We start from the raw sequence: 172,268 nt of genomic DNA, 5'->3' as shown, positions 1-172,268 counted from the left end.
GGAGACCGACCGAGACCGGTATCCTCGCGGTTCGATTCCGCGACTCGGCGTTAGGCGGCCACAGCGGCGGGGTTGCCTCCCGTACCCATCCCGAACACGGAAGATAAGCCCGCCAGCGTTCCGGGGAATACTGGAGTGCGCGAGCCTCTGGGAAATCCGGTTCGCCGCCACCATTCATATCTTACACAGCCCACCCGGGAGAGACATCTCTCCCGAGTGGGCTTTCTGTATGTATAGACGAGCGCACGCGGACAGCCGCAGCGCCGTCCGATGCGTTGGATATGAAATATTAATACCCCAACGCGACCGAGTTATTACATGGGCGTAGTCAGCATCTCGATGCCGGACGAACTGGAAGAGCGAATCGACACGTTCGCCGACGAACACGGATACACGGGTCGCAGCGAAGTAGTTCGTGAAGCAGTCCGGAACCTGATGGGCGAGTTCGAGGACAAGCGACTGGAGGACCGCGAACTGATGGCGGTCGTCACTGTGTTGTTTGACTACGAGACGACCACGGTTGAGGAGAAGATGATGCACCTCCGCCACGACCACGAGTCGATCGTCGCGTCGAACTTCCACAGTCACGTCGGCGACCGGTACTGTATGGAACTGTTCGTCTTGGAGGGACAACTCGACGACATCTCCGCGTTCGTCGGCAAGGTCCGGGCGACGAAGGACACGCTGTCGGTTGATTACTCGGTACTGCCGGTCGACGACATAAACATGTTCACCTGAATGGTGTCGACGCCGGAAAGCGCTGCCGCGGCCCGGGAGACAACGAACTGTTTGGGACCTTCAGTAGGCGTTTAAGTCGGGGCCGCGTAGCCGGCGGCGATGAAAGACTCCATTCTCGATACAATCGGGTCCCCGCTGGTCTCGGTCCGCGCGCCGGAGGGGGCAACCGTCGCGGCGAAGGTCGAGTCGTTCAATCCCGGCGGCTCCGCCAAGGACCGGCCGGCCAAGTACATGATAGACGACGCCGAGCAAAACGGGGCACTCGAACCGGGTGATACGCTCGTCGAACCGACAAGTGGGAACACCGGCATTGGGATGGCGATGGTCGGGTCGACGAAGGGGTACGACGTGGTGCTGGTGATGCCGGCCTCGAAGTCGCCCGAGCGCCGCCAGATAATGAAGGCCTACGGCGCGGACATCGAACTGGTCGAGGGCGACATCTCCGACGCGAAAGAGCGCGCCGACGAACTGTGTGACCGCGACGACCACGTCCAGCTCCGGCAGTTCGAGAACCCGGCGAACCCGCGGGCACACTACGAGACGACGGGCGAGGAGATACTCGAACAGGTCGGCGACCGGACCGTCGACGCCCTGGTCGCGGGCGTCGGGACCGGCGGGACCCTCACCGGAACCGGCCGCCGGCTGCGCGAGGCGTTCCCCGAGATGGACATCGTCGCGGTCGAGCCGGCGGACAACGCCGTCCTCTCGGGAATGGAACCGGGAACCGGCGAGGATAGTTTCCAGGGGATGGGGCCGGGCTTCGTCAGTGACAACCTCGACACCGACTTGCTGGACGACGTGGTGACGGTCGAACTTGCGGACGCGGAAGACGAGTGTCGACGCCTCGCCCGCGAGGAGGGTATCCTCGTCGGTCAGTCCTCGGGCGCGTCGAACCTCGCCGCGCGGGAGGTGGCCGGGCAACTCGTCGCCGACGGCGTCGACGACCCGCTCGTCGTCACGGTCTACTGGGACAGCGGCGAGCGGTACATGTCGACCGGGATGTTCGACGACTAGTCGAGCGGGCGCGCGTCCCGCCTGTAGGCCTCGTACTTCTCGCGGGCCCACTCGTTCATCGCCGCGGTGTCGTTGTTGATGGTCCCCTTGATACCTGTCTCCGTGTAGACGACGATACCGCTGACGGCCCCGTCGGCCCTGTCGGCGGTCCAGACCGCGTACGGCATCGGTTCCCCGGTCACGTACAGCGAGACGTTCGACAGGTCTTCGAGCGTCTCACGCCTGTCGGGGAGCGCGCTCTCCAGCGACTCGGCGACGGCCTCCGTCACCACCAGTTCGACGTCGACGGTCGTGTCGCTCCACAGGGACTCGATGACGTCGACGTAGCGCGGGAGGACGGCCGGGCCGGTCCCCTGAAACGACGTCGTTCCGTCCAGGACGTCGACGGTCTCCTCGGTCGGGACGGTCGGTGCGGCCGGCGACGCGGTCTCTACGTCCGCGCCGTGGAGGACAGCCGGGTCGATGTCGACGTCGGCGGGCAGCGCGGAGAGAACGGGATGGGCACGCTGGAGGGCGTCGAGCCGGTCGCAGAACCCCTCGTAGGCTGCCGTCGCCTGTCGGCCCGCATAGGTGACGACGTACTCGCTGCCGGTCCGTTCGACGAGGTCGGCCTCGCGGAGCGCGCCGACCGCCCGGTCGACGGTGGACCGCGACCGGTCGAGCGAGGCTACGAGTTCGGGTTTTGTTTTCGGCGCTGATAACGCGACGAGGAACTCGTATCGCTTCGTGACGACGTCGACCACCGGTGAGGGCTGTCCCATGTCCGTCTCGTCGTTCGTCGCTATCCGGTATCGTTCTTGCTCTTCGCCCCAGTATTTCTGAAAACAGGCATTGATTCTCAGGGGTCGGGAACTTTCCCGGCCATTCGGTATATACGGTTCGGACGGGTGGTGAAACCGTGGGCGAACAGCCCGTCGGCAGCGCCCACCCGGAGTGCCCGTGCCTCTGACACCCGGGCGCTTTTCTCAGGCACCGAACTCGGACTCGGTCACCCGCACGACGAGCGTGTCGTCCACGTCCTGCAGGTCGTACTCGGGAATCGTGTCGCCGGTCCGCGTCAGAAGCATCGGCTCGACAAGTTCCGGCGGTCGCTCGGCCGCTGCCTGGGTGTCAGCCGTCTCGTCCGCGTCCGATGGCTCGCTCTCGACGACGCCGTACACGTTGAGAAAGCGCCCGGTGTCCTCGGGGGCAATGTCGTCGTCCCGAATCGCGGCGGCGAGGTCTCGGGAGAGCCACTCCGTCTCGCTGATGGAGGGGTCGCGGACGAAGGCGGCGTCGGCGAAACGGACGAGATACCAGTTCAGGTCGTTCAGGAGCGCCACCGCCGCCCCCAGGCTCACGGTGTCGACGGCGACGGTGTTCGCGAACGGTTCCTGCAGGTCGTAGGTGGCAAGCGCGTTCCGTGCGGTCTCGCGCGAGAGGAGTTCGTACCGGAGGTTCACGTCCTCGCTCCCGACGAGACAGACCTGCGTCATGGCTCAACTCTGGCCCGCCCCGGAAATTTAGCTTTCGATGGGGACGACGGCGCGGTCCCGGGCGCGGGCCTCGGCTCGGTCGAGCAGGTCGTCGGGTTCGGCCGCTCGGACCGCTTCGAGCGAGGCGTTGGTCTCGGGGTGTGACGGCGCGACACGGTTGCAGCCGGTGTCGATTGTCGAGTCCTCGAAGGTACCGATGGCCCGCGCGCGGTCGGTTATCTCGGATTTGTCGACGGTGAGGTTCGGCCGGTGGACCGGGAGCGTCGTCGCGGCGTCCGTGACCGCGATGTTCGCGCTGGTCTGGCTGGACTTCTGGCCGATGGCCTCCCCGGTGACGATGCCGACGGCGTCGCGCTCGCGGGCGATAGCCTCGGCGACCGCGAGCATGAACCGGCGGAGCGCGAGCATCCGGAGCGACCCGAGGTCTTCCGAGAGGTCGGCGACGACGTCCCCGGCGTCGACCACGGAAAGCGAGAGGTCGTGTCCGGGCGCGTACGCGGCGAGCGTCTCGACGGTCGAACGGGCCCGGGCCCGGTGGTCGGGGCCGCCGTAGTCACCGAGGTCGACGTAGACGGGAATCACCGGCGCGCCGCGTTTCATGAGCTTCCAGGCGGCGACGGGCGAGTCGATGCCGCCGCTGACGAGCGCGACGACGGGTCGCTGGGTCCCCAGCGGGAGCCCGCCCGGGCCGGCGCGCTTCTCACAGAAGACGTACGCCTTGTCGGCGCGACACTCGACAAACAGTTCGAAATCGGGCTCGTCGAGGTCGACAACGGGCTCGCCGCCCATGTCGGTTATTGTTTCCCCGACAGCGGTCCCGCCGGTGGACTCGATGTCCGAACTCGAAAAGGGATGTGCCGATGGTGGCCCCGCCCGGCGGGCCTCGACGGCAAATGTGCCACCGTCGTACTGCTCTCGCGTGGTTTCGGCCAATGTGTCTGCGATTTCGGATAGCGTCGGGTCGGTCGTCGCGACTGCCGATGCGGAGGTGACGCCGAACGTGTCGGCCGCAGCCGCAGTCACGCCCTCGGGGTGGTCGGTGTGGATGAACAGTCGGTTCCGCCGCTGGTCGATATCTCCCGGCAGGTCGCGGGCGTCGAGCATCGCACGGAGGTTGTCCGCCAGCTGGTGTTCCATCTTCCGGCGGACCTGGTCGCTTTTGACGCCGAGCTCGCCGTGGCGGACGAGTACGCTGTCGGCGTCTGGGGGATGCATGTCTGCGAGTTGACTACCAGCGAGTAAAGGGATATCGCTTGGCCGTCTCAGAACGTCGAGAGGTTCCCCTCGATGACTTGTCGCGTAATGTCGGTCACGTCGGCCAGTTCGTCGTCAATCGTGGCCTGAATCTCCGATTCGACGTCGCCGACCGCGATACCGTCTTCGGTGACAACTGTGGCATCGGCGACGTGGGGTTCGTCAATCGGTGACCCGATCTGTGAGAGAAGGCGCATCTGGACCTGTCGGATGCCGTCAACCTCATTCGCGACGGACTGTGCTATTTCTGTCGAGAGAAGATTATATATTTTTCCGATGTGGTTAACTGGGTTCTTGCCGGATGTCGCCTCCATGCTCATTGGGCGGTTCGGCGTGATGAGCCCGTTCGCGCGGTTTCCGCGCCCGACGGAGCCGTCATCGCCCTGCTCGGCGCTGGTCCCAGTGGTCGTGAGATAGATTGACTCGGCGTCGTAGTCGTCGGCCGTGTTGACGTGGACCGTTACGTCACGGTCGGTGTACTCCTCTGCGAGGTCGGTAACGAATGCTTGAACGTCCGAAACAGCGGTTTTGTACGCTTCGAGGTCCGGGACGTGTTCGTCGACCATTGCGACGGCCACGGTCACATCGATGTGGTCGCCCTCGCGCTTGCCCATCACCTTGACGTCCTGGCCGACGACCGGGTTTGCCTCGGCGTATTCGCCGGTCAGTTTCTGCTCGGTGTTTCGGACGATCTGTTCTGTTTCCGTTAGCGGAGCGTGGCCGACGCCATAGCTCGTGTCGTTTGCCATCGGAACTGTCGCCTCCTCGCCGAACACTGTCTGGAGATCGCCCGATCCTTCGCCGAACTGAACGTCGACGATGACATCGGACCCGAGGTCGAGATGTGGGAACTGCTCGTCGAGGTAGTCGCGTGCGGCCCGAAGAGCGATGCTTTCGGCCGGGATGCGTTCGCCGTCGAACTTCTTCGTCGCTCGACCGACGACCAGAATGTAGATCGGCTCAAGCACCTCGCCGCCGCCATACGCCGGGGCGGCGGTGCCAGCGACGAGCTGTGTCTCGTCTGTGTTGTAATGCAAGACTGTGCCAAAGCGGTCGATGTACGTCTGTGCCAGCGCACGCGACACCGTCTCCGCGATGCCGTCACAGATTGAGTCCGGGTGGCCGATACCCTTGCGCTCTACGACTTCGATGTCTTGATCTTCGACGGCGAGCCCGCTCGCAGGTTGGACGTGGATGTTCCGCTCAGTCATTGCCTCGACTTCGTCTGGCCGGGTTCTATAACTTACGGGAACAGATAACGGCTGAATGATTACTCGTTCGCATCGCTAAGTAGCATACCGAGATAGGAGGTCCGTTGCTGCTCGTCGGGATTCAGACCGAGGTCCCGAAGCACCCCGTAGGCCCCCTCTCGAACGGGTTCGATGTCGCCGTCAGTCTCTCGTTCGACTTCAACGAACTCGCCGACACCGTCGACCGCGTCAAGCGTGACGTCGTATTCCCGGACTTCGTACACCCGGCGGTTCTTCCGGACGGTCGCCGCCGGCTCGAAACCGAGGTGCTGGACGATTGCGTCGATATCGTCGCCGTTCTCGACGCCTGTTTCGAACTCCTCTCGGCTCTTCGACTCCGCTTCGAGGAGTGGGCCCTTATAAGTAACTTTCGCGTCCGTTTCGCCTTTTCTGGTTTCACGGCGGACCCGGAACGCCTCGTCTGTCTCGGCGAAATTCCGGTGGGGCGCATCGTAGTACGTGTCCGTCTGTATCACCGTATCGACCTGCTCGGCCCCGAGTTCGTCGAGTCGCTCCGCGACAGTCTCGATGTCCGCTGGCACTTTCACCTCGACTTCGTACATACTGTGGGGCTGGGCCGGGCCGCTGAAAAACGCTCCCGTCGACCGCGCCATTTACTGTGTCCGCTCTCTCGGGTAGTAGTATGGCCGGTCGCTACGAGCCGATCGACTCCCCGGACGAGACGACCCTCTTTCCGTACCACGACCTGACGCCGCCGACAGTTGCAACGGTCGCGCGCGCCCGGCAACGCATCCGGCAGCATCTCCCGGAAACGCCGCTGGTCCGTAGCGAAGCCCTCTCCGAAGCCCTCGACGCGGATGTTCTGCTCAAGCGGGAGGATACGCTCCCGACTGGAGCGTTCAAAGTCCGTGGGGGTGTAAATCTCGTCGCCTCCCTAGACGAGGAGTTCCAAGACGCTGGACTGCTCGCCGCGAGTACGGGGAACCACGGCCAGTCTATCGCCTGGGCCGGCCGCGAGTTCGACGTACCGGTCACCATCGGTGTCCCGGAAGAGGCCAACGCCGGAAAAGTCGATGCGCTGGAGCAACTCGGCGCAGAAGTCATTCAGCATGGCGAGGACTACGACGAGGCCCGCGAACACATCGAGACCCTGGCGACCCAGCGTGCGGCGCGCTACGTCCACTCGGGCAACGAACCGAAGTTGCTCGCTGGCGTCGGCACTGCCGGGCTGGAGGTCCTCGACGAGCGCCCCGATGTCGACCGCGTGTTCTGCCCCGTCGGCGGCGGCACCGCCGCAGCCGGGTACTGCATCACGCTCGGGGCGATGACCGACGCCGCCGTCGTCGGTGTCCAGGCGGCGGGTGCGCCCGCGGTGTACCGCGCTTGGAACGAGGAGACGCTGGAGCCCCTCGACAGCGTCGACACCATCGCCGAGGGCGTCGCGACCCGGGTGCCGTTCGCGCTCCCGACGCAAATACTGCAGGCGGGACTCGCTGACTTCCGGCTCGTCTCCGAAGACGAAATTGCGGACGCCGTAGCACGCCTGTTCGAGACGGACCGAATTGTCATGGAAGGGGCCTGTGCGACGGCTGTCGCTGCGGCGCTTCAGGCTGGAGACGAACTACGGGGTGAAACGGTCGTTCTCCCCATCTCGGGGCGGAACATCGGCCGAGAGAAGTTCGACCGACTGCTGGCTGAAAGCGAGTAGTAGCTGGTCACTTCCGAAGTTGCTCGACCGCTGTTGACCGGGAAACGTTGTCCTTAAGAGTGCCACGACTGACGAACAGGGTATGAGCAACGAGTCTGAGACTGAAGTCGATGAAGAAACCGCAGACGAAGAAGAACAGGCGGAGGGACTCCAGAAGGGCGATGTTGTCAAGCTCGCCTACACCGCCCGCACCGTCGACGGCGGCCAGCTTGTCGACACGACTGACGAAGCGGTCGCCGAGGAAGACGGCATCGATACCGAACAGCAGGAGTTCGGCCCGCGAACCATCGTGCTGGGCGAGAACCACATCTTCCCGGACGTCGAGCAGGACATCTACGGCAAAGAGGTCGGCGACGAGGGCAACGTGACCGTTGCAGCAGCCGACGCCTTCGGCGAGTACGACGAGGAAGAAGTCCGGACGGTCTCAAAGGACAAGATCCCCGAGGATGACCGCTATCCCGGTGCACACGTCGACATCGAGGGCGAGCACGGTCACGTCGAGACCATCATCGGCGGGCGCGCGCGAGTGGACTTCAACCATCCGCTGGCCGGTGAAGATGTCGAGTACGACTACGAGATTCTCGAAGAGGTCACAGACCGCGAGGAGAAGGCACAGGGCATCATTCAGATGATGCTCGACATGGAACTTGACGTGTGGTTCCAGACCGACACCGTCGAGGAAGAACAGCTCGTCGAGAGTGAAGACGACGAAGGCGAGGACGAAGAGTCCGAGCCTGAGTACGAAACTGTCGAAGTCGAGAAAGAAACGCTCTACATCGAGGCGACGCCGCAGCTGACGATGAACCAGCAGTGGATGATGGGCAAACAGCAGATCGCCCAGCAGCTCACCCAGCTGCTCGACATCGATCGCATCATCGTCCAGGAGGAGATCGGCGGTGGCGGCATGGGCATGCCCGGTATGATGGGCGGCATGGGCGGTGCCGGCGGCGCAGACATCGAAGACGCGCTGGAAGACGCCGACGTAGACGCCGAGGAGATCGTCGAAGAGATCGAAGGCGCTGAAGAGTAACTGCGCCGCGAACACGCCGATCGGGTCTGCAGAGCTGTGCGCCAGCGAGCGGCTTTATGACTCCGAGCGACTGCTATTCTCCGAGGACACACGGGCGAACCGTTATACGCACGACACGTCATCACTACGCATGCGAGTGTCGTTGGTGTACCCGTCACTGCTCGCGTTCCCGCCGGGAATCGCCTTCGGCGTCGGAACGGTCGTGTTGACTGGAAGCATCGGCACCGGACTGGCAGCGGGTGCCGGTGTTGGTCTCGGACTGTTCCTGTTGATACTTGTCGGTACTGAGTTCGGGTCGACAGACAGAGAGCCACGGCCCGGCGGCGAATAGAATCAGGCGATGTCGCGGCTGGTGTCGATGCTGACCTCTTCGACGAGGTTGAGCTTGATGATGTCTGTGGGGGCGCGCCCGCCACGGAACTTCGGAATCGCGAGGCGGTTTTCCACCTCGTCACCGTTCGTTGTGGTGTTGAGCTGGAACACCACGTCCGCGAAGTGCTCGGTCGTATCCCGGAGCGGTGGCACGTCACGTCCATCGAGGCAGTGAACGATAGCGAGGCTGCCGGTGTTGACGATGTGGTTCTGTAGGTCGTTCATGAACGCCCGAAAACGCGAGTGTGGCTCCTGTGCTTCCAGTACGTCCAGTGGGTCAACGATGAGGTTCGAGGTTTCCGGCAGCGCCGAGACGAGCTTGCCGGCGTTATCGAGGGGTGCTTCGCCGGAGATGTGCCGCACCGTCGGATCTCCAGTGTTGGCCGGCGTCTGCTCGATGCTCGCGATGACAGATTCGGCGGTCCGGTCGAGTGACAGCCACAGCGTCCCGCGCGTGGCGGTGAGTTCGTAGAGGAACAGCTCCGCTTGGCTAGCCGGCTGGGCAGAGAGCACGACGATACTCCCCGCAGGGATGCCACCATCGAGCTTTCTGTCGAGGACATCAATCCCCGTTCGCAACCGGTTGGCCATACCACTGAGAAATTATTTTCCCACGAGATTAAGTATTCCGCTTGGTGAGAACGTCCGCTATCTCGACGTATCGTGCCCTCGCTCGGTCCGATTCCAGCGGCTTCGACACCGACGGGACGTGAATCGTTTCCGGGCAGCACAGCAGGGTCGACGGGTCTACGGACCCGTCGCTGCCGACGAGGACCGTAAGCGCAGGCGGTGCATCGAGCGCGCGGGCCATCGCCGCAGTCTTGGCGGTGTCGGTGAGACTCTGACGTGTTGGTGTACTTACGAGCACTGTTCTGTCAGCCCCCCGTAGCGGACGAGCGGCGTCCGGACCAGCACCGGCCGGGCAGTCGAGTACTACGGGCCGATCAGGTCGGGACAACCTGTTGATGGCATTGTCGATAGCGGTCCCGGCTGCGGTCTGACAGGGGAGTACGTCGACGCTTTCGACGGCCGTCGCGCGCTGTGCAACTGCGGTCGGCTCAGCCGAGGCCGTGACATCTGTGATTCCGGGCGATGGATTGACCCCAGCACGTCGGTGGAGGTTTGGCATATCACGGTCGGTGTCCACGACCAGCGCCGGTCTAGTCGGCGTCCCCAGTGCTTGCCCAACGCCGAGGGCAATGGTCGTTTTGCCACAGCCACCTTTGCCGCCAGCGATTGCGAGCATACTGTGGTTGGACTGTCTATCGGGTTTGAATCCTTGTGTCGGCCGTCACGAACAGGACTACCGTGGGCTGAAAGGACTGACTTACGACGGTTGGTTGTTGCCTACTTTTATACGGTCGTTGTTGCCACACCCGCTGTCCACGGTAGGTCTGTGCCTTCGATGGCGGCGATCCCAACAGGCGAACTGTTCGAGCCGTCCTCAGTGCGGGTTGATAACGTGTATGTAACAATAATGAGTACACTCCAACTATGGATATGGGCAGTGGACCAAACACGGCCCTTCAGTTATACAGTATCCGTACCCTATCCGAACCGCTCCCTGAAATCCTCCGCCGTGTCGGGGCTGCAGGCTACGACGGAGTCGAATTCGCACACCGGTTCCACGAGGAATCGCCCAGAGATATCGCAACGGCACTTGATGACGTCGGTCTTGAACCGGTTGCTGTCCACGCGGACCTTCCCGAGGTTGAGGCTGCGCTGGATGGTGAGTCAGACCTGCTGGTCCGGTGTCGAACAGTGGGGTGTGAGACACTCGTTATCCCACATCTCTCGGCGTCCGAGCTTCGGACCCGGAGCGACATCCGGTCGCTCTCCCACCGGCTCCGCGACGCCGCAGCCGGTCTCGAAGCGTGTGATATGCAGCTGGGGTATCATACGGGACGGCGGACGTTCCGCCCCTTGCTTCCGGACGCGGCGGGACGGCTCACCGACGAAACGCCGATACCCACCGCTGTCGGGGAGTACACACACCGGTTGCTGACCGCCCTCCGGGCACACGACCCGACAACGATACCGAGCGAGACGCCTATGTGGAACCTCGTTGCCCGGACCAAGCCGTCGGCGCTCATGTTCGAGCCGGAGGTCGCGGAGATCCGTGAAGCCGGCTACGACCCGTGTGCCCTCTTCTCGCTGTGTAGTGACCGAATCAGGATGGTCCATATCCGGGACGTGGCCCCGGCCGGGCCGTTCCAGGGCTACGAGGATGTCCCGCATGGCGAGGGGACCGTGGACATGCATGCGGTTCTGGACGCCGCGAGCGACGCTGGTGTCGACTGGGTGATTTACGAAAACGAACTCGACAGCGACCCGACGGGGAAGATCGATCACGGGGCGGCCACGCTGGAGCGCCTCCTCGACGGAAGTGGCTCTTCGCGGAGCGCCACACGGATTCCTGCTACGAGTTCTTGATCGCCGTTGGTCGGTGTTAGCCCGGCCATAACAATAGCGATACACCCGAACGGCTGGGACATGAACCTCCATCACGAGCGCATCGAAGCCTCGCCGCCGGCGAGTACGATGAGCTTCTGTCTCACGACCGACCTCACGGGGAACGGTCGGCCGGACATCATCGTCGGGGCGCTCGGCGACGAGCACGAGGTCGAGTTCCCACTCGTGGATAAGTCAGTCGACTTGCTGTCCGTATTCGGCATGGGGCCGCTGGCCCGCTGGCTCCAGACGAACGTGTTCTGGTACGAGAATCCCGGCTGGGAGCGCCACGACGTTGCCAGCGCACCTGAACTCTCCGTCGGCGGTTCGCTCGGTGATATCACGGGCAACGGCCGCCCGGATATGGTGGCCGGTCAGAACATCTACCGGCACAAACTGTGGTGGTTCGAGATACCGGACGACCCCCGAGAGCAGTGGACGCGTCGGCTCATCACCGACGACTTCGAGAAGTATCACGACACCGCCGTGGCGGACGTGGACGGCGACGGAGAAAACGAGGTCGTCGGACTGTCTCAGGAGTCTAAGACGGTATTCTACTACGATATTCCAGAGGACCTGACACGAGAACCGTGGCCGGTGGCGAACCGCCACGTCGTCGCCGAGGACCTTGATGTCGAGGGTGTCGCTGTCGAGGATGTCGACGGGGACGGCGAGGTCGAAATCGTTGCCGGCCCGAACGTCTTCCATCGGACGGCCGACGGCTGGGACAGAGAGCAGATCGCCGATGGCTGGCAGTGTACCCGCGTCGCTATCGCGGACATCGACGGCGACGGCGACTTGGAGATAATCCTCGTCGAGGGCGACGAACCGTATCTCGACGACCGCCCGGCCAGGCTGGGCGTGTTCGACCCGCCCGAGTGGGATCTGACCCTACTGCACGACGACCTCTCGAACCCACACAGCCTCGACGTGGCGGACTTCGACGGCGACGGTAACCCCGACATCTTCGTCGCCGAAATGGGTCTTGAGGACGGACACGAACCGCGACAGTTCGTGTTCCACAACGACGGGGCGGGGACCTTCGAGCGCAAACAACTGAACACCGGCATTCCCACCCACGAGGCGAAAGTCGTCGACCTCGACGGTGACGGCATTCCCGACATCGTCGGCAAGGCGTACACAGAGCCACGCGTCGATGTCTGGCAGAGCAATCCCTGACTCGGACTGTATTCCCGCCGCTGGCAGTTCTGCCCTCGATTCCGCCGCTCTCGAAGTAGACCCTGATGATGTAAGCGACCGTTCAATTCCCGTGTCGGGGGATTCAAGACCGTCCGGAGCGCGGTACCGAGTGAAATGCGGCACGACCACATCATCAGCGCGAAACAACTCTCGCGGGGCGACATCGAGACGGTGCTCGACCACGCGGCCGACATCGCGGCTGACCCGGGGGCGTTTGCGGACCGGCACAGCGACACCTTGCTCGGCATGCTCTTTTTCGAGCCGAGCACCCGGACGAAGATGAGCTTCACCACGGCGATGAAGCGCCTCGGCGGCGACATCGTCGACATGGGCTCGGTCGAGTCCTCGAGCGTCAAGAAAGGCGAGTCGCTGGCCGACACCGTCCGCGTCGTTGAGGGCTACACTGACGCGCTCGTGCTCCGGCATCCCATGGAGGGGTCCGCGAAGATGGCAAGCGAGTTCGTCGACGTGCCACTCGTCAACGCCGGCGATGGGGCCGGCCAGCACCCGACACAGACGCTGCTCGATCTCTACACCATCCGTGAGAACGCGGGCTTCGACGACCTGACTATCGGTATCATGGGCGACCTGAAGTACGGACGAACGGTCCACTCGCTGGCCCACGCACTCACGACCGTCGACGCCCGACAGCACTTCATCAGTCCCGAATCGCTCCAGCTCCCCCGCTCGGTCCGCTACGACCTCCACGAGGCCGGCGCGGAGGTCCGCGAGCACACCGACCTCGACGAGATTCTCCCTGACCTGGACGTGCTCTACGTGACACGCATTCAGGCCGAGCGGTTCCCCGACGAGAGCGAGTATCGCGAAGTCGCCGGCCAGTACCAGATCGACGCCGACACGCTTGCGGCGGCCAAAGACGACCTGACCGTGATGCACCCGCTCCCGCGTGTCGACGAAATCGCTCACGATGTCGACGAGACCACCCATGCACAGTACTTCCAGCAGGCCCACAACGGCGTCCCGGTACGGATGGCGCTGCTCGACCTGATGCTCGGAGGCGACAAATGAGCGACAACGACCAGCAACTCCGCGTCTCGAAGATTCGCAACGGCACCGTCATCGACCACATCGCGGGCGGCCAGGCGCTGAACGTTCTGGCGATTCTCGGCATCGACGGGACCAGCGGCGACTCCGTCTCCGTCGCGATGAACATGCCTTCCGACCGTCTGGGGCACAAAGATGTCGTCAAAGTCGAGGGCCGCGAACTCTCCCAGGACGAGGTCGACGTGCTCTCGCTCATCGCCCCCGCGGCGACGATCAATATCATCCGTGACTACGATGTCGTCGAGAAGCGCCGCGTCGAGCGGCCGTCGGTCGTCGAGGGCGTCCTCGAATGCCCGAACCACAACTGCATCACGACCGAGGACGAGCCCGTCGACTCCCGCTTTGCCGTCGGCGACGACGGCGTCCGCTGTGAGTACTGCGATACGATAATCCGCGACGACTTGCCGGCACACATTCTCGCGGAGTGAGCGCTCCGACCGGACTGCGCTGATTACGTGACGGTCTCGACACCAGTAAACTCGAACCGCGCGCCGCCGGCGTCGCTTTCGCCGAGAGAAACGGTCCAACCGTGAGCGCGAACGATCTGTCGGATGCTGACCATCCCAAATCCGGTCCCGTCCTCTTTCGTTGAGAAGCCAGGCTTGAACACCTCGTCGGTAGTTCCGTCAGGGACCCCTTCGCCGGTGTCCTCGTAGTAGAATCCGTCCGACAGCGTCCCGATACGTATCCCGGCGTCCGGCCCGCCGTGTTCGAGCGTGTTCCTGACGAGATTCTCGGCCAGTCGGGCCAGCGCTTGCTCGTCTGCGACGATCTTGCGTGAATCGACGATATCTACCGACCGCGACACGGTGTCGAACTGGTCTAGCGACCGGAAGACGGCCGCGAAATCGACCGACTCCGGGTTGGTAACCAGTTCCTGTTGGCGCATGACGTTCGAGAGGTCGTCAATCAACTCGTCCAGCCGCGCCGCGGATTGCTTTGCCTCCGATAATCGGTCCATCTCACCGGTCTGTAACGCCAGTTCGATGTTGCCGCGTATGACCGACAGCGGGTTCTTGAGATCGTGTGAGACGACCTCAGCAAACTCATTCAGCCACTCGATCTGATCTTCCATCTCGTTGCGATGTGCGATGAGTTCGGTCACATCGCGCTGGAATCCGACGAAATGCGTCACAGTTCCGCTGCCGTCTTCGATTGGAGAGATTTCGAGGAAGTTCCAGAACGGGTCGCCGTCGGCGGTGTAGTTCAGCACTGTCGTCGATGTCGTCTCCCCCTCGGCGATGGCGTCCCGAATCGAGGCGACCGTCTCGGGGTCGGTTCCCTCGCCCTGCAGGAACCGACAGTTCCGACCCAGGATCGCGTCCCGGTCGTAGCCGGTGAGGTCCTCGAACCCGTCGTTTACGTAGATGAGCGGGTTGTCGTCTCGGTGCGGGTCCGTAATCGTCACGCCGACGGAGGTCGCGTTCAGGGCCCTGGTCTCGAGCGCCTCCTCGCTCGACGGTCCAGTGTCCTCGGCGACGCGCTGGACGAGACAGACGTGGCCGCCGTCGCTCGTCGGCGTCAGGACGAGCCGCTCGTGGACGGGATCGCCGGCCTTTGTCAGCCCGGTTGCGACGCCGCTCCATGACCCGCGCTCGTAGAGTTCTGGGAGGACCTCGTCCGTGAATCGGTCGACCTCTTTGGTAGGGTACAACATCTCCCAGTGCTCGCCGATTATCTCGGAGCGGCCTCGGTCGTAAATCGCCGCGTACGCGTCGTTGAGGTACTGGTAAACGCCGTTCTCGTCGATGATTCCGATTCCTTCCTGTGCGGATTCGATGGCTCGAAACCCGCGCTGGACTTGTTGTTCCGCCCGGTGTTTCTCGACGAGGTTTTCGATCTTGTTTGCGAGGATGGTGTACTTTTCTGTGCCTCCCTTCTGGAGGTACTCATCGACGCCCTCGGAAATCGCCCGGCTCGCGATTTCCTCGCTCCCCTTTCCGGTGAAGAGGATGAACGGAACCGTGATCCCCGCGTCTCGCAGTTCGGCCAGCACCGCCAGGCCGTCGCGTGACGGCATATCGTAATCACAGACGACGCAGTCGTACGTGCCTTCGATGGCCTCGGTGAGTCCAGCCGTTGGCTCGACCACCGTTGTCGTCTCCGCATCCGGCAGCTCCTGTTCCAGGAAGGTGGCAGAGAGATCGACCTGGTCCGCGTCGTCGTCGATAAGCAGTATCGACAACCGCTTGTCGTGCATCCCGAACGGAGCCGCATTGCCCAGTGGGGATGGTGGCATGACACATACCATGGCTGTGGTATACTTAAACATCACACATAGGCCGATACTTGGCGCCGCTCGCCGTGAGTGACTCCCCGCTCGACCGCCTCGGAGCCTTGACTTCCACCGGTCTCACGTGAGCCAGATACTCGCAAACGAGTCGAAGTACTCCTCACCGGTATCGACCAGCACGTGGTCCGCGCCCAGCGCGGTCACGCGGTTCGACACCGAGTCGATGTGGGCGTCGAGCCGCGACTGATACGTCTCGGCCAGCGAGCCGCTGAAGTACGACCGGCGTGTCTCGTCGCTTTCCGGATCCGCGAACAACACGTCGCCGACGACGCCGGGGTCTCGCTCCTCCGGGGCGACCACGCGGACCAACAGTACGTCGGCGTTGTTGCGGGCAAGCGCGGCGATACCCGATTCGAGTGCCTCTGGCTCGGTCAGGCAGTCGCTGAACACGACGACGAGCGAGCGCGATCGGATGCGCTGGGCGTACCCCTCAAGCGACGAGCGGAAGTCCGCCGTCCCGTCGGGCGTCACCCCGTTCAACTGGTCGATGAGCGAGAGTATCTCGCCGCGGTTCGACTGGCCGGTGTCGATACGCTCGACCCGGTCACGCAACGTACAGAACTGGAAATCGTTGTTCTCCTCCGCGGTGAGGTAGGCGAAACCAAGGCCGAGCTTGGCGGCGCACTCGAACTTGTGACTCGCCGCGTCGCCGAAGTCCATCGACGCGCTCGTGTCAACGAGCAGGTGGACGGTCAGGCTCCGCTCCTCTTCGTACTGCTTGATGAAGTACTCCTCCGTCCGGGCGAACAGTTTCCAGTCGATTCGCCGCGTGTCGTCGCCCGGCGAGTACCGCCGGTAGTCGCTGAACGTGAGCCCCTCGCCGACTCGGGGGGACTCCTGATCGCCCTGTCGAATCGAGGTCGTCTGGCGGTTCAGGGCGGCAGTGAACCGGCCGAGTTCGTCCAGGAAGTCGGGCTCGATAGTCACGGTCGACCCTCCAGGGGGCAGGCCCGCCAAACTGCGGTCACTGACTCGCTCATTCCAACAGCGACGCGATAAGGTCGTCTGCTGTCTGACCCGCTCGCTCAGCCCGGAAGTCCACAATGATCCTGTGGCGGAGGACGGGCGCGGCCAGCGCCTCGATGTCCGCGCCGGTGACGTGCGAGCGGCCCTGCAGGAAGGCCCGCGCTTTCGCTGTCTGGACGAGCGCCATACTCGCTCGCGGGCTGGCACCGAACTCGATATCGTCGGCCTCACGGGTCCGGCGGACGAGCTGGACCGCTCGATCGCGCAGGTCGTCGGCGATTGGCATCTCGCGGACCAGCTGCTGAATCTCCTGAATCTCCGAGCGGGTCAGCGAGCGCTCGACCGGCACCTGCTCCGCGCCGGCGGTGTACATGTCGACGATTGTCCGCTCCTCGTCGTAGTCGGGGTAATCGACCAGCAGTTTCAGCATGAAGCGGTCGGTCTGGGCCTCCGGGAGCGCGTAGGTACCCGACTGGTCGATGGGGTTCTGCGTCGCCAGGATGAAGAAGGGACGGGGCAGTTCGTAGGTCTCGCCCGCAGCGGTCACCTGTTTCTCTTGCATCGCTTCCAGCAGGGCGGCCTGTGTCTTCGGCGTCGCTCGGTTAATCTCGTCGGCCAGCACCACGTTGGCGAACACCGGCCCCTTCTCGAAGACGAACTCACGCCCGCTGTCGGTCTCGCGGATGATTTCGGTCCCCGTGATATCGGACGGCATCAGGTCGGGGGTGTTCTGAATCCGGGAGAACTGAAGGTCGGTCACCTCCGCGACTGTCCGGACCATCGTCGTCTTCCCCAGCCCCGGGTTCGATTCGAGCAGGGCGTTGCCGTCGGCCAGGATACAGATGAGCAGTTGCTCCAGTACCTCCTCCTGGCCGACGATTCGTGTGCTGATCTGTTCACGTGCGTCTGCGATCTTCTGCTGTAGTTCGTCGATGTCTTGCTCTGGGCTCATGGGTCGGTATCCTCGTCGTCCGTGTCCTGCTCTCGAATCCTGAGGTTGTACTCGCGGATGAGGTCCGCGTCCTCGACTTCCTCCTGGCCGGCGAAGCCGGCCTGCTGGCTGTCGACCGTGCCGCTTCCGCTCCCCGGCCCCCCGGCGTCCGGCGACGACGGGAACGACTGGCTCCGGTCTATTTCCTCCTCGCCGCCGGTCGAATCTATCTCGGCGGTGAGGTTCTCGTCGCCGGCCTGGACGTCCTCGCTGTCCCCGAGTATCGCGTCGCCGTCCTCCAGTCCCTCGTACCTGCTCGGCCGGTCGGTCGGCGACTCCGTCTCGGCGGGGTCGCGGTCCAGCAGGCCCACGTCGACGACCGCCACCTGCACCGTCGCCAGGCTCAACAGGACGACGACAACAAGCGTCCCGATGAGTCGCCGGCTGTCGACGAGGGCGACGCTCGAACTCTGTTTCAGCCCGTCGAGGACATCCTCGTAGAGCCTGGCGGCCATCCGCGTCTCGGCCCCGTCCTCGACCGCGTCCCGGGCCGTCCGGAGCGCGTCGGTGACGTTCGCGTTCGCCGCCTCGAACTGCTCGACGAGGGGCTGGCGGACCCGGTAGAGATACTCGCCGACGAGCCAGGCCGCGCCGGCGACGACGCCGACGACCGCGCCCGTGGGGAAGGATAGCCCCGACACCGAGCGACCGACGGCCGTGCCGACCGGGTCCGTCACCGCCGCGGGGACCGACAACTGCGTCGGGAGCTCGACCGGCGAGAGGACAGTCAGGAGGAGGTTCACCAAGAGAAAGATCAGCACTGCGTCGACGACGGCATAGACGAACGCCGCCTTCTTGCCTTCGCGTCTAACCTCGGCGATGGCGGCGGCCATGCGTTCGCGGGCTTGCGCCCGCCCGTCTTCTGCGGGGCCCTCGCCGCCGGTTTCTCCGGTGTCTGTGTCTGGTTCGTCCATTAGTAGCCCTCACAGGTGGCTTTGTCTTGGTTCTCGGGCTGGCTACAGAGCGTCTCGATATCGTCTCGCAGCTCCTGGTTTTGGCTTTCGAGTTCTTCGATATCGCTTTCGAGCGTACTTATCCGTGATTCCAGGCTGTCGATCTCGTCTTGCAGGTCGGACACCTGGTCCTCGAGTTCGGCACGCTCGTCCTCTAGCTCCTCGTTTTCGCTCTCCAGATCGTCGATTGTCGACTCGAGGTCATCGACTTCGCTCTCGAGCGTGTCGCGCTCGTCTCGCAGGTCACCGACTGTCACCTCCAGCTCTTCGACGCGGTCCTGGCTCTCGCGGAGCGACTGCCGAGTCTCCGCCAACTGGCTCTCTGTCGCGTTCAGTTGCTCTTCTGTCTGGTTCAGGTTAGTTGCGACCTGGTCGACGTCCTCCGACCGCGTCTCCAACTGGTCTTCGAGTTCGTCGACGCGGGTCCGGGTAGAGTCCAGTTCACTCCTGGTGTCATCCAGATCTTCCCGGAGGTCGGCGTTTTGCTGGCGCAGTTCCTGGTTTTGCGCACGCAGTTCGCTGGCTGAGTCCTGGTACAGCACCGTCGTTCCGCCGGTGCCGACCATCGACAGGACGACGAACACGACGAGTCCGACGTTGATGCGCCGGCCGATTGCGCTCACGGGAGACCACTCTCCAGGGAGGTGCGACCGCGGTACACTTGAACGCGCCGGGCGACCACCTCGCCGGTGAAAAGCAGGAGCGCGCCGAGCAGAGCGACCCAGTCCCAGTTCTCTCGAACGGTTCGGACTCGAGTGGATTTCTGGCGTGCCTCGCTGGCTATCTGTTCGCCCTGGTTCGGACTGAACGTCTGCCCGCCGGTCGCTTCGACGAGCGCATCGAGGCTCTCACTCGGCCCGAACGAAGCGTACTCGACGGGGTAGTTCGCCGCGTATTCGGTGTCAAGTGCCGTCTGATACCCCGCTTCTCTGGGCGTGAACTCACCACGATATCGCCCGTCACCGACCTGGCGGAAGGAGATGTTTGGCGCGGCAGGGCGGCTGTCTCCCTGATAGGTCAGCGTCGTCGGACTCCCGACCCGGGCATCGCCGACCGCTATGACGCCGGTCTGCGTGCGCATTGGGTCGCCCACCGCGTAGTTGACCGATTTGGTGACCACCAGCGAATCCGGCCGGTCGAGCAGGCCGCCCATCGTGTTGTCCGACTCGTAGGCGGTGATCGAGACCGCGCGGCCCAGCCCGAACCGCCAGGAGGCGATGGCCGGCTTCCCGTCGGCAGTGGCGACCTGATAGTCGGCCCCGGGCTTGACCTGCACGTTGTTCGCCTGGCCGGGATTGGCCGTCAGCTCGACGCCCGAGGTGATGAACGTGTCTTCAGTGACGATGGTGAGGTTCTCCCCCTGGTAGCGCCGCGAGGAACCGCCAAAGAGGAGCCGTAGCCGCTCTGTCTCGTCGGCGGCAAAGTACGAGCCGCCGGACTCGCCGGCGATCTGGCGCATCGTCGCGACGCCGACGCGCTTGCCGACGCCGACCGAGATGACGCGGGTCCCCTCGCGGCCGAGTTGGTTGGCGACGGCCGCCGGCGGGCCGAGCCGGTCCTGGCCGTCGCTGAGGAGGATGATCGTCCCTTCGCGGTCGCCCAGTAGTTCGTCGGCCCCCTGAAGTCCGACGGCGATGTCAGTCGCGCCGCCGCTGTTGAGCCGCCGTATCTTGTCGACAGTCTCCGCGCGGTTCTGACCGAGCGCTTGCATCTCCGAGACGCGGTACGCGTTCTGGTTGAACGCGACGACACCAACCCGGTTCTCGTCGCCGAGCTGGTCGAGTACATCCAGTGCGACGGCTTTCTGTACCGAGAGACCGCTCTCGGCGCTCCCGGACACGTCGACGAGGATGACGATGTTCGACTCGCCGCCGGTCGCGTTCCCGACGCGGACCGGGAGCATCGAGGCCACCGGCGACGTTTCGTAGCCGCCGTTCTCGTAGGCGTTGTCGCCGCCCGCGACGACCAGCCCGCCGCCGTTGATGACGAAGTCCTGCAGCGCGGTCGTGTTCCCCATACTGCTCGACGGTGTGTCTTGGACGACGACGGCGGCGTAGTCATCGAGGTCCGCCGGGACCGACGAGGCCGTCGAAACGTTGTACAGCGAGTCGAGATAGTTCCGCAGTGGGTACTGGCCTTGCGAGACGTACAGCACGTCGGGCTGTTCGACGACGCGGACGCTCTTGTAGAACACGTCGTTTCGTGCGTACTCGTCGTCGCCGGAGAGTGTCGCAGTCACGCGGTGTGAACCAATCTCCTCGAACGTGTGGTCGACGGTGAGCGTGCCATCTGGCCGGAGTTCGCCCTCGGTGACCGTCTCGCCGTCGATAGTCACTTCGACGGGCACTGATTCGAGGACGCTCACGCCCGCCATCGAGACGGTGTACTGCGACTGGACGCCGCGACTCACCGTCGACGGCCCCGCTATCGCCACGGCTCGCTCAGTGCGTGGCGACTGCGGGGTGACGCTGTGGACGGTCGCGTTGAGCCCGGCTGCGTCCTCTGCGGCCCTCGACAGGCTCCGCCCCTCTGTGACGCGGCCGTCGGAGACGACGACGACCGTCCCGTTCTCCCGGAGATTTGCCGCTACGCCGTCGCCGAGCCGCGAACTCGACCCGCTGCCGATCGTCGCTCGCGTCACCGGAACACCCTCGTTTTCGATGTCCCGTACCAGTTCGTCGGTCGTGTTCGGATAGATGCCCATGCTCGCGGACTCGTCCGCCAGCAGTGTCACGCCCGGCTCGCCCGGCGTCTCTCTGGTCTGGACGGTGTACGGCCCCATCGCGCCGAGGACGAGCAGGCAGACGATAAGCACGCGGCTGGCAAGCAGGAGTCGGCGACTCCGGTTCGAAGCCGACCGCGGTCCGGCGTCGCCACGCCGGACGAGGTACGCGAGGAGGCCGACGGCGACCGGCAGGACGACCAGCGGCCAGAGGTGCTCGACGCCGACGGTGAGCCCCTCCGCGACGGTGTACGAGACCGCCATCAGAGGTCACCCCGGCGGCGCAGATAGCCGACCTCGGCCAGTGCGAGCACCAGCCCGCCCAGCGCGAAGTACTCGGTCAGCGGCCGCGGCACCGACCGTCGCTCGATTCGGGTGAGATTTCCAGCCGTCCCGGAGCGCTGGTCGAGCGCCTCGACGGCGGTGTTTGACTCGCTTTCGTCCAGCAGCGACGCGCTGACCTGCCGGGTCTCGCTCCGGTAGAAGCCGGCCCGCTGGAGCGGGACCGTGGGTCCGGAGACGGAACCGGACGGCCCTTCCACGGTGGTGTTGCCGAACCGGACGGTCTCGCCGGTCGCGTGGTTCAGGGCCGGGAGCTGTTCCCTGTCGGCGAGGTAGTACACCGCTCGTTTCCAGAACACGGGGTATTGGTAGTTGAACTTGAAGCTGGATCGGTCCTCGATGTAGCCGTAGTACATGACCCGCCCGCCGTTCCGGTCCTCCGTCGCGATGAGCGGCGTCCCGTCACCCAGTTGGACCTGGGCCGACCCGGAACGTAGCGACCCGGAAATGTACTCGTCCGGGGGCTGGAAGTCGATGCCGCGGGTGAGCTGTGTCTGTGCCGTCTGGCCCACCGTCGCGCTTGTCCGGGTCTCGCCGGGTTCGATGAGGAGGAGATCTCGGTATCGCTGCGGGAGGGTGTCCTGTGCCAGCACCGCAACGCCGCCGCCGTCTTCGACCAGTTCGCGCCCGGTTTCGACGTTCCCGGGGAGCAACGAACTCCTGTCGACGTTGCTGTACAGAATCACGTCGTAGTCGCCCTGAATCGTCGTCGGCGGCTGCCTGACCGTCACGTTCACCCGGTCGACGACCGACAGCGCGGTAATCAGGTACCGGTTCCGGTCGTTTGTCAGCACCAGCACGTCGACGGCCGCGTCAGTCGGCGCGGCGATATAGACGCTGTCGTCGGTCCCGAAACTGTCGCCCGGGCTGAGCCGGGCTTCGCTCCCGCCGGCGGGGACCGGTAGCGTCACTGACCCCACGTCGTCGGGCCCGAGCTGTAGTTCTCGCTGGGCGTTGCCGAGCTGAACAGTCCGGGTGACTGACGAGTCGCCGTAGTTTTTCACCGACAGCGTCACCGCCGAGCCAGAGAATCGGCGGTCGATGAAGCCGACGTTCCCGTCGCCCCCGCCGTCGAACTGCTGGAGGTCCACGGAGAGGCCACGTCCACGGGCTGTCGTGACCGCGGTGGTCCACTCGTCGCCCGCGAAATCGCTCAGAACGACGATTCTGGCGTTCTCGCCGGCTAACGAGGTCGCCTGCGAGATGGCACCGCTGAGCGCTTCCGGTGTGTCTGTCGGGCTGAGTCCGTCAAGCGTTCCCTCCGCCGCTGTCGGCGTACCGCGCTGGAGCACCACCTCGCCACCGTTGGTCGTGGTGACGATAGAGGTCGTCCCCGTCACCTCCTCCCGGGCGGCTGCGACGGCCCGCTGGAAGCGCGTCTGGCCGTCGGCGTCGGTCTGCATGGACGCGCTCGTATCGACGACGATGACGGTCTCCTCCACTGTCGCCCGCTCGGAGACAGTGACGTACGGCGTCGCCAGTCCGACCGCGAGCACCAGCACGATCAGCACCTGTAACAGCAGGAGGAGGCTGCGCGAAATCCGTTCAAGAAACGGCGTTGCTGACTGCTGGCGCTCTCCAGCGACGAGAAACTGGAAGGTCGGTAGCGTGAGTTCCTGCGGGTCCGGTCGAATGAGGTACAGCACCACAATCGGCACCGCAAGAAGGAGGGCAGCTAGTCCCAGGGGGGCAAGCAAAACGTCCGAGAGGACCATTACCTGTGTATCAGGCGGAGGCGGCATTTATCTTGTGACTCTGGTGACACCAATCCCACGTGCCAACCGACGCCGTCTACAGGTCGCGACGAACCACAGTGTACGTCCGCGGCCGTCGTGACCGCTGGCGCGTATTTGTTCATGAACGTTTGGTACGAACCTATCGCTATCTGCCGATTATGGCGATATACGACAAAATGCATTTAAGTGAAGATAGTCGAGTGACAGTCAGAATGGGACACTCCGAAAGCGGGCCTACAGGGGCGACATCGGGCACCGCCACCGAACGGACCCTCAAGGTTCTGTTCGAAATTGAACTGTCCGATGACTGTTCGTGTCCACTTTCGGAGCCGGATGCAGACATCGAGAACGCTCAGAACCAGATCGACGACGGCGTCTGTCACGCGGAGGTGACTGTCACTGACGAGACCGGTACCGCACGGGTCCTCCATTCGACAAATCAGGTCGGTGACGCCTGTCTCTGTCTCGCGTTTAGCGAGGTCGGGTGTGTCCCACGAACGCGACGCGTAGACGGTGACTCGCTTTTCATCGAAACGTACGTCTCAGACCGAAGCGTCATCAGTGAGCTAGTCGGGCAGTTGCAATCGGCCGCCGAACGAGTCCGTCTGCGACGGCTGACATCCCGTCAAGACGACGAGACTGAGTCGGAGCCCGCGACTGTCGACCTCTCCTGTCTCACGACAAAACAACGGGAAGCTGCGATAATTGCGGTCGACGAAGGCTACTACCAGCAGCCCCGACAGACGACCCTCGACGAACTCGCATCGACACTCGGTATCTCGAAATCAGCCCTCTCTCAGCGCCTGAACGCCGTCGAATCGAAACTCGCGACGGCCGCCTTCGATCCGTAGACTCGCCTTTTCGGGCTGGATGCACTGGCGACGGAGTGACTCCTCCCAGTCATCGAACGACTTGCGCGTGAACAGAGCGTTCTCCGAGTGTCTGTTTCGGCTATGTCCTGGGTCTCTGGCATACGCTCGATCGGTCTGACCGCGGACGGGTACACCCGCCGGTACTTAAATCCCTTCATAATACAGCGCCCGTCCTACCGAGGTCCGAAAGAAATCGACAATTAGAGCCATGAATAACCCACAGCAGCCGAGATTGACGCCGATTGATGAGTGGGAAGATGAAGCAACAGCGATGCTTGACGGCGTCGAGTACGACACTGAGTTGGGGCTACGGATGGCTCGTGACGCGATTCGCGTCTCGAACGGGGAACTGAGCGACGCCGAATTCCATGAAAAGTACCACGAGGAGGTACTGGCGGAGTTCGGTGAAGACGAGCGGCCGACCAAACCTGAGGGATTCGACGATGACTGACGACGACGGCGTTTACCGACGTGACGTACTGAAAGCCAGCGGAGCAGCCGCTGCCCTCGGTCTTGGCGGGGGCGAGTTCTTCCAGACGCTGGCCGAAAGCGGAGACGGAACCGGGCCGTCAAACCGCGATTCCGGTATCGAGAGCTACGTCGGGCAAAACGAGGTCATCCAGACCGTCTGCTCGCCGAACTGTCGCGGGAAGTGCCCTATCGACGTCCACGTCCGCGACGGCCAGGTGAAGAAGGTCGAGCCACACCCGCCGGAAGACGAGCAGTACAAGCGGGCCTGTGTGCTCGGCCTCTCACACACCCAGCGTGTGTACGACCCGACGAGACTGAAGTACCCGATGAAGCGCACAGACTGGTCGCCCGACGCGCCAAACCCCGACGGACGCGGTCCGGACGCCGAGTTCGAGCGCGTCTCGTGGGACGAGGCGCTTGATTTAGTCGCCGACAAGATGCAGTCCCTGAAAGACGACCACGGCGCAGAGAGCGTCCTCTTCCACGAGGGGTCGGGGAACTATGGGCAGACGGGTAAGTCGTTCAGCCGCCTGGCCGCTCTGTTTGGCGCAACCCAGTCTGCCTGGGGTATCGACGCCAACGTCGGTCGCGGATTCAACCGGGTCACTGGGACTGGGTTCTTCCTTCCGCCGACGAACGAGGCTGAGGACTGGGAGAACGCGAACACCATCATCGTCTGGGGGTCGGACATCTTCTCCAGTCAGTTCCAGATGGACGCTTCGAAGGTTCTTGACGCCGTCGAGAGTGGGGCGAAACTTGTCGTGGTGGACCCGGTGTACACGACGACAGCGTCGAAAGCCGACCTGTGGCTTCCGGTCAAGCCCGGGAAAGATGTGCATCTTGCGCTTGCGATGATGCACACTGTCTTCGAAGACGGGACGTACGACGAACAGTTCCTTCGCAAGCGGACGACCGGTCCCGCGCTAATCCGAAAAGATACCGGCGACCTACTCAAGTCGAGTGCCGTCTTCGACGACGGCAGCGACGACCAGGTTGTCGCCGTCGAACGGGGCAGCAACACGCCAGTCGAACTCGAACCCGAGACCGACGGCCCGTATGCGCTGTTCGGGGAGTTCACTGTCGACGGCATCGAGTGTGAGACGGCACTGACCAGACTCCGAGACCACGTAGCTGACTACGCGCCGTCGGAAGTCGCCGAGCAGACCGGTGTCGACGCGGAGAACATCCGCACTGCAGTCCGGTGGCTGGCGACTCGTGGCCCCGGTGGCATCGCCCCGAGCTACGCACTCGGGCGGTACAAACACGGGCACATTTTCGGCCAGACCTATGCGATGCTGATGGGGCTGACCGGTGACTACGGCCGGCACGGGAACATCCACGCGCACCACGCCGGCGGTGCGACGCTCAGCGCCGGTGGCTGGAGCGCTCCCGAGGACGCTGACCCCGGCCCGTCGCTGTTCTTCCCCGAGTACCCGGACGCGATACTCGACGGTGATCCGCACAAGGTCAGGGCCGTCTACTCGATCGAGTCGAACATGATGGGCAACCAGTTCCCGGACCGGCAACGGTTCAGAGAGGCCATCAGGAGCCTTGAACTGTACGTGGTCGCGGATATGCACCACACGGATACGGTCCAGCATGCGGACATCATCTTCCCGGCCCCACACTGGTTCGAGCAGGAGGACATCACGTCCAGCTGGGGGTCCCATCCACACATCAGCTATCGACACAAGGTCCAGGAGCCGATGTGGGAGGCCAGAGACGACTACTACGCGATCCGCGGGCTCGCAGAGCGACTCGGATTCGGCGACTACTTCCCGGAGACGAAACGCGAAATGCTCCGGGAACTCGCCAGCCGGGACGATGCAATCGACTTCGAGACGCTGTTCGAACAGGGGACGCAAAAGAAACAGAACGTTCCCATCGTCAAATACACCGACGAGTTCCCCACCGACACGGGGCGAATCAAGATGTACGACGACGACGCCCCGAGCGAGGAGGGCGTCACGTTCGACGTTCCCCGCCCACTCGAAGACCGGACAGCCGACGACTACGAAAAGGCCGACGAGTACCCGCTGATGTTCATGCAGAAGCACAGTCGGTTCCGCATCCACTCGCAGTACGAGATGCTGAACTGGGTGCGTGAGGTCAACCCCGAACCACAGTTGGACATCCACCCGACGGACGCGAAGGCCCGCGGCATCGAGGACGGCGAGTACGTCCGGGTGTACAACGACCGCGGCGAGATGATCGTGAAGGCGAAGTACAACGAGGCGTTCCAACCGGGGCTGGTAAACACTGACCAGGGATGGTGGTCACGCGACTACATCGCGGGCCACCACAACGACCTCACGCACAACGAGGTCAGTGAGGTCGGCCAGACGATGGCGTTCTACGACGTCCGGGTCGAAGTCGAACCCGCCCCCGATGATGTCGACACAGACAAGTACGAAGCCGATAACCCGCGCGGAGCAGGTGCCGACGCACCACGCGCAGGAGGTGACTAACGATGACGAACTACGGCCTAGTAATCGACCAGGAGCGGTGTATCGGCTGTCAGGCATGCGCAGTGTCGTGTAAACAGGAGAACAACGTCCCGATGGGACAGTTCTGGAACCGTGTCCTGACGGAGGGCGGCGACAAGATCGACACCCCGTCCGGTGGCTATCCCGAAGACGGGGGGAGCGGGTCGCTGGATATGGAGTACCAGCCGACGGCGTGCCAGCACTGCGAAAACGCCCCCTGCGTGAAGGTCTGTCCGGTCAACGCGACGTACACCCGGGACGACGGGATCGTCGAGATCGACTACGACAAGTGCATCGGCTGTCGCTACTGTATGGCCGCCTGCCCGTACAACGCGCGGGTGTTCAACTGGGACGAACCCGAGCAGATGCCCGAGGAGGGGACGGGCGACGTTGCCGCGCGGCCACAGGGCGTCGTCGAGAAGTGTACGTTCTGTAGCCACCGCGTCGACGAGGGACTCGACCCGGCCTGTGTCGTCAACTGCCCGGCCGACGCACGCATCTTCGGCGACCTCGACGACGAGGGGAGTACCGTCTCGAAGTACATCAACGAGTACGAGACGGACCAGCTCCTCGAAGACCGCGGAACGGACCCGAAGACGCACTACATCAGCGGCGAGATGAGTCCCGGTCGGCCGCAGACGTCGGATAAGATGGAGAGCGAACTCGACGATGTTTCTCCGTGGTCCGATGGGACCGAGGACGTGCCATCTGAGGCCGGTGGCAGCGACAGTAGCGGCTCGGGTGGCAGCCACCACTCCATCGAGGGTGATGCAGATCCACACGTCCCGGCAGTGGGGTCCGGAGGTGATGACTGATGGCCGCTGACTCGTCACGGATCGCGATTCCGGCCTTCGGGACGAAAGGAAAGCTGTGGCTCGGGCTGCTCGCGACCCTCATGGTCGCTGGACTGGCAGCCTGGGGCTACCAACTTACCACTGGGCTGGTCGCCACGGGGATGCGCAACGTCTTCTCGTGGGGGCTGTACATCATGATGTTCGTCCTGTTCGTCGGGCTGTCTGCCGGGGGGCTCATCATCTCCAGCGCACCGAAGTTCTTCCATTCACACCGCTACGAGGGGTTCGCACGGCTCGGCGTGCTGGTCAGTCTCGCCTGTATCACCGTCGCGGGCCTGCTCATCCTCCCGGACATCGGGCGGCCCGAGCGGCTCTACCAGTTTGTCACCTCGCCGGACTTCCGCTCGCCGATGGTGTGGGACTTCGGCATTGTCATCCTCTATGGCGTGCTAAACCTCTGGTATCTGTGGCTCTTGACTCGCCGCGACCTTGCTGCGCGGGGGTCGCCGCTCGCACTGGGTGTCGATGACACCGACGCCGGACGCGAGCGTGACCGCACGCTCATGTTCTGGACCGCGGCACTCGCCCTCCCGACCGCCGTCGCACTCCACTCAGTGACCGGGTGGATCTTCGCGACGCAGATCGGACGTGGCGACTGGTTCAGCCCCCTCGTCGCACCCGTGTTCATCGCCAAGGCGCTTGTCTCCGGGCTCGGGCTGTTGCTGGTCGTGTCGGTACTCGCAGACCGGCTCACGAACTACGAGGTCGACCGCGAGGAACTCACGAGTCTCGGGAAGATACTCGGCATCTTCCTCGCGCTGCACGTGGTCTACCTGCTTGCGGCCGAGCGACTGCCCCACGCCTGGGCGAACCACTTCGAGTTCTGGGCCATCACCAGCAGCTTCCTCATCGGCGAGTCCGTCTACTTCTGGCTCTGGACCGTCGTCGGCGGGGCAGTCCCGCTCATCATGCTGATGATTCCATCGCTTCGGAAGCGCGTGTCGGTCATCTTCACCGCGAGCCTCCTCGCGGTCTTCGGCACGATGTTCGAAGGGATCCGGCTGGTGTTCACGGGATACGAAGTCGCTAACATCGACCTCCCACCGGGCATCTCGACCGGTGGCGAGTACGCCGGCATCACGACAGACATCTGGGCGACTGCGGGGGCCTACACCCCGACGCTGGTCGAGGTGGTTGTCACCCTCGGTATCGTCGCCTTCGGCGCACTCATCGTCACGCTCGGCCTGAAATACGTCCCGATTCAGCGAGTCGAGAGACCGGAGTCGTACGCGACTGACGGCGGTCGACAGGAGCGACAATGACTGGACAGACTGATGCCCCCGCCAAGCGTGAGCGAGCATCCGAGCGCAGCACAGACAGCGACGGATTCCGCTCGGACGCCGCAGCGACCTACGCCGTCCTCGCCGAATGCTGGCGGGAACCGACCGAACAGTTGGTCGAAGCCGTCGAGACCGGCGAACTGGTCCCGGTAGTCGGCGACGTTGGCTCTGTTGACCTTCGCCGTCTCAGCGCCGAGTACACCCGGCTGTTTATCGGGCCGGAAGGGCCACCGTGTCCACCCTACGAGAGCGTCTATCGCGACGGCGACGACCCGGACGAACTCGGCCCGGTCAAGGGACCAGCTACGATGGCTGTCGTGCGCTGGTACCGGGAGTTCGGCGTCCAGCCTGCGGCCGACCATCCGGACCTCCCCGACCACATTGCGACCGAACTGGAGTTCGCCGCTTATCTGGCAGAAGCGGGTCTCGACGAACGGCTTTCCCAGTTCCGTGCGGAGCATCTTGATGCGTGGGCTGACGAGTTCCTCGGCCACGTCGAGGCAGAGACACGCGAAGCGTTCTACGCGTCACTGGCAGCCACGACCCGGGAGATGCTCGGGCAATAGCGGACCTGCGGGGCACTGACCGGGTTCGTCGCGGCGGCTGACTGTTTCCTCATCCATTTTCGCGGTCAATACCCGCTCAGAGTCGTGTGCGCCGTCATCGCCATCGCGACGAGTACGAGAGACAGCTCCCGCAGGCGGTCGCACAGTCGGTCACAGCGACGAAGCCCAGCGGATGCAGGAGAGCGGGGCCTGACAGACGAGAATCCGGAGCGGCGGCGCGGTCCTACTGTGCGTCGCGTCGTTCCCACGCCTGCACCGTCGGGAGCGACCATCCGCGACCGATGCCCAGCCCCCGGGCCAACAGCACCGCGAGCGCGCACCCGGCCGATGCTACGCTGAGCGGCACGCCCATCTGTGCCAGCGCCCAGAAGGCGAGACCACCGATAACGGCACAGGACGCGTAGAAGTCCTCGCGGAGGATGAACGGCGTCCGGCCCAGCAGCAGGTCCGATATCGCGCCGCCGCCGGCCGCGTTGACCGTCGCCAGCGCGACGACGGCAAACACCGGGAGGCCGGCCTGATGACCCAGCAGCGCTCCGGTGGTGGTGAACGCCGCCAGCCCGATGGCGTCGGCCGTCAGGACGACCGGATGCTGGTGGCCGTCGTCGAGGAAATGCACGAGCAAAACGGCGGCGGCGACGCCGAGGAGCGACAGGGCCACTTCGCCGGGCGACTGCAGGGAGTTCGGAACGCGGTTCAACAGCAGGTCCCGCGTCGTCCCGCCACCCAGCGCCGTCATCACGCCGACGACCGTGACGCCGAACACGTCGTAGCGCTCCTCGACAGCCTTCGCCGCGCCGACGAACGCGAACCCGACCAGCCCGATAGCGTTCATCACCGCAAACGCGTCGGTCACGCTACCCCTCCGACCCGCCGGGGCACGGTGCGTGCGCGACCCCGGGGGAGTCGACCCGCTGTCACGAGTATCGCGGTCATTATGCTACTACTACGGGTGCGGACAATTATGCCTTTAGTCCTGCCCGCGAGGTATGTCCCCGGCTATCACTGTCGACTGCCAGCGACCGTCCTACGGCTTGACAGTCTCCAGCACCCAGTCGGACGGTGTCGCTCGGCGGACCTCGAACGGGTCGAAGGCTTCTCGCGGGGCCTCCGCGAGCCGGCCCAGGAACTGCCCGACCGGCGTCGGGTCGCGGTCGCTGACGAGGACGAACGACTCGCCGCTGTCCAGCGCGGTGAACTGCTCTCGAACCAGATCCTTGCGTTCCTGTGGCGGCAGGCCCCGGATATCGGCGGTTGGTTCGACGCCCACCTCGCCGGCGGTGTCGAGGGCCGATTCCACGGCATCCCCCAAATCGCTGACCGCGCTGGGCACGTCGCCGGGCACTGGCGTTTCCTGCAGGTCCTGCGAGAACGGGAGTTCGGCCAGCACCTCGGCATCGAGGTCTTCAAGCGCACTACCGGTGAACAGGTCGTTGGGCTCGCCACAGCAATCACAGACGTATTCGGCCATGTTGACGACGGTTCCCAGGACCGGCACGTCGTTGTCGCGGAACAGCTCGACCGTTCGGCTGGTGTCGCTGACGCTGGCGTGAAACGGCGTCGTCACGACGACGACTCCGTCGACGGGGACCTCCTGTAGCGTCGTCAGCACCACGTCACCGGTTCCGGGGGGCAGGTCAAGCACCAGTATCTCGTCGTTGCGCCATGCGGTGTTCTCGAACAGATCGTCGAGGGCGTCGTGGGCCATCGCGCCGCGCCAGGCCAGCGGCGCGCCGCTTTCCATCAGGCCGACGCTCATCACGTCCATGTCGCCCGCTCGGACCGGGAGCGGGTCGCCCTCCTCGCTGGAGTGGACCGGGCCGCTCACGTCAAGCAACTCGGGGACGTTCGGGCCGTGGATGTCGGCGTCGAACAGCGCCACGTCGCTGTCGGCGGCCAGCGCGCAGGCCAGATGCGTGGCGACCGTCGACTTGCCGACGCCGCCCTTCGCGCTGGCGACGGCGATAACGTGGTCGAACGACTCGACACCGGCCTGCCCCTCGCTCGATGGCGTCGTCCGTTCGACGTGGACGCTGTCGACGCCGTCCACGTCGTCGACCGCGTGGAGCATCGCCTGGACGACCTGCGTGCTCGTCTGGCCGTCCAGCGCGGTCAGGTCGGCCTCGATCGTCACGTCGCCGTTGGCCGCGTCGATGTTCTCGACGAAGCCCGCGTCGAACACGGAGAGGTCGGCGTTCGGGTCGCGCACGTCTCGCAGTGCGGCTTCGATACGGTCGGTCAGTGTGGTGGGCGTTCCGTCAGTCATCGTCAGAGGTCGGGCATCCGATTGAGTCTGTCTTCGCCGGGCAGGAGTCGGGCGTCGTTCTCCAGCGCGCCGCCGAACTGTCGGCGGAACCGTCCGGGGTCCGCTTCGAGGGACCGCTCGGCGGTCTGGCGGACCACGGTTGCCGGGTCGTCGGTGAGTTCGCGGAGTCGCTCGCGAGCGCGGTCCTCGTCGACGCCGCCGAGCATGTGCGCGGCCCACTCGCGGACCCGCTCGCTGTCGTCCCGGCTCTGCTCTAACAGCAGGTCGGCCATCCCCTCGCCGCGGAGTTTGAACAGCGAGATGGCCGCGTTGCGCCGGACCGCGTGGTGGTCGTCGTGTATAGCGGCCGCGATATCCTCTTCGTGGGCCTCGCGGTCGACGTTGTCGAGCGTGACGACGGCTTCGGCCCGGACCCACGGGTCGGGGTCGGAAAGCAGTTCCACCGCCACCGCTGCGGCCCGCTCACCGCCGTGGGCGGTCAGCGCCTCGACGGCGAACTGGCGCACGTCGCTGTCGTCGTCGGTCGTCGCGGCGCGGGCCAGTGCCGCCACGATTTCGTCGGTGGACGCGCGGTCTTTGAGTTCGAGCGCGGCGCGGCGGCGCTCGGTCTTTTCCCCGTGTTCGATGTCGGACAGCAGCGACGCCGCCGCGTCGTCCTCGACAGGTTCGGTGTCGCTCGCGGCCAGTTCCTCCGGTGTCGCCTCGCCAATCGTCACGTCTTCGCGGCTCACCTCGATGTCCTCCAGCGCCTCGATGTCGGTGTGCAGGCCCGGGCTGCGCTCGGGGTCCAGTTGCGGGTCGGGGTCCTCTTCGAGGTGCTTCTCGAACTCGTCGTCGTCGTGGCACCCGGTCATGGCTGTCCCTCCCCGCGCGTGAGCGCGGCGACCCCGAGCGCGAACGGGAGCGCCCGCGGGAGCGAGGCCGGGACGCCGGCGAACGCGACCAGCGCGACGCCGGCAAGCAGCGTCCAGCGGCGGGTCCGGCTGGCGGCGCTGGCCGTCGTCACCGCGCCGGCCGTGGCCAGTGCTACCACCGGGAGGCTCGTTCCGACAACGCCGCTGCCGGTGAGCGTGACCGCGCCGGTGACGAACGGGACGGCGCGGCCGACCGCGAGGACGACGGCGAAGGCGGCGACGCCGCCGAGTATCGCGCCCCAGTCCGCCGTCGACAGCGATCGCCAGTCCGTCGCGGCGAACGCCGGCGTCGCCGCGACCCCGAGCAGCGCCGCGGTCGAGGCCGCCGGTCGGAGCCCCGTCCAGCCGCCGACGCCGCTCGCCAGCCCGACGCTCAGCGCCGCGACGAGCAGGGCGGACGCGGCCGCCGAGACGGGGTCCAGCCGTCGGCCCGAGACCGCCGCGACCGTCGCCGTCCCGAGGACGACGGCGGCGGCCGCCGGGAGCGCCACAGCGCTACTGACGACCGACAGCAGGCCGAACACGCCGACGAACAGCAGGCCGACGCCGGCGGCCGGGTCGGCGTCGGTGACGGCGACGGTGACCGCCGCGGCGGCGACGACGGCCGTGGACGCGACCGTCAACGGGCCGGGCGCGACCGGGACCCCGTATCCCGGCGCGTTGACGAACAGAACCGCGAGGTAGCGGGCGGCCACCGCGACGGCCGCCGTGCCGACCGCGAGGTCCGCGAGCGAGCGGTCCCCGCCGAGCAGTAGCGGCCGGACTCGCTGCTGGAAGGTGGCTGTCATCGCTTCCCCTCCAGTCGGTCCGCGAGGTCGTTTCGGTCGGCCCGGACGAACGCCTCCAGCAGTTCGCCGAAGCCGCCGTAGATGTCGGTCCCCGGCTCGTCGGCCAGCCGGTCGGCGACGCCGGCCGCGGCGTGGCCGAGGTGGCGGTCGTGGAAGTCAAGCCTGGCACTTGCGGCGTCGTCTCCGATGGCGGCTTCCCGGCGGGCCAGGTAGCCCGCGAACTCCAGTTCGTAGGTCACGGCGTCGTGGTTGTCCCGGGTCTCCTGGTCGATTTCGAGGCCGTAGTGGCTGTAGGCCCGCGAGAGGTCGAGATTCACGTCGTTCCAGGAGTGGTCCGGCCGGTATTTGGACTCGTACAGCGGGACTGGCGGCCCCTCGGCCTCCAGCGAGCCGTCGGTGCGGTCGGTGTACTCGCTGTAGCCGAGTTCGAAGATGTCGTTGTAGCGGGCCGCGAGCGTCTCGTAGTCATCACCGGTGGTGAGCGACGGGACGGTCACGTCGAGGCCTGTCCGGTCGAGACACGCTTGCAAATCCGCTTCCAGCGTCCCGTCGGCCGCCGCGCTGTGGAACGACTCCTCGGGGTACTCGAACGCCTTGGCGAGCGTCGCGTACACCGCGCCGCGGGCAGCGGCAGTCTCATCGAGGTCATCTATCGAGTCGGCTGGCGTGCTCGCCATCACTCGACCCCCCGTGTCCGATAGATGCCGAAGCCGGTGACGCCGACGACAGCGACGATGGCGATACCGGCGACGGTCCACAGCAGTGTCTCGTAGGGCGGGCCCTGCGGGCCGCCGCTGAACGGGTAGTAGTGCCACTCGCTGACCGCTTTCTGGCCGGACCGCTCGCCGTTGGAGCCGTTCCAGACGGCGAAGGCCACGTCGAGGTCGCCGTCGGTCTGCAGGTCGGTCCGGTTCTCGGTCGGGGCGTCAAGCTGGCGCGAGTAGACCACCGTCCAGGTGGCGTTGCCGCCGGTGCCGCTGTGACTCGCGTTGGCCGAGACGGTCGGGTTCTCGAAGGCGGTTGTCGAACCGACTCCGCCGGCCAGCAGTTCCTGCGTCCCGGTCGACCCGCTCCAGTACCAGACGTTGACGCGGTTGTCCGGGCCGCCCATCGCTATCGGCGGCCGAGAACTCGTGTTGACCGGGAACTGGACCGCGACCGCGTCGGCGAACGCCCGTGTGGCGCTGGCGTTTGTATCCCGTGTCGCGTCGTGCCACTGCAGACGGACGTACAGGCGCTCGTCAGTCCGGGCCGCCTGCACGTCGACCGTCTCGACGGACGTGTCGTCGGCGTTCGGGACGCTACTCGGGGCGCTCGAAAGCGGCACGTCAGAGGCCGGCACCCCCGTCCACCCGTCGGCGTCCGGCTGTGCGAGGTCGGCCGTCGATACCTCCGAAACCGGTATCTCGTGTGCTGGCCGGGCGCTGGCCATCGGCGCGGCCACCGTCGAAACGACGATGAGCCCCGCCAGCACCGCCGTGAGTGTGAGCGTGTGTCGGTGGTCAGTCATCGTCAAAGACCTCCAATCGGTACTGTTTGGCCGGGTTCTTGTCCTGGAGCAGTTCCATCAGTTCGCTGTCTTCGCCCTGTCGGGCCCGCTGGCGCTCGCGCTCGATGGTGTCGAGGGCTTGGTCGACGCCGTCGCCGAACAGGTCCCGGAGGTACTGTCGTGGGATGCGGTCGATGTCGACTGTCTCCCCGTCTTCCGTGTGCTGGCCGGGCGCGAAGGGCGGGATGTAGTAGACGTTGGGCTGGGTCCGGAACTCCGGATGGAGCGGCAGGGCAACCTCGTACTCGTTGACAAGCTTGTGAATCGGACCCTCCTCGTCGTCGAGGAAGCCGACCAGCCGGAGCTGGGGCGGGCACTCCTCGGCACAGGCCGGCGCGAACGTCTCTCCATCGGGACCTTCGCCCTCGATGCGCGGGTAACAGAAGATGCACTTCTCCGATTTCTTCGAGACGGTGTTGTAGTACACCTTCTTGTACGGACAGCCCTCGACGCAGTAGCGGTAGCCCCGACAGCGGTCCTGGTCGACGAGAACGATGCCGTCTTCCTGGCGCTTGTACAGCGCCGAGCGCGGGCAGGCCTCGACACAGGAGGGGTGGGTACAGTGGTTGCAGATGCGCGGGAGATAGAAGTAGTAGCTGTTGGGGTACTCGCCGGCCCCCTGGTCCTCGTCCCAGTTGGGGCCCCATTCCGCGCCTTCGCGGGGCCGGAGCGGCTCGTCGCTGCCCTCGTACATGATTTCGCTGTGGTTGAACTCCCAGGCGCGGCCGTAGTCTTCCTCGGCGGGAATCTCGCCCGGCGAGCGGTCGGAGTGATCGCTGGACTCCCAGCCGCCGCCGGAGTCCTCCCAGCCCCGCGGGTAGCCCTCGCCGGGCTTGGTCTCGACGTTGTTCCAGTACATGTACTCCGACCCGCCGTCCTCCGTCCAGAGGCTCTTGCAGGCGATAGTACACGTCTGGCAGCCGATGCACTTGTTCAGGTCCATCACCATGGCGACCTGGTGGTCGACGCCGTCGGCGACGTTGACCAGCGTGTCGTCATCGCCCTGGTCGTCCTGTTGGTCGGTGCTCATTCGCTGTCACCTCCGGTCGGTCGGACGTCGACGCGCACGTCGCTGTTGACCCCCGTCGGCCCCCAGTAGTTCGGGAAGAAGTGCAGGTGCTCGCCGGTGTCTTCGGGGTACTGCACTAGCTGGGTCGGCTTCATGTACATCGGGACGAGCGTGTTGAAGTTGTCCCGGTCGGGGTACTGGAACTTCTCCCAGGAGAAGAAGTGCCGGACGGTCCCCGGCTCGCTGGACGGGTAGATTTTGGCCTGCACCTCGACGGCCCCGAGGTCGTTGTACACCTCGACGGTGTCGCCGTCCTCGATGCCGCGCTCCTCGGCGTCCTCGGGGTTGATGTACACCACCGGCTCCCCTCGCTGGAGACGGAGCATCTTGGGGTCGTCGCGCCACGTCGAGTGGATTGACCACCGGCCGTGGGGCGTGTTGTACGACAGCGGGTAGTCCCCGCCGGTGTTCTCCGGCCCCTCCTTGTGGGTCGGCAGTTCCTCGCCGAGTTCGAGGTACCAGTCGTGGTCGATGTAGTACTGCTGGCGGCCGGTGAAGGTGGGCCAGGGGTTCTTGTCGTGGACGTAGTCCTGCCACGGGACGTACGCCTCCCCCTCCTTGATGTCGGAACTCCAGTGGTCGCCAGCTTCGAGGAACCGCTGTGGTTGCTCGTCGATGTCGTCGAACGTGATCTGCTCGTCGGTGTCCTCGGGGTTGGTCTCCTCGGAGTGTTCGAGGATGAACTCCGCGGCGGCCCTGTCTTCCTCCAGCGCCCCCTCCTCGCCGGTCTCCCAGTCGCGGACGTAGTCGTCGTGGATGGTCGTCAGGTCGATGGTCCGGTCGAACTTCCGGTCCTCGACCGGCTCGACGCCCCGTTCACGGGCCCGCTCCTGTATCTTCTCGGCGAGCAGGCGGAAGATTTCCCAGTCGGTCTTGGCCTCGCCCAGCGGCTCGACGGCCGGCGTGAACGGGTGCACGTAGGTGTGCATGTCCGTCTCCGAGAGGTCGTGTTTCTCGTAGTGGCTGGCCGCCGGCAGGACGATGTCCGAGTACATCGCCGTCGAGTCCATCCGGAAGTTGATGTCGACGACGAGGTCGAGTTTGGGCCAGAGCTGTTCCTCGACGGCGACGTTGCCCTTGGCCTGATTGAAGTAGTTGCCCCGCCAGATGAACATCGTCGACGGGTCCGGCCGGCTCCCGTCCTCGCGTTCCTCGGGGTAGACCGGCATCCATCCCTCGTCGATGGACTCGCGTATCTTCTCGGCGGTGTCGGGGTCGGTGTTGTCGAGGATGCCGGCGTGGAAGTACGTCCACAGCGTCGTCGGGACCCCGCGGACGCTGCCGGTCGGGAACGAGAGCACCTTCCAGCCGTGGAACGACCAGATCTTCTCTTGGCCGACGTAGTGGTCCAGGCCGGTGCCGGGGTCGCCCAGATTGCCCGTCAGCGTCACGAGCAACTGGATGGCGCGGTTGCCCAGATCGTTGTGGTACCAGTCGTTGACGCCCTTGCCGTGGATGATTTTGGCCGCGTCGGCCTCGGCGAACTCGCGGGCGACTCGCTGGTAGGTGTTTTCGCCGACGCCGGTCTCCTCGTGGACGAACTCCGGCGTATACTGTCTGAGTTCGTCAGTGAGGTTCTCCCAGACCGACCTGACCGCGACGCTGCCCGCGTCGGTCTCGATGGTCCGCTCGACCGACAACTGCGGGTCGAAGTCGAGTTCGATGCTCGCCGAGTAGTCCTTCTGGCCGTCCCGTTCGCCCAGCGAGCCGGGCGCGCGCCGGAGGGTGCCGTCGGCGTCGACCATGACGAACACCTTCTCGGGGTCGTCGGCGTCCTCGGCGAGGCCGACTTCGCTGGCCCGGAGGAACTTGCCGGTGTCCTCCCGGACGAGCAGCGGCATGTCGGTCTGCTCTTTGAGATGCTCCTCGTCGTACAGCCCCTCGTCGACGATGGTCTGGGCCATCCCAAGCGCGAGCGCGGTGTCGCTGCCGCCGTGGGGCGAGAGCCACTCGTCGGTGTGAATGGCCGTCTGGGAGTAGTCGGTGAAGATACCGACCCGCTTTGCGCCCTCGTAGCCGGCGTCGAGGAAATACTTCGCGTCGGGGATGCGCGTGACGTTGATGTTCGACCCCCAGGCGATGATGTAGTCGGCGTTGTGCCAGTCGGCGGACTCGGCGTTGTCGGTCTGGGTGCCCCACGTAATCGGCTGGCCCGGCGGCAGGTCCGAGTACCAGTCGTAGAAGCTGTGGGAGACGCCGCCGAGCAGGTTCACGAGCCGGGAGCCGGAGGCGAAGCTCACCGGGGACATCGCCGGAATCGGCGTGAACCCGGAAATCGCGTCGTACCGACCCGCCTGTACCTCGTCGATGACGTGGTCGGCGATTTCGGTCAGCGCCTCGTCCCAGCTAATCCGCTCCCACTGGCCCTCGCCGCGCTCGCCGGTGCGCCGGAGCGGATGGAGCACGCGCTGGTCGGCGTTGACGTAGTCGGTGTAGCAAGCCCCCTTCTGGCAGCCACGCGGGTTTGGGTCCGGGAGGCTCTCGTCGAAGGTCGGGTAGTCGCCGGCCTGCTCCTCGCGCCAGACCTGGCCGTCCTTGACGTAGACGTTCCAGGAACAGGAGCCAGTGCAGTTGACGCTGTGGGTCGAGCGGGCGACGGAGTCCCAGTCCCACTCGTCGCGGTAGAGGTCCTCCCAGTCCCGGTACGGGTAATTGCCGATGGGGTCGTCGACCGCTTGCAGGCCGTCCATGCCGTCGTCGGCGAAGGACAGCCCCGTCGCGCCCAGCAGCGACGCGGCTCCGAGGCCGCGCACGAAGTCGCGGCGACTGATTCCAGCACTGTCCGCCTCGTCGTCGGTCGGGTCGTGTCTACTCATTGGTGATGAACACAGTCGCAGTCGCGCAGGCGGTGCCGGCCACGGCTAGTGCGATGCCGGTCGATGTGCTGCCGCCGACTTCGAGGCCGGCGGCGACCAGCGCGAGGCCGACCAGTTTACTCGTCGTATCCAGCAGGCGATACTGTCGCTCGCTCAGTTCGACGCTCGTCGTCATCCCTCTCCCTCCCGTTCGGTGGCGTCCGCGTCGCTGTCGACAGCGCCGCCGTCGGCGGCCACGTCCCCCTCCCGGGACGGCGACGGCTCTCCGTCGCGCAACAGGAGGTACGTAATCCCGCCGAAGACGGGCGGGACGACCAGCAGCGCGGCCGTCAGGATGGGGTTGACCACGCCGGTCGTCGTCCCAAGCACCTGGCCCGCGAGGATGTTGTTCATCCCCGCGATGGAGGCGATCATGATGAACGCGACGGCGGCCACGCCGACGCCGGTCTGCCAGGCCCGGTCCAGCGGGTCCGCGGTGAAGTGGGTCGGCTCTGTCCGGTCGATGAACGGCCAGATTGCGACCGCGGCAAACACCAGTCCCGGGAGGACGATGCCGCCGACGAACTCCCCGTTGATGTGGGCGGGGCCGACGTTGAAGCTGATCTGTGGCAGGAGCTTCAGGAAGCCGTACACCCACATCAGGAACCAGTCCGGCATGATGAGTTCCGGCGTGGACGCGGGGTCGTTCGGACCGTACTCGGCGACGTTGTGGACCGGCAGCAGGCCCGCGAGCGCCGACAGCGTCGCCGCCGTGGTGAAGAACACGACGGCCGACACCGCGGCCTGGTTCGGGAAGGCGGGCAGGCCGATGATGACGCTGTCGTCGTCCTCGTCGACGGGCTGGCGGCCGGCGGTCACGTCGCTCTCCCGCGGGGCCTCGGTGTGTTTCTGCCGGATGAGGATGGCCATGTGGACGGCCAGCCCCACGGCGATAGCCGCCGGTATCACGAGGACGTGCAGGAAGTACAGCCGCGGGATAGTGGCGCTGGAGGGGAACTCCCCTCCGAACACCACCTGGCCGAGGAAATCACCTAACAGGGGGATGGAGATGGTGAGGTTGTAGCCGATGCTGGTCGCGGTGGCGGCGAACTCGTCGAACGGCAGGGCGTAGCCGGTGTAGGCCGCGCCCATCGACAGGGCCGCCAGCCCGGTGCCGACGACCCAGTTCGGCTCCCGCGGATTACGGTACGCCCCGGTGAAGAACACCCGTAACATGTGCAACCCTATCGAGGCGACGAAGAGGTGAGCCGCCCAGTGGTGGAGCCGGCGGATGAACATCCCGAAGGGCACGTCGTAGGTGATGTGCAACACCGAGACGAACGCCTCGGGCATCTCCTCGCCCTGGAACTTCTGGACGCTGCCGTCGTACTCCACGTCGGACGTGGAGGGTTCGAAGAAGAACCCGAGGAAGACCCCCGACAGGATCAGGAGGAGGAAACAGAACAGCGCCACCTCCCCCAGCAGGAACGAGTCCTCGGCCGGGAACGCCTTCCCGAGGAACGTCTGGCCGTTCTCCAGGTCGAGGCGGGTGTCGAACCAGTCGTAGACGGCTTTGGCGCGGGACATTATCCACCTCCGGGGCCGACTGGCCCCTCGAAGTCACCCGTGGCGACGAGGAATCCGTCGCTGGTCACCGTAATCGGAAGCTGCGGGAGCGCGCGCCCCGGCGGGCCGCCGCTGACCGCTGCCCCTTCAAGTACGTTGAACTTCCCGAAGTGACAGGGACAGACGACGAGGTCGTCCTCCCGGTCCGACACCATACAGCCGGCGTGGGTACACACCTTCGAGAAGGCGGCGTAGCCGCTGACGGTGAACCCCTCCGCGACGCCGCTACCGTAGTCGGACTCGGCGTAGCGCACCAGCAGCGTCGGTGCGTCCTCGATGCCGGGCCGGGGCTCCGGGAACACGGTCATATGTTCGCCCTCGGAGAGCCGGCTTTCCGTGATGCGCTCGCCCTCGCTGTCGACGAGGTGGATGCCGTCGGAGTACACCGGCCCCTTGTACCCTCGCTCGAACACCTGCGTGGTGCTGGCAAGGGGTGCGGTGAGGCTGGCGACGGCAGTCAGACCGCCGACGGTCGCGAGGAACTTCGCGAAGTCACGCCGGCGGAGTTCTGCGCGGGCGTCCCCGTACAGCGTTGGAGACGTACCGGCGGCCCCGTCACACGAGCAGTCGTTGCCCTGTTCCTCGTCGTCTTCATCGGGTTTCGGATAGTCTATCATTCGTGCCCCCTGATTTCGGCGACTTCGACGTGCGGCATGAACCAGGCGTAGTACGCGACCGTCGAGAGCGCGAGCGAGAGAAACATCCCGGTCGCGTACAGCCCGAAGTACTGGGTCCGGGCGAGCGTGAGGTACTCGCCGGTGAACAACGCCGCGAAGACGATAGACAGGACCGTCAGTCCGCTCATGGCGACGAGTCCTTCGATGGCGTCCGAGGCGTCGTGGTACTCGACGACCCAGCGGTTCTCCGTGTCGAGCCACGGCAGCGAGACGGTTCCGCCGTCGGTGACCGGTTCGGTGTCGTCGGGTGGCCGGACCGCTCTGTTCATGAACTGGTGGGCGGCCGTCAGCACGCCCACGAGGCCGAACAGGGCGACCCAGACGACGACGCCGACCTGGCTCGGCGACAGCTTGTTCGGCGTCTCGACCGGGCCTTCGAGCGGCCGGATGTCGCTGACGCTCTCGTCGATAGCGATTTCCTCCGACGGTGGCTCGCCGTGCAATGCGACGTACCACATCGGCAGCAGCACCGCCGTTATCAACAGACCGATGAGTATCGTGTTGCGTCTCATAATCTTGTGTCATCTCGGTTCGCCAGCGATTCGAACGGCTATCTGTGTCGCTGTATTCGGGGTTTGTTCCAGCATCCCGATGAACTGCCAGCCCGACATCTTAGGCCCATTATATGGCGGTTTTTTATACGAACATGTTCGCACAGACTCTTTTATGCTAGCCGGGGGATTCCCCACACATGTCGGGCCGAATGCTTGCCGAGGTCGAAGTGTTCGGCCCTCGGTCGTGTCAGGTGCAACCGCACGCTGACGAGGAGTGGTCGGTGTCGTCAGTCTCCCGGAGCGCAACGAGTGGCGGTGCTGGCCGGGTTGTCGAAGAGTTCACGCTCAAAGGCAGTGAGGGAACGCCGTCAGTGCTACAGAGTGCAGACCCAAGCGCCGACCACGTGTTCGCCTACGACCAGCGACACGTGTTTCAGCTGTCTCGGGCAGCCGGACAGGGCTGCGTGTGTGAACGTATCGAAGCAGCCGGCTGCGTCGTTCAGGAGTTCTCGGCAGACACCGACTCCATCGTCGTCACGTTCCTCGTTGACGACATCCCGACCCTGCGAGACATCGTCGACGACCTCGAATCCGAGGGTGAGACGGTCAAACTCCGACGGCTACTGGAGGACACGTCCACAGAGACGGACCAGCCGGTCGTCCTCGACCGAGCAAAACTGACCAGCCGCCAGCGTGAGGTGCTGACCAGGGCCCACGAGATGGGGTACTTCGAGCACCCGCGCGAGGCGACCGCCGGCGACGTGGCCGACGCGCTGGACATCTCTACCTCGACGTTCACCGAACACCTCGCTGCCGCCCAGCGGAAGCTCCTCGACGACCTGCTTGACGCCCGCTGAGTGGCACGCCCTCGAAACATGTCAACGATGCATACGTATTTCACAGCAGTTATTTCAGCCCGAACGCGAGGTGCCACCGCTGCCAATGATACAGGAACTTGGTCCCCTCGCTCGAACACTGTCGGTCCCGTACTACGAAGACGCCCTCCCAGCCCACGACCAGTTTCACGCCAAGCGAGTCAGAGACATCGCACTTCGACTCGCGGACGACTGCGACGGCTCGGTCGACCGGGATATCCTCGCCGCGTCGGCGTGGCTCCACGATATCGGTCGGCCCCGGGAGCGGGCCGGTGACATCGATGACCACGACGAATGGGCCACAGCAGAAGCCGCGCAACTACTCGCGGCCGAAGGTGTGGAACCTGATCGAATCGGCCGTCTGAAACACTGTATCCGAACACACAGTATCCGGGCGAGTTCCCCGGAACCGGAAACGCTGGAGGCGAAACTCCTCTTCGACGCGGACAAGCTGGACGCTGCCGGCGCGCGGCCTCATTCGACTGGCCTGTATCGTCGGCGAGCGGTCCGGGCGGATGGGTGAGAAATACGCGGTCATCGATGACACGTCAGCTACCGATGTCGAGTCCACCGATTCTCCGGATATCGCACTTCTCCGGGACTGGGCGCAGGAACGCGTCGATATGCTGTACACCTACCCCGGCCGGCGTCTTGGTCAGCAGCGTCGGGAATTCATGGACGAGTTCTTCACGCAATTCGCCGGTGAAATCGGGGTTACAGGGGAGCGATAGCCGGTGTCCGGCCGGAGCCGATAGGCACCGAAACCCGACTTCGAGCGCGTCGGTCTCGACCGGGTGTGCTGTCCCCGGCGTCACAGAACCCTTTACCCTCGCCCCGGCGACACTGCAGCCATGACCGAGTTCGACGCCGAGAAGTTCGACGAGAAGTACGCCTACTACTTCGAGGAGCTCGAAGCGGCGTACTCGAACGCGTATCAGGAACTGCATGGGCAGTACGACTCCGAAGTCCTTCGCGGGATAGACCGGCAGATTCTCAGCGAGAGCGAGCCGGTGTACGAGGGGGACGGGACGTTCAGTATCCGGCTGCCCGACGACACTGCGGCGCGTGCGCAGTCTCTGCCGGGCGACGAAGCGACGTTCGACACAGTGCTGTCGGCGTTCACTGACGCCATCGAGCGCGAGCTCCGTCGGCTGTTCGAGTTCGAGTAATCCCCGATCGCTGCCCGACGGCTCGCTCGATAGCGGGCGTGCACAGCCTGTTCGCCTCCCCTCCGGTAGCGGTCGGCCCGGCGGATCGAAAACACCAGAATCAATGCAGTTCCGGTCCTAGCCGAACCAATTATACTAATGGCGACCGATTCAGATCTTCACTGTCTCTTTACCGCACCCGTCGAGGAGCACAACGACTCGTACGTGATCGAGATTCCGAAACAAGAGGTCGAACTGGGAACGCTGGCCTCCGAGACGCTGTACCGGATCGCGCTGTTCGAGCCGGCGGCCGAGGCACCCACACCCCAGTCACCGTCTCAATCCAGTCCCGAGCCTCGGTCCAATTCCCACTCGGAGCCCGGGCCTCGGTCCAATTCACAATCCAAGTCTGAGACCCAGTCCGATTCCCGGTCCGACAAACCGGGCGAGGAACCTGAGTTCGAACCGTCGTCCCCGCCCGTTGCTGAGGGTGAAACGCGTGTCGTCGAAATCGACAACATCGGCGACAAGGGCGACGGCGTCGCACGTATCGACGGCGGGTACGTCGTTATCGTCTCCGACGCCGATGTGGGGGAGCGCCTCCGTGTCAAAATGAATCAGGTCCGCGAGAACGTGGCCTTCGCTGAGATCGTCGAGCGGCTCCCATACTACGAATAAGCACCGCTCCTATCGACTGGCACTTGTCGTGGACGCTGCTAGAGTTAGTGCGACCGCCGGCCACGCAGCCGAGGGTATATTTTGCCGCCGACTGTCATCCCTTGTATGGGACACGACCACGACGAGGACGCCAGCGACAGCGAGGTGGGACACGACCACAGGGAACACACCCACGACGACCATCACGCCCACGACGCTGAAGGGGTTGAAATAGGCGTCCTCACCGTCTCGACCTCGCGAACGCTGGACGACGACCCAGCAGGTGACAGCATCGCTGCGGCCTGCGAAGCCGCGGGCCACGAGATCGCCGAGCGTCGGCTCGTCGCAGACGAGATGGACGCTATCGAAGACGCCGTTGCCAGCCTGCTGGATGACGGGGTCGACGTGGTTCTGACGACCGGCGGGACTGGTCTCACGCCCGACGACGTGACTGTCGACGCCATCGAACCGCTGTTTGACCGGCCGATTCCCGGCTTCGGCGAACTGTTCCGCTGGCTCTCCTACGAGGAAGTCGGGCCGATGGCGATGGCCTCGCGGGCGACCGCCGGCATCGTCGACGACCGGCTGGTGTTCTGTCTCCCCGGCAGCGAGAACGCCGCTCGGACGGGCGCGGAGCGACTCGTCGCGCCCGCTGTGGGCCACCTGCTGGGGCTCGTCCGCCGGTAGCACGGACCCGCACGGTTTTGGGCCGGCATCGGCTACAGGGAGGTATGCCCGAGGAGTTCACGCACGTCGACGAGGAGGGGGACGCACAGATGGTTGATGTGGGCGACAAGGCCGAGAGCCAGCGCCGCGCAGTCGCGCGCGGACAGATTCGGCTCACCGAGTCCACGCTGGCGGCCATCGACGCCGACGAGGTGGAGAAAGGCGACGTGCTGACGACGGCCCGCATCGGCGCGATTCAGGCGGTGAAACACACGTGGGAGACGGTGCCGATGTGCCACCAGATCCCCATCACGAACGTCGAAGTCGAGTTCACCGTCGGCGACGAGGCCGTCGAACTCACGGTTGCCGTCGAGACAGTCGGCAAAACCGGCTGCGAGATGGAAGCGCTGGAGGGCGTGACGACCGGCCTCAACGTCGTCTGGGATATGGTGAAGGCAAACGAGAAAGACGCCGACGGCGAGTACCCGACCACGGCCATCGAAGACATCCGCGTCGTCGAGAAAACCGTCGAGCGGTAAGCCCTGCGAGGCGGACCGCCCCGGTTACTCACTCCGGGACGCCGGCTGTACGTACACCGTCGCCGGGCTCTGGATGACGACGGCCCGGACGACGACGCCGGTGACCGAGTCGTACGGCTCGGTCATCGCGTCCACGATCTCGTTATTGTCTGTGCTATCGACCATCGTCTCCGTCAGTCGCTCACCTGTTGGGTTTCAGTACCTTGGGCCGTGGTCACCGGCGCGGTCGTGATGGCTCCGACGGGGAGCTGGTACGCGAGTGTCGTCTCCCGGACGGTGCCCTGGTCGCGGCTCCAGACGATGAGCCCCGCGGCGTTGAGCTTCGGGAGGTGGACGTGGTGCAACTGGACGCGCGCCCGATGGACCGCGTCGTCGTTGCCGTCGACTGCGAGGTGGGCAGCCACGTCGTCTATCGTCACCTGGTCGTCCTCGTCGACCAGGAAGCTCAGGATGGCCCGCCGTTCGTCGTTCGCCAGGCAATCGAAGACCGAACTCCAGTTCAGCGTCTCTCTCTTGGACATCTGTTCTGAGAAACGTCACAGAACGGTAAGGCACTATTACCTGTTATATCAGCCATTTATATATCGACACCTGTTATCGCTCCCACTTCGGCGAGTCGAACATCACTGAGTGGAGTACCTTGTTGGTCGCGCGGCGGATGCTCTCCGAGACCGACTGCTCCGAGATACCGAGTTCCGCCCCGAGTTCGCCCAGCGTCGTGCCACGCGGCACCTCGAAGTAGCCCGATTCGACGGCCAGGACCAGCGCCCGCCGCTGTGAGTCGGTCAGGTCGAACATATACCCGCCGTCGTACTCCTCCGCGAGCGTGTACACGCGGTCCAGCTGGAACACGATGTCGTGGTCCGTACAGAAGTTGTGGAAGTCCGTGAGCCCGCTGTGGTCGTCGAACCGGATACGGAAGAACCACTCGACGTTGCCTCTGGCCTCCAGAATCGTGGCGTTCGTCTCCGCCATGCCGTAGATGAGACTCTCCACGTCCTCGGCCCATTCGACGCGGTAGAGGGCGCTTTCCCCGATGCGGTCGAGCGAGCGCAGTGCTTGGACGTACGTACTCGACTCGACAGCGACTTCGAACTCGTCGAACGCCCCGCCGTGGACCCAGATGTACGGCATCACCCGCCCCGAGGCGGGCACCACCCGCTCCATCTCCACGTGCGTGTTGTCGCCCCTCGCCAGCACCTTCCCGAGAATGAACTCGTCCGAGTCGATTGTGAACTCGGCCACGACAGTCATAGCGTCGCTACTCTCCGGTAGGTAATCAATATAGAGTACGACCACCCGCGGCATGCCCCCGTCGGACTGGTAGGAGCCGGGTACCGCGTCGGCTACTGCCGAGCGGTAGACACGGCCCCGCGGTCAGGAACAAGGCCTATCTACGTTCCTGTGTTAGAGGCGCGCATGCACGTGCTGGGAATCGTCGGCCACTCCGAGTCGGGGAAGACCACGCTGGTAGAGCGGCTGACACAGCGGCTCTCCGAGACCGGACGTGTCGCGACGGTGAAACACTGTACGCACCCGCCGGATGTCGACACGGACGGGAAGGACACGGCTCGTCACCGCGACGCCGGGGCGGCCGAAACGGTCGCACTCACTGACGACGGCGAGTGGTACGCGACGGGGCGGTCGCAGACCCTCGATGAGGCGTTGGACGCCCTTGCGCCCGACTACGACTACGCACTCGTCGAGGGGTACTCGGACGCGGCGGTACCGAAGGTGGTCCTCGGCGACCGCGAGGCCGCCGACCCCGTCCTCCACCGCGCGCCCCACGGCGCGGACGCTGACCTCGACGACATCGTCACGGCGCTGGAGGAACGGGACCCATACATCACGCTGGAAACACTCGTCGCGGACGTAAAGCGGGACCCCGACGAGGTCTACTCCGGCGCGATTGCGACGTTCACCGGGCGCGTCCGCGCACAGGAGGGACCGGAGGACCCGCCGACGGAACTGCTGGAGTTCGAACGCTACGACGAGGTCGCCGCCGAGAAGATGGCCGCGCTCCGGCGGGACCTCGAGGCGCGGGACGGCGTCTACGCGGTCCGCCTCCACCACAAGACCGGCGTGGTCGAGGCCGGCGAGGACATCGTCTTCGTCGTCATCCTGGCCGGCCACCGCGGCGAGGCGTTCCGTGCAGTCGAGGACGGCATCAACCGCCTCAAGGAGGAAGTGCCGCTGTTCAAGAAGGAAGTCACCGTCGACGAGGAGTTCTGGGCCCACGAGCGGTAAGTCGGCGTTCTTTTCGCGTTGCCGGCCCGCTACCGCCACGGCGTCGCCCGGAGCGCGTGGACCACCAGCAGCGTTCCGAGCGCGACGCCCAGCAGGACGACCGCCACCGGCAGCGCCGCGTCCAACCCGTCCGAAATAAACGAGGCCCATATCTGGACGGGGAGCGTCCGCGGGTAGTACGCCAGCATCATCGTCGCGCCGAACTCGCCCATCGCGCGGGCAAACGTCAGGACGAGGCCGGCGAGTAGCCCGGGCTTTGCGAGTGGGACCGTCACCGAGCGCATCGTCCCAACCCAGTCGCGCCCGAGTGACCGTGAGGCTTCTTCGAGCCGGTCATCAATGCCATCGAAGGCGGCTTTGGCAGTGACGACGAAAAACGGCGACGCGACGAACGTTTGGGCGGCGATGACGCCAAGTAGCGACCGCGTCACCGTCAGGTCGGTGAGACCGCCGAGTCCGTTCGGGCCGACGACTGTCAACAGCAACATCCCGCTGACGACTGGCGGGAGGACGAGCGGGAGGACGACGGCACCCATCGCGACGGTCGCCAGCACACTCGTGGTCCGCGAGAGCCAGTAGGCCAGTGGCAGGCCGAACACGACAGCGATGACTGTACTGCCGAGTGCGGCAACGAGAGACGTGACTGCGGCGTTGATGACGTACGTCTCTGTCAGACTCGTCAGCAGCGCCGTCGGGGAGTACGTGAGAACGAGCACGAGCACTGGAACGACGAAATACAGGAGCAGCACCGCTCCCAGAACGGGAACGAGCTCGCGCACGCCGACCGTATGGCCGGCTCTGGTCTCACCGCGTGACAGTGCTCGGGACATCTCCCACCAGTCGAGGATACGCCTGACGGACGGTAAATCCGTGTGGTGCGAGCCAGTCTCCGGACAGGACTGCCTCGAAGGCTGTACGCGCCGGTTCTGCAGCAGCACGGCGGACAGCCCCGTACTCGATAGGGCTGCCAGTGAGTATCGTGCCGTTCGGCAGTTCGTAGGTGGCGGCCTGATACTGTTCGGCCTGCGCGGGGTCACCGAGGTGTATCTCCGGCGGGAACTCTCGGAACGGGTAGTCGCGTTCGACCGCCATGCTCCGGTAGACGAAGGCGGCGTCGACGGCCCCCGTCTCGAACTGCGCGAGCAGTTGTGTCTCGGGGTACGTCTGGTCCGGCGAAAGGATAGCATTGGACAGGTCGGGCTCGTCGTAATAGTCCGCCGCGAGGGCCAGCACGAACAGCGTTCGATAGCCAAGCGGGTCGAGCGACGGGTCGGTGCGGCCGAGCGAGACGCTGTCGCGTCTAAGCGGGGCGTACCACGGCTCTGCGTCCGCGATGCGCGTCCCGTCGGTCGTTTCTGGGTTGTACGCAAGTACCATCTCGTTGCCGGCGATCACTGCGTGCCAGGCAGTGTCCATGACTCGGCTGAACAGGGTCGGGTCCGCTAGGGCGACAATAGCGGGGTCTCGTTTCCCGTCGGCAACGAGACGAGCAGCCTGTACTGATCCGCGGGCTTCGACGGCCAGCTCGATGTCTGTCTGGCCCTGGAGCGTCTCACTGGCCGCGTTCTGCAGACTCCCCGCGACCAGCACGTCCACTCGCCCTCGACCGAACGCCCCGCAGCCTGCAGTTGCGGCGATACCACTTCCCAGTGCCGCAAGCACTGCACGCCGGGTACGTCGGGCCATTATTCGGTCATTTCTTGTTCGGGTACATCTGTGTTGGGGTTGTTCCCAGTATTGACAGGGCGCCTTTCACATTTTTGACCACGGTGTTTTATAACTAAGTAGTATAACTTAGTAATCATGACGCAGATGGAAGCAGCGCAGAACGGGACCGTCACGGAGGAGATGGAGCGAGTCGCCGAACGCGAGAACGTCGACCCGGCGTTCGTCCGACAGCAAGTCGCTGACGGACAGGCGGTGATTCCCGCGAACGTCGGCCACGACGCGCTGGACCCGATGATTATCGGCCGGGAGTTTGCGACGAAAGTCAACGCAAACATCGGCAACAGCGAGGAGACAAGCGACATCGAGGGCGAACTGGAGAAGCTACACACGGCTGTCCACTACGGCGCGGACACGGTGATGGACCTCTCGACCGGGAGCAACCTTGACGAGATACGGTCGGCCAACGTCGAGCACTCGCCGGTCCCCATTGGAACAGTACCCATCTACGAGGCGGTCAAGCGCGCCAGCGACCCGGGTGAGATTACCCACGAACTGCTGCTCGATGTCATCGAGAAGCAGGCGAAACAAGGTGTCGACTACATGACCATCCACGCTGGCGTCCGGATGGAACACCTGCCGCTGACCGACGGCCGCAAAACGGGGATTGTCTCTCGCGGCGGGTCCATCCTGGCGAAGTGGATCGAGGAGAACGGCATGGAGAACCCGCTGTACACGAAATTCGAGGAGATTTGCGAGATATTCCGCGAGTACGACGTGACCTTCAGCCTCGGCGACGGGCTCCGGCCGGGCTGTCTCGCTGACGCCGGCGACGACGCACAGTTCGCCGAACTGGACACGCTCGGCGACCTCACGCGGACCGCCTGGGAACACGATGTGCAGGTGATGGTCGAGGGACCGGGCCACGTCCCGATGGACCAGATCACAGAGCAGGTCGAACGCCAGCAGAACGTCTGTGACGGCGCGCCGTTCTACGTCCTCGGCCCGCTCGTGACCGACGTTGCGCCGGGCTACGACCATATCACGAGCGCCATCGGCGCGACGGAGGCGGCCCGCGCCGGCGCGGCGATGCTCTGTTACGTAACTCCCAAAGAGCACCTCGGGCTCCCGCAGAAAGCCGATGTGCGGGACGGACTCGCGGCTTATCGCATCGCCGCTCACGCCGCCGACGTGGCAAACGGCCGCGAGGGCGCACAGGACTGGGACGACGCGCTCTCGGAGGCCCGCTACGCCTTTGACTGGCGCGAACAGTTCGAGTTAGCGCTGGATCCCGACCGCGCCCGCGAGTACCACGACCAGACGCTCCCCGGTGACAACTACAAGGAGGCGCGTTTCTGCTCGATGTGTGGCGCGGAGTTCTGTTCGATGCGCATCGACCAGGACGCGCGGTCCGGCGGCGAGATGGAGTCGCTAGACGCCGACGACCGGACGACTCTCGAAGACACGTCAGCGGCAGCGGTAAACCGACCGCCCGTCGGTACCCACGACGAGGCGGATATTCCCGGCTCTGACGCCGACACCGGCTCTGATACCGGCGAGCATGCCGACGATTAGCACGGCGATAGTTCTTTATAATCGGTGTTCGTTTGTTGAAATGATGCAAAAGAAAGTCATCGCCCTCGTCGCGGTCGCGGCGCTTGCCCTCGTGTACGTTGTCAAGCGGTAAGGCTGCCTAACTCGGCTGTATCGCCCTCTAAACCTACTGTCGGCCGCCCTGCCCACTGGTCCCCAACGGCGTCGTATGAGGGGGCCCGACGGTCGGCAGTATTCTCTCAGTTGTTTCGTCGGCAGTGCCGTCGCTTTCCGAACCCTTACCCGGTGAACCGCCGTACCAGCGTGTATGTACGGCGTCGTCACCCGTAACGAGGAGGAGACGGAGTGGTCCGAGTTCGACCGGGCGTTCTACGAGGTCAAGGACGTGACCGGCCGCGCTGTCGAACCGATTGCGGGCGCGGTCAACATGGTGTCCTGTTTTGGCGACAACGCGGTCGAGAGCGAGGAGGACCTGCTCGCGTTCGACGACGAAGGAACGCCGGCGACACGGAATCAGCCCTACTTCGACTGGACGTACGTCTGTCCGACCCACGACCGCTACCGCGAGGGACTGCTCGACATCATCGAGGAGGCGGCAACTGTCAACGAGGATGTCCGCCTCGACGATGTGGGCTTCCCCCGGGACGAGTACTGCCACTGCGACCGGTGCGAGCGGCGCTTCGCCGAGAGCGACTTTGATGACTGGTCGGCCTGGCGCACGAACGTCATCACGGAGTTCGTTGCCGAGGCCCGCAAGCGCGTACCCGGTGAGATGTACCTCACGCTGTATCCGGACCCCTATCCCGGCCATCTCGAAGCCCGCTCCGGCGTTGCTGTCGACGACATCGCTGAGTACGTCGACGAGTACGTCGTCCCCATCTACGACATGGCGTACTCGACGACTTACTGGCTGGAGATTCTCGCGAAAGGCTGGCAGGACCGCCTCTCGACCCCGTTTAGCATCGAGCTATACGCCGTCGACGTGGACGTTGACGACCTCTCGAAGGCTGTCGAGGTGGCTGACGAGTACGCCGAGAGCGTGCTGTTCGGGTACGACGCCAGCAATGCCCGCGCGACCATCCGGCGGATGAACGCCGACGCCCGCGAGGGACAGTCTTTCGGGCCGGAGTAGCGGGTTCAATCTCGACGGATTACGCCCCGTCGCCGAACCGCTGTCCGCGCCACTGCAGAATCTCCTCGCGGTCGCGCGTGTCGGCCGGCAGTTCGTCGAACCACCGGGCCTCACTGATTTCGTGGTCCGGGTCGTCGACGGCGATGCTGGTTGTCTCCGCTCTCGCCTCGTACACCGGTAGGACGCCCCAGGCCATGTTGCCGTCACAGTAGAACTCGACTCGTCCGAGCATCGCCAGTCCCTCAATTGTCGCTTCAATGCCGCTCTCCTCGTTTAATTCCCGCAGTGCAGCCTCCTGAAACGATTCGCTGGCGTCGAGTTCACCGCCGGGCAGAACCCACATGTCGACACCCTCGTGGCGGACAAGCAGTAGTTCGCCAGTGGGTCGGTAGGTGAGCGCGTGCGCGCCGTAGGGCGCACCGTGGTCCCGGGCGACGGTGGCCACGTCTCGAAACCGGTTCCGCGGGACGTTCCGATGGCGCGTGAACTCGACGAAATCCGTGTAGCGCTTCCGGAGGTCGTGATACGTCTGCTCGGCCGTTTGACAGGCTCCGTCGGAGAGGTACCACAGGTCGTCGACGCTCGTCATCTGTGTCCTATCTGTGTCTGACACCTCGACGAAACAACCGTCTCGATGGGGGAAGGCGGTGGGCTGACCATGTCGATTGATAGTTTAGAGAGTCCCATAACAGTTGTTGTGACAGATGGGCTGTCGTGGCTTCTCCCGGGCGATTCCGCCGCTGTATCCAATGCGCTGTTATCAATAAATAGACATATTATCGCGGATACATGTTGGGCTGACTCAGCCGAAGCGAAACACGGGAAGCGGTCCGAACAATGATAGCCACGCTCCCGTGTAGCAGGAACTCTTTGGCTGTTGTGACGACCTGACGGGTCGTTCTACCCACTCGATCTGTACGCCTTTGCGTTCCGTCAATCACGGAACGCACGCCAATGTGGAACTCCTGTCCACTTAATTCTATTTATCTAAGCAAATATTTAGACCAGTCTAATCTCTCCCATTTCGTAACGGAAGCGATAGAACCCAATCGAGGCGGTCGTCTCTTGTGGCCACACCGCCTACCCTACGTCCGACCGAGTTTTGTCGCCGTCCCGATTGGTTCAAACAGGACGTATCACGGTACACTTCCGACCACGTCCGCGGCTGAGTCGAGCAAACCCGAATCAGTCCCTTTTTGACGAGCCACCGAGTACCGCACGGTATGGCATTCGAAGAGGACGACAGCGTTATTCTCCACGACGAGCACAGCGACTACGACGGCGAGGAAGGCACTATCACGCAGGTCGTCGAGACGATGTTCGGCGACGCCAACTACACGGTTTCCTTCGAGGACGGGCAGGAGCAGGGCGTCCCCGAAGACAACCTCGAAGCCGCTGAGGACGAGTAGGGCCTCGATGTCGTCGGTTCCGTTCCACTACGTCGACCTTCGGACCTTTTGCTACGCGACGGAGGACGACAAACGTGTCGAGCAAGCGCTCCGAACGTTCCTGCCTGAGGACTACCCTATCGAGCGCGCACAGAGCGATGGACACTACGGCGACCGTATCATCGTCCTCTCGGCTCGCGTCGAGAACGCCGACGATATCCGGCATGTGCTCACGCAGGTCGCGTCAGCGCCGGACGTCGACGCGGTGCGTGCGGAACTGGACGACCGGGTCGACGACAACTGTTCGTTTTTCCTCACCTTCGATAAACAGGCCGCGTTCGGTGGCGACGTCGAGCGTGGCGACGGCATCACGCTCCGGGCGAAAGTCGAGGCTTACCCCGCAAAGCGGGAGAAAGCCGTCGCTAACGCCCGCGAACTCTTAGAGGAGTTGTGATGTACGAGGCCGTCTACGCCCACCCTGACGGTGACAGTACCGTCGCCCGGCACGCGCTGACGGCCGCCGATTCGGGCTACGACGGTATCGTCGTCAGGAACCACGGCGACAAGCCAGCCGAGTACGAGGCTGACGCTATCAGTGACGCGTGCGGCGTCGATGTCGCGGCCGGGGTCGAAGTCCGGGCGGACGACCCCTCACGAGCGAGTGGGTTCGTCGGGAACTACCGAAGCGACCGGACGGTCGTCGTCGTCCACGGCGGCAACCGCCGCATCAATCGGTTCGCTGTCGAGCAACCGACCGTCGACGTGCTTGCCCACCCGATGCGAGAGGACGGCGACTTCAACCACGTTTTGGCGAACGCGGCGGCCGACAACGGCGTCCGCGTCGAGTTCGACTTCGGCCCGGTGCTCCGGGCCTCCGGCGGCACTCGCGTCCGGGCTATCAAGGAACTCCGGAAGCTCAGGGAACTGGTCGAGGACGCCGGCGCACCTTTCGTCGTCTCGGCGTCGCCGAGCAACCATCTCCAGATTCGCGCACCGCGGGACCTCATCGCGGTCGGGGAGACCATCGGCTTCGACGCCGACACCGTCCGCGAGGGATTGACGGAGTGGGGCCGAGTCGCGGAGCGCAACCGCGGGCGCCAGAGCGACGCCGTCATCGAGCCGGGCGTTCGGATGGCAGACGACGCAAACGATGCCGACGGTGGCGAGCAGTAGCTCTGCTACCGCCACCCTGACTGGTCAGCACACCGCACCGCTCATTGTGCTTCGTTCCAACGCTTGTGTATGAAACACCTCCCGAAACACCTCCGGCCCCGGTGGCGGTATCTCGCCGTTGCCATCGAGACCTGGCCGGATGCCGCCTTGGACCGCCGGGCGTTCCAGCGCGAGGTGTGGTACGCCGCCCAGAACCTGCTGGGCGACACCGGCAGCGCCGAGACGGATATGACCGTTCTCCAGTTCCACGACTACGACGGCACGGCCGAGGCCATCGTCCGGACCAGACGCGGCCAGACGGACCCGGCACGGGCCGCACTGACCTGCCTGAACACCGTCGACGACCACGAGGTTCGGGTCCGCATCCGGGGGATTAGCGGCACCGTCCGCGCCTGTGAAGAAAAGTATATACGCGGGCCGCCGGAAGCCACTGAACAGAGACACGTCGTGTTCGAGAACGCAGACCGGAGCGCTACCGTTCGGCCGCCACGCTACGACGTCGAAACGGCCTCCGATGGCGCGTTCGTCGGCGCGACAGCACTCGATTTCCGATAACTATGCAGGGACAAAACCAACAGCAGGCCTACGACCGCGGGATTACTATCTTCTCCCCGGACGGACGCCTCTACCAGGTCGAGTACGCCCGCGAAGCGGTCAAACGCGGCACAGCAAGCATCGGCGTCAGAACGAGCGACGGCGTCGTTCTCGCCGTGGACAAGCGCATCCGGTCGCCGCTGATGGAGCGCTCCTCGGTCGAGAAAATCCACAAGGCCGACGACCATATCGGCATCGCCTCGGCCGGCCACGTCGCCGACGCCCGACAGCTCATCGACTTCGCCCGCCGACAGGCGCAGGTGAACCAGCTGCGCTACGGCGAGCCGGTCGGCGTCGAAACCCTCACCAAGGAAATCACCGACTACATCCAGCAGTACACGCAGGTCGGCGGCGCGCGCCCGTTCGGTGTCGCGCTCATCATCGGCGGCATCGTCAACGGCGAGCCCCGCCTGTTCGAGACCGACCCCTCCGGCACGCCCTACGAGTGGAAGGCCCTCGCCGTCGGGGCCGACCGCGGCGACATCCGGGACTACCTCGAAGAGCACTACGACGAAGGGATGGACCTCGATGAGGGCGTCGACCTCGCACTGGCCGCGCTCGCGTCGGTCAATGACGACGAACTCACGCCGGAAGGCATCGGCGTCGCCACGGTTGACGTCGAAACGGAGACGTTCGGCCAGCTGACCGACGAGGAGAAGGAGACCCATCTCGCGGAGGCCGACTTGCTCGACACTGGCGACGACGAGGACGACGAAGACACCGAAGAAGAGTAACGCTTCCGACAGCCTTCGGGGCGGCTCGGCTCTTTTCTGTCCGACCACGCAGTAAGGCCTTTAAGTGGTCCACTGCTACCGATGGGTATGATATCGCTTGACGAGGCGGTGACGGCGCGCCTCGAATCCCACGGCCAGCGGTTCGAGGTACTGGTGGAACCGGACGCTGCGCTAGCGATAAAACGCGATGACTTCGACGGTGACCTCGAAGACGTTATCGCCGCGGAGGACGTGTTCGAGGACGCCTCTCGGGGTGACCGACCGCCCGAGAACATGCTCGAAGAGGTGTTCGACACCACGGACCCGATGGCCATCATCCCCGAGGTCATCAAGCGAGGGGAGATTCAGATCACGGCCGACCAGCGCCGCGAGATGCAGGAGCAAAAGCACAAACAGCTCATCCAGCGCATCACGCGCAACGCGGTCAACCCCCAGATGGACGACGCGCCACACCCGCCGGAACGCATCGAGTCGGCCCTCGAAGAGACCGACTTCAGGGTCGACCCGATGGAGCCCGTCGAGGCACAGGTTGACGACGCCCTCGATGCACTCCGGCCGGTCATTCCGATCCGGTTCGACGAGGTCACCGTCGCGGTGCAGGTCCCCGCAGACTACGCCGGGAGCGCACAGGCACAGATCCGGCAGTTCGGCGACCTCGAACGCGAGGAGTGGCAGTCAGACGGCTCGTGGGTCGGCGTGCTGACGTTCCCGGCCGGTCTCCAGAACGACTTCTACGACGTGGTAAACGAACACACAAGCGGCGAGGCGGAGACCCGAATCATCAAAGACGAAGACGACATCAGTACGCGCTAACGCCGCGGCGTCGCGTTACCCTTTCTTGAAGCCGACGAGAAAGCCGGCCGTGAAACCAGCGCTGACCGGCAGGGCCGAGAGCAGCGACGTGACCCAAGACGGCGGTTGTGTCGCTGCCGCGTTCCCGGCAGTCCCAGTCGCGTTCTGTGCGGCTCCGCCTATCGCGTTCCAGTTCACTTCGAGGATTCCGCGTGTCTCGAGGAACTTGAACAGCGCCAGTTCGATGCCGACGATGACGGCAATGAGCTTTGCGACCTTCTTGGCAGCGAACCCGATGATTCCGCCGATAAGGCCGCCGCCACCGAATTCGAGGCCCATCTGCTGGAGGCCCAACCCATCTAGTTGGAGTACGAACTCACCCATACCGCGTACCTGACCGTCTGCTTTTAAATCCTTTGTGCTCGCCTCTGTCTCTGCTTATATCCGAGTGTGTCAGAAAGAAATAGTTTTTCCGCTGCCTGGGTTACCCGAAGAATTCAGGGAATTATTTTCGACACGGTACTATTTCTTTACTCATATCCAAAGATTTGTATCCGAGGGACGAATCCTTCTTACTGTTAAGATGGCAGAAACACCGAATTCCGATATGAGCGGTGCCGCAGGCGGACGTTCGAAGCGACCGAAATCTAACCAGGATTGGTGGCCAAACAAGCTCAATCTGGAGATCCTCGACCAGAACGCTCGGGACGTCGGCCCGATGGAAGACGACTTTGATTACGCCGAGGAGTTCCAGAAGCTCGACCTCGAAGCGGTGAAGTCGGATCTCGAAGAGCTGATGACCTCCTCACAGGACTGGTGGCCGGCTGACTACGGTCACTACGGCCCGCTGTTCATCCGGATGGCCTGGCACAGCGCGGGGACGTACCGGACTGCCGACGGTCGCGGCGGCGCGGCTGGCGGTCGACAGCGCTTTGCACCTATCAACAGCTGGCCGGACAACGCGAACCTCGACAAGGCACGGCGGCTGCTCCTCCCAATCAAGCAAAAATACGGCAAAAAGATCTCGTGGGCTGACCTGATGATTCTCGCAGGGAACGTCGCCATCGAGTCGATGGGATTCAAGACATTCGGCTACGCTGGCGGCCGCGAAGACGCCTTCGAGGAGGACAAGGCTGTCAACTGGGGGCCAGAAGACGAGATGGAAACCCAGGAGCGCTTCGACGAGCCCGGTGAAATCGAGGAAGGGCTCGGCGCATCCGTGATGGGCCTCATCTACGTGAATCCGGAAGGGCCAAACGGTAACCCGGACCCGGAAGCGTCGGCGAAGAACATCCGCCAGACGTTCGACCGGATGGCGATGAACGACAAGGAGACAGCCGCACTCATCGCCGGTGGACACACGTTCGGCAAAGTCCACGGTGCTGACGATCCCGAAGAGAATCTCGGTCCCGAACCCGAAGCAGCCCCCATCGAGCAACAGGGTCTTGGCTGGCAAAACGAGAACGGGAACAGCAAGGGCGGCGAGATGATCACGAGCGGTATCGAAGGGCCGTGGACCCAGTCGCCGACCGAGTGGGATATGGGATACATCAACAACCTGCTCGACTACGAGTGGGAGCCGGAGAAGGGCCCCGGCGGCGCGTGGCAGTGGGCTCCGAAGAGCGAGGAGCTGAAAAACAGCGTCCCGGACGCCCACGACCCGGACGAGAAGCAGACGCCGATGATGCTCACGACGGACATCGCCCTGAAGCGAGATCCGGATTACCGGGAGATCATGGAAACCTTCCAGGAGAACCCGATGGAGTTCGGGATGAACTTCGCGAAGGCCTGGTACAAGCTTACCCACCGCGACATGGGCCCGCCCGAGCGGTTCCTCGGACCGGAGGTTCCGGACGAGGAGATGATCTGGCAGGACCCGCTCCCGGACGCCGACTACGACCTCATCGGTGACGAAGAGGTCGCCGAGCTCAAAGCAGAAATCCTCGACTCGGACCTCTCTATCTCCCAGCTCGTCAAGACCGCGTGGGCATCGGCGTCGACCTACCGCGACAGCGACAAGCGCGGCGGGGCCAACGGCGCGCGAATCCGCCTCGAACCCCAGAAGAACTGGGAAGTCAACGAGCCCGAACAGTTGGAGACGGTCCTCACCACGCTCGAAGGCATCCAAGAGGAATTCAACGGCGCTCGGGACGACGACACGCGTGTCTCGCTGGCCGACCTCATCGTCCTCGGTGGCAACGCGGCCGTCGAGCAGGCGGCAGCCGACGCCGGCTACAACGTCGAGGTTCCGTTCGAACCCGGGCGAGTGGATGCCGGGCCGGAACACACCGATGCCGCCTCCTTCGACGCTCTCAAACCGACGGTCGACGGGGCTCGAAACTACATCCAGGACGACATCACGCGACCGGCCGAAGAAGTGATGGTCGACAACGCGGACCTGCTGAACCTCACGGCGTCGGAACTGACGGCTCTGATCGGCGGGATGCGCTCCATCGGTGCGAACCACGGGGACACCGACCTCGGCGTCCTCACCAACGAGCCGGGGACGCTGACCAACGACTTCTTCGTGAACCTGCTCGACATGGGCACGGAGTGGGAGCCGGCAGCGGACTCCGAACATGTCTACAAGGGTCTCGACCGCGACACTGGCGAGGTCAAGTGGGAAGCTACACGCATTGACCTCATCTTCGGCTCGAATGACCGACTGCGAGCCATCTCGGAAGTTTACGGCTCTGCCGACGCGGAGGAGAAGCTCGTCCATGACTTCGTGGACACGTGGAGCAAGGTCATGAAGCTCGACCGCTTCGACCTCGAATAGGCCAGCGCAACGCCACTGCCGTGGTGGCTATCGCGAGCCGGGGGCTCCCATCTCAGCTACCGGTCGCTATTCACCCACGGAATCTGCCGTGTTACTGCCGAACTGCCGGCTCACTGGATGTTGCCGTGAACCGCCCGGGGGGTTAAATAATCGGACACCGTATCTTCACGACGAGTGACGGCGACACACACCACCGAACGAGCGGTCATCGCGAAACGCGTCGACAGTGGTACCGCTGATACGACGGAAATCCGGGACCTTGCCCGGGCGGCCGGGTACGATGTCGTCGGCGAGGTCACACAGACCAGAACGGAGGACCCGGCGTACCACCTCGGCGAGGGGAAAGTAACGCGGCTGAGCAACGTAGTCGCCCGCGAAGGGGCTGCCGTCGTCATCTTCGACAACCAGCTTGGGCCGTACCAGACATACAATATCGGGAACGAACTCCCCGAGCGGGTGCGTGTCATCGACCGCTTCCGGCTTATTCTCGAAATCTTCGGCCAGCGGGCCCAGACGCGGAAAGCACAGCTGCAGGTCGAACTCGCGGAGCTTCGGTACGAACTTCCGCGTGCCGAGGCCAAGGCCAGCCTCGCCAAACGCGACGAGCGTCCGGGATTTATGGGTCTCGGCGAGTACGACGAGTCCCGCGAAGAGGACATCAAAAAGCAGATCGCCAACATCCGGGATGAACTGGAATCCATCGAGGAGACCGAGCGACATCGCCGGGAACAGCGTCGGGAGTCCGGCTTCGACCTCGTCGCGCTGGCCGGCTACACCAATGCCGGGAAGTCGACGCTCCTGCGCCGCCTTGCCGACGACCTCGATGTCGACGAAAACGACGACCTCCACCCCGACCTCGACACGACGGCCGAGAGCGAAGACCGGCTGTTCACAACGCTCGGGACGACCACTCGCCGCGCCGAGGTCGGGAAGCGCGAGGTGCTGGTCACCGACACGGTGGGGTTCATTCAGGACCTCCCGCACTGGCTCGTCGAGTCGTTCAAGTCGACGCTGGGGTCGGTGTACCACGCTGACCTCGTCTTGCTTGTCGTCGACGTCTCGGAGTCTGTCGAGGAAATCCGGGAGAAACTGGTGACGAGCCACGATACGCTGTACGAGCGCAACGAGGCTCCCATCGTCACGGTCCTCAACAAGACCGACACGGTCGACGACGAAGAGGTCCGCCGCAAGAAGGACGCCCTTTCCTCGCTGGCCCCGAACCCCGTCGCCGTCAGCGCCAAACAGGGGCTCAACATCGATGACCTGGCCGAGCGCATCGACCACGAACTGCCGGACTACGAGCGCGAGCGGCTCGTCCTCCCGATGACCGACGACACGATGAGCCTCGTCTCGTGGATTCACGACCACGCCAGCGTCGAGACAGTCGATTACGGCGACCAGGTGGTCATCGAGTTCGAGGCGCGGCCGGCGATCATCGAGCAATCGCGGGCAAAAGCGGGGGAACTGGTCGGTGCGTCGGCCTGACTGCGGACGCTACGCTTCTGCTTCTTGCTGCCACAGCACGCTCGGTATCTCCTCCAAGAGGTCCGTCGCGACCAGCCCGTAGCCACGCTCCCTGACGACGCGGTCCCCGACGCTGCCGACAGTGTAGGCAGCGATAGCGGCCGCATCAAGTGGGTCCTGACCGCAGGCGAGCGCGCCCGTCACACCCGCAAGCACGTCGCCGGTTCCGCCGACCGTCATCCCCGGATTGCCCGTCCGGCCGACGCGGGTCCGCTCGCCGTTGGAGACGATGTCGTACGGGCCTTTGACCAGCAGCGTGTGTCCGATCTCCGCTGCGAAAGACTCCACGAGGTCCGCCCGTTCCCGCCAGTCCTCGGCTGTTTCACCCCCCATCCCGACAAGTTCGCCCTGGTGGGGCGTGCAGATGAGTTCTGCGTCCGTCTCGACGTCCGGGACCACTGACAGCGCGTCGGCGTCGACGACGGCCGTTCCCTCGAACCCGGACAGCAGGTCCGCGACAGCATCCAGCGTCGCGTCGGTGTCTCCGAGCCCTGGCCCGAGAATCAGCGTGTCGTGGTCCGCCGCCAGCTCGGCAAGGCGGTCGACGTGCGGCGGCGCGAGGTGGTCCCCGTCGAACGGCCGCACGATGAGGTTCTCGCTGTAGGACTGGATTTCGCGCGCGACGACAGCGGGGCAGGCGACCCGGACGAGGTCGGCCCCGCCTCTGAGCGCGGCCTGTGCGCTGAGTGCCGGTGCACCGGTGTACGGGCCGCCGCCGACGACCAGCACCTCGCCGTTGTCGCCCTTGTGGCTCGCGGGGTCCCGTTCGAGGCGAGAGAGGTCGCCCCGCTCGACGAACAGCTCCGCCGCCTCTGGGATGCCGATGTCGGCGACGGTGACCGGCACGTCGAGGGCGGGGAGGCCCGGCTTGGTGTCGTGGAACGTGACGACGTGGTCGGGGTCGACGGCGTTGTCGGCCAGTCGTCCCGTTTCAGCGTCGAGGCCGGACGGCACATCCACCGAAAGAACGGTCGCGTCGCTCTCGTTCATTGCCTCGGCGGCCGTCGCCGCTGGCTCCCGGAGATCACCGGCGATACCTGTGCCAAGCATCGCGTCGATGACGATGTCGGGAGTGCCGAGGTTCAGTGCCGAGGAATCCCTGACCGTCTCTGTCGGATACTCGGCGTGCTGGAGGGCATCCCAGTTCTCCCTGGCAATCGTCGTCGAGATAGCACCCGGTCGGCCCAACAGGAGGACTCGGAGGTCGTAGTCGTCGAGAAAGCGGGCGGCGACGAGCGCGTCTCCACCGTTGTTTCCCCGTCCAGCGACGATGACGACCTGTTCGCCGGGGTCAGCGATGGTACGGATCGCCTGCGCGACGGCGTGACCGGACGACTCCATCAGCTGCTTGCGCGGGACGCCGAGCGCGGCGGCATTCTCATCAACGACACCCATTTCGGAGCCGGTGAGCATACCCGCGGGTTCGCCCGCCAGCGAAGTAACTCTACGGGACTTACCACTTGACCTCGAAGCCCTCGATGCCCTCGGGGTCCCCGTACTCGACTTCGACGTCGGTGACGTTCGCGCGTTCGCTCCCTTCGTGACAGAACTCGACCATCGCTTCCACGTCAGCTTCGGGGCCTTCGAACACCGCTTCGACGCGCCCATCGTCGAGGTTTCGGACCCACCCGTCGACGTCCCGGTCCTGTGCGCGTTCCCGCGTGGTCGCTCTGTAATAGACACCCTGAACACGACCGGAGACGAATACGTGTGCTCGCGTTCGAGCCATGGCCGAGAGTTTGCTGGCGGACTCCGTTATACTGTCGCCTTCCGCTACGCGTCTCACTCCTCGTTACTGCCCGTTCGGAGATAATGGAACAGGTACGTCTGCGTGTAGCCGGCGTACTCCCCACCCAGTGCGGCCCGGATGGCCCGCGACGTGTCAGCGTAGTTCCCCCGCTCACACTCCGGGTAATACTCCTCGATGGTCGTCCGAATCCAGGTGTCCAGTGGGACCGCTTCGAGGTAATCAAGCGAGAACAGCAACACGCAGTCCGCGACTTTGTCACCGACGCCGACAAAGCGGGTGAGCGACTCTCTGGCGTCCTCGTAGCTTAGTCCAACGGCTTCTTCCGGATGGGCTTCGCCAGTGGCGACCATCTCTGCGGTGCGCTGGACGTACGGCGCGCGATAGCCCAGTCCGAGGTCCCGGAGCCGCTCCTCTGTTGTCTCTGCCAGCGCGGACGGCGTCGGATAGGCGTTGTACGTCCGCCCGCCGACCTCAATTGTCTCGCCGAACGCGTCGCGGAGCGCCTGCTGCATACTGTGAATCCTCGCCACGCGCATCTGGGCCGAGCAGATGAACGAGATGAGGGCGCCAAACGGGGGGTCCTGAACGAGTCGCATCCCCCAGAACGTCTCATAGGCCGACTGGACCACGTCGTCGTCCGGTGCCGTCGCCCGAATCGCGTCGAGGTCGTCGTCAAGTCGAAGGAGTCGCCTGAGCGCCGTCTCAGCGTCGACTGTCGATTCCCATTCGAGCACCCCGTCTCGCTGCCGGACGCGGATGACCGCTGGTGACCCGTCTCGCTGGATTGTCGTCCAGTACCACGCGCCGCCGCCGGTTGCCCCGTCGCGCTGGTACATTTCGCCATCCTCTCGGTTCCAGAGGTAAGACTGTCCGCTCTCGACAGTTGCCTGCAAATCGATACCGCCGGCAAGCGACCCGACATCGATGACGCCCTGCTCCATTGTCCGAGTATACGGCCCCGGAGGTAATGGCGTTACGAGTTCTGTCCGCGCTGTGTTGGCACACACTCGCAACTCGGAAACCGCGGGTTGCTCGCATATCCCTGCGTTTCGTCGTCGTGATGTTTTGGAGTAGCCGTCTGTGTACCGCTTGATCGTCCGTTCCGTCTTGCTGACTCCTGATATCCGTGGCGTGTGGTACTCTCTGGGTCAGGGCTAACCTTCATTATATTGGGAAACAAACATACTACCATGAATTGCCGAGTTGTTGTCGAGGCCGCAGTCCCAGTGTACGACGTGGCATCTGCGGATGAGGCAGTTCGCATCGCCATCTCGAAGACGGGCGAGATGTTGAATCCTGACCTCAACTACGTCGAAATCAACATGGGAGACCGGCACTGTCCGCACTGCGGTGAGACACTGGAACCTGCCTTTCTCGCAGCCGACGAGAGTCTCGTCGCACTCGAACTGGAGATGACTGTGTTCAACGTCGAACGGGACGAACACGCCGCCCGGATCGCCCGCAAGGAGATCGGGCAGCGGCTGGAGAACATCCCGCTCGACGTGCTGGAAATCGAGGAGATTCCAGAGGAGTCCGACGAGACGACTGAAGACGAGTCCTCGTCCGCGGAACCGGCAGCCGAATCCGGCGACCTGCCATCGGACCAGTCCGGAGACGAATCGGACGACGTGTTACCCGAGTTCGAGGAATTAATCGACGAGTAAGTCTGGCTTCCGAGCAGCGGAGTGCGCGACACTCTCGGCGTATTGTAACTCAAGCATATCTCTGATAGCGGTTATACAGTCACTAGCCGCAGTGCTCGTCGGGTAAATCGCGTAGAAGCTACGGAGAACCGTTAGTCCGCGGCGGCAGAAACAGGCTCTTTGGTTTCGTCAGCCATCTCGGAGGCAATACCGTCAGCAATCGCAAAGACAGCGGCCTTGTGGTCTGTTTTCGACTTGTGAATCGATGTCGGCTTGACGCCAAGTTCCTCGTATTCGTCGTGGTCTACTTCTGTCCCGGATTCGGCTTCGTAGTGGTTCTGTACCTGTGCAAGCAGGCCGTGAAGGTGGATGAGCTCCTGCTTTTTCATAGTCAACCCAAGGTAACAACTCGAAGGTTATAGTACTACTCTGATGAAGGTTAACACACGGCTGTGCTAGTACTACGTAATAGTTTATGCATAATTCTTGCCACGGAGTATATTCTAGGTATTTTGCGCTAAATTTTATCATTTCTAAAATATCATGGAGGATTGGTAGCAAAATACACACTACTGTTGACGGACCGAGCCAGCCAGCTCAAACGTGTTGCAGGTGCCGACGACCGGCACCCAGAATTATGGACCGGCTACGCCTATTTTCAACATGGATAAAGCGACCCTTCCCTCGGACACCAAGATTGGTCGGGTGGCCCTGACTGTTGCTGAGTTATCACCGACTGTCGAGTTCTACCGTGCTGTTGTCGGCCTCAACGTTATAGACGCAGACGCCGACCGCGCGATACTCGGTGCGGGCGGACAGGCGCTCTTGATTCTAAATCACCGTCCAGACGCACCAGTGAGAGAGGATTCAGCGACCGGGCTGTATCACGTCGCGTTTCGCGTCCCATCGCGAGCGGCGCTGGGTGACGCACTCCAGCGTATCAACTCGGAGTGGACACTCGACGGCGCATCGGATCACGGTGTCAGCGAGGCGCTGTATCTGTCGGACCCGGCCGGGAACGGCGTCGAAATCTATCGGGACTTTCCGCGGGCGTCGTGGGAGGAGACACCGTCGGGTCACGTCGAAATGGTAACCGACCCCCTCGATACGCAGTCAGTCGCGGCCGCTGCGACCGGCGAACAGTCGATGCCCGCCGACTCCGATATCGGACACGTGCATCTGGAAGTCTCGTCAGTGGAGACGGCCCGGGCGTTCTACGCTGATGCACTCGGACTCCGCGTCAGGGCCACATACGACGGCGCGGTGTTCTTGGCGGCCGGTGACTACCATCATCATATCGGGGCCAACGTCTGGAAACGGCGATCCAAGCCCCACGCCGGGCAGGGGCTGGCATGGTTCGAAATTCGGCTCCCCGACGAAGCGACCCTTGATGCGACACAGAAGCGCCTGCGTCAGTCCGACTACGCTGTCTCCGAAACCGGTACTGGCCTCACAGTACGCGACGGCGACGACATCGAACTCCGCCTGCGAACCTGAATACGTGACAGTTAGGCCGACTGACCGATGTGCCAAGTCAAGTGTCTCCGGGCGCTATCTGGAGTATGCACTCGACACTGTGGCCGACTTGGAACGCCGGGCGACCGAGAACAGAAACTGACTGGACGGGCGTGACAGGACGCGGCCGACGGCCGGGAAGAGAGCGATGACCGGCCCTCATCAGGGGCAGCAGCTCGTGACCGCGGGCACCGCGCCGTCGCAGGCGAGTGCAGCGGCAGTGCTGGTCCACGGTCGGGGTGCGACGGCTCGAAGCATCGTCCAGATGGGGGCGGAGTTCCAGCAGGACGGACTGGCTCTCCTCGCGCCACAGGCCGCGCGAAACACCTGGTATCCCAATTCGTTTCTTTCGCCGGTTGAGCAGAACGAACCCGGTCGGACCTCGGGACTGCAGGCTATCGAGGACGCCGTCACGGAGGCCGAGGAAGCCGGGATTCCGACCGAGCACGTGCTCGTGCTGGGCTTCTCTCAAGGAGCCTGTCTCGCAAGCGAGTTCGTTGCTCGTAACCCACAACGCTACGGCGGCCTTGTGGCCCTCAGTGGCGGTCTCATCGGCGAGTCTATCGACGAGCGTGAGTACGAGGGCGACCTTGAGGAGACGCCGGTGTTTCTGGGCTGTAGCAATGTTGACCCGCACATCCCCGAAGAGCGCGTTCACGTCACGGCCTCGGTCTTCGAGCAACTCAACGGCGACGTGGAGGAACGCATCTACGAGGGAATGGGTCACGGCGTGAACGAGGACGAACTGACATACGTTTCGTCGCTGGTCGATACCCTCGTCAGTTAGGCGGCCCGACCGCTGGACCGTTCACCGAAATCTCTTGCATAAGTGGCTGAGCAGGGAGTTACCGGTCCCTCACCGCGAGACTTAGTGGTTGGGAAATGCATATATGATATGGAAATTTCCCGCCGACGGTTTCTCGCTACGGTTGGAGCCGGTGTGACGCTCGGCGGCGCAGGCTGCGCGGGAGATGACGGTGCTACTACTGGAGCCGGCTCGGCACCGGGGTCTAGTACTGGAACCAGCGCGGCGTCGACGGCAACCGATCAGAACGACAGACCAGAACCACCGACAGCGGACAGCCGCCTGCATCTAGACTTCGAAATCGGGACACTCGAAGAGAACATCGTCAGCGGCGGTGTTCGTAAAGACGGTATTCCAGCCATCGACGACCCGACGTTCGCCGACACGCCCCCGGACGGACTGGCTGCGGACGACCCGGTATTCGGTCTGGTCCGGGATGGGGAGGTGAAAGCCTATCCGCAGTATATTCTTGTCCACCACGAGATCGTGAACGACACCATTGCCGGCGACGCCGTCGCTGTGACGTACTGCCCGCTGACGGGCACCGCACAGGGGTTCGAACGTGGCCCGGTGGAGTTCGGTGTCTCCGGGCGACTGGTAAACTCAAATCTGACGATGTACGACCGGGGCACGGATAGCTGGTGGCCACAGATGCTGGCAACAGCGATTACAGGCCCGCTAACTGGCGAGTCACTGCAGGAGTTCCGGGTCACTTGGACGACGTGGGATCGCTGGTCTAGAACCTACCCGGAGACGCGAATCCTCACCGAAGACACCGGTTTCCAGCGGCGCTACGGCGTTGACCCGTACGGCCAGTACAACGAGAAGCGCGGCTACTATTCGAGTACGCGGACGCTGTTCGAGCCGCTACACGACGACAGCCGCGCACATCCGAAGGCTGTCGTCATCGGAACCCGGACCGAAACAGGGGCGCTCGCATTCGACAAGGAAACACTGCTGCGCGAGCGGGTGCTGACCGGTCGTATCGACGACACGCCGTACGTCGCTGTCGCGGATACTGCCCTCGAAACCGGGTACGTGTACGCGAACCCGGAATCGCTGTCAGTTACCGCATCGGACGACGGCTACACGATTGCCGGGGCGGCGTATGCTGCCGATTCACTCCCGCTGGACCGCACGCTGTCCTTCGACGCGATGTGGTTCGCCTGGGCCGGTTTCTATCCGGAGAGTGCGTATGTCAACTGACAATCCGACCGACCGGGCTACTGTGGCTGCCAGCATCCAACGCTTGTTTCGGAACACCGTGGTTGCGGTCAGCGGAGCGCTTAGCCGCCGTGACGGACAAGTGGGCCTGGCTGTGTCTGGACTGACGTACTTCCTGCTGTACCTCGCTGGTCTCAGACACCTCGGTCTCGGCCCCGCCGGCTACGAGGTGTCTGTCGTCAGTAACCCGCTTACCCGTGCGTTCCGACAGGTCGGCCCGTTCCAGTGGGAACCGATTGCACTAGTGGTCGTCGGCCCGGTCGAACTGCTCGTGGCCCCGCTGAATATGCTTCTCGGGGCAGTCCTGGCATTGCTGGTCGGACTCAACCTCGCTGTCTCCGTCGTCGCGTGGCGCGGCCCAGCGGCCTGCCGTCTCGGCCCGGGTGCAGGGGCTGTGTCGGGACTCCCGGGACTACTCTCTGGGTTCGCCTGCTGTGGGCCCACTATCCTGCTCGCTGTCGGCGTGCAGGCAAGCGCTGGGCTGCTCTCACTGTTCCAGTGGCTCCTCCCGCTCACCATCGTGGCGCTGTTCGGAACCCTTCTCTGGGTGGGGAGTCGAGTTGAGACAGCGTGACGGGCACCGTAGATAGTTCCTACCGCCGCAGAACAGATAGTAGCAACAGGCTACCGAATCGGACGGTGCGTGAAACTTTTTTCCTCGATTTGAGGGAAACATATAATCACTCCGTACGACCCATCTACCAGTATGACCGCTACTGTCGTGAGCGAGGTCAACCGACCCTACGTGCCGACGGGCGGGGCGAAACTGACCGCTGAAATCGAAGTTGAGCCCGGACGGTTGGAGGAACCACCCACGCGACAGATCGCCCTCTGTATCGACGCCAGTGGGTCGATGGCCGGCGACGACATCGAGCAGGCACGCGCCGGCGCTGAATGGGTGTTCGGGCTTCTCGACGAAGACGACTACGTCTCGATCATCGCCTTCGACAATGAGGTCACGACGGTGCTTGCGCCGACGCGGTGGGGAACTATTTCGCGCGAAACGGCAGTGGACGCGGTCGCCGACATTTCCGCTGGCGGGGGCACTGATATGTACAGCGGCCTGCTGGAAGCGAAGGCGTCCCTGCAGGATTTACCGACCGACGACAACACGGCCCGGCGGGTCCTGCTCCTCTCTGACGGGAAGGACAACTCCCACGACCCGGAAGCGTTCGGGACGCTAGCACGCGAAATCGACACTGAGGGCATCAGAATCAAGGCGGCCGGCATCGGGAGCGACTACCGCGAGGAGACGATTCGGACGCTTGGGACCGTTGCTCGCGGCGAGTGGACACATCTGGACGCCGCCGGTGACATCGAGTCGTTCTTTGGCGACGCAGTTGAAGAGGCCGGGACCGTTGTTGCTCCTGACGCCCGTCTCGAACTCGACGTGGCTGACGGTGTCGAAGTGAGCGAGGTGTACCGTTCGCTCCCACAGACGCAGTCCGTGAACCCCGACTGGGAGGACAACACGGCGGTCGTGCCGCTGCCCGACCTGCTTGAGCGGGAAACCCAGCGGGTCGTACTGAAAATACACGCCCCGGCCAATGACCCGCAAAACGCCGTGACTCTGGCGGATGTCACGCTGCACGCCGGCGGTGAGACGACGCGGGAATCAATCACCGTCGACTACACCGACGACGAGTCGAAACTTGCCGAGCACAACGAACAGGTCGACGTGGACCACCGCCAGACTGTAATCAAGACGGAACTCGGCAAGGGCAACGTCGCCGAAGCCCAGACGCAACTGGAGCGGATGACGCGCATCCACGGTGAGGACGCCGAAGCCGTCCAGACAGCCGAGCGGGAGACGCGCATCGTGATGGAAGGCGGGCGCAAAGAGCAGAACAAAGCGACGAAAATCGTCACTGACGAAGGTATCCAGAAGTGACCGTCCGGATCTGTGTTGTCAGCATGGCCGCCACTGGCCGGAGAAACAGGTGATTCATGAACTGGGAACCTGAGAGCGGTGATGTCATTGCCGGCCAGTACGAACTTAAAGAGTTCCTCGGCAAGGGGGGGTTCGCAAAGGCGTTCCGCGCCAGAGACATCGACAGCGGCGAGTCGGTCGCCGTGAAATACCCCAACTACACCGAATCCCAGAACGACCCCGACATCATCGAGGAATACTTCAAAAAGGAGGTCGGCTCGCTGGAACGCATTCGTCGGGCCGGCGGCCACGAGAACGTGATGGACTACTACGACCAAGTCACGGAGCGTAACGTTCCGTTCTTGGTCGTTCAGCTAATCGTCGACGGGATCGAACTTGACGAAGTCATCGACCAGCACGGCCCGATTGACGACAGCGAACAGGTCCGTCAGATCGGCATCGACCTCTGTGATGCGATGGGATTTCTCCACGAGAACGAGATCGTCTACCGGGACCTGAAACCGGAGAACGTGATGCTCACGCCCGACATCACGCCCACACTGATCGATTTCAACACGGCGACGGGCTTCGACGCCTCCGGGGACCCCGCCTCTGGGAACACCGGGACGACAATTCTGGGGCCGTTCAAGCCCCGTGAAGTCGCCGAGGCCAGCCGAACCGACGTTCGGCAAGGTCCCTGGTCGGACGTGTATTCGATCGGAAAGATACTCCTGTTCCTCCTGAAAGGGAGCGTCCCGAAAAAAGACGGGGTGAACCCGCAGGCCTTCGGGGCTGACTGCGACGATTATCTGGCTGAAATCGTCGAACGGGCCACGCAGTCACATTACCGCGACCGATACCGGAACGCGACGGTCCTCAAGGAGGTGCTTGAACGGCGCGATCCGACGCCGCCCGCGACAGCGTCGGTGACGTACATCCAGGCGGACAGGCAGTTCACCGTTGAACCGGGCGACACTATCGGGCGACAGGGCGCGAGCGGTCCCCCGGCATCGATAACAATCGAAGATCCGCAGGGAGAGTACATCTCCTCGGTGCAGGTACAGTTCGATATCGAGGACGGCGAGTGGGCCCTCCACGACCGGAGCCTCAACGGGACGTTCGTCCAGAAAGGGGCTGGCTGGCAGCGAGTCCTCTCCGAACCCGGACGCAACCGCCTGCGTTCCGAAGGCGAGGACCCGACCGACAGACACGGCGACGTGCCCCCCGAATCGGTGACACTCAGTGACGGCGATCTGGTGTCGCTGGTCCATCCGACCTACGGGGTCACGTTCGAGTTCCACCCGGAGGAGTCATGAGATACAGTACGAACTATGACATCGGCGACAGGAAGCGAGGACAGGGCATCAACGAGGACAGCGTCTCTTTGACGGTGTTTGAGGAGGGCCATCGAGACGGCTACCGCGGGCAAGACAGACCACAGTCGAAGGAGCCGGTCACAGCAGGCGGCGACGAGACGGCGGATGTGACAGGCGAGACAGCCGGTACTGAGACGGCGGCCGATACCGCTGACGACACGGACGCAGCCGACACTGCCGACGCAGATACGTCTGACACCGATGGCGATGGGAAGCCGATGAACCGCTCGGCCGGCGTGTTCGTGGTCGCTGACGGCGCTGGCGGACACGATGCCGGCGATATCGCGTCGTACATCACGACGACTATTGTGGCTGAACAGCTTGCCCCCGTGGCGATCCGGACGGCCCGGAGCTATCCCGGAGGCTTCGATGTGGATGTGGCCCGTGACGTCCTTCCGGACCCGCCCGGTGAGCGCGAACTCGAAACTGCCGTGGCGGAGGCGATTACGGCGGCCCACCGCGAGATCATCCGGTACGCAAACGAGACCGGGACCCAATCCTACACGACGGTTGTCGCGGGGATCTACGCCGACGGCAAGCTCCATTACGGCTGGGTCGGTGATAGCCGGGCCTACGTCGTCAACAGTGTCCGTGAAACGATCTCGCCGTTGACCAGAGATCACGCCGTCGTTCAGGAATGGGTCGACAACGACGAAATCGACCCCGTCGAGGCACACGTCCACCCGAACGGGAACGAGATCACACGCGCGCTGGGCGGGTCCGGCTACGAGGACCCCGACGAGGCGACTGTCGGGGTGGACACGCGCACAGTCAGGCTGTACGCGGAAGACACGGTGTTGGCGACCAGCGACGGACTCATCGACGCCCAGACCGACGCACCGGAACTGTACGAGGAGTACGTCGATTCGGACCACGCCGATACGGTGGCCGAGCGTATCCGCGAAGCGGCTGTCACGGACGACGAGATCCGTGACGTTGTCCTCGACGCAGCGTCCCTCGACGCGGCGAGTCAGGAGTTCGTGTCACTGGCAAACAACCGCGGCGGGAAGGACAACATCTCCGTGCTCCTGTTTGCTGATAGTGCGCTCCCGAAAACGCCGGAAAGCGGCGGTATGCCAGTTCGAGATATCGATCCAGACCTCGATATTTCCGAACGTGACACAGTGATCATGACAGACGAGTAGAGAGAAAGTTTCGTGGGACAAGTATTTTATTTCTCGACTCTGTAGGGCCTAACGAAATCCATGCCTGAATCCGACCGCACGGTAAAATGCCCCATATGCGACGAGGATTTTGATCCGACAGTCGCGGGCGGATGGTGCACAAACCCGGACTGTGGTGAGTGGCAACACACTGACGAAAGCGCCGCCGATTTTGCTACCGATGATGGGGTACCGGACGACGCCGACCTGATACCGGAAGGCACGGACGAGACGGACCCAATGGATGGCCGGGCCGTAGAGGCTACCGACGAATCCGACACCCCTGATAGCCACACCGAAGACGAAGCATCGGCGGATGCGGCCTCGGATACTGGGGCAGCCGAGGTCGGTGACGAGACGGCGGAAACGGCAGAGACAGTGACGGAACACGAAACTGACGCCGACATCGAGGCCGAAAACGGAACCAGGCCGAACGGTACGACGGAACCCGACGAGGCCGACGGGACCTCGAAACAGCACAGCAGTGACTCTGATGAGGACGCCGAGACATCCGACGAAACCTCGGAGGCAGATGACGACGTGGCGACGATTAGCTGTCCGGACTGTGACTGCGAACTTGACGCCGATGCGAATTTCTGTGTCGCCTGTGGTGCCGACGTACAGGACATCACACCGGAAGACGACGGTTCACTCGACGCGTGCCCGTCCTGTGACACCGCTGTTGACGACGACGCCAGTTTCTGTGTCAACTGTGGGGAAGATCTCGACGCGCATCGCGGCGACCGTGACACATCGACGGCTGATTCGACAGCTGAGTCGTCGACTGCCGACGAGACGGAGAGTGAGCCAGCAGCCACGGGCAACGCCGTCGACACACTCGCCTCACAGTCCACCGACGACGCGACGGTCCCGGACAAACTCGTCCTCGCGGTCGAAGGTCGAGACATCACCGTCGAAGACGGGGACCGCATCGGCCGGGAAATCCGGGCGGCGCTACTGGACGCCGGGCGACCGGAAGACGAAGCGGTCCGAATCCACCGCGAACACGTCCGGTTTGACCGACAGCCCGACGGGTACTATGTCGTCGATCTCGGGGACAACCCGACGCGGCTGAACGAGACCCAACTGCAGAAGGGCGACCGGGAACCAATCCAACCGGGCGACGAACTCGAACTGTCTGGTGTCGCCACGATGACAATTCGGGCGGCGTGACCACCCATAATTAAGCGGTCGGTCGGGAAACATCAGGCTGATGGAGCGTGGTCGACTGTGGCTGGAAGTCCGTGAGTCCGCCGCATTACTGCGAGTTGAAACCTGGCTGTTTGTTGGCATGGGCGTGGCATGGCTCGTCTACGGTGGCTGGGTACTCGCGACGGGGCTGCTGCTGGCGCAGTTCTCGGGGCTCGAACGACCTGTTCTCGCGACATTTGCTGGTCGAACCGTCTCGCTACGAACTGTACTTGCCACTGGTCTCTGGCTCGGCGGTCCGTCGCTGGCCACCGTCGTCCTCATCAACCGCCGGCTTCGGAACAGGCACGGCAACCTCGTCGACGCGTATCGGCTGGACCACCCGAGTCTGTTGCTCGCTATCCCCGGCAGTGTGCTCCTCGGCTGCCTGCTGGTGAGTCTGAGTCTCGGTCAGCGAGGGCCGCTCACGGTGGTTGCACTGTTCGGAACAGTGCATCTGGTCGTTCGGACCGTCGCTTACGGTCACCGTGTGTACACACTTTCGGTCCCCTCATTCCTGTCGCTGCTGGTGTTTGTAAGCGCAGTCTCGCTTAGTACTGGGTGGCTGGTCCAGATGGTCACCGCACCCGGCGTCCAGTCGGGGCTGTCACCGTGGCTGACTCAGGCCGGCGTTAGTCCCGTGGGTGAGGCGGCACTCCAACTGATGGGCGTCCAGCCAGCACAGGCCACACTCCTCTGCATTGCCGTCCCCGGTGTACTGGCGAGTGCGTACCTCCTCTTCCAGTTGCTCGCCGGGGCCGTCGTCAGAATCCGCGCACCGCTTTCGAACCCGCAGCGCCGTCCTGACCAGCGGTTCCCGGTTATGCCGCCGGTCGGGACGGCGCAAAACGGCGAGGGGAGCCCAGCTGCCGAACAGGCTGCCGACGCCGCACCGGAGTCCCGGGACCAGACTGGAGAGGAAACCGACACGGAAGCCGCTGGCAGTGACGTGGAGTCACCGGGGCACACCGGGACACGAGTGTTTTCACCCGACGAGGTTCCGGCGGCGGAACCGGCAGCTCACGAATCAGCACAGAACAACGCGCAGTCGTCAGACGACGACGCGGACCCTGAGGGCCCGGTCGACCACAGTGGTACAGACATGGACTCGGAGACGGCTGGACCGGGCGATACGAATGAGACAACCGACGAAGCGTGGATGGATGATACGTCTGTCTTCACGCCGGGCGGCCGCGACGCCGGCCAGTCGTACTGTAGCGAATGCGGCGAGTCGCTTCCGTCTGATGCCGACATCTGCCCGTCCTGTGACGACCCTGTCGACGGGTGAGGCGGTCAGCGGTTCGAAACGGGAATATCACCGAGTGCGACGGTGTATTGCGTCGACTGTACTCCGTCCCCGTCCGGATACACAAACACCGTTACAGAGACGCTTTCCGGGCGCTCGCCGGGAGGGAGGAGCCACGACTGCGTTACGTTATCAGTGTTTCCCACTGGTAGCTGTCCAGTGCTCGCGGTATCCGCAACCGTCTCCCCGCCGCGGGTGGTAACGCTGTCGAGACGAACCGCTGCGGGGTCTGCCCCGGTGTTCGTCACGTTGACCGTAAGCGTGAACCGCCACCCCTCGTCAGCGGTGACGACAGACGCCGCATCGATCCGGGCCGAGACATCCGCGGATTCCAGAATCGGGTCACCGACGCCGGCACCAGTCTCCGCCGCTGTCGGCGTTTCGGGGACCGCTTCAGCGCCGGTGTCTCCCAGCAAGTGATGCCCCATCATACTCCCGAAGGTAACGACTTCGATGAGGATGGGCAAACCGATTCCGACGATGATGAGGAGTCGTAGCAGCGTTTTCTGCTCCGGCCCGTCGACGTCTTCGAACATGATGAGAGAGTAGTGAAGTGGTGTTAGACTGGGATTGGCGGGCTACCGGGCGCGAATAGTCCGTCAGCAACCATGCTGGCGAGCGGCGGCCCGTAGGCGATGACGATGAGCAGCAGGGCAATCGCCGTCCAGAGCTTGTAGTTGTCGAGGATGCGCGGGCTGTGATCGGCGCCGGACAGCGGTTCCGGGATATTGCCGTTGACCGACAGCGTCCCGCCACGGCGAGCGAGCAGGGTGTCGGCCATGACGATGAGGAACATCGCCGCGCCGACGAACAGCAGGAAGCCGCCGATAGCGATCTGCAGGCGCATCTCGCCGACCGTTCCGGCGACACCCTCGAACGCGAACTCGTCGTAGGTCGGTTCGGCAGTCCGTCGCGGGATACCGGCGAGGCCCGCACGGTGCATTGCGTTCGACATCACTGCCATGCCCACGAACCAGACGTACGGCTGCACTGAAGCAAGGCTTCGCTGTCGGAGTTTCTTCCCGGTGATCTGTGGGACCAGCCAGTAGCTGATAGCCATCGCCGTCAGTGCGAACGCGGTCCCGACGGTGAGGTGGAAGTGGCCAGGCACCCAGATGGTGTTGTGGATGAGGTAGTTGATGTTCATCCCGGCGTTAATCATGCCGGAGAAGCCACCGGCGGCGAACATCAGCCCGGCGAGCATACAGCCGGCGAAGGCCGGCTTACCCCAGGGCAGATCCCGAAGCCAAGAGATGTAGCCCTTTGCACCCCGCTGGCGAGCCCCATGCTCAACCGAGGCAACCACGGTGAACGCGGTCAACAGCGAGGGCAACAGGAGGAACATCGTGTTCGTCATCGCGATGAACTTGTACCCTGACGGGATACCGGGGTCGGTGTACTGGTGGTGGAAGCCGACCGGGGTCGACAGCAGGAGGAAAGCGACGAAGACCACGCGAGCGAGCGGGTCACTGAACAGTCGCCCGCCGGCCAGTTTCGGCAGGATAGTGTACCAGACGAGGTACGCCGGCATGAGCCAGAAGTACACGACCGGGTGGCCGAAGTACCAGAACAGTGTCCGGGTCAGCAGCGGGTCGATGTTCTGGATAAGTCCGAGCGACCACGGGATGAGGAATACGACGACCTCGACGGCGACGCCGATGGTGGAGACGTACCACATCAGCATCGTCGTCAGGACCATGAACGTCTGCAGGGGAATGCGCTCATCCGGGTTCTCAGAGCGCCACTCCCACAGCGCCTTGAAGTACGCGAGGCCGGCGATCCACGAACCGACGATGATGAGCGCGGCACCGATGTAGAACGCCGGGTGCGCCTTCATCGGGGCGTAGAAGGTAAACAGCACGTCGGCTTCGAGGTCGTGACCCAGAACCGACGGCGCGCCGACGATACCACCGATGATGGACACGGCCGCGAGCACTGTCCCCGTGAGCATTACCCAGAAGGCCGACCAAGCGATGCGGTGTGGTAGCTCGCGTTCGAGGCTGTTAGCGACAGCCCACGTGAACAGCCCCGCGATGAAGAACGTGGTGAACACGAGCGCCAGCAGGACGCCGTGGCCCGTCAGAATCGTGTAGTAGTCCGCCGAACTGACGAACCCGCGGAACACGCCAGTGCGGTGAAGCGACTGGATGATGCCAAATAGCGCGCCGATTCCGAGGGCGGCAAATGCCACAATAAACTCGCTCCGGACGAGTTTCGACGTTTTCGGATAGGAGTCGACGAACACCATTACTGATCCGCCTCCTCCTGGGCCTGTGCATCATCTGCGGACTGACTGATGTTCTCCTGTTGCATATCGTACTCCTCCGGTGGGACGACTTCGACGGAGCCACCCATCGTGTGATGGGCCGCCCCGCAGTATTCGTGGCAGATGAGCCCGTAGGTACCGGGTTCGTTGAACCGGGCCGAGACTTCGGAAACTTGGCCCGGGATGACCATCGTGTTGATGTTGGTTTCGACCACAGAGAAGCCGTGTACCACGTCTGCACTGGTTACTCTGAACGTTACGTTGGCACCTGCGGGCACCTGCACCGGATTGTCTCCGCTTCCCGGAACGAACTGGAACTGCCGGGCGACGACGTACACGACGTACTGCCCGTCCTCTTTGACGACACCGGGGTCGTCGAACTGGGTACCAGTGTTCCCGTTCTGTACCGCCTGTGCGCTGATCTGTCCGCCCGAATCATCGACCATCCCGACGCCAACGCCGACCGAACCGTACGCGATGGTCGCGATGAACCCGACGATGAGCAGTATCGCTGCACCGAGCCAAACTTTTTCGAATCTATGAACCTGCATGGTATCACCCGATTATGGAGACGCGGCCGAGGAACTCGACGAAGTACATGAACACCCACAGCAGGGCAATCAACACGAAGTAGAAGGCGACCAGCGCCGCCGTTCCCTTCGGGTCGTACTCGTCGTGGCCCAGCTCGACGGCCGGTTCAGTTTCGGCAGCCTCTTCAACCGGCTCCGGGCCGGTCGCCCGACGCAGCTCGCCACTGTCTCCCGTCTGTGGCGGCCGCCCGTTCTGGCGGCGTCGCATCGCGACTGCGAACAACAGCGGCGAGAAGAACGCAAGCAGGACCGAGCCTGAGAGGAGCCACTGCGGGCCGGAGAGTTCGATACCGCTACCTTCCTGTCCGCTTCCGCCGCCACTGCCGCCACCGCTGCCATCGAGCGGGCCACCGACAACGACAGCGCCCTTCATCCCGAGTGACGCATGAGGCGTACAGACGTACTTGTACACGCCCATCTCTTCGAAGGTATGGCTGTAGGTGGTCCCCGATTCGCTGACTGGGTCACCGGAGTCCAGCGGGCCATCGCCATCCGAAACAACGTTGTGGCCGCCACCCTCACCAGTCCACTTCCACGTCACTTCTGTCCCAGGCGTCACCCGCACTGCGGGCGGGTCGAAGGCGAACGCGCCGTTGTTCCCCTGTGCCCCGACCGATATCTCGACGCTGTCGTCGCCAGTTCTGTCGACGGTAGTGCCGTCGTAGTTCGAAACGTCATCGAACCAACCGCCGTAGTCTGGGTTCGCTGGCGGTCCTTGCTGTTGTTGGCCGCCGGAGCCGCTGCCCCCGCCCGAACTGCCGGGCCGAACGACGACCGCACCTTTCATCCCGAGCGCCTCGTGTGGGATGCAGACGTACTTGAAGATACCCTCCGATTCGAAGGTGTGGCTGTAGGTCGTGCCGGCTTCGCTGACCGCGCCCCCGGAGTCGAGCGGCCCGTCGCCGTCCGAGACGACGTTGTGGCCGCCGCCCTCGCCGGTCCATTCCCAGACGACCTCCGTGCCAGGACTGACCATCACCGCGGCCGGGTCGAAGGCGAACGCGCCGTTGTTCCCCTGCGCGCCGACAGTGATCGTAACGGTGTCTTGCCCGCGCTTGTCGACGGTCCCGTCGTAGTTCGAAACGTCATCGAACCAGCCGCCGTAGTCCGGTTCCTCCTGTGCTGTCGCCGTGCCGGTTGCGGCCAGTGCCGCTGTCCCGGCTGCGGCACCGACGAACTGTCGACGACTCAGCGCCATCGTCGCACCCCCACCGCGTCGTGCGAATCCGGCAGCTGACTGCCTCTAGCTTCGTGCCGTACCATATCTGGGAGAATAGCAGATTACCTAAAAAAACCCCTGATGGTGTTTTCAGCAGGCAGGAACGACCCATTTCTTTTTATAATCCCTCTAACGTACGGCCAGACATGTCTGCGTCAAGCCCCCGGCTGGTAACGTTGCTGGTGTTGCTCGGGCTCGCGCCGGTCGCATACTACATGCAGGGAACCGGCCGCTCCATCGTCGCGCTCTCGCTGGTTAGCGTCGTCATCATCGCCGGCAGTCTGTTCTGGATGACACAACCAACAGAGTCGAGTACCGTCTGACATGCAGTTCGGGACGGCGGGGCTGAGTTCCGGTGAAACGGCCGGGCTCGCGGCGTTCGTCGGGCTGGGACTCATTGGGAGTGTCCATTGCCTTGGGATGTGCGGGCCGTTAGTCACAACCTACGCCGACAGACTCGACGACGGCGGGCCGGTGTCAGGCCACGAGATACGCCAACACGCGTTGTTCAACGCTGGACGGACGGTGAGCTACGCGCTCGTCGGGACGGTACTTGGCGCTGCTGGCAGTGTACTGTACGACGTGGCCGGCCTGGCACGCTTCGGGACCGCCGTCCGTGGAACCGTCGGGGTTTTTGTCGGCCTCGCTATCATTGCCGTTGGACTGGGGTATCTCTCCCGTGGCCGCGCCGTCGACGTGGCCCGGTCGCTGCCGCTGGTCGGAGACTTGTTCCAGCGACTCTCCGCGTCGCTCGTTGCCAGGGTCGATAGGTGGGTCGACGGCCCCGGGATGGTCGCGCTGGGTGCGATGCACGGCCTGCTCCCCTGCCCGCTGCTGTACCCGGCGTTCCTGTACGCCTTCGCCACCGGCTCCGCGCTCACCGGCGGCCTCTCGCTGGCCGCGCTTGGTCTCGGGACGTTTCCGCTGGTGTTCGCCTACGGGACTGCCTTCGGAACACTGTCGCCGGGCCATCGCGCGACGTTGCACCGGGCGCTCGGTGTCGTTTTCATCGCGCTCGCGCTCGTCCCGCTGTCGAACGGGCTTGCGGCGTTCGGTATCGCCATCCCGAAACCACCCCTGCCGATGCCCTGGACATGACCCACTGTACGCTCTGTGATCTGCCGGTCGACACGCCCGTCACCGACGATGCCGTGGAGGGGACGTTCTGCTGTCGCGGCTGTCTGGAAGTCGCACGGACGCTCGACGACCCGGCGACGGAGACCCGCGACGCCGCCGACACTGGCCCCGACCCGGACGACGCCGACGGTGAAACGGCTTTCCTCTCGGTCGACGGGATGCACTGTGCGACCTGCGAAACGTTCCTCGAAGCGCGGGCCACAGACCACGATGGCATCGTCGCCGCGGCCGCCAGCTATCCGACGGGGACGATGAAACTCACCTATGACGCCGACGCACTCACGGAATCGGACCTCACAGACGCGGTGGCCGGCACCGGCTACGGCGCCAGCCTGCAGGCCACGGAGACCGACGACGAGTACGAACTGGAGGGCCGGCTCATCGTCGGCGGCTTCTTCGGGATGATGACCATGCTCTGGTACATCCTCTTTCTCTACCCGGCGTATCTCGGCGTCGATTCGTCCCTGTTATTGTTCGACCCGTCGGGGCAGGCAGGAGCTTACCTGCTGTGGAACATGGCCGTGATGACCGGCGTCGTGGTCGGCTACACCGGGTGGCCGTTGCTTCGCGGGGCCTACGTCAGCCTCCGGGCCGGCCGGCCGAACATGGACCTGCTGGTGGCGATGGCTGCCGTGACCGCTTTCCTGTACAGCGTCGTCGCCGTCATTTTGGGACATACAGAGGTGTACTTCGACGTGGCGACGGTCATCGTCATGGCAGTCTCGGTCGGCGACTACTACCAGGACCGGGTCCGGCGGCGGGCGCTGGACCGCCTCACCGAGTTCACGACACAGCGGGCCGACAGCGCCCGGCGACGCGCCGACGGGGACCACGAGGAGGTCGCGGTCAGCGACCTCGACCCGGGCGACGAAGTCGTCGTCCGGTCCGGCGAGCGCGTCCCGGTCGACGGCACGGTCGTCGAGGGGACCGCGGCCGTCGACGAGTCCCTCGTCACCGGCGAGTCCCTGGCCGTCCGGAAGACCGCGGGCGACGAGGTCATCGGCGGGTCGCTGGTGACACAGGGCGGCGTCGTCGCCCGCGTCGGGCCCGACGCCGAGAGCACCGTTGACCGGCTCACGAACCTGCTGTGGGAGGTCCAGAGCACCCGCGGCGGCGTCCAGCGGCTGGTCGACCGAATCGCCGCCGTCTTCGTCCCGCTGGTGGTCGTTCTGGCTGTGCTCGCCACCGGCGGGCATCTCGTCACCGGCGCAACGCTGACGGACGCAATGCTGACCGGGCTGGCGGTGCTCGTGGTCTCCTGTCCCTGCGCGCTGGGGCTTGCGACGCCGCTTGCGACCGCGGCCGGCATCCGCCGGGCGCTGGACGGCGGCACCGTCGTCACCGGCGACGCGGTGTTCGAGACGGCGACCGACGCGGACGTGGTTGCCTTCGACAAGACGGGCACGCTGACGACCGGCGAGATGGAACTGCTGGAGCGGGCCGACGACCGGGCGATGGCCCGGGCGGCCGCCGTCGAGCAGTTCGCGGACCATCCCGTAGCCGAGGCGGTGACCGACGCCGTTCCGGTCCCCGACGCGGCCGTCTCCGAGTTCGAGCAACACCCGGGCCAGGGCGTCAGCGCGACGGTCGACGGGGACCGGGTCGTCGTCGGGACCCGGGCGCTGCTCGAGGACCTCGGGTTCGAGGTGCCAAGCGGGCTCCGGAGCCGGTGTGAGCGCGCGACCGAGAACGGGCGGGTCCCGGCGCTGGTCGGCTGGGACGGCACGGCGCGGGACGTGCTCGTCGCGGGGGACAGGCTCCGCGCGAACTGGGAGTCGGTCGTCTCGACGCTCGCCCGGGACCGCGACGTGGTCGTCATCACCGGCGACCGCCCCGAGGCCGCCGCCCCCTTCGACCGCCACGACGGCGTCGACGAGGTGTTTGCCGGCGTCCCGCCGGAGGCGAAAGCCGAGGTCGTCGAGCGGCTGCAGTCCCGCGGGACCGTCGCCATGGTCGGCGACGGGAGCAACGACGCGCCGGCGCTCGCCGCCGCCGACGTGGGTATCGCCATGGCGTCGGGCACGTCGCTGGCCGCCGACGCGGCCGACGCGGTCGTGACGACCGACGACCTGCGGGCCGTCCCCGACGTGTTCGCGGTGACGGCCGCGACCCGCACCCGCGTCCGCCAGAACCTCGCGTGGGCGTTCTGTTACAACGCCGTTGCGCTCCCGCTCGCGCTGCTCGGCGTTCTCAATCCGCTGTTTGCGGCCCTGGCGATGACGGCGAGCAGTCTGCTCGTCGTGGGCAACTCCACGCGGACGCTGGCGGGGACAGCGTCACACGGCGAGGCGAATGCTGACGAACCGGCCGCACCGAAACAGCCAGCAGCGGCCGACTGACATCGTATTGTGGACTGCAGCCGTCTCAGTAACTGCAGCCGGTTGTCATATGGTATCATGTCTGAAACAGATTTAATATATCACCGGTTCTGGTCGTATATACGTCGCTTTCACCGACGTGGTGACCCATGACCTACGCAATTCCCGTTCCCGCGCCAACGTCGTTCGCTCGCTGGCTGTACAGCGGGCGGTCGGCCATCGAACGTAGCCTTGATGCTACGGTCGAGTATGCACCCCTTATCGGGGAACGGGCTGCCGCGGACACCCGCTCGGTGAAGATTCCGTTCGTGGCACCATAGACCGGTTCGCCGCCGTGGGACCGGCGTCCCACTCACGGACGCCGCACTGCGGCGGCGATTCGATCCGGCTCACTGTCGAGTAGTGAGGCTCCGCTTCCCGGTCGGCCCACCGGCTCAGATAGGTTCACACCGTCCGGTGTGGCCTGTCGGCGTGTCGGGACTCGCCCCGGAGCCTGTACTGTGCCGTGTAGCTATCTCGCTGTCCAGCTGTCGGGTTCCCCATCGTCCCGGTGTGGGAATCCTGTACCGGCCGCTCCGGGCCGGACGTACATGCCCGCCACCCGTGCGGTTCCCGACCGACGCGACTCGACTGGTGAGTGCCCTCGTGGCCCGGTTCGACCCCGGCCGTCGGCGTTATGTCGCTGCAGGCGACCCCCCCGACCGAGGTATCGGCCGACGTATCACTGCGCGTTCCGCGTGGCGGGTCCGAGACCCTCGCAGCCGGTGTCGCCGACGTCCTCGCGGCCGTCGACGGCGTCGAAGACGTGGCCGTCGACCGCGTGACCAGCGTGCGGCCCACCTGGACCGATATCCGAGTCGACGCAGATGTGTCGCTGACGATGCAGGTCGACGGCGACCGCACTGAACTCCTGCAAGAAGGGTTCGGCGTGATGGCGGTCAACCGCGTCGACGTGACCGGTGATGCGTAAGTCCCGCCTTCCTCCATCGTCGCTGTCTTCCCGAACATTCCAGACGGATCCGGGCCTCCGCCCGGTGCAGGTTCGATTCCTGCCGGGAAGTCCACACCCATGCATCGAATATACCTCGCCGCCGTCATCGGTAGGCGGCGACGCGACTCGAAGAACAGAACCCGGTCACGCCGCACTCGGCGGCTGTAGCCGCCGGGGCCGGTCACAACCGGTACCCTCGCTTGCGGTCACTGTGAGCCGAGCCTGTAAGATACTGGCGCACGAAGCGGTATGTATGACCGTCCATACGTCCGACGACCGGTGGCTCAATGCGCCAGTCGAGACGGTGTTTGCGTTCATGGACGAGCCGTCGAACCAGGCGGCCGTCACGCCGAGCCTGACCCGCGCCGAGCGCATCGAGCGGTTGCCGAACGCCGGGAACCGTGCCGCCTACGAGTATACCATGTTCGGACTCACGTTTACCGGCGAGGTGCAGGCGTCGACGTACGAACCGCCGGCGCGAATTGTCTACGAGATGCATGGTGACCTGACGGGACGCATCGCCTGGTGGTTCGAACCCGAGGACGGCGGCACGCGCCTCACTTACGCGGCCGATTACGAGGTTCCGGGCCCACTCCCAGAGGCGCTCCTCGCACCGCTTATCCGGTGGTACAACCGCCGGGAGGTGCGGCGGCTGCTGGACAACGTCGCCGAGGCAGTCGAAGGCAAAGCGCAGGCCACTACGGCGTAACCCTACTCGTCGGTCCAGAGGGCGTCTGAGAGCGTCCGCTGGACCGCTTCCTCGCCGACGGCCGTGGCGAGTGTCTCGAACCCGTTTCGCTCGACGGGGTCCTTGGCGTTCGCGACCAGTCGGGAGACGATGAACTCCGGTGTGGATTTTCCGACCGTGCCAAACCGAGGCTGGTAGTCGACCTGCAGTTCGAGGTCCTGATTCAGCCCTTCAGCGAAGATGCCGTCGACGCGGGCCTCTGTGGGCAGCGGTTCCAGGTCGTCCGCGAGGTGCGTGACGAACACGCCCAGCGCGTCGCGGTCGACAGTCAACGTCACGAGTCCGTGGAGGAGGTCGGCGGCGGAGCCGGGTTCGGTGATGGCCTCGAACTCGTCGACGAGCATCAGCGTCCGGTCGCTCTCGGTCAGCGGCGGCACGACAGAGCGCAGCGTCGATTCGAGGACGCCGGCGTTGAACGAGGCGTGCCGGCGGTGGAACACGACGGTGTCGACGACGCTCACCTCGGCGGCGTCGGCGGGCACGGGCAGCCCCATCTGGGCGAGCAACTGGACCTGACACAGCGTCTCCAGCAGGGTCGTCTTCCCGCCGGAGTTCGCGCCAGTGAGAACGGCCACCCGGTCGCCGCTGGGCGGTCGGTTCGCCCGGTCTAGCTCCAGCGTGTGGTCGCCGATGGCGTAGGTGACCGGCTGGACGCTCTCCACGTCGGCGATTGTGAGGTTGCGGGCCCGTTGCACCGCGATAGTCTTGCGGCCCTCGACGAAGGTGGGGCGGGTCAGGTCGAACGCGATGGCGAACCGGGCCAGCGACACCGAGAAGGCGATGTCGTCTACCGCCTCGACCGCGGCGTCGATCTCCGCACGCGCATCGGCGAGGTCGTCTTCCAACCGGTCGGCGACCGCCTGCTCACGTTCTTGCACGTCGCTTCGTAGCGCGGTCCGGAGTTCTCGGAGCGCCACGTCGACGAAATCACGGGCATCGGTTGCTTCCCGCGGCATCGCATCGCGCACCCTGGCGGCGTCGATGCCCGTCTCATCCGTGACGTGGCGAACGAGGGCGTCCTGGAACTCGTCGGGCCGCCGCGCACCTTCCTGCACGGCCTCGACGACCTCCATCGAGGCGGCCGCGAGGTCTTCGATTTGCCCCAGCTGGTCGCGCAGGCGGTCCAGTCCCTCGTCGGCTCCCTCGCCGACGGAGTTACCGTCGCCCGCGAGGCCGGCGAGAGCTGCCCGGCCGGCCGACAGGGACTCACCGTCGATAGCCGCCAGCGGCTCGAACACACCGCTCTCGATGCCGGTGTCACGGAGGGCGAGCGCCACGTCGACCGCGGCCAGTTCTCCTCCGTCCGCGTCGAAGGCATCGAAGGCGTCGAGGACGGCCCGCTGGTCCTCGTCGGCGAGGCCGGCCCACGTGTCCCGCGCTTCGAGCACGTCGTCCAGCCGCTCGTCCATCGCCTCGCGGGTCGGCAGCGGCGTCAGCACCCGGATGCTGTCGGCCGCAGCCGCCGTGACCGCGTATTCCTCGGCGAGGTCAAGCAGTTCCTTGTACACGTCGCGGGTGTCTCTGGTGGCGAGCAGGCCCATCGATTCGGCCCCGGTCGCCCGCCGGAGGATGCGCGTTGCGCGCCCCCGAGAGAGGCCAGCCGTGGTTAGCGCTCGTGTATCCGCCGACTCGATTGCCTCGATGGCCCGCTCGACGCCCAGCTCCTCGGTGAGCAGTTCGGACGTCTTCGGGCCGATGCCCCAGTACTCCTCCAGTCGCATGCACGGGTGGAGAACGGCGGCCCGCTTAGGCGTTTTCAGTCGTCGGACTCGTCGTCGATACTGAATCGCTCGTGCAGCGGCCCCGGCTCTCCGCGGGCTTGCCGGTCAGCCCGTCGGGCGGCGCGACGCGCGATGAGCGCGCCCAGTGCCGCCGGAATCGCCAGACCGAGCGACACGAGCGCAGTCTGCTCGGAGACGACTGATGGGCCATTCGACAGGCAGACCTCATATCCCACTACGACCACGACGACGGCTACACCGGCGACGACGAGGTACAGCCCGCGGGCCAGCACCTCGCTGGGATTGCGAAGCCGAGAGAGATATGCGGCCGGGACGAGCCAGCCGGCCAGCAGGACGCCGACGGCCACGGGAAGCGAGAGATCGCCGACGAGGATGACGACCGCGTACAGCACGAGCGGCGCAATGGCGATTCCGAGCGAGAGGCCAGTGAGCGTGACTGCCCACGTCGGCGCACCGGAGTCCATCGACTCAAGCGTCTCGGTCAGGCGCTCGTCGAGCATCTCGGTCTGTTCGTCGGTGAGCAGCGTCGCGTCACAGTGTGGGCAGGTCATCGCGGTGGGTTCCAGCGACTCATCACACTCTGGACAGGTGGGAGCCGACGCGTCACGCCACTCGGTCATGCTTCCCTTTGTGCCCCGAGTGGTTTGAGTGACCCGGATAGTGTCAAATACACAGAACTTGGTCGTTAGATGCTATGATACTAAGCCACAGCATTGCACGACCAGTGGAGTAGAATGCGCTGTCTTTGCGGTGTGTTTCCGGGCCGTAGTATCAGTTGGATGATAGAAAGAAATAATCCAGTACAGTCCAACCAAAGCATATGGGGAGCGTTGACATTCTACATGTCGATGACGATAAGGGGCTTGCTAGCCTGACTGCCGACCTCCTCGAACGCAAGGACAGTCGGTTCAACGTGGAGACTGCTGCAAGCGCGACAGAGGGGCTACAGCTACTCGACGATTTCTCCCCTGACTGCATCGTTTCCGACTTTGAGATGCCCGGTATCGACGGACTTGAGTTTTTACAAGCCGTCCGGGCGGAACACTCCAAACTCCCGTTCATTCTGTTTACTGGCCGAGGAAGCGAAGAGATCGCAAGCGATGCGATCTCTGCTGGCGCAACTGACTACCTACAGAAACAATCCGGAACTGATCAGTACGAACTACTGGCCAACCGTATTAACAACGCTGTCACCCGGTATCACTCGGAAAAACAGCTACGCGAGACCAAAGAGGAGTACGCCGCTGTTTTCGAGAACGCGCGGAACGGACTCCTGCTTGTTGATGTCGAGCAAGACGGGTTTCGCTTCCGTCGGTGTAACTCACGGGTTCAGGAGTTTACCGGACTTGCAGAGTCAGAACTTATCGGTAAGACCCCACAGGAGGCACTCGGCGACGAGAATGCCAGAGCGGTCGCCGGCGCGTATCGGAAATGCGTCGACATGCGAGAAACAATTTCATATACGGTGACCCTTACTCATCCGGTCGGCGAAGTCGTCCATGAAGTCAATACCACGCCGATTATCAGAGACGGTGAGGTCGAGCAACTCGTCGTCGCGTTTACCGACATCACCGAACGGTACGCCCGTGAGCAGGAGTTACGCGAGGAGCGGGCGGTCATTCAACAAGCGCTCGACACGCTCGATGAGCCACTGTTCGTTACAGATACTCATGGCACCCTCAAGCACTGTAACCGCCGCGCACTCGAGGCTACTGGCCACACCGAACAGACAGCCGTTGGAACGGCGATCACTGACTTGTTTCCTGACGACGAGCGGGAGATGATTACTGACGCGGTTGACAACGCACTCCGTACTGGCCGAACGACTGTCACGGCCAGCCTTCGACTCGACAGCGGTCAGCGACAGCCATACAAGTTCCGCGCCCACTCTCTGACTGATCTGGATAACAACATAGCGGGGCTGGTCATACTCGGTCAGGATGCCCTTGACACCTGATCGATTGGGCAACTGTCGCAGATACCAGTCGGTATCGACGGCTCTATGTGCTGATGGGCCGCCACGCGCAGGCGCCCGTGTCCGTCGATACGCAATTTCTTCGCCCCGTATCGCCCTGAACTTTATACTATATGACGGTTGAATTGCACACTACCAATGAAAGACGTGCTTTCCAGAATCGGCATCGGGTCTGCTACGGTGGACACGGTCTTGCCGGAAGATTCCGTCAGAGCCGGTGAGTCCGTCCGTGGCGAAGTTCACGTTGAGGGCGGCTCGACGGACCAGGATATCGACGCGATCTACTTCGCGCTGGAAACTGAGTACAGATCCGACGAGGGGTACAAGGACGCCATCATCGACCAGTGGCAACTCACCGAGCCGTTCACCATCGAGGCGGGTGAGGAACGTCGCTTCGAGACGACCGTCCATATTCCCCGGGTGACGCCTGTAACGACACGCTCGACGGCCGTCGAAATCGAGACCGGACTCGATATCTCGATGGCGGTCGACCCCGGTGACGAGGATTACATCGAGGTCGAACCGACACACCGCACGCAGGCAGTGTTCGACGCGCTCGATTCGCTCGGCTTCTCGCTCCATGCCTCTGCCTGTGAGGCCACAGCCGGGAGTCTGTTTACCACCTCGACGAACTTCGTTCAGGAGTTCGAGTTCCGGCCACAGCGCGGCGAGTTCGCGGAGCAGGTCGACGAGGTGGAAGTCGTCCCGGTGTTCGACGACAGCCATCTCACGGTGTATCTGGAGGTCGACCGCAGCGCCGGACTGCTCTCGGAGATGACCGACGCCGACGAGCGACACACGAAACTCACGATAGAAGCGCCTGAGCCTGCTGCTATCGAGCCGCGACTCGCGGAAGCGATCCGGGAATTGAGCTAGGCTGCTGGCGTACGCTGGCCCTCAACCCCAGAACGACTGGGTCCGCGCGTACTCTCGCTCCTGACGAAGGATGTCCCGGTAAAACTCGTCTTCGTCCTCACGCAGATGATTGATGATGCGGGCGGCGTTGTGCGGACCGACGCCGCGGGCCGCCAGCGCGACCACCGCTTGCTTCCCGTGACTCTGGACCAGCGAGGCTGAGCGGTAGGCTCGTTCGGTCATCTTCTCCTGCTCCTCGTCCTTGTCATCGGTCCGGACGGCCGAGACGACTTCCTCGGCCCAGGGATTCAGCGCGGCGATGCGGGTCGAGCCACAGTGCGGACACGACGGCTGGTCGCGCACGCGCTTGACCTGCTGTTTTCGGTCCCACTCTTTGCAGTGTAAACACATGAGGATGACACGGTCGCTTTGGATGCGCTCCCTGACGGTGTTGATGACGCTCGCGTCGGCGTTCTCCGGGGAGAGCAACTCCCGCCCGGAGGAGCTACCGCCGGTCCCGATGGGCGTGTGCTCACCCACTGTTTCGAGCGCTACGTCGCCGCTCTGGATGTCTCGGAGAAGGTCGGCCGTCGCCTCGATGGCGAGGTCCTCGTGGCGCACTTCGCGCAGGGCTTCGTCGTACATCGGCGTGTCCTCCAGCGCAGCGAGCAGACGGTCGCGGCCGAAGTCCGTCGACCCGCGACCGCGCCAGCGCTTGAGCGAGCCGAACTTCGTCGCTACCTGTGCAAGCTTGAACTTCAGCGCGTCGGCGTTTTTCAGGCTGAGTTCGATAAGCGCCGGGAGGTGGTCGGGGTCGGTGTCCTCGATGACTTCGATGACGTCGCCGGCGGTGATTCGTCGCGGGACTTCCAGCGTAATCCGGTAGGGGTCGACCTCCATCGCGACTGATTCGCCCGCTCGCTGGCCGAGCAGCGCCGAGAGGATCCGTCCCAGCGTCTCGTTGATTTTGTGCCCATAGCAGGCATTGATGATAACTTCCCGGCCGTGGAACTCCACCAGAATGGTCGTGTCGTCGGGAATCGGCCCCTCGTGTTTCTCGACCTGCGAGAGGCCGTCCGCGACAGTCTCCGGGCCGGCGGCGTAGCGAGTCGCTACGTCTCTGGCGACGGCGTCGGTGTCCGCGCCGTCTTGGAGTTGCCGGCCGGCCACGCGGCGGAGTTCGCCGACCTCCACGGCGACGGCCCTCGGAACCGGAATTTCCTGCCCGACCCACGATGGCACCTCACCGGCGGGGTCCTCGATGGGCGAGACGGTCACGATCTCCTCCTCCTCGTCGATGTTCGTGATGCGCCACATCTCCCCGCGCTGGACGAACACCTCGCCGGGCGTGGCGAAGTTGACGACGAACTTCTCATCGAGGGTCCCGACCTGCTGGCCCGAGGCTACGTCTTCCACGTCGTAGGTGGCCTCGTCAGGGATCATCGAGAGGTTCTGATAGAAGTACTGCCAGGTCCCGCGGCGTTTCTCTAAGGTGTCCCGGTCCTCGTCGAGCCAGATGACGTTGTTCGCTGCGAGTTCTTCGACGACCTGCTTGAACTGGGCCTCGCCGAGATCACGGAACGGGTACGCGCGGGTCAGTATCTCGTAGGCCCGCATCGCCCGGATTTCGCCGGTGTCCATCACTAGCCCGGCGACCTGGTTAGCAACGGTATCGAGGCTGCCATCGTGTATTTCGGCCGGTTCAACGTCGCCAGCTTCGGCCTGTCTCGCAATCGCCAGCGCCTCCAGCGTGTCGTCGGTGTCGGTGGTGACAACCGTGCCCGAGGAGACGAGGTCACGCCGGTGGCCGGCCCGGCCGACCCGCTGGACGAGACGGGACACCTGCCGGGGACTGCCGTACTGGACGACGTGATCGACGTGGCCCACGTCGATGCCCAGTTCCATCGAGGAGGTACACAGCAGGGCGTCGAGGTCGCCGGCCTTGAACCGGTCCTCCACGTCGATACGGGCCTCCTTCGACAGCGAGCCGTGGTGGACGCCGAGATCGGTTCCCAACTCTTTGAACCGCGAGCCCAGCGCCTCGGCTGTCTGTCGGGTGTTGACAAACAGCAAGACGGACTCGTGGTCATCGATGAGGTCCGCGATGTAGCGGACGTGACTGGCCGTTCCAGCGTCGGTGACGAGCGTGCTCGACAGTTCTTCGTCACGGTCGGTAATCTGGGGCCGGACCACCTTGATGTCCAGTCGACTGCCGATGTCCACTTCCACGATGGCACACGTCCGGCCGCCGGTGAGAAACCGGCCGACCTCGTGTGGGTCGCCGACAGTCGCCGAGAGTCCGATGCGCTGGAACTGCCCGGACAGCTCTCGGAGCCGTTCGAGTCCGATGGTCAGCTGCGCGCCGCGCTTGGCCGCGGCGAGCTCGTGAACCTCGTCGATGACGATATGTTCGACATCTGCCAGCGCAGTCCGGAGCTTCGACCCGGTAAGCATCGCCTGGAGCGTCTCGGGCGTAGTTACGAGCACGTCCGGCGGGTCGTCGGCCTGCTTCTGGCGCTGGTAGTCCGTCGTGTCGCCGTGGCGAACATCCACTTCGAGGCCGAGCGTTTCGCCCCACCAATCCAGACGCTGGCGCATGTCGCGGTTAAGAGCCCGAAGCGGCGTGATATACAGCGCGCCGATGCCAAAACGGTCCTCGGACTGTGCTAATGCGTCGAAGACCGGCAACATCGCCGTCTCCGTCTTCCCGGTACCGGTCGGTGCGACCACCAGCGCGTCCCGCCCGTCAGCCAGGGTCGGAATTGCTTTTCGCTGTGGGTCGGTCGGCGTCGTGAAGCCGCGCTCTGAGAGCGCACTGCGGACGGCCGGACCGAGTGCGGTAAAGGCGTCATCGCCGCGAGCGACCCCGTCAGTCATCGCCCCTTTCTAGCGACTACACCGGGTTAAACACGTTGTGTCACATCGTCTCGTCCGCTGTCGGTAACCGAAGGACTGCGGGCGTTGCAGGGGAATGGCGGGTACAACCTTATGTCGTTGCACAGAGACATGTGAAACCATGACTGACGCCTGTGCAACTGCGACCGGTGATGGCCCGTGAACACGCTCGATGAAATTGAACGAGCGGTGAAGGATACGGCGCATTACGTCAGCGGGAACCTGGCGAACTACGCCAACAGAGCTGCCGGCGAGAACCCGAGCGGGGAACAACAGGTCGGGGGCGACGTGTGGGCCGACGACCTGTTTTTCGACGCGCTCGCACACATCGACGGTATCGGCGCGTACGCGAGCGAGGAGCGCAGCGACGTAGTCGACTGCGGCGAGGGCTACAGTATCGCTATCGACCCGCTCGATGGCTCCTCGAACCTCGCCTCGAACAACTCCGTGGGGACGATTATCGGTGTCTACGACGCCGAACTGCCCGCGGCGGGCCGGGAAATGGTCGCGTCGCTGATGGTACTATACGGCCCATACACGACGCTGACAATCGCACGGTCCGACCGCGATGTCGTTCAGGAGCACCTCCTCCGGGACGGGCACAGCGAGCGCTGGGGCCAGTTCGAACTGCCAGCAGAGGCGACGGTAGTCGGGTTAGCGGGCAAGACCGGCGAGCGAAGCGACGCGTTCAACGACATCGCACAGTCCTTCGAGCGGGACCTGAAGCTCCGCTACGGCGGCGCGACCGTCGCCGACCTGGCGCAGGTGCTCGAATACGGCGGGCTGTTCGGGTATCCGGTGACGTCGGGGTATCCAAACGGCAAGCTCCGGGTCCACTTCGAATCAGCGCCGCTCGCGTACCTCGTCGAGGCTGCCGGTGGGGCCTCAAGCGACGGCTCGAAGTCCCTACTCGACGTCGAACCGGACGGTATCCACGACCGGACGCCGACGTTCCTCGGCAACACCGAACTGGTCGACGAACTCGAAGCGGACCTTTCAGAGACGTAACCGAGCCCAGATGTCCCCCACAGCCTCGGGAGATAGGCGACCATCGAACTATTTCTCCGTAGATTCAGAGTATGTATCTCGACGAACCGTTCGATTTCTGTCCATTCTGGACGGAGTGACCGTGGGAAAGTACGCGGGGTCCGGTGCTGCAACAGAGCGGCACCACTCCCTATCGGCGAGCCACGGGAGAGATCCGTCGCTCAGTCAGGGGTAGCAATGCCGAAACGGCTGGTTCGACACACGCACTGTAAGCGAACGACGACTAAGTGTGTCTCACTGTAGACTGGCCATCTCTGATCAGAGCTGTTGATGTTCAAGCCTTCTGGCGCGCCGATGACGAACTACCGTTCCTTTTGGTTGGCCTAAATCCGCAAGGCATATGAACTATTTAGGCAACCCTAAAGATATGGGCTGTACTATCATTCAGGTTGTTTCGCGGCCGAGAAAGGGGTGTCGTCATGGCTACTGAGACTTCAACCGGGTCGGGCCCAGCCAGTCGCCGGGAGAGATGGCTCTGGTGGGTAGACGGGCAGTTAGCTACGGTTTGTCTTGGAAGTGTTCTCATCATCCTGGCGTGTGGACTTGCTCAGGTCACCTTCGGCGCGTACAAAATGACGGTTTCACAGGCCTGGCAAACTGTACTTGACCCAGATATACTGTTCAACTTTGAAGTCATGAAATCACTCTTTTTCGGGGAACCTGTGCATGGTTTGAGCAGCAGTGGGTCAATTATCTGGAACGGTCGGCTGCCGCGCGTGTTCGTTGCTATCCTTGTCGGGATGAACCTCAGCGTTTCGGGAGCGATATTCCAGGCAATCACGAGAAACGAGCTGGCCAGTCCATTCATCCTCGGCGTTTCTTCGGGTGCGGGACTGATGATCCTCGTTGTACTGGTCGTCTTCCCGGGAATGCTCATGTTGCTACCAATATTCGCCGCGGTTGGTGGTGCCGGTGCGTTCTTGCTTGTCTATGCGATTGCATGGAAAAATGGGACTTCACCGGTGCGTCTAATACTGGCGGGGACTATCGTCGGGACAATATTCGGCTCAGTTCAATCTGGACTGTTCTTTTTCGCGGAAGACATCACAATAATTCAGTCTGCGATGCAGTGGACCAAGGGCTCTCTGGTTGGAGCAGGGTGGGCACAGGTCCGGATGGCGTTGCCGTTTACCGGAATCTGTATCCTGCTCTCGCTGGTCAGTTCTCGCCAGCTCAACGTACTCTTGCTCGGAGAGGATACGGCAGGATCTCTTGGAATGAACGTTGAGAGAGTTCGGTTTGCGATGGCAGGTATAGCGGTGCTTTCGGCCGCTGCAAGTATCACTGTAGCGGGGTTAGTCGGGTTTGTCGGACTGATCGTTCCACACGTAGTTCGCAACATTGTCGGAAGTGAGTACAAGAAACTCATTATCGGCTGTGTCTTCGCCGGACCGGCAATGATGGTAGCTGCCGATGTCGGTGCCCGTTTAGCGCTAAGTCCTGTCCAGATTCCGGTTGGAATTGTAACCGGTCTTATCGGGGGACCGTACTTCCTCTATCTGATGCGAAAGAAGGAGAAATTGGGTGAACTCTGACATCATACAGGCGGCACGCTCCGCCGACCGAATGGTCGCACTCAGAGACGGACCGGTTCGTGCCCGAGGAGATCCCGACGGAAGAACTACTTGAAGAAGTGGTTCGGATTGGTGCCACTGTCTCGCCATCCAAACACACTCCAGATATCACTCCTCGCGACCTCCCAGTGAATCTGAATAGAAATAGAATTTGTGGGCTGGTCGGGACAACGGAAGCAATGACATGCGAAGGGGTTCTATCTACTTGGTCTCGATTGTAATCTTTCCAGACAGCTAGAATAGAAGAGACTAAGTCTTTTTAGGCTAACCTAAAATATATGCCGTGCGACGATAACAGCCACGAGAGAACGACTCGACGGGAGTACCTGACGTATAGCGGTGTGATCGCCACTAGCGGTTTGTTTGCAGGCTGTGCTGCAAGTCAGAACGCAGGGGTAGATGACACGCCGACCACAGAGGCGTCAACACCGACCAATACCGTAACAGGAGCCACGACATCCACGGCGGGCGACTCGTACTCGGTGAGGATGGCCCCAGTCGGAACAGTGGAGTTCGATAGTGTCCCTGAAACAGCGGTCCTGATCTCCAACAATGTTGCCGACCATCTTGTTGCTCTTGGTCAGCAGGACCGAATTATCACCCTCGGATATCCCGAGGAGTACTACACTGGATTTTATGACGAGTTGCCGGGTGTCGAATTCGAGACAGGCGACCTTACACAACTTCTGGGCGGGTCGTTCTCCAAGGAGCTGTTATACGAGTTGGATGCCGATGTCCATCACATCGATCCAGTCTTTCGAACGCAAACGAACTCTTTGTCGCAAGCTGCTATTGACGAAGTCGAGCGAAACGTCGCTCCGTTCTTCAACAACTGGTACAGCCGTGCTCACGGATATCAAGGGGACCAACCATATAGATATTATTCACTCTGGGAACTCCTTGACAAGTTCGCACAGGTATATCAGGTACGTCAGAGAAGTCAGGCGCTAACTCGCGTTCGGAATAAAATGGTGGCGGAGATACAGGCGGAACTACCGCCACAGAAAGACCGGCCGCTAGTTGCGCTTGTAACTTACAGTCCAACAAAAGACACCTTCCGACGTCACAAGCTGAACGGTCCGGGATGGGGGAAAGCGCATACTCGACCTCTGGGTGCGAATGGGGCGTTTGAAGATATGGAACTCGCGGACGGTTCGGGAAGTTTCTCCATGGAGGCGATGGTCGAAACTGATCCTGACGTGGTCATCTACAATCACGAGTGGGTTAGTCCCGGTGGCCGTTCTGAGAAGTTCTTAGCGCTCAGCAGCCACCCGATTGGGAAAAACATCACGGCTGCTCAGAACGACCGGGTGTATCTCGGTGGGACGACGACTCAGGGGCCGATTTTCAATCTCTTTCAGATCGAGCTTACGGCAAAACAGATTTATCCGGATATCTTCGGTTCCCCCCCTGAACCCGGTGAGTCCGTTCCGGAGAGCGAACAGATGTTTGACCGGCAGCACGTCGCGGACATCATCAACGGCGACGTCTAAAGGAGACGGCTGCCACTCCTACCCTCCGGCCTGCTGTTTTATCTATCACACATTTACCGGGAATTTGAGCCACACATCGAAAACCACTCCAAGGTTGTGTCCCGCTCAGACCTGCTGGTAGGCCCCTAACCGCGTGCCATCGAGCAGGAACGCCTCGGCATCCGTCATGCCCTCGGGCAGGAACGGGGCGAGGAACTCCTGGCCGTCGACGTTGACCCACGTCCCCCCGGAGCGGTCGTTGAAGGCAGGAAAGACGACGATATCCGGCGCGTCGTCGACCGGCTGGTCGAACTGCTCGGCAAAGGGATCAGTCGCCAGCGAGCCGCGGAGCCAGGCCCGCTCTTTCTGTGCGCCGCCGACGCTGTCTTCCAGTCGGACGACCGGGTGTTCGTGGCCGACACAGAGAACGTCGGCTTCGAGCACGTCCGGTGCGGGCCAGGTGTGGCCGTGGGCGAACCCGACCGAACCAATGCGGGTCCCGTGTCCCGGCGTCACCTCGATATCGGCGGGAAGGTCGGATAGGACCGGCTCCAGACTGCCGTCGTGGTTCCCTTTCACCAGCGTCACGGGCACGTCGAGTGCGTCGAACAGCGCCGCGAGTTCCGCCCGCTCGTCTGCGAACGGGTCGCCGATGGCGTGGCCCAGGTCGCCGATGACGACCAGCCGGTCGGCGCGGGCGCGGTCAAGACACGCCAGCAACCGCTCCCGACGGGCCTCGGCGGCCGACTGGAGTTCGACCCCCTCGTATCTGAGCCCCGCTTCGATGCCGGCGTGATAATCGGCTACCGCCAGTAGTCGCTCTCCGTCGGTGTCGACTGTGGCCGCTGGAACGCCGGGAAGCGGTTCGACGCGCATCGCTCCTGTGTTAGCCGTCGGGCGAAAAAAGCACCGCGGCTCGATCCCAGAGCGCTCCCGGAACCGGCTATGAGCCGTCGTTCGGTTATATTGGCTTGAGCTTGCCGTCCTCGGGCTCGTAGCAGCGACCGCCCATCAGCGCGTCCTGGATGGCGTCTTCGACGGCGTCAGCGTCCGCGCCGTAGCGGCCCGCGACCGTCGAGCGGAGTTCCTCGCGGTCGGCCCCGCTGCCGTCGTCGAGTTCGTCCATGACTTCCATAGCGGCGTCTTCGAGGTCCACGTCCTCTGTGGCGTCCTCGCTTGCGGAGTCGCCGGCAGTGGTCTCGTCGGCCGCCGCGTCGGTCGCAGTCTCGGGGGTTTCGGCGGGAGCGTCGCTGGTGGCGGCGTCGGCGTCCGGTTCGGGGGATTCATCGCCGGCGGGTGCGCCCGGAGATTCGGGGGCCGGTTCGGCGTCGGCGGCGTCTGCGGGTGCCCCTTCTTCGGCCGCATCGGCCAGTTCCTCGGGGTCCGGCGTCTCGATGTCGGCCTCGCCGGGCTCGTCGACCTCGGTCCCGCTCTGGAAGTCCGTGCCGTACTCCTGTTCTATCTCCTCGCGCTCGTCCTCGTCCAGTTCGAACTCGGTGTCGAAGTCGCCGAGGTCCTCGTCCGCCCCGGGTTCCGACGACGATTCAGGCTCGTCCTCCACCGTCGAATCGGCGTCGGTCGCCGGCTCGCTCGGTGCCGGAGATCCGTTCACGGACTCACTCGGTGTGGGCGTCGTGGGCGCGTCCTCACCCGCGGAGTCGCCGGCGGTCGTCTCGTCGGGTCCGGCGTCGGTCGCTGTCTCGGGTGTTTCGGCGGGTGCGTCGCTCGTAGCCGCGTCGGCGTCCGGTTCGGGCGATTCGTCGCCGGCCGGGGCCCCGGCCGACTCTGGGGCCGGCTCGGCGTCGGCGGCGTCTGCGGGCGCACCGCTCTCGGCCGCGTCGGCCTCGTCGGCCGTCGATGATTCGATATCTGACGCTTCGGCCGTCTGTGCGCTCGGCCCGGTCGCTTCCCCGTCGTCAGTCGCTGCCTCCGATGGCGACCCCGATTCGGCCGTCGCGGCGATGTCTTCGTCAGTCGTCTCCGGGGTGGAAGGGTAAGTACCGAGGTCGAGGGAGGCAAGCAGCGGAATCGGGTCGTCAGTCCCGTCGCCCGGTGACAGCGACAGCCCCTCCGCCTCGTCCGTGTCACCGGCGACGACGCGGGCGGCGTCGAGCGCCGTCGTCCGGAGCGCGTCGAGGTAGTCGCCGGTTGTGCCGTAGTGGTCCAGCGCGAGCGTGATGCCGGCCGCGGCGCTCTCGTCGATGCCCTGGTCCAGCAGCGCGAGTCTGAGTTCGTCGCCGGTCAGGCCGGCCTGCTTCGCGCTGGCCAGCTGGCCGATGCGCGAGACGGTCTGCTCGGCAGCCTGCACGACCCAGCGGTCCCGTGTGTCCCCGTCGACCTCGCTGATACTCTCGGGCCGAACCGAGGTGAACACCCGGTCGCTGTCGTCGGGCTGGAAGGTCCGGGCCTTCCCCGTGACGGCGACGAACATCGGCGGGTCGGCGGCTTCGAGGAAGGCCAGTTCGTCGGGCTGGTACTGGCCGGCGTAGACGACGAAGGGGCCGGTCGGGTCCACGACACGGGCGCGCAACACGTCGTCGTTGACCTGTTCGAGCTCGGTGAGGACGCCGACGAGGAACAGGCGGTTGACCCGCGCGCCGGTCGGCGTGACGACGTAGTTCGGCGCGCGCTCCTCGTCGGACTCCGAATACGAGAAGTCGGCGTCATCGAACTCCGCGGCGAACAGTCGATGGGCGACCTCCCGGCGGCCGGGGCCGCTGTCTCCGGATTCGCTCATGTGTCTGCCTCCTGTAGCAGGGTCCGCGCACGCGTCGCCGGGTCGTCGTCGGCCTCGGCGAACGTCGATGCGGTGAGGTTCGCGCCGTACTCGTCGACCGACAGCGACCCGCGGACGACGAACTCGTGGCCGACGATGCGGTCGGCGATGCGGTCGGCGACGACCTCTTTATCCATCGCGTCCCGGGCGTGCTCGCGGGCGTCGTCGAGGTCGCCCCCGTACACCCTGGCGGTCAGTTCGTCGTCCAGCACTGCGGTGACGGTGGCGGTCCCGTCGTCGAGAATCGCCTTCGTCCGCAGGTCGTCCTCGCCCTCAACCGCGCCGTGGGAGCGACACTGCCCGTTCTGGATGACACGGCCACACTCCGGACAACGCTCGATGAGGCCTGAGCCGTCCCGCACCTCGATGACGTTGCCGGCCAGTTCCACGTCGAACAGGCCGCCGCTCTCGACGGCCTCGCGGATGGACAGCCGCGGGGCGTCTTCGGCTACCTCGACCGTGCGGTCCAGCGCGGTCACGGTCGAGAACTCCGAGACGTTCACCGACGGCGCGCCGCGGAACTCGCGGACGAACGTCTCTTCGAGGCGTACGGACGCCCCTTCCTCGATCTCCGCGTGGGGTTCCCAGTCAGTAAAGGGGAGCCGGCCGCTCTCGTCGCCGAGGACGCCGCTGAGAATCGTCGTCTCGCCGTCGCGGCCGTCGATGACCTTCTGCTCGCACTCCAGCACCTGCACCTCCACAGTGATGCCGCGGTCGCCCGGCGCGAGGTCCTGTAGGGCGGCGCGGCCGCCGACCTCGTAGTCGATGTCCAGCGTCTCGTCGACGACCTCGGGGTCGGTGCTGTCGCCGAGGTTCAGCTCGGGCTGGCCGTCCCACTCCCGGACGCCGGCGTTGCCGAGCCGGACGGTCTGGCCGGGCTGGAGGTCGCCCGAGAAGCCGTCCCAGGCGGTGTAGGATATCTTCCCCGTCTCGTCGGCGAGTTCGCCCTCGCGGATGACGTGCTGTTCCCCGTTGTACTGGATGGACCGGCGACCCGACGTGAGCACCACGGCGGTGACTGTCACGTTCGAGTCGTCGGTCGAAACCTCGTTGATGGCCTTGCTCGACGGCGTGTTGTCGCCGCCCGAGCTGCCGTCACCGTACTTCCGTCTGAGGCTCTGCTTGGCCTCGTCCATCGGGACGGAGTAGTTCACGAGGTTCTCCAGGTCGCGTGTGACCTCCTCTTTGTCAACACCGAGGTCGGAGGCGAGCTCCTCGGCATGGTCTTCGAGAGACATCGACTGACGGTTCGACGGGAGCACTCAAAAGCGTTTTCGGCCAGCCTTTGCGGGCATGGCCGTCGACACCTGTTTGAAATCGCCCAAAATTCTTATTTGTGATACTGCAATCTCTCAGTGTATGCTCTCTGACCGAGTTAGTGTGTTTCAGACGGCCGAAGGTCCCGTTACCGAATCTGTCAAGCTAACCGGGCAGGAAAATATCGGAGCTGATACTGGGCGCGGACATCGGGGGGCCTGACTATGGGAAGTCTGTTCGGGTCGAAACCATCCGAGGCCCACGTCATCTGGCGGAGCGGTCGGAACAACGGCGGCACGAAGAAGTTCGATTTCGAGTATCTGGAACTGTGGGCCGCACATTTCGGCGTCGACTTCGAGCAGTGGACCCGCGTCGACCACGATCGCGGTGACGAGCCCCGCGAGCAGTTCGCCTGCGTGTTCCGCTGGGCGAAAAGCGGCGGGCAGGAACTCTCCGTCGGTGACGAGGAGTGGACGATGGGCTCCCAGCGCAAGCCCCGCACGTTCCTCGAAATCGACGAGGAAGGGATGGTCAGGCTACGGGGCTGGAGCACGGAGACGACGCTCGACGTCGAAGAACTCGTACTGAAAAAGACGGTGCTGAAGCTGAAAACCGCCGACGGCACCGTGAAGAAACTCGATGTCCGGAAGCTCTCGAAGCGCCCCGAGACGACCTCCACCCGAGCGTAACCCAAAAGCCGTTTGACGTGTCACCGGCACGAACGAGTATGCACGTCGTCGTCAACGCCGCGATGAGTGTCGACGGGAAGCTCTCTTCCCGCCGCCGCGAACAAATCGCTATCTCCGGACCGGAGGATTTCGACCGGGTCGACCAGCTCCGAGCCGACAGCGACGCCGTGATGGTCGGTGTCGGCACGATTCTCGCCGACGACCCCTCACTGACTATCGATGACCCCGACCGCCGCGCCGCCCGGACTGACCGCGGCGAGCCGGAAAACCCCGCACGCGTCGTCGCTGACTCCCGCATCCGAACGCCACCGGACGCCACGGTACTGGACGACCGCGCCCAGACCTACCTCCTCGTCAGCGAAGCCGCGCCGCCGGACTTCGTTGAGGAGATGGAAGACGCCGGGGCGTACGTCATCGCTGCCGGCCAGGACCGGGTCGACCTCACGACGACGCTCGCGAAGCTGGAAGGCGACGGCATCGACCAGCTCATGGTCGAAGGTGGCGGCGAACTCATCTTCGGCCTGCTAGAGGAGGCGCTGGTCGACGACCTGTTCGTCTACATCGGTCCGAAGGTCATCGGCGGCCGGGACGCGCCGACGCTGGCCGACGGCGACGGCTTCATCGAGGACTTCCCGGAGCCGGAACTGGCCGACGTCGACCGGGTTGACGACGGCGTGGTGTTGCACTGGACGTTTTAGGAACTCGGCCGTCGGAAATCAGTGGTCGTGGCCGGTCAGCTCGGCGAAGGACTGTCCGAACCGCTCCTCGAACAGCTCGCTGGTCTCCGCTTCGAGCGCGACGATCTGCTCGTCCGGCTCGCCCTGAGCGTGGTGGACGGCGCTGTGAATCCGCTGGGTCATGCCGAACATCGCGATGTCGCCGACGACCTGCGGGTCCGTCTCCTCGGGCGATTCCCGGAGGATGTCCACGAGTTCGCTCGGGACTGTGAGTTCGTCGGTCTCCTCGCCGTCGTCGATAGTCAGCGTGACAGTGTCGGTTGCCATGCCACCGACTCAGGGGGCTATCCTAAAGGGTCTGTGGATGTAGCGACGACAGCGAAACAGAACCGCTAGTCGTCGGCTTCTGCCGCAGCCTCGGACTCCGCCTCGGCGGCGGCCTCGGCCCGGGATTCGAGGTACTCGTCGGCGTCGATGGCGGCCTTACAGCCCATCCCGGCGGCGGTGACGGCCTGCTGGTAGTGGTAGTCGACCACGTCGCCGGCACCGAAGATACCGTCCACGTCGGTCGCGGTCTGGTCGCCGCCGGTGCCGCCGTGGGTCTGGATGTAGCCAGTGTCGTCCAGTTCGACGCCGGTGTCTTCGAGATAGTCGGTGTTCGGCGTATGGCCGATAGCGATGAAGACCGCACCCACGTCGAAGTCGAAGCTCTCGGTCCCGTCGTCGTCGAGCTTCTCGCTGGGATGGCCCTCGTCGTTCTGTGCGAGGGTGACGTGGTCGACCCCGTCCTCGGGGGAGCCGTGCATCTCCAGCAGTTCGGTGTTCCGCATGATCTCGATTTCGCCCTCGTCGACCTTCTGCTGAACGCGGTCGATCCAGTAGTCCTCGGCGCGGAACTCCTCGCGGCGGTGCGCGATGTAGACGGTGTCGGCGAACTTCGTAAGGAAGTGGGCCTCCTCCATGGCTGCGTCGCCGCCGCCGACGACGAGCATGTCCTCGCCGCGGAAGAACGCGCCGTCACAGGTCGCACACGTCGAGACGCCATAGCCCATCAGCTCGTCCTCGCCGGGGACGCCCAGCGTGCGGGCGCTGGCCCCGGAAGCGGCGATGAACGCGTCGCAGGTGTAGACATCGCCGTTCGACAGTTCCACGCGGAACGGCCGTTCGCTGTCGTCGATGTCGGCGACGATACCGTGTTCGAGTTCAGCGCCGAAGCGCTGGGCCTGTTCTTTCATGTTATTGATGAGGTCCGGACCGGAGAGGCCCTCCGGGAAGCCGGGGAAGTTCTCGACTTCGCTGGTCAGCGTGAGCTGCCCACCGGGTTCGTCGCCTTCCAGAACGAGTGGGTCATTGTTGCTTCTGGCGGCGTAGATAGCCGCTGTCAGTCCCGCTGCGCCCGTTCCAGCGACGATGAGTCGTCGGTGTTCGACCGATTCTGTCATTAGCCAAGTTAGACTACCAGGCCGTATTTAGCTTGTGTTGTCGTGCGCCGAACTCGAACCGTGACGACACGCTTAGGCCGCTGCCGCCGCTCGCTGGGGGTATGGCCGCCGACCTCGAAGAGAAAACCGACCGGTACGAGGGACTGCTTGCCGAAGCACTTGACGCGGCATCAGTCGCTCCTCCAGATGGAACGCCGATGCACGACGCCGCTCTGGAGTGCGAGGAGATGGCGTCGTCGTATCTTGAAGATGGGCGTCACTTTAGAGACGACGACGACCTCGTGAACGCGCTGGCGTCGTTTTCGTACGGGCACGCGTGGCTGGACGCGGGCGCACGTATCGGGCTCTTTGATGTCCCGACCGAAGGACATCTGTTTACGGTCTGAAACTATGGTCTAATTTGGGTCTCAGTTCGGCAATCGGTTAAGTGTCAACAGTCCTCCGAATCTCCCGGGTCACATCATGAAACAGACTAGGCGCAGTGTCCTGCGGAGTATCGGTGCCGGAACAGCAGTCGCAGTCGGGTGCGTCGGTGCCGCGAGCGCCGCGCCGCCGAGAGACGGCGAGACAATTGCCGACATTGCCTCGAATGACGACCGATTCACGATCTTGGTTGAGGCACTGGGCGAAGCAGGCCTTGTGGCGACACTCGACGGAAACAGACAACTGACCGTGTTTGCGCCCACTAATACGGCGTTCGAAAACTTGCTGCACGTCTTAGGTATTAGCAAGGACGAACTCTTGGAACGAGACGACCTCGCCGAAATCCTCACGTACCACGTGGCACCGGGTCGTCGCGACGCCGAGTCGGTCACTACCTCCGATCAGGTGCCGACACTCAACGGAGCGAAAATAGATGTGGACGGGACCGTCCTCAACGGCGGCCAGGCCACCATCGTCGACACGAACATCGAAGCCTCAAACGGGTACATTCACGCCATCAACGGCGACAACGTCGATGGCACTGGTGTCTTGCTTCCATAGCCCGGCGCACACCACAGTTTGCGTGGGTATGACAGCAAACCAGAACGGCCCTCCTCCGACGATCACCTCCTTTTTGTCCAGCCGGGTCGACCCGGGTCCCGCTGCGTCCGCTGATGCATAGCCGCCCTGGTTTCGGTCGTAGGCAGCTATCATGGAGTTGGCCAGAGGATATACGTGTGCCCGGAGAGTTGAGTCCGCTGATGGAGGGTGTCCTCTGGTATGTTCTTTCAGGGACCCGTGGGGGGCCAAACAGAGCCCGTATCCTCAAGGCCCTCAAGCGACGGCCTCGGAATGCCAACCAACTCGCGGAGGACCTCGACCTCGACTACAAAACTGTCCGGCATCACCTCGACGTGTTGTTGGACAATGGCGTTGTCGACAACACCGGCGGCGACTACGGGTCCGTCTACACGCTGACGGACAGGACTGAACAGTACTGGGACACCATCGAAGAAATCATTGCGGAGATAGAGTGACAATGGCTGAAATCGAGCATGGAGTTTTACCACGAGCCGGCATAGGAGGGGACAGATGGCAGTCTGGGTGACCGCGGCAAGTGTCGCGTCTGCGCTCAACGTCGTGGTGCTGCTTGCGTTGCTATCTGTCTGGGCCCGCAACTACCTGTCGGTGGGCTCGAAACACGCACTCGGACTGACGGTTTTCGGGTTCCTGTTACTCGCCGAGAACTGCCTGTCCGTCTACTACTACGTGCTTGACCCAGAGGTCGCCGTGTTGTTACGAAACGCCGCCCCTGTCGCCGGCCGCGCGATGACGTTTGTCGCGATACTGGAACTGGGTGGGCTGCTGTTTCTGGCGTGGATCTCACTCGATTGAGCGGTCGCAGCGATACTTCCCAAACAGGATGTCACCGTCATTGCTGTACGTATCTGGAATGTATATGCAACTAAAATGTGGTGACTGGTAACATCGTTCTTTACACCTCATCACCCCTCCACGATGTGCGGAACCACACTGTGACTCCCACTGGCCCGATAATTTCGGGGCCCATTCGCTGTCTCCGACTGAATCGGGGTGACTGTAGCAGCAAGGCGGCGGTTGTTCTGCAGTACACCGACAGAGTCACACGATGTTGCGGCCCCCCGATTTGTGCGCTACACACGGGAGTCGGAGACGACCGCCAAAATTATATACCCTTACAGCGAGCCATGGTGAAACCTATCATGCCGTTGTATTGCGGTTCGAGGGAAAAAGCGGCGAAAGGTTTATATACTTTACGAACTAACTATAGGGTAAGACAGTTCCCCAACCAATATTAAAATTTCTGCACCCGGCAGAACAGGACTCCCAATCATGAGTGAATCAACAACGCGGACAAACACACGAGAGCGAGACGAGAAAATAACCGAACCGACGGAACAGGAGGCTGTAGAGACCTGTCCCGAATGTAGTGGCAACGTCGTTACCGACGCCGAGCATGGCGAAACAGTCTGTGAAGACTGTGGACTGGTCATCGAAGAGGACGAGATTGACCGCGGCCCGGAATGGCGTGCATTCAATTCCGCCGAGAAGGACCGCAAGTCCCGCGTCGGCGCGCCGACGACAAACATGATGCACGACAAGGGCCTCTCGACGAACATCGGCTGGCAGAACAAGGACGCCTACGGGCGCTCCCTCTCCAGCGAGCAGCGCCAGAAGATGCAGCGGCTCCGGACCTGGAACGAGCGGTTCCGGACCCGCGACTCCAAGGAGCGTAACCTCAAGCAGGCGCTTGGCGAAATCGACCGCATGGCCTCTGCGCTGGGCCTGCCCCAGAACGTCCGTGAGACGGCCAGCGTCATCTATCGCCGCGCACTCGGTGACGATCTGCTCCCGGGCCGTTCCATCGAGGGCGTCGCCACGTCCGCCCTGTACGCGGCTGCCCGCATGGCTGGAAACCCCCGGTCGCTCGACGAGATGGCCCGCGTCTCCCGCGTCGAAAAGATGGAGCTCACACGGACTTACCGCTATATCGTCCGGGAACTCAGCCTCGAAGTCCAGCCGGCAGACCCGGAACACTACCTCCCGCGGTTCATCTCCGACCTTGACCTCAGCGAGGAGACTCAGCGACAGGCCCGCGACCTCGTCGAAGGCGCTCGTCAGTCCGGGATGCTCTCCGGCAAGTCGCCGGTCGGCATCGCCGCTGCAGCCGTCTACGCCGCCGCGTTGCTGACAAACGAGAAAGTCACGCAGAGTCAGGTCAGCGACGTCGCTGACATCTCCGAAGTGACAATCCGAAACCGGTACAAGGAACTCCTCGAAGCCGAAGATCTCCCGGCCTGACGCCCGGGTGAAGGCAGACCTATGGGGAGACGCCAAGGCTTTTAATCATCGGGTATGTGTGTGAGTAACATACATGGAAGAAGCGTACGTGCGATTGCTCTGTCCCGAGTGTAAGAAAGACTGGGAGTCGACGCCGACAGATTTGCCGCGCCACGACACGACGTTCCACTGCCCGAACTGTCATGCGAGCCATCGGCTCGCTGTTTTTACCCGCACGGAAAACGACTTGCAGACGCTGAAAGGACTGCAGTAACTACTCGCTTGTTGCCGAGCGTGCGCCGCATGCCTCACAGCGGAGCAACAGCGCGCCCTGTTCCCGTTCCAGTTGCGTGTCCGGCAGTCCACACTCCGAGCAGAGCACGAACTCCTCGACGTACTCGTCGATGGACGCCTCGATACGGTCGGCGTCGAACTCGCCGGTCAACCGCGCCCGCCCGCTCTCGTCGATGTGGCCACTCGTCCCGAGGTCGTTCTGCAGGAACTTCATCACGTGGTCGTCCTCGCGTCCGAGTCGGGAACACGTCGACTGGAAGTTCTCGTAGACGGTGACGTTCCCCTCCTGTCGGACATCCGGGTCCGGGACCTCGAACCGTTCACCTGTGCCGTCGATATCCGGCGTTTCCTCCATCGCCCGGTCGAGCATATCGTCGTATTCCATACTCCAACGTCACAGAGCAGCCACCAAAAACTTTTCAGCCAGTGGTCGTCCGCTATCGCCAGGCTGTAAGTGTACAGGTCTCGTCCGCTACCATCGAAATCCAGGTGTCATCGTGGGCAATATCGGCGATGACGAACCGCTGCTGGCCGTCGACATCGTCGACAGCACACATCACATCAGACGCAGTTCCCGACCGACGGGTGGGACGTTCAACCTCGTAAGACACAATTGTTCATCTAGGATGTGCGGTAATGAATGTGTCGTACTCGTTTTGTCTTTTGATACTCTGAAATCCGACCGTATACGCAAGAAAACGACTTACGTCTTGCCATTACCGTTGTGAGTATCAAGGCCGATTCAACAATCGTCGATGCCAACGGCCGGAGACAGCCGCGCTGAATCGCCGTGAGGGGTCCCAGATACGTCAGGGCGCGAGCCGGTTCTTGCGTCCCTTCATCTCCCGTTCGTAGTACTCGAAGGTCTTGGGACACCAGTCGGCCGCCAGGTCGAGCATCTCCTCGGTCATCTCCCGGATTTCCCACTGTGCGTCTGCCGCCGCTCGCATATCCGCGACGTGCATCAGCATCCGGGCGTTCATCGACATCACAATGTTCACCCTGGTGCCAATCGGCAGCACGAACCGGGCGTCCTCCGGCGGCATTCCGAGTTCGAGCAGTTCCTGATACGACTCGACCGCCTGCTCGATGGTGTCTTTGAATACCTCCGTGCGCTTCTCGAACTCCTCGTCGGAGACGCTCGATTTCTGCTGATTCCGGCCGATCCAGTCCGGGTCTGTCGCGGACGGCGGTGTCACGACCAGTTCGCCCTCGCGGACGGCTTCTGGGTCCACGTCGTCGAAGGAGACGTACCGCATCGACTGCACGTCGAAGGAGACGTGGCGGTGGCGGGTGATCTGTGCCATACAGGAGCGGGAGACGCCTTCGACGGCGAAGGTGGCCTGCGCGTGTTCGAAGGGGCCGAAGTGGCCGTGGTCGAGCAGATGCCCGATGAGCGTCTCCTTTTTGTCGTCAAGTGTGTCGCCGTCGACCTCGGCCATCGTCGCTTCGAACGACTGGCTGCCGACGGAGGTGTCGCTGTAGTCGTTGCGTGCTGCCTTGCAGATGAGATCCTCGGGGTCGTCCGTCGCTTCGAGCAGCTTTACGTCCATATCGGGTGGGTGTCCCGGAGCGGCAAAATACTTCCTTCCCGGGCCGGCAGGGCGTTCGGACCTCCCGCGGATGGCTCCGAACTCAGATATCCTGCCAGTCTGTCGGCTCGCCGGCGAGGCCAAGCACGCGGGCCTCTCGGCCGCCGCCCTCCGCGTCGCGCACGTCGATCATCCCGTCGAACGCCTGCTTGATTACCTGCAGGGTCTGGTCGTCGTGGGCGCCCGAGTCGATGGTGAACACGCCGATGTAGCCCGCGGAATCCAGCCGCGAGGACAGCACGTGACAGAACTTGAAGACGGTCTTCTTGTCCGTGTAGGTCAGCATCGTCGACAGCGAGACGAGGGCCAGCCGGCCCTGCTCGTTACCGGCGTTGTGCAGCCCCTCCAGCGCCTTCGTGATGCCGATACCGATGCCGGTAAGGTCCCCGGGCGAAGAGACGTGGTGCGCGTGGGCGTTGCCGATTACCTCCTCGTCCGTGCCACCCTCGCCGCGACAGTCGATGACACCGAGCTGGGAGTCGTCGAGGTCGGGAACGAGCGACCGGAACTCCTCGACGACGCTGCCTGCGCCGTCACCGGTCGTCACGACCACCGCGCCGTCCCCCTCGCGTAGACCGTCGGCGAGAATATCGTATGCGAGCCGGTCCTTCCCGCTCATTGCCGGGCCGGAGATCAGGATGCTGGACCCTGGCCGGACCTCACTGAGCGCATCGAACTCTAGTACTGAGGTGAGATCATACATTGTTTGTCGCTCAGTTGTCTTCATCGTTGCTCAGTCCGCGAAGCGTCGCGATGAAATCGGAGTCGTCTTCGATGCCACCGAGTGTGTCCGAGAGATCGTCTCGCATCTCCGCGACTCTCTGGGTCAGTTCGTCGTACTGGTCGCTCTCCGCCAGCTCTGCGCTCGATTTCGTCGCTTCGAGCGTTGCCTGCTTCTCGACGAGTGCGTAGTACTCCTGCAGCAGGGAGTCGTATTCGGAGCGGTCCAGCAGATTGTCGACCGTTTCGTGGAGCTGTTCGCTCCGGATCGGCTTCGAGAGATATGCGTCAAAGCCCATCTCCAGAATGTCGAAGTCCGGCTCGACGGCGGTGACCATCGCCACCCGACAGCCCAGATTACGCTCTCGAATGCGTTCCAGCACTTCGTCCCCGGAGAGTCCGGGCATCATCCGGTCGAGCAAGACGACGTCGACATCCGCGTCTAGTTGCTCCAGGCCCTCGTCGCCGTTCTGTGCCATGCGGACCTCGTACTCCTGTTGGAGCCACAGTTTGTACGTCTCGGCAACGTCTGGTTCGTCTTCGACGATAAGCACTACAGGTAGGTCCGAATCTGACATGATGTTCTACTATCCCCCGTTTGCATATCCACGTACATAGCCCTGTGGGTGCGGGCGTGCAGCGCGTCTCGACCGGTGACAGAACGACACCCACATCCGGCATGACGGCAAATAGGCGGGTAATGATTCGAAATCTCGCCCGCGGGCAGCAAGCCTTCACGAGCAACGTGTTTCTCGTCACCGGGGACCGAACTGTGCTGGTCGACGTCGGCAACGAGTTCGACGTGGTGTCGGCTGTCAAAGAGCACGTCGACGATATCGACGCTATCGCCGTCACTCACACCCACTACGACCACGTCGAGAACCTCGACAGCGTCGTCGACGCTTTCGACGTGCCGGTGTACGGCTACGACACGGAGCAGGACGGCATCGAGAACGCTATCGCCGACGACGAGACGATACAGCTGGGCGACCACGGCTACCGGGCGCTGCACACGCCCGGCCACAAGAACGACCATCTCTGCTTCTACTCTGCGGACGCCGGCGTCCTGTTCGCCGGCGACCTCGTGTTCGCCAACGGGAGCTTCGGCCGGACCGACCTCGACGAAGGGAATCGTGACCTGCTCGTCGAGAGCATCGACCGAATGCTGTCGGTTGTCGACGAGGACCTACAGGAGATGCACACCGGTCACGGACCGAGCGTTACCGATGCGCCGTATCAGGACATCGAACTGGCGCTGCAAGCCGCAAAGTTCTGAGAGCGCGGCCGAGCGCACAGTTTTCAGTCGAACGCACAGGCCAGCAACGCGTCGTAGGCGTGGTCGTAGGCATCGGCGACAGCCGCCGGGTCACTGCGCTGTTCGCTGTCGAGCGCGGGGAGCCGTACTGCCGCGACCTGCTCGATGAGGTCGACGACGTTGGGCACCCGTTCCTCCAGCTGGCCGTCGCCGGGGCCGCCCGTGGCAATCTGACAGGCCTTGGCGTACCGGTCGCCGTCGTAGATACGCGCTCGGCCCGGTTCGACGACGGCCACGGCGTCGGGTTCGATACCCGACAGCGGCCGGGCCACGTCGCCGTAGGACTCGACGACCGCCCGGTCGGCCGACTCGATGTCAGCGGCGAGTGACTCCAGGGCCTCGACGTGCATCACGCGCATCAGGTCGTTGAAGTCGGCGACCGAGGTGACCCGCGGCGCGTCGGCGAGCGGGAGACGCTCGGCGACGGAGTCGGGCACGTCGACGGTCCCGTTGACGACGTACTCGACGCCGGTTTCGGCACTCGGGCGGCCGACCCGGTCGACGACGAACTGCTGGTTCTCCTTGCCGAGCAGGCCCGTCTCCGCGCCCGGCGAGGGATGCCACAGCCGGTGAATCGGGTTGATTTCCTCGGGGACCACGTCGCCCGGGGACGCGGCCGCGAGGCGCTTGGCGTCCTTGCCGTACAGCCGCCCCTCGCTTGTTGCCCGCTGATAGTCGTCGTGGTCGAACCAGTAGTTGTTGCCCGCTCTGGGCTTGAATCCCTGGGCGCTGGTCCGTTTGAGCAGGCCGACGCTGAACGTGGTCTTGCCCGCGTCGACGCGGTCATTGCCGGCGACGAGGAGCTTCATGACTCGGCAAGACCGTACAGTCCGACGACATCATCGTCCTGCGGGTCGGCGATGACGAGGTCGTCCTGATTGAATATCATCCACGGGATGGCCCAGTCGATGAACACCGACTCGTTGGCCTCGCTGAGTTCGGCGTCCGCCGGGAGCCCCTGCAGGAGGCGGGCGATTTCCGGGATAGTGTACAGTTTGTCGGCGTCGAGAATGTCCGCAGGTTCGTGGAGCTCGAACGACAGTATCTCGTCGAACTCCTGCTTGTCGACAGGCATACCTGCCGGTATGCCGAGCGAGTGGGTAAATCCCTCGAACCGGCGGAACTCATTTACTCGCTGGGCAGGAGTGTTCAGTAATGGCAACGCTGCTTGTTGCGTACGCCTTTCTTTTGCTCGTCGTGGCCGTTGTTCTCGGGACGCTGTCGGCGTACGCGTGGGGGCGGCGCGACTACACCGGCGGGACCGCACTCGCGGTCCTGCTTGCCGGGCTCTCGGTCTGGGACCTCTGTGTCGCGGCCGGTGTCTTGACGCGCGGGACCGACGTGGCTCTTCTCTTCGCATATGGCCTGTACGTCGGCGTAATGCCCGCGATAGCCGGACTGTTCGTGTTCTCTCTGGCATACACCAACCGCGACCGGTATCTCAATCGGTGGACTTACGCGCTCCTGAGCATCGAGCCAGTCGTGTTCTTTACTGCGCTGCTCGCCGGCTCTGACGGGCTGGTATACACTGTATCCGGCCCGACGGACACCGGCATGTACGGCTGGACGATCACAGCCGGGCCTGTTTTCTGGGGACATCTCGTGTACTCCTACGCACTCATCGCCGCGTCGAGTGCGCTCATCATCCACTACGGGCTCGGCTCTGGTGAACTGTACCGAAAGCAGGTGTACGCCGTTCTGCTGGCTATCGGCCTCCCGTGGTTCGGGAGCGTTCTCAGCATCTTCGGCGACACCAGCATCGAACTCACACCGTTGTTGCTGGCAGGAACCGGAATCACGCTCTCGTGGGCGTTCTTCAGGGGGCGACTGCTGGACATCTCGCCGGTCGCCCACCGTGAGGTCGTCGAGTCGCTCAACAGCGCTGTGTTCGTCGTCGACACGAACGACAGGATACTCGAAGCCAACGACGCTGGCCGCCGCCTCCTCGGAGACGAAGCTCTCGTCGGCCAGCCCGTCGCGGCTGCGCTCGAAACGTCGCCTGAGCTTCTCGAAAAGTACCGCAGTCTGAACGACGACGCCGAAGAAACAGCAGCCGTCGTCGAGCAACGCGACCGATTTTTCGACATCCGGCTCACACCGCTGCACGACGCCCGCGACGCGCTGGTCGGGCGTGTCTTTCTCGTCCACGAAATCACCGAACAAAAGCAGCGGGAGCGAGAACTGGAACGCCGGAACCAGCAGCTCGACCAGTTCGCCGCCGTCCTCTCACACGACCTGCGGAACCCGCTGAACGTGGCTTCGGGCCGATTGGCGCTGGCCCGGGAACGCAACGACCCCGAGGAGTTCGACCGTGTGGAGAAAGCCCACGAACGGATGAGTAGCCTCATCGACGAGGTGCTCGCCTTCGCCCGCGACGAGCAGACGACCGACCGGGTCGAGCTACGGCTTTCGGCGCTGGCGAAGGCGGCCTGGGGTCACGTCGACACCGGCGAGGCGACGCTGCAGATCGACGGCGACAGAGAGATTATCGGCGACCGTGACCAGCTCCTGCAACTGTTCGAGAACGTGGTTCGGAACAGTGTGGAGCACGGAGCCGCAGGCGGGCGGTCGGACGACGCCGCGGACAGGGCAGTGACGATACGCGTCGACGCCACCCCCGAAGGGTTCGCAATCGGCGACAACGGGCCCGGCGTCCCACCCGAGAAACGAGCGGAGATATTCACACACGGCGTCAGCAGTTCCGAGTCGGGGACCGGCCTCGGACTGGCAATCGTCCAGCACGTCGTCGAGTCCCACGGGTGGGATGTCGAGATGACGGAAAGCCGGTCAGGCGGCGCGAAACTCGTCGTCTCGGGACTCGGAGCGGAATCAACGCAACGGTCCGAGTCGGTGTCATAGCCAGTCGACAGCCTAAGGCCCGCCCGGTCGTGAACTTCGGTATGGCTGATGAGGACCACATCGAAGCGCTGCTCGCCCGGCTGTCTCGCGCACAGAAACTCGCGCTCGTTCGCGGCGCAACCGACCCAGAGGGCACAGCGACGGGGTACCTCCCGGGCGTCGAAGAGGCCGGGATTCCGCCGTTTCGTCTCGTCGACGGGCCGCTCGGCATCCGTGCAGAGGGCCATCGCGCGACCGCCTTTCCCGCGTCGATTGCGACGGCAGCGACGTTTGACACCGATCTGGCCCGGCGACAGGGCGCGGCGATGGGACGCGAAGCGACGGCACTCGGACAGGACGCGCTGCTCGCGCCCGGTGTGAACGTCATCCGGGTCCCGCAGTGTGGCCGCAATTTCGAATATCTCTCCGAAGACCCCGTCCACGCCGGCGCTGTCGGAGCCGGCCTTATCGACGGCATTCAGTCCGCTGACGTCGTCGCCACGGTGAAACACTTCGTCGCTAACAACCAGGAGACCCACCGAACGACCGTCAGCGCGGAAGTGGACGAGCGGACGCTCCGGGAGCTGTACCTCCCGCCGTTCCGTTCGGCCGTTGACGCCGGCGTCGGCTCGGTGATGACGGCGTACAACCGAGTGAACGGCACGCACATGAGCGACCACGAGCGCCTCGTCGGTGACGTGCTCAAAGGTGCGTGGGGGTTCGACGGCTACGTGGTCTCGGACTGGTACGGGCTGGAGAGCACCGTCGGCGCGGCCAACGCAGGTCTTGACGTGGAGATGCCCGGCGTGGCGGAAGTCCCCGACGACGGAACCGGGAGCTACGAGTGGCCCGACGGCATCCCGGACGCGACACGCGCGGGCCTGTTCGGTGACCCGCTGGCAGCGGCCATCGACAGCGGCGAGGTTCCAGCCGACCGACTGGTGGACATGGCGCGGCGGGTGCTCGGGCAGATGGACCGGTTCGGGCGACTGGACGGCGGCCGGACTGCTGCCGACGACGGTGAAAACGACGATGAGGTGGGTGAAATCGACAGTCAGCGCCACCGTGACATTGCGGCGGACGTGGCGGCCCGCGGGACGGTCCTGCTCGACAACGACGGCGTCCTGCCGCTGGCCGATGGGGCGGACGTGGCTGTTATCGGGCCGAATGTCGATGAGCCGAAACTTGGCGGTGGTGGCTCCTCCGAGACGTCGCCGGTCCACTCGGTCACACCAGTCGAAGGAATCGAATCTCGCGCCGAGGGCGCTGTCACGACCGCGTTTGGCATCCGACAGATCGAGTCCGTCTCGCTGTTCGACCTTCTACCGTTCGTCGGTGACGACGATGCTGATGGTACGGCTGAGGACGACACCCGACGGGAGCCGTCGCTTGACGACGCTGTCGATGCAGCCGCGGCAGCCGATGTCGCCGTCGTGTTCGTCCGTGATGCAACGACGGAGGCCCGGGACCGCGAGTCGCTCGAACTGCCGGGCCGACAGGACGCACTCGTCTCGGCTGTCGCCGCCGCCAACGAGAACACCGTCGTCGTCGTCAGGTCTGGCGGCCCAGTGGAACTCCCGTGGCGGGAGGACGTGGCCGCGGTCATCGAACAGTGGTACCCCGGACAGGCGGACGGCGACGCGGCGGCGGCAGTCCTCTACGGCGACTGCGACCCCAGCGGCCGGCTCCCGGTGACGTTCGCCCCGGAAAGCCAGTACCCGACTGCAGGGCCCGAGCGCCGCTACCCCGGCGTTGACGATCAAGTCCACTACGATGAGGGCGTCTTTATCGGCTACCGACACTTCGACGACGAAGACGCGAACCTGACCTACCCCTTCGGGCACGGCCACTCGTATGCGACATTCGCATACGGCGATGCCGAAATCACAGACGAGCAGACCGTCGCAGTCACAGTCGAGAACGTCGCCGACAGGCAGGGCCGGGAGGTCGTTCAGGCCTACGTCCGACCGCCGTCCGTCGAGGACGCTGACCGCCCCGTGCGTGAACTCGCCGGATTCGAAGCTGTGCAGTTGGACGCCGGTGAACGACAGACGGTGACACTGACGCTGGATGACCTCGCGTTCTCGCGGTACGTCCCCGACTCCGGGTGGACGGTCGACAGCGGAACGTACACCGTTGAAATCGGGCGGTCGTCGCGGGACGTTCGGACGACTGTGGCGGTCGACCGGTAGCGTGTCCGGTCGTTACCTCGGCTGAAACGCGGCGTTTTCCGCAGAAGCCCGTCTGAACCGGGGGTCCGTGGCCGGGGATTTCAAGCCCCCCGAATACATATAGCCGGTCATGAGTCAGACGCTCGAAACCATGGAGCCGAATCCGGTGTGGGTCGAAGACGCCTACTCCGACACTGTCGACGTTCTCACGCGCTACGCCGACGAGTTCGAGTACAAGATCTGGGGCGGCGACTGGTGCAAGGACTGCCGGGCACAGCTCCCCGACTTCGGGGCGGCGTTGAAAGCCGCCGGTGTCCCCGACGCAGTGGTCCACCACTACCCCGTTGAGAAGGAGGAGGACGGCTCGAAAACGGGACCGGAGGTCGAGGCATACGATATCGAACTCATCCCGACAGTCGTCGTCGAACACAATGGCGAGGAGGTTGCCCGATTCGTCGAGGAGGAGCCGGTCCCTATCGCGGTGTACCTCGCCGACAAAATCGAAGCCGAGATGGCCTGATTCTCACGCCGCGTCGTCAGTTCCCGCGCCCCAGTCTAACGCCGTCTTGAGGTCGTGTTTCGGTGGCGAACAGGCGAAGTTCCGGCAGCCGTACACCGTCGGCCGCTCATCGACCTGCTCGCGGCCGGCCCAGATTGGCGGCGAATCGTCCAGTCCCAGCGTTCCGAGCCACTGCTCGAAACGACTCTCGTCGGCCGGTCGGTGGGCCAGTAGACGGCGCGGAATGTACCGGTCGGAAAGTGTCTCCGTCCACTCGTCGGGGTACTCCGACCGGTCGCCGACGAAGGTGAGTTCCAGCGCGCCCTGCTCGTAGGTGTCCGTCGCCAGCGTGAGCGAGGCGTGCTGGAGCGGGTTCGAGGAGACGCGATCGGCGTGGGTCCGGATGACCCACTCGGCCACGTCCTCGAAGCGGTCGTCGTCGCTGAAATGCGACAGCGACAGCAGGAGGTCGACGGCGACGCCGGTGCTGGACGGCGTCGACTGGTCGGTCAGTTCCTGGGGCCGTGCGACCAGCGATTCGCCGCCGGTCGGCGTGAAAAACAGCGTCTCCTGTTTGTCGTCCCAGAACGCCTCTGTGATGGCCTGTCCGAGGTCCATAGCGAACGCGAGGTGCTCGATGTCGCCGGTCGCCTCGAACAGCGTCAGCGCGCCGCGACCGAGGAACGCGTAGTCCTCCAGGTAGCCGTCGATGGCCACGTCGCCGTCCTTGTACCGGCGGTTGAGTCGCCCCGCGTCGGCGTCCCACAGGTGCTCCCGGACGAACGAGAGGGCGTCGGCAGCCACGTCGGCGTAGGCGTCGTCCAGCACGAGAGCGCCCTCGGCGAGCGCCCGAATCATCAGGCCGTTCCAGCCGGCCAGCACCTTCTCGTCGCGGGCCGGTCGCGGTCGGCTCTTTCTGGCCTCGAAGGTCTGGTTCAGGGCCCGCTGGAGGCTCGCCGTGATTTCGTCCTCGCTTCGTTCGTACTCCTCGGCGAGCGCCGGGACGGGCTTTCGAACCGCAAGGACCGTCCCGCCTTCGAAGTTCCCCCGCTCCGTGACGCCGAAGTAGTCACAGAAGATGTCCGCGTCGGTCTCGTCGTCGACGGCCTCGCGGACCTGCTCGGGCGTCCAGACGTAGAACAGCCCCTCTTCCGTCTCGCCCTCGGGGTCATCGACGGGCGCGCTCTCGGCGTCCAGCGTGCTGAAAAAGCCGCCGTCTGGATGCTGGAGTTCGCGCTGGACGAACTCGAAGGTCTCCCGGACGACCGCGGCGTAGCGTTCGGAGCCGATGGCCTGGTAGCCCGCGAGGAAGGCACGGGGAATCTCGGCGTTGTCGTACAGCATCTTCTCGAAGTGCGGGACCGCCCACTGCTGGTCGGTCGCGTAACGGTGGAAGCCGCCGCCGACGTGGTCGTACAGTCCCCGGTCGGCCATCACGTCGAGCGTCTCCTCGACGACGGTCAGGTAGTCTTCCTGTCCACCATCAGCGTGTGCCCGAAGCAGCGCGTGCAGTCGCCCGTTCTGGGGAAACTTCGGCCCGCCGGAACCCCAGCCGCCGTCCTGTCGGTCCGCTCCGCGGTGGGCGATGGTCGCCGCGGTCTGGATAATGTCCTCAGCGGGGTCTTCGGGAGCGGCGGGCGTCGCTTCGAGGTCGCTCTCGATTGCCTCAGTCCACTGCTGGGCACGGTTTTCCATCTCCTCGCGCTGTTCGGGGTCCGACCACGAGTCTGAAAGGCGCTGGAGCAGGTCGCCAAAGCCCGGCTGGCCGCGCTTCTCCTCCGGCGGGAAGTAGGTCCCGACGTAGAACGGCTCGCCCTCCGGCGTGAGCCAGGCCGACAGCGGCCAGCCGCCGCCACCGGTCACCTGCTGACAGATACTCATATACACGGAGTCGAGATCCGGGCGCTCCTCGCGGTCGACCTTTATCGGGACGAAGTGCTCGTTGAGCTGCTCGGCGATTTCCTCGTCCTCGAAGCTCTCCTCCTCCATGACGTGGCACCAGTGACACGCCGCGTAGCCAATGGAGAGGAAGATTGGCACGTCCCGTTCCTTTGCGGCTTCTAGAGCCGTCTCGTCCCAGGGCTGCCAGTTGACGGGGTTGTCCGCGTGCTGGCGGAGATACGGGCTCTCCGCCTCGTCGAGTCGATTGCGAGATACCGGGTCCGTGGCGTCGCTCATACCTGTGGCTGGGAGCGCCGCGGTGAAAAGGAACGCGACGCCGGCAGCGAGGACTTACTCGCCGGCCAGCCGGATTCCACGGGCGATGACGTACATAAGGACGACACCGGCTCCGACGGCGAGGATGAACTCACCGAGCAGGGCCAGTACTGCACCCGGTACGGACCCCTCCGAACCGAAGAACACGATGGCGTAGGGGAGGAGGCTTCCGGCGACGAAGACGCCAATGAGCTTCGCGAGCGGAACGGCCTCCGAGAGTATCTGGGCCGTGTCCAGCCCTCCTGTTGCGGGGTCGATAAATGGGCGGGGCGGGGACATGTACCCGTGTGTCAGACGGTCGGGTAAAGTAGCTCCCGGTCTCCATCCAGCGACCTGTACGCGAGCGCACTCGAAACAGAAACGACCGCCACAGTCAGCGAAAACCGGCGAAAAGACAATACTTACGTGAGAGCCAATCCGGCCTTCGGGTATGTCAGAGACAGTGCTGCTCGTGGGTGGCGGTGGCCGGGAACACGCGATTGCGCGCTCGCTCGCGGACTCGCCTGGGGAGCTGTACGCCTGTGCTAGCAACCGGAACCCGGGTATCGTCGCTCTCGCCGACGGCTTCGAGGCACTCGACACGACCAATCCGAAGGCCGTGACGACCTACGCCCGGGAGGTCGACGCCACGCTGGCGGTTATCGGACCCGAGGCAGCCCTCGCCGCTGGAGTCGCCGACGCGCTGGACGACGCCGGCATCTACACCTTCGGGCCACAGGAGCAGGAGGCTCGTATCGAGACAGACAAGGCGTTCCAGCGCCGGTTCATGCGGGAACACGACATCCCCGGCTGTCCGGACTTCGAGACGTTCGAGGACATGGACGCCGCCTGCGAGTACATCGACGAGTACGACGGTGACCTCGCGGTCAAGCCCGCCGGCCTCACCGGCGGCAAGGGGGTCCGCGTCATCGGCGACCAGTGCACCGCCGAGCAGGCCAAGGAGTACCTCCGGAACGCCGACTACGACCGCGTCGTCCTCGAAGAGCGACTCGTCGGCGAGGAGTTCACCGTCCAGGCGTTCGTCGCCAACGGGCAACTGCGCGTCACGCCCGCCGTCCAGGACCACAAGCGCGCCTACGAGGGCGACGAAGGGCCGAACACCGGCGGGATGGGGAGCTACTCCGACGCCAGCCTCCATCTGCCGTTCATGGACGAGGACGACTACATGGACGCCGTCGATGTGCTCCGTGCGACCGTCGACGCCCTCGACGGCTACAAGGGCGTCCTCTACGGGCAGTTCATGCTCACCGAAACGGGACCACGCGTGGTGGAGTTCAACGCCCGCTTCGGCGACCCCGAGGCGATGAACACCCTACCAGTCCTCAACACGGATTTCCTTGACGTGCTGACCGCCGCCCGCGACGACGACCCGCTCCCGCAACTGTCCTTCCGCCCGCTGGCGACTGTCTGTAAGTACGCCGTTCCGGACGGCTACCCGACCGACCCTGACGCCGGGGCGAAGGTGACTATCGACGACGATGTCATCGCGAGCGTCGTCGAGGAGCACGCCGACCAGTCCGGTGACGCGAGCGACACCGCTCCCGAGGCGCTGTTGTTCTACGCGAGCGTCGACGACCGCGAGGACGGTATCTACACCACCACCTCCCGTTCCTACGCCGTCGTCGGCCTCGCGGAGACCATCGCGGATGCGGAAGCCATCGCCGAGGAATCGCTGGAGCGCGCCGGCACCGAAGGCCTTCGGGTCCGCCACGATATCGGCAAAGACGACCTCGTTCAGCAGCGCATCGACCATATGGACGACATCCGCGGCGGTGCGGACTGAGCGCGTGGTTGCAGCGTCAGCGGTCACGTGGTGGCGGCCCGCCGGACGGTGAGTTGCGGTGGCACTGACAACCGTCGATATCCGGTCCGCGCTGAACGTCCTCGGGGCTATCATGCAGTGGCTAGCCGTTCCGCTGGCGATTCCGGTGGTCGTGGCCCTGCTCTACGCCGAGTCGCCGTGGCCGTATCTGGTCACGATAGCAGTCACTCTCGGCGTCGGCAAAGCGCTGGCCCGGTTCCAGCGCGAACACATTCGCGACCGTGAGGCGTTTCTCACGGTGTCCCTGGCGTGGTTGACTATCGCTGTCGTCGGTGCGATGCCGTTGTACATCGAGGGCACAGGAGTGTTTGCCAGCCCAGTCAACGCCCTGTTCGAGGGGATGAGCGGCATCACGACCACCGGCGCGACGGTCATCAGGGACTTCGACGCTCACTCGCAGGCGCTGCTCATGTGGCGGCAGGTCCTCCAGTGGCTCGGCGGGCTGGGCGTCCTGTTGCTTGCGACGGCCGTGCTGTCGCGGCTCTCGGTCGCGGGCGCACAGCTCATGGAGACCGAAGCGCGGACCGAGAACGTCACGAAGCTCACTCCCGGTATCGAGCAGACGGCGCGCATCCTCGGACTGCTGTACCTGGGACTGACCGCAGGGGCAGCGCTAATTCTCGCTGCGCTCGGTGCCAGCGGTCTCGCGCCCGGGATGACGCTTTTTGACGCAGTCGCACACGCGTTCACCGCCATCGCAACCGCCGGATTCTCTCCGCGAGCCGAGAGCATCGGCGCGTTCTCGCCGGCCGTCCAGTGGGCGGTCACGCTGTTTATGATCGTCGGCGCGACGAACTTCGTCTTGCTGTATGCGCTGCTCCGTGGCGACACCCACAGACTGCGCAATAGCGAGGAGTTCCGCTTTTATCTCGGAATCCTTGCTGTCGGCTCAATGCTTGTTGGTGGCTTGCTGGTACTTGACCAGGGCGTCACTGGCGGTGTCGGGGACACTGTCCGACACGCTGTCTTCCAGGTCGCCGCTATCGTCACAACGACCGGGTTCGCCTCGACGGATTTCAATACTTGGTCTGCCGGGGCCAAGAACGTCCTCTTCGTCATGATGTTCATCGGCGGGATGGCCGGCAGCACCACCTGCTCTATCAAAACGCTCCGCTGGCTCGTCGTCACCAAGTCCTTCTGGCGGGACCTGAACGTCGCGGCCCATCCACGGAGCATCCGCCCAGTACGGCTCAGTAACGAGGCTATCAGTGAAGACACTGTCCGCGACGTGTACGCCTACACGTTAGTGGCAATGGTGTTTTTCGTCATCGGAACTGTTCTCCTCGTCGTCGATGGGGAGCGCTCTGGGGCGCCGATAACCGAGTTCGAGGCCCTCAGTGCCGCCGCGTCGATGTTTTTCAACATCGGCCCCGCGTTCGGACAGGCCGGCCCGTACGGGACCTACGAGGGCTTCGCCCGGTCGAGCAAGGTATTGATGATACTGCTGATGTGGGTCGGCCGAATCGAAATTGTCCCCGTGCTGGTGATGCTGACGCCGACGTTCTGGACGCGGTGACCGCCGGCGAGCCGACGGGTTTGATTATCGCGGCCCCGTACACGACGGACGTGAGTGGTCCACGACACGACCGGCTGCGCCAGCACCCGACGCCCGGCCCGTACAACTCCTTATTCCCGTGGCCGGACGGTAAACACCCGCTCCGGGTGATGGTCAACTACGTCGTCATCCTCGTCTGTCGCATCTCGCCGAGCCTTCGGCTCAAGAACTGGCTGCTGTCCCGGCTGGGCGTCACCGTCGGCGACGGCGTCGCGTGGGGCCTGGAATCGACGCCCGACGTGTTCTGGCCCGAACTCATCACTGTCGAGGACCACGCCATCATCGGCTACGACGCGACGCTGCTGTGTCACGAGTTCCTGCAGGACGAGTACCGAACCGGCGAGGTCGTCGTCGGTGAGCGGGCGATGGTCGGTGCGGGCGCGGTTGTCCTTCCCGGCGTCGAAATCGGTCCGGGCGCACAGGTCGCGGCGAACTCGCTCGTGGCTGACGACGTGCCGCCGGAAACGACCGTCGCCGGTGTTCCGGCCGAGCCGCTGGGCTCGGACGACACAGCGACCGAAGAACCGTAACACAGCGCTTAGCTCCGGATACGGACGATACCCGTATTGAACACCCGCTTGTTCGGGATTATGTACTCCTCACCGTCGCTTTCGATACGCGTGACGAGAATGTCCACCTCCTGAACGATGCCGCTCTGGTCGCCGATGACGATCTCGTCCCCGATGCTGTATGGCTCTGTCAACAGGAGGTAGAGACCGGCCGCACCGGCCTGCAGGATGTCTTTCAGCGCCAGCCCGCAGACGAACACGAGCCCGAACGCGTACGCCCCGAGGAGAATGAGCAGGGCGAGGGTCTCGACGCCCAGTTGACCGAGCGCGATGAGCACTGCCAGATAGAAGATACTGTACTTGACGACTTCTGGCAACACCGTCGCCTCGGGCATCTTGACGCTGCGCAGTCGCTCGGAGACGATGAGCTTGGCTTTATCGCCCGCAATGAGACCGATGATGACGGCGAACAGGGCGATAAACAGATCGGGCAGGAACGACGTGAAACGGGCCCAGTACAGTTCCGGGTCGGTCAGTTGTGCGATGTTGAGGACGGCAGTGACCGTCGTGATGTAGATGAACAGCGCCGCCAGATTCGAGACGATGCCGACCGTCGATGTCCCGAGCCCTCTCGCCGTCCGCTCGAATGGGGTTCCCTCTACTGCCTCTGGGACGCCGAGTTCGCGCATAAACCGCCGGGAGGAGCGCCAGACGAGATAGCCGAGGACGATACCGACAGCCAGTACCACGAGCGAAAGGATGAACGTTCCCTGCGGTGAGAACACCTGCCGGATGATCGTCGCCCAGTCGAAGCCGAGCTGCATCCTCAGTACTCCTCGGGGTCGATTTCGAGGACTAGCTCCCCGCCTTTGAACGCCCGTACGAGCCCGTCGCTCTCAGAGAGAACGATAGCCGTCGCGGTGGTGTCACGGGTGATCGCGCCCGCCGCCATGTGCCGCGCACCGAGTCCTTTGGGGATGTCGACCCCCTCCGCGGAGGGTTCGAGATACCGATACGCGGAGACGATTTTGCCGGCGTCTGAAATGACGAACGCCCCGTCGAGCCGCGAGAACTCCTTGAGCATCACGTTGACGATGGGGTCGCCGACGTGGACGTGGGACTTCTCGAAAGGGTTGTACGACAGCGGCCGGGACTTGTTCATCACCTTACCGGCGTCGCCAACGACGAACAGTGCACCGACCGGCTTGCCTTTCTGCCCCTTCTTTCCGAGTTCGATAGCGACCTCGAAGACGTCGCGGACGACGCTTGCGTCTGCCCGCGAGTTGACGAACATGTCGTACACACCAGAGGGCGAGAAGTCGTTCGTCTGAACCCGGACGAGCGTGTTCTCGGCACCGTCCAGCACTTCGGTCACGCAGAGGACCTCGTCGCCCTCGTCGACGATGCCCTGCTCCAGTGCGCCTTCGATACCGAAGCGGAGGCGGCCTTCGAGGTCGGTGAAATCGATGGGTAGCTCGACGAACGGCTCCGCATCGAGGGTGTTCTCCGGGCCGACAACGACGATTTCTTCATCGACGTCTGCGAACTCCTCGAAGAACGACGCGTTCGGGGAAAACAGGAACACGGCGTCGACGTCTGCGACCAGGTCTCCGAGCAGGTCGCGCAACTCGTTCATTATCAGAACGATGCTGTCTGTCGAAAAAAAGGTTGCGGGCAGTCAGCCGCGCGTCCGACGGCAGGCCCGCCGTCAGATGTCCGTCGAGGGCACTGCCAGTAGACGGTCGAACGCACCGCTTTCTCCGTGGCAGTGGCAGTACGTGCCGACGGTGTTGTACTCTGTGAGACCGTCGTGTTCGCCGTCGATACCGTCGCCTCGAACCATTTCGAAGGCGAACGACGCGTCACTGTCGAGGGTCGCAGCTGAGTAGTGGAACTCGTGGCCGCGGCGGTGTGTCCCGGACCCAGCCACGACAGAGTCTGACTGCGCCGCTAGCTCTACGTGGTCGAGCGCCTGATACCGGTCTTGCATCTCGATGTCCGCGGGGAGGACTCCGGCCATCTCGTGGGTGTCGCCGCCGGTCGTCGTCAGCGACTCCGACAGCGCCATCAGGCCGCCGCACTCGCCGTAGATGGGGACACCGTCGGCGGCACGACTGGCTAGCTCGTCGAGTGTGCCGCTGGCTTCGAGCGATTCACCGTAGAGCTCCGGATAGCCGCCGGGCAGATATATCGCGTCGGCGTCGGGGACTGGGTCGCCGGCGACCGGCGAGAACGGCTCGACGGTCGCCTCGGCACGGAGCCGTTCGAGTACCGAGGGGTAGGTGAAACAGAACGCGCTGTCCCGTGCGACGGCGACCCGACGGTCGGCCAGTGAGCCGTCAGTAGTCGTCCTCGCCGTCTCGACTGCCGGCGGTGTCCGGGCCACGTCGACAAGCCGTTCGACATCGATAGTCTCCGCCGCTGTCGAGAGCGCGTCGCGGTCTAAGCCGGCCTCTGTGCCCATGTGCAGTCCGAGATGCCGGTCGGGAATCTCCAGGTCCGACATCGGCGGAATCCGGCCGAAGTAGGTGAGGTCCTCGGGGAGCGCGTCCCTGATACCGTCGGCATGCCGGCCGCCGTGGGCGCGCTGTGCGAGGATGCCGGCCACGTCGATGTCAGCGCCGATGCGGTCGGCGTACCGTGCGAACCCCAGCGCCGTTGCGGCGACGCTCTCCATCCCGGCTTTTGCATCCACGACCAGAACGACCGGGAGGTCAAGCCCCTCGGCAACGGCTGCCGTCGACGTCTTCGTCCCGTCGTAGAGCCCCATCACGCCCTCTACGATGCAGATATCCCCTGTGCCGCGCCAGTAGGTGCGACACATACCAGCCTCGCCAGCGAGCCAGGGGTCGAGCGTCCGCGAGGGCGTGTCCACGAGCGCCTCGTGGTGGCTCGGGTCGATGAAATCCGGGCCAGCCTTGGCCGGCTGGGGCTGATACCCGGCGTCTTCGAGCGCTGTCAGAGTCGCCAGCGTGGCAACGGTTTTGCCGACGCCGGAGCTTGTGCCGGCGAGGACGACCCCGTCCATCCTCACGTCCCCTCCTCGGCCGTCGCTGAGGGCGCGTCGCCGATCAGGTCGTCGTAGAGGGCCCCAAACCGGTCCCGTACCTCTGCCATCGGGATACCGGCGCGGTCGGCTAGCGCCAGCGCGCCGCCCATTCCGACCCCTTCCTTGGCCTCGCCGGCGACGAACCGCTCCATCGCGACGTGGTCGCTCTGGTCGAATCCGGGGTCCGTTACCGTCAGGTCGAGATCGAGCCGAGCAGCGGAGGCTCGCACGTCGGCACTCTCGTCGTCAGCTACGTAGCTCGTCGTCGCCAGTCCGAGCGGTCCCTCGTAGCCGCCGTGGCGGACCAGCGCAGCGACCGCGATGCACTGGCTGCCGCCGGCGAGTGTCACGGCGGTATCGCTCTCGACGGCTCCCGCGGTCAGACCAGCGAGCGTTGCCAGAACGGGGTCACCCATCCGGCGGACCGCCCGTTTCGGTTCGTTTGCGGCGTCACCCGGTGACAACGAACTGGCTTGGAGTCCCTCGGCGACCAGTTTCTCTTTCTGTTCTGTGGGATTCTCTGGAAGCGACGATGAGACCATCCCGTCCTCACCCAATGCCCGGAGGACGCCGAGGGCCGTCGTTGTCCCGCCGGGAATAGTCTCGCCAAGATACAACTCGTCGGCCGGGAGCGCCTGCCCGAGCTGTCGGGCGGCCGCGAACGCCCCGTGGGCCGTCGACACCGGGTCTTGCTCTGCGATGTCTTTTCCCGGACGTGCGCCGACAGCGACCGTTGGCGCTCCCGTTCGCTCCGCCAGTCCGCCGTCAATAACTGTGGTATCAAACCCCAGGACTTCTCGGACAGCCCGTGTCACCAGTGCCGGCGTCGGACAGCCGCTTGGACTGACTGGTGTCACGTCCGTCCGGACCGGACTGCCGTATGTCACCAACTCTGCATCCGCCGCGGGCGTTACTGACATGAGCTCGGGATCGGCTCCAGCGGCGCTGATACCCGCCCGACTTGCGGTTTCCGTGGTTCCTGCGACGAGTGCAAAGCGCGTTCCGACACCGGGTGAAGTCATTGTGATTGTATTACCACAAATAAACTTTAATACCTTGGTGACGGGGTGGCGCATGATTTATGACGCACGCCCGCGGTTGCCCGAACATGGACGACTTCGACGAACTCCGCTCGTCGTTGACGCCGCGCGAGGATAACGAGGCGATCGCTTCGTACCAGAACACGACGGCTGTAGCCTGTCCGTCCTGTGAAGAGCCGTTCGACGATATGGTCGTCTGCAAGCAGGAGTTCACGTCGCTCAATCTCGATTTCGAGATGGACCTCTGTACGACCATCAACGACGGGAACGTCGTGCTATTCACCCACAAGTAACTGGTCGAAACCGGGACACGTCGCTGTTGTTTCTCTCTTTGTTATCTACGGCGATGGCGTGGTGCCCGGTACTGACGGCCTGACGAAAAATCAGATCTGATAATCTCGGCGGTGATTTTTTATACATCTCCCCGCTTTGTTCCAGATAGGCACCGTACTGGTGCCGCACCACCCCCACCCCCCACCCCCACATTCCTTACCTTTCCACTTCCTGTGAGCCGCTAGCTCCCACGCCAACAGTTCGTAGCTCCCAGCCGCCCCTCCGGTGTGTGCAGTAATTCTGGCCAGCCCAACTATCAGGGCTGAGCTGCCGGTGTGGCACATCGAAGCCGTTCGCATCCGCTCACGATGAATGACGGAAAATGGAAGGGGCGGGAGTCGAACCACGCGGAGCCCTTTGCGGGGTAACCACCAACCGATTCTGGCATGTTGGCTGGTAGCGCTCTACCACTGAGCCACCCTTCCAAGCTACCCAATATACGTTCCTGACAACCAAGTAAGTGATGATTCCGGGTGTTTCCGCGCGCAACGCTCCCGGCAGTCGAGTGATGTTTAGCCGGGCGTTTGCTGGACCATTGTGGTACCGTCTATCGTCGGAGCGGTATCTGTCCCTTGCCTATTCCTATCGGATCCACAACAGCTTATTTCATGCTGGCCGACGACAGTATTGGACGTGAGCTACACGAAAGTCAACTACACCGACGTGGAACCGGTCGCAGATGCGATGCACTTCCTCCGGGACCCGCTGGACTGTGAGCAGGTTGGCGTCACTGTGCTGGACTGTGAGGCTGGCTGGACCGGCAAACCGCACGACCACGCCGACGAAGGTCACGAAGAGGTGTACGTCCTCGTCGAGGGAACAGCGACTGTCGAGGTTGACGGCGACGAGGTGTCCCTCGAAGCCGGCGACGCAATCAGGCTTCCGCCGGAGGCGGAGCGAGCGATCCACAACGGCGATACTGAGAGCACGTTTATCCTCGTCGGCGCGCCCTGAAACTCGCACAAACAGATAACCCAGGCGGTGGGCAGGTCGTCAGTACGACCGGACCTTCGGTTCGTAGGTCTCTTCGTCGCCTTCGAGGATAACGGGCTTGTAGTACAGTTCCGGCTGGCCCTCGTTCCAGGCCAGCATGGTGTGTTTTATCCACTCGTCGTCCTTGCGCTCCTGGTGTTCGGCGCGCCAGTGTGCGCCGCGGAACTCCTCGCGGGCAAGTGCGCCGAGCGTGATGGCCTCGGCCACGTCGAGGATGTTGCGCGTCTCGATGGTGTGGATGAGGTCCGTGTTGTAGGTCCGGGAGGGGTCCTCGACAGCGACGTTCTCGTACTCCTTGCGGGCTTCCCGAAGGTCCCGCAGGGCCTTCTCCAGGCCCTCCTCTGTCCGGAACACGTTGACGTTCTCGGTCATCGTCTCCTGGACATCCGCGCGAACTTCAGCGTGGTTGATGCCGTCGGACTCGATGAGGGTTTCGACGCGCTGGCGTTCCTGCTCGACGGTGCTTTCGAGTACCGCCGTCGGTTCGACAGCGGCCCCGTCTGCGGCAACGTCGCCGCTACTGGCGTCGATTGCGCCGGGTTCGACCGGTGGCTCCACGTCGCCAGGCTCGCTTTTGGCGGAGGGACCAGTCTCGATCTCGGCGGTTTTCATGTCCTTGCCGGCGGCGTGGTGGCCGGCGCGAGCGCCGAACACGAGTAGTTCCGGCAGGGCGTTGCCCCCGAGTCGGTTCGCGCCGTGTAGCGACACGCAGGCGGTCTCACCGGCCGCGTAGAGGCCGTCGATGCACGTCTCGCCGTTCTCGTCGGTCTCGACGCCGCCCATGGCGTAGTGCTGGCCGGGCTTGACCGGCATCGGCTCCTCAAGGCCGTCGACGCCCTCGAAGTCCTCCGCGAGGTGGAGGATGTTCTCAAGACGGTCGAGAATGCGCTCCTCGCCGAGGTGGCGCATGTCGAGGTCGACGTACTCGTCCTCGACGCCGCGGCCCTCGTTGACTTCCGTCAGTTCGGCCCGGGCGACCACGTCGCGGGAGGCCAGTTCCCCCTCGTTGTTGGCGTAGCCGTGCTCGAACATGAACCGCTCCTCGTCGTCGTTGTAGAGGATGCCGCCCTCGCCGCGGACCCCTTCGGAGATGAGCACGCCTGTCGACGGGAGCGTGGTCGGGTGGAACTGGATCATCTCCATGTCCTCCATCGGGACGCCGGCGCGGTAGGCCATCGCACAGCCGTCCCCGGTGTTGGCGACGGCGTTCGTGGTGTGGTCGAAGGCCTGCCCCAGACCGCCGGTCGCCAGGATGACGCCGTTGTTCGCCCGGAAGCCCTGAATCTCCCCGGACTTGATGTCGTAGGCGACACAGCCGTGACAGACGCGGTCCTCGGGGTCGTCGTGGTCAGTGACCGCAAGCTGGGTCACGTACCACTCGTCGTACACTTCGATGCCGCGCTTGACCGCCTGCTCGTACATCGTGTGCAGGAGGTGGTGACCGGTTTCGGCACCCGCGTAGGTCGTCCGCGGGTAGGAGAGACCGCCGAAGGGTCGCTGGGAGACGCGCCCGTCGTCCTCACGCGAGAAGGGCATTCCCCAGTGTTCGAGCTGGATGACCTCTTCCGGGGCGTCCTTGGCGAAGGTGTCGATAGCAGGGGCATCGCCGAGGTAGTCGGACCCCTTCATCGTGTCGTACGCGTGGAGGTCCCAGGAGTCCCCTTCCTGCAGCGCGGCGTTGATTCCCCCCTCCGCGGCACCTGTGTGGCTCCGAACCGGATGGAGCTTGGTCACGAGGGCAACGTCTGCACCCTCTTCGTCCGCTGCAATAGCCGCCCTGAGGCCAGCGCCACCCGCGCCGACCACGATGACATCGTGTTCGTACATTGTGAGAGTGTCTCTTGGCGTGGTTTCGGCTTAGGATTAGCCAAACTTAAGCCTCCCTGTTGCGTTACCGAGCGTGACGCTTCTAGTGAGCTGTATCCCATTTCTGACACCGGCACGTACTGTCAGTAAAAGTGAATTTTTGACCTATTCGATGGAATTATATCACACGCTGTGAATACTTAGGAACCAACTACTGATACTAGAGCAACCGGATAGTCTCAGTACGGCCCCGGCCCGTTTCAACGCTGATGCCAGACCAGTACCTCACGTCAACTGATGATTTCGAAGCGGTGTTAGCAGAAGCACCATCAGTTCTGACAGTTACCGACACCGAACTGGTGATACGGTTCGTGAGTCCGGCTATCGAACGTATATTAGGGTATGATATGGAGTCGCTCGTCGGCACGAACTGGCTGGATCTCGTCCACCCAGAAGATACAGACCGCGTCCGCGCCACACTCGTGGGCGAACGAGAGGACGACGGGACCGAGTACCGGTTCCGAAACGCCGACGGCGACTGGCTCTGGCTCGAAACCATCGTCTCAACGGCCACTGAGACGGACCGCGATTGCCGAGTATTCACCTCCCGCGATGTCAGCGACCGGCCGCGCTTTGAGGCCCAGTTTCACCAGTTCGTCACACACACCTCCGACGTACTCACTGTGTTCGACGAGCAGGGCAGCGTCGAGTACATCAGCCCGTCTGTGGAACGCGTCCTCGGCTACGAGCAAGAGGAAATGCAAGACTCGGACCTCTTCGAGTACGTACACCCGGACGACCTCTCGACCGCGCTCACCGAGTTCGGCCGGATGATAGACGACCCGGGGTACGTCGCTGTCATCGAACACCGATATCGCCACGCCGATGGTGACTGGATCTGGGCGGAATCCCGTGGCCAGCAGGTCGCGAGCGGCCCGCTGGAAGACCACGTTGTCGTTACGACCCGCGATATCTCCGAACGGAAACAGCGCGAACAGGAACTCAAACGACAGAACCAGCGCCTTGAGCGTTTCTCGGACGCTATCAGTCACGACCTCCGGAACCCGCTGGATGTCCTCGACGGCTCGCTCGAACTCGCGCGTGAGACCGGCGAAGAAGCACACTTCGAGCGAGCCGAGCGGAGCATTGACCGAATGTACACGCTCATCGACGACTTGCTCGTACTCGCCAAACAGGGCGTCGACCCGACGGAGATCGAAACAGTCGACCTCGACGCCCTTTCTCAGCGGGCCTGGTCGATGGTCGACACCCAGAACGCGACGCTTGAAACTGTTGCTGACGACAGCATCAAGGCCGACGAAGGCGCGATGCTGGAATTACTTGAGAACCTCTTTCGGAACGCTATCGAACACGGTGGCGACGACGTGACCGTCACCGTCGGAACAGAGCCGTGGGGATTCTACGTCACGGACGACGGCGCGGGCTTTCAGGACGGCACCGCGGACCTGTTCGAACCCGGCTACTCGACGGCCGATGAGGGAACCGGGTTCGGGCTCTGCATCGTCGAACAAATCGTCGACGCACACAACTGGGAGGTCATCGCCACCGACAGCGAAAGCGGCGGTGCGCGCTTCGAGTTTATCTGTTCCGATAGCTGAACTGAGCTCTGCGCTCGTGCCTGTGATCCCCTCCAAAACCCATCTCACACAGTTCAGTGCGTGGATCTAGATCACGACCGCTGTGGCTATTCGGCTCGGGCCACCGTCGCTGTCGGACTCCGAACGCGAACCGGAAAACTAGCCAGTCGAACCGCGTTACCAGAACTTGAGGTTGTTCTTGACCGCTTCCCGCTTCAGTTCCTGGATGTGCTCTGTCAGCGGGATGTCCTTCGGACACACTTCGGTACAGGAGAACTGGGTCTGGCAGCGCCAGACGCCGTGTTCCTGTTCGATGATACGCAGGCGCTCCTGCTTGCGGTTCTCGCCTTCGCGTTCGTCCATCGCGAACCGGTAGGCCTTGTTGATGGCGGCGGGGCCGAGGTACTCGTTGTCGCCGGCGGCGATGTTACACGAGGACATGCACGCGCCACACCAGATACACCGCGTGGACATCTTGACCTTTTCGCGGTTCTCCCGGGTCTGGCGTTGCTCTTCGAGTTCGTCCTCAGGGAGCTCGTCGGCGTCGAAGTACGGCTCGACGGCCTCCATCTGGTCGTAGAAGTGCTCCATGTCGACGACGAGGTCCTTCACGACCTCCTGATGGGGCAGTGGCTCGATACGGATGGGGTCCTCGAGCTCGGATATCTGCGTCTTGCAGCCGAGTCGCTGTCTCCCGTTGACAAACAGCGCATCGGATCCACAGACGGCCTGCCGGCAGGAGTGTCGGAAGGTCAGCGATGAGTCGTAGTGGTCCCGTGCGTAGATGAGGGCATCGAGGATAGTCATCCCCTTGTGGAACGGGACGCGGAAGTCGTCGAACCGTGGTTCCTGCTTCCCCTCGACTTCGGGGTCATAGCGGAACACCTTCAGCGTGATCGTGTCTTCGTCGTCGAGCGTCTCCTCTTCGACTTCTCGCTGGGCCTGCTCCTGTGCCTGTCGTTCGTCTCGCTGTGCGCGCCGACGGTCACCCGGGGATTCGACCTCGGGCTCTGTCTCCTCGTCGGCCTCCGTTTCGGTCTCCTGTTGTTCGATTTGCGTGCTCATAGTTCAGACGAGGGTCGTCATGGCCAGCGACACGCGGGTCCCCTGCACGACGAGCAGGAGGCCGGCGATGCCGAGCATATATTTGACTGCGTTTTTCTGGGAACCGGTGAGTCCCTGGTTGACCAGCGCGTTGTACACGCCGTTGACGCCGTGGAACGTCGCGGTCACGAGGAACAGCCACATCGTCGCGAAGTAGCTGACCTGACTCATTCGGGCCTGCGTGCCCAGGAACGTGATATCTGCGGCGTGGTTCACGAAGTGCAACAGCATGAAGTGGAACGCGAGCACGCCGATCAGGAACACCGCTGTCAGGCGCTGGAACAGCCAGCGACGGCCGCCGCGGTCAAAGGAGGAGTAGTGCTGTGCCATTAGAGTAGTTTCCCCCCGAGGAACGTCGGCACGCTTGCGACGACGATGGCGCCCGTCAGCACGAGCGAGGCGTAGAAGCTCTTGTCCTGCGACTCCAGCCCAACGCCGAGGTCAACCATCAGCAGTCGAATCCCGTTGAGGATGTGGAATACGGCGACGGCTAGGAGCCCGACTTCGAGGAACCGGACGATCAGCAGCGATTCGAGGCCGCTGAGCGTGCTGGTGTAGAGGTCGGTGCCTGCCTGTGCGCTCGCCGGATCGACGCCGACCGAAGTGCTCAGCACCGCGATGTGGGTGAACAGGTAGCCCACGAGAACCCAGCCGGTGAACTTGTGGAAGATCCAGGCCCACATCCCGGCCGTGAACTCCCGCCACCGTCCGAAGTCCTCGACGGTGCCGCGATTGTAAGACTGACTCATACACTGGGGGGTTAGTCCGGGGACAGATAGTAGTTTCTACAACGGACGCGTATCGCCGGAATCCTGCCCGAAGACGTTCGTCAATTGACTACTCCGCAGTTACCAATCGTCGTCGTCCGTCCGACGGTTCCACTCGATTGCGCGCTGTGTCCGGTCATCAAGTCTGACAAGGTGACAGAGGGGGTTCCCGGGATACACCAGTGGATTCTCGAGGATGCCGACCAGCAGGCCGGTAAACGGCGCACGCATCAGCGTGTTCTCCGTCTTGAACGGGTTCGCGATCGTACAGATCACGTCGTCTTCATACACCAGGTCGCCGCGGTCGTAGTGCATGTCCACTAAACCGCCCGAGTCCGCCCGTATCCAGGTTTTCTCGCCACTGTCGTCGATGACTGTCCGCCAGCCCGGCCACCGGACCGTATCGGAGTCACGGAGGCCAAACTCCGCGAGCACCGACCGGACGCTCTCCAGTGCCGAGTCGATAAGCGGTCGCTGGAACCGGTGGGCTTCGCCCATCTCTATCGTGATCGTTGGGACGCCCGAATCGCTCAGTTCCCGCCGGAGCGACCCTGACGGGCCGTCAGAGGAGATGATGACGTTCGACGCGAAGGCGTTCGCGACCCGCGCGACTGACGGGTCGTCCATGTCTGCCCGGACATGGAGCATGTTAGTTCGCCCGCGTGTTGACGTGTGGAAATCGAGGCCCACGTCACAGGGGGCCAGGAAGTTCCGGAAAATCTTGTGTGCCATCCGCTTGGCGCTCGTCGAGTCGGGGTCACCGGGGAACGAGCGGTTCAGGTCTCTGTCGTAGATGGGCAGGTATCGCTCCTGTGCCAGAAACGCAGGGACGTTCAGCACCGGGAGACAGATTAGCGTCCCCGCCAGCCCCTCGTGGTCCCACTCGTGGGCCACTTCCCGGACGACCTCGATGCCGTTGAGTTCGTCGCCGTGTGCCGCTGCGGTGAGAAACACTGTCGGACCGGGCCGTTCCCCGTTGACGATGGTAACCGGCATTCGGACGGCATCCCCCAGATACGTCTCGCTGACCGTATAGCGAATGTTGCGGGTCTCCCCCGGCGACACAATTCCCCCGTCGTAGGTGAACGGCTCGGCCTTGCCCATGCACTCACAACACGAGGCGGCTGATAAAACCCCTCCGGCGAGGCAGGTCCGGACTGGCCGTGCCGCATGCCGCATCCGTACACCTATACTGGGGCCGGCAGAAGGCGACAACATGAGCGACCAAGACCTCACAGTGGGTGTTCTCAGTCTCCACTCAAGCAAAGAATCGAAGGCGATTCTGAACGCGGTCGACGAGATGGGCTACGGAACGGAGTGGCTTCGCGCGGAAAACACTGCGGTCAGCGTTGCTGACGGCGAGATGACACTCAACCCAAGTGTCGACGTCGTTGCGAACCGACTGCTGCTGTCAAGCAGCGAACACCCTGCCGAAGGGATCGGACTGGGGATGACCATCAGCCGGCTCGCGCCGATGTTGAACGAGCCAATGGCGGCGACGACGGCCCTACACAAGTTTGCGAGCGCTGCCGCATTGGCTGACGCCGGCGTCCCGGTCCCGGACGCGTTGCTCGCGCTGTCGAGCGATATGTTAAACGAGGAGCGGGACCGCTTCGGTGACCGCGCGGTGTACAAGACGGCCATCGGCACTCACGGCGGCGGAACGTGGATGGTCGACATCGAAAACCAGGTCAACGCACAGGTCGGGGGCCGCTACGCGTTCTTACAGGAGTACATGGAACACGACGAGAAACGCCACCACGACCTCCGCGTGTACGTCGTCGGCGACCAGATCGTCGGCGCGATGAACCGCTACGCGCCCGAGGGCGAGTGGCGGACCAACGTCGCGCTGGGCGGCGACGTTGAGGACATGACCGGCAAGCTCCCCGAGCGGGTCAGGGAGATAGCCCTCGACTCGGTGGAGGCAATCGGGCTGGACTACGCCGGCGTCGACATCGTCCAGAGCGACGACGGGTACTACGTGCTCGAAGTCAACCCCACCGCCGGGTTCCGCGGACTGTTCAAGGCAAGTGGTGTCAGCCCCGCTCCCTATATCGCCCAGCTCGCCATCGAGCGCGCTGGCGGGAGTGTCGACGACGAAACTGTCGAACGGCTCTCGGACCGACTCGACGACTCCAAGCCCGCGTGTACGCCGAAAAAGCCACAGCCGCAGGCGCAGGAGAACGTCGTCGTGGGCTACATCGAGGAGGTCGTCGTCACCGGGACCCAGGGGACCAAGTCCGTCCTCGCGAAGTCCGACACGGGTGCGACCAGAACTAGTATCGACGCCAAACTCGCCGCGGAAATCGGAACGGGACCGATTCTCGACATCGTGAAAATCAAGTCCGGGAGCCTCAAGTCCGGTCGGTCGCGCCCGGTCGTCGACCTTGTCGTCGGTGTTGGCGGGACCCAGCACACCGTCACCGCAAGCGTCGAAGACCGCGGGCACATGGACTACCCGTTGTTGCTGGGACGGGACATCCTCAAGCACTATCAGGTCGACGTGACCCGCCGTGCCGACGACGAGTCAGACGTGGAGACCGAAGAAGAGGAACAGAGCGAGGAGTAACCGTTCGCACCAGATTCCGAACCGGCTCAGTCCTCGCGCACTTCGGCGACGCTCTCGGCGATATCCTCGCTGGCCCGCCACAGATACAGGCTCGCGTAGCTCCGATACGGCGACCACCGCTCGGCGTACTCGCGCATCTCTGCGCGGCTGTACCCCTCTCCGACGACGGCTTCGAACCCCTTGCGGATGCCGAGGTCGCCGACCGGAAACACGTCTTCGCGGCCGAACGCGAACAGGAGTTGCATATTTGCGGTCCAGTCGCCGACACCCGTAATCGCTGTCAGGGCCTCGCGGATCTCCTCGTCACTGGCGTCCGCGAACGTCTCCAGCGAGTAGCCATGGTCCAGAAACGTGTCGGCGACCTCGTTGACGTAACGAGTCTTCTGCCGCGAGAGACCAGCATCCCGGAGCACCTCGTCATCTGCCTCTCTGATGCCCGCCGGCGTCACGGTGACGGCGTCGAACAGCCGCTCTCGCGTTGCGGCGGCCGACGCCATCGACACTTGCTGGCGGAGAATCGAGACGACGAGCCGCTCGAAGAGGTCCGATGCGGGGTCGAGCGTGAGTTCGCCGTGTGTCTCGACCAGCGGCCCGATGTCGGGGTCCGCACGTAACGCCTCGTGTGGCGAGTCACTCATGCTGCTGTGGTACTAGCTCGACCGAAAAGAACGTGTCTGTCCCTGTTAGCCGTCGGCGATGATAGGGTCTGGATTCGGTGAAGTGACACCGTCCGCACCGACTGGTTCCGCCGGGTTGCCGACGACTGTCGTCTCCGGCGCCACGTCGTCAACGACGACAGCGCCAGCGCCGACGGAGGCGTTTTCTCCGACGGTAATCGGTCCCATTATCGAGGCGTCAGCACCGACGGTCGCGCCGTCTTCGACTGTCGGGTGGCGCTTCTCCCGTCGCATGGACGTGCCGCCGAGCGTCACGCCGTGGTACAGGAGCACGTCGTCGCCGATCTCGGCCGTCTCACCGATGACGATACCCATCCCGTGGTCGATGAATACGCGGTCGCCGACCTCCGCGGCGGGATGAATCTCGACGCCTGTCAGGAACCGCGTGATGTGGGAGACGAGTCTGGCGAGCAGCGTCCAGTCGTTGGTCCAGAGCCAGTGCGCGACCCGGTAGGCCCAGATCGCGTGCAGGCCGGGATAGGTGAGCGCGACCTCTATGGCACTGGTCGCCGCCGGGTCCTTTGCGAGTGCTGTACGGATATCCGCTTTCAGTCGGTCGAACATTAGTGTAGTGTGGGGGGAGCGTATCGTCTGCACACGAGACAGTCGGTCGTGGTCCGAGTCACCGGGGACAACAACGGCGGCGGGGGGAGCAACCACTGATTACGGTCCGGAGCGGGCGAGTAGCACGGCGTGGGACTCGGTCGCCCATAGTTGGCTACTCTACGTTACTCGGCGGCTTAAAAAGCAGCGGTTGGACTGCTGTCGTTCCTCACTCAACGAGCGCACCCTCGGGAGACGGGTGTCTCACGTCGACAACCGGGGACTGCTCAGGTCATGCCCTTTCCGAGCAGTTCCCGGGCGATGATGTTCTTCTGGATCTCGGTCGTTCCCTCGTAGATCTGGGTAATCTTTGCGTCGCGGTAGAACCGCTCGACGTCGAAGTCGTTGACGTAGCCAGCGCCACCGTGGATCTGGACGGCCTCGTCGGCCGTCTCGACGGCGACGCGGGAGGCCTTTTCTTTGGCCATCGACGCCAACTCGGTGAGCCGGTCGGCGTCGTTGTCGACGCTCCAGGCGGATTTATGCGTGAGCTGCCGTGCCGCCTCGATTTCGGTGAACATCTCGGCAAGCTTGTGCTGGATGGCCTGAAACTCCGAGATGGACTGGCCGAACTGCTCACGGTCCTGTGCGTACTCCAGGGCACGCTCGGCGGCCCCGCGGGCGATACCGACACCCTGTGCGGCCACGCCGGTCCGGGTCTCGTCGAAGAACTGCATTATCTGGAGGAAGCCGGCCCCGCGCGTACCGACAAGATTGTCCTCGGGGACGCGCACGTCGTTGAGGATGAGCTCTGCCGTGTCCGACGCGCGAATGCCGAGCTTCCCCGTAATCTTCTCTGCCTCGAACCCGTCGCGGTCGGACTCGACGAGAATCTGTGAGAAGCCGTTGTACCGCCCCTCTGCGTCGGGGTCGGTCTCACAGAGCACGACGAAGTAGTCACCGACCGAGCCATTGGTAATCCACATCTTGTTGCCGTTGATGACCCACTCGTCGCCCTCCTTGCGCGCCTGTGTCGACACCGACGACACATCTGAACCGGTGTCGGGTTCGGAGATGGCCGCGCCCATGATGGCGTCGCCGGTCGCCACCGGCTCCAAGTACTCCTCTTTCTGGGCCTCCGAGCCAAATCCAATGAGTGCGTCCGCGCCGAAGGCGGCCGACTGGATGCTCAGACCGATGCCGGGATCGGCCGCGAACAGCTCCTCGGCGATGATGGCGTTCGTCAGCGTATCGTAGCCTGCGCCGCCGTACTCCATCGGGATGTTCGCACCTGTCAGCCCCATCTCAGCGGCCTTCTCGACGATCTCTCGGGGGAACTTCTCTTCCGTGTCGTACTCGGTCGCGACGGGCTTGATTTCGTTTTCCGCGAACCGGGCAATCTCGTCTTTTATCTGTCGCTGCTCTTTCGTTAGTTGGAAGTCCATATGTGGTGTGTTGACGTGAAATGCATTAATGGTTTGTAATCCGAAATAAACTCGAAAGTGGTTTTCTAATGAGAGAAACGTTGAAGCCTCGGCCGGCAGTGGAACGATATGTCATGGATTTCGAGGATATTGACACTATCGCCGTGCTCGGTGCCGGGAATATGGGCCATGGAATCACCGAAGTGGCCGCACTCGCAGGCTACGACGTGCGGATGCGAGACATCAAAGACGAGTTTGTCGAGGACGGCTACGACAACATCGAATGGTCGCTGAACAAGCTGGCCGAGCGGGACCAGCTCACGCAGGACGAGGCTGACGCGGCGCTGGACCGCGTGACGCCGCTTGTCGATGTAGAGGAAGCAGTCAGCGACGTCGACGTGGTCATCGAGGCCGTGCCGGAGAAGATGGAGATCAAGAAAGACGTGTACACAGAGGTCGAAGAACACGCCCCCGAAGACGCCATCTTCGCCACGAACACGTCCAGCCTCTCCATCACGGAACTGTCGGAAGTCACCGAACGGCCCGAGCAGTTCTGCGGGATGCACTTCTTCAACCCGCCGGTGCGAATGCAACTGGTCGAAGTAATCTCCGGTGCACACTCCGGCGACGACACGCTGGACGCTATCGAGGCGCTTGCGGAGGACTTCGGTAAAACACCGGTCCGCGTCCGCAAGGACTCGCCGGGGTTCATCGTCAACCGCATCCTCGTCCCGCTGATGAACGAGGCCGCGTGGCTCGTCCACAGCGATGAGGCGACCATCGCCGAGGTCGACTCGACGACGAAGTTCGACATGGGCCTGCCGATGGGGTCGTTCGAACTCTCCGATCAGGTGGGGAACGATGTCGGCCTCCACGTCCTCGAATATATGCACGAAGTGCTGGGCGAGCCCTACGCCCCGTGTCCGCTACTCGAACAGAAAGTCGAGAACGAGGAACTCGGGAAGAAGACCGGGAAAGGCTTCTACGACTACGAGAACGGCGGCGTCGACATTCCGACGGATGCCGGCCGCGAAGATGTCGAGCACCGCCTCGTCGCTGTGATGGCAAACGAAGTCGGGAAGCTCGTCGAGAATGACGTGGCCCCCGTCGCGGACATCGACCAGGCCGTCCAGCTCGGCGGTGGCTTCCCGGACGGTCCCGCGAAGATTGCTGACAAGGCCGGCCTGGAGACGCTCGTCGACACGCTTGAGGAAACCCACGAGGAGACCGGCGCGGAGCGCTACGCGGTCTCTGACGGCCTCCGAGAGGCCGCAGAGGACGGTGGCTTCTACGGCAGCGAAGACGAGGGCGACGCCGAGTTCGATAATGTCACCGTCGAATACCCCGGTGACATGGTCGGTCACATCGAACTCGACCGCCCACACCGGATGAACACTGTCAGCCCGGAACTGATGGACGACCTCGCCGACGCCGTCGACCTGCTCGAAGAAGACGACGAGGTGCGTGCTATCCTGCTGACCGGGGCCGGCGACAAGGCGTTCTCCGCGGGGGCCGACGTCCAGGCGATGGCCTCGAACGCGACGCCGCTGGACGCTATCGAACTCTCCCGCAAGGGCCAGCAAACCTTCGGGAAGCTTGAGGAATGCTCGATGCCGGTCGTCGCCGGGATCGACGGCTACGCGCTGGGCGGCGGGATGGAACTGGCGACCTGTGCCGACCTCCGCGTGGCCTCGGAGCGCTCCGAACTGGGCCAGCCCGAACACAACCTCGGCCTCCTGCCGGGGTGGGGCGGCACACAGCGCCTCGCCCGCATCGTCGGCGAAGGCCGCGCCAAGGAGATTATCTTCACGGGCGACCGCTACGACGCCGACGAGATGGCCGAATACGGCTTCATCAACGAGGTCGTCGACAACGACGCCCTCCACGAGCACGCGCTCGAACTGGCGAAGGACATGGCCGCCGGCCCGCCGGTCGCACAGAAACTCACCAAGCGCGCGATGCTCGCCGGCCGCGACGACATCGACGCCGGCCTCGAAGTCGAATCACAGGCTTTCGGTCATCTCATCGGCACCGACGACGTGATGGAGGGCATCAACGCGTTCATGGGCGACGGAGAACCGGACTTCGAAGGGAAGTAAGCTGCTGGGACCGGCAGCGCCGTCGCCGCCCTACCCGGCGTCGGTCACTCCGCTGCTGACCTCGGGTCGTCGAGTGGAATGGCGTCGTTGGACTGTGCCATGCCGGTCGTCATCAGCAGGCGGATGGCTGCCCGAACGCTGAGGTCGGACTCGTAGGTCTGGCTTTCGGGAACCATCACGAGCATCCCCTGGGTCGGGTTAGGGCTTCCGGGAATGAACAGGTTCGATGCGCGTTCATCGGCTGCCTCGGAGACATCTGCGGGGCTTGTCCCTGTTTTCAGCCCAAGCTGGTAGACACCCTCCCGAGGGTATTCCACGTACACGACGGACTCGAAGTCCGACTGCCGATTGACCACGGAGGTGGTCATCTGCCGAATACTGCCGTAGATGGTCCGAACAACAGGGACGAACGTGACCAGTTGGCCCGTCTTCCCGAAGAGCTGTTGGCCGATACTTCGCTGGGCGAGATAGCCCAGAACGGTAACGAGCGCGACGAGAACCGAGAGCGTCAGCAACTGGGCAAGCAAGACGTTGTTCGCCGTCAGCGCCGCCAGCCGCGTCCCGCGGATGAGCGGGTCGAGGAACCCCCCGACCCAGCCCAGGATGATGCGGACGATAGCGATGGTTGCCACAAGCGGACCAACGAGAACGAGCCCGGCCAAGAAGTTGCTCTTGACGAACGAACTGACCGACATATCGTGGGACAGTCGGTCTGACCGATAAAGTGTGACGACAGTTGTCACCCAATCTGGATGTCTCTGGGAATGGTACGCATCCTCAGGTAGCGTCTATTTCGATGGGGTTAAATTGGTCCACCCGGAACGAATGAGTACGCTCGGTTGGTGTAGTCCGGCCAATCATCTTGGCCTTTCGAGCCGAGGACCAGGGTTCAAATCCCTGACCGAGCACATTACTGTCGTAAGCAAATCAGTGAGCGACTGCTGTGCCCGCTACTCGACGCGTCAATATTCTGACCGGCCGGTACGTAGCCGCGAATTCAACCTCCGAGCTTCGCAGTGTCGCCGCTCTGTGTATTAATATCTGACAATTATATGGATAAAAGAACACATATTTATATATGTATATGAAGCCAGTAGTATATGAAACGGCGAACATACGTAAGTACGATCGGAAGCAGCATCGCTGCACTCAGCCTTGCAGGATGTAGTGGGAGCGACGGGGGAGACGGAGACGGAACCAGTGAGTCGACACCAACGCCGGAACCAACGTATGAAGTAGATCAAGAGGCACCGGCACGGCTGAAACTGCTCTCCGTGAGTGGGCCAAAAGAGGTCGCGTTCGGTGACACGGTCAAGGGTGACGTGACTGCCGTCAACGTCGGTGGTGAGCCGATCTCCGGGGATGCAACCATTGAGTTCGTCCACTCAGAATCAGCTGACACTGAGCCACAGACAGTCACCGTCAACGCTGACGGACTGGCGTCCGGCGAAGAAGTCTCGCATAGCTATCGTGTCGACGCCGAGTACGCCGGTGCTTGGGCGTTTGAACCGTCGTCGGACTTCTACGCCGTCGACGATACGGTCACGTCAACCGTGTCGGTCCTCCCGAAGCGGGGGAGTACTGGGGAAACCATCGAACTTGCGAGCGGCGTTCAGGCCACAGTGTCTGATATGTCCTACGAACAGATGATCGCCTACGAACTGCCCTCTGGCGAACGGGCTTTGGGAGATAACACCGTCCATGCCATTCGCGAAACGGTCTCAGATAATATCCTCCTGATTCTGAGCGTGACGTTCGAGAACGGAACTGGCGAGGCGAAGACGGTGTCGAAAGACGACTTTGTCGTTCCTGAGTCGAGCTTCGTGAGCGAGTCGGCCGCAGGCCGTGACGGAACGAACGCAGCCGGGGAGAACATCAATCCAGGGCAGACCTACAGCGGCCATCTGATTTACGCTGTCCCGAAGGCCAAGATTGACGACCTCGCGTTCGGCATAAATCTCGCAGAAGGGAGTGCAGTCGCTGATGTCGAAATCCCGCTTCAGTCACCCGGTGGCTTCCCCGAATTCGAACTGGCGAACATCGATGTTCCGCCGGAGGACGTCACGGGCGATGAAGCGATAGTCGAAATGGAGGTCGAGAACGTGGGCGACAGCGCAGGGATGTTCAAGTCCATCTTCGAGTTCAAGACGCCCGATGAACCAGGAATACTTGCCGGCTATTCCGCAGATACGTGGTACATTGACTCTGATGGCCCCTACACGCAGCGGATTCCCGCTGGGGAAACCAGAACTATCGAACTGGTGACGGAACCGGACGCGGACAGGCGGTGGGACTACCGGACGACGCCATTCGGAGCAGAGTGGACGTTCGAGGCCGTGGAATAGGTGTAGATAGGGCTTTCTCCACGACCGAATCAGCGTGACTTCTCGATAATCCGCCTCCCGAACGAGTCAACAGCGGTAGGTATTTTTCGGGGCCGGGCGACGGGCAGACCATGCAAGCAGTTGTACTCGCGGCGGGGCAGGGGACGCGTATGCGGCCATTGACAGACCACACACCGAAGCCGATGCTCCCGGTCGCGGACCGGCCGCTGGTGGCACACACCGCCGACACCGCGATCCGGGCGGGGGCCGATGAACTCATCTTCGTCGTCGGCTACGAGGCTGAGGCGGTCCGCTCGTACTTCGGCGACGAGTACAGCGGCGTCCCGGTCAGCTTTGCCGTTCAGGAGGAGCAACTGGGGACCGCCGACGCAGTGGCCGCCGCGAAGGCCCACCTCGACGGCCCCTTTGCAGTTCTCAACGGCGACAACCTCTACGACGCCGAGAGCCTGAACGCCCTCTTTGACGCCGCACCGTCGGTCGCCGCGTACCGCGTCGACGATCCGACGAGCTACGGCGTGCTGTCGGCCGATGGTGACACTGTCACCGGCATTGTCGAGAAGCCCGACGACCCACCGACGGACCTGGCGAACGCCGGAGCGTACGTCTTCCCGGCGCAAGCGCGGGACTGGCTGGACGTGCCGCTCAGCGACCGCGGGGAGCGCGAAATCACAGATGTCCTTGCGAGAGTCATTGAGGAGTCGACGGTCACTGCCGTCGAAGTCGACCGCTGGCTGGACGTGGGCCGGCCCTGGGAGCTACTGGAGGCCAACGAGTGGAAACTGGGGCAACTGGACCGGCGACTCGACGGAGAGGTGCGTGGCGATGCTGACCTGCGCGGCGAAGTCGTCGTCGAGACCGGCGCGGTCATCGAACCCGGCGTCGTCATCGAGGGACCGGCGCTGGTCCGCTCGGGCGCACACGTCGGTCCGAACGCATACGTCCGTGGGGCGACCCTTCTGGGGGAGGATACCCACGTCGGCCACGGCGTCGAGCTCAAGAACACCGTTCTGATGGCGGACTCGAACGTTCCCCACGTCTCCTATGTGGGTGACAGCGTCATCGGTCGCGAGGTCAACTTCGGCGCGGGAACGCAGGTGGCGAACCTCCGCCACGACGGCGACCCGGTCCAGATGACGGTGAAGGGCGACCGCGTCTCGACGGGCCGACGGAAGTTCGGTGTCGTCGCGGGCGACGGTGCGAAGACGGCCATCAACACCAGTCTGAACGCCGGTGTCGTCCTTTCGTCGGGCGCGACGACGACCCCCGGAGAGTCCGTTACCCGGGACCGATAGCGGGCATCTTCTATCGAGCGTCTGTCTGCGGTAACTACGTGTCGCTAGCCTTCTGTTACCAGTTCGACATTCGTGTATGTTCGTGATGTTCAGTGTAAGTATGTGAGATTAAGTGGCGTGAAAGACACTCTCAAATAAGATGGTCGACCCGACATCAGATCACCACGAAGATATCGACGAGGACGAGGCACCGGAGTGTGCTACCTGCGGTGACGCTATCGCCAACGAAGTGACTCACCGCGTCATCACATGGATAGAGGACGGCGGCGTCGAAACCGCCCACTTTTGCAACGAGGACTGCCGGCTAGAGTGGCAATAAGGCGTCTGCTCTAGCTGTCTTCTGGGCAGTGACCACCAATCGATGAGTTCGCTCGCGCGATAGGTCTGTGGACTTCCCTCGCCAACAACACCTTACTCAGTTCCTTTCAGCCGCTCTGCGTATCGATGTGGTGGACAGCGTCTGGCGAGAGGAGTCGCCCCGTTGGTAGTTCGACCCAGCCGTTTGCGAGGACGCGAACCGCTCCCTCGTGCAGGACTGTCTCTTGCTCGATATCGGCGTACACGATCGCGCTCTTGTGCTCTTTGACGAACTGCTCCACGGCTTCACCCCAGGCTGGTTCCGTCGAGATGACCATAGGTCAATTATGCTGTGGCCGCGATAAAATCTTGGTGCGACACCTTGCCCCCCACTCGTCGCCTCATCGTCTAAAACCGTTGACGGAATCAACTCCGACAAACCAATTGAGTGTTAACACCCTGCACATATTTGGGATGGCCTAGTGAACACTGCGGTATGACATGACCGCAGGCAATCACTCTGACTGGCGTCAGGCCGAGGAAGCGTATACTGACGAAGTCATCGGCGACGACACGCTGGGCGAAATGTTTGCCGCAAGCGCGGCCCGGAACGCTGACACGACCGCCCAACTGTACAAGGGTGGCGTCTACGACCGGGCACTGACTGACGACGTGATACCGGCGGCTCCCGACGGCGACTACGCCGAACTCAGCTACGAGCGGATGCATCACCTGGTCAAACACTTGGCTGCAGGGTTCCGCGACCTCGGTGTCGGCCCGGACACCCGCGTCGGTATCCTGGCAAACACGCGGATGGAGTGGGCGCTGAGCGACTTTGCCGTTCTCTCTGCGGGCGGGGTGGTGACGACAGTGTATACGGATTCCTCACCGAACCAGGTCCAGTATCTGCTGTCGGACCCGGAGGCGAGCGCTGTCGTCGTGGAGAACGCTGCGATGCTGGACCGCGTTCTTGCTGTCGAGGACGCTCTCTCGCTCTCGTTCATCGTCGTCATGGACGATATCGATGTGGACCGCGAAGACGTGTACACACTCGATACAGTGTACAAGCGCGGCGAGGAGACGTTCAGCGAGTCGGCGTACCAGTCCTGGCTTGACGAGCGCGACCCCGACGACCTTGCGAGCCTCATCTACACCTCCGGAACGACAGGCCAACCGAAAGGGGTCCGGCTCACTCACCGCAACTTCCGGTCGAACGTCAACCAGACGCGCAGGCGAATCGGGCCACGACCGGACAAGTCGTCGGACCTGCCGACCGTTACCGCCGAGACGCGTTCGATAGCGTTCCTCCCGCTGGCACACGTATTCGAGCGCCTCGCGGGTCATTTCTTCATGTACGCCTCCGGCGCGGCTGTGAGCTACGCCGAAAGCCCGGATACGCTGGCCGACGACCTCCAGACCGTCCAACCGATGACCGGATTGAGTGTCCCCAGAGTCTACGAGCGTATTTTCGACAACATGCGAACGCAGGCCAGCGAGTCCCCGCTCAAAAAGCGGATTTTCGACTGGGCGATGGACGTAGCCCGCGACTACGCCCGAACCGACGACCCTGGACCGATACTCACAGCGAAACACTCGCTCGCAGACCGCCTCGTCTACAGCACCGTCAAAGAACGGCTTGGCGGGAACATCGAGTTCATGGTCAGCGGCGGCGGCAGTCTTTCGAAAACGCTCTGTGAGACGTTCCTCGGCATGGGGCTGACGATTCTCGAAGGATACGGGCTTACGGAAACGTCGCCGGTTTTGACGGTGAATCCGCCAGAAGATATCCGTCCCGGAACGCTGGGAGCCCCGCTACCTGCTGTCGACATTCACATCGACACCGGTGTCGTCGACGCCAGCGAATTCGATGACGTCACTGGCGACGTGGGCGAACTGCTCGTCGACGGCCCGAACGTCACGCAGGGGTACTGGAACGCGCCCGATGCGACGACGCGGGCCTTCACGGAGATCGACGGCACCCAGTGGTTCCGAACCGGCGACATCGTCGAGCGGACCGACGACGACTTCCTCATTTACCACGACCGCCTCAAGGAACTGCTCGTCCTCTCGACCGGAAAGAACGTCGCGCCACAGCCCATCGAAGACCAGTTCGCGACGAGCGACCGAGTCGACCAGGTCATGGTCGTCGGCGACGACCAGAAGTTCGTCGGCGCGATAATCGTTCCGAACTTCGAGGAACTCCGCCGGTGGGCCGACAGCGAGGGCGTCGACCTTCCCGCCGATCCCGAAGCACTGGTCGATGACGAACGCGTCCACGCGTGGGTCCAGACCGCCGTCGACGCGGTCAACGAGGAACTCGAACGCGTCGAGCGTATCAAGTCCTTTGCGCTTGTCTCCCGGGAGTGGACCGCGGAGAACGACTTGCTTACGCCGTCCATGAAAAAGAAGCGCCGCAATATCCGCAGCGCGTACCGTGAAAAACTCGCCGAGATATACGGCGAGCAGCAGGTCGAAGCGGCCTGACCGGGATCACCTGCACTCCGATTCAGTCGGTAACGACCACGTCAACCGCTCGTTCGCGCGGCCCGTCACAGTCAACGAACAGCACGGACTGCCACGTCCCCATATCGAGGTCCCCGTCGCGGACGGGAATCGTCTCGCTTGGCCCGACGAACATCGCCCGGACGTGTGAATCCGCGTTGCCGTCCAGTTCGTCGTGGGCCCACCCGCTGTCCGGGACGAGGTCACCGAGTGCGTCGCTGAGGTCTCCCAGCAACCGCGGCTCGGCCTCGTTGACTGTGATGCCCGCCGTGGTGTGGCGGACGAACAGGGTACAGGTTCCCTCTGCGTCTGCGGGGATTACCTCCCGGACTTGCTCGGTAATATCCACTACATCGGTGTGTGCATCGCTTTTGACAGTGAACCGAGTCGGGCTCATATCGAATGCCACTCCCCGGACCTATGTGAAGATAGGACATTTATTATCTATGATTCGGGTGGCTGTAACGAGAAACTGCCTGTCAGTGTCGTAGGGCGGTTCTCCGCCTGCGCCGAGAGTGCCCCACAGCACTCAGGCCAGCCATTCGTCGGGCTTGGTGTTGTAGTCGATGTCGGTCGCCGTGAGGTGTTCGACCTCGGCCCAGTCCACGTCGGTGACGGTGACCTCGTCGCCGTCGTATCGGATGCGCTTGCCGACCTCCTCGGGCTCGGGCTCGCGGTCGCGCCGTTTGGCGACCTCCACGTCATGGTCGTCGAACTCCTTGACGATCGTCAGGAGGTTCACCGGGCGGCCCCAGAGTTCGAAGGTGCGCTTCAGGACCTCCTTGGCCTGCCCGATGTCGAGCATCACGCCGTTGTACCGGTGAGCCAGTAGCAGTTCGTTACGGTTCTGGTAGTTGCCATCCTCGACGACGACTGTGGGCTTGCCGAAGTTGGTGAACTGCAACATCAGCTTCTTCTTGACGTCCTCGTGGTCTGTCGAGGTCACCCGGTAGTCGCCGGAGGCGTGGGTGTACTCGTAGGTGAAGTAGTCGTTGTCGTCGACGAACTCCTGGGTGAGGAACTCGTCGAGGAAAGTCACGTCGTTGTGGCTCTCCCGAATCTCTCGCATTCGTTCCCAGCCGCGGGTGTAGTCCACGTCCTCGAGTGCGTCCGTGACGCTGTCGTAGCGCGAGTCGTCGAACATGTAGCGGGCGGTCCGCTCCAGTTCCTCCTGGCCGACCCGGGAGACGAACCCGCGGTACTGGGGCTTGACCAGCGAGTAGTGTCGCTGGGCCAGCCCCTCGTAGGTCAGCACCTTCCAGGGGTACTGCTCGATGTCGAACTCGCCGTCGCGGGCCGCCGCCAGCCCGTCTGCGTCGACCCGCGGGTCCTCGGGGTCGAGGTCGTCGAGGTGGCCCGGGACATCGGTGAGCCACTCGGGCGGCTCCAGGTGGTCCTGAACCATCTCGTAGTCGACGCTGTCGTCGAAGTTCCGCCAGGTGATGCCCTCGACGCGGAGTAGGCGCTCGATGACCTCGCGGCGGTTCTCCGTGTTCTCGACGTACTCCCAGATCTCCAGGCCGAGGCTGTAGGGGTTCAGCCCCCCCGAGCCCAGCACCTTCGACATGTGGTCGGAGTAGAGGATGAACTCGTCGTCGCCGGCGAACTGCTCGCCGGTCATCATCAGGGATTCCCAGTAGGAGGCCCAGCCCTCGTTCATCACCTTCGTCATCTTCTGGGGGGCGAAGTAGTAGGCCTCGCGGCGGAGCAGCTCCAGCAGTTCTTTCTGCCAGTCCGCCATCTCCGTGGCGCGTTCGGCGTCCTCGTCGTACTGCATGCCGTGTTTCCGGAGGAAGCCGAGCACGTCCTTCTCGGGCTCGGCGGGGAACGTGACGTTCTCGTCGTCGTCGCGCTGGGCGTCCAGCCACTCCTCGTCGAACACCTGCCGTTTGACCTCCTCGGAGAGGTCCAGGTCCTCAAGCTGGTCGGTCACGTCGGCCCCTTCGATATCCTCGAACTCCTCGGGGACCGTCTCGACGGGGCTGTAGGGGACGTGCTGGTCGATGTTGTCCTCCAGACAGAGGACGTGGTCGATGAACCGCTCGACCTCGGCCCGCTCGATGTCGGGGTCCTGCATGTACTCCTGGATGGTGTCGCCGTGGCGGGCTAACATTCCGGCGGCGTCGGGGCCGCGGCGGCGGTCCTCGCCGGAGGCATCGGTCGTCGTCCGCGAGGAGCCGTCGGTGAACATGCGGAACCACTCGTTGTTGGCGAAGAAGTCCGCGTGGGCCTCGACGTGGGTGATGACGGCCTTCTGGTCGGCCAGGGTGTTCGACTCCTGGAGGAAGGCGTGAGCAGGGTCGTCGTTGTTGACGATTTCGAAGGCCTTCCCGCCGAGGAACTGGCCCTGTTTTTGCTGGCGGTCGTACTGCATTCCCCACCGCCAATGGGGGTATCGCTGCTGGAACCCACCGTAGGCGATGAGTTCGTTCATCTCGTCGTAGTCGACAATCCAGTAGTTCACCGGGTACGGCTTCAGGCCGAGCTTTCTGGCGAGATTGCCGGCCTCCTCGACGGGCTCGTCGAGGTCGTCGGCCACGCGCTGTTTCGCGAATCTGTCGTTGTTCATTGGTCCTCCGTGCTGAGTATGTCGTAGATGGCGTCCACCACGTCTTCCGGCGAGGAGACGTACGCGACCGCGACGTTGTCGGCGTCGCGGAAGGAGCGTTCGACCTCCTCGGCGTGGGTGGCGTTGATGGCGTTGCCGCTCGGCTGGGTTTCCACGTACGCGTGGAGGTTCGCCGGAATCTGTTCCATCAGCGGGATGACTTTCTCCTCGGTGTCGTTCGAGGAGTTCTCGCTGTCGCCCGCCGCGAACACGTAGCGGTTCCACTCGCTCCAGGGGTACTCCTCTTCGAGGACCTCCGCGGCGAGTTCGTACGCGCTGGAGATGCGCGTGCCCCCGCCCGAGCGGATGCCGAAGAACTCCTCGCGTTCGACCTCCCAGGCGTCGGCGTCGTGGGCGATGTAGACGAACTCGGCGTTGTCGTACTTACCGGTGAGATACCAATCAAGCGGCGTGAACGTCCGCTCGACGAGTTCGCGTTTCTTCTGGCGCATCGACCCCGACACGTCCCGGATGTTGACGACGACGACGTTTTTCTCCCGCTCTTCGACGATTTCGGGGTAGCGGTAGCGTTCGTCCTCGCGGCGGAATGGAATCTGGTCGACGCCCTCCCGGCGGATGCGCTGGGAGGTCTCGACGCGCTCGACGTTGTCCTCCATCTCCTCGATGGAGTCCCAGACGGCCCGCTCGTCGGCGGGCAGTTCCTCGTAGGCGTCGTCTATCCACGCCTTCGAGACGGGCATGTTCTGCTCGCGGGTCCACTCGTAGACGGTAGCAGGCCCCCAGCCGTCGACTTTCAGCGCCTCGCGGACGTAGTCCTCGTCGAAGTCCATCGCGAGCTTGCGCTTGAGCCCCTTCTTGAACAGTCGCTCGAAGTCCAGCGTCGAGGAGGGACCGGTCCGGGTGATGTCCGTGAAGTCACCTTCCTTCTCCTCGATGACCTTCTTGCCCTTCGGTTCGAGGTCGAGCCCGAGTTGCTCGTCGAGTTCCTCGGCGAACTCCTCGGGGTCCATCTCGTAGTACTCGTGTTCGCCGCCCTCCTCGCCGGGGTCGCCGTCCTCGCCGTCGTCGCCGTCGCCGGGCTTGGGCTGTGGTTGGCCGACCGGATCGCCCTCTTCGGCCCCCTCGCCCTGGCCGACGCCGCCCTGATCGCGCTGGTCGTACTCGAACTCCGGCAGGTCGACAATCTTGATCGGGATGCGGACGGAGTCGCCCCGCGACTGGCCGAGGTCGCCGTACTGGATGAACTCGGCGAGGTCCTGACGGCGCTCCTCGCCCACGTCGCGGTACCGTTCGAGGTCGTCTTTCAGTCCCATCTGTAACTCACCTGGCTCATGACGTGCCTGCTCGTCAGTTCGGCCGACGCCTCGGTGTAGTCGAACATCTCGACCATGTTCGAGAGCGTCTTGGCCTTGAGGCGGGCCGTCTCGGTCCCGGACGGCGGGTTGTCCCACTGCCCGGGCTCGAAGTCCTCGTAGGTCCGCTTGATATCGTCCCAGTCGTAGCTCCCGAGGACTGTGTTGATGACTGGAATCTCCTTGGGGTTGACGTCGCCGACGCGGAACTCCTCGTCGCGGCGCTGCCACGCGTGGCGGTTCAGCGCCGTGATTATCTTGTCGGTTCGGAACTGCTCGACGGCGTGGTCGGGCTCGTTGCCGTCGTAGTTCTTCTCGTCGAACCGGCCCAGATGCTCGATTTCGAACACCTTCATCTTCAGCGGGTCGGGGTCGACAAGTTCGCCTCGCTCGTTCTCTATCTGGTCGTCCGATTCCCAGGCGTAGACGTGCTCGATGTACTCTTCGACGGTCGCCTCGTCGACGCGCTTGTCCCGCATCATCGCGTCGAGGACGTCCTGTTCCTGCTGGCCGAAGATGTAGTTCTTGACAGTCACAACGCGTTCCTCGTACTCCGTGGCCTCACCGGTCGAGAACACGGGGGCGTCTTCGAGCCCCTCGGCGACGGCGTTGAGCACGTCCCGTGGCATCAGCACGTGCTCGACCGGAAGGTCGGAGTGATGTCGGTCCTGTGGCTCGTGGAGCAGGTCGGCGATGATATCACGGACGTAGGTGACCGGGATGCCGTGGTCGCCGTCCTCGGCGGTGGTCTCCAGGTCGTAGTCGTCGATGTCGACGCGCTCGTCGCCCTCCATCAGGTAGCCGCGGTCGAACAGCAGGGCCTTGTCCACGAGGTCCAGCCCGGTGGGGATCTCGGCGCTGTCGAGCCGCGAGACGACGGCGTACAGCGCGGCGGACTCGACGGTGTGTGGAGCCAGCTCCTTCTCGGTGGCCGAGGCCACCTCGTCTCTGACCGAGATGGTCAGTGGCTCCTGAATCCACGTCTCCAGTTCGTCCCAGGACTCGGGGTCCCAGACCGCCGTCTCGTTCGTGAGTTCGCGCCGGAGCAACTGCGCCTCCAGCGAGAGGTTCGTCAGGTACGTGAACTCGTGTTTGTCCAGCCGGCGTTTCAGCGCCTTCAGCGGGTCCTGGCCCTCGCGGTCGGCGTGCTTGTTCAGTTGGGCTTCGAGGTCTGGGTTCGAGATGATGACCAGCTGGGTGTCCACGTCCATTCCGATGCCTTTGTCGAGTTTGACGTGGCTCTCGTCGGGGACGTTCAGCAGCTTCTGGAGCAGGTCGGCGTGCTGGGCGGCGTCCTCGACGACCGTAAGCAGACCGTTGCCCTGAGAGAGGACGCCGTCGTAGCTGAACGCCTGCGGGTTCTTCCGGCCCCGCGAGTCCAGTTCCCGGAGCATGCCGTGCATCCACGAGCCGACGAGCCGTTCCTTCGGCGTGCCCTCGTCCTCGGAGTGGAGGATGCCGATGCCCCGGCCCACGTCCACGACGAAGTTCTTCACCCGGAGGTGGGCAGGCTGTGTCACCGCGGAGAACAGGTCCGTCTCGCCCTGCCGGCGGTACTGCTCTTCGAGGAAGTCGTAGGCCTCCCGCGAGAACGGGTCCAGTTGGCCCTCGACGCGGATGGGGATGTGGTCGTCCAGCCGCTCGTTGACCTCGGCGAGCAGGTCCGCCCGCACGTCGTCGGGGAACACCGTCAGCGGGTGGGCCTGGACGGGGCTTTCGTACCAGTCGTCCTCGTCTTCGATGGCCGCGTTCCCGTAGGTCATGCTGGTGGCGCTGCCGCCGGCCCCGGCGACGTTCCACTCGACGGTGTAGCGCCGGCCCTCGGGCGTCTTCGAGTACTCCCGGAGGCCGTTGATGAGACAGCGCTTCAGTTCGGACTTGCCAGTCGCCGTCGGCCCCTCCAGCCAGATTATCTTCTCGTCTTTCCCGCGACCCGCGGCGATCGAGCGGAGGTCGTCGACGAAGGCATTCAGCACCTCAGTGTTGCCGAGGATGGCGTGCTCGCCGTCGTTGTACGGGTCGTCGAAGAAGCGGTAGCGCTCCTTCTCGTCGCCTTCCTCGATGACCATCCGGGTCCCCGCGTCCTCGATGGCGTCGAGCAGGTACTTTGAGGCATGCGCCGCGACCTGGGGCGTTTCGAGGACGGTGTCGACGTACTCCGCGAGGCTCATCGGGGCCTCGTAGGCGGCGTCGAGCGACTCGTCCGCGCGGTCGATGTACTCCTGGCCTGTCATTACTCTTCCATCTCGCTTTTGGCGACCTCCGCACCGGCGAACTCGAGCACTTCCTTGGCCCCCTCCTCGGAGTAGCCCTGCTCGATGAGGGCGTCGATCCACTGGTTGCGCTCCTCGTCGTCCATCTCCGAACTGGAGACAAGCGCCGAGAAGTTGATGTTGTGCTTCTTGTCCTCCCAGAGCTTTCGTTCCAGCGCCCGGCGCAGGCGGTCGTTGTCCTGCGGATTGAACGTGTCACCTTCGCGGGCGCGCCGGGACACCCAGTTGGACACTTCCTGCCGGAAGTCGTCCTTGCGGTCCTCGGGGAGATTGAGCTTCTCCTCGACCGACCGGAGGAACTGCTCGTCGGGCTCTTGCTCGCGGCCGGTGAGTTCGTCCTCGACGGTCGCGTCGTCGATGTAGGCCATGACGTGGTCCATGTACTTCTCGCCCTGGCGCTGGATCTCGTCCATGTCGTAGGCCAGCGCATGACGCACGTCCTCGATGGCCCGCTCCTTGTACTCCTCGCGGACGAGTTCGAGGAAGCGGTAGTACTTGCTGAACGACTCCTCGTCGATAGAGCCGTGGTTCTCGAGGTTGCCTTCGAGGTGATTGAACGTCGTCAGCGGCGAGAGGAAGTCACGGCTGCGGTGCATCGAGTCCATGATGGCCTCGGCGATCTCGTCGCCGATGAACCGCGGAGAGACGCCGTCCATCCCCTCGCCGATGTCGGCCATCTTCTCGGCCTCTTCACGGAGTTTCTTTACGTCAACGTCGTCGGCCTCGTCGATTTCGCCGTTGTAGGCTTTCGCCTTCTGCACGAGGTCGATGGACTCGTTGTCGGGCTCCTCGATGCGGGTGAGGACGCCGAACAGGCCCGCCATCTCCAGCGTGTGGGGCTCGACCTGAATATCCGGTAGGTCGGCGTTGCGCAGCATCTTCTGGTAGATGTTGGCCTCGGCCTCGTACTGGAGGACGTACGGGAAGTCGATGCGCTTGGTCCGGTCGTTGAACGCCTCCATCTTCTCGTCGCCCTTCTTGTCCCGGTACTCGGGCATGTTCGTCCGGCCGACGATGACCTGGTCGATGTCGATGCGGGGGTTGTTCTTGGGCTTGATTGTCTGTTCTTGACTCGCATGGAGGAAGTCATAGAGGAACTCCCGCTGGAGCTTCAGCAGCTCCTCGCCGGAGAAGATGCCGCGGTTGGCGTTACAGAACGCCCCGGAGTAATCGAAGGCTCGCGGGTCGCTCTCGCCGTAGATGGCTATCTTCGAGTAGTTGACGTCGCCGGTCAGTTCCGTCTCGTCCTGATTTTTCTTGTCTTTCGGTTCGAAAGTCTCGATACCGCGCCGCTGGTTCTCGTCGGCGACGAAGCGGACAACCTCGACGTGGTTTTCGAGGACGGCCTGCAGGTCGTCGTCGTACTCTGCCAGCAGGCGGTCCATGTAGAACTCCGAGGCCGGGTCCAGCGACTGCTCGTTCCGGATGGTGTAGGGCGCATCGAGGTCCTCGTTGATGTCCTCGATGACCTTGTCCCGCTGTGCCTGCGGAAGGAGCACGAGCGGGTCCTGGTTCATCGGCGACCGGACCACGTCGTCGGCCGGGTCCTGGTCGTGAATCACGTCACAGAGGTTCGTCCATCGGAACGTGTACATCCGCCCCTCGTCCCGGCTCGTGTAGTCCTCGAAGTACCGCCGGACCTGCCGGTCGAAGTCGGACTTGCCCGACCCGACCGGCCCCAGCAGTAGCTTGATGCGCTTCTCGGGGCCGAGCCCGCGAGCGCCGGATTTGACCTTGTTGACGAACTCGTGGATCGCCTCGTGGATGACCCGGCCGTAGAAGGTGTTCTCGCCGTCGTTCAGCGGGTCCTCGCTCGCCAGTTCGTACTCGACCACGCCGGCCTCCTCGTCGTAGGACTTGCCGTAGTAGTCGAACATATCCGCCACGCGCTGGTGGGCGTTGCGGGCGATCTTCGGTTCGTCGTACAACTGTTGCAGATACCAGTCGAACGTGTTCGTCTTCCGGAGGTCCGCCGGTATCGTGTCACGGTACTCCTTGCTCAGCGCTTCAAGTGTCTCTTTGTTCTTGCTCATGCTATCTCAGTAATCCGTCGTGGCTGCAGGCGACCGCCGGCCGTTGCGGGCTGGCCTCTGGGCTGTGTGTCCGCTCGTCCTCGGTGCTGCCCGCTACAGATGTGACCGCATACAGCCGCTGAATACCCCTTCACTGCAGGGTGGCGCGTGTACCCTTCCATGGCTGACCTGCCGGGCGGAACACGGGGACTGTTCCGACCTGGTTTGGTAACGGGAATCAGTGTCGAACTGTTTCCGATACTATTTACTGTACGAGTTCTGTTCATATAAGAACTTTGCCCTCTTGTGGGCATACCGCCGATAAATTTCGGTGCGCTGGTCGGCCGAACTCGGGGATGGCGGGCCACACGTATGTTAGCACATCTCATTATTTTTTCGCTGGTTTATATACCGTGTCGGTTGTCAACTGTTCTCTTCGGTGTGTCGGCCAGTGTTTAGCGCTGGATTGATGTGAATCTGTTGCCGGATTGATTGACGAACGAGAACGGGACACGTAGTAGTGCAACGTGACGCTTTGACGTTCCGCCGCGCCACTGATTGTCGGTATCCAGAGCTGGCGAACTCTGGGACGGACCAGCGGATTCTTGGCGGTCCGCGCTAATTCGACGATATGGACCTGTCGGGCCTTCCTGACGACTGGACGGTGTGGAACGAGACCGACGACAAACTCATCCTCGCATATCGTCCGGACGTCTTCGACTCCGAGCAGTTCCCGGCCCCGTGTCTCCCGACCATCTACCTCACGCGCGGGAAGCGGACCCGCCGCCCCGGCGCTGACCGGACCGGGGAGCGCTGGTACGTCACCTTCTATCTGGAACCCGACGTTGAGCGCGACGCCGACTCCTACGAACGCCGCGACGCTGCCGTCGAGGGAGCGGTGGAGCTGGCGACCCAGTTCGCCGACGGCGACCTGGACCACCGCTCGCTGTATCAGGTGCCCCGCGAGGCATATCTGGACAAACTGGACGAACTGACCGGGCGGTCATGATACTTTACCGTCTTCGCAGTGTATAGGCTACCATGACTACTGTCACGCTCGTCGGGACCCGCCTCGCCGAGGCCGGCGAGGAGTTCGTCTACCGCGGCGAAGCCAGCGGCTGTGAGGGGTGTCCCTACCGCGACCAGTGTCTCAATCTGACGACCGGCAACCGCTACCGGATTACCAACGTCAGACAGAGCGGCCAAACGCTAGACTGTGCGATGCATCAAGACGGCGTTCGAGCCGTCGAGGTCGAACCCGCGCCGATTCGGGCCAACGTTCCGTCGAAGGGTGCCTACGCTGGTAGTAAGGCGTCGCTGATGGGGCCCTGTCCGCACACCGAATGTCCCAGCCATCCTTACTGTGAGCCCGCCGGGGCTGATTTTGATGAGGAGTATCGGATTGACGAGATTATCGGCGACCCGCCGCATGACTACTGTATGCTAGATCGGGATTTGACATTGGTGGAGCTGGAAGCGCCCAGTGAATAGGGCAACTACCCCATCCTACGTCGCTCACTCTGTCGGCAACCCTGGGAAGATCCACCGGTAGAACAGATCGAAGCGGCTCTAGTATTCTCTAGACACCCATCGACAAGCGCGACGAACGGGCCGGCGGGCGAAACACCAGGAAAAGCCAGGTGATCAGAGCGCTGCGGGGGAAATATAAATCGAGCCGGCAGAACATCCCAATATACCAATTAGTTCCAACCTTAGATTGAATCACCAGACAGCAACTAAGGTTGGAAATTCACATACATCAAATCTATCAAACTCGAATAACAATTCCGATATTCACGGTATTTCCGGATTAGCGTCAAACAGGGCGCTGTCCCACGAAAAGAGCCACGTCGGCCAGTGAGCCACGGCATTCGTCAGCTGACTTCCCCACGTATCTAGCCAGGCTCGACAGCGATAATGTACCTTGTTTCGGAGCTGGAGCCTTGGGTTAGACCCCCAAGATCGACAAAGGACGGTGTTGGCCCGGTTTGGCATTCTCAATCGCCCTGGCTAACCTTGCAGGTTCCGTGGATCCGGCCGGTCGATGCGGTCAAGCAACTGGTTGACCATGAGAACATCCGAGAAGCCGGGTTCGTCGATAGTGAAGGAACTCGCCGGGGTACTTTCGGAATACGTTTTCTCGACACGAGGCTCGCTCTCCAAGGGGTCATTCAGTGCGGCGAGAATCTCGCGGGCGGCGTCGTGTGACATCGCGAGCTTCATCAAGGTCATTGGTAACCCGCTCGGCCTTGACTCGGCGATTGTGCTGGCCCAGATCTCTTGTCGAAATCAGCGGGGACAGCACGTCGAAGGCCACAGGCGGCCACGTCGACGCGGAGAGTGAACGGTCATTGGAGACACCGGCAGATGTCCATCAGTCACTCGTCGCACCATCGGAAATCGAACGAACGCCGACGGCGATACGAACCGGTGAGCGGTGGGCGCGTACGTTCTGGATCGGCCAGTTCCCGGAGGCACCACGAGATGAACTCTTCGAAAACCTGTATTTGACGGCTGAGACACGAACGACGGATACCCCGATGCACAAAGGGACACACAGACGACGCTGGATTCACTGGAGAACAAGATCGAGGATCTGGAAGCGGAAATGTAGTGTCTCTCGGAGAAACGCTGGGCAGGCGCACGAGGGGTCAGCAAGGACCTGCAGGACTATCAGGAACTGTACAATGTGCTTCGGAACACGTCGATGGAGGCGTTCGACGTGTCGATGTATCTCCCCAGCGAGGGGAAACGAGCGAGGATGTTACGTCCGAATCGGTTGCGAACGCGGCCAGGCGAGCGCCAGCGAATCTGACACCAGTGTCGCCGCGATGGGCACAGTTGGATGCACTCATCTCAGCCAGTCCAGTCGGTGTGGACAAAATGAATCTTGAGCAGGACACGCAGACGCCGATGCTAGGTGGGGCACTGGGAGCGATGTTCCCGTTCGTAGCGGGGCGTTGGCCGAACGCGGCATCGAATACGGGACGTACGCACTCAATGAAAACCCCCTGTTGCTCGACCGCTTCGCCAGGCAAACGGGGTACTGTGCGATGGTGATCGGTAAACACGGAGCAGGGAAGTCCTTCTCGACGAAACTGCAGTTGCTCCGGCGTGCGATGCACGATCAGGACACCGTCTTGGTGATGCTGGATCCGCTCGAAGGGTTTGCGTCACTCAACGATGCACTCGGCGGTGAGCGTGTCACAGTCGGCGGGTCCCGGTCGTTCAATCCACTGGAAATACAGCCCACACCGACGGCTGTGTTAGATACGGTCCCTGATCTGGATCCGTGGGCCGAGCAAATCGCGTGGGTACTCACGTTCTTCGAGACGTTCTTCGAACAGGTGGCAGGGAATCCCCTTGGTGATCGAAAGCAGACGCTTCGCCGGTGTGTGCAAGAGACCTACGAGCAACAGGGCATTACCCGTGACCCAGCAACGCACGACCAACCATCACCGACCGTCCGTGACGTGATTGACGTTCTTGAACAACTGCTAGACGATCCGGCGGCGTTTGGCTACGTCACAGCTGGTGAACAGGAGAACGTCCGGACGGATGCGGAATCACTGTTGATCGACCTGCATCCGTCCTTCAGGGACAGTGGTGGTCTCGCGAATCTCGCAGAACCCACTGAGTTCGATATCACAGCCAATGTCGTGTATCTCAATCTCCACCAGAAGGAGGGGACACGCGGGTGGTCCGAAAAGAGTCTGATGATACAGGTGTTGTTTAACGCGGTGTACGAACGCGCCAAACAGACGGATAAACGGGTCGTGTTTGCTATCGACGAAGCTCACTACCTGATGAATGACGCAACATCGCTAGACTTCCTCGAAACAGCAGTTCGTCACAGTCGGCACTACGACATCTCCTTGCAGTTCATCACACAGACTGGTGGTGAGTTCGAACTCACTCCGGAAGCCCGAACGATCGCAAACCTCTGTTCGATGACGATCATCCACCCCGTTGACGAGGCAGCCGAGCAGTTGGCTGACTGGTTCGGTCTCAGTGATCGGGAGGTGGACTGGGTGCGGTCGGCGAAAGCCGGGAACGGGAATGACGGATACTCCGAAGCACTGCTTGGTGTCGACGAAGAGGGGTGGTTCCCGATTCGGGTGCGAGCGAGTACGAGGTTGAGGTCATTGAAGACTAGCGGTTGAACGTTGTGTTCCGGGCCATATAGTCCGAGAAAAAATATTCTCAACCCCTACAGATTTGTCTTCAATATGGTGCGGTGGTTGACAGATTGGTGATCAAGCACCGAAGTGGTGATAAGTGAAAGGCTGGAAGCAATCTATCTCATCGGTCAACAAAGTGGTTAACCGTCCTCTCAAGCCCGTCTTCGAACGAGTACTGGGGTTCCCAGCCGAGTGATTCAACCTTCGAAGAGTCAAGCGCATACCGCTGATCGTGACCAGCCCGGTCCTCGACAAACTCAATGAGGTCTTCGGATGCGCCAACGGCTTCGAGGATTGCCTGTGTTACTTCGAGATTCGTCTTCTCTTCGTCAGTCCCGATATTGTACACTTCACCCACGTCTCCTTTGCGGAGCACTAAGTCAAGTGCTCGACAGTTATCTTCGACGTAAATCCACTCTCGTACGTTTGACCCATCTCCATAGACGGGGAGTGATTTGCCCTGCGTTGCATTCGTGATGAACTTCGGGATCAGTTTTTCGGGATGTTGATTCGGGCCGTAGTTGTTACACGTACGCGTGATTACAACCGGCAGCCCATGGGTCGTCTCGTAGCTCTGTGCGAGCAGATCAGCACTGGCTTTGGTCGCGGAGTATGGATTCCTGGGATTAAGCGGGTCTTCTTCTGAAAAAGACCCGTCGACGATTTGCCCGTACACCTCATCTGTTGAAATCTGGACAAACCGGTCAATTTCTGAGTCGGTTGCTGCATCGAGCAGTGTCTGGGTTCCCTGTACGTTTGTTGAGACGAAGGGTTCTGCACCTTCTATCGACCGGTCGACGTGTGACTCTGCCGCGAAGTTTACGACAGCGTCAACATCGGATACCAAGTCGCTGACGAGGGCACTATCCCGTATATCTCCTTCCACAAACTCGTGTTGAGGATGCTCAAGAACCCCTTCGAGGTTCTCTTTTGAGCCAGCGTACGTGAGGGCGTCAAGTGTAACGACCTCGTCGTCACTGGTTTCGATAATATGCTCCACAAAGTTGGATCCGATAAAGCCCGCCCCGCCGGTGACGAGTATGCGCATACGACACTAGACATGAGTCGTGCGTATTTAGGTTTCCATACGATGAATAGCCGGTGATGCATCTCCTGGTCCTCGGTGCGAACGGGTTACTCGGATCGAACGCTGTACAAGCCGGTTTGGAGAAGGGATGGACGGTGTCGGGCACATATCATTCAACGGCACCGGACTTCGATATCCCGTTGTTCGAACTCGACATCATAGATTCCAGCACCACCTCGGAGATTATCGAAGCAGTGGATCCTGACTGGGTTGTGAACTGTGCCGCGATGACAGATGTCGACGGCTGTGAGGAGCACCCAGACCGTGCACACGATGTGAATGCTCAAGCGCCCGGTGAGATTGCTGCCTACTGCAATCAAGCTGAGTGCGAATTTCTCCATGTCTCTACGGATTACGTGTTCGATGGCAAGTCCACGGCGTCGTACTCAGAGAATGATTCGGTAAATCCCGTTCAGGTCTATGGACAATCCAAACTTGACGGCGAGAGAGCGGTTCAGGAAGTGATGCCGGAGGCTCTTGTAACTCGACTATCGTTCGTTTACGGTGTTCACCGAGGCACAGATGAGCTAGCGGGATTCCCAAAGTGGGTTCGTGATCAGCTCGTAGCAGACAATGAGGTCCCCCTGTTCACCGATCAGCATATCACTCCATCGCGTGCTGGTCACACGGCTTCGACACTGTTGGAACTGATAGAAGCCGGGGCTAGCGGAACATACAACGTTGCGTGTCGATCGTGTGTTTCACCGTACGAGTTTGGAGCAGCTATCTGTGACCGGATGGGGGCTGCAAAGTCACTGCTCGAAGACGGCTCACAATCTGATATCGAACGGCCGGCGACTCGCCCCGCTCACACATGCCTTGATGTAACGAAAACCGAGGATAAACTCGGTCGACGACAGCCAACTCTCACAGCGGATTTAGAGGCAATTTCTGGTTGGTTCGATTCGGAACCGAAACCAAACGATCGCTAGATCTCGTACTGGTCCTTGTTCTCAAGGAAGTGCTGTTGCTCTTCTTTGGGAATCTCTTCGAACTTGAGGACGTTCTCACACCCTAAACCCGGACATTTCATTACTCGATTCGATTCGACTTCGTTCGCTGAGACGATGGTGCCACACTCCGTGCAGGTATGAGTGATGATGCGCATGGTTAGAGTTTGAGCTGCGAGTTCTCCCCCACAACAAGTCTACGACCCTCTGGGAGCAGTGAATCGGCGCTTCCGATGTTTGTACCTCGTCCAAGCAAGCTATCGACGATCTTCCCTGAGGTTGTGATTGCTGAATCGCCGATGATGACGGAGTTCTCAACATGGACGCCTTCGAGAGTGGAGTTCGGACCGATTGACGTGTACGGACCCACGTAACTCCCGGATTCAATTACCGTATCTTCGGCAATCGACACTGGCCCACGAACCACGGCTCCATCTTTGATCGTCGATGTTTCATCGAGTTCAACACGGCCTTCGACTGTGGCATTGGGTTCCACTGTCCCCTGGGTTTCGAGCGCTCGATCTTCCAAGACAAGTCGATTGGCTTCCAAGATATCCTCTGGTTTTCCAGTGTCTTTCCACCAGCCTTCAACGACATGCGAATCGATTTCGTGTCCGGTATCGAGCAACGACTGGATGGCATCAGTGATTTCAAGCTCGCCTCGCCAGGACGGTTCGAGGTCATCGATCGCATCGAAAACTGCCGGTGAGAAGACGTACATCCCAATGAGTGCCAGGTTCGTTGGCGGCTCATCTGGTTTCTCGATTAGTTCCGTCACATTCCCTGCATCGTCGACATCTGCGATTCCGAACGCCTGTGGATTCTCGACTTCCTGCAAGGCAATGCCTGCGCCATAATTTCCAGCCTCGAAACTTTCGACAAGGTCGGTGATTCCTGACTTGAGGATGTTGTCCCCGAGGTACATCACGAAATCGTCGTCGCCAACGAAATCACGCGCACACCCTGCGGCATGAGCTAGCCCTAGCGGATTCCCTTGGATGATGTACGTAATTTCGACCCCGTATTCGGAACCATCCCCCAGAAGCTCTTGAATCTCGTCACGGCCTTTGTGGCCGAGAATAATGCCGATCTCGGTAATGCCGGCTTCTTTGAAGTCTTCGATTGCGTACTCGAGAACTGGTTTGTTAGCAACCGGAACGAGTTGTTTTGGACCAGTATGGGTAATCGGGCGGAGTCGCGACCCCGTCCCCCCGGATAGTAAGACACCTTTCACAGCACCGATATGATCTTACTGATTAAAGTATTGTTCGCTTGTCCGGATTACTGACTTCGACAGAGCCAAGAATAACGTCATAAATATCTCTAATAGCTACGTATGACAATAGTTAAACAATTCGCAAAGAGGAGTCTTACCACCTTTCAGCGACTCCGAAATCGGATAGCCTACGAATCTAGATGCAGAAAGGTCCCAGCAGTGAATCTGGGCCAGCATCAGCATGTACTCATCATCACCGTCGATTGCTTGCGTAATGACCGAATCTCTCGGACTGGATACCAGAGAAAAACGACGCCCTTTCTTGACTCAATGAACTCCTTTACTCCAGCTATTGCTGCTGCACCGTGGACATTTAGTTCGGTACCGTCAATCCTCACCGGGTTATATCCACACCACCACGGTGCTACATATACTGATGATTCCTCCCGAAACCAAGACCTCACGAACCCACCCAATGGTGTTCGAGATGACGTGTATACTGTGGCAGAGTTGCTGGGTGCGAGTGGTTATGAGACGAAGTTCATAACGTCTATCGGGACCGCTGCGGTTCCGATCCAGGGTCGGTTCAAGTTCATGGAACAATATCACGATGTCGATGCTGAAACAATGTTGTCGGAACTCCAGCAGTGGTGGAACAGCGAAGCAGGGCCGAAATTCGGGTACGTTCAATTAGGGGACCTTCACGAACCGCTCCACGAACCAGAACAGATGTATTTTGATGAAGTTCCGGATATTGAGGAGATTGATAGGTGGCGATTTACTTCTGGGGACACACAGAGTGAGGAATTCGAGGATTACCGTTCCGCCCGTGGACTTCTGTACGACACGCTCGTGCGGTACGTCGATGAACAGATTAAACAGACGCTCAAGGAATTAATCGACATAGAGGAAACCGTCGTGATTGTGACCAGCGATCACGGGGAAGAGTTCTGGGAGTACAAATCATTTGAGGAGGAATATTTTGAAGACTCACGCGGTCTCAGTGGCGTCGGTCACGGTCATGCACTCGTACCGCCCGTTATCGAAGTTCCAATTGCGACGAATATCGAAGGAATTCCGACTTCGGAGTCACGGCGGAGCCTGACAGATATCGTACCGACGATTTTCCGCGAACTAGAAGCGGATTTGTCGATTAATTTTGATGGGCATCCACTACAGGATAGATCGGCAGCAGGTAAACCTGTCCTCTCTGAAGAGATCGCCTATGGACCAAATCAGATCAGCGTCACCGATGACGACGACCATCTCATATATATTCCCATGGATGACCGCTCTGTCCTGATCGACTTCGAGAGTGGAGAAGTCACCACAGATCCGGAACTGGAACAGCAACTATTGGAGTATATTCCGCGAGAACGGGAGACAGGAACCTCCGTTGATATTTCGTCAGATACTCAGGAGCAACTCTCCGATCTGGGATACACAGAATAACCGAGATTCACTCGTGAGGTGGCTCATTCCAGTCCAAAGGAACCCTCTCGGCGTCGTAGGGAATGCGTTCTTCATCGGGATCATCGTAATCGTAGAGCTCAGTCGGATAGTTAATCAATATCGAGGGGTCAGTGCTGATTGCTTTGAACCCGTGCCAGCAGTCTCCCGGAATGCGAACGACTTGCTGATTGTGTTCGCCTATGACGAACGTGTCTAGTTCGCCTTTCGTAGGTGAGTCCTCACGTTCGTCATAGACACCAATCTTGATTCGGCCCTGTGGACAGACGAAGTGATCGATCTGTCCTTCGAGGTGTCGGTGCCAGGCCCTGACGATGCCTGGATACGTCATTGAGTAGTAGGACATAGCCGGATCTATATCATATTCGGCCCAGTCTTCTCGGAACGCTTCGACAAGGTGGCCTCGTTCGTCGGCGTTTACTTGGAGGTCTCTGACTTCGACATCGTGAATAGTCGGCATAGGGGGTCCGTCTCAGAGAGAATTCTTGAAGGTACCGGTCATGTACTCCGCTACCGTGCTCAACACGGAGGACTGATTCTGATGAACTTACGAACGGACTCTTGCTCTTAGGCAATCCGTTTTATGATTGCTGGACCTGCGAGATTCCAGAGTCTCGTCCGAATTGTAGGGGATACGAGTATGGCAAGAATGTAGACAAGGACTCCGAATAGAACGACACCAAACAAGTCGATAATTGTTTGAATCTGCATCACTGAATGTAGGATGTAGACAGCTATTCCCATCACAGATGCGGCACCGGTACTCCAGGCCGCCTCAATAAATGGGAACTGTATATCTATGAATTGGTTGAGGTAATAGGCATGGAGAAGAGTGTTTGCAGCGAATGATACCGTTGTCGCAATGGCTGCACCGACGATCCCAAACTGCCAGATTAATATGACGTTCAATACGAGGTTGATAATTACAGCGACTACCGTCGCATATGCGGCAAGGTCCGGACGATTTATCGCTTGGAGTGAGCGACCAAGAACAACGTGGATAGCCTGAAGAATCTTTTCAGCCATCAATACGATTAACACTAGCCATGCTACGACAAATTCTGGAGTGAATAAAATTCGAAGGATATCCTTCGCAAGGATTGCCGTTCCAACAAACGCCGGAATCACGATGAGGAGAGCCGGGAGAATCGCTGTCGGAATGATATTCTCAATGCGACCGGTGGCTTCCTCAGCATCCCAACGACTTATTTGAGGGAATATCGTCGTCGCGATGGCTTGACTTACCATCATAGCGAACAAAGAAATTCGCCACGCATTTTCGTAGGCACCAATCCCGACACGTGTTCCAGCGATTCCGGCTCCGACAAATACAGACAAAATTGCAACATCCATCCAACTGTAGAAATATCCGCCAACTGACGAAATAATACCATACCGACCGTAGTCAAGTAGAGAACGGGCGTGTTCAATCGTTGGTTTCGATGGCCGAATTGATACTTTCCACCAACCGACAACCATCATCCCGATCGAACCTGCAATGTAACCGTAGACAAGTCCATGAACTGCATATCCTCTCATAAACAAGAAATATCCAACAATTAGCCACCCAAGTGGACGGAAAATCTGTAGAATTGCTGTTTCACCGACCCGGAGTTCCCCTCTAAGTACAGTTATGGAAAAGTTTCCACTTTCTCTGATGAAAAGAGCAACAATTAATGGAAGTACTAGATCTGCACCAAGATATTGAACTAAATATCCTCTAATAAGTAGGAGAAAACACGCGATGACAAGCAACGGAGGAAGTTTAAGTAGAATAGCTGTGGCAAGATAACGATGAACATCATTTCCCTCGCTGATGCGTTTTTCAGTCGCCCCTCGAATACCGAAATCAGCTGGTATAGCCAACATTCCAAGAAGTGCTAAAAATGGATAGTACGTACCAAGTGGAGAGGCGCCGAGCTCTCTTGAGAAGACTACGATGGCCAGAAATCCGGATAAAGATCCTACAACTTTTGCAATGATTATTTGAAAGCTTGATTTAGCGATATTCATTTAACAAGTGTCAGCTACCATCTCATAGAGAGATATAATAACTTGTGAAACTTGTTCTTCAGAAACCTGATCTAGTATTGTAGATGGAGGGGACCGGCATAATTAATTGAATGATGCTTCAGACACATTCAGTAACGACAACCTGGTTTAGGGCTGACGGAATATTTATACCGATGGACAGTCCACCAAGCAAACATCTCAATGGAGAAAGTAGCGGCAGTAATTTTAAATTGGAACAATTACGAAGATACTGCAAATTGCTTGAAATCGCTAAAATCAGTCTCGTATCCAAATTTAGATATTATCGTAGTGGACAATGGATCAACGGATGGGTCAGCAGAATCACTGAAAGATGATTTTCCTGAGGTTGAGCTGATACAAATTGGAGAGAATCGTGGTTTCGGTGGTGGAATGAATGTCGGAATTAAACAGGCTCTTTCTATTGGTTCAGAATACGTCTGGATATTAAATAATGACGTGATTATAGAGGAAAAATCTATTTTAAAAGAATTAGTTAATTCATTTAATAGAGATGACTCAATTGGTGTTGTCACTCCACTTATATACAGTTACCCAGATACAGAGGAGATTTGGTTTTGGAAAGGGTCTATTGATTGGAATACTGGAGAAGGCTATCACCCTACTCCTCCAGATCACGTCCCGAAAAAGAATATACAAAACGATTATGTTCCGCTCTGCTGCGCATTATTTCCCGCAGAAATCTTCTCTGACGTAGGATTTCTCCCTGAAAAATACTTTCTTTATTATGAAGATGTAGACTATTCCGTACAATTAGCTGAAAGTGGCTACGACTTAGTGACTCTCACTGATACTACAATATTTCATAAGCGTGGTGGTAGTTCCGGAAATCGTTTGGGTCCGATATCATCTTACTATCTAGCACGAAACCAGCGAATACTAATACGTGAGTTCAATGAAAAAATGAGCCCGTTCCATCTCCTTTGGTACTTTAAAGTTATCCTGAAAGAGACAACTCTGAGAGTTTATAATTGGAGAATTGACGGTCTATTCAGCCTTTATCGAGGAATAACGGATGGTCTTCGAAATAAGACAGGAAAAGGACCGTATCCTTAAATCCCTCAATTAGAACCGTCTCGAGACAGACTATAATCATGTAATGACTCTCAATCGTCCATCTCTAACCCTTCATAAACATTCTTAAATTCACGAGCAGTACTCTTCCAATCCTGTTTTTTCGCGTAGTCATAATTTGCCTTTCCTATGTTCGTCAGATTAGAATGTTCACGAACCGTTTCAAGCTGTTGTCGTAGCCCGTCTGGATCGGAGTGATCATAGAGAAATGGATTCTCTTCAGGAATTGTTGCTGGAATGCACCCCGTCTTTGGTGCAATAATTGGAACTCCAAAAGAGAGACCTAAATGGACAGACCCTGAATTGAGGATATTTCGATATGGAAGAACGAGGACATCCGCCATATTTAGGTAATACTGTATCTGTTCATCGTCAATATATTTGAGTACTAACTGTATTTCATCGGATTCTTTTGATTGAGATTTGAGTTCTGAAGCAATTTCCTCAGTCCAAGGTTGTCCTACGACATAAAGTTCCGAATCATCAATATTAGCATCGTTGAACGTTGCAATTAGATCAGGAACTCCTTTGTACTCTCGTATCAGGCCAAAATATAAGTAGACAAAAGAATCGGTATCGACCGATAACCAATCACGTGCTTCTGCCTTGGATACGTTGTTCTCGTAGGTGGAGATATAATTTCCATCTCCTATTACCTCCATCTTCTCTCTGTCTGAATATACATATTCTTCACATACTATTTCCGCAGCCTCTTCGCATTTGACAACAATAGAATCAAATAGTACGAATGCCATTTCATTAACAATTCTCTCAAATCTCTCATATTTATTTTCGTGGTGATGTGTGTTGTGAACTGTCCAAACAACATTTATAGATAATAAATTCACAAATATAATATCTAAGATAAATACGCTAGCCCGGCCCAAGGTGATGAGACTGTCGATGATTTTAGAACCAGTGAAGTCATCAGTCATATAGAACCCGAAAAGCCAACCAACATGAATAACATCTGCATTCCGATGAGATAATGCGGAACGAGTTAACGGGAAGGCAAGAGGCCAATCAATTTGAGTAACATCCAGACCTTCTTCCGTTAACGCTTCAAGAAGTAGTTTAACATAAGGATTCTTTGGGTTGTCTCCCAGATATAACACTGAAGTACACATTGAATTATGCTGAGCAATTGGACCTACTAAGGAATTGCCTTTCGGTATTATAGAGTATTCCTACCTCACCGTTATCAAATGTTATTACAAGTGCTTGTGCTTTGACTGAGATATTCTTTAGACAATACAATCTTCTTTAACAAAGGTCGAGTATCCACGGTTACATAAATCGTGACCAACCCTCACGATAAAAGAGCAATCTTGTCGAAGAAGATACACCAGATTGATTTACATTATCGCTCTCCCGTAGGAGATTGTTGATACTGTGGAGCCGTAGCTGTGGAGTCGAAGAGGACAGGGGCACCGCGTCAGTGGTGCCCGACACGAATGATTCCACTCGATGTGTTTGGCTCGGAATCGGTCGCAGCGGACCTGTTGGAGCAGGTTCGCTGGCGTGACGGTGTTACCTGTCCTCGCTGCCGTTTCTGACCGAACGGGTCTGATGGCTTCACTGCTGGTTCGATCGTCCATGCATTCAGTGACTCAGGCACCATCAAGACAAATCTAATCAGTGACGCGGCGAACGCGACGGCCTAATTACCAAGCCGAAGAATTCGATTGCTCAAACATAATGACAAGAACTATTGTACTGTCACCAAACATCTGAGTCACCTGAGATGACGATGGTGAAGACGAACAATAGAGTGAGGATATCACTCATTGTTCTGATCTTTGGCTCTGTGGTTGGTCTTCTTGCTGTCCAGCATTTCACTACTCTCCCGTTCGCAGTGAAGGCGAGTTATACAACACTCGGGCTCATCACAGCTTTGCTCGTCTTTGAATCCATTGAAGGGTCATTGATAACAGTACCCTATCTCGAAAACATACGTGGCGGGCGGTGTATAAAAATCATCCTCACCCTCTCAGCTCTCTCTATCGCTGCCTTGGAATTACTAGAAAGTCCCGCCATCACACTTGGACTTTTCATACCCTTGGGGTACGGATTTCTTCTCCTCCATTTCCTCAACTCAAAGAGAGTGACAGTAGGAATGATTGGAGAGCTCACAGTGCTATTCTCCATAAGTTCCTACTCAAAGTTTGCGACAACTGACTTCTATATTGGTAGCTTGGATCTCATCAAGCATGCAAGATTTACAAGGGAAGTAATTCAAACTGGGACCCCTGCTGGGATTCCCAATCAATATGCTCAATTCCCTGGGTTGCACATTCTGAGTGGTATCATCAGCTCAATCACAACATTATCACCGCACGATTCAATCGTGTTATTGGGTATTGTCTGTTTCAGTGCGCTAATTGGCGCACTCTTCGTTTTCGCAATGCACACCACCAAATCATCGGCTACGGCGTTTTTTTCTGTAGTGCTTCTATCGGGATCCTTTGGCTATCTATATTTCTCAAACTACTTTTTCCCGCAATCTCTCGCTATGACCCTCTTTTTCTTCCTTCTATTCACCAGCTCTAGTGCCTTATCGATCACACGATCCCGCCAGATACTCTGTGGCATTTTACTATCGGCAGCTTTTGTAATCACACACCATTTCTCATTCTTCATCGTACTCCCAGTGGTTCTGATGCTGATTGCGGGAGATCGATGGGAGACATATTCTTCAAGTGAAACCACGCCCGTTGGAACTGTTAAGAAACTGAATATCTTCCTGATTTTCTTCCCATACGGACTGGCGCTCTACTATTGGGGTAACGTTGCTGGCGATTTCTTTAATTCGCTCCTCGCGATCTCGACCAGTGTCTTTTCTACATTTACGTCGTACGGCATCTCGACAGGAGAGAGTTCAGGAAACATATTCCTCTATGGAGAGGCCCCAATAGAACAAACCGTAACCAGCGCGATTGCTTGGTTACACGGTGTTGAGGGAGTCTATCAGATATCACTTGTTGCGCTACTAACTCTCGGTGGACTGTGCCTACTATTTGGCAAAGACAGATCTCCAAAAGCCCTCTCAGCACTTGCCCTTGGCGTGCTGGGGGCGGTATTGATTTTAGAAACTCCATTGTCAGTGAAGTCGCTAAAGCGGCTATCATTCCCTCTGAGCATCTTCGCATTTATTCTGGCAGGTGCCGGATTACGTTGGATGACTACCGAGGTGGAGACACGAAATGCGCTTCCTGTGATCTGTATTATCTGTCTCTTTGTAACAGCTGGACCACTGATGTCCGCTGACGAAGTCCACAATTATCAAGGCACTACCGATCCAACGCAGGCATCTATTTCATCGACTGAATACGAACAACTACGCTCTGTGTCTCTATTCAGCAATCGATATGAGGCAGGCCCAGTTTCGACATTCCTTGTAGAACGGGAGATGCTCAAACTATTTGAGGCAGATACATCCGACGACATAAGATTGAGTGAATCTACAATCAACTATCGAAATTCATTGATGTATAATGACAATTGGACAGAATACCGGCTTCGCCATACAGGGGATAATCCTTATCTCAACGAAGTGAGAATGTCTGAATATTGGATGGGGGGCTTTATTGGTGAGTCTGACAAGTACTATGATTCTGGAAAAGTTGGCTTGGTGAAATAAATGTTCGAACGCTCTCCCGTAGGAGATTGTTGATACTGTGGAGCCGTAGCTGTGGAGTCGAAGAGGACAGGGGCACCGCGTCAGTGGTGCCCGACACGAATGATTCCACTCGATGTGTTTGGCTCGGAATCGGTCGCAGCGGACCTGTTGGAGCAGGTTCGCTGGCGTGACGGTGTTACCTGTCCTCGCTGCCGTTTCTGACCGAACGGTCAGAAACGGCCGCTACAGAGAGTTTCAGCGGTATCTGTGTAAGAATTGCGACCGCACGTTCAACGACAAGACGGGCATGATTTTCGCTCACTCGAAGATTGCGCTCCGACGGTGGCTGTTCTCGATCTACGCGTTCCTCCGGTTTAACACGAGTCTCCGCCAACTACAGTGCGAAATCGAGGTGACACACAAAACGATGCACCGGCGCATCGAGCGATTCGCCAGAGCGCTCGATGCGCCTTCTCTCGACTTGTTGGCCCCGTCGAAATCGACGAAGTATACGTCTCTGCCGGGAAGAAAGGCCGCGAGCGCGACCGGGAGTCGCGCTCGCGTGGCCTATCCAGGCGTGGACGTGGTACGTACAACGGCGATAAGCCACCCATTTTCGTCATCGCTGATCGCGGCACCGGTGACCGGTACGTGATCCCGTCGAAAGCCGCAGACGAATCGACGATTTGACTCCTGCTGGCCGACCGCCAGCAGGAGTCACTCACTGTCTATATCACGGCTTTCGAGCGTACGAACCGCTCGAAGCAGACGACGCATTCGACCGCGAATACGTCGTCCATGGCGATGGCGAATACGCCGATGACGAGGTACACGTCAACACCTACGAGAGCCACGCATCGCTGACGCGACAGTGGCTCTCGCCCCATCGTGGCGTCTCGAAAGACAAGTTGACACAGTCTCTCAGAGCGTTCCAACTACGCCGGGAACTGTTTCGAAAACCTGGACGAGACGCTCTCAAGCACGCCATTCGAGCGACGCTGTGAAATCAACAATGTGCTACGCATGAGCGTATATGGATAGTAGTGGTTTTGAATTAAACCTCTCAGATGTCCAAATTTCACCATCTTACTTTTATTCCATTGAATAGTTTAAATATTCAGTGGTTCGGGCAGAGTGTAACTATCTCGTTTTCTATATTATTGCTGAGATATTAAAGCATTTGGGGGAACCAGTTGAATAGACATAAGAACCTAAAATGAAGGATAATAACGTGATAGATGAGGTAGTAGTATTCCTACCTGCCCTTGAGATCGGGGGGGTTGAAAGGATGACGCTCAATCTGGCAGAAGAATTTCTGAATCGAGGCATTGATGTTACAATCGTTCTTGCTCGAGATGCAGGAGAACTAATGAATGAAGTACCTGAGAGCATATCGCTCAAAATACTGGATGCGCCTGATCCAACGCGGTTCTCACTTTTATCCGCTGTCCCTAGTTTATCCAAGTATTTATTTCACAAGGAACCAGACGTCCTCCTCTCATTTATGAAGCATGCTAATATAACATCGTTGTTAGCTCAGAAGATGTCAATGATAGACACTACTGTTATTATAGGTGAACGAAATCACCTCTCTAAAGCATTAGAAAACGAGCCTTGGCGTCGTGAAATCGCCTTTCAGAATTTAATGAAGATGTTGTATCCATCCGCAGACCACATCATTGCAACATCTGTTGGAGTTGCCGAAGATATCGAAAGTTATCTAAATAAACCCCTTCCGGTCTCTACAGTTTACAATCCGGTTGTTACACCTGAATTAAAAAAGAAATCAAAAGAAGATCCGGATCACGAATGGTTTGATGATCCAGATGTGCCAGTAGTTCTCAGTGCAGCCCGACTACATCCTCAAAAGGATTTTCAAACTTTGATCAAAGCGTTTTCTCTGGTTGATGATCGGTTTGATGCAAGGCTGCTTATCTTAGGGGAAGGTAAGGAAAGGGATGATCTTGAATCGTTAATACAAGATTTAGATCTTGA

At 62.4% G+C, this 172,268-nt stretch carries 167 protein-coding genes, 2 tRNA genes, 1 rRNA gene and 4 pseudogenes (1 of these 174 cut by a window edge); 89 read left to right on the top strand and 85 right to left on the bottom strand.

Annotated features, from left to right (window positions below):
- The first annotated feature begins 50 nt into the window (after positions 1-50).
- The 3 genes from rrf (at position 51) to DVK00_RS16940 (ending at position 1,752) form a co-directional block, all read left to right on the top strand.
- Positions 51-173: ribosomal RNA gene (rrf, locus tag DVK00_RS16950) — 5S ribosomal RNA — on the top strand.
- A 145-nt stretch (positions 174-318) separates the two neighbouring features.
- On the top strand, positions 319-738 hold the full coding sequence (locus tag DVK00_RS16945) for a CopG family ribbon-helix-helix protein (protein ID WP_101350316.1): 420 nt from the start codon (positions 319-321) through the stop codon (positions 736-738).
- A gap of 99 nt (positions 739-837) precedes the next feature.
- On the top strand, positions 838-1,752 hold the full coding sequence (locus DVK00_RS16940) for a PLP-dependent cysteine synthase family protein (RefSeq protein ID WP_121512111.1): 915 nt from the start codon (positions 838-840) through the stop codon (positions 1,750-1,752).
- On the opposite strand, the gene DVK00_RS16935 is transcribed toward DVK00_RS16940, so the two are convergent.
- From DVK00_RS16935 to cyaB, 5 genes are all read right to left on the bottom strand, one after another.
- Positions 1,749-2,513 carry a winged helix-turn-helix domain-containing protein gene (locus DVK00_RS16935; RefSeq protein ID WP_121578075.1) on the bottom strand — a complete coding sequence of 255 codons (765 nt, stop codon included), beginning with the start codon at positions 2,511-2,513 and terminating at the stop codon, positions 1,749-1,751. The genes DVK00_RS16940 and DVK00_RS16935 overlap by 4 nt on opposite strands.
- Before the next feature lie 204 nt (positions 2,514-2,717).
- A complete protein-coding gene (locus DVK00_RS16930) occupies positions 2,718-3,227 on the bottom strand; it encodes a DUF5804 family protein (RefSeq protein WP_121578074.1) in 510 nt (169 codons plus the stop codon).
- 27 nt (positions 3,228-3,254) lie between these two features.
- A complete protein-coding gene (locus DVK00_RS16925; protein ID WP_101350312.1) occupies positions 3,255-4,442 on the bottom strand; it encodes a tRNA sulfurtransferase in 1,188 nt (395 codons plus the stop codon).
- Positions 4,443-4,489: 47 nt separating this feature from the next.
- Positions 4,490-5,692, bottom strand: coding sequence for a methionine adenosyltransferase (locus DVK00_RS16920; protein WP_101350311.1), 1,203 nt, complete (start codon positions 5,690-5,692; stop codon positions 4,490-4,492).
- A 59-nt stretch (positions 5,693-5,751) separates the two neighbouring features.
- The gene (gene cyaB, locus DVK00_RS16915) at positions 5,752-6,294 is read right to left on the bottom strand and encodes a class IV adenylate cyclase (RefSeq protein ID WP_232794459.1); all 543 of its coding nucleotides are present in this window, start codon (positions 6,292-6,294) and stop codon (positions 5,752-5,754) included.
- Positions 6,295-6,374: 80 nt separating this feature from the next.
- On the opposite strand from cyaB, the gene DVK00_RS16910 reads away from it, so the two are divergent.
- The 3 genes from DVK00_RS16910 to DVK00_RS16900 all read left to right on the top strand — a co-directional run bounded on the left by DVK00_RS16910 (position 6,375) and on the right by DVK00_RS16900 (position 8,761).
- Complete coding sequence (locus DVK00_RS16910) at positions 6,375-7,400, top strand: threonine/serine dehydratase (protein ID WP_121537340.1); 1,026 nt, start codon at positions 6,375-6,377, stop codon at positions 7,398-7,400.
- A gap of 82 nt (positions 7,401-7,482) precedes the next feature.
- Entirely contained in the window at positions 7,483-8,430 is a 948-nt protein-coding gene (locus DVK00_RS16905) for a peptidylprolyl isomerase (protein ID WP_101350308.1), read from the top strand.
- A 130-nt stretch (positions 8,431-8,560) separates the two neighbouring features.
- Positions 8,561-8,761: a hypothetical protein gene (locus tag DVK00_RS16900; RefSeq protein WP_053969274.1), complete on the top strand. Its 201-nt coding sequence runs from the start codon at positions 8,561-8,563 to the stop codon at positions 8,759-8,761.
- A 2-nt stretch (positions 8,762-8,763) separates the two neighbouring features.
- On the opposite strand, the gene DVK00_RS16895 is transcribed toward DVK00_RS16900, so the two are convergent.
- Together DVK00_RS16895 and DVK00_RS16890 are read right to left on the bottom strand one after the other, a co-directional pair.
- Positions 8,764-9,393, bottom strand: coding sequence for a hypothetical protein (locus DVK00_RS16895; protein ID WP_004960685.1), 630 nt, complete (start codon positions 9,391-9,393; stop codon positions 8,764-8,766).
- A 28-nt stretch (positions 9,394-9,421) separates the two neighbouring features.
- Positions 9,422-10,048 carry a CDP-4-dehydro-6-deoxy-D-gulose 4-reductase gene (locus DVK00_RS16890; protein ID WP_101350307.1) on the bottom strand — a complete coding sequence of 209 codons (627 nt, stop codon included), beginning with the start codon at positions 10,046-10,048 and terminating at the stop codon, positions 9,422-9,424.
- 248 nt (positions 10,049-10,296) lie between these two features.
- Between DVK00_RS16890 and DVK00_RS16885 the strand changes: the two genes are divergently transcribed.
- From DVK00_RS16885 to pyrI, 4 genes are all read left to right on the top strand, one after another.
- The gene (locus DVK00_RS16885; protein WP_233560826.1) at positions 10,297-11,235 is read left to right on the top strand and encodes a sugar phosphate isomerase/epimerase; all 939 of its coding nucleotides are present in this window, start codon (positions 10,297-10,299) and stop codon (positions 11,233-11,235) included.
- A gap of 60 nt (positions 11,236-11,295) precedes the next feature.
- Complete coding sequence (locus DVK00_RS16880; RefSeq protein ID WP_233560825.1) at positions 11,296-12,432, top strand: VCBS repeat-containing protein; 1,137 nt, start codon at positions 11,296-11,298, stop codon at positions 12,430-12,432.
- Between the two features lie 135 nt (positions 12,433-12,567).
- Positions 12,568-13,482: an aspartate carbamoyltransferase gene (pyrB, locus tag DVK00_RS16875; RefSeq protein WP_101350306.1), complete on the top strand. Its 915-nt coding sequence runs from the start codon at positions 12,568-12,570 to the stop codon at positions 13,480-13,482.
- Positions 13,479-13,946 (top strand): aspartate carbamoyltransferase regulatory subunit, encoded by a 468-nt coding sequence (gene pyrI / locus DVK00_RS16870; protein WP_053969269.1) that lies wholly within the window; start codon positions 13,479-13,481, stop codon positions 13,944-13,946. The genes pyrB and pyrI overlap by 4 nt, the downstream gene beginning before the upstream one ends.
- Positions 13,947-13,969: 23 nt before the next feature.
- On the opposite strand, the gene DVK00_RS16865 is transcribed toward pyrI, so the two are convergent.
- From DVK00_RS16865 to DVK00_RS16835, 7 genes are all read right to left on the bottom strand, one after another.
- Positions 13,970-15,757, bottom strand: a complete 1,788-nt coding sequence (locus DVK00_RS16865) for a PAS domain-containing protein (protein ID WP_121578073.1) — start codon at positions 15,755-15,757, stop codon at positions 13,970-13,972.
- Positions 15,758-15,871: 114 nt separating this feature from the next.
- Positions 15,872-16,738, bottom strand: a complete 867-nt coding sequence (locus DVK00_RS16860; protein WP_121537346.1) for a DUF58 domain-containing protein — start codon at positions 16,736-16,738, stop codon at positions 15,872-15,874.
- A gap of 49 nt (positions 16,739-16,787) precedes the next feature.
- Entirely contained in the window at positions 16,788-17,729 is a 942-nt protein-coding gene (locus DVK00_RS16855; protein WP_101350302.1) for a MoxR family ATPase, read from the bottom strand.
- Positions 17,726-18,682 (bottom strand): hypothetical protein, encoded by a 957-nt coding sequence (locus DVK00_RS16850; protein WP_121578072.1) that lies wholly within the window; start codon positions 18,680-18,682, stop codon positions 17,726-17,728. The genes DVK00_RS16855 and DVK00_RS16850 overlap by 4 nt, the downstream gene beginning before the upstream one ends.
- Positions 18,682-19,344 (bottom strand): chromosome partitioning protein, encoded by a 663-nt coding sequence (locus tag DVK00_RS16845; RefSeq protein ID WP_101350300.1) that lies wholly within the window; start codon positions 19,342-19,344, stop codon positions 18,682-18,684. Before DVK00_RS16845 ends, DVK00_RS16850 begins: the two co-directional genes overlap by 1 nt.
- Positions 19,341-21,707 (bottom strand): VWA domain-containing protein, encoded by a 2,367-nt coding sequence (locus DVK00_RS16840; RefSeq protein ID WP_121578071.1) that lies wholly within the window; start codon positions 21,705-21,707, stop codon positions 19,341-19,343. The genes DVK00_RS16845 and DVK00_RS16840 overlap by 4 nt, the downstream gene beginning before the upstream one ends.
- Entirely contained in the window at positions 21,707-23,500 is a 1,794-nt protein-coding gene (locus tag DVK00_RS16835; protein WP_121578070.1) for a VWA domain-containing protein, read from the bottom strand. The genes DVK00_RS16840 and DVK00_RS16835 overlap by 1 nt, the downstream gene beginning before the upstream one ends.
- Before the next feature lie 233 nt (positions 23,501-23,733).
- Here DVK00_RS16835 and DVK00_RS16830 point away from each other — a divergent pair, with 233 nt between their 5' ends.
- The 6 genes from DVK00_RS16830 (at position 23,734) to DVK00_RS16805 (ending at position 30,050) form a co-directional block, all read left to right on the top strand.
- A complete protein-coding gene (locus DVK00_RS16830) occupies positions 23,734-24,372 on the top strand; it encodes a helix-turn-helix domain-containing protein (protein WP_121578069.1) in 639 nt (212 codons plus the stop codon).
- 229 nt (positions 24,373-24,601) lie between these two features.
- Positions 24,602-24,844, top strand: coding sequence for a 4Fe-4S ferredoxin N-terminal domain-containing protein (locus tag DVK00_RS16825; RefSeq protein ID WP_121512128.1), 243 nt, complete (start codon positions 24,602-24,604; stop codon positions 24,842-24,844).
- A complete protein-coding gene (locus tag DVK00_RS16820; RefSeq protein WP_121578068.1) occupies positions 24,837-27,332 on the top strand; it encodes a molybdopterin-dependent oxidoreductase in 2,496 nt (831 codons plus the stop codon). Before DVK00_RS16825 ends, DVK00_RS16820 begins: the two co-directional genes overlap by 8 nt.
- Before the next feature lie 2 nt (positions 27,333-27,334).
- A complete protein-coding gene (gene dsrO / locus DVK00_RS16815; protein ID WP_101350294.1) occupies positions 27,335-28,165 on the top strand; it encodes a sulfate reduction electron transfer complex DsrMKJOP subunit DsrO in 831 nt (276 codons plus the stop codon).
- Positions 28,165-29,466 (top strand): NrfD/PsrC family molybdoenzyme membrane anchor subunit, encoded by a 1,302-nt coding sequence (gene nrfD / locus DVK00_RS16810; RefSeq protein ID WP_121578067.1) that lies wholly within the window; start codon positions 28,165-28,167, stop codon positions 29,464-29,466. Before dsrO ends, nrfD begins: the two co-directional genes overlap by 1 nt.
- Entirely contained in the window at positions 29,463-30,050 is a 588-nt protein-coding gene (locus tag DVK00_RS16805) for a molecular chaperone (protein WP_101350292.1), read from the top strand. The genes nrfD and DVK00_RS16805 overlap by 4 nt, the downstream gene beginning before the upstream one ends.
- A gap of 223 nt (positions 30,051-30,273) precedes the next feature.
- Here DVK00_RS16805 and DVK00_RS16800 read toward each other — a convergent pair whose 3' ends face one another.
- From DVK00_RS16800 to DVK00_RS16745, 12 genes are all read right to left on the bottom strand, one after another.
- Positions 30,274-30,885 (bottom strand): trimeric intracellular cation channel family protein, encoded by a 612-nt coding sequence (locus DVK00_RS16800; RefSeq protein ID WP_101350291.1) that lies wholly within the window; start codon positions 30,883-30,885, stop codon positions 30,274-30,276.
- A gap of 192 nt (positions 30,886-31,077) precedes the next feature.
- On the bottom strand, positions 31,078-32,316 hold the full coding sequence (locus DVK00_RS16795; protein WP_121537354.1) for a P-loop NTPase: 1,239 nt from the start codon (positions 32,314-32,316) through the stop codon (positions 31,078-31,080).
- 2 nt (positions 32,317-32,318) lie between these two features.
- A complete protein-coding gene (locus DVK00_RS16790) occupies positions 32,319-33,170 on the bottom strand; it encodes a HEAT repeat domain-containing protein (RefSeq protein ID WP_121537356.1) in 852 nt (283 codons plus the stop codon).
- On the bottom strand, positions 33,167-34,018 hold the full coding sequence (locus DVK00_RS16785) for a phosphate ABC transporter permease (RefSeq protein ID WP_121578066.1): 852 nt from the start codon (positions 34,016-34,018) through the stop codon (positions 33,167-33,169). Before DVK00_RS16785 ends, DVK00_RS16790 begins: the two co-directional genes overlap by 4 nt.
- Positions 34,015-34,695: a molecular chaperone TorD family protein gene (locus DVK00_RS16780; RefSeq protein ID WP_101350287.1), complete on the bottom strand. Its 681-nt coding sequence runs from the start codon at positions 34,693-34,695 to the stop codon at positions 34,015-34,017. The genes DVK00_RS16785 and DVK00_RS16780 overlap by 4 nt, the downstream gene beginning before the upstream one ends.
- Positions 34,695-35,528 (bottom strand): ethylbenzene dehydrogenase-related protein, encoded by an 834-nt coding sequence (locus DVK00_RS16775; protein WP_121512136.1) that lies wholly within the window; start codon positions 35,526-35,528, stop codon positions 34,695-34,697. The genes DVK00_RS16780 and DVK00_RS16775 overlap by 1 nt, the downstream gene beginning before the upstream one ends.
- Positions 35,521-36,597, bottom strand: a complete 1,077-nt coding sequence (locus tag DVK00_RS16770; RefSeq protein WP_121578065.1) for a 4Fe-4S dicluster domain-containing protein — start codon at positions 36,595-36,597, stop codon at positions 35,521-35,523. Before DVK00_RS16770 ends, DVK00_RS16775 begins: the two co-directional genes overlap by 8 nt.
- Complete coding sequence (locus DVK00_RS16765) at positions 36,594-39,452, bottom strand: molybdopterin-dependent oxidoreductase (protein ID WP_121578064.1); 2,859 nt, start codon at positions 39,450-39,452, stop codon at positions 36,594-36,596. The genes DVK00_RS16770 and DVK00_RS16765 overlap by 4 nt, the downstream gene beginning before the upstream one ends.
- Complete coding sequence (locus DVK00_RS16760) at positions 39,445-39,627, bottom strand: hypothetical protein (protein WP_101350284.1); 183 nt, start codon at positions 39,625-39,627, stop codon at positions 39,445-39,447. Before DVK00_RS16760 ends, DVK00_RS16765 begins: the two co-directional genes overlap by 8 nt.
- Complete coding sequence (locus tag DVK00_RS16755) at positions 39,624-41,018, bottom strand: cytochrome bc complex cytochrome b subunit (RefSeq protein ID WP_121578063.1); 1,395 nt, start codon at positions 41,016-41,018, stop codon at positions 39,624-39,626. The genes DVK00_RS16760 and DVK00_RS16755 overlap by 4 nt, the downstream gene beginning before the upstream one ends.
- Positions 41,018-41,674 (bottom strand): ubiquinol-cytochrome c reductase iron-sulfur subunit, encoded by a 657-nt coding sequence (locus DVK00_RS16750; protein ID WP_121578062.1) that lies wholly within the window; start codon positions 41,672-41,674, stop codon positions 41,018-41,020. The genes DVK00_RS16755 and DVK00_RS16750 overlap by 1 nt, the downstream gene beginning before the upstream one ends.
- Entirely contained in the window at positions 41,671-42,246 is a 576-nt protein-coding gene (locus tag DVK00_RS16745) for a hypothetical protein (protein ID WP_121578061.1), read from the bottom strand. Before DVK00_RS16745 ends, DVK00_RS16750 begins: the two co-directional genes overlap by 4 nt.
- 179 nt (positions 42,247-42,425) lie before the next feature.
- Here DVK00_RS16745 and DVK00_RS16740 point away from each other — a divergent pair, with 179 nt between their 5' ends.
- The 6 genes and pseudogenes from DVK00_RS16740 (at position 42,426) to moaC (ending at position 46,113) form a co-directional block, all read left to right on the top strand.
- Positions 42,426-43,085: a helix-turn-helix domain-containing protein gene (locus DVK00_RS16740; protein WP_101350280.1), complete on the top strand. Its 660-nt coding sequence runs from the start codon at positions 42,426-42,428 to the stop codon at positions 43,083-43,085.
- A gap of 85 nt (positions 43,086-43,170) precedes the next feature.
- Positions 43,171-43,834: pseudogene (locus tag DVK00_RS16735) on the top strand (HD domain-containing protein).
- Between the two features lie 120 nt (positions 43,835-43,954).
- A complete protein-coding gene (locus tag DVK00_RS16730; RefSeq protein ID WP_101350278.1) occupies positions 43,955-44,272 on the top strand; it encodes a DUF5783 family protein in 318 nt (105 codons plus the stop codon).
- A 138-nt stretch (positions 44,273-44,410) separates the two neighbouring features.
- Complete coding sequence (locus DVK00_RS16725) at positions 44,411-44,929, top strand: TRAM domain-containing protein (RefSeq protein ID WP_121578060.1); 519 nt, start codon at positions 44,411-44,413, stop codon at positions 44,927-44,929.
- Positions 44,930-45,034: 105 nt separating this feature from the next.
- Positions 45,035-45,595 carry a molybdenum cofactor biosynthesis protein B gene (locus tag DVK00_RS16720; RefSeq protein ID WP_121537368.1) on the top strand — a complete coding sequence of 187 codons (561 nt, stop codon included), beginning with the start codon at positions 45,035-45,037 and terminating at the stop codon, positions 45,593-45,595.
- 44 nt (positions 45,596-45,639) lie between these two features.
- Entirely contained in the window at positions 45,640-46,113 is a 474-nt protein-coding gene (gene moaC / locus DVK00_RS16715) for a cyclic pyranopterin monophosphate synthase MoaC (protein ID WP_101350275.1), read from the top strand.
- Positions 46,114-46,137: 24 nt separating this feature from the next.
- Here moaC and DVK00_RS21420 read toward each other — a convergent pair whose 3' ends face one another.
- The 3 genes from DVK00_RS21420 to DVK00_RS16705 all read right to left on the bottom strand — a co-directional run bounded on the left by DVK00_RS21420 (position 46,138) and on the right by DVK00_RS16705 (position 47,367).
- On the bottom strand, positions 46,138-46,278 hold the full coding sequence (locus DVK00_RS21420) for a hypothetical protein (protein ID WP_158598820.1): 141 nt from the start codon (positions 46,276-46,278) through the stop codon (positions 46,138-46,140).
- An 8-nt stretch (positions 46,279-46,286) separates the two neighbouring features.
- On the bottom strand, positions 46,287-46,634 hold the full coding sequence (locus DVK00_RS16710; protein WP_121578059.1) for a hypothetical protein: 348 nt from the start codon (positions 46,632-46,634) through the stop codon (positions 46,287-46,289).
- Positions 46,635-46,707: 73 nt separating this feature from the next.
- Positions 46,708-47,367, bottom strand: coding sequence for a helix-turn-helix domain-containing protein (locus tag DVK00_RS16705; protein ID WP_101350272.1), 660 nt, complete (start codon positions 47,365-47,367; stop codon positions 46,708-46,710).
- A gap of 165 nt (positions 47,368-47,532) precedes the next feature.
- Between DVK00_RS16705 and DVK00_RS16700 the strand changes: the two genes are divergently transcribed.
- Positions 47,533-48,360, top strand: coding sequence for a molybdopterin synthase (locus DVK00_RS16700; RefSeq protein WP_121578058.1), 828 nt, complete (start codon positions 47,533-47,535; stop codon positions 48,358-48,360).
- 29 nt (positions 48,361-48,389) lie between these two features.
- Here DVK00_RS16700 and DVK00_RS16695 read toward each other — a convergent pair whose 3' ends face one another.
- A complete protein-coding gene (locus DVK00_RS16695) occupies positions 48,390-49,190 on the bottom strand; it encodes an ABC transporter permease (protein WP_101350270.1) in 801 nt (266 codons plus the stop codon).
- Complete coding sequence (locus DVK00_RS16690) at positions 49,165-50,046, bottom strand: extracellular solute-binding protein (RefSeq protein WP_101350269.1); 882 nt, start codon at positions 50,044-50,046, stop codon at positions 49,165-49,167. Before DVK00_RS16690 ends, DVK00_RS16695 begins: the two co-directional genes overlap by 26 nt.
- Before the next feature lie 117 nt (positions 50,047-50,163).
- Between DVK00_RS16690 and thiC the strand changes: the two genes are divergently transcribed.
- Positions 50,164-51,600: a phosphomethylpyrimidine synthase ThiC gene (gene thiC, locus DVK00_RS16685; protein ID WP_101350268.1), complete on the top strand. Its 1,437-nt coding sequence runs from the start codon at positions 50,164-50,166 to the stop codon at positions 51,598-51,600.
- Positions 51,601-51,886: 286 nt separating this feature from the next.
- Positions 51,887-52,711: a hypothetical protein gene (locus DVK00_RS16680; RefSeq protein WP_101350267.1), complete on the top strand. Its 825-nt coding sequence runs from the start codon at positions 51,887-51,889 to the stop codon at positions 52,709-52,711.
- 19 nt (positions 52,712-52,730) lie between these two features.
- Here DVK00_RS16680 and DVK00_RS16675 read toward each other — a convergent pair whose 3' ends face one another.
- A complete protein-coding gene (locus DVK00_RS16675) occupies positions 52,731-53,300 on the bottom strand; it encodes an NUDIX hydrolase (protein ID WP_101350266.1) in 570 nt (189 codons plus the stop codon).
- A gap of 634 nt (positions 53,301-53,934) precedes the next feature.
- On the opposite strand from DVK00_RS16675, the gene DVK00_RS16670 reads away from it, so the two are divergent.
- From DVK00_RS16670 to DVK00_RS16645, 6 genes are all read left to right on the top strand, one after another.
- Positions 53,935-54,120, top strand: coding sequence for a hypothetical protein (locus DVK00_RS16670; protein WP_004515500.1), 186 nt, complete (start codon positions 53,935-53,937; stop codon positions 54,118-54,120).
- Positions 54,121-54,127: 7 nt separating this feature from the next.
- Complete coding sequence (locus tag DVK00_RS16665; protein ID WP_121578057.1) at positions 54,128-54,553, top strand: RNA-binding protein; 426 nt, start codon at positions 54,128-54,130, stop codon at positions 54,551-54,553.
- Positions 54,553-55,272 (top strand): RNase P subunit p30 family protein, encoded by a 720-nt coding sequence (locus DVK00_RS16660; protein WP_121578056.1) that lies wholly within the window; start codon positions 54,553-54,555, stop codon positions 55,270-55,272. The genes DVK00_RS16665 and DVK00_RS16660 overlap by 1 nt, the downstream gene beginning before the upstream one ends.
- Before the next feature lie 69 nt (positions 55,273-55,341).
- On the top strand, positions 55,342-55,827 hold the full coding sequence (locus tag DVK00_RS16655) for an Rpp14/Pop5 family protein (protein ID WP_101350263.1): 486 nt from the start codon (positions 55,342-55,344) through the stop codon (positions 55,825-55,827).
- A 2-nt stretch (positions 55,828-55,829) separates the two neighbouring features.
- A complete protein-coding gene (psmA, locus tag DVK00_RS16650; protein ID WP_101350262.1) occupies positions 55,830-56,600 on the top strand; it encodes an archaeal proteasome endopeptidase complex subunit alpha in 771 nt (256 codons plus the stop codon).
- A gap of 87 nt (positions 56,601-56,687) precedes the next feature.
- The gene (locus tag DVK00_RS16645; RefSeq protein ID WP_101350261.1) at positions 56,688-57,413 is read left to right on the top strand and encodes a ribosome assembly factor SBDS; all 726 of its coding nucleotides are present in this window, start codon (positions 56,688-56,690) and stop codon (positions 57,411-57,413) included.
- A 15-nt stretch (positions 57,414-57,428) separates the two neighbouring features.
- Here the strand turns inward: DVK00_RS16645 and DVK00_RS16640 are convergent, their stop codons facing one another.
- Positions 57,429-57,776 carry an FUN14 domain-containing protein gene (locus tag DVK00_RS16640; RefSeq protein WP_004960824.1) on the bottom strand — a complete coding sequence of 116 codons (348 nt, stop codon included), beginning with the start codon at positions 57,774-57,776 and terminating at the stop codon, positions 57,429-57,431.
- Positions 57,777-57,975: 199 nt separating this feature from the next.
- Between DVK00_RS16640 and katG the strand changes: the two genes are divergently transcribed.
- Entirely contained in the window at positions 57,976-60,171 is a 2,196-nt protein-coding gene (katG, locus tag DVK00_RS16635; RefSeq protein ID WP_101350260.1) for a catalase/peroxidase HPI, read from the top strand.
- A 174-nt stretch (positions 60,172-60,345) separates the two neighbouring features.
- A complete protein-coding gene (gene hflX / locus DVK00_RS16630; RefSeq protein WP_101350259.1) occupies positions 60,346-61,656 on the top strand; it encodes a GTPase HflX in 1,311 nt (436 codons plus the stop codon).
- Positions 61,657-61,665: 9 nt separating this feature from the next.
- Here hflX and DVK00_RS16625 read toward each other — a convergent pair whose 3' ends face one another.
- Genes DVK00_RS16625 through DVK00_RS16615 form a run of 3 tightly spaced genes read right to left on the bottom strand, consistent with a single transcriptional unit; the run spans position 61,666 to position 64,386 of the window.
- The gene (locus tag DVK00_RS16625) at positions 61,666-63,108 is read right to left on the bottom strand and encodes an NAD(P)H-hydrate dehydratase (RefSeq protein WP_121578055.1); all 1,443 of its coding nucleotides are present in this window, start codon (positions 63,106-63,108) and stop codon (positions 61,666-61,668) included.
- Between the two features lie 40 nt (positions 63,109-63,148).
- On the bottom strand, positions 63,149-63,424 hold the full coding sequence (locus tag DVK00_RS16620) for an acylphosphatase (protein WP_121578054.1): 276 nt from the start codon (positions 63,422-63,424) through the stop codon (positions 63,149-63,151).
- A 53-nt stretch (positions 63,425-63,477) separates the two neighbouring features.
- Positions 63,478-64,386: a DNA-3-methyladenine glycosylase gene (locus tag DVK00_RS16615; protein ID WP_121578053.1), complete on the bottom strand. Its 909-nt coding sequence runs from the start codon at positions 64,384-64,386 to the stop codon at positions 63,478-63,480.
- Positions 64,387-64,635: 249 nt separating this feature from the next.
- Here DVK00_RS16615 and DVK00_RS16610 point away from each other — a divergent pair, with 249 nt between their 5' ends.
- Complete coding sequence (locus tag DVK00_RS16610) at positions 64,636-65,109, top strand: DUF555 domain-containing protein (RefSeq protein ID WP_101350255.1); 474 nt, start codon at positions 64,636-64,638, stop codon at positions 65,107-65,109.
- 131 nt (positions 65,110-65,240) lie between these two features.
- Here the strand turns inward: DVK00_RS16610 and DVK00_RS16605 are convergent, their stop codons facing one another.
- On the bottom strand, positions 65,241-65,477 hold the full coding sequence (locus tag DVK00_RS16605) for a UPF0058 family protein (protein WP_004592453.1): 237 nt from the start codon (positions 65,475-65,477) through the stop codon (positions 65,241-65,243).
- Positions 65,478-65,751: 274 nt separating this feature from the next.
- Between DVK00_RS16605 and DVK00_RS16600 the strand changes: the two genes are divergently transcribed.
- From DVK00_RS16600 to DVK00_RS16560, 9 genes are all read left to right on the top strand, one after another.
- On the top strand, positions 65,752-66,585 hold the full coding sequence (locus DVK00_RS16600) for a VOC family protein (protein ID WP_121537380.1): 834 nt from the start codon (positions 65,752-65,754) through the stop codon (positions 66,583-66,585).
- Positions 66,586-66,751: 166 nt separating this feature from the next.
- Positions 66,752-67,390 carry an alpha/beta hydrolase gene (locus DVK00_RS16595; protein ID WP_101350253.1) on the top strand — a complete coding sequence of 213 codons (639 nt, stop codon included), beginning with the start codon at positions 66,752-66,754 and terminating at the stop codon, positions 67,388-67,390.
- Positions 67,391-67,498: 108 nt separating this feature from the next.
- Positions 67,499-68,614, top strand: a complete 1,116-nt coding sequence (locus DVK00_RS16590; RefSeq protein ID WP_199722475.1) for a DUF3179 domain-containing protein — start codon at positions 67,499-67,501, stop codon at positions 68,612-68,614.
- Positions 68,604-69,206, top strand: coding sequence for a hypothetical protein (locus tag DVK00_RS16585; protein WP_101350252.1), 603 nt, complete (start codon positions 68,604-68,606; stop codon positions 69,204-69,206). Before DVK00_RS16590 ends, DVK00_RS16585 begins: the two co-directional genes overlap by 11 nt.
- A 132-nt stretch (positions 69,207-69,338) precedes the next feature.
- Entirely contained in the window at positions 69,339-70,523 is a 1,185-nt protein-coding gene (locus DVK00_RS16580; protein ID WP_101350251.1) for a VWA domain-containing protein, read from the top strand.
- 56 nt (positions 70,524-70,579) lie between these two features.
- Positions 70,580-71,818, top strand: a complete 1,239-nt coding sequence (locus DVK00_RS16575) for an FHA domain-containing serine/threonine-protein kinase (protein WP_121578052.1) — start codon at positions 70,580-70,582, stop codon at positions 71,816-71,818.
- Positions 71,815-73,023 (top strand): PP2C family serine/threonine-protein phosphatase, encoded by a 1,209-nt coding sequence (locus DVK00_RS16570; RefSeq protein ID WP_101350249.1) that lies wholly within the window; start codon positions 71,815-71,817, stop codon positions 73,021-73,023. The genes DVK00_RS16575 and DVK00_RS16570 overlap by 4 nt, the downstream gene beginning before the upstream one ends.
- Positions 73,024-73,083: 60 nt before the next feature.
- Positions 73,084-74,214: a zinc ribbon domain-containing protein gene (locus tag DVK00_RS16565; protein WP_121578051.1), complete on the top strand. Its 1,131-nt coding sequence runs from the start codon at positions 73,084-73,086 to the stop codon at positions 74,212-74,214.
- Between the two features lie 40 nt (positions 74,215-74,254).
- Positions 74,255-75,517 (top strand): zinc ribbon domain-containing protein, encoded by a 1,263-nt coding sequence (locus tag DVK00_RS16560; protein ID WP_121578050.1) that lies wholly within the window; start codon positions 74,255-74,257, stop codon positions 75,515-75,517.
- 5 nt (positions 75,518-75,522) lie between these two features.
- Here DVK00_RS16560 and DVK00_RS16555 read toward each other — a convergent pair whose 3' ends face one another.
- The 4 genes from DVK00_RS16555 to DVK00_RS16540 are packed head-to-tail and all read right to left on the bottom strand — an operon-like array spanning position 75,523 to position 79,589.
- Complete coding sequence (locus DVK00_RS16555) at positions 75,523-76,071, bottom strand: hypothetical protein (RefSeq protein ID WP_121512156.1); 549 nt, start codon at positions 76,069-76,071, stop codon at positions 75,523-75,525.
- 23 nt (positions 76,072-76,094) lie between these two features.
- Positions 76,095-77,783 carry a b(o/a)3-type cytochrome-c oxidase subunit 1 gene (locus DVK00_RS16550; RefSeq protein WP_101350245.1) on the bottom strand — a complete coding sequence of 563 codons (1,689 nt, stop codon included), beginning with the start codon at positions 77,781-77,783 and terminating at the stop codon, positions 76,095-76,097.
- Positions 77,783-78,352: a cytochrome c oxidase subunit II gene (locus DVK00_RS16545; RefSeq protein WP_121578049.1), complete on the bottom strand. Its 570-nt coding sequence runs from the start codon at positions 78,350-78,352 to the stop codon at positions 77,783-77,785. Before DVK00_RS16545 ends, DVK00_RS16550 begins: the two co-directional genes overlap by 1 nt.
- A 4-nt stretch (positions 78,353-78,356) precedes the next feature.
- The gene (locus tag DVK00_RS16540) at positions 78,357-79,589 is read right to left on the bottom strand and encodes a halocyanin domain-containing protein (RefSeq protein ID WP_121578048.1); all 1,233 of its coding nucleotides are present in this window, start codon (positions 79,587-79,589) and stop codon (positions 78,357-78,359) included.
- Between the two features lie 167 nt (positions 79,590-79,756).
- Between DVK00_RS16540 and DVK00_RS21825 the strand changes: the two genes are divergently transcribed.
- The 6 genes from DVK00_RS21825 to DVK00_RS16520 all read left to right on the top strand — a co-directional run bounded on the left by DVK00_RS21825 (position 79,757) and on the right by DVK00_RS16520 (position 84,765).
- Positions 79,757-79,933, top strand: coding sequence for a hypothetical protein (locus tag DVK00_RS21825; RefSeq protein ID WP_198560171.1), 177 nt, complete (start codon positions 79,757-79,759; stop codon positions 79,931-79,933).
- 1 nt (position 79,934) lies between these two features.
- Entirely contained in the window at positions 79,935-80,708 is a 774-nt protein-coding gene (locus DVK00_RS16535; RefSeq protein WP_101350242.1) for a sulfite exporter TauE/SafE family protein, read from the top strand.
- On the top strand, positions 80,705-83,086 hold the full coding sequence (locus tag DVK00_RS16530; protein ID WP_121537388.1) for a cation-translocating P-type ATPase: 2,382 nt from the start codon (positions 80,705-80,707) through the stop codon (positions 83,084-83,086). Before DVK00_RS16535 ends, DVK00_RS16530 begins: the two co-directional genes overlap by 4 nt.
- 128 nt (positions 83,087-83,214) lie before the next feature.
- Entirely contained in the window at positions 83,215-83,385 is a 171-nt protein-coding gene (locus DVK00_RS21820) for a hypothetical protein (protein ID WP_199722474.1), read from the top strand.
- A gap of 356 nt (positions 83,386-83,741) precedes the next feature.
- Positions 83,742-84,035: a hypothetical protein gene (locus tag DVK00_RS16525; RefSeq protein ID WP_101350240.1), complete on the top strand. Its 294-nt coding sequence runs from the start codon at positions 83,742-83,744 to the stop codon at positions 84,033-84,035.
- Between the two features lie 274 nt (positions 84,036-84,309).
- Positions 84,310-84,765, top strand: coding sequence for an SRPBCC family protein (locus DVK00_RS16520; RefSeq protein WP_121578047.1), 456 nt, complete (start codon positions 84,310-84,312; stop codon positions 84,763-84,765).
- 2 nt (positions 84,766-84,767) lie between these two features.
- Here DVK00_RS16520 and DVK00_RS16515 read toward each other — a convergent pair whose 3' ends face one another.
- Both DVK00_RS16515 and DVK00_RS16510 read right to left on the bottom strand, forming a co-directional pair.
- Positions 84,768-86,525: a DNA mismatch repair protein gene (locus DVK00_RS16515; protein WP_121578046.1), complete on the bottom strand. Its 1,758-nt coding sequence runs from the start codon at positions 86,523-86,525 to the stop codon at positions 84,768-84,770.
- 35 nt (positions 86,526-86,560) lie between these two features.
- The gene (locus DVK00_RS16510; protein ID WP_121537392.1) at positions 86,561-87,166 is read right to left on the bottom strand and encodes a zinc ribbon domain-containing protein; all 606 of its coding nucleotides are present in this window, start codon (positions 87,164-87,166) and stop codon (positions 86,561-86,563) included.
- A 200-nt stretch (positions 87,167-87,366) separates the two neighbouring features.
- Here DVK00_RS16510 and DVK00_RS16505 point away from each other — a divergent pair, with 200 nt between their 5' ends.
- The gene (locus tag DVK00_RS16505; protein WP_121578045.1) at positions 87,367-88,503 is read left to right on the top strand and encodes a PAS domain-containing protein; all 1,137 of its coding nucleotides are present in this window, start codon (positions 87,367-87,369) and stop codon (positions 88,501-88,503) included.
- Between the two features lie 156 nt (positions 88,504-88,659).
- Complete coding sequence (locus tag DVK00_RS16500; protein WP_121578044.1) at positions 88,660-89,397, top strand: sporulation protein; 738 nt, start codon at positions 88,660-88,662, stop codon at positions 89,395-89,397.
- A 21-nt stretch (positions 89,398-89,418) separates the two neighbouring features.
- On the opposite strand, the gene DVK00_RS16495 is transcribed toward DVK00_RS16500, so the two are convergent.
- The gene (locus DVK00_RS16495) at positions 89,419-92,253 is read right to left on the bottom strand and encodes a DEAD/DEAH box helicase (RefSeq protein WP_121578043.1); all 2,835 of its coding nucleotides are present in this window, start codon (positions 92,251-92,253) and stop codon (positions 89,419-89,421) included.
- Positions 92,254-92,430: 177 nt separating this feature from the next.
- On the opposite strand from DVK00_RS16495, the gene DVK00_RS16490 reads away from it, so the two are divergent.
- From DVK00_RS16490 to DVK00_RS16475, 3 genes are all read left to right on the top strand, one after another.
- A complete protein-coding gene (locus DVK00_RS16490) occupies positions 92,431-93,279 on the top strand; it encodes a class 1 fructose-bisphosphatase (protein ID WP_121578042.1) in 849 nt (282 codons plus the stop codon).
- Between the two features lie 458 nt (positions 93,280-93,737).
- Positions 93,738-94,853 (top strand): iron ABC transporter permease, encoded by a 1,116-nt coding sequence (locus DVK00_RS16485; RefSeq protein ID WP_121578041.1) that lies wholly within the window; start codon positions 93,738-93,740, stop codon positions 94,851-94,853.
- Positions 94,854-95,170: 317 nt separating this feature from the next.
- Positions 95,171-96,385, top strand: coding sequence for an ABC transporter substrate-binding protein (locus DVK00_RS16475; protein ID WP_121578040.1), 1,215 nt, complete (start codon positions 95,171-95,173; stop codon positions 96,383-96,385).
- A 105-nt stretch (positions 96,386-96,490) separates the two neighbouring features.
- On the opposite strand, the gene DVK00_RS16470 is transcribed toward DVK00_RS16475, so the two are convergent.
- The 3 genes from DVK00_RS16470 to DVK00_RS16460 form a co-directional block, all read right to left on the bottom strand.
- Positions 96,491-97,240 carry a metallophosphoesterase gene (locus DVK00_RS16470; RefSeq protein WP_121578039.1) on the bottom strand — a complete coding sequence of 250 codons (750 nt, stop codon included), beginning with the start codon at positions 97,238-97,240 and terminating at the stop codon, positions 96,491-96,493.
- Positions 97,241-97,325: 85 nt separating this feature from the next.
- Positions 97,326-99,101, bottom strand: a complete 1,776-nt coding sequence (locus DVK00_RS16465) for a hypothetical protein (RefSeq protein ID WP_121578038.1) — start codon at positions 99,099-99,101, stop codon at positions 97,326-97,328.
- Positions 99,098-100,378: a Single-stranded DNA binding protein gene (locus DVK00_RS16460; protein WP_121578037.1), complete on the bottom strand. Its 1,281-nt coding sequence runs from the start codon at positions 100,376-100,378 to the stop codon at positions 99,098-99,100. The genes DVK00_RS16465 and DVK00_RS16460 overlap by 4 nt, the downstream gene beginning before the upstream one ends.
- 243 nt (positions 100,379-100,621) lie before the next feature.
- Between DVK00_RS16460 and DVK00_RS16455 the strand changes: the two genes are divergently transcribed.
- Positions 100,622-101,086, top strand: a complete 465-nt coding sequence (locus DVK00_RS16455; protein WP_121578036.1) for a hypothetical protein — start codon at positions 100,622-100,624, stop codon at positions 101,084-101,086.
- Positions 101,087-101,124: 38 nt separating this feature from the next.
- Positions 101,125-101,784, top strand: a complete 660-nt coding sequence (locus DVK00_RS16450; protein WP_101350229.1) for a 2,5-diamino-6-(ribosylamino)-4(3H)-pyrimidinone 5'-phosphate reductase — start codon at positions 101,125-101,127, stop codon at positions 101,782-101,784.
- A gap of 18 nt (positions 101,785-101,802) precedes the next feature.
- On the opposite strand, the gene DVK00_RS16445 is transcribed toward DVK00_RS16450, so the two are convergent.
- Together DVK00_RS16445 and DVK00_RS16440 are read right to left on the bottom strand one after the other, a co-directional pair.
- Positions 101,803-102,090, bottom strand: a complete 288-nt coding sequence (locus DVK00_RS16445; protein ID WP_101350228.1) for a hypothetical protein — start codon at positions 102,088-102,090, stop codon at positions 101,803-101,805.
- A gap of 65 nt (positions 102,091-102,155) precedes the next feature.
- Complete coding sequence (locus tag DVK00_RS16440; protein WP_101350227.1) at positions 102,156-103,205, bottom strand: NAD(P)/FAD-dependent oxidoreductase; 1,050 nt, start codon at positions 103,203-103,205, stop codon at positions 102,156-102,158.
- 101 nt (positions 103,206-103,306) lie between these two features.
- Between DVK00_RS16440 and DVK00_RS16435 the strand changes: the two genes are divergently transcribed.
- The 6 genes from DVK00_RS16435 (at position 103,307) to DVK00_RS16410 (ending at position 106,722) form a co-directional block, all read left to right on the top strand.
- Complete coding sequence (locus DVK00_RS16435; protein ID WP_101350226.1) at positions 103,307-103,591, top strand: DUF357 domain-containing protein; 285 nt, start codon at positions 103,307-103,309, stop codon at positions 103,589-103,591.
- A 76-nt stretch (positions 103,592-103,667) separates the two neighbouring features.
- Positions 103,668-104,189 (top strand): fasciclin domain-containing protein, encoded by a 522-nt coding sequence (locus DVK00_RS16430; protein ID WP_101350225.1) that lies wholly within the window; start codon positions 103,668-103,670, stop codon positions 104,187-104,189.
- 200 nt (positions 104,190-104,389) lie between these two features.
- On the top strand, positions 104,390-104,665 hold the full coding sequence (locus DVK00_RS16425) for a winged helix-turn-helix domain-containing protein (protein WP_014040537.1): 276 nt from the start codon (positions 104,390-104,392) through the stop codon (positions 104,663-104,665).
- Between the two features lie 55 nt (positions 104,666-104,720).
- The gene (locus DVK00_RS16420; protein WP_121578035.1) at positions 104,721-105,023 is read left to right on the top strand and encodes a hypothetical protein; all 303 of its coding nucleotides are present in this window, start codon (positions 104,721-104,723) and stop codon (positions 105,021-105,023) included.
- Between the two features lie 477 nt (positions 105,024-105,500).
- Positions 105,501-106,469, top strand: a complete 969-nt coding sequence (locus DVK00_RS16415; protein WP_101350223.1) for a transcription initiation factor IIB family protein — start codon at positions 105,501-105,503, stop codon at positions 106,467-106,469.
- Positions 106,470-106,542: 73 nt separating this feature from the next.
- Positions 106,543-106,722 carry a hypothetical protein gene (locus tag DVK00_RS16410; RefSeq protein WP_004515550.1) on the top strand — a complete coding sequence of 60 codons (180 nt, stop codon included), beginning with the start codon at positions 106,543-106,545 and terminating at the stop codon, positions 106,720-106,722.
- Here the strand turns inward: DVK00_RS16410 and DVK00_RS16405 are convergent, their stop codons facing one another.
- The 5 genes from DVK00_RS16405 to DVK00_RS16390 all read right to left on the bottom strand — a co-directional run bounded on the left by DVK00_RS16405 (position 106,723) and on the right by DVK00_RS16390 (position 109,632).
- Positions 106,723-107,127 (bottom strand): translation initiation factor IF-2 subunit beta, encoded by a 405-nt coding sequence (locus DVK00_RS16405; RefSeq protein WP_101350222.1) that lies wholly within the window; start codon positions 107,125-107,127, stop codon positions 106,723-106,725. It abuts the gene before it with no gap.
- 52 nt (positions 107,128-107,179) lie between these two features.
- Complete coding sequence (locus DVK00_RS21415; protein WP_154021034.1) at positions 107,180-107,353, bottom strand: hypothetical protein; 174 nt, start codon at positions 107,351-107,353, stop codon at positions 107,180-107,182.
- 198 nt (positions 107,354-107,551) lie between these two features.
- On the bottom strand, positions 107,552-108,295 hold the full coding sequence (thyX, locus tag DVK00_RS16400; protein ID WP_121578034.1) for an FAD-dependent thymidylate synthase: 744 nt from the start codon (positions 108,293-108,295) through the stop codon (positions 107,552-107,554).
- An 82-nt stretch (positions 108,296-108,377) separates the two neighbouring features.
- On the bottom strand, positions 108,378-109,037 hold the full coding sequence (locus DVK00_RS16395) for an ATPase domain-containing protein (RefSeq protein ID WP_121512308.1): 660 nt from the start codon (positions 109,035-109,037) through the stop codon (positions 108,378-108,380).
- A gap of 10 nt (positions 109,038-109,047) precedes the next feature.
- Positions 109,048-109,632, bottom strand: a complete 585-nt coding sequence (locus tag DVK00_RS16390) for a response regulator transcription factor (protein WP_101350220.1) — start codon at positions 109,630-109,632, stop codon at positions 109,048-109,050.
- Between the two features lie 122 nt (positions 109,633-109,754).
- Between DVK00_RS16390 and DVK00_RS16385 the strand changes: the two genes are divergently transcribed.
- The gene (locus DVK00_RS16385; RefSeq protein ID WP_101350219.1) at positions 109,755-110,330 is read left to right on the top strand and encodes an MBL fold metallo-hydrolase; all 576 of its coding nucleotides are present in this window, start codon (positions 109,755-109,757) and stop codon (positions 110,328-110,330) included.
- A gap of 23 nt (positions 110,331-110,353) precedes the next feature.
- Here the strand turns inward: DVK00_RS16385 and DVK00_RS16380 are convergent, their stop codons facing one another.
- Positions 110,354-111,178: an ATPase gene (locus DVK00_RS16380; RefSeq protein WP_101350218.1), complete on the bottom strand. Its 825-nt coding sequence runs from the start codon at positions 111,176-111,178 to the stop codon at positions 110,354-110,356.
- Positions 111,175-111,444, bottom strand: coding sequence for a DUF5827 family protein (locus DVK00_RS16375; RefSeq protein WP_008308902.1), 270 nt, complete (start codon positions 111,442-111,444; stop codon positions 111,175-111,177). Before DVK00_RS16375 ends, DVK00_RS16380 begins: the two co-directional genes overlap by 4 nt.
- Positions 111,445-111,524: 80 nt before the next feature.
- Between DVK00_RS16375 and DVK00_RS16370 the strand changes: the two genes are divergently transcribed.
- The 3 genes from DVK00_RS16370 to DVK00_RS16360 all read left to right on the top strand — a co-directional run bounded on the left by DVK00_RS16370 (position 111,525) and on the right by DVK00_RS16360 (position 115,898).
- Positions 111,525-113,228: a histidine kinase N-terminal 7TM domain-containing protein gene (locus DVK00_RS16370; protein ID WP_121537412.1), complete on the top strand. Its 1,704-nt coding sequence runs from the start codon at positions 111,525-111,527 to the stop codon at positions 113,226-113,228.
- 41 nt (positions 113,229-113,269) lie between these two features.
- Positions 113,270-115,399: a glycoside hydrolase family 3 protein gene (locus DVK00_RS16365; RefSeq protein ID WP_101351446.1), complete on the top strand. Its 2,130-nt coding sequence runs from the start codon at positions 113,270-113,272 to the stop codon at positions 115,397-115,399.
- A gap of 109 nt (positions 115,400-115,508) precedes the next feature.
- On the top strand, positions 115,509-115,898 hold the full coding sequence (locus DVK00_RS16360; protein ID WP_101350216.1) for a thioredoxin family protein: 390 nt from the start codon (positions 115,509-115,511) through the stop codon (positions 115,896-115,898).
- 3 nt (positions 115,899-115,901) lie between these two features.
- On the opposite strand, the gene DVK00_RS16355 is transcribed toward DVK00_RS16360, so the two are convergent.
- Both DVK00_RS16355 and DVK00_RS16350 read right to left on the bottom strand, forming a co-directional pair.
- On the bottom strand, positions 115,902-118,055 hold the full coding sequence (locus tag DVK00_RS16355; protein ID WP_121578033.1) for a thioredoxin domain-containing protein: 2,154 nt from the start codon (positions 118,053-118,055) through the stop codon (positions 115,902-115,904).
- 54 nt (positions 118,056-118,109) lie between these two features.
- Positions 118,110-118,373, bottom strand: coding sequence for a hypothetical protein (locus tag DVK00_RS16350; RefSeq protein ID WP_121578032.1), 264 nt, complete (start codon positions 118,371-118,373; stop codon positions 118,110-118,112).
- Positions 118,374-118,524: 151 nt separating this feature from the next.
- On the opposite strand from DVK00_RS16350, the gene purD reads away from it, so the two are divergent.
- The 3 genes from purD to DVK00_RS16335 are packed head-to-tail and all read left to right on the top strand — an operon-like array spanning position 118,525 to position 122,001.
- Positions 118,525-119,877 (top strand): phosphoribosylamine--glycine ligase, encoded by a 1,353-nt coding sequence (gene purD, locus DVK00_RS16345; protein WP_121578031.1) that lies wholly within the window; start codon positions 118,525-118,527, stop codon positions 119,875-119,877.
- Positions 119,878-119,935: 58 nt separating this feature from the next.
- The gene (locus tag DVK00_RS16340; protein ID WP_101350212.1) at positions 119,936-121,432 is read left to right on the top strand and encodes a TrkH family potassium uptake protein; all 1,497 of its coding nucleotides are present in this window, start codon (positions 119,936-119,938) and stop codon (positions 121,430-121,432) included.
- A 20-nt stretch (positions 121,433-121,452) separates the two neighbouring features.
- The gene (locus tag DVK00_RS16335) at positions 121,453-122,001 is read left to right on the top strand and encodes a DapH/DapD/GlmU-related protein (protein ID WP_198560242.1); all 549 of its coding nucleotides are present in this window, start codon (positions 121,453-121,455) and stop codon (positions 121,999-122,001) included.
- A gap of 8 nt (positions 122,002-122,009) precedes the next feature.
- On the opposite strand, the gene DVK00_RS16330 is transcribed toward DVK00_RS16335, so the two are convergent.
- The 4 genes from DVK00_RS16330 to DVK00_RS16315 form a co-directional block, all read right to left on the bottom strand.
- Positions 122,010-122,804, bottom strand: coding sequence for a mechanosensitive ion channel domain-containing protein (locus tag DVK00_RS16330; protein ID WP_101350210.1), 795 nt, complete (start codon positions 122,802-122,804; stop codon positions 122,010-122,012).
- 2 nt (positions 122,805-122,806) lie between these two features.
- Positions 122,807-123,616 carry a diadenylate cyclase DacZ gene (gene dacZ, locus DVK00_RS16325; protein WP_053969176.1) on the bottom strand — a complete coding sequence of 270 codons (810 nt, stop codon included), beginning with the start codon at positions 123,614-123,616 and terminating at the stop codon, positions 122,807-122,809.
- Positions 123,617-123,688: 72 nt separating this feature from the next.
- Entirely contained in the window at positions 123,689-125,008 is a 1,320-nt protein-coding gene (locus tag DVK00_RS16320) for a cobyrinic acid a,c-diamide synthase (RefSeq protein WP_121578030.1), read from the bottom strand.
- A gap of 2 nt (positions 125,009-125,010) precedes the next feature.
- Positions 125,011-126,051 (bottom strand): nicotinate-nucleotide--dimethylbenzimidazole phosphoribosyltransferase, encoded by a 1,041-nt coding sequence (locus tag DVK00_RS16315; protein WP_121537420.1) that lies wholly within the window; start codon positions 126,049-126,051, stop codon positions 125,011-125,013.
- An 86-nt stretch (positions 126,052-126,137) separates the two neighbouring features.
- On the opposite strand from DVK00_RS16315, the gene DVK00_RS16310 reads away from it, so the two are divergent.
- The gene (locus DVK00_RS16310) at positions 126,138-126,362 is read left to right on the top strand and encodes a hypothetical protein (RefSeq protein WP_014040518.1); all 225 of its coding nucleotides are present in this window, start codon (positions 126,138-126,140) and stop codon (positions 126,360-126,362) included.
- Between the two features lie 363 nt (positions 126,363-126,725).
- On the opposite strand, the gene DVK00_RS16305 is transcribed toward DVK00_RS16310, so the two are convergent.
- Positions 126,726-126,827 (bottom strand) — tRNA-OTHER (locus tag DVK00_RS16305).
- A 208-nt stretch (positions 126,828-127,035) separates the two neighbouring features.
- Between DVK00_RS16305 and DVK00_RS16300 the strand changes: the two genes are divergently transcribed.
- A complete protein-coding gene (locus DVK00_RS16300) occupies positions 127,036-127,356 on the top strand; it encodes a cupin domain-containing protein (protein ID WP_198560170.1) in 321 nt (106 codons plus the stop codon).
- Between the two features lie 39 nt (positions 127,357-127,395).
- On the opposite strand, the gene DVK00_RS16295 is transcribed toward DVK00_RS16300, so the two are convergent.
- On the bottom strand, positions 127,396-129,222 hold the full coding sequence (locus DVK00_RS16295; RefSeq protein ID WP_101350206.1) for an FAD-binding protein: 1,827 nt from the start codon (positions 129,220-129,222) through the stop codon (positions 127,396-127,398).
- Positions 129,223-129,470: 248 nt separating this feature from the next.
- Between DVK00_RS16295 and DVK00_RS16290 the strand changes: the two genes are divergently transcribed.
- A complete protein-coding gene (locus tag DVK00_RS16290; protein ID WP_101350205.1) occupies positions 129,471-130,820 on the top strand; it encodes a PAS domain-containing sensor histidine kinase in 1,350 nt (449 codons plus the stop codon).
- 156 nt (positions 130,821-130,976) lie between these two features.
- Here DVK00_RS16290 and DVK00_RS16285 read toward each other — a convergent pair whose 3' ends face one another.
- From DVK00_RS16285 to DVK00_RS16270, 4 genes are all read right to left on the bottom strand, one after another.
- Positions 130,977-131,864 (bottom strand): succinate dehydrogenase/fumarate reductase iron-sulfur subunit, encoded by an 888-nt coding sequence (locus DVK00_RS16285; protein WP_101350204.1) that lies wholly within the window; start codon positions 131,862-131,864, stop codon positions 130,977-130,979.
- A gap of 3 nt (positions 131,865-131,867) precedes the next feature.
- Positions 131,868-132,233 carry a succinate dehydrogenase hydrophobic membrane anchor subunit gene (locus DVK00_RS16280; protein WP_053969170.1) on the bottom strand — a complete coding sequence of 122 codons (366 nt, stop codon included), beginning with the start codon at positions 132,231-132,233 and terminating at the stop codon, positions 131,868-131,870.
- Positions 132,233-132,652: a succinate dehydrogenase, cytochrome b556 subunit gene (sdhC, locus tag DVK00_RS16275; RefSeq protein WP_053969169.1), complete on the bottom strand. Its 420-nt coding sequence runs from the start codon at positions 132,650-132,652 to the stop codon at positions 132,233-132,235. The genes DVK00_RS16280 and sdhC overlap by 1 nt, the downstream gene beginning before the upstream one ends.
- 99 nt (positions 132,653-132,751) lie before the next feature.
- Positions 132,752-133,774 carry a succinylglutamate desuccinylase/aspartoacylase family protein gene (locus tag DVK00_RS16270; protein ID WP_101350203.1) on the bottom strand — a complete coding sequence of 341 codons (1,023 nt, stop codon included), beginning with the start codon at positions 133,772-133,774 and terminating at the stop codon, positions 132,752-132,754.
- A gap of 112 nt (positions 133,775-133,886) precedes the next feature.
- Here DVK00_RS16270 and DVK00_RS16265 point away from each other — a divergent pair, with 112 nt between their 5' ends.
- Positions 133,887-135,239 carry a RimK family alpha-L-glutamate ligase gene (locus DVK00_RS16265; protein WP_101350202.1) on the top strand — a complete coding sequence of 451 codons (1,353 nt, stop codon included), beginning with the start codon at positions 133,887-133,889 and terminating at the stop codon, positions 135,237-135,239.
- A gap of 26 nt (positions 135,240-135,265) precedes the next feature.
- Here the strand turns inward: DVK00_RS16265 and DVK00_RS16260 are convergent, their stop codons facing one another.
- The 3 genes from DVK00_RS16260 to DVK00_RS16250 all read right to left on the bottom strand — a co-directional run bounded on the left by DVK00_RS16260 (position 135,266) and on the right by DVK00_RS16250 (position 137,904).
- Positions 135,266-135,877: a DNA-3-methyladenine glycosylase gene (locus tag DVK00_RS16260; RefSeq protein ID WP_121578029.1), complete on the bottom strand. Its 612-nt coding sequence runs from the start codon at positions 135,875-135,877 to the stop codon at positions 135,266-135,268.
- A gap of 45 nt (positions 135,878-135,922) precedes the next feature.
- Positions 135,923-136,480 (bottom strand): serine O-acetyltransferase, encoded by a 558-nt coding sequence (cysE, locus tag DVK00_RS16255; protein ID WP_101350200.1) that lies wholly within the window; start codon positions 136,478-136,480, stop codon positions 135,923-135,925.
- A gap of 266 nt (positions 136,481-136,746) precedes the next feature.
- On the bottom strand, positions 136,747-137,904 hold the full coding sequence (locus tag DVK00_RS16250) for an acyl-CoA dehydrogenase family protein (protein ID WP_101350199.1): 1,158 nt from the start codon (positions 137,902-137,904) through the stop codon (positions 136,747-136,749).
- A gap of 113 nt (positions 137,905-138,017) precedes the next feature.
- Between DVK00_RS16250 and DVK00_RS16245 the strand changes: the two genes are divergently transcribed.
- Positions 138,018-139,982, top strand: coding sequence for a 3-hydroxyacyl-CoA dehydrogenase/enoyl-CoA hydratase family protein (locus DVK00_RS16245; RefSeq protein ID WP_121578028.1), 1,965 nt, complete (start codon positions 138,018-138,020; stop codon positions 139,980-139,982).
- Positions 139,983-140,026: 44 nt separating this feature from the next.
- On the opposite strand, the gene DVK00_RS16240 is transcribed toward DVK00_RS16245, so the two are convergent.
- Positions 140,027-140,677, bottom strand: a complete 651-nt coding sequence (locus DVK00_RS16240; RefSeq protein WP_121578027.1) for a DUF502 domain-containing protein — start codon at positions 140,675-140,677, stop codon at positions 140,027-140,029.
- 138 nt (positions 140,678-140,815) lie between these two features.
- On the opposite strand from DVK00_RS16240, the gene DVK00_RS16235 reads away from it, so the two are divergent.
- From DVK00_RS16235 to DVK00_RS16220, 4 genes are all read left to right on the top strand, one after another.
- Positions 140,816-140,890, top strand: a tRNA-Glu gene (locus tag DVK00_RS16235).
- Positions 140,891-141,082: 192 nt separating this feature from the next.
- A complete protein-coding gene (locus tag DVK00_RS16230; protein WP_121578026.1) occupies positions 141,083-142,327 on the top strand; it encodes a DUF4352 domain-containing protein in 1,245 nt (414 codons plus the stop codon).
- A 110-nt stretch (positions 142,328-142,437) separates the two neighbouring features.
- On the top strand, positions 142,438-143,619 hold the full coding sequence (gene glmU, locus DVK00_RS16225; protein ID WP_121578025.1) for a bifunctional sugar-1-phosphate nucleotidylyltransferase/acetyltransferase: 1,182 nt from the start codon (positions 142,438-142,440) through the stop codon (positions 143,617-143,619).
- Between the two features lie 139 nt (positions 143,620-143,758).
- Positions 143,759-143,938, top strand: coding sequence for a hypothetical protein (locus DVK00_RS16220; protein ID WP_101350194.1), 180 nt, complete (start codon positions 143,759-143,761; stop codon positions 143,936-143,938).
- A 106-nt stretch (positions 143,939-144,044) separates the two neighbouring features.
- Here the strand turns inward: DVK00_RS16220 and DVK00_RS16215 are convergent, their stop codons facing one another.
- Positions 144,045-144,254 (bottom strand): hypothetical protein, encoded by a 210-nt coding sequence (locus DVK00_RS16215; protein WP_064288162.1) that lies wholly within the window; start codon positions 144,252-144,254, stop codon positions 144,045-144,047.
- 163 nt (positions 144,255-144,417) lie between these two features.
- Between DVK00_RS16215 and DVK00_RS16210 the strand changes: the two genes are divergently transcribed.
- The gene (locus DVK00_RS16210) at positions 144,418-146,400 is read left to right on the top strand and encodes a long-chain fatty acid--CoA ligase (RefSeq protein WP_121537427.1); all 1,983 of its coding nucleotides are present in this window, start codon (positions 144,418-144,420) and stop codon (positions 146,398-146,400) included.
- A gap of 22 nt (positions 146,401-146,422) precedes the next feature.
- Here DVK00_RS16210 and DVK00_RS16205 read toward each other — a convergent pair whose 3' ends face one another.
- The 5 genes from DVK00_RS16205 to DVK00_RS16185 form a co-directional block, all read right to left on the bottom strand.
- Positions 146,423-146,815 carry a secondary thiamine-phosphate synthase enzyme YjbQ gene (locus DVK00_RS16205; protein WP_121578024.1) on the bottom strand — a complete coding sequence of 131 codons (393 nt, stop codon included), beginning with the start codon at positions 146,813-146,815 and terminating at the stop codon, positions 146,423-146,425.
- A 132-nt stretch (positions 146,816-146,947) separates the two neighbouring features.
- Positions 146,948-148,987, bottom strand: coding sequence for a SpoVR family protein (locus DVK00_RS16200; protein ID WP_121578023.1), 2,040 nt, complete (start codon positions 148,985-148,987; stop codon positions 146,948-146,950).
- The gene (locus tag DVK00_RS16195) at positions 148,984-150,300 is read right to left on the bottom strand and encodes a YeaH/YhbH family protein (protein ID WP_121578022.1); all 1,317 of its coding nucleotides are present in this window, start codon (positions 150,298-150,300) and stop codon (positions 148,984-148,986) included. The genes DVK00_RS16200 and DVK00_RS16195 overlap by 4 nt, the downstream gene beginning before the upstream one ends.
- Entirely contained in the window at positions 150,291-152,573 is a 2,283-nt protein-coding gene (locus tag DVK00_RS16190) for a PrkA family serine protein kinase (RefSeq protein WP_101350189.1), read from the bottom strand. Before DVK00_RS16190 ends, DVK00_RS16195 begins: the two co-directional genes overlap by 10 nt.
- Positions 152,573-154,645 carry a PrkA family serine protein kinase gene (locus DVK00_RS16185; protein ID WP_121578021.1) on the bottom strand — a complete coding sequence of 691 codons (2,073 nt, stop codon included), beginning with the start codon at positions 154,643-154,645 and terminating at the stop codon, positions 152,573-152,575. Before DVK00_RS16185 ends, DVK00_RS16190 begins: the two co-directional genes overlap by 1 nt.
- A gap of 610 nt (positions 154,646-155,255) precedes the next feature.
- Between DVK00_RS16185 and DVK00_RS16180 the strand changes: the two genes are divergently transcribed.
- Together DVK00_RS16180 and DVK00_RS16175 are read left to right on the top strand one after the other, a co-directional pair.
- On the top strand, positions 155,256-155,633 hold the full coding sequence (locus DVK00_RS16180; protein WP_101350187.1) for a DUF5820 family protein: 378 nt from the start codon (positions 155,256-155,258) through the stop codon (positions 155,631-155,633).
- Between the two features lie 32 nt (positions 155,634-155,665).
- Positions 155,666-156,115 carry a UPF0179 family protein gene (locus tag DVK00_RS16175; RefSeq protein WP_121578020.1) on the top strand — a complete coding sequence of 150 codons (450 nt, stop codon included), beginning with the start codon at positions 155,666-155,668 and terminating at the stop codon, positions 156,113-156,115.
- 519 nt (positions 156,116-156,634) lie between these two features.
- Here the strand turns inward: DVK00_RS16175 and DVK00_RS16170 are convergent.
- On the bottom strand, positions 156,635-156,856 hold the full coding sequence (locus DVK00_RS16170) for a hypothetical protein (protein ID WP_147435891.1): 222 nt from the start codon (positions 156,854-156,856) through the stop codon (positions 156,635-156,637).
- 56 nt (positions 156,857-156,912) lie between these two features.
- Between DVK00_RS16170 and DVK00_RS22475 the strand changes: the two are divergent.
- A pseudogene (locus DVK00_RS22475) lies at positions 156,913-158,787 on the top strand (VirB4 family type IV secretion system protein).
- Positions 158,788-158,926: 139 nt separating this feature from the next.
- Here the strand turns inward: DVK00_RS22475 and rfbB are convergent.
- Positions 158,927-159,853 carry a dTDP-glucose 4,6-dehydratase gene (gene rfbB, locus DVK00_RS16160; RefSeq protein WP_121578018.1) on the bottom strand — a complete coding sequence of 309 codons (927 nt, stop codon included), beginning with the start codon at positions 159,851-159,853 and terminating at the stop codon, positions 158,927-158,929.
- Between the two features lie 56 nt (positions 159,854-159,909).
- Here rfbB and rfbD point away from each other — a divergent pair, with 56 nt between their 5' ends.
- Positions 159,910-160,824, top strand: a complete 915-nt coding sequence (rfbD, locus tag DVK00_RS16155) for a dTDP-4-dehydrorhamnose reductase (RefSeq protein ID WP_121578017.1) — start codon at positions 159,910-159,912, stop codon at positions 160,822-160,824.
- Here the strand turns inward: rfbD and DVK00_RS16150 are convergent.
- Together DVK00_RS16150 and DVK00_RS16145 are read right to left on the bottom strand one after the other, a co-directional pair.
- Positions 160,821-161,000 carry a hypothetical protein gene (locus DVK00_RS16150; RefSeq protein WP_121578016.1) on the bottom strand — a complete coding sequence of 60 codons (180 nt, stop codon included), beginning with the start codon at positions 160,998-161,000 and terminating at the stop codon, positions 160,821-160,823. The two genes, rfbD and DVK00_RS16150, sit on opposite strands and share 4 nt — an antisense overlap.
- Before the next feature lie 2 nt (positions 161,001-161,002).
- Positions 161,003-162,076, bottom strand: a complete 1,074-nt coding sequence (locus DVK00_RS16145) for a glucose-1-phosphate thymidylyltransferase (protein ID WP_121578015.1) — start codon at positions 162,074-162,076, stop codon at positions 161,003-161,005.
- Positions 162,077-162,178: 102 nt separating this feature from the next.
- Here DVK00_RS16145 and DVK00_RS16140 point away from each other — a divergent pair, with 102 nt between their 5' ends.
- Entirely contained in the window at positions 162,179-163,510 is a 1,332-nt protein-coding gene (locus DVK00_RS16140; protein WP_121578014.1) for a sulfatase-like hydrolase/transferase, read from the top strand.
- A gap of 7 nt (positions 163,511-163,517) precedes the next feature.
- On the opposite strand, the gene DVK00_RS16135 is transcribed toward DVK00_RS16140, so the two are convergent.
- Together DVK00_RS16135 and DVK00_RS16130 are read right to left on the bottom strand one after the other, a co-directional pair.
- Entirely contained in the window at positions 163,518-163,988 is a 471-nt protein-coding gene (locus DVK00_RS16135) for a dTDP-4-dehydrorhamnose 3,5-epimerase family protein (RefSeq protein WP_121578013.1), read from the bottom strand.
- Positions 163,989-164,095: 107 nt separating this feature from the next.
- The gene (locus DVK00_RS16130) at positions 164,096-165,541 is read right to left on the bottom strand and encodes a flippase (RefSeq protein ID WP_121578012.1); all 1,446 of its coding nucleotides are present in this window, start codon (positions 165,539-165,541) and stop codon (positions 164,096-164,098) included.
- A gap of 201 nt (positions 165,542-165,742) precedes the next feature.
- Here DVK00_RS16130 and DVK00_RS16125 point away from each other — a divergent pair, with 201 nt between their 5' ends.
- Entirely contained in the window at positions 165,743-166,636 is an 894-nt protein-coding gene (locus DVK00_RS16125; protein WP_121578011.1) for a glycosyltransferase family 2 protein, read from the top strand.
- Positions 166,637-166,686: 50 nt separating this feature from the next.
- Here DVK00_RS16125 and DVK00_RS16120 read toward each other — a convergent pair whose 3' ends face one another.
- The gene (locus DVK00_RS16120; protein ID WP_158598819.1) at positions 166,687-167,589 is read right to left on the bottom strand and encodes a glycosyltransferase; all 903 of its coding nucleotides are present in this window, start codon (positions 167,587-167,589) and stop codon (positions 166,687-166,689) included.
- 519 nt (positions 167,590-168,108) lie between these two features.
- On the opposite strand from DVK00_RS16120, the pseudogene DVK00_RS16115 reads away from it, so the two are divergent.
- The 4 genes and pseudogenes from DVK00_RS16115 to DVK00_RS16105 form a co-directional block, all read left to right on the top strand.
- A pseudogene (locus DVK00_RS16115) lies at positions 168,109-168,204 on the top strand (transposase); the annotation flags it as partial.
- Between the two features lie 200 nt (positions 168,205-168,404).
- Positions 168,405-170,294 (top strand): hypothetical protein, encoded by a 1,890-nt coding sequence (locus DVK00_RS21190; RefSeq protein WP_147435890.1) that lies wholly within the window; start codon positions 168,405-168,407, stop codon positions 170,292-170,294.
- A gap of 99 nt (positions 170,295-170,393) precedes the next feature.
- Positions 170,394-171,277: pseudogene (locus DVK00_RS16110) on the top strand (IS1595 family transposase).
- Positions 171,278-171,504: 227 nt separating this feature from the next.
- Positions 171,505-172,268: the 5' portion of a glycosyltransferase gene (locus tag DVK00_RS16105; protein ID WP_158598818.1), read on the top strand. Its footprint extends 361 nt past the window's final position; the window shows 764 of its 1,125 coding nt (coding positions 1-764); its start codon is at positions 171,505-171,507; the stop codon falls past the right edge of the window.

It is taken from the genome of Haloarcula sp. Atlit-47R, assembly GCF_003665985.1.
GTDB classification, from domain to species: Archaea; Halobacteriota; Halobacteria; order Halobacteriales; family Haloarculaceae; genus Haloarcula; species Haloarcula taiwanensis.
This window is presented reverse-complemented; position numbering and strand designations above follow the sequence as displayed.

Excerpts from the sequence above, each read along its gene's own strand:
- DVK00_RS16465 (WP_121578038.1), bottom strand. The coding sequence starts at position 99,101 with ATGAGCGAATCCGGAGACAGCGGCCCCGGCCGCCGGGAGGTCGCCCAT.
- DVK00_RS16900 (WP_053969274.1), top strand. The coding sequence starts at position 8,561 with ATGCGAGTGTCGTTGGTGTACCCGTCACTGCTCGCGTTCCCGCCGGGA.
- DVK00_RS16790 (WP_121537356.1), bottom strand. The coding sequence starts at position 33,170 with ATGACCGGGTGCCACGACGACGACGAGTTCGAGAAGCACCTCGAAGAG.
- DVK00_RS16460 (WP_121578037.1), bottom strand. The coding sequence starts at position 100,378 with ATGTCTCTCGAAGACCATGCCGAGGAGCTCGCCTCCGACCTCGGTGTT.
- DVK00_RS16470 (WP_121578039.1), bottom strand. The coding sequence starts at position 97,240 with ATGCGCGTCGAACCGCTTCCCGGCGTTCCAGCGGCCACAGTCGACACC.
- DVK00_RS16830 (WP_121578069.1), top strand. The coding sequence starts at position 23,734 with ATGGGACACTCCGAAAGCGGGCCTACAGGGGCGACATCGGGCACCGCC.
- DVK00_RS16240 (WP_121578027.1), bottom strand. The coding sequence starts at position 140,677 with ATGTCGGTCAGTTCGTTCGTCAAGAGCAACTTCTTGGCCGGGCTCGTT.
- DVK00_RS16285 (WP_101350204.1), bottom strand. The coding sequence starts at position 131,864 with ATGAGCACGCAAATCGAACAACAGGAGACCGAAACGGAGGCCGACGAG.
- DVK00_RS16420 (WP_121578035.1), top strand. The coding sequence starts at position 104,721 with ATGGCAGTCTGGGTGACCGCGGCAAGTGTCGCGTCTGCGCTCAACGTC.
- DVK00_RS16200 (WP_121578023.1), bottom strand. The coding sequence starts at position 148,987 with ATGAACAACGACAGATTCGCGAAACAGCGCGTGGCCGACGACCTCGAC.
- DVK00_RS16570 (WP_101350249.1), top strand. The coding sequence starts at position 71,815 with ATGAGATACAGTACGAACTATGACATCGGCGACAGGAAGCGAGGACAG.
- DVK00_RS16750 (WP_121578062.1), bottom strand. The coding sequence starts at position 41,674 with ATGATAGACTATCCGAAACCCGATGAAGACGACGAGGAACAGGGCAAC.
- DVK00_RS16180 (WP_101350187.1), top strand. The coding sequence starts at position 155,256 with ATGGACCTGTCGGGCCTTCCTGACGACTGGACGGTGTGGAACGAGACC.
- DVK00_RS16575 (WP_121578052.1), top strand. The coding sequence starts at position 70,580 with ATGAACTGGGAACCTGAGAGCGGTGATGTCATTGCCGGCCAGTACGAA.
- dsrO (WP_101350294.1), top strand. The coding sequence starts at position 27,335 with ATGACGAACTACGGCCTAGTAATCGACCAGGAGCGGTGTATCGGCTGT.
- DVK00_RS16620 (WP_121578054.1), bottom strand. The coding sequence starts at position 63,424 with ATGGCTCGAACGCGAGCACACGTATTCGTCTCCGGTCGTGTTCAGGGT.
- DVK00_RS16690 (WP_101350269.1), bottom strand. The coding sequence starts at position 50,046 with ATGGCCCGACGTACCCGGCGTGCAGTGCTTGCGGCACTGGGAAGTGGT.
- DVK00_RS16390 (WP_101350220.1), bottom strand. The coding sequence starts at position 109,632 with ATGTCAGATTCGGACCTACCTGTAGTGCTTATCGTCGAAGACGAACCA.
- DVK00_RS16895 (WP_004960685.1), bottom strand. The coding sequence starts at position 9,393 with ATGGCCAACCGGTTGCGAACGGGGATTGATGTCCTCGACAGAAAGCTC.
- DVK00_RS16820 (WP_121578068.1), top strand. The coding sequence starts at position 24,837 with ATGACTGACGACGACGGCGTTTACCGACGTGACGTACTGAAAGCCAGC.
- DVK00_RS16280 (WP_053969170.1), bottom strand. The coding sequence starts at position 132,233 with ATGGCACAGCACTACTCCTCCTTTGACCGCGGCGGCCGTCGCTGGCTG.
- DVK00_RS16700 (WP_121578058.1), top strand. The coding sequence starts at position 47,533 with ATGCACGTGCTGGGAATCGTCGGCCACTCCGAGTCGGGGAAGACCACG.
- DVK00_RS16375 (WP_008308902.1), bottom strand. The coding sequence starts at position 111,444 with ATGCCTGTCGACAAGCAGGAGTTCGACGAGATACTGTCGTTCGAGCTC.
- DVK00_RS16150 (WP_121578016.1), bottom strand. The coding sequence starts at position 161,000 with ATGCGCATCATCACTCATACCTGCACGGAGTGTGGCACCATCGTCTCA.
- DVK00_RS16170 (WP_147435891.1), bottom strand. The coding sequence starts at position 156,856 with ATGACCTTGATGAAGCTCGCGATGTCACACGACGCCGCCCGCGAGATT.
- DVK00_RS16765 (WP_121578064.1), bottom strand. The coding sequence starts at position 39,452 with ATGAGTAGACACGACCCGACCGACGACGAGGCGGACAGTGCTGGAATC.
- purD (WP_121578031.1), top strand. The coding sequence starts at position 118,525 with ATGTCAGAGACAGTGCTGCTCGTGGGTGGCGGTGGCCGGGAACACGCG.
- DVK00_RS16645 (WP_101350261.1), top strand. The coding sequence starts at position 56,688 with ATGATATCGCTTGACGAGGCGGTGACGGCGCGCCTCGAATCCCACGGC.
- DVK00_RS16425 (WP_014040537.1), top strand. The coding sequence starts at position 104,390 with ATGGAGGGTGTCCTCTGGTATGTTCTTTCAGGGACCCGTGGGGGGCCA.
- DVK00_RS16130 (WP_121578012.1), bottom strand. The coding sequence starts at position 165,541 with ATGAATATCGCTAAATCAAGCTTTCAAATAATCATTGCAAAAGTTGTA.
- DVK00_RS16865 (WP_121578073.1), bottom strand. The coding sequence starts at position 15,757 with ATGCCACCATCCCCACTGGGCAATGCGGCTCCGTTCGGGATGCACGAC.
- glmU (WP_121578025.1), top strand. The coding sequence starts at position 142,438 with ATGCAAGCAGTTGTACTCGCGGCGGGGCAGGGGACGCGTATGCGGCCA.
- DVK00_RS16500 (WP_121578044.1), top strand. The coding sequence starts at position 88,660 with ATGAAAGACGTGCTTTCCAGAATCGGCATCGGGTCTGCTACGGTGGAC.
- DVK00_RS16310 (WP_014040518.1), top strand. The coding sequence starts at position 126,138 with ATGGACGACTTCGACGAACTCCGCTCGTCGTTGACGCCGCGCGAGGAT.
- DVK00_RS16410 (WP_004515550.1), top strand. The coding sequence starts at position 106,543 with ATGGAAGAAGCGTACGTGCGATTGCTCTGTCCCGAGTGTAAGAAAGAC.
- DVK00_RS16795 (WP_121537354.1), bottom strand. The coding sequence starts at position 32,316 with ATGACTGACGGAACGCCCACCACACTGACCGACCGTATCGAAGCCGCA.
- DVK00_RS16535 (WP_101350242.1), top strand. The coding sequence starts at position 79,935 with ATGCAGTTCGGGACGGCGGGGCTGAGTTCCGGTGAAACGGCCGGGCTC.
- DVK00_RS16550 (WP_101350245.1), bottom strand. The coding sequence starts at position 77,783 with ATGGTGTTCGTCGACTCCTATCCGAAAACGTCGAAACTCGTCCGGAGC.
- DVK00_RS16670 (WP_004515500.1), top strand. The coding sequence starts at position 53,935 with ATGGCATTCGAAGAGGACGACAGCGTTATTCTCCACGACGAGCACAGC.
- dacZ (WP_053969176.1), bottom strand. The coding sequence starts at position 123,616 with ATGAACGAGTTGCGCGACCTGCTCGGAGACCTGGTCGCAGACGTCGAC.
- DVK00_RS16125 (WP_121578011.1), top strand. The coding sequence starts at position 165,743 with ATGGAGAAAGTAGCGGCAGTAATTTTAAATTGGAACAATTACGAAGAT.
- DVK00_RS16800 (WP_101350291.1), bottom strand. The coding sequence starts at position 30,885 with ATGAACGCTATCGGGCTGGTCGGGTTCGCGTTCGTCGGCGCGGCGAAG.
- cyaB (WP_232794459.1), bottom strand. The coding sequence starts at position 6,294 with ATGTACGAAGTCGAGGTGAAAGTGCCAGCGGACATCGAGACTGTCGCG.
- DVK00_RS16385 (WP_101350219.1), top strand. The coding sequence starts at position 109,755 with ATGATTCGAAATCTCGCCCGCGGGCAGCAAGCCTTCACGAGCAACGTG.
- DVK00_RS16230 (WP_121578026.1), top strand. The coding sequence starts at position 141,083 with ATGAAACGGCGAACATACGTAAGTACGATCGGAAGCAGCATCGCTGCA.
- DVK00_RS16940 (WP_121512111.1), top strand. The coding sequence starts at position 838 with ATGAAAGACTCCATTCTCGATACAATCGGGTCCCCGCTGGTCTCGGTC.
- DVK00_RS16760 (WP_101350284.1), bottom strand. The coding sequence starts at position 39,627 with ATGACGACGAGCGTCGAACTGAGCGAGCGACAGTATCGCCTGCTGGAT.
- DVK00_RS16485 (WP_121578041.1), top strand. The coding sequence starts at position 93,738 with ATGGCTACTGAGACTTCAACCGGGTCGGGCCCAGCCAGTCGCCGGGAG.
- DVK00_RS16775 (WP_121512136.1), bottom strand. The coding sequence starts at position 35,528 with ATGACTGACCACCGACACACGCTCACACTCACGGCGGTGCTGGCGGGG.
- DVK00_RS16945 (WP_101350316.1), top strand. The coding sequence starts at position 319 with ATGGGCGTAGTCAGCATCTCGATGCCGGACGAACTGGAAGAGCGAATC.
- DVK00_RS16370 (WP_121537412.1), top strand. The coding sequence starts at position 111,525 with ATGGCAACGCTGCTTGTTGCGTACGCCTTTCTTTTGCTCGTCGTGGCC.
- DVK00_RS16265 (WP_101350202.1), top strand. The coding sequence starts at position 133,887 with ATGAGCGACCAAGACCTCACAGTGGGTGTTCTCAGTCTCCACTCAAGC.
- DVK00_RS16910 (WP_121537340.1), top strand. The coding sequence starts at position 6,375 with ATGGCCGGTCGCTACGAGCCGATCGACTCCCCGGACGAGACGACCCTC.
- DVK00_RS21190 (WP_147435890.1), top strand. The coding sequence starts at position 168,405 with ATGGTGAAGACGAACAATAGAGTGAGGATATCACTCATTGTTCTGATC.
- DVK00_RS16855 (WP_101350302.1), bottom strand. The coding sequence starts at position 17,729 with ATGAGCCCAGAGCAAGACATCGACGAACTACAGCAGAAGATCGCAGAC.
- DVK00_RS16595 (WP_101350253.1), top strand. The coding sequence starts at position 66,752 with ATGACCGGCCCTCATCAGGGGCAGCAGCTCGTGACCGCGGGCACCGCG.
- DVK00_RS16680 (WP_101350267.1), top strand. The coding sequence starts at position 51,887 with ATGTACGGCGTCGTCACCCGTAACGAGGAGGAGACGGAGTGGTCCGAG.
- DVK00_RS16925 (WP_101350312.1), bottom strand. The coding sequence starts at position 4,442 with ATGCATCCCCCAGACGCCGACAGCGTACTCGTCCGCCACGGCGAGCTC.
- DVK00_RS16840 (WP_121578071.1), bottom strand. The coding sequence starts at position 21,707 with ATGGCGGTCTCGTACACCGTCGCGGAGGGGCTCACCGTCGGCGTCGAG.
- DVK00_RS16295 (WP_101350206.1), bottom strand. The coding sequence starts at position 129,222 with ATGTACGAACACGATGTCATCGTGGTCGGCGCGGGTGGCGCTGGCCTC.
- DVK00_RS16355 (WP_121578033.1), bottom strand. The coding sequence starts at position 118,055 with ATGAGCGACGCCACGGACCCGGTATCTCGCAATCGACTCGACGAGGCG.
- pyrI (WP_053969269.1), top strand. The coding sequence starts at position 13,479 with ATGAGCGACAACGACCAGCAACTCCGCGTCTCGAAGATTCGCAACGGC.
- DVK00_RS16260 (WP_121578029.1), bottom strand. The coding sequence starts at position 135,877 with ATGAGTGACTCGCCACACGAGGCGTTACGTGCGGACCCCGACATCGGG.
- DVK00_RS16440 (WP_101350227.1), bottom strand. The coding sequence starts at position 103,205 with ATGACAGAATCGGTCGAACACCGACGACTCATCGTCGCTGGAACGGGC.
- DVK00_RS21420 (WP_158598820.1), bottom strand. The coding sequence starts at position 46,278 with ATGGTCGATAGCACAGACAATAACGAGATCGTGGACGCGATGACCGAG.
- katG (WP_101350260.1), top strand. The coding sequence starts at position 57,976 with ATGGCAGAAACACCGAATTCCGATATGAGCGGTGCCGCAGGCGGACGT.
- DVK00_RS16585 (WP_101350252.1), top strand. The coding sequence starts at position 68,604 with ATGTCAACTGACAATCCGACCGACCGGGCTACTGTGGCTGCCAGCATC.
- DVK00_RS16580 (WP_101350251.1), top strand. The coding sequence starts at position 69,339 with ATGACCGCTACTGTCGTGAGCGAGGTCAACCGACCCTACGTGCCGACG.
- DVK00_RS16430 (WP_101350225.1), top strand. The coding sequence starts at position 103,668 with ATGAAACAGACTAGGCGCAGTGTCCTGCGGAGTATCGGTGCCGGAACA.
- DVK00_RS16135 (WP_121578013.1), bottom strand. The coding sequence starts at position 163,988 with ATGCCGACTATTCACGATGTCGAAGTCAGAGACCTCCAAGTAAACGCC.
- DVK00_RS16555 (WP_121512156.1), bottom strand. The coding sequence starts at position 76,071 with ATGTTCGAAGACGTCGACGGGCCGGAGCAGAAAACGCTGCTACGACTC.
- DVK00_RS21825 (WP_198560171.1), top strand. The coding sequence starts at position 79,757 with ATGTCTGCGTCAAGCCCCCGGCTGGTAACGTTGCTGGTGTTGCTCGGG.
- DVK00_RS16215 (WP_064288162.1), bottom strand. The coding sequence starts at position 144,254 with ATGGTCATCTCGACGGAACCAGCCTGGGGTGAAGCCGTGGAGCAGTTC.
- DVK00_RS16290 (WP_101350205.1), top strand. The coding sequence starts at position 129,471 with ATGCCAGACCAGTACCTCACGTCAACTGATGATTTCGAAGCGGTGTTA.
- DVK00_RS21820 (WP_199722474.1), top strand. The coding sequence starts at position 83,215 with ATGACCTACGCAATTCCCGTTCCCGCGCCAACGTCGTTCGCTCGCTGG.
- DVK00_RS16250 (WP_101350199.1), bottom strand. The coding sequence starts at position 137,904 with ATGGACTTCCAACTAACGAAAGAGCAGCGACAGATAAAAGACGAGATT.
- DVK00_RS16210 (WP_121537427.1), top strand. The coding sequence starts at position 144,418 with ATGACCGCAGGCAATCACTCTGACTGGCGTCAGGCCGAGGAAGCGTAT.
- DVK00_RS16610 (WP_101350255.1), top strand. The coding sequence starts at position 64,636 with ATGAATTGCCGAGTTGTTGTCGAGGCCGCAGTCCCAGTGTACGACGTG.
- DVK00_RS16455 (WP_121578036.1), top strand. The coding sequence starts at position 100,622 with ATGGGAAGTCTGTTCGGGTCGAAACCATCCGAGGCCCACGTCATCTGG.
- DVK00_RS16220 (WP_101350194.1), top strand. The coding sequence starts at position 143,759 with ATGGTCGACCCGACATCAGATCACCACGAAGATATCGACGAGGACGAG.
- DVK00_RS16660 (WP_121578056.1), top strand. The coding sequence starts at position 54,553 with ATGTACGAGGCCGTCTACGCCCACCCTGACGGTGACAGTACCGTCGCC.
- DVK00_RS16920 (WP_101350311.1), bottom strand. The coding sequence starts at position 5,692 with ATGACTGAGCGGAACATCCACGTCCAACCTGCGAGCGGGCTCGCCGTC.
- thyX (WP_121578034.1), bottom strand. The coding sequence starts at position 108,295 with ATGGACGTAAAGCTGCTCGAAGCGACGGACGACCCCGAGGATCTCATC.
- DVK00_RS16885 (WP_233560826.1), top strand. The coding sequence starts at position 10,297 with ATGGATATGGGCAGTGGACCAAACACGGCCCTTCAGTTATACAGTATC.
- rfbD (WP_121578017.1), top strand. The coding sequence starts at position 159,910 with ATGCATCTCCTGGTCCTCGGTGCGAACGGGTTACTCGGATCGAACGCT.
- DVK00_RS16590 (WP_199722475.1), top strand. The coding sequence starts at position 67,499 with ATGGAAATTTCCCGCCGACGGTTTCTCGCTACGGTTGGAGCCGGTGTG.
- DVK00_RS16450 (WP_101350229.1), top strand. The coding sequence starts at position 101,125 with ATGCACGTCGTCGTCAACGCCGCGATGAGTGTCGACGGGAAGCTCTCT.
- DVK00_RS16745 (WP_121578061.1), bottom strand. The coding sequence starts at position 42,246 with ATGAGACGCAACACGATACTCATCGGTCTGTTGATAACGGCGGTGCTG.
- DVK00_RS16495 (WP_121578043.1), bottom strand. The coding sequence starts at position 92,253 with ATGACTGACGGGGTCGCTCGCGGCGATGACGCCTTTACCGCACTCGGT.
- DVK00_RS16360 (WP_101350216.1), top strand. The coding sequence starts at position 115,509 with ATGAGTCAGACGCTCGAAACCATGGAGCCGAATCCGGTGTGGGTCGAA.
- DVK00_RS16140 (WP_121578014.1), top strand. The coding sequence starts at position 162,179 with ATGACAATAGTTAAACAATTCGCAAAGAGGAGTCTTACCACCTTTCAG.
- DVK00_RS16445 (WP_101350228.1), bottom strand. The coding sequence starts at position 102,090 with ATGGCAACCGACACTGTCACGCTGACTATCGACGACGGCGAGGAGACC.
- DVK00_RS16665 (WP_121578057.1), top strand. The coding sequence starts at position 54,128 with ATGTCGTCGGTTCCGTTCCACTACGTCGACCTTCGGACCTTTTGCTAC.
- DVK00_RS16675 (WP_101350266.1), bottom strand. The coding sequence starts at position 53,300 with ATGACGAGCGTCGACGACCTGTGGTACCTCTCCGACGGAGCCTGTCAA.
- DVK00_RS16655 (WP_101350263.1), top strand. The coding sequence starts at position 55,342 with ATGAAACACCTCCCGAAACACCTCCGGCCCCGGTGGCGGTATCTCGCC.
- cysE (WP_101350200.1), bottom strand. The coding sequence starts at position 136,480 with ATGTTCGACCGACTGAAAGCGGATATCCGTACAGCACTCGCAAAGGAC.
- DVK00_RS16880 (WP_233560825.1), top strand. The coding sequence starts at position 11,296 with ATGAACCTCCATCACGAGCGCATCGAAGCCTCGCCGCCGGCGAGTACG.
- DVK00_RS16770 (WP_121578065.1), bottom strand. The coding sequence starts at position 36,597 with ATGAGCACCGACCAACAGGACGACCAGGGCGATGACGACACGCTGGTC.
- DVK00_RS16530 (WP_121537388.1), top strand. The coding sequence starts at position 80,705 with ATGACCCACTGTACGCTCTGTGATCTGCCGGTCGACACGCCCGTCACC.
- DVK00_RS16205 (WP_121578024.1), bottom strand. The coding sequence starts at position 146,815 with ATGAGCCCGACTCGGTTCACTGTCAAAAGCGATGCACACACCGATGTA.
- DVK00_RS16710 (WP_121578059.1), bottom strand. The coding sequence starts at position 46,634 with ATGTCCAAGAGAGAGACGCTGAACTGGAGTTCGGTCTTCGATTGCCTG.
- DVK00_RS16185 (WP_121578021.1), bottom strand. The coding sequence starts at position 154,645 with ATGAGCAAGAACAAAGAGACACTTGAAGCGCTGAGCAAGGAGTACCGT.
- DVK00_RS16270 (WP_101350203.1), bottom strand. The coding sequence starts at position 133,774 with ATGGGCAAGGCCGAGCCGTTCACCTACGACGGGGGAATTGTGTCGCCG.
- DVK00_RS16560 (WP_121578050.1), top strand. The coding sequence starts at position 74,255 with ATGGAGCGTGGTCGACTGTGGCTGGAAGTCCGTGAGTCCGCCGCATTA.
- DVK00_RS16510 (WP_121537392.1), bottom strand. The coding sequence starts at position 87,166 with ATGACCGAGTGGCGTGACGCGTCGGCTCCCACCTGTCCAGAGTGTGAT.
- DVK00_RS16365 (WP_101351446.1), top strand. The coding sequence starts at position 113,270 with ATGGCTGATGAGGACCACATCGAAGCGCTGCTCGCCCGGCTGTCTCGC.
- DVK00_RS16540 (WP_121578048.1), bottom strand. The coding sequence starts at position 79,589 with ATGGCGCTGAGTCGTCGACAGTTCGTCGGTGCCGCAGCCGGGACAGCG.
- DVK00_RS16695 (WP_101350270.1), bottom strand. The coding sequence starts at position 49,190 with ATGTCCCGAGCACTGTCACGCGGTGAGACCAGAGCCGGCCATACGGTC.
- DVK00_RS16780 (WP_101350287.1), bottom strand. The coding sequence starts at position 34,695 with ATGGCGAGCACGCCAGCCGACTCGATAGATGACCTCGATGAGACTGCC.
- DVK00_RS16825 (WP_121512128.1), top strand. The coding sequence starts at position 24,602 with ATGAATAACCCACAGCAGCCGAGATTGACGCCGATTGATGAGTGGGAA.
- DVK00_RS16565 (WP_121578051.1), top strand. The coding sequence starts at position 73,084 with ATGCCTGAATCCGACCGCACGGTAAAATGCCCCATATGCGACGAGGAT.
- DVK00_RS16525 (WP_101350240.1), top strand. The coding sequence starts at position 83,742 with ATGTCGCTGCAGGCGACCCCCCCGACCGAGGTATCGGCCGACGTATCA.
- psmA (WP_101350262.1), top strand. The coding sequence starts at position 55,830 with ATGCAGGGACAAAACCAACAGCAGGCCTACGACCGCGGGATTACTATC.
- DVK00_RS16475 (WP_121578040.1), top strand. The coding sequence starts at position 95,171 with ATGCCGTGCGACGATAACAGCCACGAGAGAACGACTCGACGGGAGTAC.
- DVK00_RS16405 (WP_101350222.1), bottom strand. The coding sequence starts at position 107,127 with ATGGAATACGACGATATGCTCGACCGGGCGATGGAGGAAACGCCGGAT.
- DVK00_RS16515 (WP_121578046.1), bottom strand. The coding sequence starts at position 86,525 with ATGCGACTGGAGGAGTACTGGGGCATCGGCCCGAAGACGTCCGAACTG.
- DVK00_RS16245 (WP_121578028.1), top strand. The coding sequence starts at position 138,018 with ATGGATTTCGAGGATATTGACACTATCGCCGTGCTCGGTGCCGGGAAT.
- DVK00_RS16615 (WP_121578053.1), bottom strand. The coding sequence starts at position 64,386 with ATGGAGCAGGGCGTCATCGATGTCGGGTCGCTTGCCGGCGGTATCGAT.
- DVK00_RS16805 (WP_101350292.1), top strand. The coding sequence starts at position 29,463 with ATGACTGGACAGACTGATGCCCCCGCCAAGCGTGAGCGAGCATCCGAG.
- DVK00_RS16605 (WP_004592453.1), bottom strand. The coding sequence starts at position 65,477 with ATGAAAAAGCAGGAGCTCATCCACCTTCACGGCCTGCTTGCACAGGTA.
- DVK00_RS16190 (WP_101350189.1), bottom strand. The coding sequence starts at position 152,573 with ATGACAGGCCAGGAGTACATCGACCGCGCGGACGAGTCGCTCGACGCC.
- DVK00_RS16120 (WP_158598819.1), bottom strand. The coding sequence starts at position 167,589 with ATGACTGATGACTTCACTGGTTCTAAAATCATCGACAGTCTCATCACC.
- sdhC (WP_053969169.1), bottom strand. The coding sequence starts at position 132,652 with ATGAGTCAGTCTTACAATCGCGGCACCGTCGAGGACTTCGGACGGTGG.
- rfbB (WP_121578018.1), bottom strand. The coding sequence starts at position 159,853 with ATGCGCATACTCGTCACCGGCGGGGCGGGCTTTATCGGATCCAACTTT.
- DVK00_RS16545 (WP_121578049.1), bottom strand. The coding sequence starts at position 78,352 with ATGCAGGTTCATAGATTCGAAAAAGTTTGGCTCGGTGCAGCGATACTG.
- DVK00_RS16705 (WP_101350272.1), bottom strand. The coding sequence starts at position 47,367 with ATGACTGTCGTGGCCGAGTTCACAATCGACTCGGACGAGTTCATTCTC.
- DVK00_RS16935 (WP_121578075.1), bottom strand. The coding sequence starts at position 2,513 with ATGGGACAGCCCTCACCGGTGGTCGACGTCGTCACGAAGCGATACGAG.
- moaC (WP_101350275.1), top strand. The coding sequence starts at position 45,640 with ATGCCCGAGGAGTTCACGCACGTCGACGAGGAGGGGGACGCACAGATG.
- thiC (WP_101350268.1), top strand. The coding sequence starts at position 50,164 with ATGACGCAGATGGAAGCAGCGCAGAACGGGACCGTCACGGAGGAGATG.
- DVK00_RS16740 (WP_101350280.1), top strand. The coding sequence starts at position 42,426 with ATGTCGGGCCGAATGCTTGCCGAGGTCGAAGTGTTCGGCCCTCGGTCG.
- DVK00_RS16890 (WP_101350307.1), bottom strand. The coding sequence starts at position 10,048 with ATGCTCGCAATCGCTGGCGGCAAAGGTGGCTGTGGCAAAACGACCATT.
- DVK00_RS16850 (WP_121578072.1), bottom strand. The coding sequence starts at position 18,682 with ATGGACGAACCAGACACAGACACCGGAGAAACCGGCGGCGAGGGCCCC.
- DVK00_RS16435 (WP_101350226.1), top strand. The coding sequence starts at position 103,307 with ATGGCCGCCGACCTCGAAGAGAAAACCGACCGGTACGAGGGACTGCTT.
- DVK00_RS16315 (WP_121537420.1), bottom strand. The coding sequence starts at position 126,051 with ATGACTTCACCCGGTGTCGGAACGCGCTTTGCACTCGTCGCAGGAACC.
- DVK00_RS16930 (WP_121578074.1), bottom strand. The coding sequence starts at position 3,227 with ATGACGCAGGTCTGTCTCGTCGGGAGCGAGGACGTGAACCTCCGGTAC.
- nrfD (WP_121578067.1), top strand. The coding sequence starts at position 28,165 with ATGGCCGCTGACTCGTCACGGATCGCGATTCCGGCCTTCGGGACGAAA.
- DVK00_RS16395 (WP_121512308.1), bottom strand. The coding sequence starts at position 109,037 with ATGTATGATCTCACCTCAGTACTAGAGTTCGATGCGCTCAGTGAGGTC.
- DVK00_RS16640 (WP_004960824.1), bottom strand. The coding sequence starts at position 57,776 with ATGGGTGAGTTCGTACTCCAACTAGATGGGTTGGGCCTCCAGCAGATG.
- DVK00_RS16755 (WP_121578063.1), bottom strand. The coding sequence starts at position 41,018 with ATGTCCCGCGCCAAAGCCGTCTACGACTGGTTCGACACCCGCCTCGAC.
- DVK00_RS16730 (WP_101350278.1), top strand. The coding sequence starts at position 43,955 with ATGACCGAGTTCGACGCCGAGAAGTTCGACGAGAAGTACGCCTACTAC.
- DVK00_RS16415 (WP_101350223.1), top strand. The coding sequence starts at position 105,501 with ATGAGTGAATCAACAACGCGGACAAACACACGAGAGCGAGACGAGAAA.
- DVK00_RS16505 (WP_121578045.1), top strand. The coding sequence starts at position 87,367 with ATGGGGAGCGTTGACATTCTACATGTCGATGACGATAAGGGGCTTGCT.
- DVK00_RS16600 (WP_121537380.1), top strand. The coding sequence starts at position 65,752 with ATGGATAAAGCGACCCTTCCCTCGGACACCAAGATTGGTCGGGTGGCC.
- DVK00_RS16330 (WP_101350210.1), bottom strand. The coding sequence starts at position 122,804 with ATGCAGCTCGGCTTCGACTGGGCGACGATCATCCGGCAGGTGTTCTCA.
- DVK00_RS16175 (WP_121578020.1), top strand. The coding sequence starts at position 155,666 with ATGACTACTGTCACGCTCGTCGGGACCCGCCTCGCCGAGGCCGGCGAG.
- DVK00_RS16625 (WP_121578055.1), bottom strand. The coding sequence starts at position 63,108 with ATGCTCACCGGCTCCGAAATGGGTGTCGTTGATGAGAATGCCGCCGCG.
- DVK00_RS16835 (WP_121578070.1), bottom strand. The coding sequence starts at position 23,500 with ATGGTCCTCTCGGACGTTTTGCTTGCCCCCCTGGGACTAGCTGCCCTC.
- DVK00_RS16725 (WP_121578060.1), top strand. The coding sequence starts at position 44,411 with ATGGCGACCGATTCAGATCTTCACTGTCTCTTTACCGCACCCGTCGAG.
- DVK00_RS16195 (WP_121578022.1), bottom strand. The coding sequence starts at position 150,300 with ATGGGACTGAAAGACGACCTCGAACGGTACCGCGACGTGGGCGAGGAG.
- DVK00_RS16350 (WP_121578032.1), bottom strand. The coding sequence starts at position 118,373 with ATGTCCCCGCCCCGCCCATTTATCGACCCCGCAACAGGAGGGCTGGAC.
- DVK00_RS16380 (WP_101350218.1), bottom strand. The coding sequence starts at position 111,178 with ATGAAGCTCCTCGTCGCCGGCAATGACCGCGTCGACGCGGGCAAGACC.
- DVK00_RS16720 (WP_121537368.1), top strand. The coding sequence starts at position 45,035 with ATGGGACACGACCACGACGAGGACGCCAGCGACAGCGAGGTGGGACAC.
- DVK00_RS16520 (WP_121578047.1), top strand. The coding sequence starts at position 84,310 with ATGACCGTCCATACGTCCGACGACCGGTGGCTCAATGCGCCAGTCGAG.
- pyrB (WP_101350306.1), top strand. The coding sequence starts at position 12,568 with ATGCGGCACGACCACATCATCAGCGCGAAACAACTCTCGCGGGGCGAC.
- DVK00_RS16785 (WP_121578066.1), bottom strand. The coding sequence starts at position 34,018 with ATGACAGCCACCTTCCAGCAGCGAGTCCGGCCGCTACTGCTCGGCGGG.
- DVK00_RS16905 (WP_101350308.1), top strand. The coding sequence starts at position 7,483 with ATGAGCAACGAGTCTGAGACTGAAGTCGATGAAGAAACCGCAGACGAA.
- DVK00_RS16320 (WP_121578030.1), bottom strand. The coding sequence starts at position 125,008 with ATGGACGGGGTCGTCCTCGCCGGCACAAGCTCCGGCGTCGGCAAAACC.